The sequence below is a fragment of the Streptomyces sp. NPDC101160 genome, assembly GCF_044768205.1.
In the GTDB taxonomy this organism is placed as follows: Bacteria; Actinomycetota; Actinomycetes; order Streptomycetales; family Streptomycetaceae; genus Streptomyces.
The window spans coordinates 387,822-611,171 of sequence record NZ_JBIWPJ010000007.1 but is presented as its reverse complement, the minus strand read 5'-3'; the positions used below and the strand labels follow the sequence as shown (position 1 = coordinate 611,171).

Here is a 223,350-nt window from a genome sequence, read left to right as displayed (position 1 = left end):
ACACCATGGGCTACCTGCCGGTCCTGATGTCCGAGAAGCTGATCTCGACGTACGGCATCAAGATGGGCGCCGAGCTGATCCGCGCCGACCGGGGGCGCAAGCGCCTTCAGGCCGTGACCAGCTCGTACCGCGCGATCGAGGGTAAGCGGACCACCTTCACCCTGCTCAACGAAACCCACCACTGGATCTTGGGCAACGGCGGCCACAAGATGTACGAGACCATCGACGGCAATGCCACGAAGATGGATTCTCGCTATTTGAGCATCACCAACGCCTTCATGCCTGGTGAGGACAGCGTCGCCGAGCGAATGCGCGAAGCGTACGAGAAGGTCCGGGCGGGCCTGGCGGCCGATGTCAGCGCGATGTACGACTCGATCGAGGCACACCCGAAGACCCCGCTCACGGCCGAGGCCCTGCGGATCGTCATCCCGAAGATCCGCGGGGACGCGGTGTGGCTCAAGGTCGAGTCGATCATCAAGTCCGTTCTGAACCTGACGATCTCGGCCGCGCGCTCGCGGCGCATGTATTTGAATCAGATCGTCGCCGAAGAGGATGCGGTCTACGGCCCGGCGCAGTGGGACCCCTTGGGGGATAGCTCGCTCATGCTGAACCCCGGAGACGAGATCGTCCTCGGCTTCGACGGCGGCAAGTCCGACGACGCGACCTCGCTGGTCGCTCTCCGCGTCTCCGACATGGCGGCCTTTCTGGTCGGTCTGTGGGAAAAGCCGGACGGCCCGTCTGGAAAGAACTGGGAAGTGCCGCGCATCGAGGTCGACTCGGCTGTGCACGACGCCTTCCGCATGTTCTCGGTGCAGGGCTACTACGCCGACGTGGCTCTCTGGGAGTCGTACATCTCCGAGTGGGATGAGCAGTACGGCGAGGGCCTGGCGGTGCGGTCGCCACTCGGTAAGGACCGGATCGGCTGGGACATGCGGTCGTCGCTGAAGTCTTCGACGATGGCCCATGAGCGCCTGATGCGCTCGATCTTCGACGGCAAGCTCCGTCACGACGGGGACCTCAAGCTACGCCGGCACGTGCTGAACGCCCGGCGCCGGGTTAACAACTACGGCGTCAGCTTCGGCAAGGAGAGCCGGGAGTCACCCAAAAAGGTCGACGCCTACGCGGCACTCATGTTGGCGCACGAAGCCCTCGTCGACCTCCGAGCCCGCGGCAAGCGGGTCCGCAAGCGGACTGGTCGGGGCTTCTTCCTGTAGCAGTGTAAACATTGAACAAGGGTGGTGAACCATGGCTGAGTACACGCCTGCCGCCCTCGCGGTGCAGCTCCTTGCCACCCTGGGCCGGGACAAGGCCCGGCTGATGCGGATCGACGACTACCTCCACGGACGACACGACGATCCGTACATGCCGGCGCAGGCCGACGACGAGTACCGCCTCCTGGCGAAGCGGGCCGTCTCGAACTGGGCCCCGCTCCTCGTTAACACTCCGGGCCAGGCGCTCTACGTGGACGGCTACCGCGCGGGTGACGAGGCGAGCCGCGGTGCGGCAACGGATCTTGCATCCCCGCAGTGGCGGCACTGGCAGCGGTCCCGCCTTGACGCCCGCCAGTCGGCGGTCTACAAGGGTGCGCTGACGTACGGGCACGCCTTCACCTTGACCGAGCGGGTGAAGGGCGTGGTCCTCACGAAGGGCCTGTCCGCACTCAGGACCAGCGCACTCTACGAGGACCCGGCCAACGACGACACTCCGCACGCGGCCCTAACTGTGGTCACCTGGCCCGTCGGCGAGAAGGCCGGCAGGGCCCGCATGTGGGATGGCCGCTTCGAGTACGCGGTGACCTTCAAGGGCCTGGAAGACAGCGACAACATCACGGTCGGCAAGGGCAAGCGCCACGGCGCAGCCGAATGCCCAGTGACGCGGTTCGCGGCGTCGGTTGACCTGGAAGGCCGCACGGTCGGCCTGGTGGAGCCGATGATCCCGCTCCAGAACCGGATCAACCAGACCGTCTTCGACCTGCTGCTCGCGCAGTCCTACGGCAGCACGAAGGTGCGGACCGTCACGGGCATGGCGCCACCGGTACAGCGCGACCCGGAGACGGGCGAGGTTGTCTATGACACGCAGGGCAACCCAATCCCTCTGCCGATCAACCACAATTCCAAGCGCTTTCTGTTCGCTGAAGACCCGGATGTTCGATTCGGCAGCCTGGACGAGACCCCGTTGCAGGGGTTCATCGACTCGATCGACATGAGCGTCCGGCACCTGAGCGCCATCGCGCAGGTGCCGCCCCACGCGATGCTGGGCCAGATTGCGAACCTCTCCGCCGAGGCCCTTCAGGCCGCCGAGATCAGCCTGAGCCGCATGATCCAGGAGTTCCGTACGGCCTTTGGCGAGGCGTGGGAGCGGGTCTTCCGCCTGGCCGCCGAGCTGGAAGGCGCCCTGGGTGCCGAGGACTTCACGGGCGAAGTGATCTGGCGCGACATGGAACAGCGCTCCCTTGCCCAGTCTGCTGACGCACTGGGCAAGCTGCGCGAGCAGCTCGGCATTCCGGCGAAGGGCCTGTGGAAGCGGGTTCCGAATGTCACGCAGACCGAGCTGGATGAATGGGACGACCTCGCGGACGAAGAGGACTCCGTGGGCCAGCTCGCCTCCGCCCTCACACGGGCGACCGCTGAACCGGTCACCGCTGAGCCGTTCCCGGCGGCAGCGTGACGCGTACGAAGCGGCAGGCCGAGACCGATGAGGTCTCGGCGGCCTTCCACGTTGCCCTGACCCAGATTGGAGCGCAGACCACCGCGGAGGCCCTGGCGCTGTGGGCGGACGTTCCGGCTGACCGTCGAACGGTCACGGCTGGTGCCTGGCTGCGCCGCGCCATCACCCTCGTCATGGGTCGACGCCGCCAGTCCCGCGATCTTGCGCGGGCCTATTTCAGGCTGGCGCGCGCCCTTCAGACCGGGACGACGGTGGCCGATCCTTACCACCCTGAGCCAGAGCACGTCACCCTCGGGGACCTGCGGCGGGAGTTCGCAGCACTGGCAGGCACGTACGAGCCGCCCGCCAGACCGCTGGACGAGCCCCCGCCCGCGGACAGTGAGAGCGCGCCGCCTGCCGGCGCTGCAGAAGAGACCCAGCCTCTGCGGGTTCGCGATCAGACCCGCGGCCCTTTTTCGGGGCCGGATGACGACGAACAGCAGGACCAGGACGAGGGCCTCGACGAGCACCGTAACCAGGGTGACGGCGAAGACGACGATGATCACGACTGGGACCGAATCCTTGTCGAGGAGCTGGACCAGCTCCGGGAGTCCGAGGAGCGGATCGAGCGCCAGGCCGAGGAGGAACTCCGGCTCGTGCTCGATGCCCTCGGCCCCACGAACCTTGACCGGCGCCTGACTCTCGAGGACGCCGATCCTGACGAGGCCCACCGCCAAGCGGGGTCGCAGCAGGCGGCAGCCGCCGCGCGGATCGCGATGAACGGCGCCCGTTCAACGAACTGGAATCACATGACCCGCGACCGGCGGGCGCTCGGGTATGTACGCCTGTCTCGTACGGGCACCCCGTGCGGCTGGTGCGCCATGCTGATCAGCCGGGGCCCGGTCTACAAGACCCGCGAGTCCGCCACCTTCAACGACGGCGACCGCTACCACGACAACTGCCACTGCTACGCGATGCCGGTCTGGAACCGGGGTCAGTACCAGTCGAGCGAGCTGACCGCCCTGGCGCGGCAGTACGAGGCCCTGTGGCCACAGGTCACAAAGGGCCACACCGGCAGGGACGCGGTGAGCGTCTGGCGCCGGTTCATCCGCAGCAAGCAGCGAGCGGCAGCCCAGGAGGCGCAGACCGCTGCCGACACGACCCCGGAGGCGTGAAGTGCCAGAAGAGAAGCCCGACGAGACCGCTCCGACCGGCGAGACCCAGCCCGGCCAGAAGCCGGACGAAGAGCAGAAGCCGGACGACAAGGCCGGTGCCGGCGGACAGCCCGGCCCCGAAGACGACCTGCCCGACTGGGCCCGCAAGGAGCTGGCCAAGGTCCGCGGTGAAGCCGCCGGGTATCGCACACGCCTGCGCGAGGCCGAGACGAAGCTCTCCGGGGCGAAGACGCCGGAGGAGTTCGAGGCCGCGCTCGCCGACGTGAGGGCGAAGAACGCCGAGCTGGAGCACTCGATCGTCGTGGCCACCGTCGCCCGGAAGTTCGACCTCCCGGAGGCGCTGGCGGGACGGCTTCGCGGCTCGACTCCCGAGGAGCTTGAAGCCGACGCCAAGGCTCTTCAGGTGCTCCTCGCCCCCGAGACTCCGCCTTCCCTGGGCGGCGGCCTCAACCCGTCCGATGAGGACGACGGAGAGATGGACCCGCGCAAGCTCGCGCGGCGAACCCGGCGCTTCTAGCGGCTCCGGTGATCCCCCTTCCTCAACCCCCGTGCTGACTGGCCGGGGGATTTCTTATGCCCCGGAGGTAGCACCCCTTGCCCACCCCTCAGCACCAGGTAGTCAAGCCGCAGAAGCTCGCCGCAACCGCAGTCGGCATGCTCGAACAGGAGCTGATCGTCCCCCGCCTCTTCCGCCGGGAAGGTATCGACCAGTTCAAGGGCGCCGAGAATGACACGGTCAACATGACCGTGGAAGGCATCCTGCCGTTCCGTGAGTACGCCTTCCGAAACGACCGGTCCTCGCCGATCGAGTTCGATGTGTACTCCGAGCGGAAGATCGCCGTCAGCTTCGGCGGGAACGTCTACTCCGCCGTCAAGGTCACCGACGAGCAGTACGACTTCGACCTCGACGGCTGGTCCAAGCTCCTGCGCCCGCAGGTCAAGGCTGTTGCCCGCGGCCTTCAGCGCCGGGCCGTCAACACCCTGACCGGCCAGGCGTACGCCGTCACCATCGGCAACGCGCAGGCGAACCTTCGCGGTGCGCTGATCGAGGCCCGCCGGGTTCTCAACAAGTTCAACGTGCCGGACGGCGACCGCTACCTCCTGGTGGGAACTGAGTTCGAATCCGCGCTCCTGAACGACGACAAGATGAACCTCGCCCAGAACGTCGGCGACGGCGCGGCCGAGTCGGCACTCCGGACCGCCACCCTCGGCGACCGGTACGGCTTCCGGATCGTGGTCGACCAGACCATCCCGGCCGACTACGCTTACGCCTTCGCGTCCTCGGCGTTCGTCTTCGTGACCGGTGCGCCGGCCGTCCCCCAGTCGGTACCCTTCGGCGCCACACAGTCCTTCGAAGGCATCGCAGCCCGCTGGGTCCGCGACTACGACCCGACGTACATGCAGGACCGCTCGGTCGTGAACACCTACGCGGGATTCCGTAGCGTGACGGACATCCTCGTCGGCTGGGACAACGCCAACAACAAGGAAGTCATCAGCTCCGGCGAGCACTTCGTACGCGGCATCAAGCTCCAGCTCGACGCCAAGTCCGACTACCCGGCAGCCGCATCCGAGCTGGCCACCATCACCGGCATCAGCGACGCGAAGGTCTGGACCCCGACCGGCTACAAGGCCGAGACCGATCCCGCCAACGCCTGACGAGCAGGCAGCCATGTAAACATGTAACCCATGGATGCATGGCTGCCTCCCCGCTGCCTGCGGAAGGAGGAGACCTGAAGTACGCCACCCTGGACGAGCTGAAAGACCGCCTCGACTGGGAGCTGGACGCCGACGAGCTGCGGATTGCGGCTGGCGCACTGGAAGACGCCTCGGACCTGGCCGCCACCTACGGCCGGGAATGGCCCGAGGCCACAGCGCCGCGGCTGGTCCGGACGCTGGTCCTGAAGTCCGCAGCCAGATACCTGCGCAACCCCAACGGCTACACGCAGTCGAGGGCAGGCGACGAAACGCTCGCCTGGTCAGACGCCCACGGCCGGGACGCGGGCAGTGTCTACTTCACCCGCGAGGAGATCCGGCTCCTGGAGGAGCTTGCCGGCCGCAAGCGCGGCATCACCAGTGTTGCCGTCTCGGCCTGGGGCACGAAGCCCCAGCGGGCAGATACCAGCGGGCTCGTTCCCGTCGACTACTCCCCCACCTCGCCCTTTCCTCTCTTCGGGAACGAGGGCCCCTGGTGAGCGTGCAACGCAGGCGCGGCCAGACCGCACGCGTATGGCGGACAGCCGAAGTCATCGACAACCGCGGCAACAAGGTGATCGCGGTGGACGAGAACAGCGCCGTCACCGTCAAGGCCGCGTTCATCCCGCAACGCTCTGGCAAGGCCGAGGTGCCCGGCCAGCAGCAGATCAACGTCGTCCGCATGGTCGTCGACCCCCACATCGAAGGCGTGACCCTGTGGTCCCGCATCGAGTACCAGGGCCGCATGTGGGACATCGTGTCCCCTCCCGCTTACCACCACGGCGACCGCCGCACACGACACTGGTCGATCGACATCAGGGAGCGGCCCTGATGGCGACGATCGAGAACAAGGTGGGCCGCCTCAAGCTGGAGAAGTACATCGCCACCCTGCCGGGAGTGCAGGCCGCCCTCGACGAAGCCCGTTTCGAGATCGCCGCACGAGCCGAAGCGCTCCTCCTCCAGCACCGCCAGGAAGGCCACGCCTCCATCGACGTGGTGGACGGCGATGTCGACAAGTACGTGGTCCTGGACGACGAGAGGGGCAAGAAGGCGGCCCTGTCGATCGAGTACGGCCGCGCCGAGTCCATCGCCGTGCGCCGGCGCAAGGACGGCACGACGCAGCTCGAAGTAATACCCGCCTCCGAGGGCCTGTTCATCCTGGCCCGCGCCGCGAACCTCCCCAAGAAGAGGAAGGGGAAGGTGCACCTCGACTGATGGCAGGACTCCCTGACCACATCAAGGCCATGGCCGAACTATCGCCCGTCGAGGATCTCCTCCTTGCCGTCCTCCGCGAGGGCCTGCCCGGAATCCGCGTGAAGTCCCTGGTCGACCTTCACGAACAGTTTCCCCTCGTCCTGGTCCGCCGCGATCCGACATGGGGTGAATGGCAGGGCGACACCCGCTTCACCGACGCGGCGCGCGTTGTCATCAACTGCTTTGTTCCGGACCCCAACGGTGACGAGGAAGCCGCGATCTTGTCGGAGGCCGTCCGCGTCGTCCTGCGGAACGCCTGGCTGAACCAGAAGGTATATCCGCGCCGCGGCCACATTATCCGCGTCGATCTGAACTCTGCGCCACGACGGGCAACCGACTGGGCCACGGCAACAGGCCCCGTTCAGTATGCCGACCTCCCAACCGGTGTTTGGCGCTACGAGTCGATCTACGACGTGCAGATCCGCAAGCCGCGGACTCGCCCATACACCCCTTAACAGTCCCCACTGCACGAGGCCCGGAATTCCTTAACAGGGAGCCGGGCCTTTTGCATGCGCGAGCAAGGATGCAGCCCCTTGGCAATCAATGACCTGGCCACCCTCGTTGTAGGAAGTGGCAATTACCTGACAGCGCCGGTTGGCACCACGATGCCGGCGGACCTTCTGACACCGCTCAGCCCGTGGCAGAACGTTGGCCACACCTCCCTCGAAGACATCTTCGGCATTACGTCCGAAGGCGGCGAGGCAACTACAATCGGAAGCCTCCAGAACAAGTCCCTGCGGACGAAGTACTCGGCCCGGACCGAGACCATGACGTTCACTTTGCAGCAGTTCGATACTGCCGGGCTGAAGCTCTACTTCGGCGCCAATGCGCCCATCCTTCCGGACGGCTCGGTCGGCGTTCCGACCAATCCGGAACCCACCCAGTCGGCCTTTCTCGCGGTATTCGTGGACGGCGACAACCATTTTGCCTTTTACGCCCCCCGTGCCGAAATCTACCGTGCGGACGACATGGCGATCTCAGACACGGAGAGCCTTGCAGGACTTCCGATCGGCGTTAAGCCGATGGTCCACAACACGAATGTGTGGACGTACGCCATCACGCCGCTAGGCGGCGTCCTCGCGACCGGTGCCACGGCTGGCTCCCCTGGGTCCTTCACGCCGAACGGCGCGACGGTCCCGACCAACCTCGCTGCCCTCGCAGGGGTTACCGCGACGCCCGCCACCAAGTGGACCACCGGTCAGCACCTGATCCTCGGTGACGGTTCCAAGGCGTGGTGGAACGCGACCGCGTGGGTCGCCGGCACCGCCACCTAACCAAACTCCCGGCGCGGGCGCCTTGCGGACCCGTCCGCGCCGGGCTGTCAGCCGCCGGTCCGCTTTCCCGTTCTGTCTTATCTCTGGAGGTCCGCAACCCCATGGCTTCTTACTCCCTCGACGACATCCGCGCTGCCGCGGAGCGTAAGTACGGCAGCACTGACATTCAGGTCGGTGACGAGACCGTCCGCCTCCTCAATCCTCTTCGCCTGCCGAAGGCCCGGCGCGATGCGCTGATGACGCTTCAGGAGGAGATGGGTAAGGAGGAGTCCGATCAGGCTGCGCTTCTGTCCAAGGCGATCCTCACCATCGCCGCTTCCGAAAAGGCGGCACAGAATCTCCTGGACGAGGTGGACGGCGACCTCGCCATCCTCGCCGAAATTTTCGGCCACTACGGCGAGAGCACCCAGGCGGGGGAAGCCTCGGCCTCGCAGGACTGATCGACGAATACGGAGAGGGCCTCTATCCCGACCTGCTTTTTCACTTCGGCATTGACCTGCGCGATGTTATAGCAGGCCGGGGGCCCTCCCCCGCGCTCGTCCTTCTGCTCGTGCAGAGGCTTCCCGACACCTCACTCACGGTGGCTCTCGCTTCCGGCAGTCGTGAGCATTTTGGCTGGGGGCAGGACCGCCATTTGGCCGCCGACCTCTTCGATGCGATTAATCAAAACACCAGGGCGACCGGCCAGTGGGGCAAGGGCAAAGCCCCGAAGATTCCGCACTATCCGAGACCGCAGGCGAAGAAGACCGAGAAGCAGAAGCCCAGGAAGCCCCGCTCGGTAGCAGATATCTACAAGCATTTCCAGCGGAGGTAGCCGGTGTCGGATGCTCAGGTCGTCGGCCGCGTCGCGGTCAAGGTCATGCCGGATACGTCCGGCTTCAAAGAAGACCTGAAGAAGAAGCTCGAAAAGATCGAGCACGATCTCGCGATCACCATCCGCACCAAGGCTGATGCAACCGGTGCGCGCAAGGACGTTCTCGAAGCGGTCCGGGCCATCAACGGTGACAACAAGAAGACCGACAGCCGCAAGATCCGCTTCTACACCAAGCTCGACCTTGCCGGCATGGCCACCGAGGTTACAAAGGCCGCCCGCGAGTACCAGGCCCGCGCCAGCCAGCACAAGATCGTCTTCAGTGCGACCGGCCGACAGGTCGTGCAGGCCGCCAAGCAGGCTCGGCAGGAAGCACAGAGCGAGCTGTCCGACCTGCACCTCGGCGTCAACCTCGACTCTCAGGGGTCGGTCATGGCGGCCGTGGCCAAGGTCCGGTCGGCGATCGAAGCGCTCGGTGAGACCGACATCGAGATCGGGATCAACACCGACGATCTGACCGCGGCCGTGGACATGTTCGAGGAGCGCCTCGACGAGATCCAGCACATCACGCTCCGGGTCGACAAGGACTCGCAGTCTTCGGTACAGGCCGCCATCAGCCAGATCGACCGCGAGCTGTCCGACCTCCGGGCCGTCGAGATCAAGGTCAAGACGGACCGGGCATCGCTGGAAGCCGCGCGCCGGGAGCTGGAGAGGGCGCTCCGCCTGGAGCTGAAGGTCGACCCGCGGTCCTCGAGTTCGGTGAAGGCCGCCATCGCGCGGATCGACGCCGAGCTGGCCAAGTTCAAGGAGATCGACCTCTCGGTCAAGATGGACGAGAAGTCGCTCCAGAAGGCGCGGGCCCGCCTTGAGAAGCACCTGACCCTTGACCTCTCCGTCGACAAGAAGTCGATGTCCTCCGTCGAGGGCGCGCTGAAGCAGATCGAAGACCAGCTCGCTGAACTCGGCCGGGAAGAGATCAAGGTCAAGGTGGACAAGAGGTCCCTCCTGACCGCCCAGGCGCAGATGAAGGCCATCCTCGATCAGGAGATCCTGGCCAAGGTCACCGCCGACCGGGCAGCCGCACAGCAGGCGGCCGACGGCATTCAGGCCCTGTTGGACGAGATCCAGGTCCGCCCGAAGCTGGATGAGCAGAAGGTCGCGCAGACCAAGCGGCAGCTCGAAGCAGCCTTCGAGCAGATGCGGAACCTGCGGGCACAGCTCACGCCCGAGCTGGACGCGCTTGCCACGCGCAAGGTCCAGCGGGACATCGACGACCTCCAGGACCGCATCGACGGCCTGAAGGCGGAGATCGAACCTGAGCTGTCCCGTACGGGTGTCATGGCCACGATCGCGCACATGGCGGTCCTCACAAGGAACCGCGTCGTCGACCTGATTCCGAAGGTCAACGCCTCCGCCGCGGCTACGGCCGCCGCGATGCTGAAGGCTCTCTCCGGGGCCCGCGTTCTGGGCGACATGTTCGAGCGTCTGGGCAACATGGTCCGCAACCTCGACCGGTCAGCACCGATCATCGGCACCCTGGCGACAGCGATAGCGGGCCTCGCCGGCTGGGGCATCTCCGCAGCCTCGAACCTCTTCACGATGTCCGCCTCGCTGGCGCAGATCGGTGCAACTTCGCTGGCCCTGCCGGGAATCCTCGGCGGAATGGCGATCGGCGTCGGTGCCACCGTCGCCGCCTTCAAGGACTTCAACAAGGTCTTGCCCGGCGTGAAGGGCCAGTTCAGCGCCCTACAGGACCTGATCAGCTCGAACTTCTGGGAGCAGGCAAAGGCGCCGATCAAGGACCTGATCGACACGCTCCTTCCGGAGCTGCGCAACGGGTTCGCGCAGACCTCGACTCAGCTCGGCTCGTTCTTCGGAGGGTTCGCCACCTCCCTCAAGGGGGCCCTCGCTCCGGCTCTCGGCGGGATGTTCACCGACCTGTCGAAGTCGATCGAAATCGCTGCCGGCGGTACCGAGCACTTCGCCAACATCATCAAGGTTCTCGGCGAAGTCGGCACGGGCTACCTCCCCCAGCTCGCCCAGTGGTTCGTGGACGTCGCCGAGAAGGCGTCGAACTGGCTGAACATGAAGGGCGAGTCCGGCCTCCGCGAGGAGATCGACGCAGGCGTCCAGGCGCTCAAGGACCTGGGCGGCGTGATCTTCGAGACCGGCGGCATCTTCGCGGGCCTCGCCAGGGCAGCGCAGGCAGCGGGCGGTTCGACGCTCGGCATGATGCGCCAGACCCTCTCGGGCATCCACGAAGCCGTCGACAGTAGCGGCGTTCAGGCGAAGCTCATCGGCCTGTTCACCGCTGCGCACGACGCGATGCGGAACATGGCCCAGAGCGGCGGCGCCGAGATCAAGGCGTTCTTCGGGCAGTTCACCGGACTGCTGACTCAGGTCCTGCCGCAGGTCGGCACGATCCTGGGCACGGCCATGGGCGCCATCGCTGGAGCCCTGAACCAGGACGCCGTCTTCTCCGGCATCTACGCCCTGTTCAACGGCATCCAGGCCGCGGTGAATGCCCTCGCCCCGGCGATGGCTCCCTTCGCCCAGGCGCTCGGCATGGCCCTGACGCTGGTCGGCTCTCTGCTGACCACCCTCGGCCCGCTGGTCGCCGCCGTCCTGACGCCCCTCAGCCAGGCGTTCACGATGCTCGTGCCGGCGATCGAGCCTCTGATCGGCCTGCTCGGTGACGCGCTGGGCGGAGTCATCGCGGCCCTAGCCCCGCTCCTCATGGCGCTCGTCACGGCAGTCACTCCGCTGATCGAGCAGCTCACGGCGGGACTGGCCCCGATCATCCCGCTGATCACCGAGGCCCTGTCGGTCATGTCGGCCGCGATAGCTCCGGTGATCACGCTCCTGGTCCAGATCCTTCAGGCCGCGATCACCCCGCTGATCCCCGTCGTGCAGGCGCTCGCCGCGGAGTTCCTGCCAAAAATCTCCGAGGCGTTCGCTCACGTCATGGAGGCCGTCAGCCCCCTTCTGGAAATCCTGAAGGCGGTCGTCGACTTCATCATGCCGATCCTGGCTCCGGCTATTGAATGGCTGGCCGGGGTCCTCCTTGATTCTCTGGTCGGCGCGCTGGAAGGCGTGGCCACGTTCTTCAGGGGCACCTTCGATTTGATCATGGGTGTCTGGAATACCTTCGCCGGAATCTTCACAGGCGACTGGAGCCGGGCATGGGAAGGCATCAAGCAGATCGGTTCCGGAATCTGGGACATGATCAAGGGTGCTTTCTCGGTCCTGATCAATGTCGGAATCCTCGGCATGTTCAGGAAGGGATTCGCCCTCCTGAAGGCTGGATGGACGGCCGGATGGAATGCGATTAAGACCTTCGGCACGAGCCTGTGGGCTTCGATCCGGGCGAACTTCTCGGCCTTCATGACAGCCCTGAAGGAGACCCCCGGCGCCGCATTGCAAGCCCTGGTCAGGTTCTTCGCCGACTGCTGGAGGTCCATCAGGACGGCAGCCTCGGAGGCGTGGGCGGCGGTCAAGTCGATCTTCATGACAAAGGTAACCGAGACGGTCCAGACCGTCAGGGATCTACCGAGCAATGTTCAGCAGATTTTCAGCGACGCCAAGAACCTGCTGGTCTCGGCGGGTAAGGCAATCATTCGCGGTCTGATCGACGGCCTGAAATCGATGTTCGGATCGGTCAAGAGCACGCTCGGCGACCTGACGAGCAAGCTGACCGACTGGAAGGGTCCGGCCCCAAAGGACGCCGTGCTCCTTTACGATGCCGGTCGCCTCATTATCAAGGGCCTGATCAAGGGCCTTGAGTCCGAGTACGCCAACGTCAAAAAGTCGCTGAATGACCTGACCGCACAGATCCCGAAGAACGCCTCCAAGGCCCTGAAGGATCGGATCACCAAGGACCGGACGGCGCTTCTCAAACTGGCCACGCAGTGGGAAACCGGATCGAAGCGGCTCGAAGCAGCGCGGGACAAGCTCGACAAACTCCGTGAGGAAGCGAGCCGCTACGCGCAGTCGGTCGCAGACAAGGTCATCGCCGCAGGCGATGTCACAAAGATCGACGACGCCTCGTTCACCGGCATCTCCACGGGGCTGAAGAACGCGGTCGAGCGCGCGAAGAAGTTCGCCGACGTTCTCAAGAAGCTGAAGGCCCTGGGCCTGAACGCTGAAAGCTTCGACCAGATCGCCATGGCTGGCCCCGAGGCCGGACTCGCCGCGGGCGAAGCCATCGCCAACGCCGGCGCATCCGGCGTCGCCGAGATCAACGCCTTGCAGAAGGAGCTGGAGAAGTACGCCGGGAAGGCCGGGGCCACCGCGTCGCACCACATGTACGACGCGGGGGTGAAGGCAGCCGAGGGCCTGGTGAAGGGCCTTGAGGCACAGCAAGGCGCGATCGAGGCCCAGATGCTCAAGATTGCGGACGCGATGGTCAGGGCAATCAAGCAGGCCCTGGACATCCACTCGCCCTCGCGGCTTTTCAGGAAGCTCGGCTCCTTCGTCGGCAAGGGCTTCGGCCTCGGCGTCCGGGACGAGCAAGAGCGCGTCAAGCGCGCCTCCAACGCGCTCGCTACGAGCGCTGCCTCCGGGGCATCCCGCGAGGTCACAGCCGCTGTCTCCGGCGGCCTGGCGGCGGCCGACTCTGGCCGGTCCGTGACGAAGGTCTTGAACTACTACGCGGGCTCGGCCAGCAGTTCCCTCTCATCCGAGGAGGAGCTGTTCGCGGCTGCCTCGCGGGCGAGGATGGTCGGCTGGTGAAGCTCGAACTGGCTTCAGCCTCAGACAGGCTGGACCTGAACGGGTACGAGAAGGACGGGCTCGGGTTCCAGGCCCTCGCCGGGATAACCGGCCTGGGCCTGCCCAAGCTCTCCGTGCAGTGGCTTGAGGGCGCGGGTGACGGCGCCGCCTACCGCGGGAGGCGAGTCCTCCCCCGTGACATGGACATCCCCCTCGACATCGTGGGCCGTGACAGGGTGCACCTCGCCGAGCTGGTGAACCGCCTTGCGCGGGCACTCGCCGCCGAGTGCACCCTGACGTACATCGACGCCGAGGGCATGCGCTGGTCCGCTCCTGTCCAGTGGACCGGCGGGGGAGATATCGACCCCGGTGCCGGCGAGCGGGACATACAGACTGTGATTACGCTGCGCGCCCCGAGTCCCTACTTCCTGGCGGAGTCCGCGCAGACGGTCACGATCGGCGGCGGTACGGCTCCCGCGTTCCTGTCGTCCCTGTCGTCGATGCCCCTCGCATCGTCACAGGCGATCGGCGACGTGCAGCTCTCCAACGACGGCGACGTGCCCGCCTTTCCCGTCTGGGAGGTGACCGGGCCCGGCGACAACTTCAAGGCGGTCAGCCCCGCGGGAAAGATCCTGCACTGGACGGGGTCGCTCGCCGCCGGAGAGAGGCTGATCGTCGACATGGGGGCGGCCACCGTCCGGAGCGGCACGGGTATGAACAAGTACACGCTCCTGGCTACGGCCCCCCACTTCTGGTCAATCCCCCCGGGCTCCTCAACAGCAACGGCTTCCCTGCTGAACATCACGGCCGACTCCCGGATCGTGTGCTCCTGGCGTCCCCGGAAGTGGGTGGTGATCTAGTGCGAGCCGAGGACCTCCTCGTTGAGGTGCGCGACAAGTTCCTCACCAGGGTCGGCGCCATCCCCGCGGATCTCCTAACGCTGGAAGCGGAGGACGTACACAACAACGTCGGCACGTGGAATCTCAGCATCAACGCCGAGCACCCGCTCGCCACGGCCCTCTCCATTCCCGGCGCGGGCATCATCGTGACCGGCCCCACCGATGTCCTGTTTTCGGGACCGGTCACCAAGACGGAGAACGCAGCCACCGCCACCGACCCGCTCGGCACGCTAAAGGTCGAGGGCGTAGACGACACGGTCATCCTGTCCGACATGCTGGCGTGGCCCGACCCCTCCAACGGGAACCCGGCCTCGCAGAACTTTGCCTACGACGAGCGGAGCGGTCCGGCCGAGACCCTCATGCACGCCTACGTCAGCGCGAACTGCGGACCCACAGCCCCAGCAAGCCGACGCCGCGCAGGGCTGGCCATGGGAACCAACGGTGCCCGAGGACCGACGGTCAGCAAGGCAGCCCGGTTCCAGCAACTCGGTGAGCTGTGCAAGGAACTGGCCGAACCTGCCGGCCTTGGCTTCCGCGTAGTGCAGCGCGGGGCGAACCTGGTGTTCGAGACCTACGCCGTGCAGGACCGCACAAAGGAGGCCCGGCTCGGCGTCGTGAACAACACCCTCGCCGGGCAGCGCGTCAGCACGTCGACTCCGCAGAAGACGCGGGTCATTGTCGGCGGTGACGGAGACGGGTCGAACCGGATGTTCGTCGGCGTCGACAGCCAGGACTCAATCGCCTCCGAGGCGGACTGGGGACGCCGTATCGAGACGTTCATCGACGAGCGATCCTCGAAGGACCCGGCCGAGCTGAAGCAGAAGGGCACCGAGGCCCTTGCCGACGGCGGCGCGACAGTCACCGCGGCCCAGGCCGTGCCCATGGAGGACTCGGCCCTCGACTTCGGCCGCGACTGGTTCCTCGGTGACAAGGTGTCTGTCATCGTCGGCACGTCTGAGATGGCAGCCCTGGTCACCGGCATGGTCCTCAAAGTCGACTCCGACGGCTACCGCCTCGGCGCGACGCTCGGAGACCCGACACCGCTCAGTCCCGCGCTGGCTGACGCGAAGGCCGCCAAGGAGCTGGAATCCCGCGTCTCCTCCCTGGAGCGCACGGCGGAAGCTACGCCCTCGGGTGCCCGGGAGCTGCCGGCAGGCACGCTGACTCAGGCCAGCCCGACCGACGCCTATCCCGAACGTGCCAGCATCATCTACCTGACGGCGGCGGACGCCACCGCTGGCGGCTGGGACTTCGGCGGCAAGTACGGCTTCGTCACCACCCGCCGTCAAGCGAACGGCGACGCGTACCAGACATGGAGCCGCGTGCACGCCGCCGCAACCACGCACGAGGAATGGGTGCGCGGCGGCAACCGCTCATCCGGCTGGAGCGCCTGGCGCCAGGTCGGCTTCGAGAACCAGCTCGTGGCCGCGAACTACACCCAAGGCTCCCTGCCCGGCGCCTACCCCTTCGGCACGTCCACGGTCACGCTGAACGAAACCCAGGCAGTCGCCGGGGGCTGGGCGTTCGGCACGGGCGGCCGGTACGGCGTGCTGCGAACCGTCCACCCCGTGGGGTCCACTTTTGCCCACCAGACCTGGCTGCGCCTGAGTCCGACGGTCACCGAGGAATGGACCCGCTCAGGAAACGATGCCGGCGGCTGGACGCCATGGCGTACCTCGGCTCACAACGAGAAGGCTGCGAAGGGCGTCGTGGCCATCCAGAACCTCGCCCTCTCGGCCTATGTCGCCGATACCGCCACGCTCGTCTACACGCAACAGTTCACGGCCGAGGCGGGCCGCTGCTACAAGGTCGCGCTAAGAATCGCGGCCGTCGACACCGACAATACGGGCGACAGCACGACCGCGCGCTACGCGAAGCAGGGCGCGTATACCACTGTCCGGTGGGCTTCGGGTGCGACCGTCACGACCTCGAGCTCCCTTGTTGGGGACGCATACAGCACGACCTTCGACGACGACTCGAATACGTCGAATGGCCTGGACATCAACTGCTACATCAACAACCCCCCTGCCGGACCGATCACGGTCGGCATCACGCTCAACACCCGTCGAGCTGCCGCGACCTACGGCATGGTCCGCTACATTCCGGGCGGCCTGTCGACGCTCGTCATCGAAGACGCGGGCGCGGCCATTTAAGGAGCTTCACCTTTGGCAATCACGTCGTACCCCTTTGACAGCCAGGTAGTCACGGAGACGCAGTTCAGCCAGATGTTCCGCGAGTTCCAGGACTCGGGAGTCGCAGCCTCCCTGGGTGCTTCGGGCTTCACGGTCAGTACCGGAACTGGCATGACGGTCACCGTCGGACCGGGCCTAGCGTTCCTGCGGGGCCACATGGTGCAGTCGACGGCCACGGAGAACGTGACCCTCGCGACCTCCAGCGCCCAGGTCCGGGTGGACCGCGTGGTCCTCAAGCTGGACCCGGCGACCAACTCGATCACCCTGGCTGTGAAGGCCGGCACCGCGGGGTCCACCACCCCGCCCGCCCTCGTGCAGACGGACACGGGCATCTACGAGCTGCCCCTCGCGTCGATCACAGTCGGTGCGAGCGTCACCGGTATCAACTCCGGGGACATCACCATGACCCGGCCCTTCGTGGGACACCGCGTCGGCGCGTGGATCACCGCGACCCGTCCCGCGTCCCCGCGCCTGGGACAGCTCGGCTATAACAACTCCACCGACGCCTGGGAGTACTGGAACGGCTCCGCCTGGACCCCGCTGTTCTCGACGGTGGACTGGGCAAACCTGTCCGGCAAGCCTGCGACGTTCGCGCCGTCCACGCACACGCACACCTGGTCCCAGATCAGCGACCGGCCTTCGACCCTGCCGCCCGCGGCGCACACGCACGACTGGTCCCAGGTCACTGGTAAGCCGACGAGTTTCGTCCCCACCGCTCACGGCCACGCCTGGGCAGACATCAGCGGGACTCCCACGACCTATCCGCCTGCCGGCCATGCGCACAACTGGAACGACATCCAGGGCAAGCCGGGCCAGTTCCCGCCCACCGACCACTGGCACGGCCAGTACCTCGACTCCGGGGGCACGATCCAGCGTGCGAACGGTTCGGACCGCCCGCACAGCTATTCGCCCACGGGCGCTACCTGGTACGCGGTCTGGGTCGACGGAAACCACAACTTCTGCCGCAACACCAGCGCGCGGCGGTTCAAGGAGAACATCCGGGACATCCACATTGCCCCGGAGGCAGTTCTGTCTCTGCGCCCCCGCCTCTACGACCGCAAGCCCACCGTCAATGACGAAGGCGAAACCGTCGAGGGGCGCCGGGACGAGTTCGGTCTGATCGCCGAAGAGGTCAACGAGACGCTTCCCGAGATCGTCGTCCATGACGAGGAGGGACAGATCGACAGCGTGCGGTACGACCTCATCGGCGTGGCCCTTCTGCCCGTAGTGCAGGAGCAGGCCAAGCGGATCGAGCGCCTGGAGCAGCTCGTCAGGGACATGTCCCGATGAGTTTTGACCCTGCCGTTCAGGTAGCGCTCGTCTCCGCCGGCGGAGTCGTCACCGCGGCCCTGGTGGGCGTCCTGGTCGAGCTTGTCCGGCGCCAGGGGACAGCCCTCGCCGAAGTGCGCGAACACGCGCAGGAGGCCCGCGAGCAAGTCTCCAACGATCACACGACGAACCTGCGAGACGACCTGGACAGGGTGATCGCGGGACTCGACCAGGTCCTTGCAGGACAGGCCCGCCACAGCCGGGACATCCGCGATCTCCGCGCCGACCTGGCCCACGAGCGCATCGAACGGCTTGCCGTGTCCGAGCGCCTCGACCACCACCTTGCGTCAGCTCCAGAGACCGGCTGACCCAACACCTTTCTTGCAGGCCCCTCCCGATCCGGGACGGGGCCTTTTCCATGTCCAAAGGAGCACAGCCCTGAGCATCAACATCGTTTCCCGCGCGTCCTGGGGCGCGAAGCCGTGGAACGGCACCCCCAACTACGTCAGCCTCAGCCAGCGCACCGAGTACTTCATCCACTACGACGGTGGTGACCCTGTCAACCGGACGGGCAACGCGGTCCCGCAGGCGATCGAGCGGACCCACCGCGCCCAGGGGTGGGCAGGCATCGGCTACAACTTCGTCATCGACCAGACCGGCGCCATCTTCGAGGGCCGCGGCTGGACCCTTCAGGGCGCGCACTGCCCGAATCACAACGTCTCTGGGCTCGGCGTTCAGATCGCCATCGGCGGCGACCAGGCCCCCTCGGAGGCGGCCCTGCGTTCGGCCCGCGCCCTGTACGACGAGGCATGCCGGCGCACCGGCCGCACCCTGACGAAGCGCGGCCACCGCGACGGGTTCGCCACCGAGTGCCCCGGCCCGAAGCTCTACGCCTGGGTGCAGGCGGGAATGCCGGTCAGCGGCTCCAGCAACGACGGTGGGGACAGCACCCCGTTCCCAGGCCGCTCGGCGTTCGTGCTGGGCAAGACCCACCCGGCCGTCACCGTGCTCGGCCAGCGCCTGGTAGCCCACGGCTTCGGCCGCTTCTACAAGGAGGGCCCTGGGCCGCGCTTCACCGAGGCCGACCGCTCGGCCACCGAGGCATTCCAGCGGGCACAGGGCTGGAGCGGTTCCGACGCAGACGGATACCCGGGCCCGACGACCTGGTCCCGCCTGATGGCTCCGGCAGGCCGCTGATGAGCAAGATGCTGATGCCCGGCTCCAAGCCGATCACCCTCACGAGCCTGCTGCCTGTCCGCTACCGCTCGCGCGCCGGGGCCTTCCTGGCCACCCTCGGCGTCGCTGTGTCCATCGCGGCCATCGTCTATGCCGACAAGCCCGAGGTTGCCGTCATCGTCCAGATCGCAACCGCCCTCGGCCTGGTCGAGGCCCCGGCGCCGGACGACACCGAGTGAAACAAGCCCCCCTGCTGGTCCTCACGGACTAGCAGGGGGGCTCCTTCGTCGTATCAGGGCTGGTCGGCCTTGGCAGCCTTCATCGCCTCGATCTCGTCCATCGTCATCACGGGGGTCTTCGAACGCCGCACCGCAGGCGGGGTGGCTTTGCCGCGCACCGCCGCCTTCTTCGGAACCGGCTTGCTCGCCGGCAACCGCTCAGGCGCCTTCGCGGCCTTGGCCGCCGCGAGGATTGCCACTACCGCCCGCTCGACAGGCGCCAGCTCCGGGGGTCCCTGGACAGCAAGGTCGTCCCCGAAGAGGTCACGTAGCGGCGCGGCGTCCTCGTCGCACAGGTCCCGTTCGCGGGGCTCGCTGCCCGCGAGAGCCAGGGTGTAGCGGGTCGTGGGGCGGTCCTTGCTCTTGCACTGGTCGCATAGGCGCACGGTGATCGTTAGTTCCATTTAGGTGCCCCCTCGCGCAACGTGACTCTGTTTGCGCTAATTGTCGCTCATTGCGGGGGCAGGGACCGAGTGTGTCAGAGGGAGCTGGATTCGAGCCTCTGGAGGTAGCGGCTGCCCGTGCGCCGGTCCCGCCCCATGATCTGAGCCAGAGCCGGGCCGGTGACCTCTTTCTGCTGCTCCTTGAGCTTGGCGACGGCCTCGCGGATCTCCGCGATGCTCGGGGTCGGACGGCCGGGTCGGCGCCGAGAGCGGGCCTTGGCCACCTCGTCGACCGGCAGCTCCTCGCCGTCAAGTGTCGGCTGCACGGGCACGGCCTCCTGGTCCTGGTGCTCCTCGATCTCGACTACTGCCGAAGCCTCCGCCGGCACCGCCCTGGTGGCACGGATGATCATGTGGGCAACGTGTCCGGCAACGATGCCCGGAACAGTGGAGACGGCCGCAGTAAGCGCCATGGACGAGTGCATGTACCCGGCGGCTATCCAGTGGGCAACGATCTGTCCGACGACGGTCATGGCCAGGGCGCCGACAGCGCCGACGACGGCGGTTCCGCGGCCCTTTTCGCCCTTCTTGCGGGTCTCTACGAACCAGACGGCGAAGCAGGCGTAGACGCTCATGCAGACCGGCATTCCCGCTGCCGTCCACGTGCCCCATCCGGCCGTACGGGCGAGTTGATACTCGCCGGGGGCGGACATCGCGAGGGCAACGGCGAGGACCAGGCCGCCGAGGACGTAGGCGTACCAGGGCATGCGGGCAGGCTGAGACATGGGGATGCCTTTCGAGGGCGCTACGAGGTGAGGGAGGACTGCGGGAGCCGTCAGGCGTGGGAAGGGCGCGCCATTGCCGCGCGGGCCTGGGCGGCACCCTTGCGGTAGTTGGCGACGAAGGTGTTCTCGTCAGGCCGTGCCTGGTCCGCTTCCTGGGGTGCGGCGAGCAGGTCGCGGGCAAAGTCGCCCAGCTCGATGCCTGCGCAGACGCCGCAGATGCCGGAGTCCTGGCCTGCGGGCAGGAGTCGGCCACAGCCGCTCGTCGCGCAGTCCGTGTAAGTCCGCCAGTGACGCTTGGCCTCGGGCCGCTTGCGGTCGAGGCGGTCCTCGATCAGCCTCGAGGCGCTGTACAGCTTCCGGGGCAGGCCCTGCGTCACCGCGTCGGTGATCTCGGCGACGGTCGCACCACGGTCCAGCCAGTCGGCGAGGGACGGAACCAGCTTGGCGACCTGGCGCTCGGTGAGCTTGAGCCGGGGATCGAGCGCGGCGAAGCGCCGGAGAAGGCGGGCGGCCTCCTTCTGCTGCTTGCCGTCTTTCCGGCTCTCGCCCTCCCTTTCCGTGCCGGCGCCCGGTTCAGCCTGCGCGGGCTCACCCCCGGCGGGAGGGTTGGGAGGGTTCTTTCGCCCGTACTTAGAAGAGTCCTTTTCCCCGTTAGGGGACGTGCCCGCTGTGCCGGTGGCCGAAGGACTGGTGACCGGGCGGGTGGGAACCGGGGATGAAGCCAGGTTCGGCAGCTCGTACACATCCACGGACGAGACGATCTGGTTGGACTCCTCGTCGCGGCTGGTCTTCGTCACCCAGTACCCGAACTCCCTCAGCTCGGCCACGGCCTTCGCAACCGCGGAACGTCCTTGCGGGTAGCCATCAGAGAGCGTGCGGACGTTCTCCTTGACCCCGTTGGGCAGAGAGAGGACGAGAGCGAGGATGCCGCGCGCCGTGTGGCTGATACGCGGGTCCTGGATCGCCTTGTTGGCGATGATCAGGAAGTCCCGCTCATGCGTCGGGATACGATGGATCTGCATGGGGAGTGCTAGCTCCTGATGCCGGACCCCGGGGTGTTACCAGCACTCGCGGGGTCGCCTATTTAGCTGCACCTCTGACCAGGCACTTTGCGTGCCCGGCTGAACGATGATCAGCTTCGTTGTCGGGTTCAGCTTGACATGATTGCCACTCGTTGGTCAATCTTTACTCGCAGAACAAGACTCAGGGCTGTCCTGAGGGATGCGAGCAGACCGCGTAACCGAGACCCGAAGGGGGAGCCGTGCCCGCTTCCAAGATCGTCGACGAGCAAGAGGTCATCGACTGGATCCTTGACGGCAAGACGTACACGGAGATCCAGAGGATCTACCTGGAGAAGTACCACATTGAGACCACGATTCCGATGTGGTCCCGCTTCCGTGCCCGGCGAGGACTCGAAACGCGCAATGTCCGCGACGACGCCCTGACGCCCTGGAAGGTCAAGGACGAGCACCGGCACCAGTACCCGCCCATCATGCTCCGCTTCGAGGCCCGACTAAGGGAAGAGACTCAGGCCCGCAAGCGCGGCGAGGAGCCCAAGCGCCCCCTGAGCGAGCGCGACCGGAAGCGGCTTGCCTCCTGGAAGCAGTCCCTGAAGACGGATGAGCATGACCTCGTCGTCCACTACGACCCGGACACCGAGCAGGGGTTCTTCCTGGTTCCGCGGAGGCCCGAGGACAAGGACCTCATCCGCGAGCCCGGCGCGTAGTAGCTCATCAGCCAACCCCTCAGACGGACCGGAAACCAACCTCGCTCAGACTTTACACCCGAACACTCGAACGTGCATTCGAACAGAGGTGGCTCCTCCGCACAGGGCGCCCGCCCCATCCCGTTCGAGCGCGCACGCACGCACGCACGCATCCCCCACCGGGACCGGAGGGGGATTTTCCGTATGCCCGCTGACCTGCACCTTTGTCGATCTTGAACGTGATCCAAATTGTCAGCGCCAGGTGCAACCATTGCCTACGGTCATGGGTCTGACTTGTCACCATCTGCTCGCACGCAGCGATGGACCCTGTCGTTTTAAGCCAGTTGACACGGCAACAACCGGCCAAGTAGAAACGGACAGGGTGGTTCAATGTTTACACCAGGGGGGCTTTACGTTCATGATCAGTTTCGACGCGGTGCACCTTCCGCAAGGCACGTTCCTCACCGGCGATCCCGCCGCGTGGGACTGTGCCCTGATCGTGCGGCCGGAGACCCCGGCCAGCGACATGCGGGCAGCGTTCACTGCGGTTCGGCTGGCCGGGATGGAGCCGATCCCAGTCGCCGAGCATGAGCCCGAACTCCTGCCAGACGGAACGGTGCGATGGTGGCTCGTTCCGGTTGACGCGGAGGACCCCTTCACCGAAGACCAGCCAGAGGAGATCACCGCTTGAGGATTGTCGACCTCGTACGGGCGCCCGCCGTTCCCCGCGACGGCTGGGACCGGCCGCTTGTGGTTCCGAAGTCCGGGGGCAAGCCCGTCCCCCTCACCCGCACGACGACGTACATCGACTGCATCGAGGACAAGACCGCTCTGTCCGGATGGAAGTCGCGCATGACCCTGGTCGGGGCCGCGCGGCGCCCGTCCATGCTGGACGTGGTCAACCAGCTCGACCCTGAAGTCCCCGACGACAAGCGCCGGCTGAACGCCCTGACCGAGCAGGCCATGGAGATCGCCGGGGCCCACGCCAAGCGGGAAAAGGGCACGCACCTGCACACCCTGTCCGAGTTTGTGGACCGCGGCGAGCCGCTGCCCGCAGGCACCACCGTGGGCGATCAGCGCGACATGGCTGCCTACCTGGGCGCCACCGTCGAGTTCGACGTGAAGGCAGTGGAGAAGTTCGTCGTCGTACCCGAGCTGGGCACGGGCGGCACCTTCGACCGGCTCCTTCAGTACGCAGGGCCGGGCCCGGACGGCAAGCCGATCGAAGGCGACTTCATCGGCGACGTGAAGACCGGCAGCATCCAGTACGGCGGCCTCAAGATGGCGACGCAGCTCGCCGTCTACTCGCGCGGCGAGCTGTACGACTACAGCCGCTTCCCCGTGGACCCCACGGACAAGAAGACGTTCGCCGCGTGGAAGAAGCGGGAGGTGCCGGCGGAAGAAGCAGCGCAGGCGTACAACGTCCTGCCTGGCGTGTCGCAGAAGTGGGGCATCATCATCCATCTGCCCTCGGGCTCGGCCCAGTGCACCTTGCACTGGGTGGACCTGGAGATCGGCTGGGCTGCTGCCAAGCTCGCCCGCGAGATCCGCGCCATACGCGGCACGAAGGGCGCGATGCGCCCCTGGGTGACCGGCCTCACAAAATAGCCAGGTGCTAACCGCCGGCACACGTGTTAAGTTTGACCCTAGAAAAAGGGAGTGAAGTGAAGGCAGATCAGGCAGAACTCGTAACGTCCTTCCCGGACGGATCTATCGGTATCACCATCAAGTACGGCAAAAGCTACGAGGACACCTGGGCGGTCTTCCGTGGCTCCGTGAGGCAGGTCCGCGAGCTGCTCTGCGACTATTTCGGATTCGAGTGTAAAGATGTAACATCCCTCTCGCTGAGTGACCTCGTCGTCAACGCAACGAGCCTCGCCCACGGCAAGGGAAACATCGCCTCGATCCTCGACGCCCGGATCATCCCGGACGACACCGCAACCGCGGCGCCGGCTGACGATCCGTGGGCGGCTGCCTCGGCCGTCCCTTCCCAGCCCCAGACCGACAGCGGTTCCACCTGGATTCTCGGCGAGATTGAGAAGCAGACCAGCGTGGCCGACCTCCAGAAGCTGTGGGCGGCGAACCAGACCCACTTCGCCGACCCCTCCGTGATGACCGCATACAAGGCCCGTGGTCGGGCCCTGAAGACCGGGTGAGCCCGATGCCCGTCATCGTCCTCTGCCTCGTCCTGACCCTCTCCGCGCCGAGCGCGGTCATCACTCCCAGGCTCTACGAGCCCACCCCCTATTTCCGAACTGAAGGAGAACCCGAGTGCCCCTGAACCTCGTCGAGATCGCGACCGCTGGCGGCGGCTGGCTCAAGCCCGCAGATGTGAAGGACGCCCCCGCCCTGCTGATCGAGGTCAACTCCTACGAGGCCCAGCGCCCCACCCCGAACGGGCCGAAGGACTCGGCCCTGTGCACGGTGACCGTCTTCAAGGACCGCGCCGCCCTCGACGCCCTCACCCCCGAGATCAACAAGGGGATGCGCATCGAGCAGACCCTCCTCGCCCGCGACCTCGCCCCGCTCGTGGGCAGCGCGACCATCGTCACCCTCGACCAGATCCCGCCCAAGCGGCCTGGCGCCTACCCGGCCTGGGTCTGGCGGCCGGTAGCGGACGCGAGCGTGCGACAGGCGGTCATCAAGTACGCAGAGGAGCGCGAGGCCGCTGTCGAAGCGGCCGTCGCAGAGGCCCCGGACTTCGACTGATCTACCTGAGGGGACAGGGGCCAGCAACGAGGCTGGCCCCCGTCCCCAGGGCCCTCGGACCCCTGCCTTCCCGTATCGCTAACAGAGAGGAGACAGCAGTGCTGACCCCCGCTAGATCGCTCGCGCTGCACGCCGAGTCCGGCAAGGAATTGCCGAGGGTCGAAGCCTTCGACGCCCTGTACGCAATGGGGTGTCGTCCGCGGCACGGCGAGGTCATCATGATCGCGGGCCGCTCCGGCACCCAGAAAAGCGGATTCGCCTTGTACTGGGCCGCGATGATGAATCTGCCGACGTTGTACTTCAGCGCAGACATGTCCCCCTTCACGGCAAGCTCGCGACTGGCGTCGATGGCGTCCGGCGACACCACGGAAATGGTCGAGGCCGGGATGGCTGCGGGCGGACGGCACCGCCAGGAGTACCTGTCCGCCCTCGCGGAGTCGAACATCACCTTCGCCTTCGGCTCGCCGATCACCTGGAAGAACATCGACGAGGAGCTAGAGGCGTTCGTAGAGCTGTGGGACGCCTACCCCCAGCTGTTTGTCTTCGACAATTTGATGGATTTCGACTCGGCGGAGAGTGATTACACCGAGCAGATGGCCGTCATGAGCGGCCTCACTGAACTGGCCCGTGCGACCGGCGCGACCGTGATCGTCCTGCACCACGCCTCCGACAAGTCGTGGGAGGCCAAGAGCGATCCGTGGGCACCACCGTCCCGAGATCAGATCAAGGGCGGATTGAGCGAGAAACCCGAGCTCAGCCTGTCCGTGGCGCTCGACCCGAACTCGCACGAGTACCGGGTCGCCGTGGTCAAGCAGAGGATGGGGCCCTGCGATCCGACCGCGAAGCGGTACGCGTCTATGCGCTGTCACCCCGAGGTGACCCGCTTCTCGAAGCTCGAACGCCTTACCCCTGCCGCAGTGCCGGCGCAGCCCTGGTCCCCGACCGCCGTCCTCCAGAAGCACGGAGTGTAAAGATTGACCACAATTGCTGAGCGCAACAAGGCCAACCGGCGCAAGGGCGCCGCCTGGGAGACGGAACTCCTCGTGGGCCTGCGGTCCGTCGGCGAGGACGCCGAGCGGCTGCGACTGACCGGCGCCGAAGATGAGGGGGATCTCGTCATCCGCGAGGACGGCGGCCTCTTCACCGTCATCGAGACGAAGAATGCCCGCTTCGAGCCTGGCCCGTTCCTCGACGAGGCCGAGCGCGAGCGGCTCAACTTCGCGAAGCACCGCGGCATCAGCCCGGACCAGGTGGAGTCGATTGTCGTCGTCAAGCGCAGGGGAAAGGGCTGGCGCAAGGCGTTCGTCCTGACCACGGTCGAGGCGTACCTCGGGCTGGATACCGCGTGATCACCGTGACGTTCGAGGAGGAAGCCGAACGCAACCGGCTGGTCATCGAGCTGGGGCGCTTCGATCTGAGCACGGCGGCCGGTCAGGGCCTCGACGAACTCGGGTACGACGATGACAAGGGCTGGTTCGTCGGCAGGCGCGTGCCATGAGGTTCGGCCGGATCGACAGCGACGACCAGGAGCGCGAGAAGCCGACGCTCGAATCAGTACTCGCCTACTACGAAGTCGACTTCAACGACCAGCGCGCATCCGGCATGGCCGAGTGCCCGCTCCACGACGACCAGACGCCGTCCTTCTCATGGAACACGGACCGGCAGGTCTGGAAGTGCCACTCCTGCGGGAGGGGCGGCGACTCATTCACTCTGATCATGGAAAAGGAAGGCACTGATTTTGTCGGAGCGCGAGCCCTTGCGGCCTCTGTCTCCCTCGCAACGCGAGATGCTGGAGGAAGCGACCGCGGCGTATCAGGGAGCGCTTACGGCGGACGCCGCACGGTATCTCCTCGGCCGGGGAATCGGCCGCGCGGAGGCGGCTACGTACCGGCTTGGCGTCGTGGGTAGCCACCCCTATCCCGGCCACGAGAAGTACAAGGGGATGCTCGCCATCCCGTACCTCGACCGTAAGAACACCCCGCTGACGATCCGCTTCCGCTGCCTGCAAGAGCACGACCACCGCGCCTTGGGCCACGGCAAGTACGCAACGGTCAAGGACGACCTGCCCCGCATGTACGGGGTCGGCTCCGTCCACAAGGCCGACAGCGTGATCGAGGTGACCGAAGGCGAACTCGACCGGATCATCCTGGAGAAACTCGGGCTGCACGCGGTCGCGATCCCCGGCGCCTCCATCTGGCAGGGGCGCCACAGGCGGATGCTGGCGGGCTTCAACAGGGTCCGCGTCTGGGGTGACCCCGATGATGCCGGCGCCGAGTTCACCGCCCGGATCTGTCGGGCCCTGCGCTCCGCGAAAGGCATGCGCCTGCGGGCTGGTGACGTGACCGAGACCTACATGCAAGAGGGCCCCGAAGCCCTGCTCAATTTGATCAAGGAGGACGACCAGTGAGCGAGATGACCACGAGGAAGCCCACAGGCCGCAAGGCAGATCCGCTGACCGTCATCCTGGCGGAAGTGCGGGCCGGGGCGCGGGCGATACCCGACCTTCCCGCCCACCTGGTCGGCGGCAAGTACCCAGACAGCGCCGTCAATATCTACCACCAGCGCGGCGCCGACTGGCAGGAGATCAACCGGGCTCGAAAGAGTCAGGGGCGGCTCGGCGTCGATGGCCTGGCCGTACAGGTCGCCTTCGCCGCATTCGGCGGACGTACCCCGGTAGAGATCCGCGAGGGCCTGGTACGGCTCGCCTCTCTCGCCGTGGCCGCCATCGAGCAGATCGACCGGGAGGACCGGTGAGCGAGCCGCTGCCGGGCAGCCCCGGCCCGACCCTGACCCGCCTGTATGAGGAGCTGGAGCCCGACGTGCGCGAGACCGTCCTCGTTCGCCTGCTGGACGGCTCATCGGCTGAGCGCCTAGCGCTGGTCTTGCGCCGGCACGGGCACGCGGTGAGCGCCTCCACCATCCGCACGTACCGCCGATCCCTTCGCGATGGAGTGTAAAGTTTGAACCAGATGGAATTGCTGAACGACCTGCTTGCCACACCTGCCGCACCAGCCATGGCGGCACGGCAGGCCGACCCCGACAAGGACTTCACCCGTCAGATCGAGGTCGCTGGCGACGCAGCAGAGGTGACGGTCCGGGGCCCCGAGGGCATCGACCCCGAGTCGACGGCGGCCGACGTGCTCCGCGCACACCAGCTCGACCCTGCTGAGTGGGAGGTCACGGGCTTCCGATCCTCAGAATGGACCATGGCCAACGGTGAGCCGGGGGTGTCCGCCCGGTTCTCATTCGGTCGCCGCAAGATGTCGGCGGCTGCCGAGCGGCCGAGTATCGACGAGCTACTGAAGGTGTTCGACGAGGCGCCGGGCTGGGTGCCCGTCCACGGGGAGGGGGCGCACACTCTGATCATCGCGCTGGGCGACATGCAGTTCGGCAAGATCGACGGGGACGGATACGAGGGTACGCTCCTGCGGGCGATGCGCTGCATCGACAAGGCCGCGGATCTTCTCGGCGTGTACCGCACCCGCTTCGAGATCGAACACGTCCACCTCGCGTGGCTCGGTGATCACATCGAAGGCTTCCAGAGCCAGGGCGGCGCGAACGCGTGGCGCACCGGCCTAACGCTCACTGAACAGATCCGGCTCACCCGGCGCCTCATGGCGCACGCGATCATCAGGTTCGCTCCCGAGGTATCCCGCCTGACCGTCGTCGCCGTTCCCGGAAATCACGGCGAGGCCGTGAGGTTCGGGAAGGGCATCACCAGGTACGACGACAGCCACGACACCGACGCCCTGATCTCCGTCAGCGAAGCCCTGACGCTCGCGGGCGAGGAGTTCGCCCACGTCGAGGTGTACGTACCCGAGACGGACGAGCTGACGGTAGTCGTCGACTGCTCGGGCACGGTCGTCGCGCACGCGCACGGCCACCAGTGGAAGGGCGGCAAGCACTTCGACTGGTGGCGGGGCCAGGCATTCGACAAAACGAGCGCCATGCACACCGCCGATCTCCTGCTGGCCGGTCACCTGCATCACGAGTTCATCGACACGGACGGCCCGCGCACCTTCGTGCAGGTGCCGGCGATGGAGTCGGAGTCGACGTGGTGGCGGCACCGGAAGGGCACGCGGGGCGCTCCCGGCCTTCTGGTCCTGGTCACCAAGGACGGCGAAGTGCCGGTCAAGGAGGTCGTCCGGTGAACACCTCACCCAGCGCCGACTGGCGAATCCTCGACCTGCCCGCGGTGGTGGCCCTCGCGGGCCGTGCGGCCCGCCGAATCGCGGACGGCTACGAGGACACCCTGACCATGGAATACGAGGACGCCCGGCAGGAGGCGCTGATCATCCTGGCGACGAAGTCCGCCATGGTGAACGAATGCCTTGCTGATCCCACGCTCGGCCTGGGCGTGCTTTACCACCGCCTGGTCCTTGACCTGGTGGACAAGGTGAAGACCCAAGCGAAGTACCGCATCCGCCACACCTCCTACGAGGCGGCCTGTGAGGCGGCCGAGAGGGGGCGCGTGTGAGCGGGTACGAGCGACGGCTCGTCGAGCACCTGCTTCCAGCCGTATGGGACGTGGAAGCTGCGTACGGCATCCGCAACCCGCAGGCCCCAGACGCGGACATGCCGAAGGGCACGGTCGACAAGAAGGCCGCGGGAACTCTGTTCGCCCACCTCGCGGACATCCGTCGGGGCTGGCAGGCGGCTCCCCTCTCCCTGGCTGAGAGGCGGGCGCTGTTCATGCGCTTTGCCCTCGACTGGGACGACCAGCGGATCGCGGCCCGCGAGACGGTAACTGACCGGGCCGTTCGCTATCGACTCGAGCGCGGGGTCGGCAAGCTCGCCGCCCACCTCAATGGGGGCGAGTACATCGACAGCTACGACGAATTGGACACCGCAGCGTGAGCGAGCCCCTGGCCGACGAGCCGCCAGTCAAGGAGCCTCGGCCTTCCGTGAACCCTCCCGGGGGCATGAACCCAGAGGACTTCGAGTTCTGGGACGACGCGACCCTGACCTTCTACGAGCGTCGCGCAGACGGAACGGTCATCGCCCGGCCCTACTCGGGGGCCGAAGTCGCGCACCACGAGGAGGAACTGACACTCGACAGCCTGCACGCCGAGGCCGGGTCCGCGATCGACTACCTCGACGAGCGAATCGACCTGAGCCTCGCCTACCTGGGCCTGCCCACACCGACCGACGCGGAGACGGCAGCACAGATCCGGGTGCTGTCCGACCTGTCGGCCTACAGCGCCGGCACCCTGAAGCGGCTGATCAAAGTCTTGGCTGTCATGTTGAACAAGCCGATCTAACCCTGATCGATCCGATATACGCAACTGCCTTGACGCGCAGCCCAGTTGGGCCCCAAGAGAGGGCCCTTCTGGCGTTTCCGCAGGTAGAATGCCTGCATGACGTTCAAGATGACGTGGGCGCTGGCCGCCGAGCACGTAGACGAATGGACCGGCCAGGACTTCACCGAGGCTGCGGCAGTGCTGGAGAGAGAGGTCGGTGCCACCGTCTCAGCGAGCGGCATGAACGAGGGCGGTCAGATGCACTTTCGCGAGACCTTCCTCGCTCCCGTTCGCGACGGCATTCCAGGCGCCGGCAGGGAAGCAGTGGAGGCCGGGCGGTCCTGGGATCAGGCCGCTGGTCCCCTTCTTGTCGTTCTTGCCCCTGCCGCTTGACGAAGCTCCCGAGGCGAGGGGACGCAGGCAGCAAGGTCAACCCAGTGATGGCATCCGGCCACTGCCAAGTAGCTGTGGCTGGCCCACTCCTCGCCACCTTGATCCCGGAAGCGTAGGTTCGCCTCATCAAGTGCTGGCAAGTTTGGGCAAGTTCCTCGCGCTTCAGCGAGGCCGCAGGCAAGCTCTGGCACGGGAAGCGTAACCGGCGACGGAGGAGGACATCATGGCCCTGCGCATGCTCGGTAAGGACCCGAACAGCCCTGACGGCAACTCGCCCACGATCTACGTGGACGACGAGACGGACAGGTACCTCGTCCAGGGGTACAACGTCCTGGACGAGGAGCGGCTCAAGCAGTTGAACCTCCCCGCGCACGAGGGGGCGGTGGAGATCCCCCGCTATATGGTGCAGTTCTTCCTGGCAGAGGACAGGGAGGCCGCTGCCAAGGACACCGAGCCGGAGGTGAGGAAGGGTGTCGAGTCCCCCGACGTTTAAGGAGCTGTTCCGCGACTGCCAGCGGACGGCTGTCCACCTGGAGGCCCGCGACGCCTACAGCAAGACGCACTCGACCTTCGTTGACTGGAAGGCCGGCAGGCCGATCGAACCGGCCGAGCGCTGGTCCGCATGGCACTCGATCGTCTCGGAGGCGGTCTCGCGAGGTGTCGAGGTGCGTCGAGCCCGGATCGTGTCGACGCCTGTGAGCGAGTACATCCGCTTCGAGCATGAGGTGACCGAGGGGCTCAACATCGCGGCGGGCGAGCATGTGCGGTGGCTCCCTCGGCGGAACGCTTCGGATCTACTCGTGCCGGGCAACGACTTCTGGCTGTTCGACTCCCGGCTGCTGTACCTGAACCACTTCGACGGCGAGGGCGAACCCACGGAGCCCGAGATCACCGAAGACCCGGAGATCGCGAAGCTCTGCGAGTCGGCCTTCGACGCCATCTGGAGCAGGGCGATCCCGCATGCCGAGTTCGAAGCCCGCTAAGCACCACGCATAGGACCGTCACTCCCATGGAATCGGCATCTTCGAGCGCCCAGGAAGCACGCAAGGCGCTCGGGAAACGCCTCGCAGAGATCCGGGAAGCAGCCGGACTCACCAAGCGAGCCCTGTCTGAAAAACTGGAGTGGCACGAATCGAAAGCATCGCGCTTCGAGAGCGCCAAACGCGCGCCCTCGGAGCGCGATCTTCGCGAATGGTGTAGCGCATGCGGTGCTGACGACCAAGCGGACAACCTCGTCCAGACCGCCCGCCGCATCGAGGGTATGTACGTCCAGTGGCAACAGTTGGAGAGCGGCGGGCTCAAGCAAGCCCAGCAATCAGCCCTTCCCCTTTGGGATCGGACGCAGCAGTTTCGCTTTTACTCGCCGTGGCTGATCCCCGGACCGGTGCAGACGGCCTCCTATATCAAGGCGTTGCTGACCTCCATCCGCGACCGTCGCAACACGATCGACGATGTCGACGCGGCTGTTGAGGTCCGCCTCGAAAAGCAGAAGATCGTATACACACAGCGGACATTCGCCATCCTCTTGGAGGAGAGCGCCCTCTACAACCGGATGGGCGGCACCGATGTGATGGTGGGCCAACTCGGCTATCTGCTTAGTGCCATGGCCCTCCCCAGAGTGGCTATCGGGATCATTCCCCGCCACATCGAGCGACCGCTCATGCCCGTCGAAGGCTTCTTCATGTTCGACGACCACACAGTCAAAGTCGAACTCGTCTCAGCCCACCTCACGGTCGAGCAGGAGCCTGAACTTCGCATGTATGCGCAGACCTTCGCCGAGCTTTACGAGATGGCCGTGTTCGGCTCGGCTGCTCGGGAAATAATCACCGCTGCCATTGAATCGTTCGGGTGACCGACTGGCAAGTCCGGGCAAGTTCCGCTTGAGCGCGGCAAGTTCCGGCACGTTTCACTACCTCCTGGCAAGTGCGGGCAATTTCCTGGTGCTCCGGATATCTCCATCCGTAGCTTGATGCCACGGCTCCAGAACTTGCCCGGAGGAGGCTGGGATGGCTTTGGCAAGTACCGGCAAGGCGTTGGGGGCGGCCGAGGAATCGGCCGAGAATCCCCCCGTCGACACCGAAGGAATTTCCTTACGCACGGATTCGATCCTCGCGATGCGGATGGGGTCCACGACCCGCGAGGACATCGACGAGGTCACGCCGGCAGTCGTCCAACACCTGAACCTCCTGCTCAACCAGGACCTGGGGGCGGACGAGGACGCCGAGGTTCAGCAGCTCGTCCGCAAGGGACTTACCCTGATCGACTCCAAGGAGCGCCCGACCGCGGAGACGCCGACCTTCGGGGCGTGGCTCTACGCCCGGGACGTCGCTACGCTCACGCGGCGGCTGCTCTGGGTCTACGCCGAGCGCAACGGGCTGGGCGCGCCATGAGCGTTAAGGAAGACCAGATCATCCGGGAGCTCTCCCACTATCTCCACGAACACCAGGGCGACCAGATGGCGTTGATGCCGGTGTACGACGCCGCCCTCGACCACTCGCGGCGCCGAGCCTGCACGCACGATCAGCGCTGTCCGCTCGTGATGACGGCGGCCGTCGTCGTCGACGAGCGGGGCCGCGTCCTGTGCCTGCGGCATCAGGGTGGCTACGCCCTCGCGGAGGCCGAACCGGAGGACCAGGACGACTCGCTCAGCGAGGCAGCCCTCCGCCTGCTGGTCGAGGAGGTCGGCATCCGAGACGTGTGGACGCACCCCGGAAACGAAGGCCCCTTCCTGGTCGACGTGACGCCCGCGAGTCAGCACGGGTATGGCCCTCGCCTCCGGGTCGGCATTCGTTACCTCTTCCGGGCACACGCGGGCGCCGTGCACTCGTCGGTGCTCGAAAGGGGCTACGCGGCCTGGGTGCCGCTGTCCGAAGTCGCCATACCGGCGCTCCGTGACCGCCTGGAGACCCTCCTGATCGGAACCTGATGAGCCCCCGAAACGAACAGCTCGCCTACCTTGCCAGCCTCGTGGCTCTCGGCGGCACCCTCCTCTTCGCCATCTGGAGGGGCTGATGTACGAGCGCAGGGCCGCGGAACCGCCAGCCAAGCCGACTCCCCCTGTTGGGACAGTCGAGCAGCGGAACAGGCCACCGGGCGACGTGCGCATAGGCGACTTCCTGTACCTCGATGGAGCGTTTCAACGTGTCCGGGACATGAGGGCCGCCGGCACATCGGCTCACCGCGTCTTGCACTTCGCCGGGCGTGCGCCAGTGATCATGCGCCAGCCCCGGACCATCTACCGGCCCCTCGAACTCCTCTGACCAGAACGCATCCGCGTATCTCTCGACCCTTCTCACCTCACGCCGCGAGGAGCTTCGCCATGCGCTTCCGCAAGATTCACGGGGCAGGGAACGACTTCGTCCTGCTGACCGACCTGGCCCCGGCCGACAAGAGGGAGTGGCCCAAGGAGGCCGAACGCCTCTGCGCCAGACGTACCGGCGTCGGTGCGGACGGCCTTGTCATCAGCAGCCTGGTCACCGATGAACCGACCGTTCTCGAAGTCGACTGCTTCAACGCGGACGGCTCGGTCGCCACGATGTGCGGCAATGCACTCCGGTGCTCCGCCTGGGCCGCGCACCAGGACCACGGCTTCAGCGAGATGCGCCTCCGCATGGCAGGGGTCATGCACGACGCTCGCGTCACCGACGACTCCGTGTGGGTCACGGCCGAGGTTGGCATGATCGACCCGCGTCGCGTGCAGACCGTGATCAACGGCAAGCCGACCTGGTTCGACAGTGTGCACACCGGCACCGAGCACGTCGTCGCCATTGTGGATGACGCGGACGCCATCGAGGCGGTTACGGTCGGCCGCCTCATCCGCCACCATGCCGCCCTCGCGCCTTTGGGGACCAACGTCAACTTCGTCCAGCCGTTCGGTGACCAGGCACTCAAGATCCGGACGTACGAACGCGGTGTCGAAGCGGAAACCCTGTCGTGCGGCAGTGGAGCCGTTGCGGCGGTCGTCATCGCCAGGATGCGCGGACTCGTAGGCCCGCGCTCCGTCACTGTCCACAACCGTGCCGGCGAACCGCTCACGGTCCGTTCCCACAGCAGCCGACCCAAGCAGACGCAGTGGGTCGGAGGCCCGGTCACCAACACCTTCGAAGGGGTGCTCGCATGACTCTCTTCCTCACCTCCAGCTCGGAAGCCGCGGTGCAGGAGGCCACCGCGAAACTTCGCGACTGGCAGCGCGACCACCAGGGGCTCAGGGTCGCCCTGATCTACGGCCCGGTGTCGGCCGAGGACCGGCTCTACCACTCGAAGTGCCCCGTGGACCAGCGGTCCGTGACCGCGCTGTCCGAGGCGCTGGACGAGATCGGGGCTCGCTGGCGGGAGCTGAACCCGTGCGAGACGGACTTCATCATGGAGCTGTCCACGTACGAGGTGGCCCTGTCGAACCTCCACGGCCCGTACGGCGAGGACGGGCGCCTGCAAGGTCTGCTCGACTACCTGCGCGTGCCGTACTGCGGCAGCGGGGTCGGAGCATCCGCAGTGGCCGCCGACAAGATCCTCTGCAAGCGCGTGATGCTGACGCTCGGCGTCCCCACGCCGGGCTGGTGGGCGTGGTCTCCCGGGGGCACGGTCAACTGGAGCGGACGGCCCGTGATGGTGAAGCCGCCCTTCGGCGGGTCGAGCGTTGGCATGAGCCTGGTCCGAGAGCAGGCGGAACTCGCCAAGGCCCTGGAGGACGCGGCCGGCACGGAAGGTGACGCGGTACTCGTCGAGGAGTATCTGACCGGTACGCCGCTGACCGTCGGCATGCTGGAGCTGCCCGGGGGCGAAGTCGTCGCGTTCCCCCCGCTGGCGACCGAGGCGACCGATGCGGAGTTCTACGACGCCGACACGAAGCTCGACGTGGACTCCAGGGGCGGCGTAACCGTCCGGGCCGCGGAGCTGGCCCCCGAGGTGCTGGACAAGGTCAACGAGCACGCCACGCGTCTGTGGAACGGGCTCGGGCTGCGCGGCTCGGCCCGCATCGACTTCATCGTCACCGAGGACGGCGACGCGTACGTGCTGGAGGTCAACAGCACGCCGGGCATGTCCCGTGACAGCAACTTCACGGTCGGGGCGGCGATGGTCGGGCTCACGCACACTGATGTCGTACTGGCGATGCTTCATGAGGCCCTGGCTCGGCCGCCGTACGATGTCCCCCTGCCCACTCCCGTGTTCTCCAGCACCACGGTGACGCGGGAGGCTGCCGTCTCCCTGTAGGAGCAATGCCGCTGTGCCGCGCGCCCACTATGTCCCCATGTGCCGACAGCTCATCACCCCCGCCGAATGGGATCTCCACGGAGGGTGGGCACTGGGAGACAGGATCGAATGGTCCAACCGGGCGTGTGGCCTGGCATCGCTGAGAATGATCCTGCTCGCCTACGGGCGGGAGGCGCCCACGGTGACGGAACTTCTGAAGCTCGCCGTGAAGCACGAGGTTCTGACCCCGCGTGGAGCACTTCACGCGGGGATCGCGAGCCTGTCGACCGAACTAGGTGTTCCCGGCCTGGCAGAACCCGTCCCCAATGAAACGCTGCTCGGCCGCCTAGCTGACGCCCCCCTCATCGCGTCCGTGACCGAGCAGTTCCCCGACGACGGCCGATCAGGCGGCCACCTCGTCATCCTGCGCGGCTACGAGGACGGCCCCGATCCGACGATCCTCTTCCGAGACCCGTCGGCTTGGGGCCAAGCACATGATCGGGTCCTCCTCAGTCGCTTGTCCGCGTCATACACGGGTCGCGCCATCACCTTCGCACCCCTGACCACCACTGGAGAGTTTTGATGCCCGAGACAGGCGACGGCACGGCCGAGGCCGCAGGCGGTCGGAGGATCGCTGTGCTCGGTGAGATGCTGGAGCTGGGCGACGAGGGAGTAGAGGCCCACCGCGAGATTGGTCGCTTCGCAGCCGAGAGCGGCGTCGATCTCGTCGTAGCGGTCGGCGGGGCCCTTGCGAAACAGCTCGCCCTCGCAGCAGGAGCGGCGGGCGTCCCAGACATCGCGTTCGTCGGCGACAACGCGACCGCCGCGGCCTATCTCGACTCGATCCTCCAGCCCGACGACGTGGTGCTTGTCAAGGCGTCTCGCGGCGGCCAGCTATGGCAGATTGCCCAAGCCCTCAATGGACAGCCCGTGACGGGGCTCAGCGACCACTAGGTTGGCGGAATGGACGACGAACCGCTGTCGGAGTGGTTGGAGCGCCGGGACGCGAAGATCGGCCGCCTGCGGGCTGTGCCCATCGTGTCGGGCGACGGCCCCAGGGGGGCGCACCTGAACCCGGACGCGCCACGTGCCATCGAGCGCTGGAGCGGTCACGCCTGGGAGCCCCACGGGTTCGCGTCCAACCTCGCTGAGGCGAAGCGCATTCTGCACCCTGAAACCAACAAGCCTTCGGCGCCTGCTCTCGGCCCCGGGAGGCAGCCGCTCGCCCCAGGCAAGGGCCGGCACCGGAAGCCGTAGGCGCTCTCTGAGCCCCGACTCGTCCCTCCCCGGAGGTGAACGGGCCGGGGCTCTGTCGTGACGACACCGGCCCAGGAACCATCCAGCACCGATCCAGCACGGTGCGGGTGATGACGGGTGATGACGGGTGACGAGGTGTCAGATTATCCAGCACCTATCCAGCACGGTGAAAAGCTAGGGGTCCACCCCGGGAGAGGTGGACCCCTTCTGACCTGCATGTTTGCCAGATCAGCAATGTGGTGCTATGTAGCGCATTAGACGTTGAAGCGGAACTCCACGACGTCGCCGTCCTGCATGACGTACTCCTTGCCCTCCATGCGCGCCTTGCCGGCGGCGCGGGCCTCTGCCACCGAGCCGGTGGCGACGAGGTCGGCGAAGGAGATGACCTCGGCCTTGATGAAGCCCTTCTGGAAGTCGGTGTGGATGACACCGGCGGCCTCGGGGGCGGTGGCGCCCTTCTTGATGGTCCAGGCGCGGGCTTCCTTGGGGCCGGCCGTCAGGTAGGTCTGCAGGCCGAGGGTGTCGAAGCCGACGCGGGCGAGGGTGGCGAGGCCGGGCTCCTCGGCGCCGACGGACTGGAGGAGCTCCATGGCGTCCGCCTCGTCGAGCTCGGCGAGGTCCGCCTCCAGCTTGGCGTTGAGGAAGATCGCCTCGGCGGGGGCGACCAGGGCGCGCTGCTCGTCCTTGAAGGCCTCGTCGGTCAGCTCGTCCTCGTCGACGTTGAAGACGTAGAGGAAGGGCTTGGTGGTGAGCAGGTGGAGGTCGTGGAGCAGCTCCGCCTTCTCCGAGCCCTGGACGATGCCCGCCGAGAAGAGGGTGTCGCCCTTCTCCAGGAGCTCCTTCGCCGCCTCGACCGCGGCGACCTTGGGCGCCACGTCCTTCTTGATCCGGGATTCCTTCTGGAGGCGCGGCAGGACCTTCTCGATGGTCTGGAGGTCGGCGAGGATCAGCTCGGTGTTGATCGTCTCGATGTCGTCCTTCGGCGAGACCTTGCCGTCGACGTGGACGACGTTCTCGTCCTTGAAGGCGCGGATGACCTGGCAGATCGCGTCCGACTCGCGGATGTTCGCCAGGAACTTGTTGCCCAGGCCCTCGCCCTCGCTCGCGCCGCGCACGATGCCGGCGATGTCGACGAAGTCGACCGTGGCGGGGAGGATGCGCTGCGAGCTGAAGACCTCGGCGAGCTTGTCCAGGCGGGGGTCCGGGACGCCGACGACGCCGACGTTCGGCTCGATCGTGGCGAACGGGTAGTTGGCCGCCAGCACGTCGTTCTTGGTCAGGGCGTTGAACAGGGTCGACTTGCCGACGTTCGGCAGGCCGACGATTCCGATCGTGAGCGACACGGTGGCGACTTCCCTAGGAGGAGTGGAGGTGGGGCGATCCCCCAGTTTACGGGGGCACCGAACCTGGCCATGACGGCGCTCTTCGCGCCAAGGTCACCCAAAGGGCGTGTCCCGCACCGTCTTCCCGGCCCCTTCCGACCTACGTTGGTGGGGTGGAGCAGCACAGGACACGCAAGCCGCAGGCCCGACGCCCCGCCGCGGGCCGGCCGCAGGGGCCGCAGGGGCCGCAGAACCCGCAGAGCCCCCTGGCGCCGCCCGGCGCCCTCGTCCAGGGTGCCGCGGTCTACCGGGTCGCCGCCAAGCCGCGTCCCGGCCGGCCCCGGGTCGAGCGGCCGGCCCGGCCCGCGCCGCCGCTGGTCGTCGCGCTGCGCAGGCTGCCCAACCCCCGGCTCACCGGTCTCGGCGCCGGGCTCTTCGCCTCGGCCGTGATGCTGGTGGTCGGCTTCCTCGACTGGCTGCTCCTCGACAGCTCCCCGCTCGCCTTCGGGCTGCTCTTCCTGCCGGTGAGTGCCCTGACCGCGCTGTGGGTGCGGACCGCCGACCTGGTCACCGCCCCGATCAGCGTGCCCATCGCCTTCGCGGTGGGCGTCGTGCCGATCTCGGGCGGTACGGGCGGGGTCGGCGGCCAGGCGATGGCCCTCGTGACGGCGCTCGCCGTGCACGCCGGGTGGCTGTACGGGGGGACGCTCGTCGCCGGTGTCATCGCGAGCGTCCGGAAGGTACGGGACATGGGCCGCCGCCAGGAGCAGCGGGCCCGGGCCCGGGCGCAGGCCCAGGCGGCGCCCCACGGCTAGGGCGCCCCGGGCCGGGTCGAAGGCGACGGCCGGGACGCCGTCGAACGCGTGGTGGGTCTTGGTGACGAGGCCCGTGCCCGCCTCGTAGCGGTACAGGTCGGTCGGTGCCGTAGAGCCTGACCGCGCGGGGCGCTCCGGACCGAGACGGTCGCGGCGTTACGGCTTCGCCGCCGTCGCCACCGTCGTCGCCGTCGCCGCCATCGCGGCTCCCACGATCCCCGCGTTGTTCTGCAGCTGCGCCGGGACGATCTCCGCCCGAATGCCCTCGATCAGCGGCAGGAACTTGTCGGCCTTCCGGCTGACGCCGCCGCCGATGATGAACAGCTCCGGCGAGAACAGCATCTCCACGTGCGCCAGGTACTTCCGCAGCCGCCGGGTCGCCCAGTGCTCCCAGCTCAGCTCCTCGTCCTCCCTCGCCTTCGAGGAGGCGCGCTTCTCGGCGTCGTGGCCCTTGAGCTCCAGGTGGCCGAGTTCGGTGTTGGGGACGAGGGTGCCGTCGACGAAGAGGGCGGAGCCGATGCCGGTGCCGAGGGTGAGCAGGATGACCGTGCCCTTCCTGTCGCGGCCCGCGCCGAAGGTCATCTCGGCGATGCCGGCCGCGTCGGCGTCGTTCAGGACGGTGACCGGCAGGCCGCCGAGGCGGTCGCGGAGCAGCCGGCCGGCGTCGACGCCGATCCAGGCCTTGTCGACGTTGGCGGCGGTCCGGACGGTGGAGTCGGTGACCACGCCGGGAAAGGTCACGCCGACCGACCCCGACCAGCCGAAGTGGCCGACCACCTCGGCGACGCAGCCCGCGACGTCGTCGGGCGTCGCGGGCTGCGGGGTGAGTACCTTGTGGCGCTCCTGGGTCAGGTCGCCGCGGTTCAGGTCCACGGGCGCGCCCTTGATGCCCGACCCGCCGATGTCCACTCCGAAGACGTTCATGGACTCAACGTTACGGGCCGGAGCGCTCCGTCACCCGTCATTCACCAGGTCGTCGGCGCTCGTCGGCGCTCGCTCGGTGCTCGCCGGTGGGACGTGCTCACTCGCCGGCGAGCAGCGCCTCCGCCTTGGCCCGGAGGTCCTTGTCGCGCAGCTCCTTCGGGAGCGAGAAGGTCAGCGACTCGTCGGCCGTCTTGACCAGCTCGACGTCCACGTAGCCGCGCTGGGAGAGCCACTCCAGGACCTCCTGGACGAGGACGTCCGGCACCGAGGCGCCCGAGGAGAGGCCGACGCTGGTGACGCCTTCCAGCCAGGCCTCGTCGATCTCGCTGGCGAAGTCGACGAGGTACGCGGCGGGGGCGCCGGCCTGCTTGGCGACGTCGACCATGCGCTGCGAGTTGGAGGAGTTCTTGGAGCCGACCACGATGACCAGCTCGGCCTGGCCGGCGAGCTCCTTGATGGCGGTCTGGCGGTTCTGCGTGGCGTAGCAGATGTCGTCGGACGGCGGGGAGATCAGCTGCGGGAACTTCTCCTTCAGCGCGTCCACCGTCTCCATGGTCTCGTCGACCGAGAGCGTGGTCTGGGAGAGCCAGACGACCTTGGACGGGTCGCGGACCTCGACCTTGGCGACGTCCTCGGGGCCGTCGACGAGCTGGATGTGGTCGGGGGCCTCGCCGGAGGTGCCGATGACCTCCTCGTGGCCCTCGTGGCCGATGAGGAGGATGTCGAAGTCCTCGTTGGCGAACCGCACGGCCTCCTTGTGGACCTTGGTGACCAGCGGGCAGGTCGCGTCGATCGTCGCGAGCCGGCCCTGGCGGGCCTCCTCGTGGACGGTCGGGGCGACACCGTGGGCGGAGAACATCACGATGTTGCCCGGCGGCACTTCGGTCGCCTGATCGACGAAGATCGCGCCCTTCCGCTCCAGGGTCTGCACGACGTATTTGTTGTGGACGATCTCGTGGCGGACGTACACGGGGGCCCCGTACTGCTCGAGGGCCTTCTCCACGGCGATCACGGCACGGTCCACGCCCGCGCAGTAGCCGCGGGGAGCGGCGAGCAGGACACGCTTCGGGCGGTTGGTTGCGGGCGACGCAGTCATGGGTCCCATCGTAAGGCCGCGTCGGTCGGCGGTTTCCTCACCACGGTGGCCGAGACTGACGCCATGGCTGAGGAAACGCGGGTGGCCGATCACGAGCACCTCCGACGGAGCCTCGGGTTCCGTGATCTGGTCGTCTACGGGCTCCTCTTCATCGCCCCCATGGCACCGGTCGGCATTTTCGGCACACTCGACGCGAAATCGCACGGGGCGGTCGCACTCGTGTACGTGGTGGCCACCGTCGCCATGGCGTTCACGGCGTTCAGTTACGCGCAGATGGTGCGGGTCGTGCCGCAGGCCGGCTCGGTCTTCGCGTACGCCCGTACGGCCCTCGGGGAGGGGGCTGGGTTCGTCGCCGGCTGGATGGCGATGCTCGACTACCTGCTCATCCCGGCCGTCGCGTACCTCTTCGCGGGCATCGCGATGGAGGCGCTGGTCCCACAGGTGGACCGATGGATCTGGACCGCGATCGCGGTCGTCGTCACGACGCTGCTCAATCTGTGGGGGGTGCGGGCGGCGGCGCGGGTCGGCCTCGCCGTGCTCGCCATGGAGATCGCGGTGCTCCTGGTCTTCGTCGTGTCGGCGGTCGTCGTGCTCGTACGGGACGGGGCGCAGCGCGACTGGTGGTCGCCGCTCGCCGGGGACGCCGGGTTCTCGGCGGCGGCGGTGCTCGCGGCGGTGTCGGTGGCGGTCCTGTCGTACCTCGGCTTCGACGCCATCGCGACCTTCGCCGAGGAGGTGACGGGCGGCTCGGCGAAGGTGGCGCGGGCGGTGCTGTTCTGTCTGGCGCTCGCCGGGGTGCTGTTCGTGGCGCAGACCTGGCTGGTGGCGCTGCTGCAGCCGGTCTCGTCGAAGGCGATGGCGGTGGACCCGGCGCTGCAGGGTTCGGCGTTCTACGACGCGGTGGACGCGGCCGTCGGACGGTGGCTGCACGACCTGGTGGCCGTCTCGAAGGCGATCGGCGCGGCCTTCGCGGCGCTCGCCGGGCAGGCGGCGGGCGGGCGGCTGCTGTTCGCGATGGGCCGCGACCGGCGGCTGCCGCACGTGCTGGCCCGCACGGACGCGGGCGTGCCGCGGGTGGCGCTGCTCGTCTCGGCGACGATCACGATGGTCGCGGCGGTGTGGGCGGCCCGGCAGCCCGACGGCCTGGACCATCTCGTCTCGGTGGTCGACATCGGCGCCCTGACGGCCTTCGTCCTGCTCCACGCGAGCGTGGTGGGCTGGTTCGCGCTGCGCCGCATGGCGGGCCCGCCGCGCTGGCTGCCCCACGTCGTGGCGCCGGTGGTCGGCGCGGCGATCCTCATCGCGGTGATCGTGGAGGCGGCACCGTCGGCACAGGTGGTGGGCGTGATCTGGCTGGGCGTCGGCCTCGTGGTCCTGGCGATGCAGGGAGCGCGACGGCCGCTGCGGTGACCGGGGGGATGGCGGGACGGGTGGGCGCCGGAGCGCGGGGCGCCGGACAAGTGGGCGCCGGGCCCGTGGGCGCCAGACCGCGCAGCACCGGACCCGTGGGCGCCAGACCGCGCAGCACCGGACCCGTGGGCGCCAGACCGCGCAGCACCGGACCCGTGGGCGCCAGACCGCGCAGCGCCGGGCCCGTGGGCGCCAGACCGCGCGGCACCGGACCTGTGGGCGCCGGAGCGCGCGGCGTCAGACCGCGGAGCGCCAGGCCGCGCGGCGCCCCACCCGCGGGCCGGCCTTGCCGACCGCCACCGCCACCGCCGGCCCCGGGCCCATTCACGCCCGGTGCCAAGGCTCGGCCGGGGCCAAGGCTCGGCCGCACGACCGGTCCCGTTGTCGCACCCGCCCGTTACGCTCGGCGCATGGGTCTGAACACGTCCGCCGAAGCGCCGCTGCCCGTCGGGGAGGTCTCCCGGCTCATCGGGGGGTGGATCGACCGGCTGGGGGTGATCTGGGTCGAGGGGCAGATCACCCAGTTGTCGCGACGGCCGGGTGCCGGGGTGGTGTTCCTGACGCTGCGCGATCCGTCGTACGACATCTCGATCAACGTGACCTGCTACCGGCAGGTCTTCGACGCCGTCGCCGACGTCGTCTCCGAGGGCGCGCGGGTCGTCGTGCACGCCAAGCCGGAGTGGTACGCGCCGCGCGGGCAGCTGTCGCTGCGGGCGGCGGAGATCCGGCCGGTCGGCATCGGCGAGCTGCTGGCCCGGCTTGAACAGCTCAAGCGGACGCTGGCCGCCGAGGGCCTGTTCGCGCTCGACCGGAAGAAGCCGGTGCCGTTTCTGCCGCAGCTGATCGGCCTGGTCTGCGGCCGCGCCTCGGCGGCCGAGCGGGACGTCCTGGAGAACGCGCGGCGGCGCTGGCCCGCCGTCCGCTTCGAGGTGCGCAACGTGGCGGTGCAGGGCGTGAGGGCGGTGCCGCAGGTGATCCAGGCGGTGAAGGAACTGGACGCGCACGAGGACGTGGACGTGATCGTCGTGGCGCGCGGCGGCGGCAGCGTCGAGGACCTGCTGCCGTTCTCGGACGAGCAGCTGATCCGGGCGGTCGCCGACTGCCGTACGCCGCTGGTGTCGGCCATCGGCCACGAGCCGGACTCGCCGCTGCTCGACCTGGTCGCGGACCTGCGGGCATCCACGCCGACGGACGCCGCCAAGAAGGTCGTCCCGGACGTGGGCGAGGAGCTGGAGCGGGTGCGCGGTCTGCGGGACCGCGCGCTGCGCTGCGTACGGGGGCTGCTGGAGCGCGAGGAGCGGGGCCTGGCGCACGCGCTGGCGCGGCCGGTGATGGAGCACCCGCAGCGGATGGTCGAGGTCCGCGAGGACGAGCTGGCCGCGCTGCTCGCGCGCAGCCGGCGGACCCTGGGGCATCTGCTCGACCGGGCCGACTCGGAGCTCTCGCACACCCGGGCGCGGGTCCGGGCGCTGTCGCCCGCGGCCACGATGGAGCGGGGTTACGCGGTGCTCCAGCGGGCGGACGGCGCGGTGGTGCGGGACCCGGCGGAGGTCGCGGTCGACGAGGAGCTGCGGGCGCGGGTGGCGGCGGGCGAGTTCACGGTGCGGCGCTCGTAGGACGTCGGGCCCGTACGCGTAGGACGTCGGATCCGTACGTAGGACCTACGTCAGGGAAGTGTCGAGAAGTACAGAGAACTGCACAGACATGACAGAGAACCGACAGACAAAGGTGGAACGCATGGCAGCGCGCGCGGACGCGGACGAGACTGCGACTGCACTCGGCTACGAACAGGCCCGTGACGAGCTCATCGAGGTCGTCCGGCGCCTGGAGGCGGGCGGCACGACTCTCGAGGAGTCGCTGGCGCTCTGGGAGCGCGGCGAGGAGCTGGCGAAGGTGTGCCGGCACTGGCTGGAGGGCGCCCGGGCGCGCCTCGACGCCTCGCTGGCGGCCGAGCGGGAGCAGGAACAGGACGCGGCGGAGGACTGAGCGCCGAGGGGCCGGGCGCCGAGAGGTCGGGCGCCGAGAGGTCGGGCGCCGAGAGGTCGGGCGCCGAGGGGTCGGGCGCCGAGGGGTTGAGCGCGCCGGCGGGCCGCGTACACTGAATCCTGTGAAGCGGATCACTATCCGGTTTTAAATAGGGCGAGTAGTTGAAACTTCACCTACTTCCGTCGTACTGTCGAGGCATCGCTCGAACTCCCTGACGAGCGACCCGTGCAGTTCGGAAGGTATGCAGCATGTCTCTCGCCCTTGACCCCGCCGCCCAGGACCTCCTCTTCCGTGAGGCCCGCACTGCCAACACGTTCACCGACGAGCCGGTGACCGACGAGCAGGTCCAGGCGATCTACGACCTGGTCAAGTACGGTCCGACCGCTTTCAACCAGACCCCCCTGCGCATCACCCTGGTCCGCTCCGCGGAGGCCCGTGAGCGCCTCGTGAAGCACATGGCCGAGGGCAACCAGGCGAAGACCCAGGCCGCCCCGCTGGTCGCGATCCTCTCCGCGGACAACGAGTTCCACGAGGAGCTGCCCGCCCTGATGCCGCACTTCCCGCAGGCCAAGGACCTCTTCTTCTCCGAGCGTCCGGTCCGCGAGCAGTCCGCGCTGCTGAACGCCGCCCTGCAGGCCGCGTACTTCATCGTCGGCATCCGCGCCGCCGGCCTGGCCGCCGGCCCGATGACCGGTCTCGACTTCGGCGGCGTGCAGAAGGAGTTCCTGGACGCCGACCACACCCCGCTGATGGTCATCAACATCGGCAAGCCGGGCGAGGACGCCTCCCCGTTCCCGCGCCAGCCGCGCCTCGCCTACGACGACGTCATCACGACCGTCTGATCGGCGTACGCACAGCACGTACGAAGGAAGGCCCCCGGTGCATCGCACCGGGGGCCTTCCCCGTACCTCCGCCCGCGCAGGCGGACTACGCCTTCTTCGCCTGGAGCGCGCCCGCCATCTCGGCCAGCCGCTCGAACGACGCCGTGCCCGTCACGACCGTCGTCGCGCCGTCCTCGGTGCGCACCAGGGCGTCGTACTTCGGGCCCTCCCAGCGCTGCCAGACCCGCCCGGCCACCGTCTCGGTCTTCCCCGAGTTCTTGGCCTGCTGGGTGACCGCGGGCACGAACTTCTTCGGGTCCTCCGTCGACTGGTTGAGGGCCACGTACTGGGTGTCGGGGCTCAGGAAGCCGAGCCGCCAGGCGTTGTGGTCCTCCCGCTGGTACGAGACGACCGTCGCCTTCCATCCGTCGCCCAGGCCCTCGGGGGCCAGCACCGGGTACGGTGCCGCCCGCTGGGCCGTCAGAAGCTCCACCCGGTAGTCCTTCGCCTTCACCGGGGTCGCCGTCTCGTCGTGCGGGATGAAGACGTACATCACGCCCGCGGCGACCGCGATCACCGCGAGGGACTGGAACATCCCGCGTACCGTCTGCCTGCGTCGCTGGTTACCTGCCACGCCCCCATGGTCGCATCATGGTGTTGTGCTCATACGTGGGCCCCTCTGCTCAATTTGTCGACCTGACGATAGAGTCACGGCACCCTCTTGTTTTTCCGGCCGTCGCCCGTCGCCGTAACAGAAAGGTGCGCACCGATGTCCGAGCACCACCACCTGCCGCCCGAGCTCGAGGTCTCCCCCGAGGCCCCCGACCGCAACCTCGCCCTCGAACTGGTCCGCGTGACCGAGGCCGCCGCCATGGCCGCGGGCCGCTGGGTCGGTCGCGGCGACAAGATCGGCGCGGACGGCGCGGCGGTGAACGCCATGCGGGCCCTCATCTCCACCGTCTCGATGAACGGCGTGGTCGTCATCGGCGAGGGCGAGAAGGACGAGGCGCCGATGCTCTTCAACGGCGAGCGGGTCGGCGACGGCACCGGCGCCGAGGTCGACATCGCCGTGGACCCGATCGACGGCACCACGCTCAACGCCAAGGGCATGCCGAACGCGATCGCCGTGCTCGCCGCCGCCGACCGCGGCAGCATGTTCGACCCGTCCGCGGTCTTCTACATGGACAAGCTGGTCACCGGCCCCGAGGCCGCCGACTTCGTCGACATCAACGCGCCCGCCTCGGTCAACATCCGCCGGGTCGCCAAGGCCAAGGGCATGAACGCCGAGGACGTCACGGTCGTCATCCTCGACCGCCCGCGCCACGACGGCATCGTCAAGGAGATCCGCGAGACCGGCGCCCGGATCAAGTTCATCTCCGACGGCGACGTGGCCGGCTCCATCATGGCCGCCCGCGAGGGCACCGGCGTCGACCTGCTGATGGGCATCGGCGGCACGCCCGAGGGCATCATCTCGGCCTGCGCCATAAAGTGCCTGGGCGGTGTGATCCAGGGCAAGCTGTGGCCGAAGGACGACGCCGAGCGGCAGAAGGCCCTGGACGCCGGGCACGACCTGGACCGGGTGCTCTCCACCAACGACCTGGTCTCCGGCGAGAACGTCTTCTTCGTCGCCACCGGCATCACGGACGGCGAGCTGCTGCGCGGGGTGCGCTACCGCTCCGAGACGGCGACCACGCAGTCGCTCGTCATGCGCTCGAAGTCCGGCACGATCCGGCAGATCGACTCGACGCACCGGCTCGCGAAGCTGCGCGCCTACAGCAAGATCGACTTCGACCGGGCCAACTGAGACCGAGGCCGGCAGCCGAGGACGGATACGAAGAGGGGCGCCCCCATGTGCGGTGGGGGCGCCCCTTCCCGTACGGGCGACGGACCCGTCGGTACGGCGGTCAGCCGGCCTTCGCGATGCGCTCGGCGCGCTCGGCGGCCGCGGCCTTGCGCAGCTCGGCGTCCCGGCGGCGGCGCCGGGCGAGGACGACGCGGCGCTCGGCGGCGGTGAGGCCGCCCCACACCCCGTACGGCTCGGGCTGGAGCAGGGCGTGCTCGCGGCACTCGACCATCACGGGGCACCGGGCGCAGACCCGCTTGGCCGCCTCCTCGCGGGAGAGCCGGGCGGCGGTGGGCTCCTTGGAGGGGGCGAAGAAGAGACCGGCCTCGTCCCGGCGGCACACCGCCTCCGTGTGCCACGGGCCGCCCTCGTCCTCCCGGGCGGGGGTGCGCTGGGGCGGCACGGCGGCGACCCGGAGGGGCTGATGCGGCATCTGCAGCACGGTCTACTCCTGACGACGGCTTCCGCTGGCGGGGGCGATTGGCGACGCAACGAGCCCTACCCGCTGTGCGTGCGCCTATGCACTGCGTGCCCCGGCGTTCCGAAGCGCGGACACGGGACGGCGAAATCCGGTCACCGGTCGGAGCGGAACGCGGGCGTCAGCCGCTGATCAACCGACCGGTCACCGTCGGGTCACCGACCGGCCGTCGTCCGATCACTGACCGAGATCCTTGCGGAACTTGGCCTGAAGGTTGCTCTGCAGGTCGGTGACCCACTTGCCCCGCTTGGGCTTGGCCTCCACGTTCCCGAAGACGGACCAGCCGTTGACGACGATGACCGGGGCCTGCGGGTCGGCGCCCTCGGAGGTGACGACCTCGAAGTTGCCGAAGACGCCGGTGCCGCTGCCGCGCAGGGTCACGTTCTCCGGGACGCGGACCTCGACGTTGCCGAAGATCGAGGTGGCGTTGATGGTGGTGAGACGCTGGGCGAAGATCGCCTCGGTCAGGTCGATCTCGACGCTGCCGAACAGCGAGAAGGCGTTGGTGCGACGGCCGACGCGCCAGCGGCCCTTGCGGGTGGAGGCCGAGAACACGGCGACCAGGTTGTCCGCCGGGCCCTCGACACCCTCGTCCCCGTACCCGGGCAGGGGCTCCGGGCGGTGGCCGGTGGCGGGCAGGTCGCGGACGAGCGGCTCCAGCTCGCCGACGGTCTTGGCCCGGTACACGGCGTCGATCCGGTCCGCGTGCTCCTCGGCGTCGAGCCGCCCCTCCGCCAGGGCGTCCCTGAGGATGTCCGCGATCCGGTCCCGGTCGGCGTCCGAGGCCCGCATCGCCCCCTGCGGATCGGCGAATTCGGGCCGTGCCGCGGGGGCGGCCGACTGCTCGGGCTGCTGCCGCTCGGGCTGCTGGGGCTGCTTTTCGAGGTCCACGGAGCCAGCCTAGCGAAACGCGATAGATCGCGACCAGAGGGCTCGGCGGGAGCTGCACGGAGAAGCCCTCTCCGGCCCTGGGGCGGGCCGGAGAGGGCTGAGGCGAGGGCTCATGGGGACCCGGAGGGGTCAGCTCACCGTCGTCCCCAGGGTCGCGGTGTTGTTGCCCGGGTCCGGGTCGGGGTTGCCGCTCGTGACCGTCGCCCTGTTCGTGATCACGGTGCCGGGGACGGCCCGTACCGTGACCGTGAGGGTGACGGTGGCCTGGCCCCCGCGGCCGATGCGCCCCAGCGCACAGGTCACGGTGTCGGACGTGCCGGTCGGGGGCACGGTGGCGCAACTGCCCCTGGTGGACGTGGCGCTGGAGAACCGTCCCTCACCGGGCAGGCTGTCGTCGAGCACCACGTTGTCGGCGGCGGCGGGTCCGTCGTTGCGGACGGTGATCGTGTAGGTGAGGCTCTCGCCGTTGGCGACGGGCGCGTCGGAGGTCGTCGTGACGCTCAGGTCCGCGCGCGGCAGGGCGATGGCCAGGCTGTGGTCGAAGCCCGCCGCGACCGCACCGACACCGTCCAGCATGCGGGAGCAGGGCGCTGTCTGCCGGGGAGCGCACACCTGGACGGGGTTGGTCTCGTACGTCGTGTCTCCGCCTCCCGGAAGGCGGGCGTTGCCGAGCTGTCCCGAGATGTTCTCGCCCCAGGCGCGGACGGTGCCGTCGGACTGCCGGCTCAGACTGTGCCGGAAACCGGCGGCGACGGCGGTCGCCCCGCCGAGGTACTTCGTGCAGAAGCCGATGGTGCCCGTCGCGCAGACCCGTACGGGGACCGGACTGTCGGTCGCGCCCCGGGCGCTGCCGTTGCCCAGCTGGCCGCTGAAGTTGTCGCCCCAGGAGCGCACACCGCCGTCCGACAGGACCGCGAGACTGTGCTCCGAGCCCGCGGCGACCGAGGCCACACCGCTGAGGTAGGTGGTGCAGCCGGCGGTCGTACCCACGGCGCAGACGCGGACGGGTTCAAGTCGGTTCGTCGTCGTTCCGTCGCCGACCTGACCCGAGGAGTTGCCTCCCCAGGCGCGGACCGTGCGGTCCGCCATCAGCGCCAGGCTGTGCGAGCCTCCGGCCGACATGGTCCGCACACCGCTGGTCAGCAAGGTGGGGACCGGTACGAGCCGCTGCTGGGTGGTGCCGTCACCGAGACGGCCGTCTGCGTTGAAGCCCCAGGCCCGCAGGCCGCCCCCGGCGTCCAGCGCGAGGCTGTGGGCCCCACCCGCGGAGATCGCGGTCACGCCGGTGAGGAACCTGGTGCAGCCGGCCCCGGTGTTCTCGGCGCAGACCTGGACCGGGACGTTGCTGTCGGTGGTGGTGCCGTTGCCGAGCTGGCCTTGGAAGTTGTCTCCCCAGGCCCAGACCGTGCCGTCCGAGCGCAGGGCGAGGCTGTAGTTGTCACCCGCGGCGATGGCGGTCACGTCGGTGAGGGAACCGACCCGGACAGGTGCGCTCCTGCCCTCGTTGGTGCCGTCGCCGAGCTGGCCGACACCGTTGTCGCCCCACGCCCAGACCGTGCCGTCGGTGCGCAGGGCGATGTTGTGCCAGTCCCCGGCGTCGGCTTCGATCACATTGTCCAAGGGCTTCGGACAGGGGGCGGTGCCGCAGACCGTGACCGGGACGTTGGAGCCGCCCGGGGAGGCCGCGTCGCCCAGCTGGCCGAGGGCGTTGTCTCCCCAGGTCATCGCGTTGCCGGGCAGGGCCGACCGCCCCGCGGTGGCCTCCCCGGGGGCCAGCCCCACCCACAGCAGCCCGGCCGCACCGAGGACCAGCGCCCGCCGCAGGGCGGAGCCGCCACGCACAGCACGTTTCATCGATCGTCCTCTCGTACGCATCAGCTCACCGGCGTCCGGAGCGTCGCGGTGTTGTTGACCTGCTTGGGGTCGGGCGTGGTGGCGCTCACCGACACGGCATTGGTGATCATGGTTCCGGCCGGCGCGGTGACCGTGACCCGGATGGTCACGGTGGCCTGGGCGCCGGCCCCGATCCGGCCGAGCGGGCACGTCACCGTGCCGGACGAACCCACCGGCGGACCGGTGCAGCTCCCTCTGCTCGGCGTGGCGCTCTGGAAGCGGCTCGCACCCGGCAGCGTGCTGCTGAGCGACACGTTCTCCGCCGCCGACGGCCCGTCGTTGCGCACCGTGACCGTGTAGATCAGCTGCTCCCCGGAGGCGACGGGTTCGTCCGCGCCGATCGCGACCCGCACGTCCGCACGGGTCCTGACGATCGCCAGGCTGAAGTCGGAGCCCGCCCCGACGGCGCCCACACCGTCGAGGAGGCGCGAGCACGGCGCGGTCCGGCCGGGAGCGCAGACCGTCACCGGCGTCGTCCTGTTCGTGGTGGTCGCGTCACCGAGCTGCCCGGAGGCGTTGGAGCCCCAGCCGCGGGCGGTGCCGTCGCTCTGCCGGCTCAGGCTGAAGGAGGCGCCCGCGGAGACGGAGGTCACCCCGCCCAGGACGGTGGCGCATCCCGCGCCGGTCCCGGACCCGCAGACCTTGACGGGCGTGGTCCGGTCCGTCGTGGTGCCGTCGCCCAGTTGACCGAAGGCGTTGTCACCCCAGGCGCGTACCCCGCCGTTGGAGAGCACCGCCACGGTGTGGGCACCGCCGGCGTCGGCGCCGGTCGCCCCGGTGAGGAAGCTCGTGCAGCCGGCACCGGTGCCCACCGCGCACACCGGGCCGGGCAGGAGCCGGTCGCCGGTGGTGCCGTCGCCCACCTGGCCGTCGGCGTTGCGGCCCCAGCTGTAGACCTGGCCGGCGTTGCGGAAGACCGCCACACTGTGCGCGGAGCCGGCGGCGAGCGCCACCACGTCGCCACCCACCTGCACATAGACCGGGGTCGGGCTCGAAGAGGTGGTGCCGTCGCCCAGCTGACCGTCCGTGTTGTTGCCCCAGGCGCCGAGGCGGCCCCACGCGTCCACGGCGAGGCTGTGCTCACCGCCCGCGGCGATGTGGATCACGTCGGCGAACGAACCGAAACACTCGTTCTCCGGATTGGGAAGACAGGCGACCTGGACGGGTGAGGGCCGGTCGGTGGTGGAGCCGTCGCCCAGCTGGCCCGCGTTGTTGCGTCCCCAGGCCCAGATGTGGCCGTCACGCGTGAGGGCGAGGGTGTGGTTGTCGCCCGCGGCGATCGCGGTGACGTCCGTGAGGGAGCTCACCCGGGCGGGTGTGGTCCGCGCGTCGGTGGTTCCGTCGCCGAGCTGTCCGTACTGGTTGGCCCCCCAGGTCCAGACCGTGCCGTCGTCGCGCAGCGCCACGCCGTGGCCGGCTCCGGCGTCGACCGCGTCCACGTCGGTCAGGGAGCCGGCGCAGCCGGCGCCGTCGCAGATGGTGACCGGGGTGGTGCTCAGTCCGGAGCCGACGCCGCGGCCGAGCCGTCCGGCGTCGTCGCTGCCCCAGGCGTAGCCGGTGCCGGGCTCGGCGGCCCTGGTGGCGTCGCGGGCGGCCACCGGACCGGCGCCCGGACCGGCACCCGCGGCCGCCGCCGGGGAGAAGCCGGCCGCCAGCAGGGCGGCCACGCCCAGGGCCGCGGCCGCTCTCCGGACGGACCGGCCTCGGAACGTGAGTCTCATGATCATCCTCTCCGTGCGTGACAGAGGGGCCGGAGCCGACGGAACCGGACCTGGGAACATCACTAACCGTGCCGGATCACGCACGCCACGTGAGGGCGCAATTGGCCGACACGTACACCACCCGTGCCGAACTGAGCCTTACCTCACAGCCGCCCCCGCGGAGCCGCGCTCTACGCTGGATGGCGCGCCGCCAACGGAGGCGGCGCCGCTGTCTGCCGAGTGAGGAATGGCCGTCGACATGCCAGAGTTCGCGTACTCCGATCTGCTCCCCGTGGGAGAGGACACCACGCCCTACCGCCTGGTGACCTCCGAGGGTGTCTCCACCTTCGAGGCCGACGGCCGTACGTTCCTCAAGGTCGAGCCGGAGGCGCTGCGCCAGCTGGCCGCCGAGGCGATCCACGACATCCAGCACTACCTGCGCCCGGCCCACCTGGCCCAGCTGCGGAAGATCATCGACGACCCGGAGGCGTCGAGCAACGACAAGTTCGTCGCGCTCGACCTCCTGAAGAACGCGAACATCGCCGCCGCCGGCGTGCTGCCGATGTGCCAGGACACCGGCACCGCGATCGTCATGGGCAAGCGCGGCCAGAACGTCCTCACCCAGGGCCGCGACGAGGAGGCCCTCAGCAAGGGCATCTACGACGCCTACACCAAGCTGAACCTGCGCTACTCGCAGATGGCCCCGGTGACCATGTGGGAGGAGAAGAACACCGGCTCGAACCTGCCCGCGCAGATCGAGCTGTACGCGACCGACGGCGGCGCGTACAAGTTCCTCTTCATGGCCAAGGGCGGCGGCTCCGCCAACAAGTCCTTCCTCTACCAGGAGACGAAGGCCGTCCTCAACGAGGCGAGCATGATGAAGTTCCTGGAGGAGAAGATCCGCTCGCTCGGCACGGCCGCCTGTCCGCCGTACCACCTCGCCATCGTCGTCGGCGGCACCAGCGCCGAGTTCGCGCTGAAGACCGCGAAGTACGCCTCCGCGCACTACCTGGACGAGCTGCCGACCGAGGGCTCCGCCGAGACCGGCCACGGCTTCCGCGACAAGGAGCTGGAGGAGAAGGTCTTCGAGCTGACGCAGAAGATCGGCATCGGCGCCCAGTTCGGCGGCAAGTACTTCTGCCACGACGTGCGCGTGGTCCGCCTCCCCCGCCACGGCGCCTCGCTACCGGTCGCGATCGCCGTCTCCTGCTCGGCCGACCGCCAGGCCGTCGCCAAGATCACCGCCGAGGGCGTCTTCCTGGAGCAGCTGGAGACCGACCCGGCGCGCTTCCTGCCGGAGACCGAGGACTCCCACCTGGACGCGGGCGAGGTCGTGAAGATCGACCTCAACCAGCCGATGGACGAGATCCTCGCCGAGCTGACCAAGTACCCGGTCAAGACCCGCCTGTCGCTGACCGGCCCGCTGGTCGTGGCGCGCGACATCGCGCACGCCAAGATCAAGGAGCGGCTGGACGCGGGCGAGGAGATGCCGCAGTACCTGAAGGACCACCCGGTCTACTACGCGGGCCCCGCGAAGACCCCCGAGGGCTACGCCTCCGGCTCCTTCGGCCCGACGACGGCCGGCCGCATGGACAGCTACGTCGAGCAGTTCCAGGCGGCGGGCGGCTCCAAGGTCATGCTGGCCAAGGGCAACCGCAGCAAGCAGGTCACCGACGCGTGCGGCGCGCACGGCGGCTTCTACCTCGGCTCGATCGGCGGCCCGGCGGCGCGTCTCGCGCAGGACTGCATCAAGAAGGTCGAGGTCGTCGAGTACGAGGAGCTCGGCATGGAGGCGGTCTGGAAGATCGAGGTCGAGGACTTCCCGGCGTTCATCGTGGTGGACGACAAGGGCAACGACTTCTTCCAGAACCCGGCCCCGGAGCCGACGTTCACGCACATCCCGGTGCGCGGCCCCGGTCTCTGACCTCCGGCCCGTATGAACCCGTGACAGGCCCCCGGCACTCGCCGGGGGCCTGTTCGGCTTTCCCCGGATCCCCGGATCCCCGGACCCCTGATTCCTCTGATTCCCCTGATGGCACGATGATCCGCACGAACAGCGGGGAACAGGGGGACACCGATGGCCGACGCGAGCCTGAGCGGGCGCGGGCGGGAACTCGCCTTCCTTGAGCGGCTGCTCGCCGAGGCGGCGGAGGGCCGCGGCGGCGCCGTGGTGGTGCGGGGTGAGGCGGGGGCCGGGAAGACGGCGCTGCTCGAACGGGCCGGGGTGCTCGCGAGTGAGGGCACGGTGCTGCGGTGCGCCGGGGTCGAGTCGGAGGCGGCGCTGCCGTACGCCGGGCTGCAGGTGCTGCTGCGGGGGACGCTCGACCGGGCGCGGCGGCTGTCGGGGCGTCAGCAGGCGGCGCTGCGCGGCGCGGTCGAGCCCGCGGGGCTGCCCGCGCCCGGGGACCGGTTCCTGGTCGGGGCGGCCACGCTCGGGCTGCTGGGGGAGCTGGCGGAGGAACGGCCGGTGGTGGTGCTCGTCGACGACGCGCACTGGCTGGACCTGGAGACGGTGGATGCGCTGCTCTTCGCGGCCCGGCGGCTGGGCATGGCGCGGGTGGCGCTCGTGTTCGCCGTACGGGAGGGCCTGTTCGACGGTGATCCGGGGCTTCCGGTGCTGCAGTTGGGGCCGCTTTCCGACGAGGAGGGTACGGCGCTGCTGGCCGGCCGTGCGCCGGAGCTGCACGCGGCGGTCCGCGGCCGGGTCCTGGGGCTCGCGGCGGGCAATCCGCTGGCGCTGGTCGAGCTGGCCGGGGCGCTGACGCCGGCCCAGCGGGACGGCAGTGAGCCGGTGGACGAGCGGGAGATCGCGGTGCTGCCGGCGTCGCGGCGGGTGCGGCGGATCTTCGACGAGCGGATACGGGCGCTGCCCGCGCCGACCCGCGCGCTGCTCACGGTCGCGGCGGCGGACGACACCGGTGACCCGGCGCTCGTGCTGGCGGCGGCCGGGCGGCTCGGGGCGGGCGCCGGGGACCTGGGCCCGGCGGAGGCGGCGGATCTGGTGCGGGTGAGCGGGCACCGGTTCGCCTTCCGGCATCCGCTGGTGCGGGCCGCCGCCTACCAGGGCGCGCTGCTCGCGGAGCGGACGGCCGCGCACCGGGCGCTCGCGGACGCGGCGCCGGCGGGCGGGGACGTGGGGCGCCGGGCCTGGCATCTGGCCGCGGCCACGGTCGGCTACGACGAGCGGGTCGCCGCCGAACTCGAGCGCAGCGCCGAGCTGTTCCGCGCGCGGGGCGGCCGGGCGGCGGTCGCGGCCGCGTACCGGCGGGCCGCGCAGCTGACCGACGGCCAGGAGCCCCGTTCCCGTCGGCTGGTCGCGGCGGCGGCCGCGGCCGCGGAGGCCGGGCAGGTGGAGTTCGCGGCCGCGCTCGCCGACGAGGCGGGTCCGGTGGGCGATCCGGCCGCGGTCGCCCGGCTGGCCAGCATCCGGGCGGCCCTGGAGCACGGCCGGGGCCGCGCGGAGCCGGCGCGGCTGCTGCTCGTCGAGGCGGCCCGGGAGGTGACGCCGGTTCAGCCGGACACGGGCGCGTGGCTGTTGTTCGAGTCGGCCGCGATGGCGTGGGACGCGCCGGACGCGGCCGCGGCGGCCCGGGACACCCGGGAGCGGCTTGCCGGTCTGGACTTCGGCGACTGTCCGGTGCACCGGGGCGCGAGCGGGGTGCTGGGCGCGATGGCGGGCGACGTCATGGGCGCTTCGGCGATCCGGGAGTTCGCGGCGTACGTGAACCGGACGCGGCGCGAGCGTGGGCTGGCCCAGCAGGTGCGGCTGCACGGCTGGAACATGCTGCTCGGCGAGTACGGGGCGGTGCACGACGAGGCGGTGGCGCTCGAGCAGGAGTGCCGTGCGGAGGGCGCGGTCGGGGTGCTGCCGCGGGTGCTGCTGCGGCTCGCGCGCTGCCGGCTGTTCCTGGGGCGGCACCGGGACGCGTACACGACGGCGGTCGAGGGCCTGGAGATCGCCCGGGACACGGGCCAGCGCCATCTGGCCGGGCTGCTCCGGTCCGAGCTGGAGGTGCTCGCCGCGCTCGACGGGGAGGAGGCCGGCGGGACGGATCCCGAGCGCGGGCTCTTCGCCGGTGTCGCGCCGGTCCCGGTCCTGCGGCTGCGGGCGCAGGGTCTGCTCGATCTCGGGCTCGGGCGCTACGAGGCCGCGCTGCGGCGGTTCGCGGCGCTCACCGACGGGCCGCACCGGCACCTGATGGTCGCCGTGCACAGCCTGCCCGACCGGGTGGAGGCGGCGGTGCGGCTCGGCCGGGCCGAGGAAGCCCGCGCGGCGCAGCTGCGGTTCAGCCGCTGGGCGATCGCGACCGGGACGCCGTGGGCGCGGGCCGTGGAGCTGCGCTGCCGGGCGCTGCTCGCGCCCGAGGGGGCGACGGAGCGGTTGTTCGGGTGGGCGCTCGAAGCCCACGGCGCGGGCGAGCGGCCGTTCGAGGAGGCGCGCACCCGGCTGCTGTACGGGGAGTGGCTGCGGCGGGAGAAGCGCCGGGCCGACGCCCGTGAGGCGCTGACGGGGGCGCTGCAGGCGTTCGAGCGGACGCAGGCGCGGGCCTGGGCGGACCGGGCCCGCGCGGAGCTGCGGGCCCTCGGCGCGGCTCCGGCGCCGGCGGCCGCCGGGCCGGACCTGGTGGGCCGGCTGACCGCGCAGGAGCTCCAGGTGGTGCGGCTCGCGGCGACGGGCCTGAGCAACCGGGAGATCGGCGCGAGGCTGTTCCTCAGCCCGCGTACGGTCGGCTACCACCTCTCCAACGCCTATCCGAAGCTAGGCGTGACCTCGCGGGCCGCGCTCGGCGGCCTCGGCGGGCTCGCCGGCCTCGGGTAAGGCATGCCGCGGGACCGGCTACGGCACTTCGGGGCCGGCAACCCCGTCATCTGACAGATCCGCCGGTACGGGCTCAGCTCCTACGTTTCTCCCGTTGACCGGTGGGCGGTCAGCGGGAGTCCGAGCCACGGGAGTCGTCATGAAGGTCCTGGTCCTGGGAGCCACCGGTTACATCGGTTCCGCGGTGGTGGCGCGGCTGACCCTTGAGGGCCACGACGTGGTCCCGCTGGTGCGCGACGCCCTCGCGCTCGCACCCGACGCCCCGGTGAGGGTGGGTGATCTCACCGATCCGGAGTCGCTGCGGGCGGCGGTGACGGACGACGTGGACGCGGTGGTGAACCTGGCGCCGCCGACCGGTGACGAGGCGGTGGACGCCGCCGCGGTCGACGCGCTGCTCGCGCCGCTGCGGGGCACGGGCCGGGCGTTCGTCTACACCAGCGGCGTGTGGGTGCTCGGCGCCACCGGGGACGCCCCGGCGGACGAGGAGGCCGCGACCGACCCGATCGCCATGGTGGGCTACCGGCCGCGGATCGAGCGGCGGGTGCTCGACGCCGCCGGGGACGGCGTCCGGGCGCTCGTGGTGCGCCCCGGCATCGTGTACGGCCAGGGCGGCGGCATCCCGGCGCTGATGACCGGCTGGGCCAGGGAGCACGGCACGGGCCGGTACGTGGGCTCGGCGGCGACCCGCTGGCCGATGGTGCACGTGGACGACCTCGCCGAGCTGTACGTGCTGGCGCTGGCCAAGGCCGGGGCGGGCGCCGTGCTGCACGGCGTCGCGGACGAGGCGGTGCCGGTGGCCGCGCTCGCGGCGGCCGCGGACCTCGCGGCGGGCGGCACCGGCCGGGCCGAGTCGTGGCCGCAGGAGCAGGCCGCGGAGGTGCTCGGGGCGCCGTTCGCGGAGGCGCTCGCGCTGCACCAGGTGGTGTCGGCGCGCCGGTCCTTCGAGGACCTCGGCTGGCGCCCGAGCCGCCCGCACGTCCTCACCGAGCTGACCGGCGGCACCCGTGACTGACGCGCAGGACCTGACGAAGGAGGAACTCATGACGTACCCCATCTGCCGCGGCTGCGGCACCCAGTACGCCGAATCACGCACCGACTGTCCGGTCTGCCTGGACGAGCGGCAGTACGTGCCCCGGAGCGGGCAGCGGTGGACGTCGCTGAAGGAGCTACAGGCCGAGGGGCACGGCGGACGGTTCGAGGAGCAGGGGCCGGGTGTGACCGGCATCGGCGTCTCGCCCGAGTTCTCGATCGGCCAGCGCGCCCTGCTGCTGCGCACCTCCGCCGGGAACGTGCTGTGGGACTGTGTGCCGTACCTGGACGACGAGATGGTGCGCCGCGTCGAGGAGCTGGGCGGCATCGACCACATCGCGATCAGCCACCCGCACTTCTACTCGGCGATGGTCGAGTGGGCGCACGCCTTCGACGCGCCGGTCCACCTGCACGAGGCGGACCGTGAGTGGGTGGGCCGGCCGGACCCGGCGGTGCGGTTCTGGAGCGGGCGGAGCATGCAGCTGACGGACGAGCTGACGCTGATCAACCCGGGCGTGCACTTCCCGGGCAGCGCGGTGCTGCACTGGAGCGCGGGCGACGGGGCGCTGTTCACCGGTGACGTGATCAACGTCGGTCCGGACCTGCGCTGGGTGAGCATCATGTACAGCTTCCCCAACCACGTACCGGAGCAGCCGCAGAAGGTCCGTCTCGCCGCCGACGTGCTGGCCGGCTTCCGCTTCGACCGGCTCTACGGCGCCTGGTGGGACCGGGTCATCACGACCGGCGCCGAGGAGGTCCTGTCCCGGTCGGTCGAGCGCTATCTGCGGTTCGAGCGCGGGGAGTGACGCGAGGGGTGGCCCCCTCCGGGCCGGCCGCCCGCAGGGCCCCGGGGTCCGCGGGGGTGACACCGGGGTGCGGCGGGTGGCGGGAGGGCGAGGGCGGGCGGCGGTGATCTTCTGATCAGAAAGTCGCTACCGACCGGTAGCCCTCCCGTTACCTACTGGCCAGTATGGGTCGCGAGCATGTCAACCACTGAGCCGGTAGACCCCTCGGGAGCCCCCCATGCCCTCCTCCGCCACCAAGGCCAAGGCCGCCGCCGCCCTCGGCCTGACCGCCGTCCTGCTCGTCGGCCCGGCGCCCGCCGCCTCGGCCGCCGACCCGGACACCCACCACACGTCGAGCGCCGCGATCCAGGGCGTCGACTACACGACCTGGCGCCATGACGTGGCCGCGGTCGTCGACCAGGCCCGCCCGTACATCGAGGAGCGGGCCGAAAACTCCGACGGCGAGAAGCAGGCCATCGTCCTCGACATCGACAACTCCTCGCTGGAGACGGACTTCCACCCGTTCTGGGAGCTGCCGACCCCGGCCATCCCGGAGGTCCGCGCGCTCGTGCGGGACGCGCACGAGCGCGGCGTGGCCGTCTTCTTCGTCACCGCCCGGCCCGGCATCATCCACTCCCTGACGGACTGGAACCTGAAGCAGGCCGGCTACCCGGTGGACGGTCTGTACGTGCGCTCGCTGCCCGACCTGTTCGCCGAGGTCAGCACGTACAAGACGGCCAAGCGCGCGGAGATCGAGGCCAGGGGCTACACGATCGTCGCGAACATCGGCAACAACACGACCGACCTGGTCGGCGGCCACGCCGAGCGGACGTTCAAGCTGCCGGACTACGGCGGCAAGCTGTCGTAGGGCCTCTTACGAGGTGATGTGGAAGTCCATCCGGTTGTAGTCCCCGTCGGGCGTCGAACGGACGTAACCGTGCGCGGACTTGAAGTCGCCCGTGCCGCCGGTGATCGCGATGTCGAAGGCGGCGGGCGTCTCGTTCGACGTGTCGAAGTGGGTCAGGGCCTGGGCGGCGAGCTGTCCGCCCGGCCCGCCGTTCAGGACGATGGTGCCGACGCAGGTCACGTCGGCGGAGTCCCCGGAGACCCGGATCACTCCGCAGATCACGCCGTCCCGGCCGACCTTCTCGCCACCCTTGGTCTTGTAGAGGTCGTCCGCGAAGGTCAGAACCTGGCCGACCTTGGGCGGCGGGCCGCTCTCCTGGGAGTTGGGGCCGGGGACTTCCTTGGCGTAGAGGGTGAAGTCGTAGGTCTTCCCGCCGTCGTCGTGGGCATATGCCGGGACGGCGGCGGCCCCGGCGAAGGCGGCGGCCGCGACCGCGCAGGCGCCGAGCGCGCCCGTCCTCCTGAAGCGTCGGAACATGTCCTGCCTCCTGTGGTGGCGGATCTCCCCGAGCACCGCTTCCGATTGTCCGACGCCCCGCGGGCGCTCGCACCCGCTCGGGGGATGATGGGCGCATGCCAGAAAGAGCTCCCCTCCGTACGACGGTCCCGGCCGCCCTCGCCCTGCTCGCGGCGGGGCTGCTGACCGCGTGCGGCACGCAGCAGGAACCGGCCGCGCCGCCCGCCCCGCCCGCCGCCGCCCCGGCCAAGCCCTCGGCCGCCGCGCCGAAGGCCGCCGCCGCCGTCCCCGCCGGCTCGCTCGGCGGCCCCGGGACGGCCTGTGCGCTGCCCGTGTCCTTCACCCTCGCCCAGGGATGGGCGCCGAACGCGGTCAAGGACCCGGAGAACCCCGAGTTCGCGGCGCTCACCCGGCAGGGCCCGGCCGTCGCGCGCTGCGAGGTGGACGCCAAGCCGGCCGGGAACATCGGCTATCTGCGGGTGTGGACCGCCCCGAAGAGCGCGGCGAAGGATCCTGCCCGCACGGTGCTCGAAGCCTTCGTGAAGGCGGAGACGGGGGTGAAGGGCGCCGCGTACAGGGACGTCCGGGCCGGTTCGCTGGCCGCCGTCGAGGTCACGTACACGGTGCACAGCGAGGCCCTCGACGAGACCAAGCCGGAGCGGGCGTTCGCCGTCGAGACGCCGAAGGGCACGGTCGTCGTCCACCTCGGCGGGCTCGACGCCGAGGAGCACACGGCGATGCTCCCGGCCTACGAACTGGCCAGGAGCACCGTCAAGCCGCTGTGAGGAAGCTCCGTTACGCGACGAACCGCTGGTTCGCCGAGCCGTTGCAGCTCTGCAGCCGGACCGGTTCCCTGGCCGCGCCCTGGGTCAGGCAGAGGCCGGTCGCGGAGGCCGGGCGGATGGTGTCGCCGTCGCGGACGAACTTCTGGTTCGCGCCGCCGTGGCAGTTCCAGATGATGAGCGCCGCGCCGGCCGCGTAGTTCGCACCGGGCACGTCCAGGCAGCGGTCCTGGGTGAGCTGGGTGTGCACGCTGCGGCGGGCGGGGTCGTACCACCAGTTCTGGTTGCGGCCGCCGTGGCAGTCCCAGCCGAGGACGGCGGTGTTGTTCGCCGACTCGGATCCGCTGACGTCGAGACAGTTGCCGGTGGCGGCGTTCTTCAGCGGCTTGTAGACGTCGTCCCAGGCGAGCGGGAAGAGCGTCGGCGTACCGGAGGAGTCGACGTCGGCGCAGCCCGCCTCGCGCACGTTCGCGTTGTAGATCTGGGTCAGGCAGGACGCGAAGGCGCCGTGGCCGCGGTAGTTGGGGTGGAAGGACTGGCGGACCGAGTTCTCGTCCGGAGTGCCGGGCTTGGACAGGTCGATGTAGAGGCCGCGGGCCCAGGTGTCCTCCATGCAGACCTCGTGGCCGTTGAAGAGCCGCGAGTTGTCGAGGAAGACGGCCCCGGTGTCGGCCGCCGCCTGCCGCATGCCGCGCTCGAAGGCGGGCACGGCGCTGTTGCGGCCCCACTTGGTGTCGGAGTCGTAGCCCTCGCCGCCGCAGGCCAGCTTGCCGGGGAAGTCCGGGTTGTCGTAGAAGTCCGGGCCGATGGGGCTCGGGTAGCCCATGACGACGAGCTTGTAGTCGCCGTCGGCGTAGCCGGCGCCCTGCATCACGGTCCGCAGGTCGCGCACGGTCTGCTCGACCTTGGGCACGAGCGCGTCGACACGGGACTGCCAGCCGGGGGCGTACTTGGGCTCACAGGGGCCCTGGGAGAGCAGGAAGCGCTCCACGCAGTCGGTCATCACGGGGCCGAACTGGAGGTCGTCGTTGGCACCGGCGACGAGCAGCACCATCTTGATGCGGGTGTTGCGCGCCTTGATGGCCAGGTTGTCGCTCTGGACGAGCTCGTCGGCGTACTGCTTCGCGCCGCCGATCCGGATGTTGCCGGTGTACGCGCCGGAGCAGGCCACGTTGAACGTGAGGTCCGCGGGGATCCCGGTGCGGTGGATGGCGGAGTCGGGCGAGCGGTGGCACCAGTTGTCGGGGCCGTTGGTGGGCGACTCGTAGTTCCCGACGCCCTCGCCGGAGATCTCGCTGTCGCCCAGCGAGATGAGCCCCGTCCTGCGCTGGGCGAACGGGCGTTCCTCGGGGCTTCCGTAGATCTTGGTGGCCTCCGCGGCGCGGATCGCCTCCAGCTCGGGAGAGAGCGGTACGGAGGTGATTCCGGCCGCGGTGCTCGTGTCGGCCGCGCCCGCGGGGGCCGCGGCCGTCATGCTGCCGAGGGCCGCCGCGGCTGCGGCGAGAGCGGCGATCGGCCAGCGGAGTCTGTACCTGGTGCGCCTCATTGCGCCTCCTGGAAGTGGGGTTACCCACGGTTTTTGCTGGCCGGTAAGCGCCTTGGGAATACGTCGAACGAGACAAGTGCTCAACTTTTGTAGGAGGTTGACGAACCATGAGCAACGAAGACGGCTACCGCATCGAGCACGACTCCATGGGCGAGGTCCGCGTCCCGGCCCACGCCAAGTGGCGCGCCCAGACCCAGCGCGCGGTGGAGAACTTCCCCGTCAGCGGGCAGCGCCTGGAGCGCGCCCACATCGAGGCCCTGGCCCGCATCAAGGCCGCCGCCGCCAAGGTGAACGCCGAGCTCGGCGTGCTCGACGCGGACGTCGCGCGGGCCGTGCAGGACGCCGCGGCGGAGGTCGCGGAGGGCCGCTGGGACGAGCACTTCCCGGTGGACGTCTTCCAGACCGGCTCCGGCACCTCCTCCAACATGAACACCAACGAGGTGCTCGCCACCCTCGCCACCGAGCGGCTCGGCCGGGACGTCCACCCCAACGACCACGTGAACGCCTCCCAGTCGTCCAACGACGTCTTCCCGTCCTCCATCCACATCGCCGCGACCGCCGCCGTCACCCACGACCTGATCCCGGCACTCGACCGTCTGGCCGTCTCCCTGGAGCGGAAATCAGCCGAATTCGCGAGCGTCGTGAAATCGGGCCGTACGCATCTGATGGACGCCACACCGGTCACCCTCGGGCAGGAGTTCGGCGGTTACGCGGCCCAGGTCAGGTACGGGATCGAACGGCTGCGCGCCTCACTGCCCCGGCTCGCCGAACTACCCCTGGGCGGCACCGCCGTCGGCACCGGCATCAACACCCCGCCCGGCTTCTCCGCCGCCGTCATCGCCGAGGTCGCCCGCGCCACCGGCCTGCCGCTCACCGAGGCCCGCGACCACTTCGAGGCGCAGGGCGCCCGCGACGGCCTGGTCGAGACGTCCGGGCAGCTCAGGACCATCGCCGTGTCGCTCACGAAGATCGCCAACGATCTGCGCTGGATGTCCAGCGGCCCCCGCACCGGCCTCGCCGAGATCAACCTGCCCGACCTCCAGCCGGGCTCGTCGATCATGCCGGGCAAGGTGAACCCGGTGATCCCCGAGGCGGTCCTGATGGTCGCCGCCCAGGTGACCGGAAACGACACCACGGTGGCCGTGGCCGGCGCGGCCGGGAACTTCGAGCTCAACGTGATGCTGCCGGTCATGGCCAAGAACCTGCTGGAGTCCGTGCGGCTTCTGGCCAACGCGGCCCGCCTGCTCGCCGACCGCACGGTCGACGGGATCACCGCCAACGCCGAGCGGGCCCGCGAGTACGCCGAGTCCTCGCCGTCCGTCGTGACCCCGCTGAACAAGTACATCGGCTACGAGGAGGCCGCCAAGGTCGCCAAGAGGTCGCTGGCCGAGCGCAGGACGATCCGGGAGGTCGTCCTGGACTCCGGGTACGTCGAGCGGGGCGACCTCACCCTCGAACAGCTCGACGAAGCGCTCGACGTCCTGCGCATGACCCGCCCCTGACCGATCCTTGCCGTGCCCCTGACCGATCCGTGACCTTCGCCGCAGCGCCGCCGGGGACCCGCCCCTAAGATCTGCGCATGACAGGATCCGGCCGCTCCCCGCACTGGGCGCCGGGGGATCACATCCTCTGGCGCTACCGCGACAACGGCACCGGCGACGTGCACATCTGCCGCCCGGTGACCGTCGTCCAGGACACCCCGGAGCTCCTCGCGGTCTGGATGGCCCCCGGCACCGAGCTGGTCAAACCGGTCCTGGCCGACGGCACCCCCGTGCACGAGGAACCGCTGGCCACCCGCTACACCGCGCCGCGCACCACCACGCGCTCGCACTGGCACGGCACCGGCGTCCTCAAGCTGGCCGCGCCGGGCGACCCGTGGTCGGTGTGGCTGTTCTGGGAGCGGGGCTGGCGGTTCCGCAGCTGGTACGTGAACCTGGAGGAGCCCCGCGCCCGCTGGGACGGCGGCGTCGACTCCGAGGACCACTTCCTCGACCTCTCCGTCTACCCGGACCACAGCTGGAAGTGGCGGGACGAGGACGAGTTCGCCCAGGCGCAGCGGGCCGGCCTGATGGACGCCCGGCAGGCCGCCCGGGTCTCGGCGGCGGGCCAGGCGGCCCTGGAGCTGGTCCGGGCCTGGGGGGCGCCGTTCTCGGCCGGCTGGGAGGACTGGCGGCCCGACCCGGCCTGGCCCGTACCCGAACTGCCGGCCGACTGGGATCGCACCCCGGCGCACACCGGCTCATGAGACCCTTGCTGGGCCCCCGGGGTGCAACCGTAGGATCGTCCTCCGCAAGCACCTGGACCAGCACCGGGACCAGCGCCCGACGGATCGGACAGCACGTCAGAGACCAAGCCCGCGACCGGGCCTGACCATCAGTCACCCAGGAGCGTCTCATGAGGGGGAGAGCAGTGTCGGAGCCGTGCGCGGGTGCCTTCCCCCCCTCCCCCGCATCCACCGCGCCCGGGGGGTTTAGCCCTGCCGAAGGCGCGGCATCGGCGATGAGAGCGCGTGCAACGCACCACCGGCCCGGACGGACGGAATCCCAGTCGTGACGGAGCATCCCACCTCCCACGAAGGCCGCAAGGCGATGGCCGCGCGACCGCAGGAACGCACTCGCCCCCGCCAGGAACCGGCGGCCGCGGCGGCCGTCGCGGTGCCCGCGCCGGCGCCCGGCGGGCACGGCGACAAGCCCGGCGCCGCCGGCAGCCCCGACACCGCGGCGGCGCGCCGCGAGGGCGAGCGGCTGCGGTTCGTGGGCGCCGCGACCCGGCGCATCGCACGCGGCCTCGACCTCGACGAGATCGTCCTCGGCCTGTGCCGGGCGACCGTGCCGACGTTCTCCGACGCGATCCTGGTCTATCTGCGCGACCCGCTGCCGGTCGGCGACGAGCGCCCGGCCGAGCCCTTCGTGCTGCGGCTGCGCCGCACCGACCGGCTGCGGTTAACGGACCTGGAGGGCGAGGAGCTCGTCCTCGTACCCGATCCGGATCCGACGCCAGCGGCCGAGCTGTGCGAGGTCCGTTCGGGCGGCGCGCTCGCCGAGGTGCTGCGCGGGGTGCGGCCGGTGCCCGGCGACTCCGCCGCCGCCCGCGCCGCGCTGCCGGAGCTGCTCGGCCCGGACCATCCGCTGCCCGCCGGGCACCGGGCGATACTCGCGCCGCTGCGGGGGCGGCGCCGGGTGATCGGCGCGGCCGTGTTCCTGCGCCGCCCGGAGCGGGCCGCGTTCGAGCCGAACGACCTGCTCGTCGCGGCCCAGTTGGCGACCCACACCGCCCTCGGCATCGACAAGGCGGTGCTCTACGGCCGCGAGGCGTACATCGCGGACGAGCTGCAGCGCACCATGCTGCCCGACTCGCTGCCGCAGCCGACCGGCGTCCGGCTGGCCTCCCGCTACCTGCCGGCGGCGGAGACGGCCCGGGTCGGCGGCGACTGGTACGACGCCATCCCGCTGCCCGGCAGCCGGGTCGCGCTCGTCGTCGGCGACGTCATGGGCCACTCCATGACCTCGGCGGCGATCATGGGCCAGCTGCGCACCACCGCGCAGACCCTGGCCGGGCTCGACCTGCCGCCGCAGGAGGTCCTGCACCACCTGGACGAGCAGGCCCAGCGGCTCGGCGAGAACCGCATGGCGACCTGCATGTACGCGGTGTACGACCCGGTGTCGCACCGGATCACCATCGCCAACGCGGGCCATCCGCCGCCGATACTGCTGCACCTGGGCGGCCGGGCCGAGGTGCTCCGGGTCCCGCCGGGCGCGCCGATCGGCGTCGGCGGGGTGGACTTCGAGGCGGTGGAGCTGGACGCGCCGGCCGGGGCCACTCTGCTGCTCTACACGGACGGTCTCGTGGAGTCCCGGCTGCGGGACGTGTGGACCGGGATAGAGCAGCTGCGGGAGCGGCTCGCGGCGACGGCCCAGCTCACCGGCCCGGACCACGCGCCTCCGCTGGAGGCGCTGTGCGACGACGTGCTCGACATGCTCGGCCCGGGCGACCGGGACGACGACATCGCGCTGCTCGCGGCCCGCTTCGACGGCATCGCGCCGAGCGACGTGGCGTACTGGTTCCTGGAGCCGGAGGACGCGGCGCCGGGCCGGGCCCGCCGGCTGGCCCGGCGGGCGCTGGCCCGCTGGGACCTGGAGGAGCTCACGGACTCGGTGGAGCTGCTCGTCAGCGAGGTCGTGACGAACGCCGTGCGGTACGCGGAGCGGCCGGTGACGCTGCGGCTGCTGCGCACGGACGTGCTGCGCTGCGAGGTCGGCGACGACTCGCCGCAGCTGCCCCGGCAGCGGCGGGCGCGGGATACCGACGAGGGCGGCCGCGGTCTGTTCCTGGTGAACCGGCTGGCCCGGCGGTGGGGCGCGACGCGGCTCTCGGGCGGCAAGGTGGTGTGGTTCGAGCTGGCGACGCGCTGAGCGTCCGGCCGCGCCGGGCCCGTACGCGTACCCGTAGCCGTAGCCGTAGCCGTAGCCCTAGAGCCTCGGGCACGAAGAAGGGCCGGACCCCCGGGTGGGGGTCCGGCCCTTTCGTCACCGGCCTGATCGGCCTGTTCGGCCTGTCAGCGGCCTGTCACTGGCCTGACGGCTTTCCGTCGACGGCGCCCGAGTTGCCGTCCGGGAGCGGCGGCAGCGTCGGGTCCGTCGTCCTCGTCCGGGTCGGCGTCGGCTCCGGCGGGGTCGTCGCGGTCGGCGTGGGCGGCTGCGGCGGCGTGGTGCCGGTCGGGGTCGGCGGCTGCGTCGGCGCGGAGCTCTCGTCGGAGGGCGTACCGGTCGGGGTCGGCGAGCCGGTGGTCGCGGTCGGCGTCGGGACGGTGTCGCCGCCGGAGGTGCCGTCCGTCTCCAGGTCGAAGGCGGTGTCCGAGCCGCCGCCGAGGGCCTTGGTGGTGTAGGCACCCCAGATCTCGGCCGGGGTCTTGCCGCCGTTGGCGCGGCCCGGGTTGATCTTGTTGGTCAGGGTGACCTGGTTGCCCACGGAGTCCTCGCCGAACAGGCCGACGGCGGTGACCAGCTCGGGCGTGTAGCCGACGAACCAGGCCGAGCGGTTGTTCTCGGAGGTACCGGTCTTGCCGGCGGCCTGGTACGGGCCCGCGGCACGGAAGCCGGAGCCGGCCTGGACGACGCCCTCCATGGCCTTGGTGGTGGTGTCGGCGGCCTCACGGCTGATGACCCGCTCGCCGATCGACTTCACCGGCTCGACCGTGCGGTCCTTGTGCTCGGCGGACTTCACGACGGTCGGGGTGACCTTGACGCCGTGGTTGTCGAGGGTGGCGTAGGCGCCGGCCATGTCCATGGTGGAGGCGCCCATGACGCCGAGCGACATCGCGGGGGTCGCGCCGAAGTCCTTGCCGTCCTTGAGGCCGAGCGCGATGCCGGTCTGCTTGGCCTTGGCGGGGCCGACGTCCACGATCATCTGGGCGTAGACCGAGTTGATCGAGCTGTTGGTGGCCTTCTGGACGGTGACCGGGCCGTAGCTCTGGCCGTCCTCGTTCTCCGGGGCGAAGGGGACGGCGCTGCCGACGACCGGGCGCTTGCTGGTGCCGTCGTAGATCGTGCCCAGGCCGATCTTGCGCCCGTCCTGGGTCTCGGCGCCGTTGTCGAGCGCGGAGGCGAGGACGATCGGCTTGTACGTGGAGGCCGGCTGGTAGTCGCGCCGGGTGGCGTTGTTCGTCCAGTGCTCGGTCGCGCCGACGCCGCCGTACATGGCGACGACCGCGCCGGTCTTCGGGTCGACGGAGGTGGCGCCGGCCTGGACGGTGGCGTTCTTCTTGCTCTTCTCGCGGTCGAGCTTGGCCTCCAGCTGCTCGTCGACCGCCTTGACCAGGGCCTTCTGCTTCTTCTCGTCGATGTTGAGGGTGATCGTCCAGCCGCCGGCCTTCAGGTCCTCCTCGCTGACGCCCTGGCGGATCAGCTCCTGGTTGGCCGCCTCGACGATGTAGCCGGACTGGCCGCTCATGCCCTTGGGGGCCTTGGGCTTCTGCGGGGCGGGGAACTTCAGCCCGGCGCGCTTGCCGGCGTCCAGCCAGCCCTCCTCGACCATGTTGTCGAGGACGTAGTTCCAGCGCGCCTCGACGAGCCTGCGGCCCTCGGGGCCGGCGAAGGTCCAGTCGTACTGGCTGGGGGCCTGGAGCACGGAGGCGAGGTAGGCGCCCTGGGCGACGGTCAGCCTGGTGGTGTCCACGCCGTAGTACGCCTGCGCCGCGGCCTGGATGCCGTAGGCGTTCCGGCCGTAGTAGCTGGTGTTGATGTAACCGGCGAGGATCTCGCTCTTCTTCATGCGCTGGTCGACCTTGAGCGCGATGACCATTTCCTTGAGCTTGCGGGTCGCCGTCTGGTCCTGGCTCAGGTAGTAGTTCTTGACGTACTGCTGGGTGATCGTCGAACCGCCCTGCTTGCCCTTGCCGGTGAGGGTGTTCCAGGCGGCGCGGGCGGTGCCGAGGATGTCGACGCCGTTGTCCTTGTAGAACGTCTTGTTCTCGGCGGCCACGAAGCTGCGCTGGACGTCCAGCGGGACCTTCTCCAGGCCCACGATCTCCCGGTTGATCTTGCCCGTACGGGCCATGATCTTGCCGTTGGAGTACTTGTAGACGTTGCTCTGGAGGGTCGCGTCCGCGTTGGCCGTCGGCACCGGGACCATCAGGTAGAGCACGTAGAACGCGCCCATGGCGAGCAGAGCGCCCACGAGGAACGTGCCCAGGAGTCTCTTCCAGGTGAAGAGGCGGCGTATGCGCCCCTTGCCCGCCTGGCTCTTGCCCGTACGGCCCATGTCCTCGTTCGCTCCGCTCGTCCCGCTCGTCGTCGAATCAGCCCAGAATCGGCGCACAATCCGCGCAGAATCAGCTCAGCAAGCTAACACCGCCCATCGCGACAAAGGGCGATCGATCCGGCTTTTCCGGGCGTGAGAATCAGCACCCACGCCCAACGGAACCGACGCTCAAGAGCCCTCGATGGTTGCGTTCGCGGGGGCGTTCGACGAGGCCAGAGGGGTCAACAGGGGCCCACGGGGGGCCGCAGGGGGGCCGCCGGGTGGCCACCCCGGGGGCTATACATTGTGCGTATACACGCCATGTACAGTGACGGGCATGTCCATCGGTCACACCCTTCTCGGGCTCCTGGAGTCCGGCCCGCGCCACGGCTACGACCTCAAGCGCGCCTTCGACGAGCGCTTCGGCCACGACCGGCCACTGCACTACGGGCAGGTCTACTCGACCATGTCCCGGCTCCTGAAGAACGGCCTCGTCGAGGTCGACGGCATCGAGGCCGGCGGCGGCCCCGAGCGCAAGCGGTACGCCATCACCGAGGCCGGCATCACCGATGTCGCGCACTGGCTGGCGACCCCCGAGAAGCCGGAGCCGTACCTCCAGTCCACGCTCTACACCAAGGTCGTCCTCGCCCTCCTCACCGGACGCGGCGCCGACGCGATCCTGGACGTGCAGCGCGCCGAGCACCTGCGCCTGATGCGCGAGCTCACCCGGCGCAAGAAGGACGGCGACCTCGCCGACCAGCTGATCTGCGACCACGCGCTCTTCCACCTGGAAGCCGACCTGCGCTGGCTGGAACTCACCGCCGCCCGGCTCGACCGGCTCGCCGAGGAGCTCCGCCGATGAGCCCCCTGCTCGAAGCGGTCGGCCTCACCAAGGCGTACGGGCCGACCCCCGCCCTCACCGGCGCCGACTTCTCCCTGCGGGCCGGCGAGGTCGTCGCCGTGATGGGCCCCTCCGGCTCCGGCAAGTCCACGCTGCTGCACTGCCTCGCCGGCATCGTCCGCCCCGACACCGGCACCATCCACTACGACGGCCGCGAACTCACCGCGATGAGCGACTCCGCGCGCAGCGCGCTGCGCCGCTCCGACTTCGGCTTCGTCTTCCAGTTCGGCCAGCTGGTGCCCGAGCTGACCTGCGCCGAGAACGTCGCCCTGCCGCTCCGGCTGAACGGCGAACGGCGCAAGGACGCCGAGCGCCGGGCCGGCGAGTGGCTGGCCCGCCTGGAGGTCGAGGACGTGGCCGGAAAGCGCCCCGGCGAGATCTCCGGCGGCCAGGGCCAGCGGGTCGCCGTCGCCCGCGCGCTCGTCACCGCCCCGCGGGTGATCTTCGCCGACGAGCCGACCGGCGCCCTCGACTCGCTCAACGGCGAGCGCGTCATGCGGCTGCTCACCGACGCCTCCCGGGACACCGGCGCCGCCGTCGTCCTGGTCACCCACGAGGCCCGGGTCGCCGCCTACTCCGACCGCGAGATCACGGTCCGCGACGGCGCCGTACGGGACCCGGAGTGGGCCGTATGAACCTGCGCTCCTGGGCCCGTGACCTGGGGCTCGGCGCCCGCCTCGCCGTCACCGGCGGCCGCGGCGGGCTGCTCCGCACCACCCTGACCGCCACCGGCATCGGCCTCGGCGTGGCCCTGCTGCTCGTCGCCGCGTCGCTGCCGAACATGCTCTTCCAGCGGGAGGTGCGGGAGTCCGCCCGCGCCGTCGACGCGAGCCGGGAGGTCACCCGGCCCGGCCCGGACACCTTTCTCCACACCGAGCAGGAGACCCTCTACCGCGACGACACCGTCACCGGACTCCTGCTGCGGCCCGAGGGCCCGCACCCCGCGGTCCCCCCGGGAGCGGCGAAGGTGCCCGCGGCCGGCGAGATGCTGGTCTCCCCCGCCCTCCGCGACCTGCTCGCCTCACCCGAGGGCGCGCTCCTGCGTGCCCGCCTCCCGTACGAGATCGCCGGCACCATCGGCGACGCGGGACTCATCGGCCCGACCGAGCTCCGTTACGTCGCCGGGAACGCCGCCCTCACGCCCGGACCCGACGTCAGCCGCGGCGTGCGCTACGGCTGGTCCGTGCCGGAGGAGCCCGCCAACTCCTTCCTGCTCCTCCTCGTCGTCATCGCCTGCGTCGTCCTGCTGCTGCCCGTCCTCGTCTTCATCGCGGCCGCCGTCCGCTTCGGCGGCGAGCAGCGCGACCGGCGGCTCGCCGCGCTCCGGCTCGTCGGCGCCGACACCGCCATGACCCGCCGGATCGCCGCCGGCGAGTCCCTGGCAGGCGCGGTCCTCGGGCTCGCGGCCGGCGCCGGGTTCTTCGCCGCGGCCCGGCAGCTCGCCGGCACCTTCCAGATCTGGGACGTCAACGCCTTCCCGTCCGACGTGTCACCGGTGCCCTGGCTCGCCGCCGTGATCGTCACGTCCGTGCCCGTCGCCGCCGTCGTCGTCAGCCTCGTCGCCCTGCGCGGCGTCGTCATCGAACCGCTCGGCGTCGTCCGCGCCACCGCCCCGAAACCGCGCCGGCTCGTCTGGCGGCTCCTCCTCGTCCTCGCGGGCGTCGGGCTGCTCGTGCCGACCGTCGGCCGGGTCGAGGCCACCGGCACCACCATCGACACCGCCGGCATCGCCATCGGCGCCACCCTCGCCCTCATCGGCCTCACCACCCTGCTGCCCTGGCTGGTGGAAGCCCTGGTCAAGCGGCTGCGCGGCGGCCCCGTCGCCTGGCAGCTCGCCACCCGCCGGCTCCAGCTCAGCAGCGGCACCGCCGCCCGTACCGTCAGCGGCATCGTCGTCGCGGCGGCCGGCGCGATCGCCCTGCAGATGCTGTTCCAGGCCATGCAGAGCGACTTCATGCGCGTCACGAACATGGACACCGCCCGCGCCCAGTTGGAGACCAGGGTCGGCGCCCGCGGCGGCGACGACGCCCGGCGCGCCATCGACGCGCTCGGCCGGACCGAGGGCGTCACCGGCGTCATCGGCACCATCGAGTCGAACGTCTACTGGCCCGGGCAACTGAAGAAGAGCGACGAGATCGGGCCGATCACCTCGATCAACGTCGGCGACTGCGCCTCCCTGAAGGAGCTGGCCCACCTGCCGTCCTGCGCCGACGGCGACGTCTTCGTCGCCCTCGCGCACGGCAAGGAGGGACCGGAGGACGCCTGGGTCAAGCGGACCGCCCGCCCCGGAGCCCTCGTCGCCCTGCGCGAACCGCGGCCCCGCCCGGCCGGCCAGTCCGACCGACCGGATCAGCCCGGCCGACCGGATCAGCCCGGCCGACCGGATCAGCCCGGCCGACCGGATCAGTCCGGCCAGTCCGCTCGGTCCGCCCAGTCCGGCCAGTCAGCTCGGTCCGGCCAGTCCGCTCACTCGGACCCGATGCCGACCTGGCGCATTCCGGCCACCGCCCGCTACGTCGACGCGCGCCACGACCCCATGGGCCAGATCCGGTTCGGCGTGCTCGCCACCCCGAAGGCCATCGACGCCACCCGCCTCGAACACCCCCAGGCCGGCGCCATGATCCGTGTCGACCCGGCGGTGCCGGACGCCGCAGAACACGTACGGAACACGGCCGCCGCCCTCGACCCGCTCACCCGCGTCATCACCCTGCAGAACTTCGAACGCGACGGGCGCTTCAGCAGCGTCCGCACCGGCATCCTGGCCGGCGCCACGCTCACCATGCTGCTCGTCGCCGCCTCGCTCCTGGTCACCACCCTGGAGCAACTGCGCGAACGCAAGCGGCTGCTCTCCTCGCTCGTCGCCTTCGGCACCCGGCGCACCACCCTCGGCTGGTCGGTGCTCTGGCAGACGGCCGTGCCGATCGTGCTCGGCATGACGCTGTCAGTGGCCGGCGGACTCGGGCTCGGCGTGCTGCTCCTGCGGATGATCGGCAAGCAGGTCGCGGACTGGTGGGTGTTCCTGCCGGTGACGGGGGTCGGGGCCGGGCTGATCCTGCTCGTCACGGTGCTGAGCCTGCCGCTGCTGTGGCGGATGATGCGCGCGGACGGCCTGCGGACGGAATGAGCTGATCACACAGGCCGACCACCACCGCCTAGCCCGCCGGAACGATCCGCACCGGAAGGCCTTCCATCGCCTCCCGCAGCGAGCCCGCCAGCTCCTCGAACTCGGACTGGCGGGCCGCCCCCGCCCGCATCGCCAGCGCGATCCGCCGCGACGGCGCCGGCTCCGCGAAGTCTCCGGTGAGCAGCGCGCCGTTACGGGCCGTCTCCACCTTCACCGCGGTCCGCGGCAACAGCGTCACCCCCAGCCCGCCCGCCACCAGCTGCACCAGCGTCGACAGCCCCGCCGCCGTCGTCGTCACCGCCGCCCCCTCCGTACGCCCCGCCTCCCGGCACACGTCGAGCGCCTGGTCCCGCAGACAGTGCCCCTCGTCGAGCAGCAGCAGCTTCAGTTCCCGCAGCACCTCCCGCGGAATGTCCCCGCGCCCCGCCAGCGGATGCCCCTGCGAGGTCACGAGCACGAAGTCCTCGTCGAACAGCGGCAGCTCCGTCACCCCCGGCACCCCCAACGGCACCGCGAGCAGCAACAGATCGAGCCGCCCCGCCGCAAGCCCTTCGAGGAGCGACGACGTCTGCTCCTCGTGCACCTGCAGATCCAGCTCCGGATACCGCTCGTGCACCAGCCTGAGCACCGTCGGCAGCAGATACGGCGCCACCGTCGGAATCACCCCGAGCCGCAGCACCCCCGTGAACGGCGCCTGCGCCGCCTCCGCCTCCTCCATCAGCTCCCCCACCGCGTCGAGCACCGCATGCGCCCGCACGGCCAGCCGCTCCCCCGCCGGCGAGAGCAGCACCTTCCGCGTCGTACGCTCGAGGAGCTGGACGCCGAGCGCCTCTTCGAGAGCCGAGACCGCACCCGACAGCGCCGGCTGACTCATCCCGATGGCCGCCGCCGCTTCCCGGAAGTGCAGATGCTCCGCGACCGCCGCGAACGCTCTGAGCTGGGACAGACTGGGCTGCTTCACACGCCGCACCGGAATCACTGATAACCACCTTCGATCAATGTGGCCCAGTTTGCCCATAAAGTCCTACGAGGGCAATTGACCTCCTCCGCCACCCTGAAGTGCGCGGATTCTCCGTCTGCGAGAGTCCCCCGAGAGGGGGGCACCGCTCCGGACGGGTTCCTGCTTCCTCCCCACGGATAGTAGGGATTGCGCGCACCGCCCGGCTCACCACCAGGTCTTACATGCGCTCCACAGGCGTGAACCGCCACCGTCACCGGCGACGGGCCCCCGGTCCGGGGGTGGATGGTTCCGTCATGGTCGCCGCGAGGACACGACGTCCCTCATGGCGAATGGCCTTTCCGGCATTCCAGTCCCGGTCATGCCGGACCCCGCACCCGGGGCAGGTCCAGGCGCGCACCCACAACGGCTTGGCACCGTCGCGACGCCCGCAGGACGAGCAGATCCGGGAGCTGGGAAACCGTCTGTCGACCTTGACGAACGAACGCCCACGCCGCTTCGCCTTGTACTCCAGAAATCCGACGAACTGCGCCCAGCCCGCGTCGTGCACACTCTTGGCCAGCCGGGTACGCGCCATTCCCCGCACATTCAGCGCCTCGCAGTAGACGGCTTGGTTCTCGCGCGTCAGCCTGTGGGCCCACTGGTGGTGGAAGTTGCGGCGCGCGTCCGCCACGGCGGCGTGAGCGCGAGCGACCTTGATCCGGGCCTTCTCCCGGTTGTTCGACCCCATCTCCTTCCGCGACAACTCCCGCTGCCGCTTCGCCAACTTCTTCTCGGCCCTCCGCAGAAATCTCGGGTTGGCGATGTGCGAACCGTCGGCCAGCACGGCGAACCGCGTGAGCCCGAGATCAATGCCCTGATCCCCGTCAACCGGCGGCAGCAGGTCCGCGTCCGAATCGGTCTCCACGACGAACGACACCCAGTACCGACCGCTTCGATCCCTGATGAGCGTCACCGACGACGGCACCGACGGAAGATCACGACTCCATTTGACCCGTACATCCCCTACCTTGGGCAGTCGAACCCTGCCGTCATCGAGCACCCGGAACCGGTCCGACACCGTGAACCGGGCCGTCTGCCGCACGTCCTTCCGGCTCTTGAACGCGGGCGGGCCCACCCGGGGACCCGGCCGCCTGCCGGCCTTGGAGTCCTCGTGCGCCTTCCACGCTTGATCCAGATCCCGCAGGGTCTGCTGAAGCACCCCGACCGGAGCATCCGCGAGAAATGCCCGTCCCGAGGTCTTCTTCGCCTCCGTGATCAGCAACCGACCGAGCTCGGCGGCCTTCGGCACGCTCCAGTACGGCCCCTCGGTGAACCGCGCCCGCGGGCTTCCGAGCGCGCTGTTGGCCCGCTTGCGCGGTGCCACGATCGCAAGCGCGTCGTTCCAGACCACGCGCTTGCAGCCGAACACCCGAGCGGCGCGGATGCGTTGCCCCGGACTCGGCCAGGCGCGGAACTGATAACGAAGCTGCACACGGTGACCGTACGGCGCGCGACTCCAGCATGTCCGGATCGATCGAAATCGCCTGAAACTGCCTGCCTGTCGACACCTCACCCGCAAGAGATGGACACATCACTGCGATACTCGAACGATCACGCACCCAGACTGATAGGCGACTCGGATCAGACTGACCCGATTGATCGATTTCACTGTCCGATATCCGGTGTGAAAGCCTTCATGCGTCCAACCCCTCATCCGCATGGAGAATCACTGTGCTCACCGTCGGTGACAAGTTCCCCACCTACGACCTGACCGCCTGCGTGTCGCTGGAGAGCGGCAAGGAGTTCGCTCAGATCGACCACAAGACCTACGAGGGTCGGTGGCGCGTGGTGTTCTTCTGGCCGAAGGACTTCACCTTCGTCTGCCCGACTGAGATCGCCGCGTTCGGCAAGCTGAACGACGAGTTCGCCGACCGTGACGCGCAGATCCTGGGTGTCTCCGGTGACTCGGAGTTCGTGCACCACGCCTGGCGCAAGGACCACGCCGACCTGCGTGACCTGCCCTTCCCGATGCTGGCCGACTCGAAGCACGAGCTGATGCGCGACTGCGGTGTCGAGGGCGCCGACGGTTTCGCGCAGCGTGCCGTGTTCGTCGTCGACCCGAACAACGAGATCCAGTTCGTCATGGTGACCGCCGGCTCCGTCGGCCGTAACCCGAAGGAGGTCCTGCGGGTGCTCGACGCCCTGCAGACCGACGAGCTGTGCCCGTGCAACTGGAACAAGGGCGAGGACACCCTCGACGCGGCCGCGCTGCTGGCCGGTGAGTGAGCATGGCGCTCGATGAGCTGAAGGCCGCCGTACCGGACTTCGCCAAGGACCTGAAGCTGAACCTCGGTTCGGTGATCGGCAACGCTGAGAACACAGGGCTGCTCACGCAGCAGCAGCTGTGGGGCACGGTGCTCGCCTGCGCGATCGCCTCCCGTTCGCCGAAGGTGCTGAAGGAGCTGGAGCCGGAGGCCCAGGCCAACCTGAAGCCCGAGGCGTACCAGGCCGCGAAGTCGGCCGCCGCGATCATGGCGATGAACAACGTCTTCTACCGGACCCGGCACCTGCTGTCGGACCCGGAGTACGGGACGATGCGCGCCGGTCTGCGGATGAACGTCATCGGCAACCCGGGCGTCGAGAAGGTCGACTTCGAGCTGTGGTCGCTGGCCGTCTCCGCGATCAACGGCTGTGGCCAGTGCCTGGACTCGCACGAGCAGGTCCTGCGCAAGGCCGGTGTCGACCGCGAGACGATCCAGGAGGCCGTGAAGATCGCCGCGGTCATCCAGGCGGTCGGCGTGACGCTGGACGCCGAGGCGGTCCTGGCCGAGTAGGGCCCGCCGCAGAGCACGACGAAGGCCCCGGGGTTCTCCAGCGGAACCCCGGGGCCTTCGTCGTGTCCGTACCGGCGTCTACTTCTTCAGCGCGGCCATCAGCTGCCTCATGTCCTCGACGAGGTACGTCCGCATGGCGGCCGGGTCGAGCTTCGGCACCTCGCGGGGGATGCCGTGCTCGTCGATCTCGTCCGCCCGGACGTCGAGGCTGATCTCGGCCTGCCCGTCGAGGACCTCCAGCGAGGTGTCGCCCAGCGGCCCGCCGGCGTAGGCCAACTCCCCGAGGCCGTCGATCCAGTCACCGCCGCCGAGGCCGCCGGGGTCGGACCGCAGGGCCTCGAACTCCGGGCGCGGGTCGGTGACGCGGTGCAGCCGGTAGTCGATGGTCACCTCGTACGGGGCCTTCTTGCCCTTGAGGTAGACGGAGCAGCTCCAGGAGAAGAGGGCGGGCTGCTCCACCTTGTACGGCTGCTGGTGCATGGCCCGCTCGCCGGTCTCGCGGGGGCCGATCGCGGAGGTGAGGCCCTCCAGCTTGGCCGCCGTGCAGGGGTCGCGGTCCGTGCGGTAGCCGCCGAGGTCGGGGCCGGCGTCGCGGGCGTGCCCGTACGCGTAGAGCCCGCCGGCCCAGACGGCGGAGGCGACGACCGCGCCGCCGAGCGCCCACGGCCAGGGGCGGCGGGCCCGGGGGGTCCGGGGCCGCCCGGGCTCCTGGGCGAAGACCGGCGGAGGGCCGGCGTCGGGAAAGGCGGGGCCGCCGACGAGTTCGGGTTCGGAGATCACGCGTCCACTCCCGGGAGACGGTCGGCCGAGCCGGGCGCCGGGGTGGGCGCGACCTCGAAGGCGGTGGCGCCGCGCGGTTCGGGCGTGGCGCGCAGGGCCTGTTCGGTGCTGTACGCACGGAGGTAGCCGACCACGGTGTTGAGGACGGCGACCAGCGGGACGGCGACGACGGCGCCGCCGATGCCGGCGGTGAGGCCGCCGGCGGCGACGGCGAGGACGACGGCGAGCGGGTGGACGCGGACGGCCCGGCCGAGGATGAACGGCTGGAGGACGTGGCCTTCGATCTGCTGCACGGCGAGGACGACGACGAGCACCATGAGCGCGGTGAACACGCCGTTGGTGACGAGGGCGACGACGCAGGCGAGGGCGCCGGAGACGACGGCGCCGACGAGCGGGATGAAGGCGAAGAGGAAGATGAAGACGGCGAGCGGCACGGCCATCGGGACGTCGAGGAACCACAGGCCGATGCCGATGAAGACGGCGTCGATGAGGGCGACGAGGACGGTGCCGCGGACGTAGGCGGTGAGGGTGCGCCAGGCGCGCGGGCCCGCGCCGGCGACGCCGGGCCGGGCCTGGGCGGGCACCAGCTTGAGCGTCCACTCCCAGACCTTCTTCCCGTCGTAGAGCAGGAAGAGGGTGCAGAACATGGCCAGCAGGATGCCGGTCATGCCTTCCACGATGACGGTGACGCCCTGGAGTCCGGCGGAGGTGATCTGTTCGGCGTTGGCGCCGATGGCCTCGCTGAGGTTCTTGGCGATGTCGTTGATCTGCTGCTCGGTGACGTGGAACGGGCTGTCGAGCGCCCAGTGCTTGAGTTCCTCGATGCCGTCCTTGACGCGGTCGGACAGGTTGTCGACGTTGTCCATGACCTGCCAGACCACGAACCAGCCGACCAGGCCCATGATCACGAAGCCGGAGACGGCGGTGATGGCGGTGGCGAGGCCGCGCGGCAGGCCCTTGCGGCGCAGCAGGGCGACGGTGGGCTGGAGCAGCGCGGTGATGAGGAGGGCGGCGACGAAGGCGAGGACGACCAGCTGGACGGAGCTGATGACCTTCATCAGAACCCAGACGGTGCCGGCGAGGACGAGCAGGCGCCAGCCGGCCTCGGCGGCGACGCGCATGCCCCAGGGGATGGCGGCGACGGGGTCGGGGCGGGCGGCGACGGCGGGTGCGTACGCGGGGGGCGCGGGTACGGAGGCGGAGGTGGAGGTGGAGGTGGAGGGCTTGTCCGGCTGCTCCGTCGCCGGGCGGGCCGGGGCGGTCGCGGGGGCCGGGGCGGCGGTCGGCGCGGCGGTCGGTTCCGGCGCGGGGGCGAGCCCGAGGTCCCGGTCCGGGTCGAGGTCGTGTCCGGTGGCCAGGCGGGCCGGGTCCACGGGGGCGTACGGCTGCGAGGCAGCGCACGGCTCCGGCGTCGCGTACGGCGGACCCGCGGGGTCCTCGCGTACGGCCTCCGCGCGGCGTTCCTCAAGGCGTTCGCCCATCCGGCTCAGGCTCCTGCCCAGCCGGTTCAGCCATCCTGGCAGTCTCGACATGCTCTTCCCTCTCCCCCCTCGGGTCCTCGAAACTACACCTACCTACGGGCGAAGCCCCTCACCGGAAGACGGTGAGGGGCTTCGAAGGGTTGAGCGGAGGCCGCTGCCGGTCCTAGTACCAGCGGTTGGCCTGCCAGAACGACCAGGCGCCGCAGGGGCTGCCGTAGCGGCCGTTCATGTAGCTGAGGCCCCACTTGATCTGGGTGGCCGGGTTGGTCTGCCAGTCGGCGCCGGCGGACGCCATCTTGGAGCCCGGGAGGGCCTGGACGAGGCCGTAGGCGCCGGAAGAGGCGTTGGTGGCACGGTAGTTCCAGCCCGACTCGTGGCTCACGATGTTGCTGAAGCAGGAGAACTGGTCGCCGGCCATCATCTGACGGGCCATGGCCTTGACGTCGGAGATGGAGTACGACCCCTGGGCGGCGAAGCTGGAGGCGTCGCGGAGGGCGGACCGGCTGGCGCGCTCGGCCTCGGCGTCCTTGCGCTCCTTCTCGGCCTTGTCGGCGGCCGTCTTCTTGGCCTCGGCATCCTTGGCGGCCTGAATGCGGGCGGCTTCCTCGGCGGACTTGCGCGCGAGGGAGTCGGCGGCGGCGGCCTGGACGTCGGCCTGCTCCGAGAGCGAGGAGACCTGTACCTGGGCCTGCTCGCCCGCGGGGATGTCCGCGAGCAGCGTCGTACCGGCCGCGGTGGCCTCGAAGTTGTCGCCCGAGGGCTGTGCGGCGTTGCCCGAGGCAACACCGGCGATGGCGCCGACAGTGGTGACCGCAGTGGCCGAAGCCACCGCGAATCCCCGGACCGAGATCCGGCTCACACGGTTTCCTTCCACAATCACCCGCACGCGTGACCACGCGGGCGAAATCGTGCCCCTGGCGCAGGTCTTCGTACTAGATGACTAGTGGGTCACAGAAGACACGGGCCCGTGGTGCTGTGGGCGGCATACGGCGAACGGCTGTTGAGTTGTGTGGTGCTGCACCCCTGAGGGTGCACGTGTGCCGTATGCGGGGCCTGACGGAAGCAAGACTCTGCCGGACGGCGACACCGCAAGGCAATTCCGTGTTGCGTGTGAAAGCTCACACCTGGGTGGGCGCACGGGATTTGGCGGATACGCGCGACAGCGCGACGCCGCCCGGCTAAGCTCTCGCGCTTTGCCGGGCGGCGCCAACTGGCGTCCCATACGGGTCAGATCTGGACGTCCTCCAGCATTTCGGTCACGAGCGCGGCGATCTGCGAGCGCTCGGAGCGGGTGAGCGTGACGTGCGCGAAGAGCGGATGGCCCTTCAGCTTCTCGACGACGGCGACGACTCCGTCGTAGCGGCCCACCCGCAGGTTGTCGCGCTGGGCGACGTCATGGGTGAGCACCACACGGGAATTCGCCCCGATCCGGGACAGAACGGTCAACAGCACGTTCCGCTCCAGGGACTGGGCCTCGTCCACGATGACGAACGCGTCATGCAGCGAGCGGCCCCGGATGTGGGTGAGCGGCAGCACCTCCAGCATGCCGCGCTGCAGGACCTCCTCGATCACCTCGCGGCCCGCCACGGCCGACAGGGTGTCGAAGACGGCCTGCGCCCACGGGCTCATCTTCTCGGCCTCGGTGCCCGGCAGATAGCCGAGCTCCTGCCCGCCGACCGCGTACAGCGGACGGAACACCATCACCTTCTGGTGCTGACGGCGCTCCAGGACCGCCTCCAGGCCGGCGCAGAGCGCGAGCGCCGACTTGCCGGTGCCGGCCCGGCCGCCCATGGAGACGATGCCGACGTCGGGGTCGAGCAGCAGGTCGAGCGCGATCCGCTGTTCGGCGCTGCGGCCGCGGATGCCGAAGGCCTCCCGGTCGCCGCGCACCAGCCGGACGTTGCCCTCGGAGGTGACGCGGCCGAGCGCCTTGCCGCGCTCGGACTGCAGCACGAGACCGGTGTGCACCGGCAGTCCGGCCGCCTCCGGCACGTACAGCGTCTCCTGGTCGTAGAGGATGTCGATCTGGTCGGCGGAGAGCCCGATCTCGGTCATCCCGGTCCAGCCGGAGGAGTCCGTGATGGCGAGCTCGGCGCGGTACTCCTCGGCGAGCAGGCCCACCGACGACGCCTTGATCCGCAGCGGCAGGTCCTTGGAGACGACCGTGACGTCGTATCCCTCGGCCTGGAGGTTGCGGGCGACGGCGAGGATCCGGGAGTCGTTGTCGCCGAGCCGGTAGCCGGCCGGAAGGACGCTGGGGTCCGAGTGGTTGAGTTCGACACGCAGGGTGCCGCCCAGCTCCCCGATGGGGAGCGGTGCGTCGAGGCGCCCGTACCGGACCCGGAAGTCGTCGAGCAGGCGCAGCGCCTGCCGGGCGAAGTAGCCGAGTTCGGGGTGGTGCCTCTTGGCCTCCAGCTCGGTCACCACGACGATCGGCAGCACGACTTCGTGCTCCTCGAAGCGGGACATCGCGCTGGGGTCGGCCAGCAGGACGCTGGTGTCGAGAACATAGGTGCGCCTGTCGGACAAGCGGCGCTTAGTGCTGGTCACCACGGAAGGACAGACCCCCTTTGTCGACCCCTGAGAGGTCGGGGTGCGACGGCTCCGCGGGCCGCGGAGCCGGTGTCGCGGCGGAATGGGACCGGGCTCAGGCCACGATGCGCGGGCCGAGCGCCGGCCCTCCGCTTCTCCCGTGCGTGTCCCGCACGGTCGTCCTGGTGCAAAGGGCCTCCCGGGTGGCGGTCTCCGTGCCGCTCACTTCACAGGGGATATGCCCTCGAACACACGCCGTCATGCCATGGCATATGACGGCGCGTTCATGAACGGAGGGTGACGGACGGGGCGGGACGGGCCCCGGGGGCTCTCAGTTGCCGAAGCGGCGGTGCCGGGCCGCGTAGTCGCGCAGCGCACGCAGGAAGTCGACCTTGCGGAAGGCCGGCCAGTGCACCTCACAGAAGTAGTACTCGGAATGCGCGCTCTGCCACAGCATGAAACCGGACAGCCGCTGCTCGCCGCTGGTGCGGATCACCAGGTCCGGGTCGGGCTGGCCGCGGGTGTAGAGGTGCTCGGAGATCAGGTCGATGTCGACGACCTCGGCCAGCTCCTCGAAGCTGGTGCCGCGCTCCGCGTGGTCGAGGAGCAGGGAGCGGACCGCGTCCGCGATCTCCTGCCGGCCGCCGTAGCCCACGGCGACGTTCACGAGTATGCCCTTGTTGTCCAGGGTGGCCTGCTCGGCCTCCTTGAGCACGGACTGGGTGCGCGCCGGCAGCAGGTCGAGGGTGCCCACGTGGTGCACCCGCCAGCGCCCGTCGGAGGCGAGGGCCCGCACCGCGTCCTCGATGATGCCGAGCAGCGGGAGGAGCTGTTCCTCGGGGCGGTTCAGGTTGTCGGTGGAGAGCATCCAGAGCGTGACGACCTCGACGTCGGTCTCGGCACACCAGCCGAGCAGCTCCTGGATCTTGTCCGCACCGGCCTTGTGACCCTGCTCCGGGGTGCCGCCACTGGCCTTGGCCCACCGGCGGTTGCCGTCGAGGATGACGCCGATGTGCTTGGGCACCTGGGCGTGGTCGAGGCGGCCTTCCACCCGGCGTGCGTAGAGCCCGTACACCAGGTCGCGCAGGTTCACTGTTCTTTACCCCTCCATGCAGTGTCGGCCCCCCGAAGCCGCCACATTACTGCCGACGGGTAACGAGCTCCCAGCCCGGGACTGTCACAAGTCCGTGATAAGCAGAGATACGTGACTGATTCCCCCCTCTACCGCGCCGCCGCGGACCGCTACGACGCCATGGAGTACCGGCGCACCGGCCGCAGCGGGCTCAAGCTCCCCGCGATCTCGCTCGGCCTGTGGCACAACTTCGGCGACGACCGCTCGCTCGACTCGCAGCGGGCGATCCTGCGCCGCGCCTTCGACCTGGGCGTGACCCACTTCGACCTGGCGAACAACTACGGCCCGCCGCCCGGCTCCGCCGAGCTGAACTTCGGCAAGATCTTCGCGCAGGACTTCGCGCCGTACCGGGACGAGCTGATCGTCTCGACGAAGGCCGGCTATCTGATGCACCCCGGGCCGTACGGCGAGTGGGGCTCCCGCAAGTACCTGATGTCGTCGCTCGACGCCTCCCTGAAGCGGATGGGCCTCGACTACGTCGACATCTTCTACTCGCACCGCTTCGACCCGCACACGCCCCTCGAGGAGACGATGGGGGCGCTGGCCTCCGCCGTGCAGCAGGGCAAGGCGCTGTACGTGGGCGTCTCCTCGTACACCAGTGAGCAGACCGCCGAGGCCGCGCGGATCCTCAAGGACATGGGCGTCCCGGCCCTGATCCACCAGCCCTCGTACTCGATGATCAACCGGTGGACGGAGGAGGACGCCCTCCTCGACACCCTGGAGGCGGCCGGCATGGGCTGCATCTCCTTCGCGCCGCTGGCGCAGGGCCTGCTGACCAACAAGTACCTGACGGGCGTCCCGGAGGGCTCGCGCGCGACCCAGGGCAAGTCCCTCGACCCGAACCTGCTCTCCGACGACGTGCTGGGCCGGCTGCGCGGCCTCGCCGGCATCGCGGAGCGGCGCGGCCAGTCGCTGGCCCAGCTGGCGCTGAAGTGGGTGCTGCGGGACGAGCGGATGACGTCGGCGCTGATCGGCGCGTCGAGCGTGGCGCAGCTGGAGCAGAACGTGGCGGCGCTGCACGGGGCTCCGCTGACGGAGGAGGAGCTGAAGGAGATCGACGCGTTCGCCGTCGACACCGAGGGCACCAACATCTGGGCCGGTCGGGGCTGAGCCCGTAGCTCCAGGCGGCGGGGAAAGAAAACGGGCCGGTCCGTGGGGGGGATACGGACCGGCCCGAGGGGGGGTTTCCACCATAACCCTTCATTAACCGTGTTGTGCGCCGCGCGCGCCGACCGGTCATCGCCGATTCGCCCGGAGACCAAGCGGCACAAGGGCTGTAGCGGCCCGTGGCGGGTTTGCGCCCGGGCGTGGCGGCGTAATCCGTACCTCCCACGGGGGACCCCGGTCACGGGTCGCCCGGTTGACGCGGCGAGGGGGTGGGGCCGCAGGTCAGGAGGTGCCTCGGCGGCGGAGCAGCGTGATGCCGTCACGACGGGCGACGAGCTCGTAGCCGTACGTGCGCTGCGCTGCGGCCAGCTCCGCCTGCTGCTGCGCCAGGGGGTAGGGCCAGTGGCCGCGCCGGTACGGCCAGGCCTCGGGGGCCTCGGGATCGTGGATGATCCATTCGGCCGTGGGCGGCGGCAGGTCCTTGCGCCGGTACTCGTAGAGCCGCCCGCCGACCGGGAAGGTCGGAAAGAGGACGACCGTGCAGCGGGAGGTGAGCTGCGGGGCGAGCCGGTTGGAGGCGGCGACGGTCGCGCCGTCGGGGATCCTCGCGAGGAGCGCCCGGGCCGCCTCCAGGTGCGGGGTGGTGTGCCAGGTGGCCCGCTGGGCGAGCTGCGCCAGCGGGAAGGACGGGACGAGTACGGCGGTCACCGCGAGGACGGTGGCGAGCGCGGCCCGGACGTGGCGCCGGTCGTGCTCCCGCCCGAGGACGTCGAGGAGTCCGGCGAAGACGACGGGCATGAGGATCGCGCTGTAGTGGAAGGCCGTGCCCCAGTGGAAGACGTTCTCCGACGCCATCCGCCAGCCGAGCGTGGGCAGTGCGATCAGCGCGAGCGGTGAGCGCGGCGCGAGCAGCGCGGACGGGGCGAAGACCAGGATCAGGGTGGTGGCCTTGAGGTCGGGCCGCAGCAGGTCGAGCGGGGCGTGCGCGAGCGCGGAGAGCAGCGAGCCGTGCGCGGCGGCGAGCTGGCCGCCGTGGGCGTAGCCGCCGGTGGGGGCGAGCGCGGGCAGCAGCACCTTGATCTCCAGGGCGGAGCCGAGCAGTCCGGCGGCCGCGGTGGCGAGGCCGAGCCGGCGGGCACGTCTTTCCGTACGGCCCTTGAGGGCGATGTACGCCCCGACGGCGGCGAGCGTGAAGCCCAGGTCCTCCTTGACGAGCAGCAGCGGCGCGGCCCAGGCGACGGCGGCCCGCCAACGCCGCCGCCCGAGGGCTTCGAGGGACCAGGCGAGCAGCGGTACGGCGAGGGCCACCTCGTGGAAGTCGAACGCGGCGGCGGACGCGATGCCCCAGCTCAGTCCGTATCCGGCGGCGACGGCATGGGCGGCGCGCGGGCCGACGGCGCGGACGGCCCAGCGGGTCAGGGGCACGGCGCCGAGCGCGAGGAGCGCGGACTGGGCGACGAGGAGGGTGAGCGGCGAGGGGAAGAGGCGGTAGAGCGGCGCGAGGACGGCGAGGAGCGGGTGGAAGTGGTCGCCGAGGAGGTTGAAGTGCTCGCCGCGCAGGGGCACGACGGGGGCGCGGAGTTCGGCGTAGGCGCGGACGGCCTGTTCGAAGATGCCGAGGTCGTAGCCGGTGGTGCGCATGAGCTGGTGACGGCGCACGGCGACGGTGGCGTAGAGGAGGCAGAGGGCGGCGGCCCAGACCCACGGGAGGAGGTCGGCCCGCTGTCGTTCCCTCGCCGCAGTCGGTGTCGGCACATATGGGGTCAATTCCGTATCGATTGTCCGCATATGGGCTGATGCTAGGGCGGCTCGTTCAGGGCAGGGCGGTGAACGCGCCGAGCAGCAGCCCCAGGAGCGCACCCGCGATCATGAACGGCCCGAACGGGATCGCCGAGCCGCGCCCGGCCCGGCGCGCGAGGACGAGCCCGAGCCCGTACACCGCACCGAGCAGGAACCCCGCGAACGCCCCCGCGAACAGCACCCCCCAGCCGTACCAGCCGAGGGCCGCGCCGAGCGGGACGGCCAGCTTCACGTCGCCGAGGCCCATGCCGTCCGGATGGAGCAGGAAGAGGCCCAGGTAGCCGCCGCCGAGCGCGAGGGCGCCGAGGAGGGAGTGCGGCCAGGACCCGGCCGCGTACGGCAGGAGCGCGGCGAGCGCGAGGAGCAGCGGCAGCGCGGCGGCGAGCGGCAGCGTCAACGGGTCCGGCAGCCGCTGGACGCGCGCGTCGACGACGGCGAGGAGGGTGCCGAAGGGGGTGACGAGCAGCCAGACGAGCAGCTCGGGCCGCGGCCCGCCGGTGGCCACGGCGAGCGCGGCGCAGGCGAGCGCGGTGACCAGCGGCGCGAAGAGGGGGGCCCGGGTGGTCGCGCAGCCCGCCCGCCCGGGGCCGCCGAGCCAGCCCCGCGCCGGCCCCGCGAAGGGATGGCCCGCAGGACAGGCGGCCCGCCAGGGCTCGTCGGGGGCGACGGCGAGCCGGTAGGCGGCCCGCGGGACGAACAGCCCGGCCGCCGCGCCCCACAGGGCGGAGCCGGTGACGAGGGCGATCGACAGGGCGTCCACGGGCCGACCTTAGGGCTACTGTCGTGCGCATGGGGAGGACTTGGCGGGATGGGCCGGGATGGCTGGACACACCGGACGGCGGGCCGGTCCCTCTGGAGATCGCCGCGACCTACAGGGCGCGGCGGCGGGGGCTGCTCGGCCGCGACGGCATCGACGGCGCCCTGCTCATCACCCCGACGAACAGCATCCACACCTTCGGCATGCGCTTCGCCCTCGACATCGCCTATCTCGACCGCTCGTTCACCGTCCTCGACGTGGTCACGATGCGGCCGGGCCGGCTCGGCATGGTCCGCTGGCGCGGCCGGCACGTCCTGGAGGCGGAGGCCGGCACGATGGCGGGCTGGGGGCTGCGGCGCGGAGTGACCGTCAGGGTGGACCGGCGCCGAGGAGCGTGAAGGCGCCGTCGGCGGCGGAGGCCGGCGACGGGGTGGTGGTCACGGCGGACCGGCGGAGGCCGGCGACAGGGGGTCGTCACGGCGGACCGGCGCCCAGGAGCGTGAAGGCGCCGTAGGCGGCCGAGGCCGGCGACGGGGTGGTCGTCACGGCGGACCGGCGGAGGCCGGCGACGGGGTGGACATCACGGCGGACCGGCGCCCAGGAGCGTGAAGGCGCCGTAGGCGGCTGAGGCCAGTGCCAGGGCGGCGAGGACGGGCACGGCCGTACGGGTGCGGAGCCGCGCCAGGGCCGCGGCGGGCGGCAGCAGCAGGCCGAACGCGGGCATCATCAGGCGGGGCCGGGAGCCGAAGTAGGCGGCGCCGACGAGCGAGACGACGACGACGGCGACCGTGTAGACGAGCAGCGGCAACGGCTGCCGCTGCCGCACGCACAGCACGATCAGCCAGCCGAGCAGCCCGAGCACGAGGCAGAGGCCGAGCGCCGCCGGCCACGGCAGCCCGGCGATGAAGCGGGCGAGGGCGACACCGCCGTCGATGGAGTTGCCCCAGGCCGCCTGCACGTCGAAGTAGGCCGTCGCGCTGCCCTGGCGGACGCCGACGTACACGACGTACGCGAGCCACCCGAGCGGCGCGAGCAGCGTCCCCACGACGAGGCGGGCCCGCAGGCGCCGTTCGCGTACGACCGTCACCACGGCGCTGATCCCGATCGCGGCGATCAGCGCGGCCGCCGTCGGCCGGGTGAGCCCCGCGAGCACGGACAGCGCCCCGGCGAGGATCCAGCGGTCCCGCAGGACGGCGAGGACGGACCAGGCGGCGAGCGCGGTGAACAGCGTCTCCGTGTACGCCATCGACTGCACGAACGCCGTCGGGTACGCCCCCCACAGCACTGCCAGGACGACCCCGGTGCGCCGACCCGCGACGTGCGCGCCCACCGCGTAGATGCCCCAGGCGGCGGCGAGCGAGGCGGCCCAGGAGACGAGGAGCCCGGCGGTGGAGGCGTCGACGGGGAGGACGGTGGCGACCGCCCGCTCCAGGGCGGGGAAGAGCGGGAAGAACGCGAGGTCGGCGTGGACGCTGCCGTTGGGGAGCGTGACCTGGTAGCCGTATCCGTGCTCGGCGATCCGCGTGTACCAGACGGCGTCCCAGCGCCCCTTCAGCCGGTGCAGCCCGTCCTCGCCGGTGACCGCGGCCGCGACGGCGAGGACGGCGAGCCCGAGGAGGCGGGTGGCGGCGTAGCCGCCGAGGGCGAGGGACAGGGAATGGGGATGGGGATGACGCGGGGCGGAGCGGGACATGCGCTCGATTATCAGCCGCCTGGACGAAGACGCTGGAATCGCGCGGCCATGACGGGCCCGAACTGCGTCACGATCGCGTGGCCGGGCTCGTGGGGGTGGGGCAGGTCACCGAGGAAGGACGTGACGATGACCTCGTCGACGCCGACGACTCCGCGGCGGCTCTGCTCCTCCAGGAAGTCGAGGGTGCCCCGCCAGTCGACGGTGCCGGCATCCCCTTGGAGGAAGGAGCGGACGGTGTCCTGGACGACGTCCCAGAAGAAGACGTGCGGCTGGACGCAGCCCTGGCTGAAGACGTGCGCGTCGTAGGCGTCACGGAAACCGGGGACGCGGGCGACGAGGTCGCTGACGAGCTGGACGCTGGGAGTGGCGGGAGTGGCGGGGGTGGCGGGAGTGCTGGAGGTGGTGGGAGTGGTGGGGGTAGGCGTGGTCATCGGCTGCCCGTTTCGGATGCGCTGGGGAGCTCGCTCGTGCGAGCGCGTGAGGGCCGGCTCCTTGATCAGGATGCCCGCTCCGACGTGCCCGATCTCATCGATTAACGGCGCTTTTGCGCTTTCCTGACGATGCCTTTCGCGGAGTTTTCCACAGGGGATGCGAAGTGTCGCTCTTCCGTGGATCGTTGCTCGTATGTACGAGTTGGGGAGGCTCGCCAGGGGCGGGGTGCTGCTGACCGTTCGCGCGTACGAGGCGGGCTGGACGCGCGGGCGGCTGCGGGGACGGCTGCGGCGCGAGGGATGGCAACCGATCTGCCGGGGGGCATGGGCCGCCCCGGGGAAGGAGGTGGACTGGAAGGGCCGGGCGCGGATCGTGCAGTCGCTCCGCCCGGACCTGGTGTGCAGCCACGGAACGGCTGCGGCACTGCACCGCATCGAGCACCTGGGCGCATCGGGCGGGCCCGGGGCGTCGGGCGGGCCGGACGGATCTGTCGAGTCCGCCGGGTCCACCGGGTCCACTGGGTCCACTGGGTCGGAGCCGCTGGAGCTGCTGGAGTTCACCACCCGTCGGAAGGGCGCGGGCGGGATCACCGGCAGGGCCGGCTTCCGGGGCCGCGTCCGAGTCCGCGTCCGCGTTCACTCGACCTCGTTCCTGACGGAGGCGGACAGCTCCGTACGGGCCGGGCTGCGCGTGACCACACCGGCCCGGACGGTCGGCGACCTGATGCGCCGTGGCACCCGCGAGGAGGCCGTGGTCACGGCGGACTCCGCGCTCGCCCGGCGCACGGTCCAGGGCATCCGCCGCGCGCCACTCGTCCGCCGGGAACAACTCGATGCCGAACTGGCCCCGCGCCGGCCGGGCGCGGCCCGCGCCCGGGCGTGGCTCTCCCTGACCGACCCCGCCTCCGGCTCCCCCGCCGAGACGATCGCCCGCCTCCGCATGCACGACGCGGGCCTCCACCCGGAGAGCCAGCCCCTCCTGCACAGCCGCTCCGGCCGCACCCTGCGTCCCGACTTCCTCTTCCGCGCGGCGGGCCTGGCCGTGGAGATCGAGGGCTACGCCTTCCACGGCAGCCGCCAGGCCCACGAGCGCGACATCGACCGTTTCAACGCCCTGACCGACTGCCGCGAGGTCCGCCGGGTCCTCCGCTTCACGGCGAGGGAGGTGTTCCGGCACCCGGACCGGATGATCGCGACGATCAGGGGCGCGCTGGAGCGGGACTGGGGCGGGTGACGGTCATCGCCTCCGAGCGCTCTCGATCTCCGCCGCCCCGCGGGCGTGGCGCCCCTGTGCGCGACGGCGGGTCCGCTGGGCCAGGGGCCAGGCGCCGAGGCCGGCGACGAGGACGGTGCCGGTGGTGACGCCCGCGATGCCGATGGCGCGCAGGGTGGGATCCGGGGCGCGTACCGGAGCGGAGGAAGCAGGATCCCCGCCCGTGGAGGGCGGGGTGAGGGCGAGGTCGAGGGAGACCGGGACGGGGGTGGGAGCGGAGCGGTCGAGGGTGAGTTGGACGTAGTACGCGCCGGCGAAGCGCATGGCGCCGACGGCGTTCGTGGTACCCGTGGAGCGGTTGGCGTAGGCGGCCGGGGCGGTGGCCAGGGAGAGAGTGGCGGGCTCGCCGGTGTAGAGGCCCTTGGCCTCGTCGACGGCGCCGCGCGCCGGGTTGTACAGCGCGAGCCGCAGCCCGTCCGGCAGCGCGGAACGCCCGGGCGGCGCGGTCGCGTTGCCGAACCGTGCCCGTACGAAGAGCTGCTGCCCCCAGTCGACCGGCACCCGGTAGAAGCGGCTCTCCCCCGGCCGCAGCTCGTCGCGCCAGGTGCCGCCGTCGCCGGAAAGGCCGGCGGCGTCGTTGAAGCCGGTGCCGCCATGGGCCGCGCGGGCCTGCCCCGTGCCCAGCCCGGCCGGCGGCTCGGTACGCCACGCGGTCGGCGCGGGCGGCGCGGGTTCGTCGGGCGCGGGCTCGACGACGTACCCGAGTTCGACGGTCCGCCGCGCCGCCGAGCCCTCCGCCCGCCCGACACCCTCGACGACGAACACGTACTCCCCCGGCTCCTGGCAGTCCCGCCCCGGTTCGACGCGCCGGCTGACGTAGTCGGCGATGGGCCGGGCGGTGTCACCGTAGAAACGGACGTCGGTGTTCATGCCGCACGGCGTGCCGCCCGGGGTGCGGAGGGAGAGGGAGAGCCCGTCGACGACGTCGACGGGCGCGCCGGGGGCGGGGGCGAGGACGGCGGAGAGGTAGACGTTCGAGGTGCCGTCGAGGCGCACCCGGTAGGTGCGGGTCTCGCCCTTCGCGACGCTGTCGGTGTACGTGCCCGGCCCCGGCAGCACCGCACCGGTGCCGACGGGCCGGGCGTCGGGCGCGGTGCGGTACGCGGGCGGGCCGCTGCTCCCCGCGTGGGCGCCGAGCGCCCCGACGACGACGAGCGCGGCTGCTATGACCGTGCGCATCGCCCCGCTACCCGCCGGAGGTGCGGGGGAAGGACACCTCGACGCGGCGGTTCTTCTTGCGGCCCTCCTCGGTGGCGTTGTCCGCGATCGGGTAGTCCTCGCTGTACCCGCGGATGTCGTACGTCGTCCCCGCGCCCAGGCTCTTGGCGAGCTCCTGCTGCACGGCGTCGGCGCGTTCCTTGGACAGCTTCAGCCCGTGCTCGTACGTCCCCAGGTCGTCGGTGAACCCGAAGACGCGCACCCGGCCCGACCCCTGCTTCCTGATCTCCGCGGCGATGGCCGCGATCCGGGCGGCGGCGGACGGGCTGAGCCTGGCGCTGTCCTTGCCGAACAGCACCTCGGCCTGCAGCGCGAACGTCACGTCCACGTTCGTGTCCTCGCGCCGCTGCTCGCCGCCCTCCTCCTCGACGATCTGCTTGATGTCGAGGACCTTCGGCGGCGCGAGCGTCGCGCCGTCGGGCAGCATCAGCGCGGGCGAGTTGGTGTCGATGGCGGGCGGGGGCGCGCCGGTGGAGGTGGAACCGGGTGGATCGTCCCCGTACGCCGTCCCGGCGGAGGCCGAGAGCAGGACGAGACCGGCGGCGAGGGCGGCGAGGCGGCGGCGTGTGGAGGTCATGGCGGCGCTCTCAGGAGAGCTTGATGGTGGCGGGGGTGAAGGTGGGGAGCTGGAGGGAGACTTCGGTGGTGGTGGGGGGTGGGGCGGGGAACTGCATGAAGACGGGGATGCCGGTCTGGGGGGCGAGGCTGCTGAGGTCGGTGGTGGTCAGCGGCCGCCCGTCCGTGTCGCGCAGAACGTAGTACCGCTTCTTGCCGACGGAATCGAGGAGCGTGGCGCCCCCGAGGGAGTTGCTGTGCTTGACGATCTCCGTCTCGTCCCCGCTGAGGCGTGAGGAGATCGCGACCGCATCGTGCGAGGTGTTCGTCAGGCGGCCGCTGACGGTGAGGAAACCACCCGCGTCCCGCTCGACCGAGTTGACCGAGAGCTCCAGCCCCGTAGGTCCCTTGAGCGCCGCGAGGACCTGGGTGGGATCGGCCGAAGGTGATGGGTTGGACGCCTCTCCGCCGCCTCTCGGAGCGACGGAACTCGCCCGGGGTGAGGCCTGCTTGGGCGACTCGTCGCTGCCGCACCCACTCACGACGAGAACCAGTCCAGCCGCAAGGGCGACGGCCGCCCCCCTGCGGGCCTTCCTCGCGTACCGAACGTCCATGAATCCAGGTCCTTCGCTCGTCAGTCGGCAAGTCGAACAGTGAAGAGGTCCGCCGCGTCGGGCAGTCGTGGGTCTTCCGGGTCGATCGTCCACTCGACGCCATCGCAGACGAGGCCGGTGATCGGCTCGGGTTCGGGGCTCGGTGTGGGAGTCGGCTCGGGCGTGGCCGATCCGGTCGGCGTTGGCAGGGTCGGCGGAGGTGTCGGCTCGGGCGCCTCGTAATGACAACGAGGCTCCAGAACGGCGGTCGCGGTCGCGACGGCGTGCGTCGTCTCCGTCCCCGGCACCAGCGATTTGCCCACCGTGTCCAGAGTGCGGATCTGCACCCGGAAGCCGCGCTCGACGGGATCGCATCCTCCGTCCGGGATCGCCGCGTTGTTCTTGGCCGCGAACAGCTCCGCTCGCTTACAGGCCCGAGCGTCGGAGTACTCCTCGCCCTCCAGGTACTGGTCCCACTCGGCCGGATCCAGGATCACGTCGAGCCAGCCCTCTCGCAGCTGCTCCCTCGCGTCCTGGGCTGCGGCGAGCGCGGCCGCGTCGGCGGCGGTCTGCCCTCCGCCTCGCGTGACCGCCGCCTGGCCCACGGCGAAGTAGACGAACGCAAGGAACAGCAGACCCGCAATCACGGCGACGTAGACGGGAAACGCCTGGCCGGCGTCGCCGCGCTGTTTGCCTACTTCCCGCCGGTCAGGCTGGTGATCTTGCTCGAGATCGCATCCCTGATGCTCTGCCCGATGCTCGTCCCGGAGATCGCGACCACGATCGCCACCACCACCACGATGATCCCCAGGTACTCCACCGCCGTCTGCCCGCGGTCCCCGTCGCGCCTCTCGGCGCCCCAACTCCCCATCCGTACCTTGGCCTTGGTCAGAGCCTTCAGCAGCGCCTCGTTCATCGTGTTCCCCTCCGAGTCCGGCGACTCGGGCAGGGTACGCCGGGTGGGGCCGGTGTTCACAGGGTCCGTAGGCCCAATCACGCTCGGTAGTCGCCTCGGGCGGCGTCACGACGCCGTCCTCGTGCCGAGCCAGGAGGCGATGGCTTCGCCGCGGGTGGTGCTGTGGAGTTTGGCGAAGATGCGGTTGATGTGGTTCTTGACGGTCTTCTCGCTGATGGAGCAGGCGGTGGCGATCTGCTGGTTGGTCAGACCGGACGCGATCAGGTCCATGACCTCCACCTCCCTCGCACTCAGACCGAATCGCTCAATTCGTTGCACTCGCGAAGCCGGATTTCTGAAGTGCAGTATATTCGCGAGAGTTGGCCGCGCGCCAGCATGTGCAGTCGCACGCACGACCCGGACGAGTTCCGCCACGTCGAACCGGCCGTGGACCAGCCGAGCCACAGCCCCCGCCCCCGCCCGCGCCTCCACCGGCTCGTGCGTCAGCAACAGCACCGGGGCGTGGGCCGACAGCTCCGCGACCGCTTCCCGGTCCGCGTCGACGACGATCACGTCCGAGGCGGCCGGTTCGGTGACCAGCTCGATGTCCGGGCAGGCGCCCAACAGCACCGTCAGGCCCGCTCGTACCACCGGGTTGGCGCCCACCACCAGGACCTTCAGCATCCGCGTCCGCATCTCATTCGCCCGTGATCGAGCCGAAGTCGGTGCCGGTGCCGAGGAAGAGCCCCGCCCCCAGCAGGATCATCGTCGCCGGGACCATCAGCGTCGTGATCACCATCGTGGCCTTGGGTACCGCCTTCGCGGCCTTGCGCCGCGCGTTCTGGGCGTCCGTGCGGCGCATGTCGTTGGCGATCTGGATGAGCGTGTCGACGATCGGGGCGCCCAGTTCCTCGCCCTGCTGCAGCGCGGTGACGAACTGGGCGACCTGTTCGGAGTCGTTGCGGCGGCGCAGCTCGTCGAAGGCCTCGCGGCGGCTGACGCCCATGTCCATCTGGCGCAGGGTGATGCGGAGTTCGTCGGCCCAGGGGCCCTCGTACTTGTCGGCGACGCGTTCCAGCGCCTGGCGGAAGCCGAGGCCGGCGGAGACGACGACGGCGAGGACGTCGAGGAAGTCGGGAAGCGTGCGTTCGATCTGGTCCTTGCGGATGCGGACGGCCGACCAGATGCCGACCTCGGTCCAGAAGGCGCCGAAGGCGAAGAGCACCACCGCCACCAGATACGACCCCCGGCCCAGCATGAGGAGGCCGCCCAGGCCGCCCAGGAAGCCGTAGACGGCGCGCCTGGCTCCGTACCGGTCGATCGTCAGGCCGCCGGGGTTGCCGGCGAGGTCGATGCGGCGGCGGACCGAGTTGACCCGCTTCGGGCCCATCAGCCGCAGCACGGCCGGCGACCATCGCATGCCGAGGCGGTCGACGGCGGAGTAGACGGCGCCGGTGCGGGTGGCGCCGACCTCCAGGGCGAGCTGGAGGTCGGAGGGGAGTTTGGCGTCGGCGCGGTAGAGGCGGATGCCGTAGCAGATGCCCGCCACGGACACGCCCGCCAGCAGGGCCCACAGGAGTTCCACGGTCGTCACGCCCCTCACACGTCGATCTTCGCGAGGCGGCGGATGATCACGAAGCCCACCGCGTAGAGCCCGAAGGCCAGCACCACCGCGAGCTGTCCGAGTCCCGACCCGGTCATCCGGTCGAGCGCGCCCGGCTGCATGTTGTCGATGAGCAGCAGCGAGCCGACGCCGATGACCGGGACCGCGTACGCCGTCAGGCTCACCTGCGACAGCTGCGTACGGACCTCGCGCCGGGTCTCCTTCCGTTCCTCCAGCGTCTCGGTGAGGTTGCGCAGCGAGGAGACCACGGTGCCGCCGGCCCGGTTGGCGAGGACCAGGGTGGTGACGAGGACGACGAGCTCGCGGGACGGGAGGCGCTCGGCCAGCTCGCCGAGGGCGTCGTCGATCGACGTGCCGACGGCCAGCTGCTGCGAGACCTTGGCCAGTTCGTCACCGGCCGGGGACTCCATCTCGTCGGCGGCGAGCGAGAGCGCCATGCGCAGGGCGAGGCCGGCCTGGGTGGCGTTGGCGAGGATGCGGGAGAGCTCGGGGAGCTGGTTGATGAACTTCTCGATGCGCTTCTGCCGCTGCCAGTTGAGGAAGCCCATGGCGACCCACACGCCCAGGAAGCCGCAGATCGGCCCGAAGAACGGGGAGAGCAGCGCCTGCCCGGCGATCCACAGGACGGCGACGGTGACCGCCATGTAGACCACGAACTCGCCCGGCGTGATCTCCAGTCCCGTGGCGGAGATACGGAGTTCCAGCTTGCGCCCGAGGGTGGTTCGCCGCACCCGCCGGTCGACGCCGCGGAACCGGCGCCTGCGCCGGCCGCCCGCCCCCGTACCGTCGGCGCCCTCGCCCGCGGTCTGGCTGAGCCGGGCGATCAGCGCCGAGCGCTGGGCGGCCCCGCTCGCGTACAGCTGGATGCCGACCACGGCGAGGACGCAGCAGACCAGCGCCACTCCGGCGGTCAGCCACGTCGGGTTCAGGTGCACGACAGGTCTCCCCCTACTTCGCTTCCCGCGTGGCGAGCTGTTCGTCGGTCGCCGCCACGCCGAACGCCTGCGGAATGGGCTGGCCCGCCATGTACAGCCGCTCGGCGACCCGGCGCGGCAGCGGATGGTGGGAGAACGCGCCGTACACCCGCCCGTCGGCGGCGAGCGGCTGGGCGTCGAAGCGGCAGACGGTGGCGAGGAGATAGCGCTCGCGGCCGCTGGAGGCGAGGATCGCGATCTCGGTGACCCGGCGCGTGCCGTCGGGGTGGCGGGTGAGCTGCACGAGGACGTCGACGGCGCTGTTGATCTGGTCCCGCAGCGCCTCGAACGGCACCTTGACCTCGGACATGGACGCGAGGGTCTGGAGCCGCATGAGGGCGTCCTCGGCGGAGTTGGCGTGGACGGTGGCGAGCGAGCCGTCGTGGCCGGTGGACATCGCCTGGAGCATGTCGAGCGTCTCGCCGCCGCGCACCTCGCCGACGACGATGCGGTCGGGGCGCATGCGCAGCGAGTTGCGCACGAGGTCGCGGATGGAGACCTGCCCGCGGCCCTCGATGTTGGGCGGCCGGGCCTCCAGGCGGATGACGTGGGACTGCTGGAGCTGGAGTTCGGCGGAGTCCTCGATGGTGATGATCCGCTCGCCGTCCGGGATGAGCCCGGACAGGGCGTTGAGCAGTGTCGTCTTCCCGGTGCCGGTGGCGCCGGAGACGATGATGTTGAACTTCGCCTGCACGAGCCCGGACAGCAGGAACAGCATCTGCTCGTCCATCGACCCGAGCCCGATCATCTCGTGCAGGGTGTACGAGCGCGGGAAGCGGCGGATGGTGAGCGTGGCGCCGGTGAGCGAGAGCGGCGGGATGATGACGTTGACGCGCTCGCCGGAGGGCAGCCGGGCGTCGACCATCGGATTCGACTCGTCCACGCGGCGGTTGACGGTCGACACGATCCGCTCGATCGTCTGCATCAGCTGCTCGTGCGACGCGAACCGCAGCGGCAGCAGCTCCACCCGGCCCGCCCGCTCGACGTAGATCTGGTCGGGGCCGTTCACCATGATCTCGGTGATCGACGTGTCTTCGAGGAGCGGTTCGAGCACGCCGAGGCCGAGCGCCTCGTCCACGACGCGGCGGATCAGCTGGGCCCGCTCGGCCGTGGAGAGCACGGGGCCCTCGCGGCTGATGATGTGACCGAGGACGCGCTCCAGCCGGGCCCGGCGCTCGGCGGCGGCGAGCGCGGACATCTCGGTGAGGTCGATCTCCTCCAGGAGCTTGGCGCGGAACGACGCGACGAGGTGGCCGTCCTCGCGTCCGGCGCCGCCCGCCCGGTTCTCCTCGGGGGTGTGGATACGGGCCCGCAGGCTCATCGGCGGTCCTCCTCGGGGACGGGCATGGTGGCGGTCCTGGTCACGTCGCCGATGGTCAGGAAGGGGATGAGGGACGGGATGCTCCGTACGGTGACGGTCGCGACCCCGCCGTCCACGTGGACGTCGCTGTGGCCCGCGACCCACCCGCTCATGGCCGCCCGCCCCGCCGCCTCCGGATCCGGGACGGACTCCGGGTCGTCCACGCTCGCCGCCCGCGCCGCCGCCCGCGCCCCCGTGCCCGCCTGCTGGGCCGCGTACGCGACGATGCCGAGCTGGACGCCGGCGAGGCCGATCAGCAGCAGGATGGGCAGGAAGCCCAGGTACTCGACGGCGACCTGGCCACGGTCACGACGCTTCATCGGTCCTCCGCCTCCTCGCGTACGGCGCCGGCCTCTCCGCGTACGTCGAAGGGGAAGCTCACCGCCCCCGGGAACAGCACGGGCACCCGCAGCGTGACCGTCACGTGGACCATGCCGCCCGACGAACCGCACGTCACGCTCGCCCCCGACTTCCACGCCCCGTCCAGGTGCCGTGTCGCCGCGGCCTCGCAGTCGTCGCCGACCGCCTCCGCCCGCGCCGCCTCGTCCGCCGCGTTCCCCGCCAGCGTGTACGTGTAGCCGATCAGGACGCACTGCCACAGCAGGACGAGCGTGAGCAGGATCAGCGGCAGCATGCCGACGAACTCGACCGCCACCTGTCCCCTGTCGTCCCGTCTGATCGGCCCCATGGTCAGCGCCCGGTCCCGCGCCGTCGCAGCCCCAGCGCGCCGCGCTCCGGAGCCCGTACCAGCTCCCTGCTCTGCTGCTCCCCCGCCTTGACCAGCCCCAGTTCGCCCGCCAGCGCCCACAGCGCCTGCTTGATCGTCGAGCGGGCGTCGAGGTCGTGCAGCCGGCCCGCGTCCACGACCGCCGCCAGTTCCTTGAACTGGGCCGGGACGGCGACGCCCGCGATGCGCGTGCCGGTGATCTTCTGGATGAGGGCGGGCTGGATCTCGGTGCCGCGGGTGTGGCGGTTGACGAGGACCGTGGTCTCCTCGGGCTTGCGGACCTGGAGCCGGTCCCACATGCGTACGGCCCGCTTGGCGGCCCGTACCGCGACCACGTCCGGCGTGGTGACCAGGAGCGCCGCGTCCGCCATCTCGACGGCCGCCGCGCCGGCCGCGTCCAGGTGGGTGCCGCAGTCGATGACGACGACCTCGTAGCGGCCGCGCAGGGCGCTGACGATCTGGCGGGCGGAGCGGTCGGTGACCTCCTCGCCGCGTTCGCCCTCGCCCGGGGCGAGGAGCAGGGAGAGGCCGGTCTCGTGGACGTAGACGGCGTCCTGCAGAACCCGTGGCGAGATGTCGCTGATGGCGGCGAGGTCGGCGAGCGAGCGGCGGAACTGGACGTCGAGGTACGAGGCGATGTCGCCGCCCTGGAGGTCCATGTCGACGAGGGCGACGGCGCGGCCGGAGGCGCGGGCGGCGAGGGCGAGGTGGACGGCGGTGACGGTGGTGCCGACGCCGCCCTTGGCGCCGCTGACGGTGACGACGGTGCCACCGGGGCCGGTGGGGGTGTCGGCGGCGGCGCCGAGGTGGCGGCGGACGCCGGCGGACCACTGGGCGGCGGCCTGGACGCGGCTGGCGAGTTCCTCGTACCCGAGCGGGAGGGTGACGAGGCCGCGGGCGCCGGAGTCCATGGCGGCGGAGAAGAGGACGGGGCTGGCGTCGGCGGTGATGAGGACGACGCCGACGGCGGGGAAGCGGAGGGCGACCTCGCGGATGAGTTCGAGCGCGGGGACGGGCCCGATGCGCTCGTGGACGAGGACGACCTCCGGGAGGTCGTCGACCGACCCGGCGGCGAGCCGGGCGAGGGTGTCGACGAGCTGGGTGGAGTCGGTGACGGGGCCGGCGGGTTCGGCGTCGGGGAGCTGCCCGATGAGGGTGGTGACGGCGCGGGCCGCGTCCGGGTCGCCGACGGCCGGCAGGATCCTGGTGGTCATACCGGGTGCCTCACTTGTCCTTGCCTGTCCTCACTGGTCCTGGCCACGTGTTCCTGTCACTTGTCCTTGTCGAGCGTGTACGTGCGGTCGCGCGGGTCCGGCGGGGTGCCGCCGGCGGGGCCGGGGGCGACGAGGGCGAGGCGGACGTGCTCGGCGAAGGACTCGGCGTAGGCGACGCGCTGGGTGTCGGCGGTGGAGAGCGCGAAGGTGATCGGGACGGCCTCGGTGGCGCGGCCGCCGCGGTCGTCCTGGTTCTCGATCGGGGTCAGCTTGCCGATGGCGAGGACGTGGGCGCCGGCGACGATCAGCTTGGACTCGGCGGGGCGGCCGCCGCGTTCGCCGGCGAAGGTGGCGTAGATGTTGACGCTCGCCCCGGGCGTGATCTTGCCGGCGACGCCCGTGGCCGCGTCGATCATGATGGCGATCTCCTGCTGGCCGGGTTCGAGCGCGGGCCGCTTGACGATCATGTCGCTCTGGAGGAGGGAGCCGGCTTTCAGGGTGGTGACCGCGATCATGCCCTCGGTCTCGCGCAGGTTCGTGACCGCGGTGGCCGGAAGCCAGCGCTTCGGCATGGAGATCCGCTCGAAGCTGCCGGGGCCGAGCGGGGTGTACGGCGCGATGTCGTCCTTGACGCGGTACGCGGCCACCTCGGGCCCGACCTTGGAGTTGACGTCGCTGATCACCGAGAGCACGCCGGCGAAGGCGCCGAGGGCGCACAGGACGGAGAGCAGCAGCAGGATGACGCCACGGCGCTGGCGGGAGTTCATGGCCGTACTACCTCGATCGTGGACGGGTGACGCGTCGGACAGGGGTCATCTGGCCGTGGTGGCCTCGGCGGTGGCGGGCAGCGGCGCGGCGCAGAAGCCGCAGCGGTCGCCGATGAGCTCCATCCGGCACCAGTGGCAGGTCTCGCGCCGCACGGAGGAGACGAGTTGGTGCAGGACGGGCAGGTCCGGCAGGTACGCGGTGAACTCGACGAGCCGTCCGGTGCCCCACCAGCGGGGCGAGGACTCGGGCAGCGCGGCCTCCTGGACGGCGCGGACCTGCCAGCCGGGGGCGAGCGCGGCGGTGGGCCAGTCGGTCTGGAGCTGGCCGCGGGCGAGGACGAGGTCGGTGGCGAAGTCGGGCCCGGCGAGCCCGTCGGGGCCCCCGCGCCCGTCGGGTCCGGCCGGGGCGGTCCCGGCGCCGATGCGTACGAGCTGGGGCGTGGGCCCCGCGAGGACGGCGAAGTGGGCGCCGGGCAGCCAGCCCTTGAGGTGGGAGCCGAGTCCGACGGGCACGTGGTCGAGCTTGGCGACCGAGCCGAGGACGGCGCCCGCGTACACGTAGTGGGTGAGCAGCCGGGCGGCGGAGGCGAGGACTCCGGGGCTGAAGTCGCAGGCGGAGAGCTGGCGGAGCTGGCGTACGAGGACGGCGGCGCCGAGCGGCGGCAGTTCGGTCCGCACGATCGCGATCCGGTCGGATTCGAGCAGCGACCGTACGGCGTGCAGGCGTCCGGCGGTCGCGGGCGGCGCGGCGGTGGGGCAGACGACGATCAGATGGCCGTGGAGGTCGAGCAGTTGGCGGACGTCGGCGAGGGCGGCGTCGAGCGGCCGGGTGTCGGGGCCGGGCAGGACGGCGGCGGGGGGTGTCTGCGGATCGGTCGGCGGCAGCACCAGGTCGGCGCTGGTGACCGCAATCGCTGTCGGCACGTCGGGCTCCCCCGATCCCTCAATGATCACTAACTGCACTCGCAGCGTTACCGCCTCTGCACTTTATCCAGGCCACTGGAGTGGTGAACACACAATCCTTCAAGCTCCGTCACTTTCTCGACCGAAGCGGGCGGCTCTGAACTGCCCTTCTCGCCAGAGGTCTTGACAACCCAATTGGTCTGGACCAACTTGTTCCCGCACCTCCCCTCATCCCCCTCCCCCCCACTCCCCCTCGGAGGCATGCGTGGACCGCACCACCCGAGCCGCCCTGACGCTCGCCGTCAGCGCCGGGCTCGTCCTCGCCGGCGGCGCCGGCACCGCCCAGGCCGCGGACGTCAACGTCGCCAGGAACGCGGGCTTCGAGAACGGCCTCGCCAACTGGTCCTGTTCGGCCGGCAGCGGCACCGTCGTCTCCTCGCCCGTGCACAGCGGTACGGGCGCCCTGCGGGCCACCCCGGCCGGCATGGACAACGCCCAGTGCACCCAGACCGTCGCCGTGAAGCCGGGCTCCACGTACACGCTGAGCGCCTGGGTGCAGGGCGGTTACGCGTACCTCGGCGCGAGCGGCACCGGCACCACCGACGTCTCCACCTGGACGCCGGACAGCGCGGGCTGGAAGCAGCTGACGACCACCTTCACGACCGGCGCGAGCACCACGTCCGTGCAGGTCTACACGCACGGCTGGTACGGCACGGCCGCCTACTCCGTCGACGACGTGAGCGTCTTCGGCCCCGACGGAGGCGGCGGCACCGACCCGGCGCCCGCGGTCCCCGCCGCCCCGGCGGGCCTCGCCGCCGGCTCCGTGACGTCCTCCTCCGTCTCTCTCAACTGGGGTGCGGTCTCGAACGCCACCGGCTACAAGGTCTACAAGGACGGCGCCCTCGCGGCGACCGTGAGCGGCACCTCCGCCACCGTCACGGGGCTCGCCGCGAGCACCTCGTACCAGTTCCAGGTCTCGGCGACCAACGCCGCCGGCGAGTCCGCGAAGTCGGCGGCGGTCACGGCGAGGACGTCCGACGTGACCAACCCGGGCCCCGGGCCGGCCGTGCCCAAGCACGCGCTGACCGGCTACTGGCAGAACTTCGACAACGGCGCCACCGTGCAGAAGCTGCGGGACGTGCAGTCGCAGTACGACATCATCGCCGTCTCCTTCGCGGACGCCACCAGCACGCCCGGCAAGCTCGCCTTCACCCTCGACCCGGCCGTCGGCTACGCCTCCACCGCCGACTTCAAGGCCGACATCGCCGCCAAGAAGGCGGCCGGCAAGTCGGTGATCCTCTCGGTCGGCGGTGAGAAGGGCAACGTCGCCGTCAACAGCGACGCCTCCGCGACCGCCTTCGCCGACAGCGCGTACGCGCTGATGCAGGAGTACGGCTTCAACGGCGTCGACATCGACCTGGAGAACGGCGTCAACTCCACGTACCTGACGAAGGCGCTGCGCCAGCTGTCCGCCAAGGCCGGCCCGTCGCTGGTCCTGACGATGGCGCCGCAGACCATCGACATGCAGTCCACCGGGACCGAGTACTTCAAGACGGCGCTCGCCGTGAAGGACATCCTCACGGTGGTCAACATGCAGTACTACAACAGCGGTTCGATGCTCGGCTGCGACGGCAGGGTCTACAGCCAGGGCTCGGTGGACTTCCTCACCGCGCTCGCCTGCATCCAGCTCCAGGGCGGTCTCGACGCCTCCCAGGTCGGCCTCGGCGTGCCCGCGTCGACGCGCGGTGCGGGCAGCGGCTACGTCGACCCGCAGATCGTGAAGAACGCCCTCGACTGCCTGGCGAAGGGCACGGGCTGCGGCACGTTCAAGCCGTCGCAGACGTACCCGAACATCCGGGGTGCGATGACCTGGTCGACCAACTGGGACGCCACGGCCGCAAACGCCTGGTCGAACGCGGTGGGCCCGGCCGTGCACGGCCTGCCGTAGCCGCTCCCTCCTTCGGGGGATCACGTACGCGGCGCCGCCGCTCCCCGGGCGGCGCTGCGCCGTTTCCGGGCCGGGGAACGCGACAATGTGGCCGAACTCCCTGTCTTGACCGGTTCATGCCACGCCTCGACCATGTCAGCACCGCACGACCCGTCACGCAGGTCCGTCTGCTCGTCGCACTCCCCCACACTCCCCACCCAGGAGACAGCATGCGACTTCGTACCCGCGGAAAGCCGGCCGTCCTCGCGGCCCTCATGGCACTCGCGCTCGCGGTGCCCGTCACGACCGCCGCCACCAGCCACGCCCGCACCGCCGTCAGCGCCACCGGCGGCGAGGAGGTGATCCGGCAGTACGAGATCGCCGGACCCGCCACCGTCGCCGAGCGTTCCGACCTGACCGCCACCGGCGTCTCCATCGACCAGGTCGACGCCCGCTCGGTCGTCGTCAGCGCCAACGCCCAGCAGCTCGCCCACCTCAAGAGCCTCGGCTACCAGCCGACCGCCCTGCCCGCGCCGCCCGACCGCGGCAAGAGCGCCAAGTCGGCGCTCGGCCCGCTCGACTTCCCGTCCGCGGACGCGAAGTACCACAACTACGCGGAGATGAACGCGGAGATCGACCAGCGGCTCGCCGCGTACCCGTCCATCATGAACAAGCGGGTCATCGGCAAGTCGTACCAGGGCCGCGACATCATCGCCATCAAGATCAGCGACAACGTCGGCACCGACGAGAACGAGCCCGAGGTCCTCTTCACCCACCACCAGCACGCCCGCGAGCACCTCACCGTCGAGATGGCGCTCTACCTGCTGCGCGAACTCGGCGCCGGCTACGGCACCGACCCGCGCATCACCAGCCTCGTCAACAGCCGCGAGATCTGGATCGTGCCGGACCTCAACCCGGACGGCGGCGAGTACGACATCGCCTCCGGCTCCTACCGCAGCTGGCGCAAGAACCGGCAGCCCAACTCCGGCTCCTCCTACGTCGGCACGGACCTCAACCGCAACTGGGACTTCAAGTGGGGCTGCTGCGGCGGCTCCTCCGGCTCCAAGAGCTCCGAGACCTACCGCGGCTCCGCGCCCGAGTCCGCCCCCGAGGTGAAGGTCGTCTCCGACTTCGTCCGCTCCCGAGTCGTCGGCGGAAAGCAGCAGATCACGGCCGCCATCGACTTCCACACCTACAGCGAACTCGTCCTCTGGCCCTTCGGCTGGACCACCGCCGACACCACGACCGGCATGACCCAGGACGACCGCGACGCCTTCGCCGCGATCGGCAACAAGATGGCCGCCAGCAACGGCTACACGCCCGAGCAGTCCAGCGACCTCTACATCACCGACGGCTCGATCGACGACTACCTCTGGGGCACCCAGAAGATCTTCGCCTACACCTTCGAGATGTACCCGACCTCGTCCTTCGACGGCGGCTTCTACCCGCCCGACGAGGTGATCGAGCGGGAGACGAGCCGCAACAAGGACGCGGTGCTGCAACTCCTGGAGAACGCGGACTGCATGTACCGGTCCATCGGCAAGGCCGCGCAGTACTGCTAGACGCGCCCGGCGCTCTCGGTGCTCTCGGCGTTCTCGTCGAAGTACGCGTCCAGGACCGCGTCGAGGAGTGACTCCCACTCCTTGACGCGGTCCTTGGACGTCGCGTCGACGTCGGCCGTGTACCAGCGCCGGTTGGGCGTGTGCACGACCACCGTGAACCGCTTGCCGAAGCGGCCGGTCGCCGTCTCGACCGCACCGATCTCGTCCCAGCGGAACTCGCAGCTCTCCTCGTCGAGGCTGAGCCGTACGCCGGTCGCGTCGGCGACGATCCGGGCCCGCCGGTCGGCGGCCTCGAAGACGGGCCCGTCGGGGGCCGTGTCCTGCTCGACGGCGTCCGGCACGGCATCCGCCGGGACCGCGTCCTGAGGCTCGGCGTCCGCCGGTTCCTCCGGCGACGCGGGCTGAAGGCCCGCGACGCCCGTGATGCCCGGGACGAACGCCGGGTCCGTCGCGGCGCCTTGCACCGCCTGCATGCTGGGTCCTGTGCGCTGCTGCTCCACGGCGAAAGTATGACCGACGTTCCTGTGAGCGTGTCAGTCGAGTACGGCCATCGCGTCGATCTCGACGAGCAGGCCGGCCGGCAGGCCGACGTACACGGTGGTACGGGCCGCGGCGGGGGCCTTCAGGCCCTGCTCCTCGAAGTACTGGTTGTAGATCTCGTTCATCTCGGCGAAGTGGTCCACGTCGGTGAGGTAGACGCGCATCATCATGACGTCGTCCCAGCCGGCCCCGCCCTCCTCCAGGATCGCCTTGATGTTGGCGAACGTCTGGAGCGTCTGCTCGCGCAGGGTCGGGCCGGCCGGGGTCGGGGCGCGGCCTTCGACGGCGGGCAGGAAACCGACCTGGCCGGCCACCTGGAGGATGTTGCCCTTCCGCACGCCGTGGGAGAACCTCGCGGGCGGGGTGGTGTGGGTGGCGGGCGTGAGGGCGGTCTTCTCGGTCATGCGCTGTCCTTCGGGGTGTCCTTCGGGGTGTCCTTCGGAGGGGTGGTACCGGAGTAGTCGTCGCTGATGTCTTCGGCCGTGCGCCGCACCTGCGGCAGCAGGGCGAGGAGTTCCTCGGCCGTGACGACCACGTTGGGCGCCGACACCGACATCGCGGCGACGACCCGGCCGTCGGGGCCGCGGACCGGCGCGGCGACGCAGTTGGTGACTCCTCCCCCTCATGGATGAGGGGGCTTCTCGCTATGCCGGTTGGGCTTCGCGACGGACCAGCCCGGCCCGTAGAACGTTCAGAGCGCCCACCGTATCCGCGTGCGCGCTGTGGCCGCAGGACTGACAGTGGAACTTCTCCTGGGTGGTCCGGTTCTCCGCTGAGACGTGCCCGCATACGGGGCAGGTTCGGGAGGTGTTGCGGGGGTCCACGGCGATCACTTCCCGTCCGGCATTCGATCCACGCACTCACGCGCGATACCAGCCCCGACCGCGAAGCGGCCCCGACAAACCGGAACCAGCGCAGCTTGGCGGCCTGCGCGCCGATCACGGCCTTGGCCGCTCCTTGGACCCTGCCGACGAGGCCGATACCGCGCATCGACCGGTGCTACCCGGCGAAGGTTGAGCGGCGAGAATCGTCAGGCGACACCCATCCACCCTCGACGAGGAGGACGCCCCATGCCGGAGCTCACATCGGAGTCCATGCCCGACCTGGCGAACGAGGTCGTCGACCACCGTTTCAAGGCCCTGCCGCCCGACGCCGAGGGTCTGACCGTCGGCGAGCTGGCCGCCCAGCGCCGCAACCTCTTCACCGGTGGCTTCACCACCCCGGTCCTCGCCCTCTCCGCCGAGTCCGTCGAGCACAACCTCCGCCTCCTGGAGACGTACGCCGAGCGCCACGGTCTCGCCTTCGCGCCGCACGGCAAGACCTCCATGGCCCCGCAGCTCTTCGACCGTCAGATCGAGCACGGCGCCTGGGGCATCACCGCCGCCGTCCCGCACCAGGTCCGCGTCTACCGCGCGCACGGCGTCGCCCGGATCTTCCTCGCGAACGAGGTCGTCGACCCGGTCGCGCTGCGCTGGCTCGCCGCCGAACTCGACGCCGACCCCGGCTTCCACCTCGTCTGTTACGTCGACTCCGTCCGCGGCGTCGAGCTGATGGACGAGGCCCTGCGCGCGGCCGGCGCGCGGCGCGCCGTGGACGTCGTGGTCGAGCTGGGCGCCGCCGAGGCCGGGCGCACGGGCGTGCGGACCGAGGCCGAGTGCGAGGCCGTCGCCGACGCCGTGGCGGCGACGGACCGGCTCCGCCTGGTGGGCGTGGCGGGGTACGAGGCGACGATGCCGAAGGCCGACCCCGCGCTCGTACGGGAGTGGCTGGACCGGCTGGTCGGGCTCGCGGTCGCGTTCGACAAGGCGGGCCGGTTCGCGCCCGACCTGCCGGAGATCGTGGTGAGCGCGGGCGGCAGCGAGTGGTTCGACACGGTGGCCGACGTCTTCGCAGAGATCCCGGAGCTCTCCCGGCCGGTCCTGAAGCTGCTGCGCTCGGGCGCGTACGTCTCCCACGACGACGGCCAGTACCGGGAGCGGACGCCGTTCAACCGGGTGCCCGAGGAGGGCGCGCTCCACCCGGCGTTCCGGCTGTGGTCCCAGGTCCTGTCCCGGCCCAACGCCGAGCAGGCGTTCACCAACGCGGGCAAGCGCGACGCCGCCCACGACCTGCACCTGCCCGAGGCGCAGGTGGTGCGTGACGGGCGCACCGGCGAGATCCGGCCGGCCGAGGGCGTCACGGTCACCGCGCTCTCCGACCAGCACGCGTGGCTGCACACGGAGCCGGGCGCGGACGTGGAGGTCGGCGACTGGGTGGGGATGGGTCTGTCCCACCCGTGCACGTCGTTCGACAAGTGGCAGCTGATCCCGCTGGTGGAGGCGGACGGCACGGTCGTCGACTACGTCCGTACGTTCTTCTAGTCCCGGGAGTCCCGGTGGATCTCGTCTTCCAGGACGCCGAGGTCGTCGACGGCAGCGGCGCGGACTCCTACCGCGCCGACGTCGCGATCGCCGGCGGGCGGATCGCCGCGATCGTCAAGGAGGGCGCGGCGGCCGGCTGTCTGCGCCCCACCGCCCGGCGCGTCGTCGACGCCGAGGGGCTCGTCCTGTCCCCCGGCTTCGTCGACATGCACGCCCACAGCGACCTCGCGCTGCTCCGCGACCCGGACCACAGCGCGAAGGCCGCGCAGGGCGTGACGCTGGAAGTCCTCGGTCAGGACGGCCTGTCGTACGCACCGGTGGACGACCGCACACTCGACGAGGTCCGCCGGACGATCGCCGGCTGGAACGGCGGCGGTCCGGGCGACACGAGCGTCGACTTCGACTGGCGGACGGTCGGCGAGTACCTGGACCGTCTCGACCGGGCGCACGGAGGCCGGGGCATCGCGGTGAACGCCGCGTACCTCGTCCCGCAGGGCACCGTACGGATGTACGCGGTGGGCTGGGAGGACCGGCCCGCGACCGACGCCGAGCTGGACCGCATGCGGCGGCTGGTCGCCGAGGGCCTGGAGCAGGGCGCGGTCGGCATGTCCTCCGGCCTCACCTACACCCCCGGCATGTACGCGCCCGACGCCGAGCTCACCGAGCTGTGCCGGGTCGTGGCGCGGTACGGCGGCTACTACTGCCCGCACCACCGCTCCTACGGGGCGGGCGCGCTCCGGGCGTACGAGGAGATGGTGCGGCTCGCGGCGGAGGCGGGCTGCGCCCTGCACCTCGCCCACGCCACGATGAACTTCGCCGTGAACGAGGGGCGGGCGCCGGAGCTGCTCGCCCTGCTCGACGCGGCGCTTGCGGGCGGCGCGGACATCAGCCTCGACTCGTACCCGTACACCCCCGGCTGTACGACACTGGCGGCCGTGCTGCCGAGCTGGGCGCACGAGGGCGGGCCGGAGGCGCTGCTCGCGCGGCTGCGGGACGAGGCGACGGCGGAGCGGATCCGGCACGATCTGGAGGTGACCGGGTCGGACGGCTGCCACGGGGTGCCGGTGGAGTGGGCCACGATCGAGGTCTCGGGCGTGTCCGACCCCGCGCTGTCGCACTTCGTCGGCCTGCGCCTGCCCGACTGGGCGACAGCCCGCCGGCTGCTGCTCGCCGACCGCCTCGGCACGGCGATCCTCCAGCACGTCGGCCACGAGACGAACGTCCGCGCGATCATGCGCCACCGCGTCCACACGGCCGGCTCCGACGGCATCCTCCACGGCGCGAAGCCGCACCCCCGCGCGTACGGCACCTTCCCCGAGTACCTCGGCCGCTACGTCCGCGAGGAGGGCGTCCTCACTCTGGAGGAGTGCGTCGCGCACCTCACCTCACGCCCGGCCGCCCGTCTCCGCCTCCCGGACCGCGGCCTGGTGAAGGAGGGCTACGTGGCCGACCTCGTCCTCTTCGACCCGGCGACGGTCGCGTCGGGAGCGACGTACGAGAGGCCGCGGGCGCTGCCGGTGGGCATCCCGCATGTGCTGGTCAACGGCCGGTTCGTGATCGAGGACGGGCGGCGGACCGACGTGTTGGCGGGACGGTCGGTCCGGCGTCCGCCCGTCCGGGGGTGAGCGGGGCGCCCGCCCCGGCCTCCCACCGCTCCCGGCGCATCCACACCAGCCCCAGCGCCAGCGCCACGCCCGCGAGCGCGAATCCGTACGCGGGCGTGTGCCCCGACGGCGCCGTCTCGTACGTCAGGGCCGCGCACAGGACCGCGAGGAACTGCCCGAGCCGGGTGTCCCATGCCACCGCCGCCACCGCGCACACGCCCCACAGCACGTACCACGGCTGGACCATCGGCGAGAGCGCGACCAGCACGAGCAGCGAGACGCCCAGTCCGAGGACCACGTCGAGCCGGCCCTTCCAGACCCGCCAGGCCGGCACGCCGATGATCGCGACGGCCACGAGCAGGCCGAGCTTCTGCACCGTGCCCTTGACCGGCTCCGGGTCGTCGCCGACGAGCAGCCCGAGCCCCAGCCCGACGTCACTGGTGACGGAGAGCGCCGTGTGGATGGTGGCGGCGACGCTCTGGGTGCGGAGCCAGCCGAAGCCGGTGCCGGCCAGCACCGTCGCGCCGGCAGCGACCGCCCCGGCCACCGCCCCGGGCAGCACGAGCCCCGCCAGGACGCCCCGGCGGCGCGCGACGAGCACACCCACGAACAGCAGCGCGACCGCCGCCGGCGACTTGACCATCATCGCGAGGCCGAGGACCGCGCTGCCGGTCACCCATCGCCCGCGCACGGCGAGCAGCACCCCGCACAGCACGAGGGCGATCATCAGGCCGTCGTTGTGGAGTCCGCCCACGACGTGGATGAGGAGAAGGGGGTTCAGCGCGGCGAGCCACAGTGCGCCGGGGCCGCCGCCCAGGCCCCGTACCGCCCACACGATCAGGGCGAGGGCGGCGAGGGCGAGGAGCCGGAAGCCGAGGACGGCGGGCAGGATCTGGCCGCCGGTGAGCTTGACGACGGCCTGGGCGAGGACGAGGAAGACCGGGCCGTACGGCGCGGGGGTGTCGGTCCAGTGGCCGCCGACGCTCGCCGCGGCGTCGTGGCCGAGTTCGCCGGGGGCGAGGACGGAGGGCCCGGAGCCGTAGACGTCGTGGCCTTCGAGGACCATCGCGCCCTGGGCGATGTAGCTGTAGACGTCGGCGCTGTAGAGCGGCGGGGCGAGCACCAGCGGCCCGGCCCACCAGCCGAGGGTGAGCAGCGGGCGGCCGCCGGCTCCGGCGGTGAGCTGCCGCCCGTACTGCCACCACGCGAGGAGCAGCAGCGTCAGCCCGAGGTACGCGAGCACCGCACCGGCCGTCTCGACGCCCGAGGCGCGCGGCTGCCACAGGCCCCACCCGCCGCGGACCGGCAGCGTCCCGGCGGCCCAGCCGCCGACGGTGACGGCGAGCGAACCGGCCGCGCCGAGCCACCGGCAGCCGGCGGTGCTGAAAACCCACATGAGGGAAAAACCTACCCGCTGCCTCCGCGGGGCCCCTACCGCTGCTTCTTCTTGTTGCCGGGCGCGGAGCCGGACCGGCCGGGGCGGCCCGTGGTGCTGCTCGGCGCCGGCGCGGACGGCGAGGCGGTCGTGCCGCCCTTCGCCGTGGCCGGGGCGGACGGCGACGCGGTCGCCGTGCCGGACGGGGTGGCGGTGGCCGTGGCGGACGGGGAGATCACCGCTCCGGCCGCGTCGCCCTGGCCATCGTCCTGTCCGGATCCTTCGCCCCCGTCCCCGTGGTCCTGCTGGATCAGCGCCGGCATGCCGGGCTGTCCGCCGTCCACGGCGGGGCCGGGGCGCCGCACCGGACCGGAGTCGAGGGAGGTGACGGCGGCGAGGACGCCGATGACGACGATCGCCGCGCTTCCGATCATCCAGAGCGGGCCGGGGCCCCGGCGCTTCGGGGCATGGCGGCGGCGCGTGCGTCTCGGGGGCTCGGCGCCCTCCGTCTCGAACTGGCTCACGAGGCGTGATTGTAGGGAGCACGTCACCCACCCCGGTCGGCCCCTCCCCGGTGTGACGTGGCCCAAAACACGGAGCGCGCCGCCGCACCCCGCCGTAAGCTCTCGTCATGCAGGTGATCCAGTCCACGAAGCTCGCCAACGTCTGTTACGAAATCCGGGGCCCGGTGCTCGAAGAGGCGATGCGGCTTGAGGCCGCGGGTCATCGCATCCTCAAGCTCAACACCGGAAACCCGGCCGCCTTCGGCTTCGAGTGTCCGCCGGCCATCCTCGAGGACGTGCTGCGCAACCTCGCCGAGGCGCACGGTTACGGGGACGCGAAGGGCCTGCTGTCCGCGCGGCGCGCGGTCATGAGCCACTACGAGACCAAGGGCATCCCGCTCTCGGTCGAGGACATCTACCTCGGCAACGGCGTCTCCGAGCTGATCCAGATGTCGATGCAGGCGCTGCTCGACGACGGCGACGAGGTGCTGGTCCCGGCCCCGGACTATCCGCTCTGGACGGCGTCGGTGTCGCTCGCGGGCGGGACGGCCGTGCACTACCGCTGCGACGAGCAGGCGGACTGGATGCCGGACCTGGCCGACATCGAGCGCAAGATCACCGACCGCACCAAGGCGATCGTGATCATCAACCCGAACAACCCGACCGGCGCCGTCTACGACGACGAGATGCTGCGGGGCCTGACCGAGATCGCCCGTCGGCACAATCTGGTGGTCTGCTCGGACGAGATCTACGACAAGATCCTCTACGACGGCACCACGCACACCCCGACCGCCGCCATCGCCCCGGACCTCCTCGTCCTCACGTTCAACGGGATGAGCAAGAACTACCGGGTGGCCGGCTTCCGCTCCGGCTGGCTCGCGGTCTGCGGCCCGAAGGCGCACGCCTCCTCGTACATCGAGGGTCTGACGATCCTGGCCAACATGCGCCTGTGCGCCAACATGCCGGCCCAGCACGCGGTGGCCGCGGCCCTCCAGGGGCGCCAGTCGATCGAGGACCTGGTGCTGCCGGGCGGGCGGCTCCTGGAGCAGCGGGACGTGGCGTACGAGCTGCTCACGCAGATCCCGGGCGTGACGTGCGTGAAGCCGAAGGGCGCGCTGTACCTGTTCCCGCGGCTCGACCCGGCCGTCTACAAGATCAAGGACGACCGGCAGATGGTCCTGGACCTGCTGCGGGCCGAGAAGATCATGGTGGTGCACGGGACGGGCTTCAACTGGCACGAGCCGGACCACTTCCGGATCGTGACCCTGCCGAACACCACGGACCTGGCGGAGGCCGTGACGCGGATCGGCCGCTTCCTGGACGGCTACAGCCAGCACTGACGCACCCGCTCGGCGGTTCCCGGCCCGGTTTCTTGACCCGCCCTTTCCGGACTCGGCTCAACTTTAGATTGAATCCAAGCTAGGATGCCTCCAGAGCTACTGCAGGAGGCCGTCCCCATGTACGAACCGATCCGCACCAAGTCGGTCCACCGGATGGCCGACGACGACCAGAACCGCAGCGCCTACCCGCACCGCTCGCGCGGGGAGGAGCTGGACATCCAGCTCGCCGGCCACCTCGCCGCCCTGCTCGCCGTCACCGACGAGCTCGGCGACACCGAGGCCGGCGAACTCATCGCCCGGCAGGTCGCCAGGCTGCGCGGCGCGCCCCCGGCGCGGCACGCGGGGCTGAGCGGCGCACCCGCCGAGGCGCTGCACCGCAAGGCGCACGCACTGGCGGGCCGGGCGCTGGTCGTCGCCGCCTCCCGGGCGGACACGGCCGCCGCGATCCTGGCCGCCGAGCGCATGGACGCGCACACGGCGGCGCTGTCCGGCGACCCGCTGGTCGCCGCCCCCTGATCGGCCCCGGTCCGCGCGTACACGAAGCCGCGCGGACCGGGCGCCACCCACACGACCTCCGGGGCGTCCGGACGCGTCCCGTCCGGTTCGTTTCCGGGATCGCGGCTTCACTCCTCGTACATCCAACTCCCCCTGGAATGTGGGTTTCCGCGAGCACGCTGCCCGCGTGAGACGCATTCTGGGAATCGTCCTCGCCGTCCTGCTCCTCGGCGGCGTGGCCGCCGCCCTCGTGGTGGGCGGCGACAAGGACGACAGCGGCACGGCAACGAAGACCGTGCGAGGAGTCATCGGGTCGGAGAAGGCCGAGTTCTTCGCCGATCCCGAGGTCGTGAAGGCCCTGGCAGCCAGGGGCCTCACCGTGCGGACGGAGACCTCCGGGTCCTGGGACATGGAGCAACTGCCCCTCAAGGGCTACGACTTCGCGTTCCCGTCCGCCAAGGCGCCGGCCGACGAGATCAAGGCGAAGGAGAAGGTGACGACCGCCCCGCTGCGGCCGTTCTACTCGCCGCTGGTGGTCGTCGCGCACAGCGCCGCCGCCCAGGTCCTCGCGGACAACGGGCTCGCCACGCTCGGCCCCGGCGGCCACACCGGCACCCTGCGGATGGACGCCTATCTGGCCGCCGCCCGCGCCGACCGCACCTGGCAGCAGCTCAAGGGCTCCGCCGGGCACGCCGAGCTGACGGGCACGCTCTTCATCACCTCCACCGACCCCGTCGCCTCCAACTCCGGCGCGCTCTACCTCGCCGCCGCGAGCTATGTCGCCGACGGCGGCCGGGTCGCCGGGGACAAGGCCGCCGTCGACCGCACGGCGCCGCTCCTGCGCAAGCTGATCCAGGTGCAGGGCGCCCAGCAGTCCAGCTCGGACGCGCCGTTCCGGGACTTCGTCAGCGGCGTCGGGAACCCGCTGGTCCTGGTGTACGAGTCGCAGGTCGCGTCGCAGCTCCTGGCGAAGCAGCCGATGGGCGACCTGGTGGTCCTCTACCCCGACACCACCGTCAACAGCGACCACACCCTCGTCCCGCTCACCGAGGCCGGCCGCACCCTCGGCGAACTCCTCTCCACCGACCCGGAGTTGCGCAAGCTCGCGGTCCGGCACGGCTTCCGCCCGCAGGGCGCGGCGGCCGAGTTCACCGCCGCCACCGCCGGCCACACCGGCTACCTCAACCAGACGCTCACCGGAGTCCGCCAGGCGCCCGTGCCCACCTCCCAGGTGCTGCACCGGATGGCGCTGCGGGCCCGCGACCAGGGGGACACCGCATGACGACGCCTTCGCTCCAGCCGCCCACCGAGACACCTCTCGTCCTCACCCCGCCGGAGCCGGTCGCGCCGATCCGCGCCGAGCAGGCCGCCACGCTCGTCCCGATCGACGACTCGGCACGTACGGAGATGGAGCGCCGGGCCGCCGAGTACGTGGGCTCGCTCGCCGGACTCGACGCCCGCTCGCCGGAGTTCACCGGCCGCATCGGCGAGATCGCGGCGCTCGGCTCCGGCGAGATGCGCACCGCCGCCCAGCAGTCCAACCGGATGCTGGACCGCACCGTCCGCTCCCTCGGCTCGGCCGGCGGCGACGCGACGACCCGGGTCGGCGATTCGCTGGTCGAACTGCGGCGCACCATCGAGGACCTCGACCCGCGCGACACGCCCGCCAAGGGGATGCGGAGCCTGCTGTCGAAGCTGCCGGGCGGGAACCGGCTGCGCGACCACATCGCCCGGTACGCCTCCTCGCAGGACACCGTCAACCGCATCCTCGACGCCCTGAAGGGCGGCCAGGACGAACTGCGGCGCGACAACGCGGCGTTGCAGACCGAGCGGGCCCGGCTGTGGGAGACCATGGGCAGGCTCCAGGAGTACGCGGTGCTCACCGAGGCCCTCGACGCGGCGGTCGAGCAGCGGCTCGCCGGCACCGCGGACCCGGTCCAGGCGGACGCGCTGCGCGCCGACGTGCTCTTCCCGGTGCGCCAGAAGCACCAGGACCTGCTGACCCAGCTCGCCGTGTGCGCGCAGGGCTATCTGGCGATGGACGTGGTCCGGCGCAACAACGACGAGCTGATCAAGGGCGTCGACCGGGCCGCGACGACGACGGTGACCGCGCTGCGGATCGCCGTGATGCTGGCCTCCGCGCTCGACCACCAGAAGAAGGTCGTCGAGCAGGTCACCGCGCTGCGCGGGACGACCGAGCAGCTCATCCAGGGCAACGCGGCCGCGCTCGCCGGCCAGACCGGGGACATCCAGCGGCTCGCGGCGGAGCCCGCGGTGGGCCTGGAGACCGTGCGCACCGCCTTCCAGCAGATCTATTCGACGCTCGACGCGATCGACACGTACAAGGTCCGCGCGACCGAGTCGATGGCGCAGACCGTGGACGCGCTCTCCACCGAACTGCGCACCGCGAGCACGTACCTGGAGCGCACCCAGGCGCGGGCCGGCGGTTCCGGCGCCGGCGCGGCCGGCATCCTCGAAGGGGGCCGCGGATGAGAACCCGTACGAGATCCCGTACGCGTACCCTGGCCGCCCTCGCGCTGGCTCTCGCCCTCGCGGTGACCGGCTGCTCCGGCGAAGGCGACGGCGACAGCGACGCCAACGGCAAGGGCGCCGCCGACTCCGGCGAGTACCGCCCCGGCACCCTCCGCGTCCTCGCCTCCTCCGAGCTCGCCGACATGGCGCCCGTCCTGGAGGAGGCCCGCAGGGCCACCGGCGTCACCGTCCGCCCCACCTACGCCGGCACGCTCGACGCCGCCAGGCGGATCGCGTCCGGTGAGGCCGACAAGCAGTTCGACGCCGTGTGGCTGTCGTCCAACGACTACCTGCGACTGAACCCGGCCTCCGCCCGCCGGATCACCGGCGAGACGCCGGTCATGACCTCGCCGGTCGCCCTCGGCATCCGGCCCGCGGCCGTGACCCGGCTCGGCTGGGACCCGGCGAAGGTCACCTGGTCGCAGATCCACCAGGCCGTCGCCGCGAAGAAGCTCAGCTACGGCATGACGGACCCGCTGCGCTCCAACTCCGGCTTCTCCGCGCTCGTCTCGGTCGCCTCGGGCCTGTCGGGCGCGCAGTCCGCGCTCACCGACAAGGACGTGAAGGCGGCCACGCCGAAGCTGAAGGAGTTCTTCGCCGGACAGAAGCTGACCTCCGGCTCCTCCGGCTGGCTCGCCACCGCCTACGCCCGGCGCACCGACGTCGACGCGGTCGTCAACTACGAGTCGGTGCTGAAGTCGGTCCCCGGCGGCCTGACCGTGATCCGCCCGGCCGACGGCGTGGTCACGGCGGACTACCCGCTGACCTCGCTGACCGCCGCCCGCCCGGAGGCGAAGGACGCGGTCCGCCGGCTCGCGGCCCACCTGCGCACGCCCGCGGCCCAGCGCCTCATCACCGAGCGCACGTTCCGCCGCCCGGTGGTGCCGGGCGTGGCCCCGGCGGCCGGGCTCGCCACCGACCCGCGGCGCGAACTGCCGTTCCCCGGCAGCCGGTCCGTCGCGGACGGGCTGCTCGACTCGTACGACAACACGCTGCGCCGGCCCTCCCGCACGGTCTACGTCCTCGACACCTCCGGCTCCATGGAGGGCGAGCGGCTCGACCGGCTGAAGACGGCCCTGGCCGAGCTCACCGGCGACTTCCGGGACCGCGAGGAGGTGACGCTGATGCCGTTCGGCAGTGCGGTGAAGACCGGCGAGGTCACCACCCACACCGTCGACCCGGGCGCGCCGAAGGCCGCGCTCGACGCGATCCGCGGCGACGCGTCCCGGCTCAGCGCCTCCGGCGGCACCGCGATCTACTCCAGCCTGGAGCAGGCGTACGCGCGGCTCGACGACGCGCGCGCGGACGACACGTTCACGTCGATCGTGCTGATGACGGACGGCGCGAACACCGACGGCGATCCGGCGTCCGCCTTCGACGCCTTCCACGCGAAGGCGCTCACCCCGGCCCAGCGGCGCGTCCCGGTCTTCCCGATCCTGTTCGGCGACTCCGACAAGGCGGCGCTCGACCACATCGCGCAGCTCACCGGCGGGAAGCTGTTCGACGCGACGACGGGCTCGCTCGACGGGGCCTTCGAGGAGATCCGTGGCTACCAGTAATCCGGTGCTCCGATACGTCGAGTCCCGCAAGAACCTCACGGGCTGCGCCTGCGGTCTGGCCGGGGTGGCGCTCACCCTGACCACCGGCGCCGCCGGCTCGCTGTGGCCGGTGGTGGTCGCCGGGCTGTACGGGGCGGGCGCGCTGATCGCCCCGCCCGAACGCCCGCCGGCACCGGCTTTCCCCGAGCCGGCCGAGCAGGTCGAGGCGCTGCGCGCGGACCTGGACACGCTGCGCGGCTATCTCGCCGAGGTGGAGCTGCCGCCCGCCGCGCACGGCCGGCTGACCGAGCTGGACACGCTGATCGGGGCGCTGCTCGAACCGGGCTGGGTGAGCGACCCGGAGCAGGTGCGGGTCCTGGCCCGGGCGGTGCGCCAGGACGTCCCGGAGGCGGTCGACGCGTTCGTACGGAGCCGGTGGTGGACCCGGGTGGTACCGGGGGCCGAGCCTCCGGAGCGGCATCTGGAGCGTCAGTTGACCGCGCTGCACACGGAGGCGGCGCAGATCGCCTCGGCGCTCCAGGACGCGGAGGCCCGCCGGCAGCAGACCCACACGCGCTATCTGGAGGACCGGGGCAGGTAGCGCCGTGGGAGAGGAAATGCGCCGGCCCCCGGAGCCGTGAGGGGGCTCCGGGGGCCGGATGCGTCGTGACGGGCCGTCGTGACCCCAGCTGGTCAGGGCGGAAATCGGGGCAACCCGCCACGAGTCTCTACGGGATCAGCCCAGGCGCTCGACCAGCGCCTTGTACTCGTCCCACAGTTCCTTGGGCGTGTGCGTGCCGAAGGTCTCCAGGTGCGCGGGGACCAGGGCGGCCTCCTCGCGCCAGACGTCCTTGTCGACGGTGAGCAGGAAGTCCAGGTCCTCGTCGGCCAGCTCCAGGCCGTCGGTGTCCAGGGCGTCCTTCGTCGGCAGGATGCCGATGGGGGTCTCGACGCCCTCGGCCTTGCCGTCGAGGCGCTCGACGATCCACTTCAGGACGCGGCTGTTCTCGCCGAAGCCGGGCCAGACGAACTTGCCGGCGTCGTTCTTGCGGAACCAGTTGACGTAGTAGATCTTCGGCAGCTTCGCGGCGTCCGCGGACTGGCCGATCTTGATCCAGTGCGCCATGTAGTCGCCCATGTTGTAGCCGCAGAACGGCAGCATGGCGAAGGGGTCGCGGCGCAGCTCGCCGACCTTGCCCTCGGCGGCGGCGGTCTTCTCGGAGGCCACGTTGGCGCCGAGGAAGACGCCGTGGTTCCAGTCGAAGGACTCGGTGACCAGCGGGACGGCGGAGGCGCGGCGGCCGCCGAAGAGGATCGCCGAGATCGGCACGCCCTTCGGGTCCTCCCACTCGGGCGCGATGATCGGGCACTGGCCGGCGGGCACGGTGAAGCGGGCGTTCGGGTGGGCGGCCGGGGTCTCGGACTCCGGCGTCCAGTCGTTGCCCTTCCAGTCCGTGAGGTGCTGGGGCAGCTCCTCGGTCATGCCCTCCCACCACACGTCGCCGTCGTCGGTGAGCGCGACGTTCGTGAAGACGGAGTTGCCCCACATCGTCTTCATGGCGTTGGCGTTGGTGTGCTCGCCGGTGCCGGGCGCGACGCCGAAGAAGCCGGCCTCGGGGTTGATCGCGTAGAGGCGGCCGTCCTCGCCGAAGCGCATCCAGGCGATGTCGTCGCCGATGGTCTCGACCGTCCAGCCGGAGATCGTGGGCTCCAGCATGGCGAGGTTGGTCTTGCCACAGGCCGACGGGAAGGCGGCGGCCACGTACTTGGCCTCGCCCTGCGGCGGCGTCAGCTTGAGGATGAGCATGTGCTCGGCGAGCCAGCCCTCGTCACGCGCCATGACGGAGGCGATGCGCAGCGCGTAGCACTTCTTGCCGAGCAGGGCGTTGCCGCCGTAGCCGGAGCCGTAGGACCAGATCTCGCGGGTCTCCGGGAAGTGCGAGATGTACTTGGTGCTGTTGCACGGCCACGGCACGTCCTCCTCGCCCTCGGCGAGCGGGGCGCCGAGGGTGTGGACGGCCTTGACGAAGAAGCCGTCGGTGCCGAGCTCGTCGAGGACGGCCTGTCCCATGCGGGTCATGGTGCGCATGGAGACGGCGACGTACGCGGAGTCGGTGATCTCGACGCCGATGGCGGAGAGCTCGGAGCCGACCGGGCCCATGCAGAAGGGCACGACGTACATGGTGCGGCCCTTCATCGAGCCGCGGAAGATTCCCTTCTCGCCCGCGAAGATCTCCTTCATCTCCGCCGGGGCCTTCCAGTGGTTGGTCGGGCCCGCGTCCTCCTCCTTCTCGGAGCAGATGAAGGTCCGGTCCTCGACGCGCGCGACGTCGGTCGGGTCGGAGGCGGCGTAGTACGAGTTCGGGCGCTTGACCGGGTCGAGCTTCTTGAAGGTCCCCTTGGCGACGAGCTCCTCGCAGAGGCGCTCGTACTCCGCCTCGGACCCGTCGCACCAGACGACGGCGTCGGGCTGGGTGATCTCGGCGATCTCGTTGACCCAGGAGACGAGCTCCTGGTGCTGGGTGGGGACGGTGGAGGGAGCCGCGTTGTCGCGCGCCACGATTGCTCCTTGAAGAGGGGTTTTTAAGATGTATGCCCCTTGGGGGCTGCGACCCGGATGCGTCGTAGGCGCTCATCCGGTGCCGACCGCACTCATTTGATCATCCGATGCTACCGCCCATCTGTCCAGAGGGCCGCACACGTGAGCATCGCCACTCATATCCAAGGCTTACGGGGGCGTCGGTACGATGCCGAACCATGACTGCAGCCTCGGCGGACCTCGCCATCACGGAGCAGCGCCCGGCGCTGCCGCTCCCGCTCAAACCGAGACTCCGAGGCTGGCTGCACGCCGGAATGTTCCCCGCGGTGATCGTCGCGGGGCTCGTTCTGGTGGCCCTCTCCGACTCGCCGCGGGCCCGGATCGCCTGCGGCATCTACGCGCTCACGGCCTGTCTGCTCTTCGGCATCAGCGCCCTGTACCACCGCGGCAACTGGGGACCGCGCGGCGAGGCGGTGCTGCGGCGGCTCGACCACGCCAACATCTTCCTCATCATCGCGGGCACCTATACCCCGCTGACGCTGCTCCTCCTCCCCGATTCCACCGGCCGGCCGCTCATGTGGGCGGTCTGGGCGGCGGCCGCGGCCGGCATCGCCTTCCGGGTCTTCTGGGTCGGCGCCCCTCGCTGGCTGTACACGCCCTGCTACATCGCGATGGGCTGGGCCGCCGTCTTCTTCCTGCCGGACTTCATGCGGGCGGGCGGCATCGCCGTCCTCGTCCTGGTGATCGTCGGCGGCGTCCTCTACAGCGCGGGCGGAGTGATCTACGGCATGAAGCGCCCCGACCCGTCACCGCGCTGGTTCGGCTTCCACGAGGTCTTCCACTCCTTCACCCTCGCCGCCTTCATCGTCCACTACGTCGGCATCTCGCTGGTGGCCTACCAGCACGCATAGCGTCCTGACCAGGCACAATGAACGCCATGGCGACCCCCGACCGCCCCTCCCTGCGCGAGCGCAAGAAGCTGAAGACCCGCGCCGCGATCCGGAAGGCCGCCTACCGGCTGGTGGCGGCGCAGGGGTACGACGCCACGACCATCGAGCAGATCGCCGCAGCGGCCGAGGTCTCCCCGTCCACCGTCGTCCGCTACTTCCCGGTCAAGGAGGACATCCTCCTCAGCGACGACCAGGACGCTCTCCTCGTCGACCGGCTGCGCGCCCGCCCCGCCGACGAGGAACCCCTCGACTCGTTGCGCACGGTGATCCTCGACGCCGTCTCCGCCGCCCTCGCCGAGGACCCGGCGGAGACGCTGCTGCGGGCCCGCTTCCTGGTGGAGGTCCCGGCCGTCCGCGCCCGCTTCACCGAGACCACCGCCGAGACCGGCCGGCTGCTCTCCGGCGCGGTCGCCGAGCGCACCGGCCGCGACCCCGACGACCTGGAGGTACGGGTCTTCACCGCCGCCGTCCTCGGCGCGCTGCGCGAGGCCACCGTGCACTGGGCCGAACACGGCCGCGGCGACGAGCTCGTGACGCTCCTCGACCGCACCGTCGACACCCTCAAGGGCGGCCTGACCCTGCGCTCCCCGAGCCACCGGCCCGGCCGAGCGCGCCCCTGAGCACCTCGCCCGACCTCGGGTTCGCCGCGCAGCCCCACACCCCGTGCGGGCAGTAGTCGGTGAAGGTCTGGTAGACGGGCCGCTGCCGCGCGAACCAGTCCAGCATCCCCCGTACGTACGCCGGATCGTCCCCGTTGCGGAACAGCCCCCACTCCGGGAACGACACCGGCTTGCCGTGCGCCGCCGCGAACCGGGCGTGGAAGGCGAGTCCGTACGGCTCCGTCACCTGTTCCTCGAAGGAGAGCCCGGCCGGCTGGTCGTAGGCGTCCATGCCGACGATGTCGACCACGTCGTCGCCGGGCCAGCAGCGCGTCCACGGCAGGGCGTCGAGCCCGCGGCTCGGCGCGAAGTCGAAGCGGAAGCGCTGCCCCGGCACCTGCCGCAGCACCGTCACCACCCGCCGCCAGTACGCCTTCCACGCCGCCGGGTCCGGCCCGCAGCGGTGCGTGTACGTGGTGCCGTTCATCTCCCAGCCGAGCACCAGGACCGCGTCCGCGAGCCGGTGCGCCACGAGCCGCTCGCCGAGCGTGCGGAAGTGCCCGTCGAACGCCCCGGCCGCCCCGCGCCGCAGCCCGGCCCGCGCCTCCGCGTCGCCGACGCCCTCCTCGTTGCGGTCCATCAGCGGCACGTTGAGCACGAAGAGCCGCCCCGGCCGCTGCTCCTTCCACCGCGCCCACGGCCCGAACAGCGCCGGATGCCCCTCGATGTTGGACCAGCGGTCGCCCGGCAGATAGGTGTGCCCGACCGTCAGCGGCGCCCCGCCCAGCCACTTCTCCACCTCGGCGATCCGCCGCGCCCCCGCCTCGTCCGAGCCGGTGAAGAACCCGGCCGGCACCGGCGCCCGCTCCCGTACGGGCCGCGGTACGGGCTCCGCCGGCGGGTCCCGGCCGTCCGGCGCGAGCCGCCCGTACGACACCAGGGACACGAGAACGGCCGCGAGCAGCACGGTCAGTGCCACTCGCGGCCATGTCGTCCAGGGGCGGAGGGGGCGCACGTCAGCTGGTCCAGAACTCCCACCAGCGGGTCAGGATCAGCATCCCGATGATCCCGATGTGCAGCACCGGCAGCGCGAAGGTGAAGTCGCCGAGGAAGCTCCGCACCACGGCCGGCGCGGGCAGCAGCCCATGGCGCACGGTGTGCGCGGTGGTGTACCAGAACATGGTGATCGTCGCGCACCAGGCCAGACAGCACCACAGGCACAGCGCGTTGATCTCGTACAGCGACTGCTGCATCAGCCAGGTGCAGAAACCGACGCCGAACAGCATGCCCGCGTTGAGGCCGAGCCAGAACCAGCCCCGGTAGCGGGCGCCGGCCAGGATCCCGGCGCCGACGGCGACGACGACGGCGTACGTGACGAGGCCCAGCATCGGGTTCGGGAAGCCGAACACGCCCGCCTGCTCGCTCTTCATGATGCTGCCGCAGGAGATCACCGGGTTGAGGCTGCACCCCGGAGTGAAGTTCGGGTCCTCCAGGAGCTTGAACTTGTCGATCGTGATCACCCAGCCGGCGAGCACGCCCGCCGCCCCGGTCACGATCAGCATCCAGGCGAAGGCCCGGCTCGCGCCGGTCCCCGCTCCGCCTGCCCGCCCGTCCTGCTCCTGGGCCTCGTCCCGCTGCCGCGGCCCCGGGACCCCGGCCCCGCCGGGTACGTTCAGCGTCGTCATCGCGCCGCCCCCTGACCGCTCAGCCCTGGATCCGGCTCACCGGCACCGTGATGTGCGCCGAGCTCCGCACCACCTTGTCGTCGGTGACGAAGGCCTTCAGCCGCTCCTCCGTGATCGGCGTGCCCGGCGCCGCCTCCGGCCACGGCAGGAGCGGGATCGTCAGGATGGCGTTGCCCCTCTCGTACGCCGCCTCCTGCCACTCCGGCGTCACCGGGCACTGCGCCTGCATGAACGGCAGGTTCAACACCGCCCGCTCCGCCTCGACCAGGAGGTGCACGCCGAGCTCCCGCTCCTCCCCGGCGAACGCGACCTCGGCGCCGATCGTCGCGCCCATGCCCTCCAGGACCGCCCGCAGCTCCTGCGCGCCGGCCTCCGGACCGTGCAGGCCGTCCCCGAGCGAATACACCATCAGACGGGGGATGGCGGGCAGGTCGTCGGTGGGCCCCATGGTCCACGAGACGGCGGTGAGCGTCCCGATCGAATGGGCGCTGTGCGCCCTGGACTCGACGTTGGATGTGGTCATGAATCCGGATGCTAGGGGACGAACACCCGGCAGCCGGAGCCGAATTCACTCATTCGGCCGAGAATCCGTCGACTGTCATTTCCGCCGCAACGAACCGGGGTTTTCATCGTTGTGCCCATAGGGCACCTTTTTCGACCCCAGGAGATCAATCATGATCGTCCCGCGCCGGGTGGCCGTGCGTTCGCTTTTCGCACTGGCCGTCACCGCCTTCACCGGCGGCGCGTTGACCCGAATCACCGCCATACCGGCCCGGCAGGACCGGACCGACCCGAACGACGCCGAGGACCCGTACGCCTTCGACGAGATGTACGCGGGCCGTCGCATCCAGGGCTTCGCGGGACCTTCCGGAGAGCCGCTGGTCCTCGTCGACGGCCGGCCGCTGCATCTGATGCGCTGCGCCGACGGCGGCTGGGTCACCCCCATCGACCACTACGAGTCCTGTCCGACGCCGCTGGCGGCCACCCGCGCGGCCGTGGCCGATCTCGGCCCGGCCCCGCTGAGCCGGTACGCCGCCTGGCACGGCAGCCACGCCGACAGCGGGGCCGAGGGCGCCCGCCCCGGAGGGAGCCCGCGTGCCGTACACGCGTAAGAACCAGCGCGATCTGACGAGCCCCGAGCGCAGGCGCTTCGTCTCCGCCGTCCTGGAGCTCAAGCGGTCCGGGAAGTACGACGAGTTCGTGCGCACCCACATCGACTACTACGTCGCCGACGGGGAGGGGAAGCGCCGGGTGGCGCACATGTGCCCGAGCTTCCTGCCCTGGCACCGCAAGTTCCTGCTGGAGTTCGAGCGGGCGCTGCGCCGGATCGACCCGACGGTGACCGTGCCGTACTGGGACTGGACCCGGGACAACACGCCGGCGGCCTCGCTGTGGAGCGAGGACTTCATGGGCGGCAACGGCCGGCGCGGCGACTTCCAGGTGACGACGGGCCCGTTCGCGTACGCGGGCGGAAAGTGGACCGTGCGCTACGGGATGACCGAACAGCGCTTCCTGAGCCGGGACTTCGGCCGTCCGCGCGATCCGATCACGCTGCCGACGGCGGCGGACGTCGACCAGGCGATGCGGGAGCACACGTACGACTCGGCGCCCTGGAACTCCACCAGCGGCTTCGGCTTCCGCAACCGCCTGGAGGGCTGGGCGTCCGGCACCGGCAACGACCGCTTCCGGCTGCACAACCGGGTGCACCGCTGGATCGGCGGGCTGATGCTGGGCGGCGGCTCGGTCAACGACCCGGTGTTCTGGCTGCACCACGCCTACATCGACCTGCTGTGGTCGCGCTGGCAGACCCGCAACCCGGGAGCCGGCTATCTGCCGAAGGACCCGCCGCCGCTGGGCGATCCGCAGTACCGCAAGGTCGCCGCGCTGCACGATCGGCTCGGCCCGTGGAACGTGACGCCGGCGGAACTGCTCGACCACAGCGCGGTCTACCGGTACGCCTGAGGCGCCGGAGCAGCGAAGACGCCGTGTCCCCCCGGCCCAGACGGGCCGGGGGGACACGGCGTCCTACGAGTGGTGCGGGACGGGGATCAGCCGCCGTAGCCGCCCTCGCCGCCCTTGTCGTGGCCGTCGACGTTCGCGCACTGGTTGCCGAAGGCCGGGTTGATCAGGCCGACGAGGTTGACGGTGTTGCCGCAGAGGTTGATCGGCACGTGGACCGGAACCTGCACGACGTTGCCGGAGGCGACGCCGGGCGAGTGGGCGGCGACCGCCTCGGCGCCGGCGTCGGCGGCGGCGAGGCCGGCACCGGCCATGGCAACGGCACCGGTGCCGGCGAGAACAGCGGCAGCCTTCGCGATGCGAGACATCAAGAACTCCTTGAACGTGGAAAGCGACCGCGAGAACCACGGTCACGTGTGTCGTTCAACGGCGGAACGACCGTGGGGTCACGGCCATTGCGCCGAATGGAACGAAGAACCTAAGAACCGGAGAAGAGGACCGGAGAAGAGGACCGGAGAAACCGGCGGGATCAGCGGAATCTTCGGAATCAGCGGTTCCGAAGATGGCCCGCGGAACATCCGTACGCCCGCCGTCGGCTACGACGGAACGCACCGGAAGCCGCGGGCCGCGGCCATGCGACAAGCCTTTCCTTGCAACGAGCGGCGCTCCCTCGGGTGGCGGGAAGAATCGTGTCTTCACCCGCCGGGCCGCAGCTCGCACAAAGAAGCGTGCACCCGGAGCGTCAGCGCGCGTCCGGGTGCACACCCAGCTGGGGGTCGAGCGCGCCGCCGAGCGCCGGCGTGAGCACACCGGCCTCGGGCAGACCGAGCTCCGGCAGCCCGCCGAGCCCGTCGCCCGCCGGGGTGCCGAGCGGGTTGCCGACGACGGCGCCGGGGGTGACGGCCTTCATGTCCGAGCGCGGGCTGAGCAGCTCGGCCGTGCCCGGCTCGCTGCCCTTGAGGAGCTCGGGCAGCGGCGCCGCGATGTCGGTCTCGGACAGCGCGCTGTCCAGCGGGATACGGGGCAGGGTGAGGTCCGGCAGGCCGCCGGAGCCCTGGTGGAAGCCGGTGGGAGCGCCGGGGATGGGAGTGGGGACGCCCGTGCTGATGGTGGGGGCGTCGCCCGGGAGCACCGGGTCGAGACCCTGCAGCGGGACGACCACGGGCGCGTCGGCGGCGGCCGGGGAGGCCAGGGCCGCCGAGGCGATGGCGGCGGCGAGGAGTCCCAGACCGGCGTGAGATCGCAGATTCATGTCCTGCAAACGAGTTGCCGGGGTGTTTCGTGACGGCATTCGCCTGAGTGCAGCAATGGACGGCCCCCACCGGTGACCGGTGGGGGCCGTGGTTGACGGTGTTCCCGTGCGGGGCCGGGGTCAGCCGAGCGGGCCCGCGCCCAGCGGGAGACCGCCGAGCAGCGAGGCGGCGCCGCCGCTGCCCTTGCCGGTCTGGTTCAGCTGGGTCGCGGCGTCGGTGACGGTCTTGACCGGGGAGCCGTCCGTGGTGCTGCTGAGCGCGTCCGTCTTCAGGCCGCCGCTGGTCAGCGAGCCGAGGCCACCGTCCAGGCTGGTGGGCAGCACCGACTCCGCGGCCATCGCGGGCGCGGCGACGCCCATGGCGAGCAGAGAACCGGCGACGGCCGCGGCAACCTTGGTGGGCTTCATGAAGAGAGTCCTTCCTTGTGTGAGCAAGTCGCTTGTCGCACAGGGGAGTTGAGTGAACCCCGTACGTCCGTTCCTGACATCGGTAACGAGGGGCACGCCCGGCGGAAACCCCGTCGACAACCGTTTTCCCGACACTGCACCCGAATGACGGAAACGGCCGTGCCCGCCCAGATTCCTGGACGGGCACGGCCCGGGGGGTGCGGCCGGTCAGCCGACCGGCGGCTTGACCGGCAGATCGACCGGGGCCGCGGGCGGCTTGACCGGCAGTTCACCAGTGGAGGCCGGCGGCTTGATCGGCAGGTCGGCCGGGGCCGGCAGTTCACCGGTGGAAGCCGGCGGCTTGACGGGCGGGTCGGCCGGGGCCGGCAGGTCACCGGTGAAGGCCGGCAGATCGACCGGCAGGTCGGTCGGCGGCTTGATCGGCAGGTCGGCCGGCGGCTTGGTCAGGTCGGGCAGGCCGGGAAGAAGGCCCGGAAGGCCGGACAGGTCGGGCAGGGCCGGCAGGGTCGGCGCGGACAGGCCGCTGCCGAGGGCGGTCGCCACGACGTTGTTGACCAGGGAGGTCACGGTCGAGGCGATCCCGGTGACGTTGCCGGACGTGACGGAGGCGAGCAGGTCGGCCACCGCCTTCTGCACCGTGGCGAGGACGTCACCGATGCCATCGGCCGGTGCCACCGCTGCGGTGTCGGGGAGCGAGGCCCGTTCGTACGGGGCTGTTTGGTCGGCGAAGGCGGGACCCGCCGTACCGAGAGTGACGGCGGCGGATATCGCCAGGGCGAGCAAGCGGCGTGATGACTGGGGACGCATATGTGTTCTCTTTCCTTATGCGTCGGACAACTTCCCCGTCACCGTGCCTGCGGAGATAGCGCTCCGCAACCGGAGGGCTACCGAGCGCCATGCCTCCGTTCGAGTGAATCCACCCTTCTGACCTGCTCCTCCCGGGGGCGTACGCCGTTGCACCCGGCGGCGCACAGGGGTGCGCCCGGAGGAGTCACCATCGGTGAGCAGACGGCGAAAGGCCGGCGCGCCGACCCCGGTCGGGGCGGCGCGCCGGCCTCGGAAGGACCACGATCCGGCGTGCGCGATCAGGCGTTGATGCAGGTGTTGCCGAAGGCCGGGTTCAGGGCGGCGATGCCGTTCACGGTGTTGCCGCAGACGTTGATCGGGACGTGGATCGGGACCTGGACGACGTTGCCGGACAGCACGCCCGGGGAGTGCACGGCGGCGCCCTCGGCGCCGGCGTCGGCGGCGGCGACACCGGTGGCACCGGCGACAGCGGCGGCGGCACCGACGGACAGGGCGACAGCCTTCGCGATACGGGACATGGGGAACGTCTCCTCGATCGATTTACAACTCGGACGGCGCGGACGGTTTGGTCCGGCGCTCTCATCAACGCCCCTGGATTTCATCGGTTGCTCTCCCGAACGGGTGACGTTCAACCGATCTTTGGGCCATAGGAGGGTCATTCGTCCGACCGGGCCCAGAAAGGCGCAACACGCTCAACGAGGAACCTGCCGCATGGATACGGGAGTTCGCGTTTCCGGGCATCTAATGCTTACTATCGCCCGGCTCGGGGGTTATAACGGTCCCGAACGTTGCTTCCGGTCCCGTCGCGCGTTCATCTATTTCGCGTGGCCGACTTCTTCCCCTCCCCCGGTCTCCACGGGTCTTCCCTTCCTTCTCTCGTCAAAGCGGAGCACCTGTATGCGGAATTCAGCGGTTCTTGCCGTACGTAGAGGTCTGGTGTGCGCCGTGTCGGGTGCGGCGCTCTCCGCTGTGCTCCCGGCCGCCTTCGCCGCGGCGCCACCCGTCCCGCCGGCCGCGGAGGCCGCCCGACTGCCCTTCACCGCGCGGTACTCGGCCGTGCAGCACGGCGGGATCCTCCGCGCCGCGAACTCCTCGGCGCGGGGCGCGACGGGGGCCGAGACGGTCAACGACAACGCCACCGTCAAGTACGTCGACGTCGACGACGACCCCAACACCTACAACTCCAGCCGGGCCGAACTGCGGGTGCCGGCCGGGGCCCGGGTCAGCTGGGCCCGCCTGTACTGGGGCGGGAACCTGCACGTGGGCGAGCAGAAGCCGGCCAAGGACAACGGGCGGGTGCTGATCGCCGAGCCCGGCGGCCGGTACAAGGCGGTGCTCGCCGACACCACGATCGGGCACCGCACGGCCGACGGCGCCGACGCCTTCCAGGCGTCCGCCGACGTCACCGAGCTGGTCCGGTCGGCCCGGCCGGGCCTGTGGACGGTCGCCCAGGTGAACGTCGCCATGGGCCGTTCGGCGGTGGGCGGCTGGGGCGGCTGGACGCTGGTCGCGGCCTACGAGAAGGCCGACGAGCCGCTGCGGAAGCTGACCGTGTGGGACGGCTTCGAATCGCTCGGCCCGGCCAACCCCGAGCTGGAAATCCCGCTCGCGCTCGGCACGGACCGCATTCCACGGGGTGCGGACGGCCGGCTCGGCCTTGTCGCGTACGACGGCGACCGCGGGACTTCCGGGGATTACCTCGCGGTGGAAACGGGCCTGGCGAAGAGCGTCACGCGGAGCGTGATCTCCGATTCCGCGAATTCCGCGGACGACGTGATGAACTCCAGCATCACGGAATCGGGAGCAAGTCTGATGGAACGACTGCCCGCTCATCACACCACCCTGGGGTACGACTCGGACGTCTTCGATCTGCGGGGGGCGCTGCACCATGGGGCCGATCGTTTCCACATCCGCCTCGGAAGCCCGAAGGACGCCGTCTGGCTCGGCGCGCTCTTCGTCCAGGCGGACATCACGCGTTGATACGAACCCGGGTACAGGCGCGGCTACGGGCCCGGGCGCGCGGCCGGACGTGCTGCACGCCGTCCAGCCCGGTGACGGCGGGGTCGCCCGGGTCGTCACCGATCTGGTCCGCGGGCAGCTCGCGGCGGGCCTGCGGGTCGCCGTGGCCTGCCCGCCCGGCACCGAACTGGCGGCGGCGGTACGCGCGGAGGGCGCCGAAGCGTACGACTGGACGGCCGGCCGCGACCCCGGCCCGCGCCTGCTCCGCGAGACCCGCGACCTCGCCCGCCTGATCCGTACCGTCGCCCCGGCCCTGGTCCACGCCCACAGCGCCAAGGCCGGCCTGTGCGCCCGGCTCGCCCTGCGCGGCCGGGTCCCGACGGTCTACCAGCCGCACGCCTGGTCCTTCGAGGCCGTCACCGGCACCACCGCCGCGCTCGCCCTCCGCTGGGAGCGCTGGGCCGCCGCCCACTGGACGGCCCGCGTCCTCTGCGTCAGCGAGGCGGAGCGCCGCCGCGGCGAGGCGGCGGGCGTCCGCGCGTCCTGGTCGGTGATCCACAACGGTGTGAACACGGAGCGCTTCGCGCCGGGGCCCGACGAAGCGGGATCCGCGCCCCTCGTCGTCTGTGTCGGGCGGCTGTGCCGGCAGAAGGGGCAGGACGTGCTGCTCGCTGCCTGGCCCGGGGTGCTCGACGCGGTGCCGGACGCGCGGCTCGTGTTCGTGGGGGACGGGCCGGACGGGGAGCGGCTGCGGGCGGGGGCCGGGGCTTCGGTGCGGTTCGTCGGGGCGGTGCCGGACACCGCGTCCTGGTACCGGGCCGCCGACGTGGTCGTGTTGCCGTCCCGCTGGGAGGGCATGGCGCTCGCGCCCCTGGAGGCCATGGCGAGCGGCCGGCCCGTCCTGGTCACCGACGTGGACGGGGCGCGGGAGAGCCTGCCGCCGGGGCACGAGGCGCAGTGCCTGGTGCCGCCCGACGACCCGGCCGCGCTCGCCGCCGCGCTCCGCCGCCTTCTGGGCCGGCCCGGGCTGCGGCACTCGCTGGGCCGCGAGGCCCGCGAGCACGTACTCAGCAGATTCGATGTGCGGCGCACCGGCGCGGCCGTCGCGGAGCTCTACCGCGAACTGGCCGGAGTGCGGGGCACGGAGCACAGAGAGCCGATTGCGCAGTGACTACGGAAAGCACCAGCGTCCCTCCCTCGTTCCCCTCGCGGCGCCTCGCGGCTCCGCGCGGCGGCACCCACCGGCTCGCGCTGCCACCGCGCCGCCGGGCCCGGCGGCGGTTCACCGGCCTGCCGCTGTTCGCGGCCGACGCGCTCGCCGTGCTGCTCGCGGTGTGCCTGCTCTCGGCCGTGCACCGGCGCTGGGAGGTGGCGCTGTCCGTCGGCGCCCTCGTCGTGCTGCTCGACGGCCGCGCCGGGCTCTACCGCCCGGCGGCGGGCCCCGTCGGCGTGCTCGACGAACTGCCCGCGCTCGCCGCCCGCGCCGGGGTCGCCTGGTGCGTGACGGCGGCCGCGGCCGCCGCGTACTCCCCGGCCCTCGCGATCGGCCCGCTGCGGCTGTGCGCCGCGTACGGCACGCACGTCACGGCCGTCGTCGCGGTGCGCGGCCTCGCGCACGGGCGGCGCCGCCGGCTCGCCCGGGCGCACCCGCGCTCGGCGCTCGTCATCGGCGTGCCGGGCGCGGCCCGGCGGTTCGCCTCGGCGCTCGCGCAGCACCCCGAGTACGGCATCCGGCCGGTCGGGGTGGTCGGCGTCGCCGGCCCCCGGAAGGACGAGGAGCGGGTCCACGAGCAGGCCCGGGAGCGGGGCCTGCCGGTGCTCACCACGAGCGAGGAGATCCACCGGGCGGTCATCCAGAACACCGTCCGCGACGCCGTGTTCCTGACCGAGGACGAGGGGCTCGTGACGCTCTTCCAGCACTACGGCTGCGCCACCTGGCGGGTCGGCGCGGAGCCGGCCGGCGAGCCGATGAGCGACCACCTGTGGGGCTACGGCTGCCGCCGTCTCGTACCGCTCGCCGAGCGCCGCGGGCTGACCGCGAAGCGCGCCCTCGACGTGGCGCTGGCCGCGCCCGCGCTGGCGCTCGCGCTGCCCGTGCTGCTGCTGTGCGCGCTCGCGGTGCGGCTCTCGGACGGGCCCGGAGTGCTGTTCCGGCAGGAGCGGGTGGGGCAGAACGGCCGGCTGTTCACGCTGCTGAAGTTCCGTACGCTCCGGCCGTCCGACGAGACGGAGTCGGCGACCCGGTGGAGCGTCGCCGACGACCACCGGATGAGCGCCGCCGGGCACTTCCTGCGCAAGACCTCCCTGGACGAGCTGCCCCAGCTGTGGAACGTGCTGCGCGGCGACATGAGCCTGGTCGGGCCGCGGCCCGAACGCCCGTACTTCGTCGCCCAGTTCAGCCGCGTCCACGCCGGATACGCGGCCCGGCACCGGATGCCGGTGGGACTGACCGGTCTTGCCCAGGTGCACGGGCTGCGGGGCGACACCTCGATCGAGGACCGCTGCCGCTTCGACAACCACTACATCGACCACTGGTCGCTCTGGCAGGACGTCTGCATCCTGCTGCGCACGGCGGCCGGTCTCGTGCGACCGACGGGAAGCTGATGACGACAGCCGTGGTGGGCGTGCCGGGTGCGGACCCGGGCGTGCGGGAGGGCGTTCGAGCGGGCGTGCGGGAGTGGGCGCGCCGGGCGTGGGCGCTGTCCCCGGTCCTCGCCGTGATCGCGCTGCTGCTCGTGCCGGGCGGCGGGGGCGGCACGCAGGGCGGCACGGGCGGCACGGGCACCATCGCCGACGCCGCGTCGGGGCTGCTCGTCCTGATCTGCCTGGTCCGGGTGGTGCGGAGCGGGGCGCGGCCCCTGACCCGTACCGCCGCCGTCGTGCTCGGCCTGCCCGTGTTCGGCATCTGCCTGGCCGCGATCACCTCCAACGACCCCGGCGCGAGCCTGCCGGGCGTCGCCCGCTACGTGCAGATCTTCGTCCTCGTCCCGGCCGCCGTCATGGTGACGATCCGCGACCGGCGGGACTTCGCCGTCGTGGCGTGGGCGCTGATCGGACTCGGACTCCTGGAGGGCGCGGTCGGCGTCGTGCAGTACCTGACCGGGACCGGCGCCTCGTACCAGGGCGCGGACGTCCGGGCCGTCGGCACCTTCGGCGCCACCGACGTGATGGGCATGGCCACCGTCGTCGCCTACGCCCTCGTCATCGCCACCGGCCTCGCCCTCGGCGCCCGCGCCGGCCGCGCCCGGACGGCGGCGCTGGTCTGCGCGGGCCTGCTCCTCGTCCCGCTGGTGCTCTCCTTCAGCCGCGGCGCCTGGATCGCGACCGTCCTCACCTGCGGCGCGCAACTGCTCCTCTCGGGGCTGCGGCGGGCCGGGCGGGTCGCGCTCGCCATGGGGGCGCTCGTGGTCGTCCTGGTGGGCGGCTTCGGCGTCGGCTCGGAGATGGTCAAGGAACGCGTCACCAGCATCACGCAGGTCACGGCCGCGCCCGACCAGTCGGTGACGGACCGTTACACGCTGTGGGCGGCGGCGGGGCGCATGTGGCGCGGCGATCCGCTGACCGGCGTCGGTCTGAAGGGCTTCCCCGCCTACCGCGACTCCAACGCGTCCCTGGCGCTGTCGTCGGGCAGCGACACGGCCGGCGCGGGCGCCGCCTTCGCCCGCCAGCCGCTGCTGTCCCCGCACAACATGTACCTGCTCGTGCTGAGCGAGCAGGGCCTCATCGGCCTGCTCGCCCTCGCCGGCAGCTGGGCCGCCCTCCTCGTCGCGGCCCTCCGCCGGCTGCGGCTCGGCGCGGACTGCGCCCTGGTCGCCGCCGGAATCCTCACCTGGCAGCTCATCGACTTCTTCTACGCGGACATCGGCGGCCCCTCCACGGTCCTCATGTCCGTCATCCTCGGCCTGGCCGCCTGGTGGTCCCTGACGTCCCGAACGGAGGTACGCCGTGCGTGACCCCTGGTCGGACCCGTCGGCGGCGCGGGCGACGGACGCGGCGCCGGACGGCGGGCGCGCGGGTGACGGCTCGGCGTACGCCGAGCCGGAGCCCGGGGGCGCGTACGGGGGTGCCGGGATCGCCGGCGCGCCGCCGTCCCGCACGCGCGGTGCCTCGCTGCCCGAGGCGCCGGCGGCCGGGGCCGGGGCCCCACTCTGGGCGCCGGCAGGCGGGCACGGCGGCACCGGTTCCGCGGGCGCGCCGGAAGGCGCGTACGGCGCGCCGGCGCCCGGTGGTTCAGCGGCCGGGGCCACGTACCGCGGGCCGGAGGGCGCGTACGGCGGGTCGGCGGCCGGTGGTTCGGCGGCCGGGGCCACGTACCGCGGGCCGGAGGGCGCGTACGGCGGGTCGGCGGCCGGTGGTTCGGCGGCCGGGGCAGGGACCCCGTACCGCGGGCCGGAGGGCGCGGCCGGGGCCGCGTGGCGCGCTGTCGCCGGGCGGGCGGCGGCGCACGAGCCTCGTGGCGGTGCTGGAGGCGGCCGGGTGGCGGGGCGCGCGCCGTACGGTGGGCGGCCCGCGGCGCGGGATCTCCGGCTGAACACCGTGCAGGGGACGCACGGTCACGCCGTGGCCGACCCGGGGCCGGTGTGGCGGGATGCCCGGCCGGGCCCGGGGCAGGGCCCGGAGAACATCAACGTCCTTGGGCCGGCCGATGGTTGGGCGGCGGACCCGCTGTGCGGGCTGCCACGTCCCGGGGCCGGTGCCACGGACGGTGCCGTCGCGCCGCCGCTTCCGGCGGGGCCCGATGACCCGTGGACCCTCTTCGCCGCCGACCCGCTGTGCGGGCTGCCGCAGCCGCAGCCCCCGCCCCAGCCCCCGCCCCGGCATCCCGACGACACCCTGCAGCTGCTGATGCGGCACGGCGGGGTCGAAGACCCGTGGGCCGCCTTCGCCGTCGACGCGCTGTGCGGGCTGCCGCGAGGCGAGGCGCCCCATGCCTGGGGGGCCGCGCCGATCGGCCAGGTCGGAGTGCGGGCCACCCGCGCCGAGCGGCCCGCGCTGCTCGGCGGGCGACCGCTCGGGTACGGGGCGCGGCCCGTCGAGACCGCGCCCGCGGACCGGACCGGGGCGCGGCACGCGCGGCGCGGGTCGGGGCGGTTCCTGCTGCGGGCGGCGGTGGTGACGGCGGGGCTGACGGCGGCCGGGGCGGTGCTCGGGCTCCTACGGGACCAGATCCTGGCGCGGTACTTCGGGGCCGGCGCGGAGACCGACGCGTTCCTGGTGGCGTGGACGGTGCCGGAGTTCGCGTCGACGCTGCTGATCGAGGACGCGATGGCGCTGATCCTGGTGCCGGCGTTCTCGCGGGCGCTCGCGCGGCGGTCCGGTTCGCTGTTCGGGGATCCGGTGCGGCAGCTCGTACGGACGACGCTCCCGCGTCTGGTCCTGGCGGTCGCCGCGGTGGCCGCGCTGCTCGTGGCGCTCGCGCCGCTGCTGGTCGAGGCCCTCGCGCCCGGCCTGCCGGATCCGCGGCTCGCGGTGGACTGCACGCGGCTCACGGCGACGTGCGTGCTGTCCTTCGCGCTCGCCGGGTACTGCTCGGCGGCGCTGCGGGCGCACGGCTCGTTCCTGCCACCGGCGGCGATCTACGTGGCGTACAACGTCGGCATCATCGGCACGACGCTGGTGCTGCGCGAGCCGCTCGGGGTGCGGGCGGCGGCGGCCGGGGTGGCGGTCGGCGGCGTGCTGATGGTTCTCGTGCAGGCGCCGTCGCTGCTGCGGGAGTTGCGCGACCGGCCGGTGCCGAAGGAGCAGCCGAAGTCGCTGCCGTCGGGCGACGGACGGCTGCTGGTCCTCGGGATGATCGCGCCCGTCGTGGTGTTCGCGCTGTCGCGGCAGTCGCAGATCCTGATCGAGCGTTTCCTCGCCTCGCCGCTGCCCGCCGGAGCGATCTCGCACCTCAACTACGCGCAGAAGATCGCGCAGATGCCGATGATCCTCTCCCTGATGCTGTGCACGGTCAGCTTCCCGGTCGTCGCCCGCGCGCTCGCCGCCGGAGACGCCGAGGGGGCGCGCCGCCGGGTGGAGCGGGACCTGCTCCTGGCGGCGGTCGTGGTCCTGATCGGCGCGTCGACGGTGATCGCCGCCGCACCGCAGATCGTCGAGATCCTGTTCCAGCGGGGCGCGTTCGACGCGGCGGACACGGCGGCGACGGCCGCGGTGATGCGGGTGTACGCGCTCGGGCTGCTCGGCCAGACGATGGTGGGCGCGCTGGTCCGCTGCTACTTCTCGGCGGCCCGTCCGCTCTGGTACCCGGCCGCCGCGATGGGCGCCGGGCTCGCCGTGACCGCCGCCGCGGGGGCGGCGGGCGCGTATCTGTGGGGCGCGACCGGCATCGCGGGCGCGAACGCGCTCGGCATCACGGTGACCGCCGTGATGCTGCTGACCGGCGCCCACCGCCAGTCCGTGCCGGTCGACGTGCGCCGGCTCGGCGAGGGCCTGCTGCGGCTGGCGACCGCCGGCGCGTGGGCGACCGGCGCGGGCTGGCTGTGCACGCTGTTCGTCGGCCCGCCCGTGCTCTCCGTCGCCCTCGCCGCGCTCGTCGTCGTCGGCGTCTTCCTGCTGTTCATCGCGTGTGCCGCCAAGGCTCCCGAGATCCCGCCCCTCCCCCACTCGCCCTGCCGGAACCGAAGGACCCCCCATGCCCGCCCCCGCCGTGCTGCGTCGTCTGCTGCCGAAGCCTCCCTTGTGGGTGGCGATGTACCACTCGATCGCGGACGTCCCCGATGATCCGTACAAGGTGACCGTCTCCCCGGTGCGCTTCGCCCGCCAGCTGCACTGGCTGCGCGACCGGGGGCTGCGTGGGGTGTCCGTGCGGGAGCTGCTCGCGGCGACCGCCGCGGGCCGGGCGCGCGGACTGGTCGGGCTGACCTTCGACGACGGGTACGCGGACTTCGTGGAGTCGGCGCTGCCGCTGCTGCGCCGGCACGGATTCACGGCGACGGTGTACGTGCTGCCGGAGCGGCTCGGCGGCGACAACGCCTGGGACGCGCACGGGCCGCGCAAGCCGCTGCTCGACGAGGACGGCGTCCGGCGGGCCGCCGAGGCCGGCATGGAGATCGGCTCGCACGGGCTGCGCCACGTCTCGCTCACGGAGACGGACGACGAGGGTCTCGCGGCCGAGACCCGGCGCAGCCGGGAGCTGATCGAGGAGATCACCGGCGACCCGGTGGCCGGCTTCTGCTACCCGTACGGGACGGTCGACGCGCGTGCGATGCGCGCGGTCCGCAAGGCGGGGTACGCGTACGGCTGCGCGATCGACCCGGGCCCGCTGTCGGGGACGTACGCGCTGCCCCGGGTGCACATCGGCGAGGAGGACACCTCCTGGCGGCTCACCGCGAAGCGGGTGCTGCATCCGCTGCGGCGGCGCCGGCCGGCCGATCTGCTCCCCGCGCAGGGCGGGCCGGCCGACCGGGCGGTGCTGTCGTGACGCGGGCGAACCCGGGGCCGGACCTGAAGGTGCTGCACGTCATCACCGGGCTCGGCATCGGCGGCGCCGAGCAGCAGCTGCGGCTGCTGCTCCGCCATCTCCCGGTGCGCAGCCGGGTGGTGACGCTCACCAACCCGGGCGCGGTCGCCGAGGGCATCGAGGCCGACGGCACGCCCGTCGCCCACCTCGGCATGACCGGCAACCGGGACGTCGGCGCGCTGCCGCGGCTCACCCGGCTGATCCGGCAGGGCGGTTACGACCTCGTGCACACCCATCTGTACCGGGCCTGCGTGTACGGCCGGCCGGCCGCGCGGCTCGCCGGGGTGCGGCCGGTGATCGCGACCGAGCACTCGCTCGGCGACGTCCAGATCGAGGGCCGGCCGCTGTCGGCGGGCACCCGGGCGCTGTATCTGGCGACGGAGCGGCTCGGCACGTCGACGGTCGCGGTGTCGCCGAGCGTGGCGCGCCGGCTCGCGGACTGGGGCGTGGCCCCGTCCCGTATCCGGGTGGTGCCGAACGGCATCGAGACCGGCCGCTTCGCCTTCCGGCCGCGGGCCCGGGCGCTGGCCCGGGCTGCGCTCGGGCTGCCCGCGGACGCGTTCGTGGTCGGTGGGGTGGGGCGGCTCGCGGCCGGGAAGCGCTTCGACCGGCTCGTACGGGCGGTGGCGTCGGTGCCGGAGGCGCGGCTGCTGCTCGTCGGGGAGGGCGACCGGCGGGCGGAGCTGCAGCGGATCGCGGCGGAGTGCGGGGTGGCGGACCGGGTGCTGCTGCCGGGCGCGTTCCCGGATCCGCCGGAGCATCCGGCGGGCGGGCGGCTCGATCTGCCGTCGCTGCTCGCCGCGATGGACGTGTTCGTGTCCACCTCTCCCGACGAGACCTTCGGTCTCGCGGTCGTCGAGGCGCTCGCGGCGGGCCTGCCCGCGCTGTACGTGGCGTGCCCGGCGATCGACGACCTGCCGCCGGGCGCGGCGCCCGGCGCCCGGCGGATCGGCGAGTCCGTGCCCGAGCTGGTCGGCGCGCTGCGCGAGGCCGGGCGGGCGCGGGCGGCCGGCGGGCCGGAACGGCTGCCGCCGCCCGGGGCGGTCCGCCGCTACGACATCGCGCACAGCGCGGAGCAGTTGCTGTCCCTGTACCAGCGGGCCGTCCACGGCCCCCACCCTTCCGTGAAGTGAGAGCTGCGCCATGACCCCCATGACCCCCGTGACCGCGACACCGCCACGTCCCTTCCTCCTCACCCCCGCCCGCTGGATGGTGCTGCCGGCCGCCGTGCTCGCCGGCGCGGCCCTCGGCGGCGGCTACGGCGCCGTGAAGACCCCGCAGTACGCGGCGACCAGCTACGTCATCGTCGTGCCGGCCGAGCAGGCCGACCCGTCGGCGGCGCTCGGCTTCGCCCAGGCGTACGGGCGGGTCGCCACGGACATCGCGGTGACCGGCGACGCCCAGGTGTGGGCGGGCGTCTCCGCCGACACGCTCCGCTCCAGCGTGCAGGCGGCGACCTCGCCGGACGCTCCGATGATCTCGATCACGGCGCGGGCGCCGAAGCCGGCGGCGGCCGTGTCGATGGCCGACGGGGTGGCCCGGGCGCTGGTCCTCAACGGCTCGCACGTCGCCGGGAACACCGGCGTGAAGGTGGTCCAGTTCTCGCGCGCGACGAAGCCGGTCTCCCCGGTGTCGCCGTCCGCGGGGCTCTCGGCCCTCGTCGGCGCCTGTGCGGGCGGGCTGCTCGGCGGTCTCGCGCTGCTCGTCCGGCCGAAGCGGCAGACGCGGGACGGGGCCGGGGCCCGGCACTCGCGGCAGGGCACGGCGTCGGTGCCGGGCCCGGCACCGGCCTCGCAGCAGCCGGAACCGGAGGCGGTGTGACGGTCAGGCAGTTCGCGCCCGCCGCGACCGGCGCCGGGGCCGGACCGGGGCCGCGGACGTCCGGGACGCTGCACACCGAGGTCCTGCGGGACGGCGATGCCTTCGGGCGGCTCGGGCCGGAGTGGACGGCGCTGTACGGGCGCTGCGCGACGGCGACGCCGTTCCAGTCGCACGCGTGGCTGCACTCCTGGTGGCTGTCGTACGGGCGGCCCGGCGCCCTCCGGGTCATCCTCGTCCGGCGGGCCGACGGCACACTCGTCGGCGCGGCGGCGCTGCTGCGGGCGCGCGGCCCGCTGCCCGTGCTCACCCCGCTCGGCGGCGCGATCACCGACTTCACGGACGTCCTGCTCGACGACGGCTGCCCGGACGCGGCGCCCGCGCTCGCCCGCGCCGTCGCCCGGGCGGCGCGCGGCGCGGTCGTGGACCTGCGCGAGGTGCGGCCCGGGGCGGCGGCCGAGCGCCTGTACGAGGTGTGGCGCGGGCCCCGGCGGCGGCTCGTCGACTCGGAGTGCATGGAGCTGCCGGCCGTACCGATGGAGACGCTGCTCGAACGCATCCCGTCCGGCAAGGCGCAGCGGGTGCGGGCGAAGTTCCGGAAGCTGGACGCGCTCGGCATCGACGAGCGCGTCGTCCCCGGAGCCGAGGTCCCGGCCGCCCTGCGGCGGCTCCTCCGGCTGCACCAGCTCCAGTGGCGGGGCCGCGGGGTGACGGCCGAGCACACGAGTGAACGGTTCGCCGAGCATCTCGCGCGGGCGGTACGGCCGATGGTCGAGCAGGGGAACGCCGCGGTCACCGAGTACCGGCTCGGCGACGAGGTGCTGTGCGCGGACCTCACCCTGATGTCGCCGCGGCTCGCGGGCGGCTACCTGTACGGGGCGGACCCGGCGCTGCGCGCCCGCAAGGTCGACGTGGCCGCGATGCTGCTGCGGCACGCGGCCCACGAGGCGGCCGCGAGCGGCCGGGCCACGCTGAGCATGCTGCGCGGCACCGAACCGTACAAGCACCACTGGCGCCCCGAGACCGTGCCCAACCAGCGGCTCATGCTGGCCGGACCCGGTACGGCGCCGCTGCTCTGGGCCCGCGCGGGCGCGGCGCACGGGCGGCGCTGGGCGGCCCGGCAGGTGCGGCAGCGGGAGTGGCTGGGCCGCGCGCTCGGCCGCGGCACGCCGAACGGCGGCGGAGGATGAGCTCCTCCGCCGCCGCGGGTGATCGCCGGCGGCCCGTCAGAAGGGCCAGACTCCGTCCAGCGTGTCCTTCCAGTCGAAGTTCAGGTTCTCCTCCCAGGTGTCGGTGGACGGGTCGGGGAAGGACGGCTTCGGGAGCGGCGGCTTCGGGAGCGGCGGCTTGGGGAGTGAAGGCTCCGGCAGCGTCGGCTCCACGGGCTGGTTCCAGGAGTCCACGGGTGGGACCTCGGGAACGCAGATCTGACCGCCGATCCAGCTCTCGACCCATGAACCGAGGTTCAGGGGCCGGCAGTTGGGCTTGGGGTCGGGCTTCGGCTCGGGCTTGGGCTCCGGCTTGGGCTCAGGCTTGGGCTCAGGCTTGGGCTCAGGCTTCGGTTCCGGCTTGGGCTCAGGCTTCGGTTCCGGCTTGGGTTCCGGCTTGGGCTCAGGCTTCGGCTCAGGCTTCGGTTCCGGCTTGGGCTCAGGCTTCGGTTCCGGCTTGGGTTCCGGCTTGGGCTCAGGCTTGGGTTCCGGCTTCGGTTCCGGCTTGGGCTCAGGCTTCGGTTCCGGCTTGGGCTCAGGCTTCGGCTCAGGCTTGGGTTCCGGCTTCGGTTCCGGCTTCGGCTCAGGCTTCGGGACGGGGATCGTCGGATCCACCGGGTCCGTCGGATCCGTGGGGTCGACCGGGTCCGTCGGATCCGTCGGGTCGACCGGGTCCGTGGGATCCGTCGGGTCGACCGGATCCGTCGGGTCAACCGGATCCGTCGGGTCGACCGGATCCGTCGGGTCGACTCCGTACAGCATCTGACGGAACACCAGCGACGACTGCGGGTTCTCGTCGCACTGCCAGACGCCGTGCGGGCAGTAGTCGGTGATCGTGTGATACAGCGGCTTGTGCTGCTTCATCCATTCCAGCATGCGCCGCATGTACACGGGGTTGTCTCCGTTCCGGAACAGGCCCCATTCCGGATAGGAGATCTGCTTCCCGTGCTCGGCCGCGAAATCGACCTGCGCCTGCAGACCGTACGGTTCGCGCACGTGTTCGTCGAAACTCGCGCCGGTCGGCTGGTCATAGGAATCCATGCCGATGACGTCGACGGTGTCGTCACCGGGATAGCATTCCGTCCACGGAATGGCGTCGAGGCCGCGGCTCGGATTGAAGTCGAAGCGGAACTTCTGCCCCGGCACGGAACGCATCGCGGTCACGATGCGGGTCCAGTACTTCTTCCAGGCCGCCGGATCCGGCGCGCACCGGTGGGTGTAGGTCGTGCCGTTCATCTCCCAGCCGAGGTCGATGACGGTGTCCGTGGCCCCGAGGCTCACCAGGCGCTGGGCGAGGGTCTGGAAGTGGTGGTCGTAGTAGCCCGCGGCGCCGAGCTGGAGCTGGCGCCGGACCTCGTGGTCGGAGACGCCGGCCTCGTTCCGTTCCAGCATCGGCACGTTGAGGACCAGCATGCGGTCGGCCCGCTCGGCGCGCCAGGCGGCCCAGGCGTCGAGGAAGCCGGGCGGGCCCTCGATGCTCGACCAGCGGTCGCCGGGCAGGTAGGTGTGCGCGACCCGGAGTTCCCGGCCGCCGAGCCATCGCTCCAGCTGGGCGATGCGCGCCGGGCCGAGCGGGCCCGATTCGAGGAAAGCTCCCATGGCGCCGGACAGAGTCCGTCGGGGGTCCGGGGTCGTTACGGATGCGGATTCGGCCGCGTGCGCGTGAGCGGGAGACGACAGCACGACTGAACCTGACGCAAGGAGACCGGCGGTGAACACCCCCAGCCACACTCTCGAAGTTCTTCGCTTTCGGTTGACCACAGGAACTCCTTCAGTTGACCGCCAGTCAGATGTCTGATGTTCCGAAAGTATTCCTAATGAGCCGACCGGGAACCCGGCTTTGATCTGCCAATGGTCCGTTAGAGGATTTTCCATCGCCCAATTGGGGCATCCGAGACGAAGGACATGCCGTGCCGAGTTTTGACACCCGCGTCCCCGCGGTCCTTGTGCGGCTCGACCCGAACCCCTTTCACCACGGCACGCTCGGCGCCGCGCGGTCGCTGGGGCGGGCCGGTGTCGCGGTGCACGCGGTGGTCGAATCGCTCACCAGCCCGGTCGTCCGCTCCCGCTACCTCCGTGGCGCGCACCTCCGCCCCGCCGAGCCGTCCCACGCCGAGCTCACCCGGCTGCTGCTGCGGATCGCGGACCGGCTGCGCCCCGGGCCGGCCGACGGCTCGTCACCTCCCGCGCTGCTGGTGCCTCTCGACGACATCACCGCCCTCTCCCTCGCCGAGTGCCGCCCCGAGCTGGCCGGCCGCTATCTGCTGCCCGACCAGTCCCCCGAGCAGCTCGCCCGGGTCGCCGACAAGGCCCAGCTCGCCGAGACCTGCCGGGCCCTGGGCCTCCCCCATCCCCGTACCGAACTCCCCACCAGCACCGAGGAGGCCGCCGCCATGGCCTGGTCGCTCGGGCTGCCGGTGATCGCCAAGTGGAGCCGGCCCTGGCTGCTGCCGGTGGGCGGCCGGCTGCGCAGCACCACGATCGTCGGCTCGCTCGCCGAGGTCCGCGAGCTGTACGAGCGCACCCCGCAGGCCGGCAGCCGGCTGCTGCTCCAGGAGCTGCTGCCGGCCGGGCGGGACCTCGACTGGTTCTTCCACGGGTACGTGGACTCCGGCGGCGGCTGCTCGACCGGCGCGACCGGCCGCAAGGAGCGCTCCTGGCCGGACGGCGCCGGGCTCACCGCGGTGGGCCGCTGGACCGCGAACCCGGCGGTGGACACGCTGGCCCGGGAGCTGCTCGCGGCGCTCGGCTACCGGGGCGTGTGCGACCTGGACTTCCGGCTCGACCGGGCGACCGGCGCGTACCACCTGCTCGACTTCAACCCGCGGCCCGGCGCGCAGTTCCGGCTGTTCGCCGACCGGGACGGCCTCGACGTGGTCCGGGCGATGCACCTGGACCTCACCGGCCGACCGGTGCCCGCGCACCTGCCCGCGTACGGACGCCGCTTCGTCGTCGAGAACTACGCGGCGCTCTCGTACCTCTCGTCGCCGCGCCGCCGGTACGCGCCCGAGCGGCGGAGGCGCGGCGCCCACCCCGGCGAGACCGCCTGGTTCGCCGCCGACGACCTCGGGCCGGCGCTCGCGATGCTGCGCGGCTGGCTCTCGCACGTGCTGCGCAAGGGTCTGCTGACGCTTCGTCGGTCGCTGCGCGGCGCGACCGGGCGGCCCCGGCGGGCGCCCGCCGTGCCGCCGCCGTCGGCCCGGTCCCGTACGACCTCTCCTCCGGACCGGATGACCCGGCGATGACCCCGTCGCACCCCTCTCCGGCCCGTCAGACCTCTCCGACCGTCAGACCTCTCCGACCGTCAGACCTCTCCGACCGTCAGATCTCTCCGACCCCCTCAGACCTGTGAAGGTGGAACGCACGATGTACGACCTGGTGATTGTGGGCGCGGGCCCCTACGGTCTGTCCGTGGCCGCCCACGCGGCCGCCACCGGCCTGAAGCTGCGCACCTTCGGCCGGACCATGGAGTGCTGGCACGCCATGCCGTCGCGGATGTTCCTCAAGTCCGAGCCGTGGGCCTCCCATCTCTCCGACCCGGCGGGCCGGTACGGGCTCGACGCCTACGCGGCCGAGCGGGGCGTGCGCGCCGAGCACGGGGTGCCGCTGCCGGTCGGCTTCTTCGCCGCGTACGGCGACTGGTTCGCGCGGCAGGCGGTGCCCGGCCTCGACGAGCGGCTCGTCACCACGGTCGCGCCGGCGGACGGCGGCGGTTTCGCGGTGACGGCGGAGGACGGCGAGACCGTCCGCAGCCGCACGGTCGCGCTCGCGGTCGGCGTGCTGCCCTTCATGGAGGTCCCGGGGCCGCTGCGTGGCCTGCCCCGCCGGTACGTGACCCACTCCAGCCACCACGGTGAGCTGGACGGCTTCGCGGGGCGGGACGTCACGGTGATCGGCGCCGGGCAGGCCGCCCTGGAGACCGCCGCGATCCTCAGCGAGCAGGGCGCGGCCGTGCGGATCCTGGCCCGGGCCGACCGGCTGAACTGGAACACCGCGCCGCCGGCGCTCGACCGGGGCCGCTGGCAGAACCTGCGCGCCCCGCACACCGGGCTCGGCTGCGGCTGGCGGAACCGGCTCTACGCGGACACCCCGGGCGTCTTCCGCCGGCTGCCCGCCGCCACCCGCGAGCGGATCTTCGACTCGGCGCTCGGGCCGGCCGGGGCCTGGTGGCTGCGCGAGCGGTTCGCGGCGGTCGGGGACGTACGCCTCGGGCAGCGGGTCACGTGTGCGACGGTGACCGCCGACGACAGGCTGCGGCTCGACGTGCGGGGCGTGGACGGGACGGTGAGCGTGGTGGAGACCGACCATGTCGTCGCGGCCACCGGCTTCGTGCCGAGCCTGGACCGGGCGGACGTCCTCGCGCCCGAACTGCGGTCCGGGCTGCGGCGGGTGGGGGCCGGCGGGGCGCCGGAGGTGGGGGCGCTCTTCGAGTCGTCCTGGCCGGGGCTGTTCCTGGCGGGGCTGCTGACGGCGCCGTCGTACGGGCCGTCGATGCGGTTCGTGTTCGGCGCGGGCCACACGGCCGGGCGCCTGGTGAAGGGGGTACGGCAGCGGCTGCGCGGCGGGACCGGCGGCGGTGGGGTGCTCGGGCGGCCGCGCTCGGGCTCGGGCTCGGAGCGGCGGGTCGCCACGCCCGCCTCGTAGACGTGGAAGAAGGGCCGGCCCCGGGGAGCGTGGTGGTCACTCCCCGGGGCCGGCCCGGTCCCGGCGGTTGCCGGAGGGAAACGTCAGGCGTTGATGCAGACGTTGCCGGCGGCCGGGTTCAGCAGGCCGATGATGTTCACGCTGTTGCCGCAGACGTTGGCCTGCAGGTGGATCGGGATCTGGACCACGTTGCCGGACAGGACGCCCGGGGAACCGATGGCCGCGCCCTCGGCGTTGGCGTCGGCCATCGCGGGAGCGGCGGCACCCAGGGCCATGAGCAGACCGGCGACGACGACCGCAGCCTTCTTGCACTTCATTTCGTCTGGATCCTTTCTGCGGCGGAAGAGAATTCACGGATTTCGTGACGAGCGGGCACGCACGGGGTGCGCCCGCATTCCGCTGCACGGTTTCACAACGACCCTGCCACGGAAAGGAAACTTTCTGATGGTCCGACCGGCCGAGTTCACTCGCTTGCCGGGCCGATTTTCTCTTCAGCGCGGCCAGATAGGTGTCCTCATGAGCCGTTCCCACTCCCGGTCGGGCATGCCCGGCACGGCCCGCCCGGCCTGGATCCACTGGTGGGCGAGCAGGGAATAGAGGGGGAACGGTTCCCGTTCGGCGACGGGCGGGTCGGAGACATAACGGCTCTTCGGAATGAAGGCCATCCGCTCCCATTTCCCGGGATCAGGTGCCATATTCGCTCCTTCCACTGAGGTCTCGGGAGGTCTCGGCATCATGACACAGGCGCAGCGGGCGGGTGATTCGAACTGACCATGTCGCGTCGCGTACCTGTGTGCGACGACGGCCGATTTAACGTTTCGGCATGAGAATTCCCGGCAGACGTCTGCTGCTCCTGTCCACGGCTCTGGCCACGCTCGGCGCGGGCGGCGCCCTCGCCGCCGCCCCGCCGGGCCTGCCGGCACCCGACAAGGGCCTCAACATCCTGCTCGTCGGCGTCGACTCGCGGGCGGGCGTCACCCCCGTCGAGCGCGTGAAGTACCACATCGGCAACAAGGACTGCGGCTGCACCGACGTGATGATGCTGGTCCACGTCTCCGCCCAGAACGACCGGGTCAGCGTGGTGAGCCTGCCCCGCGACTCGCTCACCACGCTGCCCGCGCACCGCGACCGGCACACCGGTGAGATGGTCCCCGCCCACCAGGCCAAGCTCAACAGCGCCTGGAAGCAGGGCGGGGCGCCGTTCGTGATCGAGCGGGTCGAGGCGCTGACCAAGGTCCCCGTCCACCGCTACCTGGAGATCGACTTCCGCCGCTTCATGGACACCGTCGACGTCATCGACGGCGTGCCGGTCTGCTCGAAGAAGAACCTCAAGGACCCGGCCACCGGCATCGACCTCAAGGCGGGCGTCACCCGCCGGGTCCTCGGCGGCGAGGCGCTCCAGTACGTCCGCTCCCGGAAGGCGGACGGCGAGGCGGACTTCGGGCGGATCAAGAAGCAGCAGCGTTTCATCGTCAACACGCTGCGCGAGGTGCGCGCCCATCTGTACCGGGACTCCGACTGGCTGCGCTGGTTCACCGAGACCCTGCGCGGCAGGGCGACGGCCGAGCGGGCGATCAGCGTGCCGGAGCTCCTGACGCTCGCGGCGCGGCTGCGCAACCTCACTCCGGACAGGACCGAGTTCGCCACCGTGCCGATCCTGAAGATCAACCCGCTCATCCCGGGCGTCGGCGCGACGATCTCGTGGGACGAGAAGTACGCCGCCGAGGTCTTCGCGCAGCTGCGCGCGGACAAGAGGCTGCCGAAGCCCGACCCGAAGTACCACAGCCAGACCAAACTGGGCGAGTACAAGCCCCTCGCAGGGAAGCCGATGCTCTGCGCCTAGGACGGCGGGGCGGGCCCGGGGCGGGCCCGCCCGCCGCCTCAGCGGAGCCTGAGGGCCAGCAGCTCCGGGTCGGTCGCCGGCGCGTCGCACACGAAGTGCCGGCAGACATAGGCGGCGGCCCTGCCGTCGACCAGCGGCCGGTCGCGCAGGAGCGGGAACTCCTCGCCGTCGGGCAGCCCGGCGGCGAGGACCGCGCCGGGCGCGCCGGAGCGCAGGGCGGTACGCCACAGGGCGCGGAAGGCCTCGTCGTCGGGGGCGCCGACCACGGCGATCTCCTTCGGCCCGTCGCGCAGCGCCTCGGCGACGGCCAGGCCCCAGCCGATGAACCGGGGCGCGCGCGGCCCGAGCGCCTTGACCACGCCGAGCGCGGCCTCGGCGGCGGCCCGGTGCGGCTCGGAGCCGGTGTGCGCGGCGTACGAGAGGAGCGCGCCGGCCGCGGCGGTCCAGCCAGACGGGGTGGCGTTGTCGGTGGGGTCCTGGGGGCGGCGGATCAGTCGCTCGGCGTCGTGGGCGGTGTCGTAGAGCACGCCGCCCTCGGCGGTGAACTGGTCGAGGACGATGTCGAGCAGGAAGCCCGCGAACTCCAGCCACACGCCCTCGCCGGTCGCACCGGCCAGCGCGAGGAAGCCCTCGGCGACGTCGGCGTAGTCCTCCAGGACTCCGGCGTTGCCTCCGGGGTGTCCGTCCTTGGAGGTACGGGTCAGCCGGGCGCCGTCGTCGAGGTGCAGCCGGACCAGCAGGTCGGCGGCCTCGGTGGCGCGGTCGACCAGGTCGGGGCGGTCGAGCAGCGCGCCGGTCTCGGCGAGCGCGGCGACGGCGAGGCCGTTCCAGGCGGCGACGATCTTGTCGTCGCGGCCGGGGCGGGGGCGCTCCTCGCGGGCGGCGAGCAGCCGCCGGCGGATGGACGCGATCCGCTCGGCGTCGGCGAGGCCGGCGTCCTGCGGGAGTTGGAGCACCGAGCTGCCGTGCTCGAAGGTGCCCTCCTCGGTGACGCCGAAGTAGCGGGCGGCGTAGGCGGCGTCGTCCGCGCCGAGGACGGCGGTGAGCTGGGCGGGGGTCCACACGTAGTAAGCGCCCTCGACGTGCTTGCCGCTGCCGTCGTCGCTGTCGGCGTCGAGCGCGGAGGCGAAGCCGCCCTCGGCGGTGCGCAGTTCGCGGACCATGAAGTCGGCAGTCTCCAGGGCGACCCGGCGGGCCAGGTCGCTGCCGGTGGCCCGCCACAGGTGCGCGTAGACCCGGCAGAGCAGCGCGTTGTCGTACAGCATCTTCTCGAAGTGCGGCACGACCCAGGCGCGGTCCACCGCGTAGCGGGCGAAGCCGCCGCCGAGCTGGTCGTAGATGCCGCCGCGGGCCATGGCCTCGCAGGTGTCGGCGGCCATCTGGAGGGCGCCCTCGGCCCCGGTGCGGGCGTGGTGGCGCAGCAGGAACTCGAGCGCCATGGACGGCGGGAACTTGGGCGCGCCGCCGAAGCCGCCGTGCTTGGCGTCGTACTCGCGGGTGAGGCCGAGCAGTGCCTGGGAGAGCTCGGAGTCGTCGGGGACGCCCTCGCCGCCGAACGCGAGGGAGCGCGCCCCGAGGTCCTTGACGATCTTCCCGGCGACCTCGCCGACCTCGTCGCGGCGCTCGGTCCAGGCGTGCGAGACGCCTTCGAGGACGTCGCTGAAGGACGGCATGCCGTGCCGGGGCTCGGGCGGGAAGTAGGTGCCGAAGTAGAAGGGCTCGGCGTCCGGGGTGAGGAAGACGGTCATGGGCCAGCCGCCCTGGCCGGTGGCGGCCTGCACGGCCTCCATGTAGACGGCGTCGACGTCGGGCCGCTCCTCGCGGTCGACCTTGACGGCGACGAAGCGCTCGTTGATCAGCGCGGCCGTCGTCTCGTCCTCGAAGGACTCGTGCGCCATGACGTGGCACCAGTGGCACGAGCTGTAGCCGACGCTCAGGAGCACCGGCACGTCGCGCCGCCGGGCCTCCTCGAAGGCGGCGGGCTCCCACGCCCACCAGTCGACGGGGTTGTCCGCATGCTGAAGGAGGTACGGGGAAGTGGCGTCCGCCAGTCGGTTCGGCATGTCACCATCCTTGCGCACGTGCCTGCGCCCCGCCCATACGCCACGGGACACACCCCGGCCCCGGTTCTCGACGTGGGAACCGGGGCCGGGGTCCTGTGCGGGGAGGGACCGGGATCAGTAGTCGATGCGGTCGGTCTTGGCCAGCCACGCGTCGAACGGCGCCGTGCGGTTCGACATCTCCAGGCGCTCGATCGCGGCCGGCCAGGCCGCGTCCGGCCGCGCCTCGAAGAGGTCGTAGAACTTGCGGTCGTCGAAGCCGGCCACCGCGGCGTCGTCGCGGTCGGCGGCGAAGATGATCCGGTCGACGCGCGCCCACAGGGCGGAGGCGAGACACATCGGACACGGCTCACACGACGTGACGAGGACACAGCCCTCGAGCGAGAAGGTGTTCAGGGCCTGGCAGGCGTTGCGTATCGCGGTCACCTCGGCGTGCGCCGTCGGGTCCAGGTTCGAGGTCACCTTGTTGTTCCCGAGCGCGACGATCTCGCCGTCCTTGGCGATGAGGGCGCCGAACGGGCCGCCGCCGTTCGCCACGCTGGTGGTGGCGAGCTCGATGGCCTTGTCCAGCCAGGTGCGCTCGAGTTCCTGGGTGCTCTTCTCGAGGGTGTGAGCAGACACGGTGGCTCCTTTTCGGCGGTGCTGGGGGATTCCCCGGGCTGTGCCGCGGAGCGCGGCCGGGGAGGGGATGGAAGTGGCGGGAGTCACGGCTGGGCGCCGCGGATGTGCTCGGGGGCGGCCGGCGTGCGGGCGAGGCACGGTCCGGTCGCGTCGCGGAGGGCGTTCACGGGCGCCGGCACGGCGTGCAGGGCGGCGGCTCGCCGCCGTCCGCGATCGGCGTCGCGCCCGATTGCCGGGCCTTCGCGGCCGGCGCGTCCGCCAGGGTGGCGGGTCGGAGGAAGTCCATGGCACCCCGTCCCTTGCTTCGTTCCGCTCTTGTGAGGAGTACACAGCCGAGCGTGTACAACCAGCCAGGGACGGAAGACATGAAGACCTCAGCGGCCGCGGACGAGGACTTCGTGGATTTCTACAAGAGTCGAATCGGCCATCTTGTCACTCTGGGTTAAACAAATGTGTACGGGGTGTGAAAGCTGTGCTGAACGGGGCACTCATACGACAAGCGGCCCCGTTCCTCGCACTGGCTCTGCGAGGAACGGGGCCGCTTCGGCGCGGTGCCGAGGATCAGCCGCCGACGTTGCCGTTCTGGGAGAGGACCTCGCCCAGGATGTGCGACAGCGCGTCGTCGCCCTTCTGCTGCACGGAGTTCTGGGTGCAGGTCTGGTTCGACACGGGGTTGCCGAGGACGTCCTGGACGGCGATCGGAACACCGATGAGGGCACCGATCGGAACCTGGGCCTCGACCTTCTGGACGTCGAAGCAGTGCAGGACGCCACCGTTGACGAGACCGAAGTTCGGGCTCATGTAGCCACCGGTGGAGTTGCTGCCGATGGACTGCTTCGACTGGTTGCCGATGATGTTGGCGCTGCCGCCGTCATTGCCGGCCGCCATCGCCGTGGTCGCGGACATGCCGGCGACGGTGGCCGCGACAGCAGCGGTAGCAAGAACCTTCTTGATCACGAGTCTTCCTTCTTGAGCTCGATGGCCCGGAACTGCTCCGTTGTCCGAAGCGCCCTGATCAACTGCCCGCAGAAGTTTTGGTTCCGGAGGGTCACCCGATGGCGGTATCCGTCGGATGAACGCCATCGGACGGCAGGTCGACGGGCATCCGTTCGGGCTTTCCGGCCCTGGTCGGGAGCCCTTGGGAGCACTGGCCCGCGGCCCCGCTCCCCGCCGTGCGCCGCGGCGGCGCGGGCCACCGGAAACCGGACAGTTCGAGTGGTGCCCTCGACGGGGCGGGGTCACGGGGCGACGGCTCAGCGGCCGGCGGAGATCAGGGGGCGACGGAGAGGACGAGCTTGCCGGTGGTGCGGCCGGTCTCTCCTCGTACGTGGGCCGCGGCGGCCTCCGTGAGGGGGAAGACCTCCTCCACCAGGACGCGCAGCCGGCCGCTCTCGACGAGGGCGGCGATCTCCCGCAGCCCCGCGTGGTCGGGCTCGACGAGCATGAAGGCCGCCCGCACCCCGGCCTTCTCGGCCTCCGCCGCCGGGAAGGTGTCGTCCAGCGGGAGCAGCGAGACCAGGGTGCCGCCGGGCCGCAGGCCGCGCAGGGAGCGGGCCGGGCTGGATCCGCCGAGCGGGTCGACGACGACGTCCAGGTCGCGGAGGGTCTCGGCGGTCCCGGCGGCGTCCCCGGTGCGGTGGTCGATCGGCTCGTCGACGCCGAGGGAGCGCAGCAGCTCGTGCTTGGCCGCACTTGCGGTGCCGATCACGTACGCGCCGCGCGCCTTGGCGATCTGCACGGCCAGGTGGCCGACGCCGCCGGCGGCCGCGTGGACGAGGACGCGCTGCCCGGGCCGCACGCCGGCGGTGTCGACCAGCGCCTGCCAGGCGGTCAGCGCGGCCAGCGGCAGGGCGCCGGCCTCGACGGGGGTGAGTCCGCGCGGGCTCGGGGCGAAGTGGCGGGCCGGGGCGGTGACGTACTCGGCGTAGGCGCCGGCCGGCTGCGGGAAGCGCGGCATCCCGTACACCTCGTCGCCGGCCCGGAACAGCGTCACTCCGGCGCCCACCGCCTCGACCACCCCGGCGACGTCCCAGCCGAGCACGGAGCCGTCGAGGAACAGGCCCGTCTGCCGGCTCTTCCAGTCGGCCGGGTTCACGCCCGCCGCCCGCACCCGGACGAGGATCTCGCCCCGGCCGGGCACGGGCCTCGGCACCTCGACGAGCCTCAGGACGTCGGGCGCTCCGGCGGCGACCTGCGTGACGGCGCTCATCATGACCATGCTGCTGCTCCTCGGGCGGTCCGGTGATGTGCCCTCAGACTCGCGTGGCCGGCCGACCGCCAGTAGCGGCCCTGCGGTCACGGAGTGAAAGGATCGGGCCATGCACCGTGTCGGCGTCCTGGCCCTGGACGGGGTCGTCCCCTTCGAACTCGGCATACCCGCCCGCATCTTCGGCGTCGCGCGTGACACCTCGGGCGACCCGCTCTACTCCGTCACCACCTGCAGCGTGGACGGCCGCCCGGTCCGCGCCGAGGCCGACTACGACCTCACCGTCTCCCACGACGCCTCGCTGCTCGCCGCCGTCGACACCGTCGTCATCCCGCCGTCCCACGGCCTCGGCCCCATCCGCGAGGAGGGCAGGCTGCCCGAGGAGCTGCGCACGGCCCTGGCCGCGATCCGGCCCGGCACCCGCATGGTGGCGATCTGCACCGGCAGTTACGTGCTCGCCGCGGCCGGGCTGCTCGACGGCCGCCCCGCCACCACCCACTGGCACGAGGCGGACCACCTCCAGCGCCTGTTCACCCGCGTACGCATCGACCCCGACGTCCTCTTCGTCGACGACGGCGACGTCCTCACCTCCGCCGGGGTGGCCGCGGGCATCGACCTGTGCCTGCACATCGTCCGCCGCGACCACGGCAGCGAGGTCGCGAACCAGGTCGCCCGCGACTGTGTCGTACCGCCCTGGCGCGAGGGCGGCCAGGCCCAGTACATCCGCCGCCCCGTCCCCGAGCCGACCACTCCCGGCACCGCCCGCACCCAGGCCTGGCTCATGGAACACCTCGGCGAACCCCTCAGCCTGGCCGACATGGCCGCCCACGCCAACGTCAGCGTGCGCACCTTCACCCGCCGCTTCCGCGACGAGACCGGCACCAGCCCGGGCGAATGGCTGATCGCCCGCCGCGTCGACCTGGCCCGCCACCTCCTGGAGACCACCGACCTCCCGGTCGACGTCGTCGCCGCCCGGTCGGGCCTCGGCACCGGCGTCTCGCTGCGCCGCCACCTGCGCGCGGCGACGGGCGTCACGCCACACGCGTACCGACGCACGTTCCGGCCGGCGCGTTAGGGCCGACGGGGCAGGGCGGACGCGTCAGGGCACGGGCGCGGACACCTCAGGGCACGGGGGCGTCAGAGCGCGGGGGCGTCAGGGCACGGTGGCGGAGGCGTCAGGGCGCCGGGCGTCGGGACACGGGGGCGGAGGCGCAGGCAGCGCGGGTACGGGCCCCGGCGCTGCCGGGGCCCGTGCGCGTGTGTACCGCTACTTCGCCGCGCCCTCGGGGGACGCGCCCGAGGCGCCGGCCGGCGCCGGGTCGGGGGCCTCGGTGAAGTCGATCTTGTGCATGTGGCGGTTCATGGACTTCATCAGGCCCCAGACCGCGAGGGCCAGGACGGCGAAGACGACGAAGCCGAGGACGCCGGGGGTCACCTTGTTCTGGTCCAGTTCCTTGGCGGCGAACGGGACGAGCTGGGTCAGTGCCAGGTGTGCGCTCATGTCAGTCATTGTCGCGGATGCCCGCGAAGAGGTCGCTCTCGGGGAGGGAGGTGTCGACGAGGGACTTGCTGAGCTCGTACTCCTCCGTCGGCCAGACCTCCTTCTGGATCTCCATCGGGACCCGGAACCAGCCGCCGTCGGGGTCGATCTGGGTGCGGTGGGCGATCAGGGCCTTGTCGCGGGTCTCGAAGAACTCCGCGCACGGCACGTAGGTGGTGAGCGTGCGCGGCTTGCGGGAGAACTCGTCCCAGCGCTTGAGCCAGTCGCCGTACGGGGACTCCAGGCCGCGGGCGAGGAGGGCCTCGTGCAGGGCCTCGGTGCGGGGACGGTTGAAGCCCTGGTTGTAGTAGAGCTTCTGCGGCTGGTACGCCGGGCCGAACTCGTCCTCGGGGTACTTCTCGGTGTCGGTCGCGCCCTCGAAGGCCACCATCGTGATCTTGTGGGTCATGATGTGGTCCGGGTGCGGGTACCCGCCGTTCTCGTCGTAGGTCGTGATGACCTGCGGACGGAAGGCGCGGATCTTGCGGACGAGCCGGCCGGCCGCCGCGTCCACGTCCTCCAGGGCGAAGCAGCCCTCGGGCAGCGGCGGCAGCGGGTCACCCTCGGGCAGGCCCGAGTCGACGAAACCGAGCCACTCCTGCTTGACGCCGAGGATCTCGCGGGCCTCGTCCATCTCCTTGCGGCGCACCTCGTGGATGTTCGCCTCGATGTACGGGTCGCCCTGGAGCTTCGGGTTGAGGATCGAGCCGCGCTCGCCGCCCGTGCAGGTCACCACCAGGACCTCCACCCCCTCGGACACGTACTTGGCCATGGTCGCCGCGCCCTTGCTCGACTCGTCGTCGGGGTGGGCGTGAACGGCCATCAGTCGCAGCTGCTCAGTCAAGACTCGATCCTCAGTGATTCGTCGCCTGGCAAGGTCTCTATAGTGACGGAATCGGGGGTGCGAAAAATTCCGGCCCCCTGGCGCGCGGCGCCGGGTCGGCCCGCGGCGAGAGGAACGATCATGAGCGCGGTGCGAGAGTCGCTGCCCGAGGGGCGCTACGGGCGCTCCGCGGACGAGCGCGCCGACCGCAAGCTCAAGATCACCGGCGCCGTCCTCGGCACCCTTTTCCTGGCCATGATCGGCTGGTTCGGCTGGTACTACGTCGCCGACAACAAGATCAGCGCCGAGCTGATCAAGTTCGAGGTCGTCAGCGACACCGAGGTCCAGGTGCACCTGGAGATCCGCAAGGACGCCGACGCCAAGGGCGTCTGCACCCTGCGCTCGCGCTCCGCCGACGGCACCGAGGTCGGCCGCAAGGACATCCGCGTCGACGAGCCCGGCGCCCGCCTCGACAAGGTCTACTCGATCCGTACGACGGCGAAGGCGACCAACGCCGAGCTGCTGGGGTGTACAGCCCGGTAGCGGTGGGTAGGGAGGACGGGAAGAGCCTCCGTGGGGTCACCCCGGTGACCTGGGGTGACGCAAAGTCCGTGGTTTATGTCCTCCCGCTTTTCGCCACTCATTGTTAGGCTCGTGGTTTCGCCCGTTCGAAAGGCGCACGCTGGAAGCGGAAGCTGATGCCGAAGCTGCCGCGTGCGCATTCGCGCAGGGCGAGCTTTGTATTCCCAGTACCTACGAGGAGCACCTGTGACCCAGACCAGCGACAACGTCACCTGGCTCACCCAGGAGGCGTACAACAAGCTCAAGGACGAGCTTGAGTACCTGTCTGGTCCCGCGCGTACCGAGATCGCCGCCAAGATCGCCGCGGCGCGCGAGGAGGGCGACCTGCGCGAGAACGGCGGGTACCACGCGGCCAAGGAGGAGCAGGGCAAGCAGGAGCTCCGGGTCCGCCAGCTCACCCAGCTCCTGGAGAACGCCAAGGTGGGCGAGGCCCCGGAGGACACCGGTGTGGTCGGCCCCGGCATGGTCGTGACCATCGCCTTCGACGGCGACGAGGACGACACCATGACCTTCCTGCTCGCCTCGCGCGAGTACGCGAGCGACACCATCGAGACGTACTCGCCGCAGTCCCCGCTGGGCGTCGGCGTCATCGGCAAGTCGGTCGGTGACGAGGCCGAGTACGAGCTGCCGAACGGCAAGATGGCGATGGTGAAGATCCTCGGCGCGAAGCCGTACACCGGCTGAGCCGAGCCGTCTGAACACTGCGCGTGTGAAGGGCCGGACCCCGTGAAACCGGACGGGTCCGGCCCTTCGTCATGCCCATGTAATGATCAGCTCATCAGCCACACGAGGGGGACGGGGCAGGTGCTGGGACCGCTGCGCGAGGGCGCGCCACGACGGATCGGCCCGTACGAGATCCTGGCCCGGCTCGGCGCCGGCGGGATGGGCGAGGTGTACCTGGGCCGGGACACCGGGCCGGGCTCGAAGGACGCGAAGACCGCGAAGGCCGCTCACGTAGGCGGCCCTGGAGTCGTCGACGGGGCGACCGACGCGCCGCACGTCGGCGGTCCCGGAGGCGGTGACCGGGCGACCGACGGCCCCGGTGGGCACGGTCTGCCCTCCGGTGAGTACGTCGCCGTCAAGACCGTGCGCCGTGACGTCGCCGGCGAGCCCGCCTTCCGCGACCGCTTCCGCCGGGAGATCAAGGTCGCGGGCCTGGTGCGCAGCGCCTACGCCGCCGCGCCGCTCGGCGGGGACGCCGACGCCGAGGTGCCGTGGCTCGCCACCGCCTACGTCCCCGGGCCCAGCCTCTCCCAGGCCGTCCGCCGGGGCGGCCCGCTGCCCGTCGCCACCGTGCGCGCCCTGGGCGCGCGCATCGCCCGCGCCCTCGCCGACATCCACGCGTCCGGGGTGCTGCACCGCGACCTCAAGCCCGGCAACGTCATGCTCGCCGTCGACGGCCCGCGCCTGATCGACTTCGGCATCGCGCGCGCCAGCGGCGCCACCACGATGACCGCGACCGGGATGATGGTCGGCACGCCCGCCTTCATGTCGCCCGAGCACGTGGCGGGCGCGCGGCACGTCACCGGCACCTCCGACGTCTTCTGCCTGGGCTCCGTCCTCTGTTACGCGGCGACCGGCGAGGACCCGTTCGGCGACGGCCCACTGGCGGCCGTCCTCTACCGCGTCTCGCAGGCCGAGGCGGACCTGGACCGGGTGCCGGAGGAGCTGCGGCCCGTGATCGCCGCGTGCCTGGCACGGGATCCGGAGACCCGGCCCACGCCCGAGGCGCTGGTCGACCTCCTGGGCGGCGACGGCGGGCGGCTCCCCACCTGGCCGGAGGCCGTACGGGAGCACATCGGCGAGTACGGGCGCGAGCTCGCCCAGCTCGTCGCGGCGGGCGGCCCGCTGGTCGAGGTGCCGGCGGTACCGGCGAACGCGCCCGTGGTGACCTCAGGCCCGCCGGGGCTGCACTTCGCGCCGACGGTGGCGCCGACCGGGGCGCCGACCGCGGACACGCCGCGGAAGCGGCGGCGCCGGGGGCTGATCGCCGCCGTGGTGGCGCTGGCCGTGCTGGGCGGCGGGCTCGGCACGTACCTGCTCTGGCCGGAGCCTGCACCGAAGAAGCCCGTGGCGGGCGCGCCCGCGCCCTCCGTGCCCCGTATCCCGGGCGTGGACGACCGGGGCCTCGCCGACGCCTCCGGGATCGTCCCGCAGAGCGCCGCGCAGCGCCCGGCCGCCTGGCAGCCGTGGCGGACGAAGCTGAGGACGCCCGCGCTCGGCTGCTCGGCGAACGAGAAGGCGCTGGTGTGCCGGCGGACGGACGGCTGGTACGAGGCGCTCGACCCGGCGAACGGCAAAAAGTTGTGGGAAGCCGACCTGATCAAGGATCCGCGGAACCACCGCAGCTTCGTCGGCCCCACCGGCGGCATCTTCATCGCCGGCGACACGGCACGTCCCACTGTCCACGACGGGGTGGTCGTCCTGGCCTCGGGGCTCACAGTCCAGGTACGGGACGCCCGCACCGGCGCGGTCCGGTGGGAGAAGAAGGCATGGGCGCAGCAAGGCAAGGACAGCCGCCCCATCGTCGCGGACGGCAAGGTCTTCGTAGCCACCCCGACGACCGAGGACGTCCAACTGGAGAACGTCGGCATCACGGCCTACGCACTCGCCGACGGCAAGGAGCTGTGGTCGAAGGCGCTCACCAATGGTGTGATCGCGCGATCCGAGTACAAGGACTTCGAACCGGTCGCCTACGCGAACGACACGGTGTACGCACTCAGTGACGGCGGGCTCATCGCCTACGACGGTACAACCGGCGCGGTACGCGGCCAGGTCGACGAGGACGCGCGCACCTGCGAGAAGATCAAAGTCCTCGGGGCGAACGCCTACTGCGCCGACATCTCGCACACCTCGGGTGGGGCGGAGAATCTGCATCTGCTCGACGCCACCACGCTCGCCACGAAGGGCAGCCTTCCGGCGTCCGTCGCGAAGGTGGGCCCGCAGGTCCTCACCACGCGGGCAGCGGTCGGACTCGACAGCGAGAGCGGCGGCTTGAAGGTCTACGACCCGCGCAACGGCAAGACGTTGGGTGCCTACCAGGCTCAGGCCATCCCCGCCGGGCTGTCCCGGGCCTGGTCGGCGCCGCTGATCGCGGGCGACCAGGTGGTGTACGCCGACTACTCCACGCTGTACACCGTGCGGCTCGGCGCGGACGGGACACCGGCCGGCCTCAAGGCCACTCCGGTGCCGGGGGCACCTGGTCCGCGGGCCGAGAAGCAGCCCGCGGACCCGGCAAACGGGGTGTCGTACGACGACATGCTCCGTGCCCCCGATGTGCTGCCGGTCGGCGGGATCGCCTATCTGGTGTACGACCAGGGGGTTGTGACCTCCGTCGAACTCCCCAAGTAGCCCAGCAGAAAGGCGCGTTGAACGTGCTCGAAAAACTGCCCGCCGGGCCGCCGCGGCTCGTCGGTCCCTACCGGCTGCTCGCCAGGCTCGGCGCCGGCGGCATGGGCGAGGTCCATCTGGCCTGCCGCGCCGACGAGCCGACGGCCGATCCGTACCGCATGGTCGCGGTGAAGACCGTACGGGAGGAGCTGGAGCTCGACGAGGACTTCCGGACCCGCTTCCGGCGTGAGATCACGGCGGCGCGGGCGGTGGACAGCCCGTACGCGGCCCGGCTCGTCGACGCGGACGCCGACGCGCCCGCGCCGTGGCTGGCGACCGAGTACGTGCCGGGCCCCTCGCTCGCCGAGGCCGTCGTACGCACCGGGGCGCTGCCGGTCGGGGCGGTACGGGCCCTCGGGGCCACGCTGGCCCGGGCGTTGGACGCCGTGCACGGGGCGCAGGTGCTGCACCGGGACCTGAAGCCAGCGAACGTGCTGCTCGGCGCCACCGGGCCCAAGCTCATCGACTTCGGCATCGCGCAGGCCTTCGAGGCGACGGCGCTGACCTCGACGGGCCTGGTCGTCGGCTCGCCAGGCTTCATGTCACCCGAGCACCTCATCGGCAGCCGGGCCGTCGTGCCCGCGTCGGACGTCTTCTGCCTGGGCGCGGCGCTGGCGTTCGCGGCGAGCGGGCAGGGGCCGTTCCAGGACGACGAGATGGCGGCGGTGATCTACCGGATCAGCCGGGCCGAGGCCGAACTGTCGGGCGTGCCGGAGGAGTTGCGTCCGATCGTGTCGCGCTGCCTGCGGCTGGATCCGGCGGAGCGGCCGTCGGCGGCGGAGCTGGTGGAACTGCTCGGCAGTGGTGAGGCCCAGGAGGTCTTTCCGTGGCCGGGCGGGGTGCTCTCGCTGCTCGCGGAGTACGGGGACGCGGCTCGGCGGATCGGTGAGGCGGCCTCGTCCGGGGCGGGCATGGCGGACATGCCGACGCTCGCACCCGTCGTCCAGGTGCCGTACTCCCCCACGGCGCTGGGCGAGCGGCCTTCCACCATCGCGGGAACAGTGGAGGCGCGGCGGCGCCCGTGGGGGCGGCTCGCGGCCGTGGCGGTCGCGGTGGCCGTGGTGGGGACGGTCGGCGTGGTGCTGATCAACCGGCAGAGCGAGGAGGGTGGTTCAACAGGTCGGGGGCCTTCCGCCTCGGCCTCCGCCTCCCCCTCGACCTCCGGTCCGGGCGCCGCCCGGACGCTGAGCGAGGTCGTCCTGCCGTACGGCGGCGAGGGCCACACCGGCGACTACGGCAAGCCGGCCACGGACCGCGCGTTCCGCCCGGCGGGCTGGTCGCCATGGACGGCGAGACTCGACACGGACATCGACGGTTGTGCTCTGCATCCCAGGGCTCTGGTGTGCGCCGGGAGCGGAGGTGCGGCCGTCGGACTGCGAGCCGCGGACGGCACGAAGCTGTGGTCGGTGCCGCCCCGGCTGACGGCCGAGGACGAAGGTGTGCCGTCGTCTCCTGGGTATCCGGCGGTCGTCGGCGACACCGCGTACATCACCGGCCGGGATGGCCTGACCGCATACGGCGTAGAGGACGGCAAGGAACGCGGCAAGGTCCCGGCGCCCGGCCGCGACTGGGCCGAGAAGGACTCCGACCTGCTCGACGACATCCTCTACTCCACCTATCTGAACCGCATGGACCCGGGCAAGGGCCTGGTCACCGCCATGAAGTTGGACGGCAAGGGCGGCGGCAAGGAGCTGTGGCGGCACGACCTCGGCGCCATCCCGGAGCAGTTGGTCGCCGCCGGGGGCCGGGTGTACGTGACGGTGAAGGGGGTCGTGCCGGTGGCGCTTGACGCGGTGACGGGCCGCGAGACCGCGCGGGGCGCAGACGGCGTGCAGTGCGCCACGATGGTCGTGCACGAAGATTCGGTGCTCTGCTCGACTTCACCGGACGGCGGCATCCCCGTGCTCGACGCCCGGACCCTGCGGCTGAAGCGCACACTGGGGGCGGGTCTGAGGATCACGGGCGGCCTCGCGGTGAAGGCGGACGGGACGGTGGCCGTCGTCAGTGAGAAGGACGCCCGGAGCGCCAAGATCCTGGTCACCTATGACCTGGACAGCGGGCGAGAGCTAAGGCGCACGGATACCTACGCCGACGCGCCGGCGGGTCTGGCCTATTTCGCGGGCGACCGGGCACTGGTCGCGGCCAAGCAAGAGGTGCGATCCATCCCGATATCCGGGTCGACCGAGTACCCGGACATCGGAAGGCGCGATGCAAAACTACCCGACGACGTCGACGAAGATCAGCTGGTCCCCCACGAGGTGCTGGCCGCTGGAGGGGCTGTGTTCCTTCCGTTCAACAACCTGGTTGTATCTGTGTACATGCCCTGACCCGGAGCCTGGGCCGGAGAAGCGGAGCCGACGCACCATCGCCGACCGGTGCTTCCGCACCGACGCATGCGGAAGACCTCCAGCAATTGTTCATGCTGCCCAAGGGCCGGAGGCGCACCGCACGTGACCAGGGCCTCGGGAATATTCCTTTCTGCCGGGGCTTGGTGCTCTATTACGCAGCGATCGGCAAGGACCATTCCGCGGCGGACCTTGCCGGACGGGCGCCCACCTCGCCCCGCAGGACGACGCGGGCATTTGCGCGGGCTGAGCAGCTACACAGTATCCCCGCCGCGCTTGGCCCACGCCCAGGGGTTTCGTGGTGCTGCTCGGCGGCGAGGACTGCCGGGAGCCAGTCGAGACTCCTTGACACGAACAGCTATGCCTATGGGTACCCCCTATGAGGTCGGCGGCGGGTCGTTTACCCCCTTGCCGAACCTGCGACCGCATGCAAAAATTCGGAGAATCTAATTTCTGGGGGGAAAATGAGTAAACTCAAGAACGCGACTGTCGTCGCTTGCATCGCATCCCTTATCACTTTGGGATCTGCACTCCCTTCGACCGCCAGGGAAGGGGGCATCGCCTACAACGCCCGCACCCAATTCATGGCCGAACACCCTGTCGACCTCAATGCGCATTCATGCGTCAGTCGACGCATATATTTGGCCCAGGGGAACTACATATGGAGGCACGTTGGACTGGGGTCCCTAACCACAACCGATGGCTCGACCTACACCTGGCGGTCCATTTCCCTGGCTGCCGGCTGGTACTACTGGGAGGATTGCCTATCCGTCCGCTCCATCGGCGAGTACTACCACACCAGCAAGCTGGATCCCGAATTCCTTAGCGGTTTCGCTTCGCTAAACGACTACGAAATGCCAAATATCAATAGAGACGCAGACGTTTACTGGGGCAGCAGCCTGGAACTCTCTTGGCATTGATCCGAAACGCTTGTGATTCTGGGTCGTTCAGCTGGGTGTGAGCGATCTGGTGGGGGACGCGCGGCATCTGTCGCCGTCGGCGCAGGAGGCCTTGCGACTGCGGGCGGTGGCCGCGTTGGTGGCGGGGCGGGGCCGTGAGGGCGTGGCGGCGGTGTTCGGGGTGTCGCTGAAGGCGATAGACATCTGGGGGCGAAGTGGCAGGCCGGCGGGCGGGAGGCGCTGGTCATGTGCCCGCGAGGTAAGCCGGTCGGGGTGCACCAGGTGCTCGGGGAGGCGAAGCAGGCCGCGGCGCGGCAGGCGGTCCTCGATCACCGGCCATGTGACGTGGGGCAGTGGGCAACTGTGGACGCGGCGGCTGATCGGTGACCTGATCGCGAAGCTGTACCGGGTCAGGCTGACCGAGCCGGGGTGGGCAAGTACCTGAAGCGGTGGGGGCTGCCAGCGGCCGGACAAGCGGGCCGTCGAGCAAGACCCGGATGCTGTCCGGTGCTGGCATCAGGAGACCTGGCCGAAGATCCGCGCGAAGGCGAGGAAGGACGGCGGGGAGATCCTGTTCGCCGACCAGGTCGGCATCCGCTCCGGCCAGGTCACCGGCCGCGCCTGGGGTGAGAAGGGGAACACCCCCGCCGTCACCCCCGGTTCAACGTACGCCGCCCGGCCACATCGGGAGGATGCCTCCTGATGTGGTGCCGGAACACGAAGAAGCCTCCATCTTCGAGGGTGGGGGCCAACTCATGGGCTGGGGCGTCAGCCCTCCGCCCGGCGGTACTTGCGGACCGACAGGGTCCGGAAGATGACGACGATCGCGATCGAGTAGATCAGCGAGGCCCAGACGGGGTGCTGCATCGGCCATGCCTGGGACTGGGACAGGCCCGGGTCGCCGAAGAGCTTGCGGCAGGCCTGCACGGTGGCGCTGAACGGGTTCCAGTCGGCGACGTGCTGCAGCCAGGGCGTCATCTGGTTGGAGTCCACGAACGCGTTCGAGATGAAAGTGACCGGGAACAGCCAGATCAGACCGCCGGAGGTCGCCGCCTCCGGTGTGCGCACGGTCAGGCCGATCAGGGCGCCGATCCAGGTGAAGGCGTATCCGAGGAGGAGCAGCAGACCGAAGCCGGCCAGGATCCTGGCGGCGTTGGTGGGCTCCGCGGATCCGGGGCGCCAGCCCACGATGAGCGCGACGATCGCGAGGACGAGCAGTGTCAGGGCCGTCTGGACGAGGTCGGCGAGGGTGCGGCCGGTGAGGACGGCGCCGCGGGCCATGGGGAGCGAGCGGAAGCGGTCGATCAGGCCCTTGTGCATGTCGTCGGCGATGCCCGCGCCCGCGCCGGCCGTGGCGAAGGTGACGGTCTGGGCGAAGATGCCGGCCATCAGGAAGTTCTTGTAGACCTGCGCGTCGGTGGTGTCGCCGATCTTCATCGAGCCGCCGAAGACGTACGTGAAGAGGATCACGAACATCACGGGCTGGATGAGTCCGAAGATGACCATCTCCGGGATGCGGCTCATCCGGATCAGGTTGCGTTTGGTGATGACCAGCGAGTCGCTGATCGACTGGGCGATGGCGCCGCGCGTCTTCGGCTTCGCCAAGGTGTCGGTCACCGCGGTCACTTGACGGCCTCCTTCCTGTTCGCGTTCTTGTTCGCCTTCTTCTCCGCCTTCGCGTTCGCCTTCCCGTTCCCCCTCTTTTCCTCCTCCTCGCGCTGCTCGGCCGCGTGGCCCGTCAGCGAGATGAAGACGTCGTCGAGGGTGGGGCGGCGCAGGCCGATGTCGTCGATCTCGATGTCGAGGGCGTCCAGGTCGCGGATGACCTCGGCGAGGATCTTGGCGCCACCGGCGACGGGGACGGTCAGCTTGCGGGTGTGTTCCTCGACGGCGATGTCGCCGTGGCTGATGCCGGCCAGGCCGTAGCGGGCCAGGACCTCACGGGACTGCGGGATCATGTCGCGGTCGTGGACGACGACCTCGACGCGCTCGCCGCCGGTCTGGGCCTTGAGCTGGTCGGAGGTGCCGCGGGCGATGACGCGGCCGTGGTCGACGACGCAGATGTCGTGGGCGAGGTGGTCGGCCTCCTCCAGGTACTGGGTGGTGAGGAGGAGGGTGGTGCCGCCCGCGACGAGTTCCTGGATGACCTCCCACAGGGCCTGCCGGTTGCGGGGGTCGAGGCCGGTGGTGGGCTCGTCCATGAACATGACGGGCGGGGAGACGACGAGGGCGGCGGCGAGGTCGAGGCGGCGGCGCATGCCGCCGGAGTAGGTCTTGGCGGGGCGGTCGGCGGCGTCGGCGAGGTCGAACCGCTCCAGGAGCTCGCCGGCGCGGACCTTCGCGGCCCTGCCGTCCATCTGGTAGAGCCGGCCGACCATCCGCAGGTTCTCGCGGCCGGTCAGGTACTCGTCGACGGCCGCGAACTGACCCGACAGACCGATGGAGCGGCGCACCTCGTTGGGATGCCTGAGCACATCCAGGCCCGCGACCACCGCCCGGCCGCTGTCGGGTTTGAGGAGCGTGGTGAGCACGCGAACGGTCGTGGTCTTCCCCGCGCCGTTCGGTCCGAGGAGGCCCAGGACGGTGCCCTCGGGCACGTCGAGGTCCACGCCGTCCAGTGCTCGTACGTCGCCGAAGGTCTTCACCAGACCTTCGGCGTGGATCGCGCCTGGCATGTGTTTCTCCCAGCGACTTCCAGCGGATTTGGCTAGATTTGAGAGTTTCTGTCCAAGTCTAGGTACGCCGAGCGGGCAGCGCCCGACGCGCGAGTGACCTGGACCACACGCTAACGCGATACATCGCGATACACAACCGGTTTGTGACAGCTCCGGGTATCAGCCCAGCACCGTGTACCCCGCGTCCCGCAGCGCCGCCGCGACCTCCTCGCAGTGCTCGGGGCCCTTCGTCTCCAGGTGCAGCTCGACCTCCGCCTCCGTGAGACCGAGCCGCGGATCGGTCCGTAGGTGACTGACGTCGAGCACGTTCGCGTCGACCACCGTCAGCACCGCGAGCAGCGTCGCGAGCGTCCCCGGCCGGTCGGTCACCTTCAGGCGCAGGCTGAGATAGCGGCCCGCGGCCGCCATGCCGTGCCGCAGCACCCGCTGCATGAGCAGCGGGTCCACGTTCCCGCCGGACAGCACCGCCACCACCGGCCCCTGCCCGTGGAACGCCGCCGGGTCGGCGAGCAGCGCCGCCACCGTGCTCGCGCCGGCCGGTTCGACGACGAGCTTCGCCCGCTCCAGGCAGAGCAGCAGCGCCGAGGAGAGCGCGTCCTCGGAGACGGTGCGGACCTCGTCCACGTACTCCTGGACGAGCCCGAAGGGCACGTCGCCGGGCCGCCCCACCTTGATGCCGTCCGCCATCGTGACCGGCGCGTCGATCGCCACCGGGTGCCCGGCCGCGAGCGAGGGCGGGTACGCCGCCGCGCCCTCCGCCTGCACGCCGACCACCCGCACGTCGGGCCGCACCGACTTCACCGCGAGCCCGATCCCCGCCACCAGACCGCCGCCGCCGACGCCGACCAGAATCGTCCGCACCTCGGGGCACTGCTCCAGGATCTCCAGGCCGACCGTGCCCTGCCCGGCGATGATGTCGGGGTGGTCGAAGGGGTGGATGAAGACCGCGCCGGTCTCCCGCGCGTACTCCTCGGCCGCCGCCAGGGTCTCGTCCACCACGTGCCCGTGCAGCCGCACCTCCGCCCCGTACTCCCGGGTCGCCGCCACCTTCGGCAGCGGGGCGCCCACCGGCATGAAGACCGTCGCGTGCACGCCGAGCAGGTGCGAGGCGAGCGCCACGCCCTGCGCGTGGTTGCCGGCCGAGGCGGCGACCACCCCGGCCGCCCGCTGCTCGGGCCGCAGCCCCGCGATCCGTACGTACGCGCCGCGCAGCTTGAACGAGCCGGTGCGCTGCAGGTTCTCGCACTTGAGGTGCACCGGCGTGCCCAGCAGCGCCGACAGATGGCGGCTGCCCTCCATCGCGGTCACCCGGGCCACCCCATGGAGCATCTTCTGCGCCCCGCGGACGTCGTCGAGGATCAGCGGCGGGTGCGGCGCGTGGTGCGCGGGCCGCGGCCGGCCGTGGCTCGGGAAGTGGCTCAGAGGGTGAAAGGGGTCTGGCGTACCGAAGCTCATGACCGCAGTCTCGCAGCTCACGCAGGGCCGGGCCGCCCGGCGAGCGGCCGCCGTACCCCGTTCGAATCCGGTTCGCGCAGCGCCGGTACGGACCGGGTCCCGTCCGCGTACTCTGTCCCCCACCGACCGCACCGAACACCCACCTGAAACCCACCGTCCCCGCACAGGAGAGCCACCACAGCCATGCCCACGTCCCAGGACATGACGACTGAGCTCGACCCCGGTCTCCTCGACGCCCTCCAGCACCAGGTGGCCGTCTTCGCCCGGCGGGCCGAGCAGACCCGGCTCGGCGGCACCGGGCAGCTGCGCAACTCCATGGACCGCGCCGCCTATCTGCTGCTCAACCGACTCGACCAGGAAGGCCCGATGGGCGTGAAGGCGCTCGCCGCCGGCATGGGCATCGACTCCTCCACGGTCACCCGCCAGGTCGCCCCGCTCGTCGACACCGGCCTGGTCAAGCGCACCTCGCACCCCGAGGACGGGCGCGCCGTGGTGCTCCAGCTGTCGCCGCGCGGCCAGGCCCGCCTGGAGGAGGTCCGCACCTCGCGCAGGCAGCTGATGGCGGAGGTCACCGACGACTGGACGCCCGCCGAGCGGGAGTCCTTCTGCACGCTGCTCACGCGCTTCAACTCGGCGCTCTCCGCACGTCAGTCGGGCCTGCCGGCCGCCAAGGACGAGTCCGTACCGAAGTCCGTGCCGAACTCTTGACCACAGCCGCTCGCTGATCTCATATGAGGACGTGCGCGAGTCGAACAGCAGCCATACCGGCCACATAGCCGAAAACACCGCTCGTACCCGGGAGTTCCACGCGTTCGTCGCCGGGGCGTCGGGCCGGCTGCTGCGTGTCGCGACACTGCTCACCGCTGAGCCGGCCCATCGCAACCCGCTCGCCCAGGGGCTGCTGACCGGCGCCCTCGCGCACACCTACGCGCACTGGGACCGGCTGCGCGGCGAGGATCCGTACCAGCGCACCCGTTCCGAACTCGCCCTGCGCTTCGCCCGCACGGCCTGGCGCTACCAGCGCGGCCGGGGCGGGGTGCTCGCCGCGCTCACGCCGCAGGAGCGGCTCGTCGTGGTGCTCCGGCTGCACGAGGGGGTCGCCGAGGAGCAGACCGCGGCCCTGCTCGGACTGCCCGAGGAGCGGATCCGGGCCGTCTGCGCCCGCTCCGTGAGCCATCTGCGGGAGGCGTCGTGAACCGTCACGAGCGCAAGGAGGACGAGGTCCGCCGGCTGATGGAGACCGGGCAGGACCCGCACGTGCCGGGCGACCTCGCCGCCCGGGCCGTGGCCCGCGGCACCCGGCTGCTGCGCCGCGACCGGATCGTCCGTCGCATCGGGTGGGCGCTGCTCGCACTGGCGGTCGTCGCGTTCGTCGTCTGGGCGTCGATGGCGCGGCCCTGGGAGGTGCCGCCGGCCGGGACGACGCCACCGCTCGAAGGCTTCTGAGAACCGGCCTAGCCTGGAATCAGGAGCCTGCGGGGGGCTTACAGGAGGTCGACATGGCCAGGAAAGCAACCGACTGCCGGGACTTCCCCAGCGTCTCCAACTGCACGATGTACATGTCGGGCGAGGAGGACGAGCTCCTGAAGGCGGCCATTCAGCACGTGACAACCGTGCACGGTCACACTGACAGCCCCCAGCTCAGGGAGGACGTCAAGGCGAGCATGAAGGACCCGGTGCCCGGCTCCTGAACGCGCGCGGGCCGGACCCTCGGACGAGGACCCGGCCCGTACGGGCACGAGCGGGAACGACTAGCCCAGCGCCTCGCGCAGGTCCGCCAGCAGGTCGTCCGCGTTCTCGATGCCGACCGACAGGCGCACCAGGTCCGCCGGGACCTCCAGGGCGGAGCCGACGACGCTCGCGTGCGTCATGCGGCCCGGGTGCTCGATGAGCGACTCGACGCCGCCGAGGGACTCGCCCAGGGTGAAGAGCTTGGCGCGGTTGCAGACCTGGACGGCCGCCTCCTCGCCGCCCGCGACGCGGAAGGAGATCATGCCGCCGAAGGCACGCATCTGCTTGGCCGCGATCTCGTGGCCCGGGTGCTCCGGCAGGCCCGGGTAGAGGACCTGGGTGACCTTCGGGTGCTGGGTCAGCATCTCGGTGATCTTGCCGGCGTTCTCGGTGTGCCGGTCCATGCGCACGGCGAGCGTCTTGATGCCGCGCAGCACGATCCAGGAGTCGAACGGGCCGGCCACCGCGCCCATCGCGTTCTGGTGGTACGCCAGTTCCTCGCCGAGCTCGGCGTCGGCCGCGATCAGGGCGCCGCCGACGACGTCGGAGTGGCCGCCCATGTACTTGGTGAGCGAGTGCACGACGACGTCCGCGCCGAGCGACAGCGGCTGCTGCAGGTACGGCGAGGCGAAGGTGTTGTCGACGACGAGCTTCACCCCGGCCTGGCGGGCGACGCCCGCGACGGCCTCGATGTCGGTGATGCCGAGCAGCGGGTTGGAGGGGGTCTCCACCCAGATCAGCTTGGTGCGCTCGTTGATGGCGCCGCGCACCGACTCGATGTCGGAGGTGTCGGCGACGGAGAAGTCGACGCCCCAGCGCTGGACGACCTTCGCGAAGAGACGGAAGGTGCCGCCGTACGCGTCGTTGGGGATGACGACGTGGTCGCCGGGCACCAGCAGGGTGCGCAGCAGGCAGTCCTCGGCGGCGAGGCCGGAGGCGAAGGCGAGGCCGCGGCGGCCGCCTTCGAGGGCCGCGAGGTTCTCTTCCAGGGCGGTACGCGTGGGGTTGGCGCTGCGGCTGTACTCGTAGCCGCCGCGGAGCCCGCCCACACCGTCCTGCTTGTAGGTGGACACCTGGTAGATGGGCGGGACGACCGCGCCGGTCAGCGGGTCGGCGGTGTTGCCCGCGTGGATGGCGCGGGTCTCGAAGCTCTGGTGGGTGTGCTGGTCGCTCATGGGTCAGGAGCGTAGTCCTGTGACGGCCACCTCGCCGCCTCCTGTCTCATCGGGCGTCCTGGACAATGGACGGTATGGATTTCCTCTGGTTCCTGTTCGCGCTCGGGCTGCTCTGCTTCGCCCTGGGTCCCTTCGTGCTGCGCCGGCGCCGTGGCGGCATCCAGGTGGTGGCACCGGGGTCGCCCGACGCGGCGGACCCTGAGGCGTACGGCTTCCTGCGCCAGGAGGAGCAGGACGTACGGCTGCCGGGGCCGGACCGGGACCTCCTCGACGTGCTCGACGTCGTGCAGGCCACGCAGGACTGGCGGGCCGCCTCGCAGCTGCTGCTGGGGACCGAGAAGGAGGGCGAGGTGCGCTGGCAGCGCGTCCAGGCGTTCGCGGGCGCGGCCTCGCTCGAACTGGCCGAGCGGCCGGGCGCCGGCGGCGCGTGGCTGCGCTCGTGGCGGGCGGAGGCGCCCGAGGACGCGGGCGGCGCGCAGGTGTACGCGGAGTTCCTGGTGCAGCAGGCGTGGCGCACCTCGGCGGCCGGCGCGCAGGACTTCCGGATCATCCTGGAGGAGGCGCGGGCCGCGTGCGAGCAGGCGGCGCTGCTGGCTCCGGGCGACCCCGTGCCGTACGTCTCCGAGCTGGCCGTGGCGCGCGGACTGGGCTACTCCGCCGAGGAGTTCGACCGGCTGTGGGCCAAGGTCATCGACCGGGCGCCGGAGCACATGGGGGCGCATCTGGCCGCGCTGCACTACTGGTGCGAGAAGTGGCACGGGTCGCGCGAGGACGCGGACCGTTTCGCGACGTCGGCGGCGGCGCGCGCGCCGCGGGGCTCGCTGCTGGCCGCGCTGCCGCTGTTCTCCGTCTTCGAGAACCGGCCGGAGATCGTGCTCGGCGTCGACTTCTACCGCACGGCGGTGGTGACGAAGGCCGTCGAGGGCGCGATGTACGCGGTGCACTCGGCCCGGCCGGACGACCCGATGCTGGCGCACGTCCGGCACCTGCTCGTGCACTTCCTGGTCGGCGCCGACCGCTGGGCCGAGGCGATGCACCTGCTGGTGCGCGTCGACGGGTACGTGGGCGCGCTGCCGTGGACGCTGAGCGAGGACCCGGCGGCGGCGTACACGGTGGTGCGGAACCTGGTGGTGGCCGGGTACGAGGCGAACGGCGGGAGCCCGGCGACGCTGCCGCGGTAGGGCGGATCCGGGGAACACGATCGGCGCGGGAGGTGTTGTGCCTGTCGCGCCGAACGCCGGGCCGAACGCCGAGGAGAGATGCAGCATGTTCCTGTCCCGCACCCCCGTCCTCCCCACGCCCGAGCAGGCCCTGCGCGGGCGCGACGAGCCCGCCTTCGCCGTCCCGGAGCGCCACACGGTCCTCGGCACCCCGCTCCTCGGCCCCTACCCGGAGGGCCTCGAGGTCGCCGACTTCGCCCTGGGCTGCTTCTGGGGCGCCGAGCGCAAGTTCTGGCAGACCGAGGGCGTCTACACGACCCTGGTCGGCTACCAGGGCGGCTTCACGGCGAACCCGCTGTACGAGGAGGTCTGCTCCGGCCTCACCGGCCACACCGAGGTCGTCCGCGTCGTCTTCGACCCGTCCGTCGTCCCGTACGAGCGGCTCCTCAAGCTCTTCTGGGAGTCCCACGACCCCACCCAGGGCTTCCGCCAGGGCAACGACGTCGGCACCCAGTACCGCTCGGCCGTCTACACCCACACCCCCGAGCAGGCCGCCACGGCCGAGTCCTCCCGCGACGCCTACCAGCGCGTCCTGACCGGCTCCGGCTACGGCGAGATCACCACCACGATCCTCCCGGCCGAGGGCCGCACCTTCTACCCGGCCGAGGCGTATCACCAGCAGTACCTGGACAAGAACCCGGCGGGCTACTGCGGCATAGGCGGGACGGGCGTGTCGTGCCCGATCGGGGTGGCGAGGGCGGAGTAGGGGCAGGCCTTAGCCGTCGTCGCGCACCGCGCCGATCAGTGTGATCGGCCCGACCACGGCGAACACGGCGGCAACGAAGCGCGTGAAGCGGACCCCGACCAGCCCTCCTCGTATGTTCAGGCTCCCCGGTTGCCGTCCCCGCACGTCGCCAGTGAGCACCACCGCCTGCGCCCCGACTCGTCCAGGAAGAGCCAGCCGCAGTCCGGGCTCGGGCACGCGCGGAGGGTGAGGCGGCGGGGGGTGGTGAGGAGTTCGGCGGCGGTGCGGGCGACGGCTCGGGTGGGGAGGTCGAGGCCCGCGGCCGGGGCCTGGCGCCACTGGGCGAGGCCGTCGGGGGCGAGGGTGAGGACGGCGGTGCGGGCGGCGGTCTGGGCGGTGGTGGCGACCGTGCGGAAGGCGCGGGTGTCGGCTGGGTCGGTCAGGCAGGCGTAGAGGGCGGAGCGGAAGACGCGGGCCCGGTCGAGGGCGGCAGCGGCCTCGTCGGGGCGGGCGGCGGCCTCCTTCAGGAGGCGGTCGACCTGGGCGTCGTCGGCGAGGTCGTGGTGGCCGGCCCAGACGGCGAGGGTGTCGTAGCGGCGCAGCCAGTCGGAGCCCGGCACGGCCGGGGCGCGGTGCCAGCCCGCGTAGGTGTTGCAGAACTCCAGGGCAGGGTGGCCGCCGATGGTCCACGGCAGCCACTGGTCGCGGACCCGGACCGCGTAGAGCGGGGACGGCGGCCGGTCGAGGCGCAGGTCGGCGGCGAGCATACGGTCGTGCAGGGTGGTGAGCGCGGGGCCGGGGTCGATGCCGAGCTCCGTGACGAGGTGGTGGCGGGTGGCGCGGTAGAGCTCGAGCGCCTCGGTCTGCCGGCCGGCCCGGTAGAGCGCGGTCATCTGGGCGGCCACCAGCCGTTCCCGGCCCAGGAGTTCGGCGGCGAGCGGGGTCAGGTCGGCGAGCACCTTTTCGTGCAGGCCCATGGTCAGCTGGGTCTCGGCGCGCTGTTCCAGGGTGGTCAGGCGCAGTTCGGCGAGCCGTCCGCCGAGCCGGTCCCGCAGCGTGTCGTCGGCCAGGCCGTCGAGGAGCGGGCCGCGCCAGAGGGCGAGTGCCCGGTCGTGGCAGCGGAGTTGTTCGCCGGGGTCGCCGGCGACGGAAGCCTGGCCGACGAGGTCGAGGAACTCCCGTACGTCCACGGTGTGGCCGGACGCGTCGATCGCGTAGCCGTCGTGGCGGGTCTCGACGGTCACGCCGTACGGCCTGAGCGCGGCCCGCACCCGGCCGACGTACGTGTGCAGGGTGGCCCGGGCGGCGGCGGGCGGGGCGCCGTTCCACAGCAGGTCGGCGAGGCGGGCGGTGGGGACGGGCCGGCCCGCGTCGAGCAGCAGGATCGCGAGCAGGCACCGCTCCTGACGGCGGCGGCCGAGCGGCACGCGCACGCCCTCGTGACGGGCCTCGAAGGGGCCGAGGAGGGTGAAGTCCATGGTGCGCGCCACTTTAGGGCGACTGGTCAGGTTGTGGTCAGGGGGCGGGCGGAAAGTGTGGCGAAGGCGCCGACGCGCGGCGCCGACCACCCTTCTTCCCGAGGAGTCTCCTTGCGACGCGTCCTTGTCTCCCTCGTGTCCCTCGGCGCTGTCGGCGCCGCCCTCCTCACCGCCGCCGCCCCGGCCGGCGCCACCGGCACCGGCGCACCCGGCAGCGGCTGGGAGCCCGCTCCCTCCTCCGCCTGGTCCTACCCCGCCGGCGCGCGCTGCGACTTCGCCGTCCGGGGCGCGCCCGTGGTCGACGAGGTCGTGCGCCGCACGGTCGGCGTTCGGGCGGACGGCACCGAGGTCGTCGAGTACAAGGGCGACCTCGTCGTCCGCGTCCTCAACCCCGCGACCGGCAGGACCTACGACGCCGACGCGAGCGGCCGCGCCCTGGTCGAGCTCCACCCCGACCACTCGCAGACGTGGTACGTGGTCGGCCCGATCCTGGCCGGCTTCGCCGAGGGCGGCGGCAACGTCCCGCGCGGCCTCTACACGGTCGACGGCGCCTACACCCTGGAGGTCTCCCCCACCGGCTACAAGACGCTGACCTTCCTGCACGGCTCGACCGACTCGCTCTGCGAGAAGGTCGCCTGACACACATCCGGCCCGGCGTCACACCCACAGCAGGATCGCGGCGCCCGGGACGTCCGGCGTGTGCAGCATCGTCACGCGGTACGTCCGGACGCCTCCTCCCGGCCCGTGCGCCTCGACCGTGCGGGAGGTGAAGACGCCCACCGAGCGGCAGGCCCACCAGTCCTCCAGGTCGGGCCGTTCGGCGGCGAGCAGCGTGGTCAGGGTGCGCAGGTGGGGGTCGTCGGGGCGGGCGTCCGCGAGGGTGCGGACGTGGCGGTAGAGGTCGATGGCGAGCGGACGCCAGGCGGGGAGGATGCGCTGGTGGGCGGGGTCGGCGACGAGCTGGAGCAGCAGGTTGCGGCGCGGCGCGGGCAGGCGCCCGGGGTCGGGCAGGAGGCTGCTGTACGCGTCGTTCCAGGCCGTGATGGCGAGGGCGCCGTCCAGGAGCACCGCCGGGCTGTCCGGCCAGCTCGCCAGGAGGCCCGTCAGGTCCGCGCCCACCGGCCCGGGCTCCGGCTCGGGCGCCGCGTACCCGGCGAGCCGCAGCACATGCGCCCGGGCGTCGGCGTCGAGGCGCAGGGTGCGGCCGACGGCCTCCAGAACCTCGCGGGAGGTCTCGACCCGCCCCTGCTCCAGCCACGTGTACCAGGCGAGGCCGACCCCCGAAAGGGCGGCCACCTCCTCGCGCCGCAGCCCCGGGGTGCGGCGCCGGCCCGTCACCGGAAGCCCTAGTTCGCCCGGCCCGAGACGCTCGCGGTGGGCCCGCAGGAAGCCGCCGAGCTCGCGGCGGCGGGCGAGCCTGTGAGTGTCGGTCACAGCATGAACGCCTTTCTGGTCGCAGGCCGTTCGCCCCGCGAGGCTCGCTCCCATGAGCGAAGACACGACCGTCCTGTGGCGACTCAACAACGACTCGTCCGGCCTGACTTCCCCCCGCGCCCTGATCCGCGTCTTCACGCGGCCCGGGACCCTGGAGGAGCTGACGGCGCGCTACGAGCGCGTCCAGGGCGTGCGGCGCGACATGTGGTTCACGTATCCGGAGATGCGGCTCGCCCTCGCCGTGGTCGGCGGCTTCCTCCTCGTGGAGGGCGAGGCGGCGGATCTGGCGCCGTTCCGGGACGTGCACGGCACGCTGCTCGTGAACGACGCGGGCGCGCACCTGCGGCGGCTGCTCGCGGAGGGCGGCGAGGTGCTCGACCCGCTGCGCCCGGTGCCGACCGGCTCCGGCTTCACGGCCCGGCACCCGGACGGCACGGTGGTGGAGTACGTCGAACACCGCCCGGACGCACGCGGCCGGTGAGCCGGCGGCCGCCCGCCCGGGCTCACGCGGTGGCTGCAACCGGCGGCCGCCCGCCCGGCCTCGCACGGTCGCCTGGCCGGCGGCCGCCCACCCGGACTCACGCGGTCGCCTGGCCGGCGGCCGCCCACCCGGACTCACGCGGTCGCCTGGCCGGCGGCCGCCCGCCCCGGCTCACGCGGTGGCTGCAACGGCGGCCGGCCGGACTCCCGGGGGCGCGGAATGGGCGGCCATCCGCCCTCACGCAGTCGCCGCGCCGGTCGCCGCCCGCAGGGCCGCGGCCGTGGCGGCGGCCACGTACCCCTCCGGGACGCCGTCGACGATCAGCACGTCGCCGGCCATGTGGCGGGTGCGGAGCGGGATCAGCTCCTGGTAGGGCTCGGAGTCGTACCAGGCGCGGGCGTCCTCGTACGTCGGGAAGCCGATGATGACGACGGCGCCGGGCCAGCTGCCCTCGCGGACCTCGCGGGCGGGGGCGCCGTGGACGAGGAAGCGGCCGCCGAAGGGGTCCAGGGTGGCCTGGATGCGCTCCATGTAGACGAAGACCTCCTCGTCGAGGACGGGCTTCGGGTACAGGTTTCCGATGGCGTATGCGGTCATGGGAACAGCGTGCCGGGGCATGCCGTACGGGGTCGATTACCCCGGACGTCATGCCCCGGACGTCATGCCCCCGGCGCCGTACAGGACCGGCGGTCAGATCGTCGACGCGTCGATCACGAAGCGGTAGCGCACGTCGGACGCGAGGACCCGCTCGTACGCCTCGTTGACCTGGTCCGCGGTGATCAGCTCGATCTCCGCGGCCAGGCTGTGCGCGGCACAGAAGTCGAGCATCTCCTGGGTCTCCGCGATGCTGCCGATCATCGAGCCGGCCAGCGTCTTGCGGCCGATGATGAGGGAGAAGAGGGCGACCTTGACGGGCTCCTCCGGGGCGCCGACGTTGACCATCGTGCCGTCGGGCTTGACGAGGCTCAGGTAGGCGTCGAAGTCGAGCGGCGCGGAGACGGTGGAGATCACCAGGTCGAAGCTGCCGCGCAGGGCGGCGAAGGTCTCCGGGTCGCTGGTGGCGTAGTAGTGGTCGGCGCCCAGCTTGAGGGCGTCCTCCTGCTTCTTCAGGGACTGGCTGAGCACGGTCACCTCGGCGCCGAGCGCGTGGGCGATCTTGACGCCCATGTGGCCGAGGCCGCCGAGGCCGACGATGGCGACCTTCTTGCCGGGGCCGGCCTGCCAGTGGGTGAGCGGCGAGTAGAGGGTGACGCCGGCGCAGAGCAGCGGCGCGGCGGCGTCGAGCGGGATGCCCTCGGGGATGCGGAGGGTGTAGTTCTCGTCGACGACGATGTGGGTGGAGTAGCCGCCGTAGGTCGGCTCCCCGTTCTTGTCGAGGTCGTTGTACGTGGAGGTGCCCTTGCCGGTGCAGTACTGCTCCAGGCCCTGCCGGCACTGCTCGCACTCGCGGCAGGAGTCGACGAAGCAGCCGACGCCGACGCGGTCGCCGACCCGGTGCCTGGTGACGCCGGGGCCGACCTCGGTGACGATGCCGGCGATCTCGTGACCGGGGACCATCGGGAAGATGCCCTCGCCCCACCCGTTGCGGACCTGGTGGATGTCGGAGTGGCAGATGCCGGCGTACTTGATCTCGATCAGGACGTCGTGCTCGCCCACCGGCCGGCGCGGCACGGTGGTGCGGACGAGGGGCGTGTTGGCGGCGGGGGCGGCGATGGCGGAGACGTTCGTGGTCATGGCGGCAAGCCTGCCGGATCGTTCCGCCGGCGCCCAGACCACTGTTCTGCCTACGACCGCTGTTCCTACCACTGGCAGGGTCAGGAACGTACGTCCAGTGGCAGGCCCGAGCGGGAATACTTGGGACGCATGGACCTCAGTGCCGAACTCAGCGAATTCCTCCGCTCACGGCGTGCCCGGCTCAAGCCGCAGGACGTGGGGCTGCCCGAGTTCGGGCGCCACCGCCGGGTGCCGGGCCTGCGCCGGGAGGAGCTGGCGCAGCTGGCCGGGGTGTCGGTGGCGTACTACACCCGTCTCGAACAGGGCAACGGGCGGAACGTGTCCATGGAGGTCCTCGACGCGATCGCGCGGGCCCTGCGGCTCAGCGACACCGAGCGTGCCCACCTCACGCATCTGGCCCGGCCGACCGTGAAGAAGCGGCAGCGCGCGATCAGTCGCCCGCAGCAGGTCCGGCCCGGCCTGGCGCAGCTCCTGGACGCCATGGAGAGCGTCCCGGCCCTGGTCGTCGGGCGGCGGATGGACGTCCTGGCGTGGAACCGGATGGCGCGCGCCCTGTTCGGCGACTTCCCCGCCTGGGAGCCGCGCGACCGGAACATGGCCCGGATGGTCTTCCTCGACGCGAACGCGCGCGATCTGTACGTCGACTGGGAGTGCAAGGCCGTCGAGGTGGTGAGCGTGCTGCGGCTGTGCGCGGGGCTCTACCCGGACGACCCGGAGCTGATGGCCCTGGTCGGCGAACTGTCGGTGCGCAGCGAGGAGTTCCGCTCGCTGTGGGCGGCGCACACGGTGACCGACAAGGGGCACGGCAGGAAGCGGCTGCGGCATCCGCTGGTGGGCGAGATGACGCTGCAGTACGAGTCGCTGAAGGTGTCCGGCGACGACCCGGACCTGGTGCTGGTCACGTACCACGCGGAGCCGGGCTCACCGGCGGCGGACGCGCTGCGGCTGCTCGCGCAGTGGGGCGTGGACGAGCCCGTGGACGTACCGGGCGACGCGCAGCAGGGCGTACGGAAGGACGCACCGAAGTAGCCGGGCGTACGAAGCGGCCCCCGCGCCGGGTCCGGTGCGGGGGCCGCTTCACGCGTGCCGTACTACTGCTGCCCGTACGGGTCAGAGGGCCGAACCGGCCTTCCACTCCGACCAGCTCATGTTCCAGCCGTTCAGGCCGTTGTCGGGCGCGATCGTCTTGTCCGCCGAGTTCTTGACGATGACGACGTCACCGACGATCGAGTGGTTGAACAGCCACGCCGCCTGCTGGTCCGGGTCACCGGCGCCCTTGACGTCGGCGAGGCCCACGCAGCCGTGGCTGGTGTTCACGCTGCCGAAGATCGAGCGCGCGCCCCAGTAGTTGCCGTGGATGAAGGTGCCGGACGTGGACAGGCGCATGGCGTGCGGCACGTCCTTGATGTCGTACTCGCCCTTGCCGTCGGAGTCGGTGAAGCCGACGGTCGCGCCGTTCATCCGGGTCTCCTTGAACTTCTCGGAGATCACCATCTGACCGTTGTAGGTGGTGTTCTGCGGGGAGCCGGCGGAGACCGGGATGGTCTTGATCGTCTTGCCGTCCTGCGTGACGGTCATCGTCTTGGTCTTGACGTCGACCGTCGAGACCTGGTTGCGGCCGATCTTGAAGGTGACCGTCTTCTGCTGGACGCCGTAGACGCCCTTCGCGCCCTCGACGCCGTCGAGGTTCAGCTTCATGGTGACGGTCGAGCCCTCGGCCCAGTAGTTCTCCGGGCGGAAGTCGAGCCGCTGCGAGTTGAACCAGTGGCCGACGACCTCCTGGCCGGAGGTGGAGGTGACCTTGATGCCGCCCTGGACGGCCTTCTTGTCGGTGATCGCCTTGTTGAAGGTGATCGAGACCGGCATGCCGACGCCGACGGTCGAACCGTCCTCCGGCGTGAAGTTGCCGATGAAGCTGTTGGCCTGCGAGACGGTCGTGAAGGAGCCGTTCTCGTGCGCCTCCAGGCCGTCGGCGTCCTTCGCGGTCGCGGCGATCTTGTAGACCGTCGCGCGCTTGAGCTGGACGCTCGGCTGCCAGCTGAGGCCGTCGGCCGATATCTCGCCCTTGACGGCGTCGCCCTCGGCGGAGGTCATGGTGACCTCGGTGAGCTTGCCGTCCGTGACGGTGACCTTGGCGTCGTTGTTGATCGAGGCGTTCTGCGAGCCGTTCTTCGGCGAGATGGTGATCTGCGCCTTCGACGTCTTCTGGGCCGCCGCCTCGTCGACCTGAGCCTGTGACTGCGGGCTCTGCGAGGCGTCGGCGCTGCCGCCCTTGTCGCCGTCGTTGCACGCCGAGAGCACCAGCACGCCGCCGAGCACCGCGGCTGCGGCCGCCAGGCCCCTACGGCGCTTGCCGTCCGTCATCACACGCTTCTCCATCGTCGCCGATTACCTGCCACTTCCCACTGAAACACCGTTGAGCACCCGTCCGGTTGCCTTCCCCGGGGGTTTGTGGGGAACACCACTGATCAACACGCTCCTGTGGGGCATTCGGTTCCCGGCCCCTCCCCGGCACAGGCGAGGGCCCCGGGACGCGGCCGTCCCGGGGCCCTTCCCCGAAGGCCGGGGCGGGTCAGGTGCGGTTGGGTTCGTCGTCCTCCCACCCACCATCTTCGTCGTCGAGCTCCCACTCCATCGCATCGGGGTCGTACTCGATCTCCTCGCTGCTCCAGGACGCCTGCGCGACCTCGACGCCGGGCACGGTGGCGACCACGTCGAAGGGCTCCACGAGGTACGCGAGGGCCTCGGCGCTGTCCTCGGCGACGGCGGCCCGGGCGTGCGCGCGCTCCTCCTCCGGCAGGGCCGGGTCGGCGTCGATCCGGACGGCGGCGGCGTCGGCCAGCTCGGCGGGGCCGTCGATCTCCAGGACGAGATCGATGCGAAGCCGTACATAGCGTGATGTCTCGGAAGTGCTCATGGCCGGAGCGTAGAGCGCCGGACGGCCTCGGCTTTCCCGCGACCCGGTGTGTTCATTAGCATCGGCGCACCCACCGATTCGGGAGGCCGGTCACGGCTTCCTTTCGGGGTGTCAATTCACGGTTTCCGCAAGGGGGATCGAAAGAACGTGTCCGTCGCCCGACGCCCGCTGCTCACCGCCACCGCCGCGGGGACACTGCTCTGCGCGCTGTGGTTCGTGCCCAACGCGAACGCCACCGGCGAGAGCGGCAGATCGGATGCCCCGCAGTCGTCGGCGTCGGGCGACCAGGACGAGGGCCGGCTCGCGGAGACCGGCGGCCCGGTCACGACCTCGCACATCCTGGGCGGGACGCTGTTCCTGGGCACGGGGGCGGGCTTCGTGACGCTGGCGATGCGACGCGGCGGCCGGGCCTCCTGACCCACCGCATACGCAGGGGCCGCCCCCGGCGATCGGGCCTCCTGACCCACCGCATGCGCAACGGCCGCCCCCGGCGGCCGGGCCTCCTGACCCACCGCATGCGCAAGGGCCGCCCCCGGTGATCGGGGGCGGCCCTTCCGCACGGGACGGTCGCGTTACGCCAGCGGTCCGGTGACCGGCTCGACGGCGGCCACCACGCGGCCCTCACGGACGAAGGCGTCGGCGGCGGCCAGGTCGGGCGCGAGGAAGCGGTCCGGGCCGGGGCCCTCGACGCCGGCGGCGCGCAGCGCCTCGATGACGGCGGCGGAGGCCGGCGCCGGGGCCAGGCCGTGGCGCAGCTCGATGCCGCGGGTGGCGGCGTACAGCTCGACGGCGATGACCCGGTTGAGATTGCCGATAGCGGTGCGCAGCTTGCGGGCGGCGGACCAGCCCATGGAGACGTGGTCCTCCTGCATCGCCGAGGACGGGATGGAGTCGGCGGAGGCCGGGACGGCGAGCCGCTTCATCTCGCTGACCAGGGCGGCCTGCGTGTACTGGGCGATCATCAGGCCGGAGTCGACGCCGGCGTCGTCCGCGAGGAACGGCGGCAGGCCGTGCGAGCGGTTCTTGTCGAGGAGCCGGTCGGTGCGGCGCTCGGCGATGGAGGCGAGGTCGGCGGCGGCGATCGCGAGGAAGTCGAGGACGTACGCGACGGGGGCGCCGTGGAAGTTGCCGTTGGAGCGGACCGTGCCGTCGGCGAGGACGACCGGGTTGTCGACGGCGGCGGCCAGCTCGCGCTCGGCGACGGTCCGGGCGTGCGCCATGGTGTCGCGGCCGGCGCCGGCGACCTGCGGGGCACAGCGCACCGAGTAGGCGTCCTGGACGCGCGGGGCCTCGCCGCTCTGGTAGTGGCCGGTGAGCTCGGAACCCTTGAGCACGGCCAGCATGTTGGCGGCGGAGGCGGCCTGGCCGGGATGCGGGCGGATGGCGTGCAGCTCGGGCTCGAGGACCTTCTCGGTGCCGAGGAGGGCTTCGAGGGAGAGGGCGGCGGTGACGTCGGCCGACTTGTAGAGGACGTCGAGATCGGCGAGGGCCATGATCAGCATGCCGAGCATGCCGTCGGTGCCGTTGAGGAGGGCGAGGCCCTCCTTCTCCTTCAGCACGACGGGCTCGATGCCGGCGGCGGCGAGCAGCTCGCCGGCGGGCTTGATCTCGCCGTCGGGGCCCTCGGCGTCGCCCTCGCCCATGAGCGCGAGCGCGCAGTGGGAGAGCGGCGCGAGGTCGCCGGAGCAGCCGAGCGAGCCGTACTCGTGGACGACCGGGGTGATGCCCGCGTTGAGCACGTCGGCCATGGTCTGGGCGACCTCGGGGCGGACGCCGGTGTGGCCGGACGCGACCGTCTTGAGCCGCAGGAACATCAGCGCGCGGACGACCTCGCGCTCGACCCGCGGGCCCATGCCGGCGGCGTGCGAGCGGACGATGTTGCGCTGCAGCTGGGTGCGGAGGTCGTGGCCGATGTGCCGGGTGGCGAGCGCACCGAAGCCGGTGGAGACGCCGTAGACCGGCTCGGGCTGGGCGGCGAGCGCGTCGATGCTCGCGCGGGCGGTGGCGAGCGCCTTGACGGCGTCGGATGACAGCTCGACGCGCGCGCCGTGGCGGGCGACGTCGATGACGTCCTGCGGGGTGGTGCCGGACGTCCCAAGGACGACAGTCTGCATATCCATATTCAGCACCCTACGGACTGAAGAGCAACATGTCACTAGTCGGCCGGAAGTCGACCGTGGCTTCCGTCTCAGTCTGCGGCAACGGGGGCGAGGAGGCCGGTCCAGTCCTGGGCGGCGGCCCAGTCGGCGAAGGTGTGCCAGCCGACCTCGGGGTACGCGCGGCGCAGGCCGGCGACGTCCACGGCCAGGCCGTGCTCGGCGAAGTAGGCGAACATCGCCGCGAGGTCGGTGGAGTGCCTGCGCACCACATGGATCGGCACCTCGTGGTGCGCGATGGGCCGACCGGCGGCAGCGGCCAGGACCCGCGCCATGGCGTCGGGCGTCAGCTCGTCGGAGGCGATGTCGATCCGTCGCCCGGCGAACTCCGCGGGGCGCCGGAGGGCGAGCGCGGCGAAGGCGCCGATGTCGGCGGCGGGGATGAGCGTGAGCGGCACGTCGGCGGACATCGGCCAGGCGAAGGTGCCGTCACGGAGGGCTTCGAGCGTCCAGCCGTCGGTGTAGTTGTCCATGAAGGCGGCGGGCGCGATCACGGTCCAGTCCATGCCGGAGGCGCGGAGGTGCTGCTCGACAGCGTGCTTGCTGTCGTAGTGCGGCACGCCGGTGCCGCGGTCGGCGTGCGCGGCGGACGTGAACACGGTGTGCCCGACACCGGCGGCCGCGGCGGCGTCGACGAGCGCCCTGCCCTGCCGTATCTCGGTGGCGATGTCGGTGCCGAAGGGCGTGGTGACGGCGAAGAGCGCGTCCGCCCCGGCGAGCGCGGCGTCGAGCGAGGCGCGGTCGTCGAAGTCGGCCTTGCGGACCTCGGCACCGAGGACACGGAGGTCCTGGGCGGCGGGCGAGGCGGGGTCACGGGTGAGGGCGCGGACGTGGACGTCCTGACCGGCCTGACCTGCAGAGAGAAGGGCGCGGGCGGTGGCTCCACCCTGGGCGCCGGTGGCGCCGGTGACGGCGACGGTGAGCATGAGGAACCCCTTCGAGGGCGTAATTATCTGCGTGCCGCAATCTTTGCGACGCACAGACAATAACCCATTCGTCTGCGCGGCGCAGATTATTTAGCGGGCTCAGCGGCGGACGCAGCGACGAGGGCGGGGACGGGGACGGGCCGAGCACCCCTGATCCTGGAGGCACGACAGCGGAGTGGCGCACACCCACCACCCGCCCCCCTACCCGTGCTACCCGCACCCCTCCGTGCGCTCCGCCGGTGGTGCGTCGCGGAAGCGGCGGCGGTCCCTGGCTCCGGGCGGGGCGTCGGCGAGGGGGATCACCGTGCCGTCGCGGCCCGCGACGACGGGCTTGGCGGAGCGGGCGGCCTTGGCCTGGTACTGGGCGGCGTCGGCGAGGCGGAAGAGGCGGCGGGCGGACTTGAGCGGGCCGATCGGGTCGCCGGTGGACGCGACCCCGCAGGCGACGCCCTCGCCCAGCTCCAGCTCCGCCGCCCGTACGCACAGTTCCTCGGCGACGGCGACGACCTCGTCGGCCGTCGGGCCGACGGTCAGGAGGCAGAACTCGTCGCCGCCGAGGCGGGCCGCCAGCGCGCCGGGCAGCATCGCGCCGCACCGGGACAGCACGGAGCCGAACCGTTCGAGGAGACGGTCGCCGACGGCGTGGCCGTGGGTGTCGTTGACGCGCTTGAGGCCGTTGAGGTCGCAGACCATGAGGCTGACGACGGAGCCGTCGGCGCGGTAGCGCTCGATGGCCTCGTCGAGCCGGGTGTCGACGGCGCGGCGGTTGGCGAGGCCGGTGAGCGGGTCGGTGAAGGCCAGCTTGCGGACCTCCTCCAGGCGCTCGGCCTGGGCGATGCCGGCCGCGACCACCGCCGCGAGGACGGTCGCGAAGTCGGCCTCGTCCCGCGTGAAGGGCACCGCCCCGGCCGGCCGTGCCACGTACAGCTCGCCCCAGGCCCGGCCGTGCAGCACGATCGGCGCGACCACGCAGCAGCCGCGGCCGCGCCGGCGCAGGCCGGTGACCCGGCCGGTGGGGACCCGGTCGTCGGCGGTCTCCACCCAGGCGTCAGGCTCGCCACCGCCCGCCCAGTGCTCGTGCAGGAACTCGGTGATCTCCGGGAACTGGTGCACGGGGTACGTCTCGGAGTCCGGGAACTCCTCCTCCCCCACCGCCCGCTGCCCGGCGTTCACGAGCACCTTCAGCCGGCCGCGGTCCCGTTGCCAGACCGAGAGCGCGGCGAAGCTGCCGCCCAGCGCCCCACCGGCGCCGAGTGCGGCGGCCCGCCAGAACTCCCGTGGAGTGTGCGCCGCCGCCATCGCCTGTGCCAGCGCCACTACGGCCCGCAACCGCACATCCTCGCCCATTCCTCCAGCTTAGGGATGTTTGGTCTATTTTCCCCACTGAGACGTCACGGAAAGTTACATATAGTGAAAATCTGGAGCAATTGCACACAGAGAGCACGGATGGCCGGCCCCCGGAGTCCTGGAGCGGGCCCTGAGGCTCACTCGCCCGGCCACTCCGGCTTCCGCTTCTCGTTGAACGCCGCCACGCCCTCCGCGCGGTCGCCCGAGAACGCCACCGAACGCCAGGCGCCGTCCTCGACCTCCAGGCCGGCCCGCAGGTCCAGGCCCACGCCGAGCCGCATCGCCTTCTTGGCGGCGCGCAGGCCGACCGGCGAGTTGGCCGCGATCCGGCCGGCCAGCTCCAGGGCGGCGGTCCGGGCGTCGTCCTCCAGGAGGTCCACCATGCCGAGCTCGCGGGCCTCGGCGGCCTCCACCCGGCGCGCCGTGAAGACCAGCTCGGCGGCGCGGGCCGCGCCCACCCGGCGCGGCAGCAGCTGCGTGCCGCCGCCGCCCGGGATCACGCCGACCGAGACCTCGGGCAGGCCGACGACGGTGGTCGCGTCGGCCACGATCACGTCGCAGGACAGCGCCAGCTCGTAACCGCCGCCGAGCGCGAAGCCGTGCACGGCCGCCACGGTCGGCATGGGCAGCTCCAGAACGCCGGTGTACGCGGCGCGGGCGACGGGGCGCTGGCGGACCAGGTCGGCGTCGCTGAAGGAGTTGCGCTCCTTGAGGTCGGCGCCGACGCAGAAGGCCCGGTCGTTCGACGAGGTCAGCACGGTGACGCGGACCGCCGGGTCGGCGGCGAGCGCGGCGCAGGCTGCGCCGATGGAGCGGGCCATCTCCGAGGAGACCGCGTTCATCGCCTTGGGCCGGTCGAGGACGAGCTCGGCGACATGACCGCGCTCGTCCCGCCGGATCACGACGAACTCACCAAAACGCTGCTCGGACTGCTCGGACATGGCCGTACACCCTCCCGGTCGAAGCCAGTTAACGCCTGTTAACGGCTGTTCACCGGAGATCTTAGGTCGGACGGCGGCTCAGCAGCCAGGGCTCCACCACACCCAGTCCGCGCACCGGCCGCTGCCACATCGGCTGGAGCGCGAAGCGGTACGACGGGGCCGGCTCGCCCTCCTTGTCGGCCCGGGCGGCCTCCTCCGCCGCCTGCGTCTCGGAGACGGGCGCCTCGCCGGTGCGGGTCAGCTCCTCGGCGAGGGCGCTGTCGACGAGGACGGCGTCCTTGGGCGCTATCGAGGTGAGCCGGCTGGCCAGGTTGACGGTGGTGCCGAAGACGTCGCCCATCCGGGTCGTGACGGTGCCGAAGGAGAGGCCGACCCGGAGCGCGGGCATGGTCTCGTCGTGGCCGAGGGTCTCGATGAGCCGCAGCCCGATCTCGGCGGCGGTGCCGGCGTCGTCGGCCGCGTACAGGACCTCGTCGCCGAGGGTCTTGATCAGGCGGCCGCCGTGCGCGGCGACCAGGTCGGCGCAGGTGGTCTCGAAGGCCTCGACGAGTTCACCGAGCTCCTCCTCCTCCAGGCGCCGGGTGAGCCGGGTGAAGCCGACGAGGTCGGCGAAGCCGACGGCGAGCCGGCGGTCGACCATCTCCTCGTCGTCGGCGGCCTGCACGACCCGGCCGGTGGCGGCGGCGAGCTGGCGGCGCCACACGTAGATGAGGAACTCCTCCAGCTCGGGCAGGAGCAGCTCGACGAGGGGGTACGTGACCTCGGTGCGGGTCATGCCCGGCTCGGGCGGCTCGGTGAGGCCCTCCAGGAAGGAGTCGATCTGCCACTCGGCGAGCCGGGCGGTGGTCTGTCCGGTGGAGCGGGCGACCTGCACGGCCATCGGCTCGCTGAGCAGTCCGGCCTCGACGAGACCGGCGAGCCGGCGCAGCGCGAGCACGTCGGCCTCGGTGAGCGCCTTGGCCTGGCCGATGTCGGCGAAGCCCATGGCGCGCCAGAAGCGGGAGGCGAGCTCCATGGAGACGCCGGCGGTGCGGGCGGCCTGGAAGGGGGTGTAGCGGCGGTCGGCGCCGAGGATCAGCTGTTCCAGGCGGATCGCGAGGGGGTCGTCGGTCGGCTCCACCGTGTGGTCGACCACATGGTGGGGCGTGGGATAGGTGGGGTTCGCGGCCGGCTGTTCGGCCGCGGCGTCGCCGTTGTCCGCGTCGTCGACGGTCACCGGCCGCCTCCTGCCCGTTCCCTGCCCACTTGCCCTGCCGATCTGTCGCATGGATCGCGGTCAACGATACGACAGGTGTGTGCTGGCTCACGCCCTCACCGCACCAGGATCGGGCGTGAGCCGTGCGGAAGGTCAGCCGGCGGGGCTCACGCGGCCCTCAGATGGACGATGTCGCCGGCCGCCACGGCCTCGGTGCCGCCGCCCTCGGTCTCGACGACGAGCCGTCCGTCGCCGTCGACGGCGACGGCCTCGCCCTCCAGCATGCGTTCGCCGGGCAGGTCGGCGCGGACCCGGCGGCCGAGGGTGGCGCAGGACTTCGTGTACGCGTCCAGGAGCCCGGAGGCGGCCGGGTCGCCGTCGGCCCGCACCCAGTCGCCGTACCACTGCTCCAGGGAGCGCAGGACGGCCCGCAGCAGGGTGTCGCGGTCGGTGGAGACGGCGTCGGCGAGGAGGAGGGAGCCCGCGGCCGGGACGGGGAGCTCGTCGGCGCGGAGGGTGACGTTGAGGCCGAGACCGACGACGACGCCGTCGCCGCCGGCCCGCTCGGCGAGGATGCCGCCGGTCTTGCGTTCCTCGCCGGCGACATTCACGAGCAGGTCGTTGGGCCACTTGAGGGAGAGGTCGACGCCGGCGGCCTTGGCCAGGCCGGTGGCGGCGGCCACGCCGGTGAGCAGCGGCAGCCAGCCCCAGCGGTGCACGGGCGCGGCGGGCTTGAGCAGGACGGAGACGAAGAGGCCGGAGCGGGCGGGGGCGGTCCAGGTGCGGTCGAGACGGCCGCGTCCCGAGGTCTGCTCCTCGGCGACGAGCACGGCGCCTTCGGGGAGTTCGCCGACGCGGGCGGCCAGGTCGGAGTTGGTGGAGCCGGTGGTCTCGACGACGTCGAGGGAGGTCCACAGGCCCCCGGGGAGGACGAGCGCGTTGCGCAGGGCGGAAGCGTTGAGCGGGGGGCGGTCGAGGTCGGACCAGCGGCCCGCTGAGTCTTGGGAGGACGTCATGCAAGTCAGCGTAGGTGTGGCAAACGCCGCACTGCGTGAACCGTGAGGGCGCCGATACGCTACGACGCAGTAGCCAAGGAGTAGTCCTCCGTAGTCCATTCGTGGTCACTTCGCGGGTCGGTTCGCATTCCACGAGACCCCCCGTGACCAGGCAGGGAGCCGCATCCCGATGTCCGAGCCGGCAGAGCACAACGAGATCGACATTCACACGACCGCGGGCAAGATCGCGGATCTGGAGCGCCGGATCGGCGAGGCCACCCACGCCGGTTCCGCGCGCGCCGTGGAGAAGCAGCACGCGAAGGGGAAGCTGACCGCGCGCGAGCGCATCGCACTGCTGCTCGACGAAGGTTCGTTCGTGGAGCTGGACGAGCTGGCCCGGCACCGCTCCAGCAACTTCGGCCTGGAGAAGAACCGCCCGTACGGCGACGGTGTCGTCACCGGCTACGGCACGGTGGACGGCCGCCCGGTCGCCGTCTTCTCGCAGGACTTCACCGTCTTCGGCGGTGCCCTCGGCGAGGTCTTCGGCCAGAAGATCATCAAGGTGATGGACTTCGCGCTGAAGACCGGCTGCCCGGTCATCGGCATCAACGACTCCGGCGGCGCCCGCATCCAGGAGGGCGTCAGCGCGCTGGGCATGTACGGCGAGATCTTCCGCCGCAACACCCACGCCTCCGGCGTGATCCCGCAGATCTCGCTGATCGTCGGCCCGTGCGCCGGCGGCGCGGTCTACTCCCCCGCGATCACCGACTTCACGGTGATGGTCGACCAGACCTCGCACATGTTCATCACGGGCCCCGACGTCATCAAGACGGTGACCGGCGAGGACGTCGGCTTCGAGGAGCTGGGCGGCGCCCGCACCCACAACTCCACGTCCGGCGTGGCCCACCACATGGCGGGCGACGAGAAGGACGCGATCGAGTACGTCAAGTCCCTGCTGTCGTACCTGCCTTCGAACAACCTGTCCGAGGCGCCCGCCTTCCCGGAGGCGGCCGACACCGAGGTGACGGACGAGGACCGCGAGCTCGACACGCTGATCCCGGACTCCGCGAACCAGCCGTACGACATGCACACCGTCATCGAGCACGTCCTCGACGACGGCGAGTTCCTGGAGACCCAGGCCCTGTTCGCGCCGAACATCCTCACCGGCTTCGGCCGCGTCGAGGGCTTCCCGGTCGGCGTCGTCGCCAACCAGCCGATGCAGTTCGCCGGTTGCCTCGACATCGGCGCCTCGGAGAAGGCCGCGCGCTTCGTGCGCACCTGCGACGCCTTCAACATCCCGGTGCTCACCTTCGTCGACGTGCCGGGCTTCCTGCCGGGCGTCGGCCAGGAGCACGAGGGCATCATCCGGCGCGGCGCGAAGCTGATCTACGCGTACGCCGAGGCGACCGTCCCGCTGATCACCGTCATCACCCGCAAGGCCTTCGGCGGCGCGTACGACGTCATGGGCTCCAAGCACCTCGGCGCCGACCTCAACCTGGCCTGGCCGACCGCCCAGATCGCGGTCATGGGCGCGCAGGGCGCGGTCAACATCCTGCACCGGCGCACGCTCGCCGAGGCGGAGGCGAACGGCGAGACCGCCGAGGAAATCGCGGCGTTGCGCACGCGGCTGATCCAGGAGTACGAGGACACGCTGCTCAACCCGTACATCGCGGCCGAGCGCGGCTACATCGACGGGGTCATCCTGCCGTCCGAGACCCGCGCGCAGGTCGTCAAGGGCCTGCGTCAGCTGCGCACGAAGCGGGAATCCCTGCCCCCGAAGAAGCACGGCAACATCCCGCTCTAGCCGCTGTCGACCCTCGGGAGGGACACACGATGATCAAGGTCGTACGAGGAAACCCGACCCCGGAGGAGCTGGCCGCCGCACTGGCGGTGGTCCAGGCCCGGGCCGCGGCCACGGCGGCGGCGGCCGCCGCGGGCAGCGGTCCGAGGGTGCCCGAGGGCTGGTCGGACCCGGCCCGGATCGCGCGCAACGTCCGGCCCCGGCCGGGCCCGCGGTCGTGGGCGCGGTCCTACTGGCCGGTGTAGGGATTTTCGTCCGGTGAAGGCCGGGCCCCCTGTGCGGGGTCCGGCCTTCGGCATGCCCGGAACCACACGGCGGCGGAAACCGGCGATCCGCGGGAAGAGGGCCTTCCACCGGGCGTCGGACCCGACCGGTGGAAGGCCCTCTTCCCGCAGCTCGACTACCGCCCCTCCTGCTGACGGGGCTTCCTCAGGAACAGGGCGGCGGCGAGCACCCCCGCGAGGACGACGGCCGCGTTGACCAGGACCGCTCGGCCGAGGCCGGCCGGCAGGGTGGTGCCGGTGACGACGACGGCGCTCATCACCGGCGTGCCGAGCGTGATGCCGATCTGCTGCGTCATCGTGGCGATGCCGGTGGCCATGCCCTGCTCGGCGTCGGGGAGTCCCGAGGTCGCGGTGACCATGAAGCCGACGATCGCCAGCATGTTGCCGACGCCGCCCGCGAAGGTCGCGGCGAGCAGCACGCCGTACGAGGGGTCGACGAGGGCGAGGGTGGCGGCGGCCTGGAGCGCTCCGCCGGCGATCAGGGCCGTACGGGCCGAGAAGCGGCCGATGAAGCGCGGGGCGAGCAGTCCGCCGAGGACCGTGCCCGCGCCGAGGACGCCGAAGGAGAGGCCGGCGGCGAGCGGTGAGAAGCCGAGCACCTCCTGGAGGTGCAGGGTCATCAGGAAGACCAGCGAGGTCTCGGTGGCGAAGGCGACGAGGCCGGCGAGGTTGCCCCAGACGACGGTGCGGCGCTTCAGGACGCGGACCGGTACGAGGGGGGCCGCGGCCCGGCGCTCGACGAGGACGAACGCGGTGAGCAGGACGGCCGCGGCGGCGAGGGCGCCGAGGGTGACGGCGTCGGTCCAGCCGCGCTCGCCAGCCGCGGTGAGCCCGTACACGAGGGCGAGCAGGCCGCCGGTGACGGTGATCGCGCCGGGCACGTCGAGCCGCGGGCGGTCGGCCGGGCGGCTCTCCCGCAGTACGACGGGGGCGACGAGGAGGACGGCGAGCGCGACGGGCACGTTGATGAAGAAGGCCCAGCGCCAGGAGAGCAGGTCGGTGAGCACCCCGCCGAGGACGGCACCGGTCGTGAAGCCTGCTGACATCAGGGCCCCGTTGAGGCCGAGCGCCCGGTCGCGCAGCGGCCCCTCGGGGAAGGCGGAGGTGAGCAGCGAGAGCCCGGCGGGGGTGACGGCGGCGGTGGCGAGGCCCTGGGCGACGCGCGCGGCCATCAGCGTCTCCGGGCCGGTGGCGAGCCCTCCGGCGAGGGAGGCGGCGCCGAGGACGGCCATGCCGCCGAGGAAGATCCGGCGGCGGCCGACGAGGTCCGCGACCCGCCCGAAGAACAGCGTGAAGCCGGCGGCGGCGAGCGCGAAGGCGGTCGCGATCCACTGGAGGCCGCCCGTGCTGAAGCCCAGGCCCCGGCCGATGACGGGCAGGGCGACGTTCAGGATCGAGAAGTCGACGGCCAGCATGAACTGGGCGACAAGAAGGACGACGAGGACGAGTCGCATCCGCCCGGCGAGCCGGGGGGCGACGGTGGGAACATCGAGCGCAACCATGAACAGGGCCCCTTAATGGGAAGCTGGTTCCGTTAAGATGTCCCAGACGGTAGCAGAGCAAGAGTCGTTAATGGAACAGGAGACCCGTTTGAGCGAGAGCCTGCCGGCCGAGCCCGGCACCGTGCGCCCCGGCGGCCGTACCGCGAAGGTCCGCAGGGCCGTCCTCGACGCGACCGAGGACGCCCTGGTGACCGCGGGCTTCCACACCCTGAACATGGATCAGATCGCCGCGAGCGCGGGCGTCGGCAAGACCACCGTCTACCGCCGCTGGGGCTCCCCCGTCGGGCTCGTCACCGACCTGCTGCGCGACATGGCCGAGCGCTCACTGCCGTCCGCCGACACCGGCAGCCTGGCGGGCGACCTCCAGGCCAACGCCGACCTGGTGCACGACTCGCTGACCGACCCCCGGCTCGCCGCCCTCTTCCGCGCCGTGATCGCGGCGGCGGCCTGCGACCCGGTCTGCGCGAGCGCCCTGCGCGGCTTCTACCGCACCCGGCTGGCCGAATGGGCCCCCGTCGTGAGCCGGGCGGTGGACCGCGGCGAGCTCGCCGCCGACATCGACGCCCTCGAACTCCTCCGGGCCGTCTCGGCGCCGCTCTACTACCGCTTCGCGATCAGCCGCGAGGAGCTGCGGCCCGCCGACGCGGAGCGGGCCGTGGTCGCCGCGCTCGCCGCGGCGGCGGCCGGCGCGTTCGCCCGCACGCGCGACGGACGGGACTAGCGCGAAGGACGGGACCGGCCGCACGGACGGGACGCCCCCACGGCGGGGACGCCCCCACGGAGGGGACCAGCCCGACGGGCGGGACGAGCCCGACGGACAGGATCAGTCCATACGCGCAGGGCGCTTGAGTACCCGTACTCAGGCGCCCCGGCGCTCCGGGCCCGAGGATCGGGGGCATGCTCTGGTCCGACCCCGACGACGAGCCGCCGGAGGAACTCCACGACATGGCGGCGATGCTGCGCCGCGCGGGCGTCGTCCTCGCCCTGGCGATGGTGGTCCTCATGTTCATCGTCGGCAGGTGAGGGCTGATCAGGGCGCGCCCCGGACGGGCTCGCTACGCTGCTGCCATGACTGCTGATCGCCGCCGTGTCGTGCTCGCCTCCGCCTCCCCCGCCCGGCTCGGACTGCTCCGGCAGGCCGGCCTCGCCCCCGAGGTGATGGTGAGCGGGGTCGACGAGGACAAGGTGCACGCGCCGACCCCGGCCGATCTGGCCCTCGCCCTCGCCGAGGCCAAGGCCGCCCACGTGGCCGCGCGGCCCGAGGCGATGGGCGCCCTGGTGATCGGCTGCGACTCGGTCCTGGAGCTGGACAAGCAGGCGCTCGGCAAGCCGGCCGACGCCGAGGAGGCCGTCGCGCGCTGGAAGTCGATGCGCGGCCGGGTCGGCATCCTCCAGACGGGCCACTGCGTGTACGACACGACGGCCAAGCGCTACGAGTCGGCCACCGCCTCCACCGTCGTCCGCTTCGGCGAGCCCACGGACGCCGAGATCGCCGCGTACGTGGCGAGCGGCGAACCGCTGCACGTGGCGGGCGCGTTCACGCTCGACGGGCGGTCGGCTCCGTTCATCGACGGCATCGACGGCGACCCGGGCAACGTCATCGGCCTCTCGCTGCCGCTGCTCCGCCGCCTGCTGGCGAAGCTGGACGTCGCGATCACCGACCTCTGGACCTGAACCTGACGGGCTTACGGGCCTCAAGGATGACCGGCCCGACCGGCCCTACGCCGCGGCTGGGGCTTCCCCGGAAGGTCCGGCCGCGGTCTCGCCGTACGCCACCAGCGTGAGCACGATCAGGCCGACCACCAGCATCAGGAACGCGAAGGCCGCCCAGCCGAGCAGCCCGACCGCGACCGCGCCGAGGACGCCGTGCACCACCGCGCAGCCGACGAGCAGGACGCGCCCGGGGCGGCCGGGGCGGCGGTCGCGTATCCCGGCGATCAGCGGGACCAGGCCGCAGAGCAGCAACAGCGCGCCGGAGACGAGGCCGAGGCCCCAGGTGCCGCGGTACATCAGCTCGGGGTCGAGCCCGTTGAGGGACATCGACTGGCCCCGCACGAAACGGGCCATGACCGCGTTGATCGCCACGATCCCCGGCGCCTCCAGGAAGAGCACCGCCGCCGTCACGAGCGCTATCGGTCTTCGGGCCACCTCGGCCACCCCCCTGAACGACTGCTGTTACCTGCGGTACGCAGGCCAACAGGAAGGCTACTGGCCGGTAAAACCTCGGACAAGGGTTCGCGCCACGCGGGCGAACTCCGGGACACGCCCCGGGCCACGGGCAAAGAATGGTTGCGCCATTCGTAGGGACTCCACAAAGAAACCCATTTGGCGACTGGTATCGGGAACAGAGACCTGCGCCACACCTCGGAGCTACTGTGCCGTCAAGAATCCCTGCGTACCGTGGTGCGACAAGGGATTTCACGACCCGAGCAAGCCTGGCATCACGCTCCGTGTGGGCAAGCTCACCACTGGGGACGGGTCGAAAGGCCGTGTCGGCAGTCCCTAAACTCAGCTTGTTTCAAGGAGGGAGCCATCGTGCGCAAGGTGCTCATCGCCAACCGTGGCGAAATCGCTGTCCGCGTCGCCCGGGCCTGCCGGGACGCCGGGATCGCCAGCGTAGCCGTCTACGCCGATCCGGACCGGGACGCTCTGCACGTCCGCGCGGCCGACGAGGCGTTCGCCCTGGGCGGTGACACCCCGGCCACCAGTTACCTGGACATGGCCAAGGTGCTCCAGGCCGCGGCGGACTCCGGTGCCGACGCGATCCACCCGGGTTACGGCTTCCTCTCCGAGAACGCCGACTTCGCCCAGGCCGTGATCGACGCCGGCCTCACCTGGATCGGCCCGCCGCCGCAGGCCATTCGCGACCTCGGTGACAAGGTCGCCGCCCGCCACATCGCGCAGCGCGCCGGCGCCCCGCTGGTCGCCGGCACCCCGGACCCGGTCTCGGGCGCCGAGGAGGTCGTCGCCTTCGCCGAGGCCAACGGCCTGCCGATCGCCATCAAGGCCGCCTTCGGCGGCGGTGGCCGCGGTCTGAAGGTCGCCCGCACCCTCGAAGAGGTGCCGGAGCTCTACGACTCCGCCGTCCGCGAGGCCGTCGCCGCCTTCGGCCGCGGCGAGTGCTTCGTCGAGCGCTACCTCGACAAGCCGCGTCACGTCGAGACCCAGTGCCTCGCCGACCAGCACGGCAACGTGGTCGTCGTCTCCACCCGTGACTGCTCGCTGCAGCGCCGCCACCAGAAGCTCGTCGAGGAGGCCCCCGCGCCGTTCCTGACGGACGAGCAGAACGCGCAGCTGTACGCCGCGTCCAAGGCCATCCTCAAGGAGGCCGGCTACGTCGGCGCCGGCACCGTCGAGTTCCTCGTCGGTGTCGACGGCACGATCTCCTTCCTGGAGGTCAACACCCGCCTCCAGGTCGAGCACCCGGTCACCGAAGAGGTCACCGGCATCGACCTGGTCCGCGAGATGTTCCGGATCGCCGACGGCGAGGAGCTCGGCTACGGCGACCCGGCCGTCCGCGGTCACTCCTTCGAGTTCCGCATCAACGGCGAGGACCCGGGCCGCAACTTCCTCCCGGCGCCCGGCACCGTCACCGTCTTCGAGCCGCCGACCGGCCCCGGCGTCCGCCTGGACGCGGGCGTCGAGTCCGGCTCGGTCATCGGCCCGGCCTGGGACTCGCTGCTCGCCAAGCTGATCGTCACCGGCGCCACCCGCGAGCAGGCGCTGCAGCGCGCCGCCCGCGCGCTCGCCGAGTTCAAGGTCGAGGGCATGGCCACGGCCATCCCGTTCCACCAGGCCGTCGTGGTCGACCCGGCGTTCACCGCCGACCCGTTCCGCGTCCACACCCGGTGGATCGAGACCGAGTTCGTCAACGAGATCAAGCCGTTCGCCCCGGCGGGCGGCGAGGCCGACGAGGACGAGACCGGCCGCGAGACGATCGTCGTCGAGGTCGGCGGCAAGCGCCTGGAGGTCTCCCTGCCGTCGTCGCTGGGCATGACCCTGGCCCGGACCGGCCTGGCCGCGGGCGCCAAGCCGAAGCGCCGCGCCGCCAAGAAGTCCGGCCCGACGGCTTCCGGCGACACCCTCGCCTCCCCGATGCAGGGCACCATCGTCAAGGTGGCCGTCGAGGAGGGCGCCGAGGTCCAGGAGGGCGACCTGATCGTCGTCCTGGAGGCCATGAAGATGGAGCAGCCGCTCAACGCGCACAAGGCCGGCACCGTGAAGGGCCTGTCCGCCGAGGTCGGCGCCTCCATCACGTCCGGCGCCGCGATCTGCGAGATCAAGGACTGATCCCGGCCCCGGTTCCGACCGGGGTACGGTACGAAGGGCCCGCAGGCATCCACCGCCTCCGGGCCCTTCGTGACACCAGAGCCCTGCGGAGGGAGTACGGATGCGAGCGGACGCGCGCCGCAACCGCGAGCGGCTGCTCGCCGAGGCCCGTGCCGCCTTCGCCGCGCACGGCACCGACGCCTCCCTGGAGGACATCGCGCGCCGCGCCGGGGTCGGCATCGGAACCCTCTACCGGCACTTCCCCAGCCGCGAGGCGCTGCTCGGCGCCGTCTTCCAGGACGCCCTCGCCGCGCTCCTCCACCGCTCCGCGGAGCTGGCCGAGGACCCGGACCCGTGCGCCGCGCTGATGACCTGGCTGCGCACCCTGATCGCCCACGCGAGCGAGTACCGCGGCCTCTCGATCGCGCTCATGTCGGCCTCGCCCGACGGGAGTTCGGCGCTCTCCGAGTGCCGGGGGCCGCTGCGCGCGGCGGGCACCCGACTGCTCGACCGGGCCCGCACGGCGGGCACGGTGCGCGCGGACGTGCCCATCGGCGACCTGATCCAGCTCACCAACGCGATCGCCCTGGCCGCCGAACGCTCCCCGGACGACCCTGGGTTGGCGGACCGCCTGCTCGACCTGACGGTACGCGGCCTCAAGCCGTAACGCGGCCCGTACGAGAGCTCCGGGCCGCACGAGAAGCCTGCCCCGTGCGCGAGTACGCGAGCAACGCCCGTACGAGAGCCCCGCCCCGTGCACGAGCCCCTGCCCGTACGAGAGCCCCGCCCCGTGCACGAGCCCCTGCCCGTACGCGAGCCCCGCCCCGTACGTGAGCTGTCAGCGGCGGCGCATGTCCGCGACCCGGGCCGCCCGTTCGGGCGCGAGCATCTCGCCGGGGAGGCCGCCCGGGCCGCCGCGGAACTGGCCGCCGGGGAGCCGGCCGCGCTGCCCGGGGAGCGGGACGTCACGGCGCGGACGGCCGCCGCCCGGTGGGTGCGGCTCGCTCGCGTGCGCGGGGGCGCCGGTGCCGGCCACGGCGATCTGGACGCCCTGGTCGGCGAGGGCCTGGAGCTCGGTGGCGGCGCGCTCGTCGTGGACCGGGGGCTCGTCGGTGACCAGACGGGTGATCACGTCGGTCGGCACCGTCTGGAACATGGTGTCGGTGCCGAGCTTGGTGTGGTCGGCGAGCACCACGACCTCCGCCGCCGCCTGCACGAGCGCCCGGTCCACGCTCGCGGAGAGCATGTTGGACGTGGACAGGCCGCGCTCGGCGGTCAGTCCGCTGCCCGAGAGGAAGGCCCGGGAGACCCTCAGCCCCTGGAGCGACTGCTCGGCCCCGCTGCCCACGAGCGCGTAGTTGGAGCCGCGCAGGGTGCCGCCGGTCATGACGACCTCGACCCGGTTGGCGTGGGCGAGGGCCTGGGCGACGAGCAGCGAGTTGGTGACGACAGTGAGCCCGGGCACCCGGGCGAGCCGGCGCGCCAGCTCCTGCGTGGTGGTGCCCGCGCCGACGACGATGGCCTCGCCCTCCTCGACGAGGGTCGCGGCGACGTCCGCGATGGCGGTCTTCTCGGCGGTCGCGAGATGGGATTTCTGCGGGAAGCCGGACTCTCGCGTGAGTCCGCCCGGCAGTACCGCACCGCCGTGCCGGCGGTCGAGGAGTCCTTCTGCCTCCAGTGCCCGCACGTCTCGCCGTACGGTCACTTCTGAGGTCTGGACGACGCGGGCGAGCTCGCGGAGCGACACGGCTCCATTGGCACGCACCATTTCGAGGATCAACTGGCGACGTTCTGCAGCGAACACGAAACCGACAGTAACGTGACCCACGGCACTTTGGGCAGAAATGCAGAAGTTGCACACAGACGGGGCCCTCAAGTGATATGAGGGACCCCGCCGTTGATCGTTCTATGCCCCGGCTTGCCGGGGGTTGTCCGAGTCGGCGAACCGTTCCCGCAGGCGGGAGCGGTCGCCGACGCCGGTGCTACGCCTCGCCCGCGGTCTTTCGGGTGTGCAACTGCCGTGCCACTTCCGCGATCGAGCCCGACAGGGAGGGGTACACGGTGAAAGCATTTGCGATCTGTTCGACCGTCAGATTGTTGTCGACCGCGATCGAGATCGGGTGGATCAGCTCGCTCGCGCGCGGGGCGACGACACAGCCGCCGACCACGATCCCGGTGCCCGGGCGGCAGAAGATCTTGACGAAGCCGTCCCGGATGCCCTGCATCTTGGCGCGGGGGTTGCGCAGCAGCGGCAGCTTGACGACCCGGGCCTCGATCTTGCCCGCGTCCACGTCGGCCTGCGTGTATCCGACGGTGGCGATCTCGGGGTCGGTGAAGACGTTGGAGGAGACCGTCTTCAGGTTGAGCGGGGTCACCGCGTCGCCGAGGAAGTGGTACATGGCGATGCGTCCCTGCATGGCCGCCACCGAGGCGAGCGCGAAGACACCGGTGACGTCACCGGCCGCGTAGACACCGGGGGCGGTGGTGCGGGACACCTTGTCGGTCCAGATGTGCCCGGAGTCCTTCAGCCGGACGCCGGCCTCCTCCAGGCCCATGCCCGCGGTGTTGGGGATGGCGCCGACCGCCATGAGGCAGTGCGTGCCGGAGATGACCCGGCCGTCGGAGAGGGTGACCTCGACCCGGTCTCCCACCCGCTTGGCAGACTCGGCGCGGGAGCGGGCCATGACGTTCATGCCACGGCGCCGGAACACGTCCTCCAGGACGGCGGCCGCGTCCGGGTCCTCGCCCGGCAGGACGCGGTCGCGGCTGGAAACGAGCGTGACGCGGGAGCCGAGGGCCTGGTAGGCGCCGGCGAACTCGGCACCGGTGACACCGGAACCGACCACGATGAGCTCCTCGGGGAGCTCCTTGAGGTCGTAGACCTGGGTCCAGTTCAGGATCCGCTCGCCGTCCGGCTTGGCGTCCGGCAGCTCGCGCGGGTGCCCGCCGGTGGCGATCAGGACGGCGTCCGCGGTCAGCGTCTCCTCGCTGCCGTCGGCGGCCGTGACGACCACCTGGCGCGAGCCGTCGAGCGCCTGCCGCCCGTCGAGCCGGCCGCGGCCGCGCAGCACGCGGGCGCCGGCCCGGGTCACGGACGCGGTGATGTCGTGCGACTGGGCGAGCGCGAGCCGCTTCACACGCCGGTTCACCTTGCCCAGGTCCACGCCGACCACGCGGGCGGACTGCTCCAGGGGCGGGGTGTCGTCGGCGACGATGATGCCCAGCTCCTCGTACGAGGAGTCGAAGGTGGTCATCACCTCGGCGGTGGCGATCAGGGTCTTGGAGGGGACGCAGTCGGTCAGGACGGACGCGCCGCCGAGGCCGTCGCAGTCGACGACGGTCACCTCCGCGCCGAGCTGGGCGCCCACGAGGGCCGCCTCGTATCCGCCGGGTCCGCCGCCGATGATCACGATCCGGGTCACTGGGATCTACGCCTCGCGCTCTCGTTCTGCCGGGGGGTCACCCCGCTGGGCTGCAGTGCGTACGCCATTGTCCCGCACGCTTCAAGTGCGTAACCCATTGTCGCGTACGCGCGGCCGGGTCACGCGCCAGGGGGCGGGCGGCCCCCCTCCGTCCGGGCCCACCTCGGACTTCCGCGGCCGCCCCGCCCCTCCCGTACCCTCGACCCCATGTCGCTCTACGCCGCGTACGCCGGCAACCTCGACGCGCGGCTGATGAGCCGCCGCGCACCGCACTCGCCGCTGCGCGGCACCGGCTGGCTGAACGGCTGGCGGCTGACCTTCGGCGGGGAGCAGATGGGCTGGGAGGGAGCGCTCGCCACGATCGTGGAGGCGCCGCGCTCCCAGGTCTTCGTCGCGCTGTACGACATCGCGCCGATGGACGAGGACTCGATGGACCGCTGGGAGGGCGTCGGCCTCGACATCTACCGGCGGATGCGGGTGCGCGTGCACACGCTGGACGGGGACGAGCCGACCTGGGTGTACGTGCTGAACGCGTACGAGGGCGGGCTGCCCTCGGCCCGCTACCTGGGCGAGATCGCGGACGCGGCGGAGTCGGCCGGGGCGCCGCACGACTACGTGATGGAGCTGCGCAAGCGCCCCTGCTGAAGCGGAGCGGAACCGTCCCTTCAGCGCCCTTGTCGGAAACGACAAGACAACGATCGCAGGTCCGTGCGCGCCGTCATCTACGCGCGTAGGAATTCTCGGGCTAGGCTGCTGCGCGAATCGAATCCGTCCGGGGCTCCCCTCGGACCCCCCTCCCCGAGGCGAGAGACTCAGTGAACGCCACTACCACCCCGTACGAGGCCGCCGAGGCCGCCGCCGCGCGCCTGCGCGAGCTGACCGGTGTCGAGAACCACGACGTCGCCCTGGTCATGGGCTCCGGCTGGGCCCCCGCCGTCGACGCGCTCGGCGCCCCCGAGGCCGAGTTCCCGGTCACCGAGCTGCCCGGCTTCCCGCCGCCGGCCGTCGAGGGCCACGGCGGCAAGATCCGCTCGTACAAGATCGGCGAGAAGCGCGCCCTGGTCTTCCTCGGCCGCACCCACTACTACGAGGGCCGCGGTGTCGCCGCCGTCGCGCACGGCGTCCGCACCGCCGTCGCCGCCGGCTGCAAGACCGTCGTCCTCACCAACGGCTGCGGCGGCCTGCGCGAGGGCATGCGCCCCGGCCAGCCGGTCCTCATCAGCGACCACCTCAACCTCACGGCCGCCTCGCCGATCGAGGGCGCGAACTTCGTCGACCTGACCGACCTGTACTCGCCGCGGCTGCGCGCGCTGTGCAAGGAGGTCGACGAGACGCTGGAGGAGGGCGTGTACGTCCAGTTCCCCGGCCCGCACTACGAGACCCCGGCCGAGATCAACATGGTCCGCGTCCTGGGCGGCGACCTCGTCGGCATGTCCACGGTCCTCGAGGCGATCGCCGCCCGCGAGGCCGGCGCGGAGGTCCTCGGCATCTCCCTCGTCACCAACCTCGCCGCGGGGCTCTCGGGCGAGCCGCTGAACCACGAGGAGGTCCTCCAGGCGGGCCGCGACTCGGCGGCGCGCATGGGCGAGCTGCTCACGCGGGTGCTCGACCGGATCTGAGTCCTCCCGCACCCCGCCCCTTCCCGAAACCGGGGGCAAGCCCCCAGACCCCGGACGGCCTGCGGCCGTGCCCTCGATCGCCGGGCGGGCTGGTTTCGCCCGCTCGGCGAAAACCAGCCCCGCCCGGGGGTCCCCCCACGCCGCCAGGCGTAGGGGGAGTTCGAGGCGCGGGGGTCCGGGGGCGGAGACCCCGGTTAGGGGAAGGGGCGGGGCGGGGAAAGGCTCCGCGCAGCGGCACCCGCACCCCTTCCCGCCGCCCACAACCACCCGCACCCCCCGAAAGGCACACCACCGTGACGCAGGACGACCTCCTCGCCCGGGCCCAGGCGTGGCTCGCCGAGGACCCCGACCAGGAGACCCGCGACGAACTCGGCGCGCTCCTCGACCGCGGGGACACCGACGAGCTCGCCATCCGCTTCGCCGGCACGCTGCAGTTCGGCACCGCCGGGCTCCGTGGCGAGCTCGGCGCGGGGCCGATGCGGATGAACCGCGCCGTGGTCATCCGCGCCGCCGCGGGCCTCGCCGCGTACCTCAAGGCGAAGGGGCAGACCGGCGGCCTCGTGGTCATCGGCTACGACGCCCGCTACAAGTCCGCCGACTTCGCGCGCGACACGGCCGCCGTGATGATTGGCGCGGGCCTGCGCGCCGCGCTGCTCCCGCGGCCGCTGCCGACGCCCGTCCTGGCGTACGCGATAAGGCATCTGGGTGCCGTCGCGGGCGTCGAGGTGACCGCGAGTCACAACCCGCCGCGGGACAACGGCTACAAGGTGTACCTGGGCGACGGCTCGCAGATCGTGCCGCCCGCCGACGCGGAGATCGCCGCCGAGATCGCCGCGGTGCGCGCGCTCGCCGACGTACCGCGCCCGGACAGCGGGTGGGAGACCCTCGGCGACGAGGTCCTGGAGGCGTACCTGGAGCGGACGGACGCGGTCCTGACGCCCGGCTCGCCCCGTGGCGTACGGACCGTCTACACGGCCATGCACGGCGTCGGCAAGGAGGTGCTGACGGCGGCGTTCGCCCGGCACGGCTTCCCGCCGCCGGCGCTGGTCGCCGAGCAGGCCGAGCCGGACCCGGCGTTCCCGACGGTCGCGTTCCCGAACCCGGAGGAGCCGGGCGCGATGGACCTCGCCTTCGAGGCGGCGCGGGCCGTGGACCCGGACATCGTGATCGCGAACGACCCGGACGCGGACCGCTGCGCGGTGGCCGTGCCGGACGCCGCCGTCGAGGGCGGCTGGCGGATGCTCCGCGGCGACGAGGTGGGCGCCCTGCTCGCCGCGCACCTGGTGCACAAGGGCGCGCGGGGCGTGTTCGCCGAGTCGATCGTGTCGTCGTCCCTGCTCGGCCGGATCGCGGAGGCCGCGGGCGTCGGCTACGAGGAGACGCTGACCGGCTTCAAGTGGATCGCCCGCGTCGAGGGCCTGCGGTACGGCTACGAGGAGGCGCTCGGCTACTGCGTCGACCCGGAGGGCGTCCGCGACAAGGACGGCATCACGGCGGCGCTGCTCGTCGCCGAGCTGGCCTCGGTGCTGAAGGAGCAGGGCCGCACGCTCACCGACCTGCTCGACGACCTGGCGGTGGCGCACGGTCTGCACGCCACGGACCAGCTGTCGGTGCGCGTCGAGGACCTGACCGTCATCGCGAACGCGATGACGGCGCTGCGCGAGAAGCCTCCGGTGCGGCTGGCCGGCCTGACGGTCGTCTCGGCGGAGGACCTGACGAAGGGCACGGAGTCGCTGCCGCCGACCGACGGTCTGCGCTACCACCTGGAGGGCGCGTACAAGGCCCGGGTGATCGTCCGCCCGTCCGGCACCGAGCCCAAGCTCAAGTGCTACCTGGAGGTCGTGGTCCCGGTCGCCGACGCGAGCGGGCTGGCGACGGCCCGCGCGACGGCCGCCGAGGTCCTCTCCTCGGTCAAGAAGGACCTGGCCGAGGCCGCGGGGCTGTGATCCGCGTCTGACGCCCGTCGGAGGGCCCGTACGGAACCGGTTTCCGTACGGGCCCTCCGGCGTTCCCCTGCGGGTGAATCGGTTACACCGGGTGCCGTAACGCGCGTGCCCTCCGCGGCGTGCGCGGGTCCAGGGTGACCCGGTGCTCACCGCGTCCCCCGCACCGCCCCGGTGCCCGGCCCCACGGCCCGCCGTCCCGCTGCTCCCCCCGCTGCTCCGCCGGGCCGCTCCCGCCCTTCTCGGCTATCTGGCGGTACGGACCCTGGGCCTGCTGGTCCTCGCCCACTGGGCGCACCTCAAGGGGCACGGGGTGTGGCCGACGCTCGCGACCTCGTGGGACTCGGACTGGTACCTGGGGATCGCCGACCACGGCTACGACCAGGACCTCGTCCACCACAGCAGCCTCGCCTTCTTCCCGCTCTACCCGGCCCTGATCAAGGCCGTCGCGGCCGTCACGCCGGGCTCCCGGGCCTCCGTCGGCCTCGTGATCGCCGGGGTCTGCTCGCTGTGCGCCGCACTCGGGATCTTCGCGGTCGGCGAGCGGCTGCACGGGCGGCGTACGGGTGCGGTCCTGGTGGTGCTGTGGGGGGCGTCGCCGGTGGCGGTGGTGGAGTGGATGGGCTACACGGAGTCGCTGTTCACGGCACTGGCGGCGGGAGCGCTGTACGCGGTCCTGGCCGGGCGCTGGGGGTGGGCGGCGGGGCTCGCGGTGGCGGCGGGGCTGACCCGGCCGACGGGGATCGCGGTCGCGGCGGCGGTGTCGGTGGCGGCACTGCTCGCGGCCCGGCGCGGCGACCGCCCGGCGCTCGTGGCCGCCTTCGCCGCGCCGCTGGGCTGGCTGGGGTTCACGGGCTGGGTGGGACTGCGGCTCGGCCGCTGGGACGGCTATCTCGCGGTGCAGCGGACCTGGGCGAACGAGTGGGACGGCGGCGCGGTCACCCTGCGCACGCTGCGCGGTCTGCTGCTCCACGCCCGGCAGCCGCAGCTGTTCCTGGTCGCGGTGTCGGCGGTCCTGGTCGTCGCCGCCGCGCTGTACGTGCTCTCGGCGGCGGACCGGCAGCCGGTGCCGCTGCTCGTGTTCACCGGGGTGCTGCTCCTGGTGGTCCTGGGCAGCGGCGGCGTGTACTTCCCGCGTGCCCGCTTCCTCCTGCCGGGCTTTCCGCTGCTGCTGCCGGTGGCCCTGGCGGTGGCCCGGGCCCGGTTCGCGGCGGCGGCCGTGGTGCTGGGCGGGGCGGCGCTGTCGTCGGCATGGCTGGGCGGCTACATGCTGCTGGTGTGGCCGGGGCCACCGTGACCGCACGGGGCCCCGGAGAGGCTCAGCCGGTCGCGATGAGGATCACGAGGAGCACGAGACCGACGACGGCCGGCGCGATCACCTCGTACGCCCAGCGCACCTGCGCCTCGCCCGCCGTCTCGGCCCGGCCGCCGAGCCGCTCGCTCATGTCGCGCAGGTCCGCGACGGTCTTGTCGGCGGGCGCGTAGCGGGCCTTGATGTCGGTGACGTCGGCGGTGGCGGACGTACGGCCGTGCGGGTCGTCCTGCGAGGCGGTGGCCGCCTTGCGCGCGGCCCGCTTGCGCTGCCGCAGCGACACCGGCACCGCCCACAGCTGGTAGCGGCCGCCGTCGTGCGTCATCACCTCGCTGGAGTAGCCGGCCCGCACGTCGGCGACCGTGCCCCAGGGCAGCGTGATGGTCCGGAACGGGTTGCGGACACGCAGCCGCAGCTCGTTCGCGTACACCGCCGGGCGGATGCTGAAGGCCACGATCAGCGGCACGATCATGATCAGCACGGCGAGCGTCAGCCACGGCGTCCGGCCGGCGCCGCGCACGATCGCGTCGCCGCCGAAGAACGCGACGAGCAGGAGCAGGAAGACTCCGCCCGCGATCCCCGTCGAGGAGCGGAAGACACGGTCCTCCTGGTCGGGCTCGGAGGGCTGCGCGGAAGGCGTCGGGCTCGTCATGGGCCCGATTGTGCCTCAGCCGTCCCCGTCCGGCGCAGAGGGCCCGGGCCTGTCTGCGGGATCAGGCCGTGGCGAGCAGGTCGGCGTAGACGACGATGTTGTCGGGGCGGTGGCCGTCGACGAGGTCGCCGCCGCAGGTGATCAGCCGCAGTTCGGGGCGGCTGGTGTCGCCGTAGACCTTCTTCGTCGGGAACGCCTTCTTGTCGACCTGCTCCAGCTCGCGCACCCGGAACACGGCGTCGGTGCCGTCGGCGCGCGTGACGGTGATGCGGTCGCCGACGTGGATCCGGCCGACGTCACGGAGCACGGCGGGGCCCTGCACGGTGTCGTAGTGCCCGATGAGGACCGCGGGCCCGGTCTCGCCGGGCGTGACGCCCTTGTCGTACCAGCCGATCCGGTCGGCCTGGGCGACGGACGGCACCTGGACGGTGCCGTCGGCCTTGAGGCCGAGGTCGAGGACCGGCCCGGTGTCGACGCCGGCGGCGGGCACCCTCACGCGCACGGGCAGGGAGCGCGGCAGCGGCGCGGCGGCGAGCTGCTCGGCCGGCGCGGGCGCGGAGGTCGCGGTGACCCGCGGGGCGGGGACGGCGGACGCGGGATCCGCGGCGGGCGCCGAGCAGCCTGCCAGCGCGAGGGCGGCCGCGGCCACGGCGAGGACGAGGGGGCGGCGGGTCATGGGCTTGCTCCGGGACATGGGGTGCGGCGGGCCGCCGAGGAGGAGGGCGGCCCGCCGGAGGGGAAGCGGCTCTGCGAGGGGTGTCAGCCGCGGTGGTGTCAGCCGCGGGTGGTGGCGCGGCGGCGCAGGGCGGTGAAGCCCAGGCCGGCGACGACCACGACGGCACCCGCGGCGGAGGCGAGGAGGGCCGTGTCGTTGCTCTGCTCGACGCTGCCGAACTCGGCGCCCGCGGCGACCCCGCCCTTGGGCACGACGCCGGTCTGGCCGCCGTGGGTGGTCGGGGCGGTCGTGGCCGGGGTGGTGGGCGTGGTGGGCTTCGAGACGCAGCTCTTGGGGAGCTTCGGGAAGCCGGTCCAGAGGTACGGGGCGGTGTCGCCGCCGTTGGTGTGCTGCCCGTAGCGCGCGGTGAGGGTGCCGGCGCGCACGATCTTCTGGCCGAGGCCGGTCGGGCCCGGGTGGGCGCGGTCGACCGTTTCCAGGACCTTGCCGTGCTCGTCCTTGAGGACGGCCTTGGGGCCCTTCTTCGCGTCGTTGGTGAGCGTGACCGTCCAGCCGCCGCCGTAGGACGAGGCGATGACCTCGGTGACCGTGCAGCCGTGGACCGTCGGCCCGGAGAGGACGGTGCCGCCGTCCGGCTCGGGGGTGCTCGGCGTGAGGCAGCCCTTGGGGAGCTTCGGGAAGCCGGTCCAGAGGTACGGGGCGGTGTCGCCGCCGTTGGTGTGCTGGCCGAACACCGCGGTGGCGGTGTCCACGTCCTTGATCTTGATGCCGTTGCCGATGTCGGCGGGGTGCACGCGGTCGGCGGTGGCGACGACCTTGCCGTGCTCGTCCTTCACGACGGCCTTCGGGCCCCGCTCGGCGTCGTTGGTGAGCGTGACCGTCCAGTCGGGGAAGACGGAGGCGATCGTCTCGGTGACCGTGCAGCCGTCGACCGTCGGCCCGGAGAGGACGGTGCCGCCCTTGGGGGCGGGCTTCTGGTCGTCCTTCTTCGGCTCGTCCTTCTTCGGCTCGTCCTTCTTCGGCGCATCCGTCTTCGGCGCGGTCGGAGCCGCGGTGCCCGCGGTCGTGGCCGGGCCGTCCGCCGCGAAGGCGGTGCCGGCGAGGGCCGGGGTGACCGCCAGGCCCGCGAAGAGGGCGGTGGCGACGGCGGTACGAAGGGCGGTGCGCATAACGACTCCCGTGAAGACGTCTGAATGTGGGAAGGAAGAGCCGCATGCCGCTGATATCTCTCTCGGGAAGGGCCGGTTGAGTTCTCGCTGGCTGCAAGAGAAACGTTACGGAGCGCACGTGCAGGAGCGGTCCGCTCCATGTCACGGGCACGTGACAGACCTCACCCGCCCCACCCCTGCCCCCGTGCCACCTGCGCTTTCGTCCGCTCGGACGAGCAGTCCCCTGTACACGCCGCTACGCGCGTAGATATGCTCGACTGGTGACCATGCCCACCACTGCCACCGCAGCACAAGCTTTCGCCGACGTGACCGCGTCCGACAGCACGCTGCGCCGCTTCCTCCACGGGCTGCCCGGCGTCGACGCCGTCGGCCTGGAGGCGCGCGCCGCGTCCCTCGGTACGCGTTCGATCAAGACCACGGCCAAGGCGTACGCCATCGACCTGGCCATCTCCATGATCGACCTGACGACGCTCGAAGGCGCGGACACCCCGGGCAAGGTCCGGGCGCTCGCCGCCAAGGCCGTCAACCCCGATCCGACCGACCGCACGACCCCGACGACCGCCGCCGTCTGCGTCTACCCCGACATGGTGGCCACCGCCAAGGCCGTCCTGAAGGGCAGCGACGTCAAGGTCGCCTCCGTCGCCACCGCCTTCCCGGCGGGCCGCGCGGCCCTCCCCGTGAAGCTGGCCGACACCGCCGACGCCATCGCCGCCGGCGCCGACGAGATCGACATGGTCATCGACCGTGGCGCCTTCCTCGCCGGCCGCTACCTGGAGGTCTACGAGCAGATCGCCGCCATCAAGGCCGAGTGCGGCGACCGCGCCCGGCTCAAGGTGATCTTCGAGACCGGCGAGCTGTCCACGTACGACAACATCCGCCGCGCCTCCTGGCTCGGCATGATGGCCGGCGCGGACTTCATCAAGACCTCGACCGGCAAGGTCGCGGTCAACGCCACCCCCGCCAACACGCTCCTGATGCTGGAGGCCGTGCGCGACTTCCGCGCCCAGACCGGCATCCAGATCGGCGTGAAGCCGGCCGGCGGCATCCGCAACACCAAGGAAGCGATCAAGTTCCTGGTCCTGGTCAACGAGACCGCCGGCCCGGACTGGCTGGACAACCACTGGTTCCGCTTCGGCGCCTCCAGCCTGCTCAACGACCTGCTCATGCAGCGTCAGAAGCTGGCGACCGGCCACTACTCCGGCCCCGACTACGTGACGGTGGACTGATCATCATGACCTCCCCCTCCTCCCCGTTCGAGTACGCACCGGCGCCCGAGTCCCGGTCCGTCGTCGACATCGCGCCCTCCTACGGCCTCTTCATCGACGGCGAGTTCGTCGACGCGGCCGACGGCAAGGTCTTCAAGACCGTCTCCCCCTCCACCGAGGAGGTCCTCTCCGAGATCGCCCAGGCGGGCGCCGAGGACGTGGACCGTGCGGTGAAGGCCGCCCGCCGTGCCTTCGAGAAGTGGTCCGCGCTGCCCGGCTCCGAGCGCGCCAAGTACCTCTTCCGGATCGCCCGGATCATCCAGGAGCGCAGCCGCGAGCTGGCCGTCCTGGAGACCCTGGACAACGGCAAGCCGATCAAGGAGACCCGCGACGCGGACCTCCCGCTGGTCGCCGCGCACTTCTTCTACTACGCCGGCTGGGCCGACAAGCTCGACCACGCCGGCTACGGCCCGGACCCGCGCCCGCTGGGCGTGGCCGGCCAGGTCATCCCGTGGAACTTCCCGCTGCTCATGCTCGCGTGGAAGATCGCCCCGGCCCTCGCGACCGGCAACACGGTCGTCCTGAAGCCCGCCGAGACCACCCCGCTGTCCGCCCTGTTCTTCGCGGACATCTGCCGCCAGGCCGGCCTCCCGAAGGGTGTCGTCAACATCCTCCCGGGTTACGGGGACACCGGCGCCGCGCTCGTCGAGCACCCGGACGTCAACAAGGTCGCCTTCACCGGCTCGACCGCCGTCGGCCGGTCCATCGCGAAGTCCGTCGCGGGCACGCACAAGAAGCTCACCCTGGAGCTGGGCGGCAAGGGCGCCAACATCGTCTTCGACGACGCCCCGATCGACCAGGCCGTCGAGGGCATCGTCAACGGCATCTTCTTCAACCAGGGCCAGGTCTGCTGCGCGGGCTCCCGCCTCCTGGTCCAGGAGTCGATCCACGACGAGCTGCTCGACTCGCTGAAGCGACGCCTGTCCACGCTCCGGCTGGGCGACCCGCTCGACAAGAACACCGACATCGGCGCCATCAACTCCGAGGAGCAGCTGGCCCGGATCACCTCGCTGGTCGAGCAGGGCGAGGCGGAGGGCGCCGAGCGCTGGACCGCCGCCTGCGACATCCCGTCCGCCGGCTACTGGTTCGCCCCGACGCTCTTCACGAACGTCACCCAGGCGCACACCGTGGCCCGCGACGAGATCTTCGGCCCGGTCCTGTCGGTGCTGACCTTCCGTACCCCCGACGAGGCCGTCGCCAAGGCCAACAACAGCCAGTACGGCCTGTCGGCGGGCATCTGGACGGAGAAGGGCTCCCGCATCCTCGCGGTGGCCAACAAGCTCCGCGCCGGAGTCGTCTGGGCCAACACGTTCAACAAGTTCGACCCGACCTCGCCGTTCGGCGGCTACAAGGAGTCGGGCTTCGGCCGCGAGGGCGGCCGTCACGGTCTGGAGGCCTACCTCGATGTCTGACAGTCAGACCCGTCTTGGCGTCTTCAAGACCTACAAGCTGTACGTGGGCGGGAAGTTCCCGCGTTCCGAGAGCGGCCGGGTGTACGAGGTGACCGACACGAAGGGCAAGTGGCTGGCCAACGCCCCGCTCTCGTCCCGCAAGGACGCCCGTGACGCGGTCGTCGCGGCCCGCAAGGCGTTCGGCGGCTGGGCGGGCGCGACCGCGTACAACCGCGGCCAGATCCTCTACCGCGTCGCCGAGATGCTGGAGGGCCGCCGGGACCAGTTCGTGCGCGAGGTCGGCGAGGCCGAGGGCCTCGGCAAGTCGAAGGCCGCCGCGGTCGTCGACGCGGCCGTCGACCGCTGGGTCTGGTACGCGGGCTGGACCGACAAGATCGCCCAGGTCGTCGGCGGCGCCAACCCGGTGGCGGGCCCGTACTTCAACCTGTCCACGCCGGAGCCGACCGGCGTCGTCACCGTGATCGCCCCGCAGGAGTCGTCCTTCCTGGGCCTGGTCTCGGTGATCGCCCCGGTCATCGCCACCGGCAACACCGCGGTCGTCATCGCCTCCGAGCAGGCCCCGCTGCCGGCGCTCTCCCTGGGCGAGGTGCTCGCCACCTCCGACCTGCCGGGCGGCGTCGTCAACATCCTGTCCGGCAAGGCCGCCGAGATGGGCCCGCACCTGGCGGCCCACCTCGACGTCAACGCGATCGACCTGACCGGCGCGGACGCCGACCTGGCCCGCGAGCTGGAGATCGCCGCCGCGGACAACCTGAAGCGCGTCCTGCGCCCGCGCCCCACCGAGGACTTCGCGGAGTCCCCGGGCACGGACCGCATGACCGCGTTCCTGGAGACGAAGACCGTCTGGCACCCGACGGGTTCGCTGGGCGCGAGCGGCTCCTCGTACTAGACGCGCACGCGCGAGAGGCCCCGACCGGGAAAGGTCGGGGCCTCCTCGTCGTACCGCTACGGCAGCAGGCCCGACGTCAGCGGCCCCGCCACCGGCAGGTCCGCGAGGCCCCCGCCCCTGGTGACGAGGTCGGTCGCCATGTTCGTGCCGACCGGCTTGAAGTCGGCGACCTGCGTGCCGAGGCCGTTGTCCAGCGGGTCCACGCCGGTGTTGGCCAGCGGGTCGATCTGGAGCTCGGTCAGCGGCTTCACGCCCTGGCCGACACCGTCCAGGGCGGCTTCGCCGTCCGCCTGGGTCAGCGTGTCCACCGGGAGCGGCAGGCCGACCCCTTCGGCGGCCTGGGCCGCGGCGCCCGCGCCGAGCAGGGCGGCGCCGGCCGCCGTGACGGTGAGCCCGGCCTTCAGCAGGGCGGTGCGGCGGGAGGATCGGGAAGCGGCGTGACTCGCCATGGGGTGGGGTCCTTCCGAAGGGTGGTCGAGCGGGCACCGACAGTAGTGGAGGTGTGATGCTCGATACCAACGGGTCACCTCGGGGGTCCCCTATTGGGGGGAATGGTTCACACTGGTGTCCCGTGAGTTCCCAACCGATCCCGACCCGGGTCGTCCTGCTCGCGGGCCCCTCCGGCTCCGGCAAGTCGTCCCTCGCCGCCGTCACCGGACTGCCGGTGCTCCGCCTCGACGACTTCTACAAGGAGGGTGACGACCCCTCCCTGCCGCTCGTCGACGGCAGCACGGACATCGACTGGGACTCCCCGCTCTCCTGGGACGCGGACGCGGCCATCGCCGCGATCGAGCGGCTGTGCCGTACGGGACGGACCGACGTGCCCGTGTACGACATCTCCACCAGCTCACGCGTCGACCACGAGACCCTCGACATCGAACGCACGCCGCTGTTCGTGGCGGAGGGCATCTTCGCCGCCGACATCGTGGCCCGCTGCCGTGAGCTCGGCGTGCTCGCCGACGCGCTCTGCCTGCGCGGCAGCCCGGCCACCACCTTCCGCCGCCGGCTGCTCCGCGACCTGAGGGAGGGCCGCAAGTCGGTCCCGTTCCTGCTCCGCCGCGGCTGGCGGCTGATGCGCGCCGAACGCTCCATCGTGGCCCGCCAGACCGCCCTCGGCGCCCACCCCTGCGCGAAGCCCGAGGCCCTGGGCCGCCTGGCGGCCGCGGCCGCGGGCCGCTGCCTCACGCCGGCGGCCCGCTGAGGGGCTGCGCCCCTCCGCACCTGATCAAGACGCGCCGAGGGCCGGACAGGATCCCCCGATCCTGCCCGGCCCTCGCCGGTTCCCCGTACCCCCGTACGATCCCCCGTGTTTCCCCCGTGGTCCCCCCGTTACGCCCTCAGGCGACCAACTCGCCGAAGGACTCCTCCTCGTCACGACCGAAGCTCAGCACCTCGTCCTCGCGCAGTCGCCGCAGCGAGCGCCAGATGCTCGACTTCACCGTGCCGACACTGATGTCCAGGATCTCCGCGATCTCCGGATCGGTCCGGCCCTCGTAGTAACGCAGCACCAGCATCGTGCGCTGCAGTTCGGGCAGCCGGGCCAGCGCCTGCCAGAGGACGGCGCGCAGCTCGGTGCCGCGCATCGCGTCCGTCTCGCCGACCGTCTCCGGCAGCTCCTCCGTCGGGTACTCGTTGAGCTTGCGCCGCCGCCAGGCGCTGATGTGCAGGTTCGTCATCGTGCGGCGCAGGTAGCCGCCGACCGCGGCCTTGTCGCTGATCCGGTCCCAGGCGCGGTACGTGGAGAACAGCGCGCTCTGGAGCAGGTCCTCGGCCTCGTAACGGTCACCGGTCAGGTGGTAGGCGGTGGCGTACAGGGAGGCCCGGCGCTCCTGGACGTAGGCGGTGAACTCCGCCTCCGACCGAGAGGAACGCTCCCCCGTGGCCTCCCCGTACCCCGTACCCCCGTCAGCCAGAGCCACCATGTACGGCGCCTTGCGCTGACGCCCGACGCTGCGAACGCACCCCCGTCCGTTCACCGCGCCGGACTTCTCGGTGCTCCGCGTGACGTCGTGGAGACGCGTGACAACTGCGCTTGAGGTGGTGCTGTGCAGTGCGTTCATCTCGCGCCCCCCGTCGGTTGGAGTCCGTAAGCCCTTGATGTCGAAAAGACTGCCCGCCGCACTTCATGGCGGTGTCCGCCGACTGTCACAGCCGTGTCACAGGCGCCGGAGTGACGGAGGCGTGACTGGACGGTCGAACTCGGACGGCCGCATGGGACAGAATGAGGCCGTGCCTTTCCTGTTGCTGATCGAGGACGACGACGCCATCCGCACGGCCCTCGAACTCTCCCTGTCCCGCCAGGGCCACCGTGTGGCCACCGCGGCGACGGGCGAGGACGGCCTGAAGCTGCTGAAGGAGCAGCGTCCGGACCTGGTCGTCCTCGACGTGATGCTGCCCGGCATCGACGGTTTCGAGGTGTGCCGCCGGATCCGGCGTACGGACCAGCTGCCGATCATCCTGCTCACGGCCCGCAGCGACGACATCGACGTCGTCGTGGGCCTGGAGTCGGGTGCCGACGACTACGTGGTCAAGCCCGTGCAGGGCCGGGTGCTCGACGCCCGGATCCGCGCGGTGCTGCGGCGCGGCGAGCGCGAGTCCACGGACTCGGCGACCTTCGGCTCGCTCGTGATCGACCGCTCGGCGATGACCGTCACCAAGAACGGGCAGGACCTCCAGCTCACCCCGACCGAGCTGCGGCTGCTCCTGGAGCTGAGCCGGCGGCCCGGCCAGGCGCTGTCGCGCCAGCAGTTGCTGCGGCTCGTGTGGGAGCACGACTACCTGGGCGACTCGCGGCTCGTCGACGCCTGTGTGCAGCGGCTGCGCGCCAAGGTGGAGGACGTGCCGTCCTCGCCGACCCTGATCCGTACCGTACGAGGTGTGGGCTACCGGCTGGACGTTCCTGCGTGACCAAGGGGATCGTCTCGGTACTCCGCTTCACCAGCCTGCGGCTGCGGCTCGTCGTCGTCTTCGCCCTGGTCGCGCTCACCGCGGCCGTGTCGGCGTCCGGCATCGCGTACTGGCTGAACCGCGAGGCGGTGCTCAAGCGCACCCAGGACAGCTCGCTCAACGACTTCCGGCAGGAGATGCAGAACCGGGCGGCGACGCTGCCGCTGCGGCCCACGGAGGACGAGCTGCGGCGCACCGCCGAGCAGATGGCGAGCGGCAGCGCCGGCTACAGCGTGCTGCTCGTCGGCGAGCGGGCGGCCGGCAAGCCGATCGTGGGCGCCTCGGACCCGGACGTGTTCACGCTCGCGGACGTGCCGGACTCGCTGCGCACGGCCGTGGAGACGCGGCGCGCGGTGACGGAGGGCAACCGCTACCCGTACCACCTGTTCTGGCAGCGGACGCAGCGCGGCGGGACGCCGTACCTGGTCGGCGGGACGAGGATCGACGGCGGCGGGCCGACCGGCTACGTGTTCAAGTCGCTCGCCGCGGAGAAGGCCGACCTCAACTCGCTGGGCTGGTCGCTCGGCATCGCCACCGGCCTCGCGGTGATCGGCTCGGTGCTGCTCGCGCAGGTCGCGGCGACGACCGTGCTGCGCCCGGTGCACCGGCTCGGCGAGGCGGCCCGGCAGCTCGGCGAGGGCAAGCTGGACACCCGGCTGCGGGTCTCCGGCAACGACGAACTGGCCGATCTGTCGCGGACGTTCAACAGCGCGGCCGAGTCGCTGCAGAAGAAGGTCGCGGACATGAGCGCGCGGGAGGAGGCGAGCGCCCGTTTCGTCGCCGACATGTCGCACGAGCTGCGCACCCCGCTGACCGCGCTGACCGCCGTGACCGAGGTCCTGGAGGACGAGCAGGACGCGCTCGACCCGATGATCGCCCCGGCCGTGGCGCTCGTCGTCAGCGAGACGCGCCGGCTCAACGACCTGGTGGAGAACCTGATGGAGGTGACCCGCTTCGACGCGGGCACCGCCCGTCTGGTCCTCGACGACGTCGACATCGCCGACCAGATCACCGCCTGCATCGACGCCCGGGCCTGGCTGGACGCGGTCGACCTGGACGCCGAGCGCGGGATCGTGGCCCGGCTCGACCCGCGCCGCCTCGACGTGATCCTGGCGAACCTGATCGGCAACGCGCTGAAGCACGGCGGTTCGCCGGTGCGGGTCTCGGTGCGGACCGAGACGTCCGCCGAGAGCGGGGAGGAGGACCTGGTGATCGCCGTACGGGACCACGGACCCGGCATCCCCGCGGAGGTCCTGCCGCATGTCTTCGACCGCTTCTACAAGGCGAGCGCGTCCCGGCCCCGCTCGGACGGCAGCGGCCTCGGCCTGTCGATCGCCATGGAGAACGCCCTGATCCACGGCGGTTCCATCACCGCGGACAACTCAACGGATGCGGCCGGGCGGGTGGACGGCGCGGTGTTCGTGCTGCGGCTGCCCCGCGACGCGTCGGGGATAGCGCGGGAGCTGCAGACCCGCAGCAGTCAGGGTGAGGTGCAGGACGAGGTGGAGGAGAGTTGAGACGTCGCCGTATGAGCCGTACGGGACGGGGGCTCGTGGTCCTCGGCGCTGCCGCCGTACTGCTCGCGGGCTGCGGCATCCGTACGACCTCGGTGCCGGTGGACGCCGGCGCGGCCCCCTCACGGGTGCCGTGCGACACCTCGGCCGGCGCCACGCCCGGCGGGGTCGCCCCCGGCACGGGGGTGCCGCTGCACGTGTACCTGCTGTGCGGGGCGCAGTTGGAGCGGGTCGAGCGCCGCTCGCCGCTGCCGGAGGAGAAGGCGGCGGGTGATCCGGTGCGTACGGCCTCGGCGCTCCTCGCCCAGCTGGTGACCGAGCCGTCGGCCGACGAGCGGCAGGCCGGCTTCGCCACGGCCGTGAAGGGCCCGCTGCTGGTCGGCGGCGCGCACAAGGGCGATGTGAAGGGCACGCTGCGGCTCAGCCGCCAGCCCGAGGACCTGCCGGCGGCGGCGCTCGCGCAGATCGTCTGCACCTTCGCCGAGAGCACGGCGGGCGCGGCGGCCGCGGACGGTGACACGGTGGTGCTCGGCGGCCCGGGCTCGTACGAGCCGCGCCGCTATCTGTGCACGGAGCAGCTGAAGGAGCGCCCGGAGTCGGCGGTGTCGTCGACGCCGGCGACGGCCCCGGCGACCGCTCCGGCATCGGCTCCCTCCGGGGCCCCCTAGGGGGTGTCTCGTCGATCAGGCCGGATCAGGGAGCGGCGTCTGGTGCCGTGCATCGCAAGGCGGAGGAGGGAGTCCATGCGGAGCATCGGCGACCGACGACAACGCGGCGAGGCGCGGTGCCAGGCGTCGCGAGCCCGGCATGATCGGCGAGACACCCCCTGAGGGCCGGTCAGGGTTCGGTCCGGGTCGAGGCGGAACCGATTCCGCCGGGGGGCGCGTCTTGGGGGGCGTGCAACCTCAAGGTTCGGGCGGTTCGGGCGGTTCCGGCGGCAGTGCCGCCACGGTGGTACGCGTGACGGGGTTCCTGCTCCTCCTCGCGCATGTGCTCTGCGTCGCCTGGGTGGCGCTCCGGCCGCGGGACGTGGCCTGGGTGACCGCGCCGAACCTGACCCCGTTCGCCGGGATCCGTGCCTATCTGCTGCTCGGCCCGGCCGAGGCGGCCTGGCGGATCGGCAAGGAGCTGCTGCTCCTGGCCCCGCTCGGGGTCCTGCTTCCGATGTGCGACGGGCGTCTGAAGGTCTCGCCGTGGGCGTCCCTGGCCCGTACGACGGCGGCGGGCGCGCTGGTGTCGCTGGCCGTGGAGCTGCTGCAGACGGCGGTGCCCGGGCAGGTCGTGGACGTCGACTCGGTGCTCCTGAACACGGTGGGCGTGGCGCTCGCGCACGTCCTGCTCGTGCCGGCGGGGCGGGCGCGGCTGCGGCGGCGGGCGGCGGCGCGGTCGGGCGCCTCCCGGGGGTCCTCCCCAGTGCGGCGGCGGTCGGTCCCTCAGGGTCCGACCCCGACGATTCCCAGGGTCGGGATCGCACCCTAGACCGACGTCTCGTCCTTCGGCCGACGGCAGGATGGAGGCATCGGACAGCGCGATCACCGGGATCGCCGCCGGAAACGAAGGAGCCCACCATGGCCGCACTTGCCCGCCCCCGTGACGGACGCGTGATCGGCGGAGTGTGCGCGGCGCTGGCCCGGCGCTTCGGCATCTCCGACTGGACGATGCGCACGATCTTCCTGGTCTCGTGCCTGCTGCCGGGCCCGCAGTTCCTGATCTACCTGGCGCTGTGGGTGCTGCTGCCCGCGGAGAAGTCGCCGAGCATGGCCTGGTAGTCACCGTTCGCACGCCGAAGGGGCGCCCATCCGGTCCGGGTGGGCGCCCCTTCGGCGTGCCTGCGGTCAGCGCGCCGCTTACAGCGGCAGGCCGCCGGTCAGGCCGCCGAGGCCGCCCACCGGCAGGCCGTTCAGCGGCAGGCCGCCGAGGAGGCCGGTCGCGCCCTGGAGCGGGGTGGCGGCGAGGCCGCTCTTGGCGCCGTCCAGCGGCAGGTTCGACGCCTGCTTCTGCACCTCGCCCGGGAGGTTCTGGGCCTGGTCGACCGCGCCGGGCACGGCGTTGACGGCCTGCTCCGCGCCGCTGCCGACGGCGGTCTCGCCGCCGGCCAGGGCCGCGTCGGTGCCCGCGGGCAGCTCGGTGACGTCCTCGCCGACCGGGACGGTGTTGGTGACCAGGCCCAGCGCGTCCGGGCCGGCCGGCTCCGGGGCGGGGGCGGCGGAGGCCGTGCCGGCGGCAGCGGCGGCGAAAGCGGCACCCAGGACGGCGACACCGAGCTTCTTGGCGGCGGACTGCTTCATCAGAAAATCTTCCTCGGGAATCTCGGGGATCACGGGGCGGGGAATTCGGGGAATGCGGAGCGGCTACGCAACCTAACGAGCGAACGCCCCGTCCGCAAACACCGAAATGCGGCCGGGCGTGGTGCGCCCGGCCGCTCCGATGATCGTCCCGGAGGCCCTCGCTCAGCCGGTCGGGCGGGAAGACTCGCTGGTGGTGGCGGTCTGCTGGAACAGCCATTCGGACTTCAGCTCGGCATATCCCGGCTTGATGACGTCATTGATCATGGCGAGTCGTTCATCGAAAGGAATGAACGCTGATTTCATCGCATTGACCGTGAACCACGCCATGTCGTCGAGCGTGTAACCGAATGCCTCGACCAGGAATTCGAATTCCTTGCTCATGCTGGTGCCGCTCATGAGCCGGTTGTCGGTGTTGACCGTCGCCCGGAAGTGCAGCTTGCGGAGCAGCCCGATGGGGTGCTCCGCGTACGAGGCGGCGGCACCGGTCTGGAGGTTGGAGGTCGGGCACATCTCCAGCGGGATCCGCTTGTCGCGGACGTACGCGGCGAGCCGGCCGAGGCTGACCGAGCCGTCCGCGGCGACCTCGATGTCGTCGATGATCCGCACGCCGTGGCCGAGCCGGTCCGCGCCGCACCACTGGAGCGCCTGCCAGATCGACGGCAGGCCGAACGCCTCGCCCGCGTGGATCGTGAAGTGGTTGTTCTCCCGCTTCAGGTACTCGAAGGCGTCGAGGTGGCGGGTGGGCGGGAAGCCGGCCTCGGCGCCCGCGATGTCGAAGCCGACGACGCCGGAGTCGCGGTAGCGGTTGGCGAGTTCGGCGATCTCCAGGGCGCGGGCGGCGTGCCGCATCGCGGTCAGCAGGGCGCCGACCCGGATCCGGTGGCCGTTCGCCCTGGCCTGCCGCTCGCCCTCGCGGAAGCCCTCGTTGACGGCCTCGACGACCTCTTCGAGGGTGAGACCGCCCTCCAGGTGCTGCTCGGGGGCGTAGCGCACCTCGGCGTAGACGACGCCGTCCTCGGCGAGGTCGACCGCGCACTCGGCGGCGACGCGGACCAGCGCCTCGCGGGTCTGCATGACGGCGCAGGTGTGCGCGAAGGTCTCCAGATAGCGCTCCAGCGAACCGGAGTCGGCCGCCTCGCGGAACCAGATGCCGAGCTTGTCGGGCTCGGTCTCCGGGAGCGCGTCATAGCCCTGGGCCCGGGCGAGTTCGATGATCGTGCCGGGGCGCAGCCCGCCGTCGAGGTGGTCGTGCAGCAGCACCTTCGGGGCGCGGCGGATCTGGTCCACGGTAGGGGTGGTGGGGATCTGGCTCGTCATTTCGGCACTGTAGCGCCTACGCGCGTAGAGCGCGCCTCTTCGGCACCTGAATTCTCGGTGCGGAACCCGAGCCCCACCGCCTAGCCTGCGGGTATGCCCCTCGACGACTCCGCCGACCTCGAACTGCGCCGCATCCACACCTTCCTGTCCGCGTTCAGCCGCCGACAGTCCGAGCGGACCATCGACTTCCCCGGCGGCTTCGCCGCGCTGAACGACACGTACGCGCTCTCCCGCGGCGACAACCACGTCCTGGTGGACGGCGACCCCGATCCCGAGGCCCTGCCCGCCCTGGTCGACACGGTCCTGGCCGCGCTGCCGCACCGCGCCGTCTACATCCCCGACGAGACCGTCGCCGCCGCCTGCGCCGGCCCGCTCGCCCACGCCGGCTACACCCGCCAGACCGTCGTCGTCATGGTCCACCGCGGCCCCCTGCCGGAACTCGGCGGCGCCCGCGAGGTCGGGCTGCCGGCCCTGCGCGGCCCGCTCGCCGAGAGCTGGCGCCGCTTCCTCCCCGACGTCTCGGACGAGGTGATCCACGACCTGGTGGAGCGCCGCACCGCCCGGCTGCGCGGCGCCGACGACGTCCGCTTCCTCGCCTCCCACGACGAGTTCGGCCAGGTCGCCTCCTGGGCCGACCTCTACCTCGACCCCGCCACCGGCATCGCCCAGATCGAGGACCTCGTCACCGCCGAGCCGTATCTCGGCCAGGGCCACGCGGGCGTGGTCCTGGACACCGCACTGCGCTCGGCCGCCGCCGCGGGCTGCCGGACCGTCTTCCTGATGGCGCTCGCCGACGACTGGCCGCGCCACTGGTACGAGCGCCGCGGCTTCGTCGCGCTGGGCGAGGTGCAGTGCTTCGAACGCGCCTAGCAAGGCCCGTACGCACGCCGGGTGTTCGCTCAGCGGACGATACGTAACAGAGACCGCGCGTACGGCTGTCGTACACCTCGCCTTCTGAGACTGTTCCGTTATGACGCACAACGCACTCGTGGCACCGGCCGGCACCCGGACACCCCGGCTCGGTCGGCCCGTCGGAGCGACGCAGACGGTCACCGAGGTCGGCGGGGTGGTCCTGCTGCTGCCGGACGGCGAGGCCGTGTCGTCGCGCGGGCCGTCGGCGTGGGCGCGCGCGACGGCGCTGCCGCTCGGGCGGGCGCTGGGACGGGCGGGACGGGGCGAGGGGCTTGTCGCGCACGTGGTGCGCTACCGCGGCCGGGGGTGGAACGGTCCGGACGCGCAGCTCGCGGCGGACGCGTCGTGGGCGGTCGCCGAGGCGGTGCGGCGGTACGGGGACGTGCCGGTGTGCCTGGCCGGGCGCGGGATGGGGGCGCGGGCGGCGCTGCACGCGGCCGGGCACGCGGCGGTGACGGCGGTCCTGGCGGTCGCGCCGTGGCTGCCGGAGGACGACCGGGCGGCCGAGCCCGAGCCCGTACGGCAGTTGGTGGGGCGCCGGGTGCTGCTCGTGCACGGGACGAACGACGCGCGGACGGATCCGGAGCTGTCGTACCGGTACGCCGAGCGGGCCAAGAAGTCGAACCGGGACACCTGCCGCTTCGAGGTGCACGCGGACGGGCACGCGCTGCGGCAGTACCAGGACGAAGTGCACGCCCTGGCGGCCGACTTCGTGCTCTCCTCGCTGTTCGGGCGGCCGCAGAGCCGGCCGCTCGCCGACGCGATGGCGGCGCCGCCGCCGCTGGGGCTGCGGATGCCGCTCGCCGCGGGGTTCGGCTGTTCGCGGCGGTAGCCCGGCCCCGGTGCCTCGCTCCGGCGGCTCGCTCGGGCGGCTCGCTCCGGGTTCACTCCGGTGGTTCACTCAGGTGGTTCACTCCGGCAGCAGGCTGCCCCGCTTGCTCAGCAGGAACTTCTTGAAGGCGGCCACCGGCGGGGTGTCCGGGTGGCCGTCGAGCCAGGCCACGCCGATCTCGCGGACCGCGCGCGGCGAGGTCACGCCGAGTTCGACGACGCCGGGCCGGGCCACGGCCGGGGGCGGCAGGAGGGCGACGCCGAGACCGGCGGCGACCAGGCCGCGGAGGGTCTCGGCCTCCTCGCCCTCGAAGGCGACACGCGGCTTGAAGCCGGCCTGCGCGCACAGGTCGTCGGTGATCCGGCGCAGCCCGTAGCCGGGTTCGAGGGTCACGAAGGTCTCGTCGGCGGCCTCGGCGAGCCGGATCCGCTTGCGGGAGGCGAGCCGGTGGTCGTCGGGGACGACGAGCCGCAGCCGCTGTTCGTCGAGGCGGCGGCCGACGAGGTCGGGCGCGTCGGGCACGGGCGAGGTGAGGCAGAGGTCGAGCTCGCCGGAGCGGAGCCGTTCGATCATGGCCTCGCCGTAGTTCTGCACCAGGGTGAAGCGGACCCTGGGGTGGTCGACGCGGAAGGCGCGGATGAGCCCGGGCACGGTCTCGGAGCCCATGGTGTGCAGGAAGCCGAAGGCGATCCGGCCGGCGGTGGGGTCGGCGTCGGCGCGTACGGTGTCGGCGGCGCGCTCGACCTCGGCGAGGGCGCGCTCGGCGGCGCCGAGGAAGCGGCGGCCGGCGGCGGTGAGCGAGACCGTGCGGCCGCGGCGGGCGAACAGGGCGACGCCGAGGTCCTCTTCGAGCCGGACCATGGCCCGCGACAGCGTCGACTGCGGCACGCCCATCTCCTGCGCGGCCCTGGTCACGTGCTCGTGCCGGGCGACGGCGGCGAAGTACGCGAGCCGTGGCGCGAGCAGCAGTCCCATGTCTTCTTCGTTACTGTTCGGTGACAGCCGATGCTGTGACCTGTACTCATGCATCACGGGAACGATTACAGCAGTTCCGTGCATTGGACGCATGAAACGGGGCGGCCTACGTTCGAGGCATGCCTTCCGCCAGTACCGAGGCGGCCGCCACCCGCGCGGTCGCCGACACAAGCCTTCCCGCCGAAGACTCCCGGCTCGCCCCCGGCCGCCCCGGCTACCGCCGGATGAGCCTGGCGCTGTTCGCCGCCGGAGTGGCCACCTTCGCCCTCCTCTACTCCACCCAGGCCCTCCTTCCGGCCGTCTCGGCCGAGTTCGGCGCCACCGCGTCGGCCGCCTCCTGGACGGTCTCCGCCGCGACCGGCGCGCTCGCCCTGTGCGTCCTCCCGCTCAGCGCACTGTCCGAGCGCTTCGGACGCCGCTCGATGATGACGGCCTCGCTCGCGGTCGCCGTCGCCGTCGGTCTGCTCGTCCCGCTCGCCCCGAACCTGGACTGGCTCGTCGCGCTGCGCGCGGTGCAGGGCGCCGCGCTGGCCGGTGTGCCGGCCTCGGCGATGGCGTTCCTGGCCGAGGAGGTGCGGCCGAAGGCGCTGGTCGCCGCGATCGGCCTGTTCGTGGCGGGCAACTCCATCGGCGGCATGAGCGGCCGGATCGTCACCGGCTGGGTGGCCCAGCTGTGGGGCTGGCGGGCGGGCCTGGCGGCCGTCGGCCTGATGGCCGTGGGCTGCGCGATCGCCTTCCGCGTGCTCATCCCGAAGGCCCGGCACTTCACGCCCGGCACGCTGAACCCGCGGCTGCTCGCGCGGACCGTGCGCGGTCACCTCGCGGACCCGCTGCTCGTGCGGCTCTACGCGATCGGCGCGCTGTTCATGACGGTCTTCGGCGCCGTCTACACGGTGATCGGCTACCGGCTCGTCGAGGCTCCGTTCTCGCTGCCGCAGGGCGTGGTCGGCTCGATCTTCCTGGTCTACCTGGTCGGTACGGTCTCCTCCGCGGCGGCCGGCAGGCTCGTCGGCCGGCTCGGCCGGCGCGGCGCGCTCTACCTGGCGGTCTCCACGACGGCGACCGGGCTGCTGCTCTCGCTCGCCGGCGCGCTGCCCGCGGTCCTCGCGGGACTGGTCCTGATCACCGCCGGCTTCTTCGCCGGGCACGCGGTCGCCTCCTCCTCGGTGAGCCGTACCGCGAAGACGGGCCGCGCGCAGGCATCGGCGCTCTACCAGTCGGCGTACTACCTGGGCAGCAGCGCGGGCGGCACGCTCGGCGCGGTCGCCTTCCACGCGGGCGGCTGGGCCGGCACGGTCGTGATCGGCCTGGTGGCGGTGCTCGGCGTCGTGTCGATCACGCTGTACGGGACGCACAGCGCGCGCGTCGAGGCGCGGCGCGACCGGCAGCGGCAGCATCGGCTCGCGGCGGCCTGACCCTCCGCGCTCGGGCCGTTACGGCACTGCAACCGTTCGGCTCCCCCGAGAGTCTTAAGTTCCAGGACTCAAGGGGGAGTTGACGATCATGAGCGCGAATCGGAGCACCACCCGGGACACCCGCCGGAGCGCCGCCCGCAGCAGGGCGGGCGTCGGCCTCGCGGTGACGTCCCTGGTCGTGCCGCTGACGGTGGCCCTCGGCGCCGCCCCGGCGCAGGCGGCGACGTACTGCAACACGACGACCGGCCCGTACCAGAAGCAGGTGGAGAAGTTCCTCGGCCGGCCCGTCGACGGGCGCCAGTCGCTCACCGACTGCCGGGCGATCCAGGCGTTCCAGCAGAAGCACGGGATCCTGCCGTCGGCGGGCTACGCCGGTGTGGTCACCTGGCGCACCATGTCGACGATGCTCGCGCAGCGGGCCGCCGGCACCAACCCGAACCGCGAGGGCAGGTGTCCGACCGACAAGGGCCGGATCGCCTGCGTCGACCTGACCCGCCAGCTCAGCTGGATCCAGGACGGCGCCCGCCTCAAGTACGGCCCGGTGCCGGTGCGCACGGGCCGGGACGGCGCGGAGACCCGTACCGGCGCGAAGAAGATCTACTGGCGCCACATCAACCACTGGTCGACGCTCTACCACGTGTCGATGCCGTACTCGCAGTTCTTCGACGGCGGGCAGGCCTTCCACTCGACCACCAAGTCCATGTGGAACCCGCCGGGTTCGGGCGGCTGCGTCAACATGCGGCCGGCGGACGCGAAGGCGTACTGGAACCTGCTGCGGACGGGCGACGACGTGTTCGTGTACGGGCGCAAGCCGGGCACGTGACGGCCGCCTGAGCCGAATCGGTCGCGGTTGTCAGTGGCCCGCGATAGCTTCCCCTCATCGGCGTCGAACGGGCGCCGGTGAGGTGGCGAGCGGGGTGGACGCGATGGCCATGACGACCGGCGGCGTGAAGTCGGACGACCTGGAGAAGTACCGCACGGAGCTGACCGGTTACTGCTACCGGATGCTGGGCTCCGCCTTCGAGGCGGAGGACGCGGTGCAGGACACCATGGTGCGCGCCTGGCGCTCGCTCGACTCCTTCGAGGGGCGCTCGTCGCTGCGGTCCTGGCTGTACCGGATCGCGACCAACGTGTGTCTGGACGCGCTGAGCGCGGGCAACCGGCGGGCCCGGCCGATGGATCTGACGGACCCGACGCCGGTGGCGCAGGCCCGGCTCAACGAGCGCCCGGAGATCACCTGGCTGGAGCCGGTGCCGGACGGCCGGGTGCTGCCGTCGGTGGCCGACCCGGCGGAGACGGCGGTGTCGCGGGAGACCGTGCGGCTCGCGTTCGTGGCGGCGCTGCAGCACCTGCCGCCGAAGCAGCGGGCGGTGCTGATCCTGCGCGAGGTGCTGGCCTGGAAGGCGGCCGAGGTCGCCGAGCTGCTCGGCCTGACCGTCGCCTCGGTCAACAGCGCCCTGCAGCGGGCCCGCGCGACCATCGCCGAGCAGGCGCCGGCCAGCTCGGACGCGGCGGACCCGCTGGACGAGGAGCAGAAGGCGCTCCTGGACCGCTACGTGGTGGCCTTCGAGGGTTACGACATGCAGGCCCTCACGGCCCTCCTCCACGAGGACGCGACGATGTCCATGCCGCCGTACGACCTGTGGCTGCGCGGCCACGAGGACATCGTGGGCTGGATGCTGGGCGTCGGCGAGGTGTGCCGCGGCTCCCGGCTGGTGCCGGCCGTGGCGAACGGCCAGCCGGCCTTCGCGCACTACCACCCGGACCCGGAGGGCGGCTTCGCCCCGTGGGCCCTGATCGTGCTCCAGGTGCACGACGGGAAGATCGGCGGGATGGACTTCTTCCTGGACACCAAGCGCTGGTTCCCGCTGTTCGACCTCCCGGACCGGCTGGAGGCCTGACCCTGGTACGGCTCACAGCAGGTCCCCGAGCCCGACGAGGTCGAGGACTCCCCGCAGCTCGGGCCCGGCGCCCCTGAACTCCAGCCGGTGCCCGCGCCGCCGCGCGGCGAGCCGCAGCCGGGCGACGGCGTCGACGGCCGCGAGACCGGCCCGGTCGAGCCCGCCGACATCACAGACGACGACGGCGGGCTCGGCGGCGTCGAGCAGCGCGCAGAGCCGCCCGACGTCGTCGGGGGCGGGCCGGGCGGGCAGCCGCAGTTCGAGAGTGCGCGAGGTGTCCACAGCATGGGGACCGCCGGCGTGCCCGGAACTCATCGCACGGCATGGTGAAGGGGGCCGGTGGGTGTCCACCGGCCCCCTTCCCACGAAGACGCGCACGGCTACGCGATGCGGTCCAGCACGATCGGGTTCGGCGTGAACGGCGTGCCCGCCGGGGCGATGTCCCAGGCCGCCGTCAGGGACTTGAGCGCGTAGTCGAACTTCTCCGGGGTGTCCGTGTGCAGGGTGAGCAGCGGCTGGCCCGCCGTCACCGTGTCGCCCGGCTTCGCGTGGAGTTCGACGCCCGCGCCGGCCTGGACCGGGTCCTCCTTGCGGGCGCGGCCGGCGCCGAGGCGCCAGGCGGCGATGCCGATGTCGTAGGCGTCGAGGCGGGTGAGGACGCCGGAGGACGGGGCGGTCACGACGTGCTGCTCGCGGGCGACCGGGAGGGTGGCGTCCGGGTCGCCGCCCTGGGCGGCGATCATGCGGCGCCAGGCGTCCATGGCGGAGCCGTCGGCAAGGGCCTTGGCCGGGTCGGCGTCCTTGATGCCGGCGGCGTCGAGCATCTCGCGGGCCAGGGCGACGGTGAGCTCGACGACGTCGGCGGGGCCGCCGCCCGCGAGGACCTCGACGGACTCGCGGACTTCGAGGGCGTTGCCGGCGGTGAGGCCGAGCGGGGTGGACATGTCGGTGAGCAGGGCCACGGTCTTGACGCCGCTGTCGGTGCCGAGCGCCACCATGGTGGAGGCGAGCTCGCGGGCGTCCTCGATGTTCTTCATGAAGGCGCCGGTGCCGACCTTGACGTCGAGGACCAGGGAGCCGGTGCCCTCGGCGATCTTCTTCGACATGATCGAGGAGGCGATCAGCGGGATGGCCTCGACCGTGCCGGTGACGTCGCGCAGCGCGTAGAGCTTCTTGTCCGCCGGGGCCAGGCCGTCGCCGGCCGCGCAGATGACCGCGCCGGTGGTGTCGAGGACGTGCAGCATCTCCTCGTTGGAGAGCAGCGCGCGCCAGCCGGGGATGGACTCCAGCTTGTCGAGGGTGCCGCCGGTGTGGCCGAGACCGCGGCCGGAGAGCTGCGGGACGGCCGCGCCGCAGGCGGCGACGAGCGGGGCGAGCGGCAGGGTGATCTTGTCGCCGACGCCGCCGGTGGAGTGCTTGTCCGCGGTCGGCCGGGACAGCGAGGAGAAGTCCATGCGCTCGCCGGAGGCGATCATGGCCGCGGTCCAGCGGGCGATCTCGTCGCGGTTCATTCCGTTCAGCAGGATCGCCATGGCCAGGGCGGACATCTGCTCGTCGGCGACCTCCCCGCGGGTGTAGGCGTCGATGACCCAGTCGATCTGCTCGGGGCTCAGCTCGCCCTTGTCCCGCTTCGTGCGGATGACGGAGATGACGTCCATGTGGTGATGCCTCTTTCTACGCGCATAGAGGAGCTAGAGGAGAAGGCGGCCCTTCCATCCTGCCGGAAGGGCCGCCCGCGTGTGCTACTGCTTCAGGTGGTCCGGGCCGAAGGCCTGCGGGAGCATCTCCGCCAGCGTCGTGACCCCGGCCGGCGTCTCCATGACGAGTTCGGGGCCCCCGAACTCGTAGAGCAGCTGCCGGCACCGGCCGCACGGCACCAGGGACTCGCCCCGGCCGTCGACGCACACGAAGTGCGTGAGCCGTCCGCCGCCGGTCGCCTGGAGCTGCGAGACCAGTCCGCACTCGGCGCACAGGCCGAGGCCGAACGAGGCGTTCTCCACGTTGCAGCCGGAGACCACCCGCCCGTCGTCGACGAGCGCCGCCGCGCCGACCGGGAAGCCGGAGTACGGGGCGTAGGCGTGGGACATCGCCTCCCGCGCCGTCGTGCGCAGCAGCTCCCAGTCGGCCTCGGACAAGGGCGTCACTTGCCCTGGCCCTTCTGGTACGGCAGGCCGTCCGCCTTCGGCATCCGCAGCCGCTGCGCCGACAGGGCCAGCACGAGCAG

The 223,350-nt window shown here is 71.6% G+C and carries 227 protein-coding genes and 5 pseudogenes (2 of these 232 running past the window's edge); 136 read left to right on the top strand and 96 right to left on the bottom strand.

Annotated features, from left to right (window positions below):
* The 19 genes from ACIRSU_RS25610 to ACIRSU_RS25520 all read left to right on the top strand — a co-directional run.
* Positions 1–1,214, top strand: the 3' portion of a protein-coding gene (locus ACIRSU_RS25610) for a terminase (RefSeq protein WP_393721209.1). 448 nt of this gene lie to the left of the window's left edge; 1,214 of the gene's 1,662 nt are visible here — the last part of the coding sequence; its start codon lies off the left edge, out of view; it ends in the stop codon at positions 1,212–1,214.
* A 31-nt stretch (positions 1,215–1,245) separates the two neighbouring features.
* Positions 1,246–2,667, top strand: coding sequence for a phage portal protein (locus ACIRSU_RS25605; RefSeq protein ID WP_403796343.1), 1,422 nt, complete (start codon positions 1,246–1,248; stop codon positions 2,665–2,667).
* The gene (locus ACIRSU_RS25600; protein ID WP_403796341.1) at positions 2,664–3,821 is read left to right on the top strand and encodes a hypothetical protein; all 1,158 of its coding nucleotides are present in this window, start codon (positions 2,664–2,666) and stop codon (positions 3,819–3,821) included. The genes ACIRSU_RS25605 and ACIRSU_RS25600 overlap by 4 nt, the downstream gene beginning before the upstream one ends.
* A 1-nt stretch (position 3,822) precedes the next feature.
* Positions 3,823–4,338 (top strand): hypothetical protein, encoded by a 516-nt coding sequence (locus tag ACIRSU_RS25595; RefSeq protein ID WP_403796338.1) that lies wholly within the window; start codon positions 3,823–3,825, stop codon positions 4,336–4,338.
* A gap of 77 nt (positions 4,339–4,415) precedes the next feature.
* Positions 4,416–5,477 carry a hypothetical protein gene (locus ACIRSU_RS25590; protein WP_403796336.1) on the top strand — a complete coding sequence of 354 codons (1,062 nt, stop codon included), beginning with the start codon at positions 4,416–4,418 and terminating at the stop codon, positions 5,475–5,477.
* Positions 5,478–5,515: 38 nt separating this feature from the next.
* Positions 5,516–6,013: a hypothetical protein gene (locus ACIRSU_RS25585; RefSeq protein ID WP_403796333.1), complete on the top strand. Its 498-nt coding sequence runs from the start codon at positions 5,516–5,518 to the stop codon at positions 6,011–6,013.
* Entirely contained in the window at positions 6,010–6,345 is a 336-nt protein-coding gene (locus ACIRSU_RS25580) for a phage head-tail adapter protein (protein ID WP_403796331.1), read from the top strand. The genes ACIRSU_RS25585 and ACIRSU_RS25580 overlap by 4 nt, the downstream gene beginning before the upstream one ends.
* The gene (locus ACIRSU_RS25575) at positions 6,345–6,728 is read left to right on the top strand and encodes a DUF5403 family protein (RefSeq protein ID WP_403796328.1); all 384 of its coding nucleotides are present in this window, start codon (positions 6,345–6,347) and stop codon (positions 6,726–6,728) included. The genes ACIRSU_RS25580 and ACIRSU_RS25575 overlap by 1 nt, the downstream gene beginning before the upstream one ends.
* Complete coding sequence (locus ACIRSU_RS25570; RefSeq protein ID WP_383651885.1) at positions 6,728–7,222, top strand: hypothetical protein; 495 nt, start codon at positions 6,728–6,730, stop codon at positions 7,220–7,222. The genes ACIRSU_RS25575 and ACIRSU_RS25570 overlap by 1 nt, the downstream gene beginning before the upstream one ends.
* Positions 7,223–7,300: 78 nt before the next feature.
* A complete protein-coding gene (locus ACIRSU_RS25565; protein WP_403796325.1) occupies positions 7,301–8,041 on the top strand; it encodes a hypothetical protein in 741 nt (246 codons plus the stop codon).
* Positions 8,042–8,142: 101 nt separating this feature from the next.
* Complete coding sequence (locus ACIRSU_RS25560; protein ID WP_403796322.1) at positions 8,143–8,481, top strand: phage tail assembly protein; 339 nt, start codon at positions 8,143–8,145, stop codon at positions 8,479–8,481.
* A gap of 140 nt (positions 8,482–8,621) precedes the next feature.
* Positions 8,622–8,855 (top strand): hypothetical protein, encoded by a 234-nt coding sequence (locus ACIRSU_RS25555; protein ID WP_403796319.1) that lies wholly within the window; start codon positions 8,622–8,624, stop codon positions 8,853–8,855.
* Between the two features lie 3 nt (positions 8,856–8,858).
* Positions 8,859–13,583, top strand: a complete 4,725-nt coding sequence (locus ACIRSU_RS25550) for a hypothetical protein (protein WP_403796317.1) — start codon at positions 8,859–8,861, stop codon at positions 13,581–13,583.
* Entirely contained in the window at positions 13,580–14,422 is an 843-nt protein-coding gene (locus ACIRSU_RS25545) for a phage tail family protein (RefSeq protein ID WP_403796314.1), read from the top strand. Before ACIRSU_RS25550 ends, ACIRSU_RS25545 begins: the two co-directional genes overlap by 4 nt.
* Positions 14,423–14,448: 26 nt before the next feature.
* Positions 14,449–16,614: a siphovirus ReqiPepy6 Gp37-like family protein gene (locus tag ACIRSU_RS25540; RefSeq protein ID WP_403796312.1), complete on the top strand. Its 2,166-nt coding sequence runs from the start codon at positions 14,449–14,451 to the stop codon at positions 16,612–16,614.
* 150 nt (positions 16,615–16,764) lie between these two features.
* Entirely contained in the window at positions 16,765–17,943 is a 1,179-nt protein-coding gene (locus ACIRSU_RS25535) for a tail fiber domain-containing protein (RefSeq protein ID WP_403796311.1), read from the top strand.
* A complete protein-coding gene (locus ACIRSU_RS25530) occupies positions 17,940–18,290 on the top strand; it encodes a DUF2746 domain-containing protein (RefSeq protein WP_403796310.1) in 351 nt (116 codons plus the stop codon). The genes ACIRSU_RS25535 and ACIRSU_RS25530 overlap by 4 nt, the downstream gene beginning before the upstream one ends.
* A 13-nt stretch (positions 18,291–18,303) precedes the next feature.
* Positions 18,304–19,119 (top strand): peptidoglycan-binding protein, encoded by an 816-nt coding sequence (locus ACIRSU_RS25525; protein ID WP_403796308.1) that lies wholly within the window; start codon positions 18,304–18,306, stop codon positions 19,117–19,119.
* Entirely contained in the window at positions 19,119–19,337 is a 219-nt protein-coding gene (locus ACIRSU_RS25520) for a hypothetical protein (RefSeq protein WP_403796306.1), read from the top strand. The genes ACIRSU_RS25525 and ACIRSU_RS25520 overlap by 1 nt, the downstream gene beginning before the upstream one ends.
* 53 nt (positions 19,338–19,390) lie before the next feature.
* Here the strand turns inward: ACIRSU_RS25520 and ACIRSU_RS25515 are convergent, their stop codons facing one another.
* The 3 genes from ACIRSU_RS25515 to ACIRSU_RS25505 form a co-directional block, all read right to left on the bottom strand.
* On the bottom strand, positions 19,391–19,780 hold the full coding sequence (locus ACIRSU_RS25515; protein WP_403796303.1) for a hypothetical protein: 390 nt from the start codon (positions 19,778–19,780) through the stop codon (positions 19,391–19,393).
* A 74-nt stretch (positions 19,781–19,854) separates the two neighbouring features.
* Positions 19,855–20,526: a hypothetical protein gene (locus ACIRSU_RS25510; protein ID WP_403796300.1), complete on the bottom strand. Its 672-nt coding sequence runs from the start codon at positions 20,524–20,526 to the stop codon at positions 19,855–19,857.
* A 68-nt stretch (positions 20,527–20,594) separates the two neighbouring features.
* Entirely contained in the window at positions 20,595–21,566 is a 972-nt protein-coding gene (locus ACIRSU_RS25505) for a hypothetical protein (protein WP_403796297.1), read from the bottom strand.
* A gap of 239 nt (positions 21,567–21,805) precedes the next feature.
* On the opposite strand from ACIRSU_RS25505, the gene ACIRSU_RS25500 reads away from it, so the two are divergent.
* The 27 genes from ACIRSU_RS25500 to ACIRSU_RS25370 all read left to right on the top strand — a co-directional run bounded on the left by ACIRSU_RS25500 (position 21,806) and on the right by ACIRSU_RS25370 (position 37,038).
* Positions 21,806–22,270 (top strand): hypothetical protein, encoded by a 465-nt coding sequence (locus tag ACIRSU_RS25500; RefSeq protein ID WP_403796294.1) that lies wholly within the window; start codon positions 21,806–21,808, stop codon positions 22,268–22,270.
* Between the two features lie 397 nt (positions 22,271–22,667).
* A complete protein-coding gene (locus ACIRSU_RS25495; RefSeq protein ID WP_403796291.1) occupies positions 22,668–22,940 on the top strand; it encodes a hypothetical protein in 273 nt (90 codons plus the stop codon).
* Positions 22,937–23,857 carry a hypothetical protein gene (locus ACIRSU_RS25490; protein ID WP_403796289.1) on the top strand — a complete coding sequence of 307 codons (921 nt, stop codon included), beginning with the start codon at positions 22,937–22,939 and terminating at the stop codon, positions 23,855–23,857. The genes ACIRSU_RS25495 and ACIRSU_RS25490 overlap by 4 nt, the downstream gene beginning before the upstream one ends.
* 56 nt (positions 23,858–23,913) lie before the next feature.
* Positions 23,914–24,405 carry a hypothetical protein gene (locus ACIRSU_RS25485; RefSeq protein ID WP_403796286.1) on the top strand — a complete coding sequence of 164 codons (492 nt, stop codon included), beginning with the start codon at positions 23,914–23,916 and terminating at the stop codon, positions 24,403–24,405.
* Between the two features lie 115 nt (positions 24,406–24,520).
* On the top strand, positions 24,521–24,958 hold the full coding sequence (locus ACIRSU_RS25480) for a hypothetical protein (RefSeq protein ID WP_403796284.1): 438 nt from the start codon (positions 24,521–24,523) through the stop codon (positions 24,956–24,958).
* Positions 24,959–25,056: 98 nt separating this feature from the next.
* Positions 25,057–25,929, top strand: coding sequence for an AAA family ATPase (locus ACIRSU_RS25475; protein ID WP_403796282.1), 873 nt, complete (start codon positions 25,057–25,059; stop codon positions 25,927–25,929).
* A 3-nt stretch (positions 25,930–25,932) separates the two neighbouring features.
* Complete coding sequence (locus tag ACIRSU_RS25470) at positions 25,933–26,307, top strand: hypothetical protein (RefSeq protein ID WP_403796279.1); 375 nt, start codon at positions 25,933–25,935, stop codon at positions 26,305–26,307.
* Positions 26,304–26,456, top strand: coding sequence for a hypothetical protein (locus ACIRSU_RS25465; protein ID WP_403796277.1), 153 nt, complete (start codon positions 26,304–26,306; stop codon positions 26,454–26,456). The genes ACIRSU_RS25470 and ACIRSU_RS25465 overlap by 4 nt, the downstream gene beginning before the upstream one ends.
* Entirely contained in the window at positions 26,453–26,866 is a 414-nt protein-coding gene (locus tag ACIRSU_RS25460) for a CHC2 zinc finger domain-containing protein (protein ID WP_403796275.1), read from the top strand. The genes ACIRSU_RS25465 and ACIRSU_RS25460 overlap by 4 nt, the downstream gene beginning before the upstream one ends.
* Entirely contained in the window at positions 26,748–27,365 is a 618-nt protein-coding gene (locus ACIRSU_RS25455) for a toprim domain-containing protein (RefSeq protein WP_403796518.1), read from the top strand. Before ACIRSU_RS25460 ends, ACIRSU_RS25455 begins: the two co-directional genes overlap by 119 nt.
* Positions 27,362–27,712, top strand: a complete 351-nt coding sequence (locus ACIRSU_RS25450; protein WP_403796272.1) for a hypothetical protein — start codon at positions 27,362–27,364, stop codon at positions 27,710–27,712. The genes ACIRSU_RS25455 and ACIRSU_RS25450 overlap by 4 nt, the downstream gene beginning before the upstream one ends.
* Entirely contained in the window at positions 27,709–27,915 is a 207-nt protein-coding gene (locus ACIRSU_RS25445; protein ID WP_383651841.1) for a hypothetical protein, read from the top strand. Before ACIRSU_RS25450 ends, ACIRSU_RS25445 begins: the two co-directional genes overlap by 4 nt.
* A 12-nt stretch (positions 27,916–27,927) precedes the next feature.
* Positions 27,928–29,109: a hypothetical protein gene (locus tag ACIRSU_RS25440; RefSeq protein ID WP_403796515.1), complete on the top strand. Its 1,182-nt coding sequence runs from the start codon at positions 27,928–27,930 to the stop codon at positions 29,107–29,109.
* Positions 29,106–29,435: a hypothetical protein gene (locus ACIRSU_RS25435; RefSeq protein WP_403796270.1), complete on the top strand. Its 330-nt coding sequence runs from the start codon at positions 29,106–29,108 to the stop codon at positions 29,433–29,435. Before ACIRSU_RS25440 ends, ACIRSU_RS25435 begins: the two co-directional genes overlap by 4 nt.
* Positions 29,432–29,815 (top strand): hypothetical protein, encoded by a 384-nt coding sequence (locus ACIRSU_RS25430; protein ID WP_403796267.1) that lies wholly within the window; start codon positions 29,432–29,434, stop codon positions 29,813–29,815. Before ACIRSU_RS25435 ends, ACIRSU_RS25430 begins: the two co-directional genes overlap by 4 nt.
* Before the next feature lie 65 nt (positions 29,816–29,880).
* Positions 29,881–30,219, top strand: coding sequence for a hypothetical protein (locus ACIRSU_RS25425; protein ID WP_403796264.1), 339 nt, complete (start codon positions 29,881–29,883; stop codon positions 30,217–30,219).
* 96 nt (positions 30,220–30,315) lie between these two features.
* Entirely contained in the window at positions 30,316–30,591 is a 276-nt protein-coding gene (locus tag ACIRSU_RS25420) for a hypothetical protein (RefSeq protein WP_403796262.1), read from the top strand.
* Between the two features lie 223 nt (positions 30,592–30,814).
* Positions 30,815–31,084, top strand: coding sequence for a hypothetical protein (locus ACIRSU_RS25415; protein WP_403796260.1), 270 nt, complete (start codon positions 30,815–30,817; stop codon positions 31,082–31,084).
* Positions 31,062–31,574 carry a DUF6879 family protein gene (locus tag ACIRSU_RS25410; RefSeq protein ID WP_403796257.1) on the top strand — a complete coding sequence of 171 codons (513 nt, stop codon included), beginning with the start codon at positions 31,062–31,064 and terminating at the stop codon, positions 31,572–31,574. Before ACIRSU_RS25415 ends, ACIRSU_RS25410 begins: the two co-directional genes overlap by 23 nt.
* Before the next feature lie 26 nt (positions 31,575–31,600).
* A complete protein-coding gene (locus tag ACIRSU_RS25405; protein ID WP_403796254.1) occupies positions 31,601–32,443 on the top strand; it encodes a helix-turn-helix domain-containing protein in 843 nt (280 codons plus the stop codon).
* A gap of 154 nt (positions 32,444–32,597) precedes the next feature.
* Positions 32,598–32,981 (top strand): hypothetical protein, encoded by a 384-nt coding sequence (locus ACIRSU_RS25400; RefSeq protein WP_403796252.1) that lies wholly within the window; start codon positions 32,598–32,600, stop codon positions 32,979–32,981.
* Positions 32,978–33,517, top strand: coding sequence for an NUDIX hydrolase (locus tag ACIRSU_RS25395; protein ID WP_403796250.1), 540 nt, complete (start codon positions 32,978–32,980; stop codon positions 33,515–33,517). The genes ACIRSU_RS25400 and ACIRSU_RS25395 overlap by 4 nt, the downstream gene beginning before the upstream one ends.
* 393 nt (positions 33,518–33,910) lie before the next feature.
* Entirely contained in the window at positions 33,911–34,711 is an 801-nt protein-coding gene (gene dapF, locus ACIRSU_RS25390; RefSeq protein WP_403796247.1) for a diaminopimelate epimerase, read from the top strand.
* The gene (locus ACIRSU_RS25385) at positions 34,708–35,802 is read left to right on the top strand and encodes an ATP-grasp domain-containing protein (protein WP_403796244.1); all 1,095 of its coding nucleotides are present in this window, start codon (positions 34,708–34,710) and stop codon (positions 35,800–35,802) included. Before dapF ends, ACIRSU_RS25385 begins: the two co-directional genes overlap by 4 nt.
* Before the next feature lie 37 nt (positions 35,803–35,839).
* Positions 35,840–36,364 (top strand): C39 family peptidase, encoded by a 525-nt coding sequence (locus tag ACIRSU_RS25380; protein ID WP_403796242.1) that lies wholly within the window; start codon positions 35,840–35,842, stop codon positions 36,362–36,364.
* On the top strand, positions 36,364–36,735 hold the full coding sequence (locus ACIRSU_RS25375) for a glutamate ligase domain-containing protein (RefSeq protein WP_403796239.1): 372 nt from the start codon (positions 36,364–36,366) through the stop codon (positions 36,733–36,735). The genes ACIRSU_RS25380 and ACIRSU_RS25375 overlap by 1 nt, the downstream gene beginning before the upstream one ends.
* Before the next feature lie 9 nt (positions 36,736–36,744).
* Entirely contained in the window at positions 36,745–37,038 is a 294-nt protein-coding gene (locus tag ACIRSU_RS25370; RefSeq protein WP_403796237.1) for a DUF6087 family protein, read from the top strand.
* A 254-nt stretch (positions 37,039–37,292) separates the two neighbouring features.
* On the opposite strand, the gene ychF is transcribed toward ACIRSU_RS25370, so the two are convergent.
* Positions 37,293–38,381, bottom strand: coding sequence for a redox-regulated ATPase YchF (gene ychF, locus ACIRSU_RS25365; RefSeq protein ID WP_403796234.1), 1,089 nt, complete (start codon positions 38,379–38,381; stop codon positions 37,293–37,295).
* A 152-nt stretch (positions 38,382–38,533) separates the two neighbouring features.
* Here ychF and ACIRSU_RS25360 point away from each other — a divergent pair, with 152 nt between their 5' ends.
* Positions 38,534–39,175: a DUF6542 domain-containing protein gene (locus ACIRSU_RS25360; RefSeq protein ID WP_403796231.1), complete on the top strand. Its 642-nt coding sequence runs from the start codon at positions 38,534–38,536 to the stop codon at positions 39,173–39,175.
* Between the two features lie 156 nt (positions 39,176–39,331).
* Here ACIRSU_RS25360 and ppgK read toward each other — a convergent pair whose 3' ends face one another.
* Together ppgK and ACIRSU_RS25350 are read right to left on the bottom strand one after the other, a co-directional pair.
* Positions 39,332–40,099 carry a polyphosphate--glucose phosphotransferase gene (ppgK, locus tag ACIRSU_RS25355; protein ID WP_403796229.1) on the bottom strand — a complete coding sequence of 256 codons (768 nt, stop codon included), beginning with the start codon at positions 40,097–40,099 and terminating at the stop codon, positions 39,332–39,334.
* Positions 40,100–40,196: 97 nt separating this feature from the next.
* On the bottom strand, positions 40,197–41,204 hold the full coding sequence (locus ACIRSU_RS25350) for a 4-hydroxy-3-methylbut-2-enyl diphosphate reductase (protein ID WP_403796226.1): 1,008 nt from the start codon (positions 41,202–41,204) through the stop codon (positions 40,197–40,199).
* A 54-nt stretch (positions 41,205–41,258) separates the two neighbouring features.
* On the opposite strand from ACIRSU_RS25350, the gene ACIRSU_RS25345 reads away from it, so the two are divergent.
* The 4 genes from ACIRSU_RS25345 to ACIRSU_RS25330 all read left to right on the top strand — a co-directional run bounded on the left by ACIRSU_RS25345 (position 41,259) and on the right by ACIRSU_RS25330 (position 45,433).
* The gene (locus tag ACIRSU_RS25345; protein WP_403796223.1) at positions 41,259–42,605 is read left to right on the top strand and encodes an APC family permease; all 1,347 of its coding nucleotides are present in this window, start codon (positions 41,259–41,261) and stop codon (positions 42,603–42,605) included.
* Between the two features lie 410 nt (positions 42,606–43,015).
* Positions 43,016–44,221: an exodeoxyribonuclease VII large subunit gene (gene xseA, locus ACIRSU_RS25340; RefSeq protein ID WP_403796221.1), complete on the top strand. Its 1,206-nt coding sequence runs from the start codon at positions 43,016–43,018 to the stop codon at positions 44,219–44,221.
* 121 nt (positions 44,222–44,342) lie between these two features.
* Positions 44,343–44,591: an exodeoxyribonuclease VII small subunit gene (locus ACIRSU_RS25335; protein ID WP_403796218.1), complete on the top strand. Its 249-nt coding sequence runs from the start codon at positions 44,343–44,345 to the stop codon at positions 44,589–44,591.
* A gap of 248 nt (positions 44,592–44,839) precedes the next feature.
* On the top strand, positions 44,840–45,433 hold the full coding sequence (locus tag ACIRSU_RS25330; protein WP_403796215.1) for a malonic semialdehyde reductase: 594 nt from the start codon (positions 44,840–44,842) through the stop codon (positions 45,431–45,433).
* Positions 45,434–45,518: 85 nt separating this feature from the next.
* Here ACIRSU_RS25330 and ACIRSU_RS25325 read toward each other — a convergent pair whose 3' ends face one another.
* Positions 45,519–46,046 (bottom strand): DUF4245 domain-containing protein, encoded by a 528-nt coding sequence (locus tag ACIRSU_RS25325; protein WP_403796212.1) that lies wholly within the window; start codon positions 46,044–46,046, stop codon positions 45,519–45,521.
* Between the two features lie 135 nt (positions 46,047–46,181).
* Here ACIRSU_RS25325 and glpX point away from each other — a divergent pair, with 135 nt between their 5' ends.
* A complete protein-coding gene (gene glpX, locus ACIRSU_RS25320; protein ID WP_403796211.1) occupies positions 46,182–47,216 on the top strand; it encodes a class II fructose-bisphosphatase in 1,035 nt (344 codons plus the stop codon).
* Between the two features lie 100 nt (positions 47,217–47,316).
* Here glpX and ACIRSU_RS25315 read toward each other — a convergent pair whose 3' ends face one another.
* The 4 genes from ACIRSU_RS25315 to ACIRSU_RS25300 all read right to left on the bottom strand — a co-directional run bounded on the left by ACIRSU_RS25315 (position 47,317) and on the right by ACIRSU_RS25300 (position 52,238).
* Positions 47,317–47,697 carry a WhiB family transcriptional regulator gene (locus ACIRSU_RS25315; RefSeq protein ID WP_403796208.1) on the bottom strand — a complete coding sequence of 127 codons (381 nt, stop codon included), beginning with the start codon at positions 47,695–47,697 and terminating at the stop codon, positions 47,317–47,319.
* A gap of 213 nt (positions 47,698–47,910) precedes the next feature.
* Positions 47,911–48,624 (bottom strand): DUF1707 domain-containing protein, encoded by a 714-nt coding sequence (locus ACIRSU_RS25310; protein WP_403796206.1) that lies wholly within the window; start codon positions 48,622–48,624, stop codon positions 47,911–47,913.
* Between the two features lie 129 nt (positions 48,625–48,753).
* Entirely contained in the window at positions 48,754–50,478 is a 1,725-nt protein-coding gene (locus tag ACIRSU_RS25305) for a hypothetical protein (protein ID WP_403796203.1), read from the bottom strand.
* A 20-nt stretch (positions 50,479–50,498) separates the two neighbouring features.
* Complete coding sequence (locus ACIRSU_RS25300; RefSeq protein WP_403796201.1) at positions 50,499–52,238, bottom strand: hypothetical protein; 1,740 nt, start codon at positions 52,236–52,238, stop codon at positions 50,499–50,501.
* A 238-nt stretch (positions 52,239–52,476) separates the two neighbouring features.
* Between ACIRSU_RS25300 and ACIRSU_RS25295 the strand changes: the two genes are divergently transcribed.
* From ACIRSU_RS25295 to ACIRSU_RS25275, 5 genes are all read left to right on the top strand, one after another.
* Positions 52,477–54,141: a fumarate hydratase gene (locus ACIRSU_RS25295; protein ID WP_403796200.1), complete on the top strand. Its 1,665-nt coding sequence runs from the start codon at positions 52,477–52,479 to the stop codon at positions 54,139–54,141.
* Positions 54,142–54,294: 153 nt separating this feature from the next.
* Entirely contained in the window at positions 54,295–57,036 is a 2,742-nt protein-coding gene (locus ACIRSU_RS25290; protein WP_403796197.1) for an AAA family ATPase, read from the top strand.
* A gap of 139 nt (positions 57,037–57,175) precedes the next feature.
* Entirely contained in the window at positions 57,176–58,048 is an 873-nt protein-coding gene (locus ACIRSU_RS25285; RefSeq protein ID WP_403796195.1) for an NAD-dependent epimerase/dehydratase family protein, read from the top strand.
* 28 nt (positions 58,049–58,076) lie between these two features.
* Positions 58,077–58,871, top strand: a complete 795-nt coding sequence (locus ACIRSU_RS25280) for an MBL fold metallo-hydrolase (protein WP_403796193.1) — start codon at positions 58,077–58,079, stop codon at positions 58,869–58,871.
* Positions 58,872–59,088: 217 nt separating this feature from the next.
* A complete protein-coding gene (locus tag ACIRSU_RS25275; protein ID WP_403796190.1) occupies positions 59,089–59,718 on the top strand; it encodes an HAD family acid phosphatase in 630 nt (209 codons plus the stop codon).
* A gap of 6 nt (positions 59,719–59,724) precedes the next feature.
* On the opposite strand, the gene ACIRSU_RS25270 is transcribed toward ACIRSU_RS25275, so the two are convergent.
* Positions 59,725–60,234 (bottom strand): hypothetical protein, encoded by a 510-nt coding sequence (locus tag ACIRSU_RS25270; protein ID WP_403796187.1) that lies wholly within the window; start codon positions 60,232–60,234, stop codon positions 59,725–59,727.
* A 95-nt stretch (positions 60,235–60,329) separates the two neighbouring features.
* Between ACIRSU_RS25270 and ACIRSU_RS25265 the strand changes: the two genes are divergently transcribed.
* Complete coding sequence (locus ACIRSU_RS25265) at positions 60,330–60,998, top strand: lipoprotein (protein WP_403796185.1); 669 nt, start codon at positions 60,330–60,332, stop codon at positions 60,996–60,998.
* 10 nt (positions 60,999–61,008) lie between these two features.
* On the opposite strand, the gene ACIRSU_RS25260 is transcribed toward ACIRSU_RS25265, so the two are convergent.
* Entirely contained in the window at positions 61,009–62,541 is a 1,533-nt protein-coding gene (locus ACIRSU_RS25260) for a ricin-type beta-trefoil lectin domain protein (RefSeq protein ID WP_403796182.1), read from the bottom strand.
* 107 nt (positions 62,542–62,648) lie between these two features.
* Between ACIRSU_RS25260 and ACIRSU_RS25255 the strand changes: the two genes are divergently transcribed.
* The 3 genes from ACIRSU_RS25255 to ACIRSU_RS25245 all read left to right on the top strand — a co-directional run bounded on the left by ACIRSU_RS25255 (position 62,649) and on the right by ACIRSU_RS25245 (position 66,953).
* The gene (locus tag ACIRSU_RS25255) at positions 62,649–64,043 is read left to right on the top strand and encodes a class II fumarate hydratase (protein ID WP_403796179.1); all 1,395 of its coding nucleotides are present in this window, start codon (positions 62,649–62,651) and stop codon (positions 64,041–64,043) included.
* A 77-nt stretch (positions 64,044–64,120) separates the two neighbouring features.
* Complete coding sequence (locus ACIRSU_RS25250; protein WP_403796176.1) at positions 64,121–64,786, top strand: DUF402 domain-containing protein; 666 nt, start codon at positions 64,121–64,123, stop codon at positions 64,784–64,786.
* Positions 64,787–65,090: 304 nt separating this feature from the next.
* Positions 65,091–66,953, top strand: a complete 1,863-nt coding sequence (locus ACIRSU_RS25245; RefSeq protein WP_403796174.1) for a SpoIIE family protein phosphatase — start codon at positions 65,091–65,093, stop codon at positions 66,951–66,953.
* A gap of 154 nt (positions 66,954–67,107) precedes the next feature.
* On the opposite strand, the gene ACIRSU_RS25240 is transcribed toward ACIRSU_RS25245, so the two are convergent.
* Positions 67,108–69,300 carry a transglycosylase domain-containing protein gene (locus ACIRSU_RS25240; RefSeq protein ID WP_403796171.1) on the bottom strand — a complete coding sequence of 731 codons (2,193 nt, stop codon included), beginning with the start codon at positions 69,298–69,300 and terminating at the stop codon, positions 67,108–67,110.
* Between the two features lie 316 nt (positions 69,301–69,616).
* On the opposite strand from ACIRSU_RS25240, the gene ACIRSU_RS25235 reads away from it, so the two are divergent.
* The 3 genes from ACIRSU_RS25235 to ACIRSU_RS25225 are packed head-to-tail and all read left to right on the top strand — an operon-like array spanning position 69,617 to position 73,304.
* Positions 69,617–70,141: a PadR family transcriptional regulator gene (locus tag ACIRSU_RS25235; RefSeq protein WP_403796168.1), complete on the top strand. Its 525-nt coding sequence runs from the start codon at positions 69,617–69,619 to the stop codon at positions 70,139–70,141.
* On the top strand, positions 70,138–70,815 hold the full coding sequence (locus ACIRSU_RS25230; RefSeq protein WP_403796165.1) for an ABC transporter ATP-binding protein: 678 nt from the start codon (positions 70,138–70,140) through the stop codon (positions 70,813–70,815). Before ACIRSU_RS25235 ends, ACIRSU_RS25230 begins: the two co-directional genes overlap by 4 nt.
* On the top strand, positions 70,812–73,304 hold the full coding sequence (locus tag ACIRSU_RS25225) for an FtsX-like permease family protein (RefSeq protein WP_403796161.1): 2,493 nt from the start codon (positions 70,812–70,814) through the stop codon (positions 73,302–73,304). The genes ACIRSU_RS25230 and ACIRSU_RS25225 overlap by 4 nt, the downstream gene beginning before the upstream one ends.
* Positions 73,305–73,332: 28 nt before the next feature.
* On the opposite strand, the gene ACIRSU_RS25220 is transcribed toward ACIRSU_RS25225, so the two are convergent.
* Both ACIRSU_RS25220 and ACIRSU_RS25215 read right to left on the bottom strand, forming a co-directional pair.
* On the bottom strand, positions 73,333–74,322 hold the full coding sequence (locus ACIRSU_RS25220; RefSeq protein ID WP_403796158.1) for a LysR substrate-binding domain-containing protein: 990 nt from the start codon (positions 74,320–74,322) through the stop codon (positions 73,333–73,335).
* Positions 74,323–74,515: 193 nt separating this feature from the next.
* Positions 74,516–75,736 (bottom strand): RNA-guided endonuclease InsQ/TnpB family protein, encoded by a 1,221-nt coding sequence (locus ACIRSU_RS25215; RefSeq protein WP_403796156.1) that lies wholly within the window; start codon positions 75,734–75,736, stop codon positions 74,516–74,518.
* Positions 75,737–75,975: 239 nt separating this feature from the next.
* On the opposite strand from ACIRSU_RS25215, the gene ACIRSU_RS25210 reads away from it, so the two are divergent.
* Positions 75,976–76,530, top strand: a complete 555-nt coding sequence (locus tag ACIRSU_RS25210; protein WP_403796153.1) for a peroxiredoxin — start codon at positions 75,976–75,978, stop codon at positions 76,528–76,530.
* Positions 76,531–76,532: 2 nt separating this feature from the next.
* Positions 76,533–77,078: an alkyl hydroperoxide reductase gene (locus ACIRSU_RS25205; RefSeq protein ID WP_403796151.1), complete on the top strand. Its 546-nt coding sequence runs from the start codon at positions 76,533–76,535 to the stop codon at positions 77,076–77,078.
* A 78-nt stretch (positions 77,079–77,156) separates the two neighbouring features.
* Here ACIRSU_RS25205 and ACIRSU_RS25200 read toward each other — a convergent pair whose 3' ends face one another.
* The 5 genes from ACIRSU_RS25200 to ACIRSU_RS25180 all read right to left on the bottom strand — a co-directional run bounded on the left by ACIRSU_RS25200 (position 77,157) and on the right by ACIRSU_RS25180 (position 82,964).
* A complete protein-coding gene (locus ACIRSU_RS25200) occupies positions 77,157–77,858 on the bottom strand; it encodes a hypothetical protein (protein ID WP_403796149.1) in 702 nt (233 codons plus the stop codon).
* Complete coding sequence (locus tag ACIRSU_RS25195; RefSeq protein WP_403796147.1) at positions 77,855–79,390, bottom strand: AI-2E family transporter; 1,536 nt, start codon at positions 79,388–79,390, stop codon at positions 77,855–77,857. The genes ACIRSU_RS25200 and ACIRSU_RS25195 overlap by 4 nt, the downstream gene beginning before the upstream one ends.
* A 112-nt stretch (positions 79,391–79,502) precedes the next feature.
* A complete protein-coding gene (locus ACIRSU_RS25190; protein ID WP_403796144.1) occupies positions 79,503–80,198 on the bottom strand; it encodes a transglycosylase SLT domain-containing protein in 696 nt (231 codons plus the stop codon).
* 368 nt (positions 80,199–80,566) lie between these two features.
* Entirely contained in the window at positions 80,567–81,892 is a 1,326-nt protein-coding gene (locus ACIRSU_RS25185; RefSeq protein WP_403796142.1) for a PhoH family protein, read from the bottom strand.
* A 310-nt stretch (positions 81,893–82,202) separates the two neighbouring features.
* Positions 82,203–82,964, bottom strand: coding sequence for an isoprenyl transferase (locus tag ACIRSU_RS25180; RefSeq protein ID WP_403796140.1), 762 nt, complete (start codon positions 82,962–82,964; stop codon positions 82,203–82,205).
* A gap of 111 nt (positions 82,965–83,075) precedes the next feature.
* On the opposite strand from ACIRSU_RS25180, the gene mgrA reads away from it, so the two are divergent.
* On the top strand, positions 83,076–84,113 hold the full coding sequence (gene mgrA / locus ACIRSU_RS25175) for an L-glyceraldehyde 3-phosphate reductase (protein WP_403796137.1): 1,038 nt from the start codon (positions 83,076–83,078) through the stop codon (positions 84,111–84,113).
* Positions 84,114–84,392: 279 nt separating this feature from the next.
* Here the strand turns inward: mgrA and ACIRSU_RS25170 are convergent, their stop codons facing one another.
* The gene (locus ACIRSU_RS25170) at positions 84,393–85,751 is read right to left on the bottom strand and encodes a DUF2079 domain-containing protein (RefSeq protein WP_403796512.1); all 1,359 of its coding nucleotides are present in this window, start codon (positions 85,749–85,751) and stop codon (positions 84,393–84,395) included.
* A gap of 172 nt (positions 85,752–85,923) precedes the next feature.
* On the bottom strand, positions 85,924–86,661 hold the full coding sequence (locus ACIRSU_RS25165) for a prepilin peptidase (protein ID WP_403796509.1): 738 nt from the start codon (positions 86,659–86,661) through the stop codon (positions 85,924–85,926).
* Between the two features lie 38 nt (positions 86,662–86,699).
* Here ACIRSU_RS25165 and ACIRSU_RS25160 point away from each other — a divergent pair, with 38 nt between their 5' ends.
* The gene (locus tag ACIRSU_RS25160; RefSeq protein ID WP_403796134.1) at positions 86,700–87,065 is read left to right on the top strand and encodes a DUF192 domain-containing protein; all 366 of its coding nucleotides are present in this window, start codon (positions 86,700–86,702) and stop codon (positions 87,063–87,065) included.
* A 182-nt stretch (positions 87,066–87,247) separates the two neighbouring features.
* Here the strand turns inward: ACIRSU_RS25160 and ACIRSU_RS25155 are convergent, their stop codons facing one another.
* Together ACIRSU_RS25155 and ACIRSU_RS25150 are read right to left on the bottom strand one after the other, a co-directional pair.
* Positions 87,248–88,360: a hypothetical protein gene (locus ACIRSU_RS25155; RefSeq protein ID WP_403796131.1), complete on the bottom strand. Its 1,113-nt coding sequence runs from the start codon at positions 88,358–88,360 to the stop codon at positions 87,248–87,250.
* A gap of 11 nt (positions 88,361–88,371) precedes the next feature.
* Positions 88,372–88,791, bottom strand: a complete 420-nt coding sequence (locus ACIRSU_RS25150) for a hypothetical protein (protein ID WP_403796129.1) — start codon at positions 88,789–88,791, stop codon at positions 88,372–88,374.
* A gap of 193 nt (positions 88,792–88,984) precedes the next feature.
* Here ACIRSU_RS25150 and ACIRSU_RS25145 point away from each other — a divergent pair, with 193 nt between their 5' ends.
* Positions 88,985–90,025 carry an endonuclease domain-containing protein gene (locus ACIRSU_RS25145; protein ID WP_403796126.1) on the top strand — a complete coding sequence of 347 codons (1,041 nt, stop codon included), beginning with the start codon at positions 88,985–88,987 and terminating at the stop codon, positions 90,023–90,025.
* 3 nt (positions 90,026–90,028) lie between these two features.
* Here the strand turns inward: ACIRSU_RS25145 and ACIRSU_RS25140 are convergent, their stop codons facing one another.
* From ACIRSU_RS25140 to ACIRSU_RS25075, 14 genes and pseudogenes are all read right to left on the bottom strand, one after another.
* A complete protein-coding gene (locus ACIRSU_RS25140) occupies positions 90,029–91,243 on the bottom strand; it encodes a hypothetical protein (protein WP_403796124.1) in 1,215 nt (404 codons plus the stop codon).
* A gap of 7 nt (positions 91,244–91,250) precedes the next feature.
* A complete protein-coding gene (locus tag ACIRSU_RS25135; RefSeq protein ID WP_403796121.1) occupies positions 91,251–91,859 on the bottom strand; it encodes an OmpA family protein in 609 nt (202 codons plus the stop codon).
* A gap of 10 nt (positions 91,860–91,869) precedes the next feature.
* The gene (locus tag ACIRSU_RS25130; RefSeq protein WP_403796119.1) at positions 91,870–92,451 is read right to left on the bottom strand and encodes a hypothetical protein; all 582 of its coding nucleotides are present in this window, start codon (positions 92,449–92,451) and stop codon (positions 91,870–91,872) included.
* Positions 92,452–92,471: 20 nt separating this feature from the next.
* Positions 92,472–93,092, bottom strand: a pseudogene (locus ACIRSU_RS25125) (hypothetical protein); the annotation flags it as partial.
* Between the two features lie 32 nt (positions 93,093–93,124).
* The gene (locus ACIRSU_RS25120; protein WP_403796116.1) at positions 93,125–93,346 is read right to left on the bottom strand and encodes a Flp family type IVb pilin; all 222 of its coding nucleotides are present in this window, start codon (positions 93,344–93,346) and stop codon (positions 93,125–93,127) included.
* A gap of 105 nt (positions 93,347–93,451) precedes the next feature.
* Positions 93,452–94,009 (bottom strand): response regulator transcription factor, encoded by a 558-nt coding sequence (locus ACIRSU_RS25115; protein ID WP_403796113.1) that lies wholly within the window; start codon positions 94,007–94,009, stop codon positions 93,452–93,454.
* A 13-nt stretch (positions 94,010–94,022) separates the two neighbouring features.
* Positions 94,023–94,910, bottom strand: a complete 888-nt coding sequence (locus ACIRSU_RS25110) for a DUF5936 domain-containing protein (protein WP_403796507.1) — start codon at positions 94,908–94,910, stop codon at positions 94,023–94,025.
* Between the two features lie 14 nt (positions 94,911–94,924).
* Complete coding sequence (locus ACIRSU_RS25105; protein WP_403796110.1) at positions 94,925–95,884, bottom strand: type II secretion system F family protein; 960 nt, start codon at positions 95,882–95,884, stop codon at positions 94,925–94,927.
* Between the two features lie 13 nt (positions 95,885–95,897).
* Positions 95,898–97,244 carry a CpaF family protein gene (locus tag ACIRSU_RS25100; RefSeq protein WP_403796107.1) on the bottom strand — a complete coding sequence of 449 codons (1,347 nt, stop codon included), beginning with the start codon at positions 97,242–97,244 and terminating at the stop codon, positions 95,898–95,900.
* A complete protein-coding gene (locus tag ACIRSU_RS25095; protein ID WP_403796104.1) occupies positions 97,241–97,603 on the bottom strand; it encodes a TadE family protein in 363 nt (120 codons plus the stop codon). The genes ACIRSU_RS25100 and ACIRSU_RS25095 overlap by 4 nt, the downstream gene beginning before the upstream one ends.
* Entirely contained in the window at positions 97,600–97,971 is a 372-nt protein-coding gene (locus ACIRSU_RS25090; protein WP_403796102.1) for a TadE/TadG family type IV pilus assembly protein, read from the bottom strand. The genes ACIRSU_RS25095 and ACIRSU_RS25090 overlap by 4 nt, the downstream gene beginning before the upstream one ends.
* A 2-nt stretch (positions 97,972–97,973) precedes the next feature.
* Positions 97,974–99,224 carry a CpaE family protein gene (locus tag ACIRSU_RS25085; RefSeq protein ID WP_403796099.1) on the bottom strand — a complete coding sequence of 417 codons (1,251 nt, stop codon included), beginning with the start codon at positions 99,222–99,224 and terminating at the stop codon, positions 97,974–97,976.
* A 56-nt stretch (positions 99,225–99,280) separates the two neighbouring features.
* Positions 99,281–99,991 (bottom strand): Flp pilus assembly protein CpaB, encoded by a 711-nt coding sequence (gene cpaB, locus ACIRSU_RS25080; RefSeq protein ID WP_403796097.1) that lies wholly within the window; start codon positions 99,989–99,991, stop codon positions 99,281–99,283.
* Positions 99,992–100,036: 45 nt separating this feature from the next.
* Positions 100,037–100,915, bottom strand: a complete 879-nt coding sequence (locus tag ACIRSU_RS25075; protein WP_403796094.1) for a hypothetical protein — start codon at positions 100,913–100,915, stop codon at positions 100,037–100,039.
* 244 nt (positions 100,916–101,159) lie between these two features.
* Here ACIRSU_RS25075 and ACIRSU_RS25070 point away from each other — a divergent pair, with 244 nt between their 5' ends.
* Together ACIRSU_RS25070 and ACIRSU_RS25065 are read left to right on the top strand one after the other, a co-directional pair.
* Positions 101,160–102,842, top strand: coding sequence for a chitinase (locus ACIRSU_RS25070; RefSeq protein ID WP_403796091.1), 1,683 nt, complete (start codon positions 101,160–101,162; stop codon positions 102,840–102,842).
* A gap of 209 nt (positions 102,843–103,051) precedes the next feature.
* A complete protein-coding gene (locus ACIRSU_RS25065) occupies positions 103,052–104,383 on the top strand; it encodes a M14 family metallopeptidase (RefSeq protein ID WP_403796088.1) in 1,332 nt (443 codons plus the stop codon).
* Here ACIRSU_RS25065 and ACIRSU_RS25060 read toward each other — a convergent pair.
* The 4 genes and pseudogenes from ACIRSU_RS25060 to ACIRSU_RS25045 all read right to left on the bottom strand — a co-directional run.
* Positions 104,380–104,856, bottom strand: coding sequence for a hypothetical protein (locus ACIRSU_RS25060; RefSeq protein ID WP_403796085.1), 477 nt, complete (start codon positions 104,854–104,856; stop codon positions 104,380–104,382). The genes ACIRSU_RS25065 and ACIRSU_RS25060 overlap by 4 nt on opposite strands.
* A gap of 60 nt (positions 104,857–104,916) precedes the next feature.
* Positions 104,917–105,327, bottom strand: a complete 411-nt coding sequence (locus ACIRSU_RS25055) for a RidA family protein (protein ID WP_403796082.1) — start codon at positions 105,325–105,327, stop codon at positions 104,917–104,919.
* Positions 105,324–105,530, bottom strand: a pseudogene (locus ACIRSU_RS25050) (IclR family transcriptional regulator C-terminal domain-containing protein); the annotation flags it as partial. The pseudogene ACIRSU_RS25050 and the gene ACIRSU_RS25055, both read right to left, overlap by 4 nt.
* 37 nt (positions 105,531–105,567) lie before the next feature.
* A pseudogene (locus ACIRSU_RS25045) lies at positions 105,568–105,780 on the bottom strand (zinc ribbon domain-containing protein); the annotation flags it as partial.
* 237 nt (positions 105,781–106,017) lie between these two features.
* Here ACIRSU_RS25045 and ACIRSU_RS25040 point away from each other — a divergent pair.
* Positions 106,018–107,283, top strand: a complete 1,266-nt coding sequence (locus tag ACIRSU_RS25040) for an alanine racemase (RefSeq protein ID WP_403796504.1) — start codon at positions 106,018–106,020, stop codon at positions 107,281–107,283.
* A 14-nt stretch (positions 107,284–107,297) separates the two neighbouring features.
* Complete coding sequence (locus ACIRSU_RS25035) at positions 107,298–108,908, top strand: amidohydrolase family protein (protein WP_403796079.1); 1,611 nt, start codon at positions 107,298–107,300, stop codon at positions 108,906–108,908.
* On the opposite strand, the gene mptB is transcribed toward ACIRSU_RS25035, so the two are convergent.
* Positions 108,823–110,283: a polyprenol phosphomannose-dependent alpha 1,6 mannosyltransferase MptB gene (mptB, locus tag ACIRSU_RS25030; RefSeq protein ID WP_403796076.1), complete on the bottom strand. Its 1,461-nt coding sequence runs from the start codon at positions 110,281–110,283 to the stop codon at positions 108,823–108,825. The genes ACIRSU_RS25035 and mptB overlap by 86 nt on opposite strands.
* Before the next feature lie 35 nt (positions 110,284–110,318).
* Positions 110,319–110,786, bottom strand: a complete 468-nt coding sequence (locus ACIRSU_RS25025) for a hypothetical protein (RefSeq protein ID WP_403796073.1) — start codon at positions 110,784–110,786, stop codon at positions 110,319–110,321.
* A 107-nt stretch (positions 110,787–110,893) separates the two neighbouring features.
* On the opposite strand from ACIRSU_RS25025, the gene ACIRSU_RS25020 reads away from it, so the two are divergent.
* From ACIRSU_RS25020 to ACIRSU_RS24995, 6 genes are all read left to right on the top strand, one after another.
* On the top strand, positions 110,894–112,105 hold the full coding sequence (locus ACIRSU_RS25020; RefSeq protein ID WP_403796070.1) for a pyridoxal phosphate-dependent aminotransferase: 1,212 nt from the start codon (positions 110,894–110,896) through the stop codon (positions 112,103–112,105).
* Between the two features lie 117 nt (positions 112,106–112,222).
* The gene (locus tag ACIRSU_RS25015; RefSeq protein WP_403796067.1) at positions 112,223–112,621 is read left to right on the top strand and encodes a hypothetical protein; all 399 of its coding nucleotides are present in this window, start codon (positions 112,223–112,225) and stop codon (positions 112,619–112,621) included.
* A gap of 139 nt (positions 112,622–112,760) precedes the next feature.
* The gene (locus tag ACIRSU_RS25010; RefSeq protein WP_403796064.1) at positions 112,761–113,882 is read left to right on the top strand and encodes a hypothetical protein; all 1,122 of its coding nucleotides are present in this window, start codon (positions 112,761–112,763) and stop codon (positions 113,880–113,882) included.
* On the top strand, positions 113,879–115,093 hold the full coding sequence (locus ACIRSU_RS25005; RefSeq protein WP_403796061.1) for a toxic anion resistance protein: 1,215 nt from the start codon (positions 113,879–113,881) through the stop codon (positions 115,091–115,093). The genes ACIRSU_RS25010 and ACIRSU_RS25005 overlap by 4 nt, the downstream gene beginning before the upstream one ends.
* Positions 115,090–116,691, top strand: coding sequence for a substrate-binding domain-containing protein (locus ACIRSU_RS25000; protein ID WP_403796059.1), 1,602 nt, complete (start codon positions 115,090–115,092; stop codon positions 116,689–116,691). The genes ACIRSU_RS25005 and ACIRSU_RS25000 overlap by 4 nt, the downstream gene beginning before the upstream one ends.
* Positions 116,678–117,271, top strand: coding sequence for a hypothetical protein (locus ACIRSU_RS24995; RefSeq protein WP_403796056.1), 594 nt, complete (start codon positions 116,678–116,680; stop codon positions 117,269–117,271). Before ACIRSU_RS25000 ends, ACIRSU_RS24995 begins: the two co-directional genes overlap by 14 nt.
* 135 nt (positions 117,272–117,406) lie before the next feature.
* Here the strand turns inward: ACIRSU_RS24995 and ACIRSU_RS24990 are convergent, their stop codons facing one another.
* The gene (locus ACIRSU_RS24990; protein WP_403796053.1) at positions 117,407–119,230 is read right to left on the bottom strand and encodes a phosphoenolpyruvate carboxykinase (GTP); all 1,824 of its coding nucleotides are present in this window, start codon (positions 119,228–119,230) and stop codon (positions 117,407–117,409) included.
* A gap of 197 nt (positions 119,231–119,427) precedes the next feature.
* Between ACIRSU_RS24990 and ACIRSU_RS24985 the strand changes: the two genes are divergently transcribed.
* Together ACIRSU_RS24985 and ACIRSU_RS24980 are read left to right on the top strand one after the other, a co-directional pair.
* On the top strand, positions 119,428–120,120 hold the full coding sequence (locus ACIRSU_RS24985; RefSeq protein ID WP_403796051.1) for a hemolysin III family protein: 693 nt from the start codon (positions 119,428–119,430) through the stop codon (positions 120,118–120,120).
* A gap of 17 nt (positions 120,121–120,137) precedes the next feature.
* Positions 120,138–120,779 (top strand): TetR/AcrR family transcriptional regulator, encoded by a 642-nt coding sequence (locus ACIRSU_RS24980; RefSeq protein WP_403796048.1) that lies wholly within the window; start codon positions 120,138–120,140, stop codon positions 120,777–120,779.
* Here the strand turns inward: ACIRSU_RS24980 and ACIRSU_RS24975 are convergent.
* The 3 genes from ACIRSU_RS24975 to ACIRSU_RS24965 are packed head-to-tail and all read right to left on the bottom strand — an operon-like array spanning position 120,721 to position 122,966.
* Positions 120,721–121,737 (bottom strand): glycoside hydrolase family 26 protein, encoded by a 1,017-nt coding sequence (locus ACIRSU_RS24975; RefSeq protein ID WP_403796046.1) that lies wholly within the window; start codon positions 121,735–121,737, stop codon positions 120,721–120,723. The genes ACIRSU_RS24980 and ACIRSU_RS24975 overlap by 59 nt on opposite strands.
* A 37-nt stretch (positions 121,738–121,774) precedes the next feature.
* Positions 121,775–122,443, bottom strand: coding sequence for a vitamin K epoxide reductase family protein (locus ACIRSU_RS24970; protein ID WP_403796044.1), 669 nt, complete (start codon positions 122,441–122,443; stop codon positions 121,775–121,777).
* Positions 122,444–122,462: 19 nt separating this feature from the next.
* Positions 122,463–122,966, bottom strand: a complete 504-nt coding sequence (locus ACIRSU_RS24965; RefSeq protein ID WP_403796041.1) for a DUF5949 family protein — start codon at positions 122,964–122,966, stop codon at positions 122,463–122,465.
* A 151-nt stretch (positions 122,967–123,117) separates the two neighbouring features.
* Between ACIRSU_RS24965 and ACIRSU_RS24960 the strand changes: the two genes are divergently transcribed.
* Both ACIRSU_RS24960 and ACIRSU_RS24955 read left to right on the top strand, forming a co-directional pair.
* Entirely contained in the window at positions 123,118–123,555 is a 438-nt protein-coding gene (locus ACIRSU_RS24960; RefSeq protein ID WP_403796039.1) for a tyrosinase family oxidase copper chaperone, read from the top strand.
* Positions 123,539–124,405, top strand: a complete 867-nt coding sequence (locus tag ACIRSU_RS24955) for a tyrosinase family protein (protein WP_403796036.1) — start codon at positions 123,539–123,541, stop codon at positions 124,403–124,405. Before ACIRSU_RS24960 ends, ACIRSU_RS24955 begins: the two co-directional genes overlap by 17 nt.
* A gap of 86 nt (positions 124,406–124,491) precedes the next feature.
* On the opposite strand, the gene ACIRSU_RS24950 is transcribed toward ACIRSU_RS24955, so the two are convergent.
* From ACIRSU_RS24950 to ACIRSU_RS24930, 5 genes are all read right to left on the bottom strand, one after another.
* Entirely contained in the window at positions 124,492–124,770 is a 279-nt protein-coding gene (locus ACIRSU_RS24950) for a chaplin (RefSeq protein WP_403796034.1), read from the bottom strand.
* 374 nt (positions 124,771–125,144) lie between these two features.
* Entirely contained in the window at positions 125,145–125,654 is a 510-nt protein-coding gene (locus ACIRSU_RS24945) for a hypothetical protein (protein ID WP_403796031.1), read from the bottom strand.
* A gap of 120 nt (positions 125,655–125,774) precedes the next feature.
* A complete protein-coding gene (locus ACIRSU_RS24940; protein ID WP_403796029.1) occupies positions 125,775–126,062 on the bottom strand; it encodes a hypothetical protein in 288 nt (95 codons plus the stop codon).
* 207 nt (positions 126,063–126,269) lie between these two features.
* Complete coding sequence (locus tag ACIRSU_RS24935) at positions 126,270–126,869, bottom strand: hypothetical protein (protein ID WP_403796026.1); 600 nt, start codon at positions 126,867–126,869, stop codon at positions 126,270–126,272.
* A 278-nt stretch (positions 126,870–127,147) separates the two neighbouring features.
* Positions 127,148–127,387 carry a chaplin gene (locus tag ACIRSU_RS24930; RefSeq protein WP_403796024.1) on the bottom strand — a complete coding sequence of 80 codons (240 nt, stop codon included), beginning with the start codon at positions 127,385–127,387 and terminating at the stop codon, positions 127,148–127,150.
* Positions 127,388–127,766: 379 nt separating this feature from the next.
* Between ACIRSU_RS24930 and ACIRSU_RS24925 the strand changes: the two genes are divergently transcribed.
* The 9 genes from ACIRSU_RS24925 (at position 127,767) to ACIRSU_RS24885 (ending at position 139,295) form a co-directional block, all read left to right on the top strand.
* Positions 127,767–128,849 (top strand): DUF3344 domain-containing protein, encoded by a 1,083-nt coding sequence (locus tag ACIRSU_RS24925; RefSeq protein ID WP_403796021.1) that lies wholly within the window; start codon positions 127,767–127,769, stop codon positions 128,847–128,849.
* Positions 128,850–128,898: 49 nt separating this feature from the next.
* Positions 128,899–129,999, top strand: a complete 1,101-nt coding sequence (locus tag ACIRSU_RS24920; RefSeq protein ID WP_403796018.1) for a glycosyltransferase — start codon at positions 128,899–128,901, stop codon at positions 129,997–129,999.
* The gene (locus ACIRSU_RS24915; protein ID WP_403796015.1) at positions 129,996–131,432 is read left to right on the top strand and encodes an exopolysaccharide biosynthesis polyprenyl glycosylphosphotransferase; all 1,437 of its coding nucleotides are present in this window, start codon (positions 129,996–129,998) and stop codon (positions 131,430–131,432) included. The genes ACIRSU_RS24920 and ACIRSU_RS24915 overlap by 4 nt, the downstream gene beginning before the upstream one ends.
* Positions 131,432–132,781 carry an O-antigen ligase family protein gene (locus ACIRSU_RS24910; RefSeq protein ID WP_403796013.1) on the top strand — a complete coding sequence of 450 codons (1,350 nt, stop codon included), beginning with the start codon at positions 131,432–131,434 and terminating at the stop codon, positions 132,779–132,781. The genes ACIRSU_RS24915 and ACIRSU_RS24910 overlap by 1 nt, the downstream gene beginning before the upstream one ends.
* A gap of 892 nt (positions 132,782–133,673) precedes the next feature.
* On the top strand, positions 133,674–135,548 hold the full coding sequence (murJ, locus tag ACIRSU_RS24905; protein WP_403796502.1) for a murein biosynthesis integral membrane protein MurJ: 1,875 nt from the start codon (positions 133,674–133,676) through the stop codon (positions 135,546–135,548).
* A complete protein-coding gene (locus ACIRSU_RS24900) occupies positions 135,460–136,248 on the top strand; it encodes a polysaccharide deacetylase family protein (RefSeq protein ID WP_403796011.1) in 789 nt (262 codons plus the stop codon). The genes murJ and ACIRSU_RS24900 overlap by 89 nt, the downstream gene beginning before the upstream one ends.
* Before the next feature lie 23 nt (positions 136,249–136,271).
* Positions 136,272–137,420, top strand: coding sequence for a glycosyltransferase (locus ACIRSU_RS24895; RefSeq protein WP_403796499.1), 1,149 nt, complete (start codon positions 136,272–136,274; stop codon positions 137,418–137,420).
* A gap of 19 nt (positions 137,421–137,439) precedes the next feature.
* On the top strand, positions 137,440–138,108 hold the full coding sequence (locus tag ACIRSU_RS24890; protein ID WP_403796496.1) for a lipopolysaccharide biosynthesis protein: 669 nt from the start codon (positions 137,440–137,442) through the stop codon (positions 138,106–138,108).
* Between the two features lie 68 nt (positions 138,109–138,176).
* Complete coding sequence (locus ACIRSU_RS24885) at positions 138,177–139,295, top strand: GNAT family N-acetyltransferase (protein ID WP_403796494.1); 1,119 nt, start codon at positions 138,177–138,179, stop codon at positions 139,293–139,295.
* Positions 139,296–139,931: 636 nt separating this feature from the next.
* Here ACIRSU_RS24885 and ACIRSU_RS24880 read toward each other — a convergent pair.
* A pseudogene (locus tag ACIRSU_RS24880) lies at positions 139,932–141,032 on the bottom strand (glycosyl hydrolase); the annotation flags it as partial.
* Between the two features lie 191 nt (positions 141,033–141,223).
* Here ACIRSU_RS24880 and ACIRSU_RS24875 point away from each other — a divergent pair.
* Positions 141,224–142,558 carry an ATP-grasp domain-containing protein gene (locus ACIRSU_RS24875; protein WP_403796008.1) on the top strand — a complete coding sequence of 445 codons (1,335 nt, stop codon included), beginning with the start codon at positions 141,224–141,226 and terminating at the stop codon, positions 142,556–142,558.
* A gap of 121 nt (positions 142,559–142,679) precedes the next feature.
* Positions 142,680–143,957 carry an FAD-dependent oxidoreductase gene (locus ACIRSU_RS24870; protein WP_403796491.1) on the top strand — a complete coding sequence of 426 codons (1,278 nt, stop codon included), beginning with the start codon at positions 142,680–142,682 and terminating at the stop codon, positions 143,955–143,957.
* Between the two features lie 83 nt (positions 143,958–144,040).
* Here the strand turns inward: ACIRSU_RS24870 and ACIRSU_RS24865 are convergent, their stop codons facing one another.
* Both ACIRSU_RS24865 and ACIRSU_RS24860 read right to left on the bottom strand, forming a co-directional pair.
* Positions 144,041–144,274, bottom strand: a complete 234-nt coding sequence (locus ACIRSU_RS24865; protein ID WP_403796005.1) for a chaplin — start codon at positions 144,272–144,274, stop codon at positions 144,041–144,043.
* Positions 144,275–144,448: 174 nt separating this feature from the next.
* Positions 144,449–144,652 carry a hypothetical protein gene (locus ACIRSU_RS24860; protein WP_403796003.1) on the bottom strand — a complete coding sequence of 68 codons (204 nt, stop codon included), beginning with the start codon at positions 144,650–144,652 and terminating at the stop codon, positions 144,449–144,451.
* Between the two features lie 128 nt (positions 144,653–144,780).
* Between ACIRSU_RS24860 and ACIRSU_RS24855 the strand changes: the two genes are divergently transcribed.
* Complete coding sequence (locus ACIRSU_RS24855; protein WP_403796000.1) at positions 144,781–145,800, top strand: LCP family protein; 1,020 nt, start codon at positions 144,781–144,783, stop codon at positions 145,798–145,800.
* 38 nt (positions 145,801–145,838) lie between these two features.
* Here the strand turns inward: ACIRSU_RS24855 and ACIRSU_RS24850 are convergent, their stop codons facing one another.
* The 5 genes from ACIRSU_RS24850 to ACIRSU_RS24830 form a co-directional block, all read right to left on the bottom strand.
* A complete protein-coding gene (locus tag ACIRSU_RS24850) occupies positions 145,839–147,863 on the bottom strand; it encodes a thioredoxin domain-containing protein (RefSeq protein ID WP_403795998.1) in 2,025 nt (674 codons plus the stop codon).
* Between the two features lie 114 nt (positions 147,864–147,977).
* The gene (locus ACIRSU_RS24845; RefSeq protein ID WP_403795995.1) at positions 147,978–148,481 is read right to left on the bottom strand and encodes a nucleoside deaminase; all 504 of its coding nucleotides are present in this window, start codon (positions 148,479–148,481) and stop codon (positions 147,978–147,980) included.
* 163 nt (positions 148,482–148,644) lie between these two features.
* Positions 148,645–148,767: a hypothetical protein gene (locus ACIRSU_RS24840; protein WP_403795993.1), complete on the bottom strand. Its 123-nt coding sequence runs from the start codon at positions 148,765–148,767 to the stop codon at positions 148,645–148,647.
* A 275-nt stretch (positions 148,768–149,042) separates the two neighbouring features.
* Positions 149,043–149,438 carry a rodlin gene (locus ACIRSU_RS24835; protein ID WP_403795991.1) on the bottom strand — a complete coding sequence of 132 codons (396 nt, stop codon included), beginning with the start codon at positions 149,436–149,438 and terminating at the stop codon, positions 149,043–149,045.
* Positions 149,439–149,751: 313 nt separating this feature from the next.
* Entirely contained in the window at positions 149,752–150,690 is a 939-nt protein-coding gene (locus ACIRSU_RS24830; protein ID WP_403796488.1) for an NADP-dependent oxidoreductase, read from the bottom strand.
* A gap of 109 nt (positions 150,691–150,799) precedes the next feature.
* On the opposite strand from ACIRSU_RS24830, the gene ACIRSU_RS24825 reads away from it, so the two are divergent.
* Entirely contained in the window at positions 150,800–151,762 is a 963-nt protein-coding gene (locus ACIRSU_RS24825) for a GlxA family transcriptional regulator (protein ID WP_403795988.1), read from the top strand.
* A gap of 192 nt (positions 151,763–151,954) precedes the next feature.
* Here ACIRSU_RS24825 and ACIRSU_RS24820 read toward each other — a convergent pair whose 3' ends face one another.
* The gene (locus ACIRSU_RS24820; protein WP_403795987.1) at positions 151,955–152,197 is read right to left on the bottom strand and encodes a hypothetical protein; all 243 of its coding nucleotides are present in this window, start codon (positions 152,195–152,197) and stop codon (positions 151,955–151,957) included.
* On the bottom strand, positions 152,190–153,071 hold the full coding sequence (gene mca / locus ACIRSU_RS24815) for a mycothiol conjugate amidase Mca (RefSeq protein WP_403795984.1): 882 nt from the start codon (positions 153,069–153,071) through the stop codon (positions 152,190–152,192). Before mca ends, ACIRSU_RS24820 begins: the two co-directional genes overlap by 8 nt.
* Before the next feature lie 120 nt (positions 153,072–153,191).
* Between mca and ACIRSU_RS24810 the strand changes: the two genes are divergently transcribed.
* From ACIRSU_RS24810 to ACIRSU_RS24790, 5 genes and pseudogenes are all read left to right on the top strand, one after another.
* Positions 153,192–153,593, top strand: a complete 402-nt coding sequence (locus tag ACIRSU_RS24810; protein ID WP_403795982.1) for a DUF4307 domain-containing protein — start codon at positions 153,192–153,194, stop codon at positions 153,591–153,593.
* 225 nt (positions 153,594–153,818) lie between these two features.
* Positions 153,819–154,316: a transcription elongation factor GreA gene (greA, locus tag ACIRSU_RS24805; protein ID WP_403795979.1), complete on the top strand. Its 498-nt coding sequence runs from the start codon at positions 153,819–153,821 to the stop codon at positions 154,314–154,316.
* Between the two features lie 120 nt (positions 154,317–154,436).
* Positions 154,437–156,983, top strand: a complete 2,547-nt coding sequence (locus ACIRSU_RS24800; protein ID WP_403795976.1) for a protein kinase — start codon at positions 154,437–154,439, stop codon at positions 156,981–156,983.
* A 23-nt stretch (positions 156,984–157,006) separates the two neighbouring features.
* Entirely contained in the window at positions 157,007–159,349 is a 2,343-nt protein-coding gene (locus tag ACIRSU_RS24795; protein ID WP_403796485.1) for a serine/threonine-protein kinase, read from the top strand.
* A gap of 1,035 nt (positions 159,350–160,384) precedes the next feature.
* Positions 160,385–160,918: pseudogene (locus ACIRSU_RS24790) on the top strand (winged helix-turn-helix domain-containing protein); the annotation flags it as partial.
* Positions 160,919–161,034: 116 nt separating this feature from the next.
* Here ACIRSU_RS24790 and ACIRSU_RS24785 read toward each other — a convergent pair.
* The 3 genes from ACIRSU_RS24785 to ilvA all read right to left on the bottom strand — a co-directional run bounded on the left by ACIRSU_RS24785 (position 161,035) and on the right by ilvA (position 164,396).
* Positions 161,035–161,892: an ABC transporter permease gene (locus tag ACIRSU_RS24785; RefSeq protein ID WP_403795973.1), complete on the bottom strand. Its 858-nt coding sequence runs from the start codon at positions 161,890–161,892 to the stop codon at positions 161,035–161,037.
* Positions 161,889–162,941 carry an ATP-binding cassette domain-containing protein gene (locus tag ACIRSU_RS24780; protein WP_403795970.1) on the bottom strand — a complete coding sequence of 351 codons (1,053 nt, stop codon included), beginning with the start codon at positions 162,939–162,941 and terminating at the stop codon, positions 161,889–161,891. The genes ACIRSU_RS24785 and ACIRSU_RS24780 overlap by 4 nt, the downstream gene beginning before the upstream one ends.
* Before the next feature lie 159 nt (positions 162,942–163,100).
* On the bottom strand, positions 163,101–164,396 hold the full coding sequence (gene ilvA, locus ACIRSU_RS24775; protein WP_403795968.1) for a threonine ammonia-lyase: 1,296 nt from the start codon (positions 164,394–164,396) through the stop codon (positions 163,101–163,103).
* Between the two features lie 183 nt (positions 164,397–164,579).
* Here ilvA and ACIRSU_RS24770 point away from each other — a divergent pair, with 183 nt between their 5' ends.
* The 4 genes from ACIRSU_RS24770 to ACIRSU_RS24755 are packed head-to-tail and all read left to right on the top strand — an operon-like array spanning position 164,580 to position 166,087.
* The gene (locus ACIRSU_RS24770; protein WP_403795965.1) at positions 164,580–165,104 is read left to right on the top strand and encodes a MarR family winged helix-turn-helix transcriptional regulator; all 525 of its coding nucleotides are present in this window, start codon (positions 164,580–164,582) and stop codon (positions 165,102–165,104) included.
* Positions 165,105–165,135: 31 nt separating this feature from the next.
* A complete protein-coding gene (locus ACIRSU_RS24765; RefSeq protein ID WP_403795962.1) occupies positions 165,136–165,591 on the top strand; it encodes a sigma factor-like helix-turn-helix DNA-binding protein in 456 nt (151 codons plus the stop codon).
* Positions 165,588–165,842 carry a hypothetical protein gene (locus tag ACIRSU_RS24760; protein ID WP_403795959.1) on the top strand — a complete coding sequence of 85 codons (255 nt, stop codon included), beginning with the start codon at positions 165,588–165,590 and terminating at the stop codon, positions 165,840–165,842. Before ACIRSU_RS24765 ends, ACIRSU_RS24760 begins: the two co-directional genes overlap by 4 nt.
* A gap of 53 nt (positions 165,843–165,895) precedes the next feature.
* A complete protein-coding gene (locus tag ACIRSU_RS24755) occupies positions 165,896–166,087 on the top strand; it encodes a DUF1059 domain-containing protein (RefSeq protein WP_403795957.1) in 192 nt (63 codons plus the stop codon).
* 60 nt (positions 166,088–166,147) lie between these two features.
* On the opposite strand, the gene ACIRSU_RS24750 is transcribed toward ACIRSU_RS24755, so the two are convergent.
* A complete protein-coding gene (locus tag ACIRSU_RS24750) occupies positions 166,148–167,302 on the bottom strand; it encodes a cystathionine gamma-synthase (protein ID WP_403795954.1) in 1,155 nt (384 codons plus the stop codon).
* Between the two features lie 74 nt (positions 167,303–167,376).
* On the opposite strand from ACIRSU_RS24750, the gene ACIRSU_RS24745 reads away from it, so the two are divergent.
* Both ACIRSU_RS24745 and msrA read left to right on the top strand, forming a co-directional pair.
* Positions 167,377–168,483, top strand: coding sequence for a hypothetical protein (locus ACIRSU_RS24745; RefSeq protein WP_403795952.1), 1,107 nt, complete (start codon positions 167,377–167,379; stop codon positions 168,481–168,483).
* Between the two features lie 85 nt (positions 168,484–168,568).
* Positions 168,569–169,228, top strand: coding sequence for a peptide-methionine (S)-S-oxide reductase MsrA (gene msrA / locus ACIRSU_RS24740; protein WP_403795949.1), 660 nt, complete (start codon positions 168,569–168,571; stop codon positions 169,226–169,228).
* Positions 169,229–169,344: 116 nt separating this feature from the next.
* On the opposite strand, the gene ACIRSU_RS24735 is transcribed toward msrA, so the two are convergent.
* Positions 169,345–170,685, bottom strand: a complete 1,341-nt coding sequence (locus ACIRSU_RS24735; RefSeq protein WP_403795947.1) for a BTAD domain-containing putative transcriptional regulator — start codon at positions 170,683–170,685, stop codon at positions 169,345–169,347.
* A gap of 111 nt (positions 170,686–170,796) precedes the next feature.
* On the opposite strand from ACIRSU_RS24735, the gene ACIRSU_RS24730 reads away from it, so the two are divergent.
* Positions 170,797–171,324 carry a hypothetical protein gene (locus tag ACIRSU_RS24730; RefSeq protein ID WP_403795944.1) on the top strand — a complete coding sequence of 176 codons (528 nt, stop codon included), beginning with the start codon at positions 170,797–170,799 and terminating at the stop codon, positions 171,322–171,324.
* Positions 171,325–171,342: 18 nt separating this feature from the next.
* On the opposite strand, the gene ACIRSU_RS24725 is transcribed toward ACIRSU_RS24730, so the two are convergent.
* A complete protein-coding gene (locus ACIRSU_RS24725) occupies positions 171,343–172,119 on the bottom strand; it encodes a helix-turn-helix transcriptional regulator (RefSeq protein WP_403795941.1) in 777 nt (258 codons plus the stop codon).
* A gap of 52 nt (positions 172,120–172,171) precedes the next feature.
* On the opposite strand from ACIRSU_RS24725, the gene ACIRSU_RS24720 reads away from it, so the two are divergent.
* Entirely contained in the window at positions 172,172–172,600 is a 429-nt protein-coding gene (locus tag ACIRSU_RS24720; protein WP_403795938.1) for a VOC family protein, read from the top strand.
* 237 nt (positions 172,601–172,837) lie between these two features.
* Here ACIRSU_RS24720 and ACIRSU_RS24715 read toward each other — a convergent pair whose 3' ends face one another.
* Both ACIRSU_RS24715 and ACIRSU_RS24710 read right to left on the bottom strand, forming a co-directional pair.
* On the bottom strand, positions 172,838–173,197 hold the full coding sequence (locus ACIRSU_RS24715) for a DUF1330 domain-containing protein (protein WP_403795935.1): 360 nt from the start codon (positions 173,195–173,197) through the stop codon (positions 172,838–172,840).
* A 93-nt stretch (positions 173,198–173,290) separates the two neighbouring features.
* Positions 173,291–174,334 carry an NAD(P)-dependent alcohol dehydrogenase gene (locus ACIRSU_RS24710; RefSeq protein WP_403795932.1) on the bottom strand — a complete coding sequence of 348 codons (1,044 nt, stop codon included), beginning with the start codon at positions 174,332–174,334 and terminating at the stop codon, positions 173,291–173,293.
* 129 nt (positions 174,335–174,463) lie between these two features.
* Between ACIRSU_RS24710 and ACIRSU_RS24705 the strand changes: the two genes are divergently transcribed.
* Complete coding sequence (locus ACIRSU_RS24705) at positions 174,464–175,363, top strand: helix-turn-helix domain-containing protein (RefSeq protein ID WP_403795929.1); 900 nt, start codon at positions 174,464–174,466, stop codon at positions 175,361–175,363.
* Between the two features lie 81 nt (positions 175,364–175,444).
* On the opposite strand, the gene ACIRSU_RS24700 is transcribed toward ACIRSU_RS24705, so the two are convergent.
* Positions 175,445–176,713, bottom strand: coding sequence for an Ig-like domain-containing protein (locus ACIRSU_RS24700; protein WP_403795926.1), 1,269 nt, complete (start codon positions 176,711–176,713; stop codon positions 175,445–175,447).
* Between the two features lie 193 nt (positions 176,714–176,906).
* Positions 176,907–177,251, bottom strand: coding sequence for a hypothetical protein (locus ACIRSU_RS24695; RefSeq protein WP_403795923.1), 345 nt, complete (start codon positions 177,249–177,251; stop codon positions 176,907–176,909).
* Positions 177,252–177,398: 147 nt separating this feature from the next.
* Between ACIRSU_RS24695 and ACIRSU_RS24690 the strand changes: the two genes are divergently transcribed.
* Positions 177,399–177,668 carry a hypothetical protein gene (locus ACIRSU_RS24690; RefSeq protein ID WP_403795920.1) on the top strand — a complete coding sequence of 90 codons (270 nt, stop codon included), beginning with the start codon at positions 177,399–177,401 and terminating at the stop codon, positions 177,666–177,668.
* Positions 177,669–177,823: 155 nt separating this feature from the next.
* Here ACIRSU_RS24690 and hutH read toward each other — a convergent pair whose 3' ends face one another.
* From hutH to ACIRSU_RS24660, 6 genes are all read right to left on the bottom strand, one after another.
* On the bottom strand, positions 177,824–179,365 hold the full coding sequence (hutH, locus tag ACIRSU_RS24685; RefSeq protein WP_403796482.1) for a histidine ammonia-lyase: 1,542 nt from the start codon (positions 179,363–179,365) through the stop codon (positions 177,824–177,826).
* 74 nt (positions 179,366–179,439) lie between these two features.
* Complete coding sequence (locus ACIRSU_RS24680) at positions 179,440–180,333, bottom strand: NmrA/HSCARG family protein (RefSeq protein WP_403795917.1); 894 nt, start codon at positions 180,331–180,333, stop codon at positions 179,440–179,442.
* Positions 180,334–180,543: 210 nt separating this feature from the next.
* The gene (locus tag ACIRSU_RS24675; RefSeq protein ID WP_403795914.1) at positions 180,544–181,680 is read right to left on the bottom strand and encodes a diguanylate cyclase domain-containing protein; all 1,137 of its coding nucleotides are present in this window, start codon (positions 181,678–181,680) and stop codon (positions 180,544–180,546) included.
* Positions 181,681–181,817: 137 nt separating this feature from the next.
* On the bottom strand, positions 181,818–182,621 hold the full coding sequence (locus ACIRSU_RS24670) for an enoyl-CoA hydratase/isomerase family protein (protein ID WP_403795911.1): 804 nt from the start codon (positions 182,619–182,621) through the stop codon (positions 181,818–181,820).
* A gap of 61 nt (positions 182,622–182,682) precedes the next feature.
* Complete coding sequence (locus ACIRSU_RS24665; protein WP_403795909.1) at positions 182,683–183,837, bottom strand: adenylate/guanylate cyclase domain-containing protein; 1,155 nt, start codon at positions 183,835–183,837, stop codon at positions 182,683–182,685.
* A 146-nt stretch (positions 183,838–183,983) separates the two neighbouring features.
* The gene (locus ACIRSU_RS24660) at positions 183,984–184,832 is read right to left on the bottom strand and encodes a biotin--[acetyl-CoA-carboxylase] ligase (protein WP_403795906.1); all 849 of its coding nucleotides are present in this window, start codon (positions 184,830–184,832) and stop codon (positions 183,984–183,986) included.
* A gap of 169 nt (positions 184,833–185,001) precedes the next feature.
* Between ACIRSU_RS24660 and ACIRSU_RS24655 the strand changes: the two genes are divergently transcribed.
* Positions 185,002–186,615 carry an acyl-CoA carboxylase subunit beta gene (locus ACIRSU_RS24655; RefSeq protein WP_403795903.1) on the top strand — a complete coding sequence of 538 codons (1,614 nt, stop codon included), beginning with the start codon at positions 185,002–185,004 and terminating at the stop codon, positions 186,613–186,615.
* Between the two features lie 29 nt (positions 186,616–186,644).
* Positions 186,645–186,857 (top strand): acyl-CoA carboxylase subunit epsilon, encoded by a 213-nt coding sequence (locus ACIRSU_RS24650; protein WP_403795900.1) that lies wholly within the window; start codon positions 186,645–186,647, stop codon positions 186,855–186,857.
* A gap of 155 nt (positions 186,858–187,012) precedes the next feature.
* Here the strand turns inward: ACIRSU_RS24650 and ACIRSU_RS24645 are convergent, their stop codons facing one another.
* Entirely contained in the window at positions 187,013–188,398 is a 1,386-nt protein-coding gene (locus ACIRSU_RS24645) for an MFS transporter (protein ID WP_403795897.1), read from the bottom strand.
* Between the two features lie 70 nt (positions 188,399–188,468).
* Between ACIRSU_RS24645 and ACIRSU_RS24640 the strand changes: the two genes are divergently transcribed.
* From ACIRSU_RS24640 to ACIRSU_RS24630, 3 genes are all read left to right on the top strand, one after another.
* Positions 188,469–189,119 (top strand): TetR/AcrR family transcriptional regulator, encoded by a 651-nt coding sequence (locus ACIRSU_RS24640; RefSeq protein WP_403795894.1) that lies wholly within the window; start codon positions 188,469–188,471, stop codon positions 189,117–189,119.
* Between the two features lie 176 nt (positions 189,120–189,295).
* Entirely contained in the window at positions 189,296–189,421 is a 126-nt protein-coding gene (gene mmpB / locus ACIRSU_RS24635; RefSeq protein ID WP_403795891.1) for a morphogenic membrane protein MmpB, read from the top strand.
* 45 nt (positions 189,422–189,466) lie between these two features.
* Positions 189,467–190,072: a nucleoside triphosphate pyrophosphatase gene (locus tag ACIRSU_RS24630; protein WP_403795888.1), complete on the top strand. Its 606-nt coding sequence runs from the start codon at positions 189,467–189,469 to the stop codon at positions 190,070–190,072.
* Between the two features lie 45 nt (positions 190,073–190,117).
* On the opposite strand, the gene ACIRSU_RS24625 is transcribed toward ACIRSU_RS24630, so the two are convergent.
* Positions 190,118–190,546, bottom strand: coding sequence for a hypothetical protein (locus ACIRSU_RS24625; protein ID WP_403795886.1), 429 nt, complete (start codon positions 190,544–190,546; stop codon positions 190,118–190,120).
* 387 nt (positions 190,547–190,933) lie between these two features.
* Here ACIRSU_RS24625 and ACIRSU_RS24620 point away from each other — a divergent pair, with 387 nt between their 5' ends.
* Both ACIRSU_RS24620 and ACIRSU_RS24615 read left to right on the top strand, forming a co-directional pair.
* Positions 190,934–192,688: an acetyl/propionyl/methylcrotonyl-CoA carboxylase subunit alpha gene (locus ACIRSU_RS24620; protein WP_403795883.1), complete on the top strand. Its 1,755-nt coding sequence runs from the start codon at positions 190,934–190,936 to the stop codon at positions 192,686–192,688.
* A gap of 100 nt (positions 192,689–192,788) precedes the next feature.
* Entirely contained in the window at positions 192,789–193,334 is a 546-nt protein-coding gene (locus ACIRSU_RS24615; protein ID WP_403795880.1) for a TetR/AcrR family transcriptional regulator, read from the top strand.
* Between the two features lie 171 nt (positions 193,335–193,505).
* On the opposite strand, the gene ACIRSU_RS24610 is transcribed toward ACIRSU_RS24615, so the two are convergent.
* Together ACIRSU_RS24610 and ACIRSU_RS24605 are read right to left on the bottom strand one after the other, a co-directional pair.
* Positions 193,506–194,435 carry a DeoR family transcriptional regulator gene (locus tag ACIRSU_RS24610; protein ID WP_403796479.1) on the bottom strand — a complete coding sequence of 310 codons (930 nt, stop codon included), beginning with the start codon at positions 194,433–194,435 and terminating at the stop codon, positions 193,506–193,508.
* A gap of 214 nt (positions 194,436–194,649) precedes the next feature.
* Positions 194,650–196,089, bottom strand: coding sequence for an NAD(P)H-quinone dehydrogenase (locus ACIRSU_RS24605; protein WP_403795877.1), 1,440 nt, complete (start codon positions 196,087–196,089; stop codon positions 194,650–194,652).
* A gap of 207 nt (positions 196,090–196,296) precedes the next feature.
* On the opposite strand from ACIRSU_RS24605, the gene ACIRSU_RS24600 reads away from it, so the two are divergent.
* From ACIRSU_RS24600 to ACIRSU_RS24585, 4 genes are all read left to right on the top strand, one after another.
* Complete coding sequence (locus tag ACIRSU_RS24600) at positions 196,297–196,734, top strand: gamma-glutamylcyclotransferase (RefSeq protein ID WP_403795874.1); 438 nt, start codon at positions 196,297–196,299, stop codon at positions 196,732–196,734.
* Between the two features lie 170 nt (positions 196,735–196,904).
* Positions 196,905–197,708, top strand: a complete 804-nt coding sequence (locus ACIRSU_RS24595; RefSeq protein WP_403795871.1) for a purine-nucleoside phosphorylase — start codon at positions 196,905–196,907, stop codon at positions 197,706–197,708.
* Between the two features lie 293 nt (positions 197,709–198,001).
* Complete coding sequence (locus ACIRSU_RS24590) at positions 198,002–199,654, top strand: phospho-sugar mutase (RefSeq protein ID WP_403795868.1); 1,653 nt, start codon at positions 198,002–198,004, stop codon at positions 199,652–199,654.
* Between the two features lie 142 nt (positions 199,655–199,796).
* Positions 199,797–200,948, top strand: coding sequence for a hypothetical protein (locus ACIRSU_RS24585; RefSeq protein ID WP_403795865.1), 1,152 nt, complete (start codon positions 199,797–199,799; stop codon positions 200,946–200,948).
* Positions 200,949–200,970: 22 nt separating this feature from the next.
* Here ACIRSU_RS24585 and ACIRSU_RS24580 read toward each other — a convergent pair whose 3' ends face one another.
* The 3 genes from ACIRSU_RS24580 to ACIRSU_RS24570 all read right to left on the bottom strand — a co-directional run bounded on the left by ACIRSU_RS24580 (position 200,971) and on the right by ACIRSU_RS24570 (position 203,460).
* Entirely contained in the window at positions 200,971–201,615 is a 645-nt protein-coding gene (locus ACIRSU_RS24580; RefSeq protein ID WP_403795862.1) for a PH domain-containing protein, read from the bottom strand.
* A 61-nt stretch (positions 201,616–201,676) separates the two neighbouring features.
* Entirely contained in the window at positions 201,677–202,291 is a 615-nt protein-coding gene (locus tag ACIRSU_RS24575; protein ID WP_403795860.1) for a class F sortase, read from the bottom strand.
* Positions 202,292–202,389: 98 nt separating this feature from the next.
* Positions 202,390–203,460: a hypothetical protein gene (locus ACIRSU_RS24570; RefSeq protein WP_403795858.1), complete on the bottom strand. Its 1,071-nt coding sequence runs from the start codon at positions 203,458–203,460 to the stop codon at positions 202,390–202,392.
* Between the two features lie 266 nt (positions 203,461–203,726).
* Between ACIRSU_RS24570 and deoC the strand changes: the two genes are divergently transcribed.
* From deoC to ACIRSU_RS24555, 3 genes are read left to right on the top strand one after another with little or no spacing between them, the layout of a single operon-like run.
* Positions 203,727–204,686, top strand: coding sequence for a deoxyribose-phosphate aldolase (deoC, locus tag ACIRSU_RS24565; protein ID WP_403796476.1), 960 nt, complete (start codon positions 203,727–203,729; stop codon positions 204,684–204,686).
* 5 nt (positions 204,687–204,691) lie between these two features.
* Positions 204,692–206,137, top strand: coding sequence for an aldehyde dehydrogenase family protein (locus ACIRSU_RS24560; RefSeq protein ID WP_403795856.1), 1,446 nt, complete (start codon positions 204,692–204,694; stop codon positions 206,135–206,137).
* A complete protein-coding gene (locus ACIRSU_RS24555) occupies positions 206,130–207,026 on the top strand; it encodes an aldehyde dehydrogenase family protein (RefSeq protein WP_403795853.1) in 897 nt (298 codons plus the stop codon). Before ACIRSU_RS24560 ends, ACIRSU_RS24555 begins: the two co-directional genes overlap by 8 nt.
* A 56-nt stretch (positions 207,027–207,082) precedes the next feature.
* Here ACIRSU_RS24555 and ACIRSU_RS24550 read toward each other — a convergent pair whose 3' ends face one another.
* Positions 207,083–207,475: a hypothetical protein gene (locus ACIRSU_RS24550; protein ID WP_403795850.1), complete on the bottom strand. Its 393-nt coding sequence runs from the start codon at positions 207,473–207,475 to the stop codon at positions 207,083–207,085.
* Between the two features lie 56 nt (positions 207,476–207,531).
* Here ACIRSU_RS24550 and ACIRSU_RS24545 point away from each other — a divergent pair, with 56 nt between their 5' ends.
* A complete protein-coding gene (locus ACIRSU_RS24545) occupies positions 207,532–208,227 on the top strand; it encodes a uridine kinase (RefSeq protein ID WP_403795847.1) in 696 nt (231 codons plus the stop codon).
* A gap of 136 nt (positions 208,228–208,363) precedes the next feature.
* Here the strand turns inward: ACIRSU_RS24545 and ACIRSU_RS24540 are convergent, their stop codons facing one another.
* Positions 208,364–209,086 (bottom strand): SigE family RNA polymerase sigma factor, encoded by a 723-nt coding sequence (locus ACIRSU_RS24540; RefSeq protein WP_403795845.1) that lies wholly within the window; start codon positions 209,084–209,086, stop codon positions 208,364–208,366.
* Positions 209,087–209,255: 169 nt separating this feature from the next.
* On the opposite strand from ACIRSU_RS24540, the gene afsQ1 reads away from it, so the two are divergent.
* The 5 genes from afsQ1 (at position 209,256) to ACIRSU_RS24515 (ending at position 213,255) form a co-directional block, all read left to right on the top strand.
* Positions 209,256–209,933 (top strand): two-component system response regulator AfsQ1, encoded by a 678-nt coding sequence (afsQ1, locus tag ACIRSU_RS24535; RefSeq protein WP_403795842.1) that lies wholly within the window; start codon positions 209,256–209,258, stop codon positions 209,931–209,933.
* Positions 209,930–211,489 (top strand): ATP-binding protein, encoded by a 1,560-nt coding sequence (locus tag ACIRSU_RS24530; RefSeq protein ID WP_403795839.1) that lies wholly within the window; start codon positions 209,930–209,932, stop codon positions 211,487–211,489. Before afsQ1 ends, ACIRSU_RS24530 begins: the two co-directional genes overlap by 4 nt.
* Before the next feature lie 11 nt (positions 211,490–211,500).
* Positions 211,501–212,154: a hypothetical protein gene (locus ACIRSU_RS24525; protein ID WP_403795836.1), complete on the top strand. Its 654-nt coding sequence runs from the start codon at positions 211,501–211,503 to the stop codon at positions 212,152–212,154.
* A 292-nt stretch (positions 212,155–212,446) separates the two neighbouring features.
* Positions 212,447–212,965, top strand: coding sequence for a VanZ family protein (locus ACIRSU_RS24520; protein ID WP_403795833.1), 519 nt, complete (start codon positions 212,447–212,449; stop codon positions 212,963–212,965).
* Between the two features lie 89 nt (positions 212,966–213,054).
* Positions 213,055–213,255, top strand: coding sequence for a PspC domain-containing protein (locus ACIRSU_RS24515; RefSeq protein WP_403795831.1), 201 nt, complete (start codon positions 213,055–213,057; stop codon positions 213,253–213,255).
* A gap of 78 nt (positions 213,256–213,333) precedes the next feature.
* Here the strand turns inward: ACIRSU_RS24515 and ACIRSU_RS24510 are convergent, their stop codons facing one another.
* The gene (locus ACIRSU_RS24510) at positions 213,334–213,774 is read right to left on the bottom strand and encodes a hypothetical protein (protein ID WP_403795829.1); all 441 of its coding nucleotides are present in this window, start codon (positions 213,772–213,774) and stop codon (positions 213,334–213,336) included.
* A 162-nt stretch (positions 213,775–213,936) separates the two neighbouring features.
* A complete protein-coding gene (locus ACIRSU_RS24505; protein ID WP_403795826.1) occupies positions 213,937–215,091 on the bottom strand; it encodes an adenosine deaminase in 1,155 nt (384 codons plus the stop codon).
* Positions 215,092–215,184: 93 nt separating this feature from the next.
* On the opposite strand from ACIRSU_RS24505, the gene ACIRSU_RS24500 reads away from it, so the two are divergent.
* A complete protein-coding gene (locus ACIRSU_RS24500) occupies positions 215,185–215,961 on the top strand; it encodes a GNAT family N-acetyltransferase (protein ID WP_403795823.1) in 777 nt (258 codons plus the stop codon).
* 100 nt (positions 215,962–216,061) lie between these two features.
* Positions 216,062–216,835, top strand: coding sequence for an alpha/beta hydrolase (locus ACIRSU_RS24495; RefSeq protein ID WP_403795820.1), 774 nt, complete (start codon positions 216,062–216,064; stop codon positions 216,833–216,835).
* Between the two features lie 78 nt (positions 216,836–216,913).
* Here ACIRSU_RS24495 and ACIRSU_RS24490 read toward each other — a convergent pair whose 3' ends face one another.
* Positions 216,914–217,867 carry a LysR family transcriptional regulator gene (locus ACIRSU_RS24490; RefSeq protein ID WP_403795817.1) on the bottom strand — a complete coding sequence of 318 codons (954 nt, stop codon included), beginning with the start codon at positions 217,865–217,867 and terminating at the stop codon, positions 216,914–216,916.
* Positions 217,868–217,929: 62 nt separating this feature from the next.
* On the opposite strand from ACIRSU_RS24490, the gene ACIRSU_RS24485 reads away from it, so the two are divergent.
* The 3 genes from ACIRSU_RS24485 (at position 217,930) to ACIRSU_RS24475 (ending at position 221,126) form a co-directional block, all read left to right on the top strand.
* A complete protein-coding gene (locus ACIRSU_RS24485; RefSeq protein ID WP_403795814.1) occupies positions 217,930–219,225 on the top strand; it encodes an MFS transporter in 1,296 nt (431 codons plus the stop codon).
* An 88-nt stretch (positions 219,226–219,313) separates the two neighbouring features.
* A complete protein-coding gene (locus ACIRSU_RS24480) occupies positions 219,314–220,048 on the top strand; it encodes a L,D-transpeptidase (protein WP_403795812.1) in 735 nt (244 codons plus the stop codon).
* A 103-nt stretch (positions 220,049–220,151) separates the two neighbouring features.
* A complete protein-coding gene (locus ACIRSU_RS24475) occupies positions 220,152–221,126 on the top strand; it encodes a sigma-70 family RNA polymerase sigma factor (RefSeq protein WP_403795809.1) in 975 nt (324 codons plus the stop codon).
* Positions 221,127–221,138: 12 nt separating this feature from the next.
* Here ACIRSU_RS24475 and ACIRSU_RS24470 read toward each other — a convergent pair whose 3' ends face one another.
* From ACIRSU_RS24470 to ACIRSU_RS24455, 4 genes are all read right to left on the bottom strand, one after another.
* A complete protein-coding gene (locus tag ACIRSU_RS24470; RefSeq protein ID WP_403795807.1) occupies positions 221,139–221,441 on the bottom strand; it encodes an STAS domain-containing protein in 303 nt (100 codons plus the stop codon).
* A 65-nt stretch (positions 221,442–221,506) separates the two neighbouring features.
* Entirely contained in the window at positions 221,507–222,784 is a 1,278-nt protein-coding gene (locus ACIRSU_RS24465) for a thymidine phosphorylase (protein WP_403795805.1), read from the bottom strand.
* An 84-nt stretch (positions 222,785–222,868) separates the two neighbouring features.
* Entirely contained in the window at positions 222,869–223,270 is a 402-nt protein-coding gene (locus tag ACIRSU_RS24460; RefSeq protein ID WP_403795802.1) for a cytidine deaminase, read from the bottom strand.
* On the bottom strand, positions 223,267–223,350 hold the 3' end of the coding sequence (locus tag ACIRSU_RS24455; RefSeq protein ID WP_403795799.1) for an ABC transporter permease. Its footprint extends 1,179 nt past the window's final position; the window shows 84 of its 1,263 coding nt (coding positions 1,180–1,263); its start codon lies off the right edge, out of view; the stop codon is at positions 223,267–223,269. The genes ACIRSU_RS24460 and ACIRSU_RS24455 overlap by 4 nt, the downstream gene beginning before the upstream one ends.

Coding starts and splice junctions, on each gene's coding strand:
- ACIRSU_RS24495 (WP_403795820.1), top strand. CDS start 216,062: ATGACGCACAACGCACTCGTGGCACCGGCCGGCACCCGGACACCCCGG.
- ppgK (WP_403796229.1), bottom strand. CDS start 40,099: ATGAACGTCTTCGGAGTGGACATCGGCGGGTCGGGCATCAAGGGCGCG.
- ACIRSU_RS24515 (WP_403795831.1), top strand. CDS start 213,055: ATGGCCGCACTTGCCCGCCCCCGTGACGGACGCGTGATCGGCGGAGTG.
- ACIRSU_RS25420 (WP_403796262.1), top strand. CDS start 30,316: ATGACGTTCAAGATGACGTGGGCGCTGGCCGCCGAGCACGTAGACGAA.
- ACIRSU_RS24575 (WP_403795860.1), bottom strand. CDS start 202,291: ATGACCCGCCGCCCCCTCGTCCTCGCCGTGGCCGCGGCCGCCCTCGCG.
- ACIRSU_RS24580 (WP_403795862.1), bottom strand. CDS start 201,615: ATGACGAGCCCGACGCCTTCCGCGCAGCCCTCCGAGCCCGACCAGGAG.
- ACIRSU_RS25385 (WP_403796244.1), top strand. CDS start 34,708: ATGACTCTCTTCCTCACCTCCAGCTCGGAAGCCGCGGTGCAGGAGGCC.
- ACIRSU_RS24470 (WP_403795807.1), bottom strand. CDS start 221,441: ATGAGTTCCGGGCACGCCGGCGGTCCCCATGCTGTGGACACCTCGCGC.
- ACIRSU_RS24555 (WP_403795853.1), top strand. CDS start 206,130: ATGTCTGACAGTCAGACCCGTCTTGGCGTCTTCAAGACCTACAAGCTG.
- ACIRSU_RS25140 (WP_403796124.1), bottom strand. CDS start 91,243: ATGCGCACGGTCATAGCAGCCGCGCTCGTCGTCGTCGGGGCGCTCGGC.
- ACIRSU_RS25005 (WP_403796061.1), top strand. CDS start 113,879: ATGACGACGCCTTCGCTCCAGCCGCCCACCGAGACACCTCTCGTCCTC.
- ACIRSU_RS25275 (WP_403796190.1), top strand. CDS start 59,089: ATGCCCTCCTCCGCCACCAAGGCCAAGGCCGCCGCCGCCCTCGGCCTG.
- ACIRSU_RS24695 (WP_403795923.1), bottom strand. CDS start 177,251: ATGAGCACTTCCGAGACATCACGCTATGTACGGCTTCGCATCGATCTC.
- ACIRSU_RS25285 (WP_403796195.1), top strand. CDS start 57,176: ATGAAGGTCCTGGTCCTGGGAGCCACCGGTTACATCGGTTCCGCGGTG.
- ACIRSU_RS25560 (WP_403796322.1), top strand. CDS start 8,143: ATGGCTTCTTACTCCCTCGACGACATCCGCGCTGCCGCGGAGCGTAAG.
- ACIRSU_RS25395 (WP_403796250.1), top strand. CDS start 32,978: ATGAGCGTTAAGGAAGACCAGATCATCCGGGAGCTCTCCCACTATCTC.
- ACIRSU_RS25255 (WP_403796179.1), top strand. CDS start 62,649: ATGAGCAACGAAGACGGCTACCGCATCGAGCACGACTCCATGGGCGAG.
- ACIRSU_RS24985 (WP_403796051.1), top strand. CDS start 119,428: ATGACTGCAGCCTCGGCGGACCTCGCCATCACGGAGCAGCGCCCGGCG.
- mptB (WP_403796076.1), bottom strand. CDS start 110,283: ATGTGGGTTTTCAGCACCGCCGGCTGCCGGTGGCTCGGCGCGGCCGGT.
- ACIRSU_RS25085 (WP_403796099.1), bottom strand. CDS start 99,224: ATGACCACCAGGATCCTGCCGGCCGTCGGCGACCCGGACGCGGCCCGC.
- ACIRSU_RS25100 (WP_403796107.1), bottom strand. CDS start 97,244: ATGAGCCTGCGGGCCCGTATCCACACCCCCGAGGAGAACCGGGCGGGC.
- ACIRSU_RS25055 (WP_403796082.1), bottom strand. CDS start 105,327: ATGACCGAGAAGACCGCCCTCACGCCCGCCACCCACACCACCCCGCCC.
- ACIRSU_RS25585 (WP_403796333.1), top strand. CDS start 5,516: ATGGCTGCCTCCCCGCTGCCTGCGGAAGGAGGAGACCTGAAGTACGCC.
- dapF (WP_403796247.1), top strand. CDS start 33,911: ATGCGCTTCCGCAAGATTCACGGGGCAGGGAACGACTTCGTCCTGCTG.
- ACIRSU_RS24705 (WP_403795929.1), top strand. CDS start 174,464: ATGGACCTCAGTGCCGAACTCAGCGAATTCCTCCGCTCACGGCGTGCC.
- ACIRSU_RS25115 (WP_403796113.1), bottom strand. CDS start 94,009: ATGCTGAAGGTCCTGGTGGTGGGCGCCAACCCGGTGGTACGAGCGGGC.
- ACIRSU_RS25345 (WP_403796223.1), top strand. CDS start 41,259: ATGGCTGAGGAAACGCGGGTGGCCGATCACGAGCACCTCCGACGGAGC.
- ACIRSU_RS25225 (WP_403796161.1), top strand. CDS start 70,812: ATGAACCTGCGCTCCTGGGCCCGTGACCTGGGGCTCGGCGCCCGCCTC.
- ACIRSU_RS24950 (WP_403796034.1), bottom strand. CDS start 124,770: ATGTCTCGCATCGCGAAGGCTGCCGCTGTTCTCGCCGGCACCGGTGCC.
- glpX (WP_403796211.1), top strand. CDS start 46,182: ATGTCCGAGCACCACCACCTGCCGCCCGAGCTCGAGGTCTCCCCCGAG.
- ACIRSU_RS24970 (WP_403796044.1), bottom strand. CDS start 122,443: ATGACGACGCTGAACGTACCCGGCGGGGCCGGGGTCCCGGGGCCGCGG.
- ACIRSU_RS25570 (WP_383651885.1), top strand. CDS start 6,728: ATGGCAGGACTCCCTGACCACATCAAGGCCATGGCCGAACTATCGCCC.
- ACIRSU_RS25220 (WP_403796158.1), bottom strand. CDS start 74,322: ATGGGCAAACTGGGCCACATTGATCGAAGGTGGTTATCAGTGATTCCG.
- ACIRSU_RS24550 (WP_403795850.1), bottom strand. CDS start 207,475: ATGGCGAGTCACGCCGCTTCCCGATCCTCCCGCCGCACCGCCCTGCTG.
- ACIRSU_RS24840 (WP_403795993.1), bottom strand. CDS start 148,767: ATGGACTTCCTCCGACCCGCCACCCTGGCGGACGCGCCGGCCGCGAAG.
- ACIRSU_RS24655 (WP_403795903.1), top strand. CDS start 185,002: ATGTCCGAGCCGGCAGAGCACAACGAGATCGACATTCACACGACCGCG.
- ACIRSU_RS25575 (WP_403796328.1), top strand. CDS start 6,345: ATGGCGACGATCGAGAACAAGGTGGGCCGCCTCAAGCTGGAGAAGTAC.
- ACIRSU_RS24480 (WP_403795812.1), top strand. CDS start 219,314: ATGAGCGCGAATCGGAGCACCACCCGGGACACCCGCCGGAGCGCCGCC.
- ACIRSU_RS25605 (WP_403796343.1), top strand. CDS start 1,246: ATGGCTGAGTACACGCCTGCCGCCCTCGCGGTGCAGCTCCTTGCCACC.
- ACIRSU_RS24980 (WP_403796048.1), top strand. CDS start 120,138: ATGAACGCCATGGCGACCCCCGACCGCCCCTCCCTGCGCGAGCGCAAG.
- ACIRSU_RS24675 (WP_403795914.1), bottom strand. CDS start 181,680: ATGGGCGAGGATGTGCGGTTGCGGGCCGTAGTGGCGCTGGCACAGGCG.
- ACIRSU_RS25090 (WP_403796102.1), bottom strand. CDS start 97,971: ATGGGGCCGATCAGACGGGACGACAGGGGACAGGTGGCGGTCGAGTTC.
- ACIRSU_RS25230 (WP_403796165.1), top strand. CDS start 70,138: ATGAGCCCCCTGCTCGAAGCGGTCGGCCTCACCAAGGCGTACGGGCCG.
- msrA (WP_403795949.1), top strand. CDS start 168,569: ATGTTCCTGTCCCGCACCCCCGTCCTCCCCACGCCCGAGCAGGCCCTG.
- ACIRSU_RS25535 (WP_403796311.1), top strand. CDS start 16,765: ATGACGGTCACCGTCGGACCGGGCCTAGCGTTCCTGCGGGGCCACATG.
- ACIRSU_RS24660 (WP_403795906.1), bottom strand. CDS start 184,832: ATGACGTCCTCCCAAGACTCAGCGGGCCGCTGGTCCGACCTCGACCGC.
- ACIRSU_RS24645 (WP_403795897.1), bottom strand. CDS start 188,398: ATGGTTGCGCTCGATGTTCCCACCGTCGCCCCCCGGCTCGCCGGGCGG.
- ACIRSU_RS24830 (WP_403796488.1), bottom strand. CDS start 150,690: ATGAGCGCCGTCACGCAGGTCGCCGCCGGAGCGCCCGACGTCCTGAGG.
- ACIRSU_RS25150 (WP_403796129.1), bottom strand. CDS start 88,791: ATGACCACGCCTACCCCCACCACTCCCACCACCTCCAGCACTCCCGCC.
- ACIRSU_RS25370 (WP_403796237.1), top strand. CDS start 36,745: ATGGACGACGAACCGCTGTCGGAGTGGTTGGAGCGCCGGGACGCGAAG.
- ACIRSU_RS24820 (WP_403795987.1), bottom strand. CDS start 152,197: ATGACTGACATGAGCGCACACCTGGCACTGACCCAGCTCGTCCCGTTC.
- ACIRSU_RS25095 (WP_403796104.1), bottom strand. CDS start 97,603: ATGAAGCGTCGTGACCGTGGCCAGGTCGCCGTCGAGTACCTGGGCTTC.
- ACIRSU_RS25425 (WP_403796264.1), top strand. CDS start 29,881: ATGAACCCAGAGGACTTCGAGTTCTGGGACGACGCGACCCTGACCTTC.
- ACIRSU_RS25290 (WP_403796197.1), top strand. CDS start 54,295: ATGGCCGACGCGAGCCTGAGCGGGCGCGGGCGGGAACTCGCCTTCCTT.
- ACIRSU_RS25265 (WP_403796185.1), top strand. CDS start 60,330: ATGCCAGAAAGAGCTCCCCTCCGTACGACGGTCCCGGCCGCCCTCGCC.
- hutH (WP_403796482.1), bottom strand. CDS start 179,365: ATGCAGACTGTCGTCCTTGGGACGTCCGGCACCACCCCGCAGGACGTC.
- ACIRSU_RS24870 (WP_403796491.1), top strand. CDS start 142,680: ATGTACGACCTGGTGATTGTGGGCGCGGGCCCCTACGGTCTGTCCGTG.
- ACIRSU_RS24945 (WP_403796031.1), bottom strand. CDS start 125,654: ATGAATCTGCGATCTCACGCCGGTCTGGGACTCCTCGCCGCCGCCATC.
- ACIRSU_RS24700 (WP_403795926.1), bottom strand. CDS start 176,713: ATGGAGAAGCGTGTGATGACGGACGGCAAGCGCCGTAGGGGCCTGGCG.
- murJ (WP_403796502.1), top strand. CDS start 133,674: ATGCGGCACGGCGGGGTCGAAGACCCGTGGGCCGCCTTCGCCGTCGAC.
- ACIRSU_RS24865 (WP_403796005.1), bottom strand. CDS start 144,274: ATGAAGTGCAAGAAGGCTGCGGTCGTCGTCGCCGGTCTGCTCATGGCC.
- ACIRSU_RS25300 (WP_403796201.1), bottom strand. CDS start 52,238: ATGAGACTCACGTTCCGAGGCCGGTCCGTCCGGAGAGCGGCCGCGGCC.
- ACIRSU_RS25120 (WP_403796116.1), bottom strand. CDS start 93,346: ATGAACGAGGCGCTGCTGAAGGCTCTGACCAAGGCCAAGGTACGGATG.
- ACIRSU_RS25375 (WP_403796239.1), top strand. CDS start 36,364: ATGCCCGAGACAGGCGACGGCACGGCCGAGGCCGCAGGCGGTCGGAGG.
- ACIRSU_RS25250 (WP_403796176.1), top strand. CDS start 64,121: ATGACAGGATCCGGCCGCTCCCCGCACTGGGCGCCGGGGGATCACATC.
- ACIRSU_RS25510 (WP_403796300.1), bottom strand. CDS start 20,526: ATGCCCTGGTACGCCTACGTCCTCGGCGGCCTGGTCCTCGCCGTTGCC.
- ACIRSU_RS24615 (WP_403795880.1), top strand. CDS start 192,789: ATGCGAGCGGACGCGCGCCGCAACCGCGAGCGGCTGCTCGCCGAGGCC.
- ACIRSU_RS24910 (WP_403796013.1), top strand. CDS start 131,432: ATGACGACAGCCGTGGTGGGCGTGCCGGGTGCGGACCCGGGCGTGCGG.
- ACIRSU_RS24600 (WP_403795874.1), top strand. CDS start 196,297: ATGTCGCTCTACGCCGCGTACGCCGGCAACCTCGACGCGCGGCTGATG.
- ACIRSU_RS25350 (WP_403796226.1), bottom strand. CDS start 41,204: ATGGGACCCATGACTGCGTCGCCCGCAACCAACCGCCCGAAGCGTGTC.
- ACIRSU_RS24710 (WP_403795932.1), bottom strand. CDS start 174,334: ATGACCACGAACGTCTCCGCCATCGCCGCCCCCGCCGCCAACACGCCC.
- ACIRSU_RS25405 (WP_403796254.1), top strand. CDS start 31,601: ATGGAATCGGCATCTTCGAGCGCCCAGGAAGCACGCAAGGCGCTCGGG.
- ACIRSU_RS24670 (WP_403795911.1), bottom strand. CDS start 182,621: ATGTCCGAGCAGTCCGAGCAGCGTTTTGGTGAGTTCGTCGTGATCCGG.
- ACIRSU_RS24890 (WP_403796496.1), top strand. CDS start 137,440: ATGACCCCCGTGACCGCGACACCGCCACGTCCCTTCCTCCTCACCCCC.
- ACIRSU_RS25280 (WP_403796193.1), top strand. CDS start 58,077: ATGACGTACCCCATCTGCCGCGGCTGCGGCACCCAGTACGCCGAATCA.
- ACIRSU_RS24935 (WP_403796026.1), bottom strand. CDS start 126,869: ATGCGTCCCCAGTCATCACGCCGCTTGCTCGCCCTGGCGATATCCGCC.
- ACIRSU_RS25015 (WP_403796067.1), top strand. CDS start 112,223: ATGTACGAACCGATCCGCACCAAGTCGGTCCACCGGATGGCCGACGAC.
- ACIRSU_RS25305 (WP_403796203.1), bottom strand. CDS start 50,478: ATGAAACGTGCTGTGCGTGGCGGCTCCGCCCTGCGGCGGGCGCTGGTC.
- ACIRSU_RS24925 (WP_403796021.1), top strand. CDS start 127,767: ATGCGGAATTCAGCGGTTCTTGCCGTACGTAGAGGTCTGGTGTGCGCC.
- ACIRSU_RS24570 (WP_403795858.1), bottom strand. CDS start 203,460: ATGCGCACCGCCCTTCGTACCGCCGTCGCCACCGCCCTCTTCGCGGGC.
- ACIRSU_RS25235 (WP_403796168.1), top strand. CDS start 69,617: ATGTCCATCGGTCACACCCTTCTCGGGCTCCTGGAGTCCGGCCCGCGC.
- ACIRSU_RS25505 (WP_403796297.1), bottom strand. CDS start 21,566: ATGCAGATCCATCGTATCCCGACGCATGAGCGGGACTTCCTGATCATC.
- ACIRSU_RS24750 (WP_403795954.1), bottom strand. CDS start 167,302: ATGAGCGACCAGCACACCCACCAGAGCTTCGAGACCCGCGCCATCCAC.
- ACIRSU_RS24735 (WP_403795947.1), bottom strand. CDS start 170,685: ATGGACTTCACCCTCCTCGGCCCCTTCGAGGCCCGTCACGAGGGCGTG.
- ACIRSU_RS24640 (WP_403795894.1), top strand. CDS start 188,469: ATGGAACAGGAGACCCGTTTGAGCGAGAGCCTGCCGGCCGAGCCCGGC.
- ACIRSU_RS24745 (WP_403795952.1), top strand. CDS start 167,377: ATGGATTTCCTCTGGTTCCTGTTCGCGCTCGGGCTGCTCTGCTTCGCC.
- cpaB (WP_403796097.1), bottom strand. CDS start 99,991: ATGAACTCCCGCCAGCGCCGTGGCGTCATCCTGCTGCTGCTCTCCGTC.
- ACIRSU_RS25330 (WP_403796215.1), top strand. CDS start 44,840: ATGTCTCTCGCCCTTGACCCCGCCGCCCAGGACCTCCTCTTCCGTGAG.
- ACIRSU_RS24855 (WP_403796000.1), top strand. CDS start 144,781: ATGAGAATTCCCGGCAGACGTCTGCTGCTCCTGTCCACGGCTCTGGCC.
- ACIRSU_RS25240 (WP_403796171.1), bottom strand. CDS start 69,300: ATGGGCCGTACGGGCAAGAGCCAGGCGGGCAAGGGGCGCATACGCCGC.
- ACIRSU_RS25135 (WP_403796121.1), bottom strand. CDS start 91,859: ATGACCTCCACACGCCGCCGCCTCGCCGCCCTCGCCGCCGGTCTCGTC.
- ACIRSU_RS25160 (WP_403796134.1), top strand. CDS start 86,700: ATGGGGAGGACTTGGCGGGATGGGCCGGGATGGCTGGACACACCGGAC.
- ACIRSU_RS25260 (WP_403796182.1), bottom strand. CDS start 62,541: ATGAGGCGCACCAGGTACAGACTCCGCTGGCCGATCGCCGCTCTCGCC.
- ACIRSU_RS24650 (WP_403795900.1), top strand. CDS start 186,645: ATGATCAAGGTCGTACGAGGAAACCCGACCCCGGAGGAGCTGGCCGCC.
- ACIRSU_RS24485 (WP_403795814.1), top strand. CDS start 217,930: ATGCCTTCCGCCAGTACCGAGGCGGCCGCCACCCGCGCGGTCGCCGAC.
- ACIRSU_RS24720 (WP_403795938.1), top strand. CDS start 172,172: ATGAGCGAAGACACGACCGTCCTGTGGCGACTCAACAACGACTCGTCC.
- ACIRSU_RS25205 (WP_403796151.1), top strand. CDS start 76,533: ATGGCGCTCGATGAGCTGAAGGCCGCCGTACCGGACTTCGCCAAGGAC.
- ACIRSU_RS24850 (WP_403795998.1), bottom strand. CDS start 147,863: ATGCCGAACCGACTGGCGGACGCCACTTCCCCGTACCTCCTTCAGCAT.
- ACIRSU_RS25040 (WP_403796504.1), top strand. CDS start 106,018: ATGCCCGACCTGGCGAACGAGGTCGTCGACCACCGTTTCAAGGCCCTG.
- ACIRSU_RS25495 (WP_403796291.1), top strand. CDS start 22,668: ATGATCAGTTTCGACGCGGTGCACCTTCCGCAAGGCACGTTCCTCACC.
- ACIRSU_RS24960 (WP_403796039.1), top strand. CDS start 123,118: ATGATCGTCCCGCGCCGGGTGGCCGTGCGTTCGCTTTTCGCACTGGCC.
- ACIRSU_RS25170 (WP_403796512.1), bottom strand. CDS start 85,751: ATGCGCACCACCGGCTACGACCTCGGCATCTTCGAACAGGCCGTCCGC.
- ACIRSU_RS24825 (WP_403795988.1), top strand. CDS start 150,800: ATGCACCGTGTCGGCGTCCTGGCCCTGGACGGGGTCGTCCCCTTCGAA.
- ACIRSU_RS25335 (WP_403796218.1), top strand. CDS start 44,343: ATGGCAGCGCGCGCGGACGCGGACGAGACTGCGACTGCACTCGGCTAC.
- ACIRSU_RS24610 (WP_403796479.1), bottom strand. CDS start 194,435: ATGGTGCGTGCCAATGGAGCCGTGTCGCTCCGCGAGCTCGCCCGCGTC.
- ACIRSU_RS25415 (WP_403796260.1), top strand. CDS start 30,815: ATGGCCCTGCGCATGCTCGGTAAGGACCCGAACAGCCCTGACGGCAAC.
- ACIRSU_RS24680 (WP_403795917.1), bottom strand. CDS start 180,333: ATGCTCACCGTCGCCGTCACCGGCGCCACCGGCGCCCAGGGTGGAGCC.
- ACIRSU_RS24510 (WP_403795829.1), bottom strand. CDS start 213,774: ATGAAGCAGTCCGCCGCCAAGAAGCTCGGTGTCGCCGTCCTGGGTGCC.
- ACIRSU_RS25155 (WP_403796131.1), bottom strand. CDS start 88,360: ATGTCCCGCTCCGCCCCGCGTCATCCCCATCCCCATTCCCTGTCCCTC.
- ACIRSU_RS24465 (WP_403795805.1), bottom strand. CDS start 222,784: ATGGACGTCATCTCCGTCATCCGCACGAAGCGGGACAAGGGCGAGCTG.
- ACIRSU_RS25400 (WP_403796252.1), top strand. CDS start 32,598: ATGGCTTTGGCAAGTACCGGCAAGGCGTTGGGGGCGGCCGAGGAATCG.
- ACIRSU_RS25295 (WP_403796200.1), top strand. CDS start 52,477: ATGCCAGAGTTCGCGTACTCCGATCTGCTCCCCGTGGGAGAGGACACC.
- xseA (WP_403796221.1), top strand. CDS start 43,016: ATGGGTCTGAACACGTCCGCCGAAGCGCCGCTGCCCGTCGGGGAGGTC.
- ilvA (WP_403795968.1), bottom strand. CDS start 164,396: ATGAGCTTCGGTACGCCAGACCCCTTTCACCCTCTGAGCCACTTCCCG.
- ACIRSU_RS25195 (WP_403796147.1), bottom strand. CDS start 79,390: ATGTCGAGACTGCCAGGATGGCTGAACCGGCTGGGCAGGAGCCTGAGC.
- ACIRSU_RS24500 (WP_403795823.1), top strand. CDS start 215,185: ATGCCCCTCGACGACTCCGCCGACCTCGAACTGCGCCGCATCCACACC.
- ACIRSU_RS24780 (WP_403795970.1), bottom strand. CDS start 162,941: ATGCCAGGCGCGATCCACGCCGAAGGTCTGGTGAAGACCTTCGGCGAC.
- ACIRSU_RS24540 (WP_403795845.1), bottom strand. CDS start 209,086: ATGAACGCACTGCACAGCACCACCTCAAGCGCAGTTGTCACGCGTCTC.
- ACIRSU_RS24930 (WP_403796024.1), bottom strand. CDS start 127,387: ATGTCCCGTATCGCGAAGGCTGTCGCCCTGTCCGTCGGTGCCGCCGCC.
- ACIRSU_RS25000 (WP_403796059.1), top strand. CDS start 115,090: ATGAGAACCCGTACGAGATCCCGTACGCGTACCCTGGCCGCCCTCGCG.
- ACIRSU_RS24475 (WP_403795809.1), top strand. CDS start 220,152: ATGGCCATGACGACCGGCGGCGTGAAGTCGGACGACCTGGAGAAGTAC.
- ACIRSU_RS24770 (WP_403795965.1), top strand. CDS start 164,580: ATGCCCACGTCCCAGGACATGACGACTGAGCTCGACCCCGGTCTCCTC.
- mmpB (WP_403795891.1), top strand. CDS start 189,296: ATGCTCTGGTCCGACCCCGACGACGAGCCGCCGGAGGAACTCCACGAC.
- ACIRSU_RS24715 (WP_403795935.1), bottom strand. CDS start 173,197: ATGACCGCATACGCCATCGGAAACCTGTACCCGAAGCCCGTCCTCGAC.
- ACIRSU_RS24940 (WP_403796029.1), bottom strand. CDS start 126,062: ATGAAGCCCACCAAGGTTGCCGCGGCCGTCGCCGGTTCTCTGCTCGCC.
- ACIRSU_RS25530 (WP_403796310.1), top strand. CDS start 17,940: ATGAGTTTTGACCCTGCCGTTCAGGTAGCGCTCGTCTCCGCCGGCGGA.
- ACIRSU_RS25515 (WP_403796303.1), bottom strand. CDS start 19,780: ATGGAACTAACGATCACCGTGCGCCTATGCGACCAGTGCAAGAGCAAG.
- ACIRSU_RS25020 (WP_403796070.1), top strand. CDS start 110,894: ATGCAGGTGATCCAGTCCACGAAGCTCGCCAACGTCTGTTACGAAATC.
- ACIRSU_RS24755 (WP_403795957.1), top strand. CDS start 165,896: ATGGCCAGGAAAGCAACCGACTGCCGGGACTTCCCCAGCGTCTCCAAC.
- ACIRSU_RS25060 (WP_403796085.1), bottom strand. CDS start 104,856: ATGCAGGCGGTGCAAGGCGCCGCGACGGACCCGGCGTTCGTCCCGGGC.
- ACIRSU_RS24505 (WP_403795826.1), bottom strand. CDS start 215,091: ATGACGAGCCAGATCCCCACCACCCCTACCGTGGACCAGATCCGCCGC.
- deoC (WP_403796476.1), top strand. CDS start 203,727: ATGCCCACCACTGCCACCGCAGCACAAGCTTTCGCCGACGTGACCGCG.
- ACIRSU_RS25270 (WP_403796187.1), bottom strand. CDS start 60,234: ATGTTCCGACGCTTCAGGAGGACGGGCGCGCTCGGCGCCTGCGCGGTC.
- ACIRSU_RS24545 (WP_403795847.1), top strand. CDS start 207,532: ATGCTCGATACCAACGGGTCACCTCGGGGGTCCCCTATTGGGGGGAAT.
- ACIRSU_RS25130 (WP_403796119.1), bottom strand. CDS start 92,451: ATGGACGTTCGGTACGCGAGGAAGGCCCGCAGGGGGGCGGCCGTCGCC.
- ACIRSU_RS25520 (WP_403796306.1), top strand. CDS start 19,119: ATGAGCAAGATGCTGATGCCCGGCTCCAAGCCGATCACCCTCACGAGC.
- ACIRSU_RS25440 (WP_403796515.1), top strand. CDS start 27,928: ATGGAATTGCTGAACGACCTGCTTGCCACACCTGCCGCACCAGCCATG.
- ACIRSU_RS24965 (WP_403796041.1), bottom strand. CDS start 122,966: ATGACCACATCCAACGTCGAGTCCAGGGCGCACAGCGCCCATTCGATC.
- ACIRSU_RS25065 (WP_403796088.1), top strand. CDS start 103,052: ATGCGACTTCGTACCCGCGGAAAGCCGGCCGTCCTCGCGGCCCTCATG.
- ACIRSU_RS24525 (WP_403795836.1), top strand. CDS start 211,501: ATGAGCCGTACGGGACGGGGGCTCGTGGTCCTCGGCGCTGCCGCCGTA.
- ACIRSU_RS24860 (WP_403796003.1), bottom strand. CDS start 144,652: ATGGCACCTGATCCCGGGAAATGGGAGCGGATGGCCTTCATTCCGAAG.
- ACIRSU_RS24560 (WP_403795856.1), top strand. CDS start 204,692: ATGACCTCCCCCTCCTCCCCGTTCGAGTACGCACCGGCGCCCGAGTCC.
- ACIRSU_RS25145 (WP_403796126.1), top strand. CDS start 88,985: ATGTACGAGTTGGGGAGGCTCGCCAGGGGCGGGGTGCTGCTGACCGTT.
- ACIRSU_RS25380 (WP_403796242.1), top strand. CDS start 35,840: ATGTGCCGACAGCTCATCACCCCCGCCGAATGGGATCTCCACGGAGGG.
- ACIRSU_RS24630 (WP_403795888.1), top strand. CDS start 189,467: ATGACTGCTGATCGCCGCCGTGTCGTGCTCGCCTCCGCCTCCCCCGCC.
- ACIRSU_RS25460 (WP_403796275.1), top strand. CDS start 26,453: ATGAGGTTCGGCCGGATCGACAGCGACGACCAGGAGCGCGAGAAGCCG.
- ACIRSU_RS24900 (WP_403796011.1), top strand. CDS start 135,460: ATGCCCGCCCCCGCCGTGCTGCGTCGTCTGCTGCCGAAGCCTCCCTTG.
- ACIRSU_RS24810 (WP_403795982.1), top strand. CDS start 153,192: ATGAGCGCGGTGCGAGAGTCGCTGCCCGAGGGGCGCTACGGGCGCTCC.